The organism is Acinetobacter sp. YH01020, from assembly GCF_013420275.1.
Lineage (GTDB): Bacteria > Pseudomonadota > Gammaproteobacteria > Pseudomonadales > Moraxellaceae > Acinetobacter > Acinetobacter amyesii.
This window is the reverse complement of the sequence record NZ_VOYN01000001.1, coordinates 57,672-234,942: the sequence shown is the minus strand read 5'-3', so window position 1 is coordinate 234,942 and position 177,271 is coordinate 57,672. Positions and strand designations below refer to the sequence as shown.

Annotated in this window: 160 protein-coding genes, 9 tRNA genes and 3 pseudogenes (1 of these 172 running past the window's edge); 69 read left to right on the top strand and 103 right to left on the bottom strand. The window is 41.8% G+C overall.

All coding sequences use genetic code 11. The features are described 5' to 3' along the window. A pseudogene (locus FTT85_RS01160) lies at positions 1–92 on the top strand (IS5/IS1182 family transposase); the annotation flags it as partial. A 22-nt stretch (positions 93–114) separates the two neighbouring features. On the opposite strand, the gene FTT85_RS01155 reads toward FTT85_RS01160, so the two are convergent. Beyond that, a complete protein-coding gene (locus tag FTT85_RS01155; RefSeq protein ID WP_180182628.1) occupies positions 115–327 on the bottom strand; it encodes a DUF2628 domain-containing protein in 213 nt (70 codons plus the stop codon). Positions 328–420: 93 nt separating this feature from the next. After that, positions 421–1,077: an HAD family phosphatase gene (locus tag FTT85_RS01150; RefSeq protein WP_180182627.1), complete on the bottom strand. Its 657-nt coding sequence runs from the start codon at positions 1,075–1,077 to the stop codon at positions 421–423. A gap of 181 nt (positions 1,078–1,258) precedes the next feature. Between FTT85_RS01150 and FTT85_RS01145 the strand changes: the two genes are divergently transcribed. The 4 genes from FTT85_RS01145 (at position 1,259) to FTT85_RS01130 (ending at position 4,850) form a co-directional block, all read left to right on the top strand. Beyond that, positions 1,259–1,738 carry an RNA pyrophosphohydrolase gene (locus FTT85_RS01145; RefSeq protein WP_078189729.1) on the top strand — a complete coding sequence of 160 codons (480 nt, stop codon included), beginning with the start codon at positions 1,259–1,261 and terminating at the stop codon, positions 1,736–1,738. 77 nt (positions 1,739–1,815) lie between these two features. Further along, a complete protein-coding gene (gene ptsP, locus FTT85_RS01140) occupies positions 1,816–4,113 on the top strand; it encodes a phosphoenolpyruvate--protein phosphotransferase (protein ID WP_180005299.1) in 2,298 nt (765 codons plus the stop codon). Positions 4,114–4,147: 34 nt separating this feature from the next. Further along, positions 4,148–4,621, top strand: a complete 474-nt coding sequence (locus tag FTT85_RS01135; protein WP_180182535.1) for a hypothetical protein — start codon at positions 4,148–4,150, stop codon at positions 4,619–4,621. Between the two features lie 67 nt (positions 4,622–4,688). Continuing rightward, a complete protein-coding gene (locus tag FTT85_RS01130) occupies positions 4,689–4,850 on the top strand; it encodes a hypothetical protein (RefSeq protein ID WP_180182626.1) in 162 nt (53 codons plus the stop codon). A 22-nt stretch (positions 4,851–4,872) separates the two neighbouring features. On the opposite strand, the gene FTT85_RS01125 is transcribed toward FTT85_RS01130, so the two are convergent. Both FTT85_RS01125 and FTT85_RS01120 read right to left on the bottom strand, forming a co-directional pair. Then, positions 4,873–5,073: a hypothetical protein gene (locus tag FTT85_RS01125; protein WP_180182625.1), complete on the bottom strand. Its 201-nt coding sequence runs from the start codon at positions 5,071–5,073 to the stop codon at positions 4,873–4,875. A gap of 183 nt (positions 5,074–5,256) precedes the next feature. Further along, on the bottom strand, positions 5,257–6,918 hold the full coding sequence (locus FTT85_RS01120; protein WP_180182624.1) for an acyl-CoA dehydrogenase family protein: 1,662 nt from the start codon (positions 6,916–6,918) through the stop codon (positions 5,257–5,259). 91 nt (positions 6,919–7,009) lie between these two features. On the opposite strand from FTT85_RS01120, the gene FTT85_RS01115 reads away from it, so the two are divergent. Continuing rightward, positions 7,010–7,618 carry a TetR/AcrR family transcriptional regulator gene (locus FTT85_RS01115; RefSeq protein WP_180034970.1) on the top strand — a complete coding sequence of 203 codons (609 nt, stop codon included), beginning with the start codon at positions 7,010–7,012 and terminating at the stop codon, positions 7,616–7,618. Positions 7,619–8,213: 595 nt separating this feature from the next. Here FTT85_RS01115 and FTT85_RS18920 read toward each other — a convergent pair. Further along, entirely contained in the window at positions 8,214–8,492 is a 279-nt protein-coding gene (locus tag FTT85_RS18920; RefSeq protein WP_180182623.1) for a hypothetical protein, read from the bottom strand. Positions 8,493–9,531: 1,039 nt separating this feature from the next. Here FTT85_RS18920 and FTT85_RS01105 point away from each other — a divergent pair. Further along, the gene (locus FTT85_RS01105; RefSeq protein ID WP_180182622.1) at positions 9,532–11,052 is read left to right on the top strand and encodes a catalase; all 1,521 of its coding nucleotides are present in this window, start codon (positions 9,532–9,534) and stop codon (positions 11,050–11,052) included. Between the two features lie 82 nt (positions 11,053–11,134). Here the strand turns inward: FTT85_RS01105 and FTT85_RS01100 are convergent, their stop codons facing one another. The 9 genes from FTT85_RS01100 to hcaE form a co-directional block, all read right to left on the bottom strand. After that, positions 11,135–12,190 carry an MBL fold metallo-hydrolase gene (locus FTT85_RS01100; protein ID WP_078192767.1) on the bottom strand — a complete coding sequence of 352 codons (1,056 nt, stop codon included), beginning with the start codon at positions 12,188–12,190 and terminating at the stop codon, positions 11,135–11,137. A gap of 60 nt (positions 12,191–12,250) precedes the next feature. After that, the gene (locus tag FTT85_RS01095; RefSeq protein WP_180034972.1) at positions 12,251–13,192 is read right to left on the bottom strand and encodes a cation diffusion facilitator family transporter; all 942 of its coding nucleotides are present in this window, start codon (positions 13,190–13,192) and stop codon (positions 12,251–12,253) included. Positions 13,193–13,423: 231 nt separating this feature from the next. Next, positions 13,424–14,326: a DMT family transporter gene (locus FTT85_RS01090; protein WP_180182621.1), complete on the bottom strand. Its 903-nt coding sequence runs from the start codon at positions 14,324–14,326 to the stop codon at positions 13,424–13,426. Between the two features lie 433 nt (positions 14,327–14,759). Next, complete coding sequence (hcaD, locus tag FTT85_RS01085; protein WP_180182620.1) at positions 14,760–15,995, bottom strand: 3-phenylpropionate/cinnamic acid dioxygenase ferredoxin--NAD(+) reductase subunit; 1,236 nt, start codon at positions 15,993–15,995, stop codon at positions 14,760–14,762. A gap of 11 nt (positions 15,996–16,006) precedes the next feature. After that, positions 16,007–16,969, bottom strand: a complete 963-nt coding sequence (locus tag FTT85_RS01080) for a 3-carboxyethylcatechol 2,3-dioxygenase (protein ID WP_180182619.1) — start codon at positions 16,967–16,969, stop codon at positions 16,007–16,009. Between the two features lie 65 nt (positions 16,970–17,034). Next, positions 17,035–17,853 carry a 3-phenylpropionate-dihydrodiol/cinnamic acid-dihydrodiol dehydrogenase gene (gene hcaB, locus FTT85_RS01075; RefSeq protein WP_078192772.1) on the bottom strand — a complete coding sequence of 273 codons (819 nt, stop codon included), beginning with the start codon at positions 17,851–17,853 and terminating at the stop codon, positions 17,035–17,037. A gap of 2 nt (positions 17,854–17,855) precedes the next feature. Beyond that, complete coding sequence (gene hcaC, locus FTT85_RS01070) at positions 17,856–18,182, bottom strand: 3-phenylpropionate/cinnamic acid dioxygenase ferredoxin subunit (protein ID WP_067763933.1); 327 nt, start codon at positions 18,180–18,182, stop codon at positions 17,856–17,858. Next, positions 18,182–18,700, bottom strand: a complete 519-nt coding sequence (gene hcaF, locus FTT85_RS01065) for a 3-phenylpropionate/cinnamic acid dioxygenase subunit beta (protein ID WP_078192773.1) — start codon at positions 18,698–18,700, stop codon at positions 18,182–18,184. The genes hcaC and hcaF overlap by 1 nt, the downstream gene beginning before the upstream one ends. Continuing rightward, a complete protein-coding gene (hcaE, locus tag FTT85_RS01060; RefSeq protein WP_067763943.1) occupies positions 18,697–20,064 on the bottom strand; it encodes a 3-phenylpropionate/cinnamic acid dioxygenase subunit alpha in 1,368 nt (455 codons plus the stop codon). Before hcaE ends, hcaF begins: the two co-directional genes overlap by 4 nt. Before the next feature lie 278 nt (positions 20,065–20,342). Between hcaE and hcaR the strand changes: the two genes are divergently transcribed. After that, positions 20,343–21,248 carry a DNA-binding transcriptional regulator HcaR gene (gene hcaR / locus FTT85_RS01055; RefSeq protein ID WP_078189744.1) on the top strand — a complete coding sequence of 302 codons (906 nt, stop codon included), beginning with the start codon at positions 20,343–20,345 and terminating at the stop codon, positions 21,246–21,248. A gap of 406 nt (positions 21,249–21,654) precedes the next feature. Here the strand turns inward: hcaR and FTT85_RS01050 are convergent, their stop codons facing one another. The 8 genes and pseudogenes from FTT85_RS01050 to FTT85_RS18915 form a co-directional block, all read right to left on the bottom strand. Further along, on the bottom strand, positions 21,655–22,512 hold the full coding sequence (locus tag FTT85_RS01050; protein WP_078192776.1) for an alpha/beta fold hydrolase: 858 nt from the start codon (positions 22,510–22,512) through the stop codon (positions 21,655–21,657). A gap of 294 nt (positions 22,513–22,806) precedes the next feature. After that, on the bottom strand, positions 22,807–24,075 hold the full coding sequence (locus tag FTT85_RS01045; RefSeq protein ID WP_180182618.1) for an OprD family outer membrane porin: 1,269 nt from the start codon (positions 24,073–24,075) through the stop codon (positions 22,807–22,809). Between the two features lie 523 nt (positions 24,076–24,598). Continuing rightward, a complete protein-coding gene (dmpG, locus tag FTT85_RS01040) occupies positions 24,599–25,618 on the bottom strand; it encodes a 4-hydroxy-2-oxovalerate aldolase (RefSeq protein ID WP_180182617.1) in 1,020 nt (339 codons plus the stop codon). An 11-nt stretch (positions 25,619–25,629) separates the two neighbouring features. Then, a complete protein-coding gene (locus tag FTT85_RS01035) occupies positions 25,630–26,526 on the bottom strand; it encodes an acetaldehyde dehydrogenase (acetylating) (RefSeq protein WP_180182616.1) in 897 nt (298 codons plus the stop codon). A 36-nt stretch (positions 26,527–26,562) separates the two neighbouring features. Further along, the gene (mhpD, locus tag FTT85_RS01030) at positions 26,563–27,360 is read right to left on the bottom strand and encodes a 2-keto-4-pentenoate hydratase (protein WP_078189749.1); all 798 of its coding nucleotides are present in this window, start codon (positions 27,358–27,360) and stop codon (positions 26,563–26,565) included. A gap of 689 nt (positions 27,361–28,049) precedes the next feature. Beyond that, positions 28,050–28,718 carry an HAD-IA family hydrolase gene (locus tag FTT85_RS01025; protein WP_180107109.1) on the bottom strand — a complete coding sequence of 223 codons (669 nt, stop codon included), beginning with the start codon at positions 28,716–28,718 and terminating at the stop codon, positions 28,050–28,052. Positions 28,719–28,869: 151 nt separating this feature from the next. After that, positions 28,870–29,841, bottom strand: a complete 972-nt coding sequence (locus tag FTT85_RS01020; RefSeq protein WP_180182615.1) for an RluA family pseudouridine synthase — start codon at positions 29,839–29,841, stop codon at positions 28,870–28,872. Between the two features lie 55 nt (positions 29,842–29,896). Beyond that, positions 29,897–30,205 (bottom strand): annotated as a pseudogene (locus FTT85_RS18915) (hypothetical protein). Between the two features lie 394 nt (positions 30,206–30,599). Between FTT85_RS18915 and FTT85_RS01015 the strand changes: the two are divergent. The 6 genes from FTT85_RS01015 to FTT85_RS00990 all read left to right on the top strand — a co-directional run bounded on the left by FTT85_RS01015 (position 30,600) and on the right by FTT85_RS00990 (position 36,831). Continuing rightward, entirely contained in the window at positions 30,600–34,028 is a 3,429-nt protein-coding gene (locus FTT85_RS01015; RefSeq protein ID WP_180182638.1) for an Rne/Rng family ribonuclease, read from the top strand. A gap of 185 nt (positions 34,029–34,213) precedes the next feature. Beyond that, complete coding sequence (locus tag FTT85_RS01010) at positions 34,214–36,055, top strand: long-chain-acyl-CoA synthetase (RefSeq protein WP_180182614.1); 1,842 nt, start codon at positions 34,214–34,216, stop codon at positions 36,053–36,055. Between the two features lie 140 nt (positions 36,056–36,195). Continuing rightward, a tRNA-Lys gene (locus tag FTT85_RS01005) sits at positions 36,196–36,271 on the top strand. A 21-nt stretch (positions 36,272–36,292) separates the two neighbouring features. Then, positions 36,293–36,368, top strand: a tRNA-Lys gene (locus tag FTT85_RS01000). A 49-nt stretch (positions 36,369–36,417) separates the two neighbouring features. Further along, positions 36,418–36,493: transfer RNA gene (locus FTT85_RS00995), tRNA-Lys, on the top strand. 262 nt (positions 36,494–36,755) lie between these two features. After that, a tRNA-Lys gene (locus FTT85_RS00990) sits at positions 36,756–36,831 on the top strand. A 137-nt stretch (positions 36,832–36,968) separates the two neighbouring features. Here the strand turns inward: FTT85_RS00990 and FTT85_RS00985 are convergent. Then, the gene (locus FTT85_RS00985; protein WP_218955409.1) at positions 36,969–37,595 is read right to left on the bottom strand and encodes a hypothetical protein; all 627 of its coding nucleotides are present in this window, start codon (positions 37,593–37,595) and stop codon (positions 36,969–36,971) included. Positions 37,596–37,923: 328 nt separating this feature from the next. Between FTT85_RS00985 and FTT85_RS00980 the strand changes: the two genes are divergently transcribed. Next, a complete protein-coding gene (locus FTT85_RS00980; protein ID WP_078189754.1) occupies positions 37,924–38,181 on the top strand; it encodes a PspC domain-containing protein in 258 nt (85 codons plus the stop codon). 118 nt (positions 38,182–38,299) lie between these two features. On the opposite strand, the gene FTT85_RS00975 is transcribed toward FTT85_RS00980, so the two are convergent. Next, a complete protein-coding gene (locus FTT85_RS00975) occupies positions 38,300–39,406 on the bottom strand; it encodes an HPP family protein (RefSeq protein WP_111885910.1) in 1,107 nt (368 codons plus the stop codon). 275 nt (positions 39,407–39,681) lie between these two features. Here FTT85_RS00975 and FTT85_RS00970 point away from each other — a divergent pair, with 275 nt between their 5' ends. Both FTT85_RS00970 and FTT85_RS00965 read left to right on the top strand, forming a co-directional pair. Further along, entirely contained in the window at positions 39,682–40,263 is a 582-nt protein-coding gene (locus FTT85_RS00970) for a hypothetical protein (RefSeq protein WP_168377936.1), read from the top strand. Next, positions 40,263–40,865 carry an OmpA family protein gene (locus tag FTT85_RS00965; RefSeq protein WP_168377937.1) on the top strand — a complete coding sequence of 201 codons (603 nt, stop codon included), beginning with the start codon at positions 40,263–40,265 and terminating at the stop codon, positions 40,863–40,865. The genes FTT85_RS00970 and FTT85_RS00965 overlap by 1 nt, the downstream gene beginning before the upstream one ends. Positions 40,866–41,156: 291 nt before the next feature. Here FTT85_RS00965 and FTT85_RS00960 read toward each other — a convergent pair whose 3' ends face one another. Next, the gene (locus FTT85_RS00960) at positions 41,157–41,489 is read right to left on the bottom strand and encodes a 2OG-Fe(II) oxygenase (RefSeq protein WP_180007122.1); all 333 of its coding nucleotides are present in this window, start codon (positions 41,487–41,489) and stop codon (positions 41,157–41,159) included. A gap of 266 nt (positions 41,490–41,755) precedes the next feature. On the opposite strand from FTT85_RS00960, the gene glyQ reads away from it, so the two are divergent. The 8 genes from glyQ to FTT85_RS00920 all read left to right on the top strand — a co-directional run bounded on the left by glyQ (position 41,756) and on the right by FTT85_RS00920 (position 48,947). Further along, positions 41,756–42,739, top strand: coding sequence for a glycine--tRNA ligase subunit alpha (gene glyQ / locus FTT85_RS00955; protein WP_067666981.1), 984 nt, complete (start codon positions 41,756–41,758; stop codon positions 42,737–42,739). Further along, positions 42,739–44,808: a glycine--tRNA ligase subunit beta gene (gene glyS / locus FTT85_RS00950; RefSeq protein WP_180182613.1), complete on the top strand. Its 2,070-nt coding sequence runs from the start codon at positions 42,739–42,741 to the stop codon at positions 44,806–44,808. The genes glyQ and glyS overlap by 1 nt, the downstream gene beginning before the upstream one ends. A gap of 1 nt (position 44,809) precedes the next feature. Beyond that, on the top strand, positions 44,810–45,403 hold the full coding sequence (locus FTT85_RS00945; protein ID WP_180041344.1) for a DUF6036 family nucleotidyltransferase: 594 nt from the start codon (positions 44,810–44,812) through the stop codon (positions 45,401–45,403). Positions 45,404–45,407: 4 nt separating this feature from the next. Next, positions 45,408–45,794, top strand: coding sequence for a hypothetical protein (locus FTT85_RS00940; RefSeq protein WP_180041342.1), 387 nt, complete (start codon positions 45,408–45,410; stop codon positions 45,792–45,794). Between the two features lie 392 nt (positions 45,795–46,186). Continuing rightward, on the top strand, positions 46,187–46,576 hold the full coding sequence (locus FTT85_RS00935) for a hypothetical protein (protein ID WP_078189759.1): 390 nt from the start codon (positions 46,187–46,189) through the stop codon (positions 46,574–46,576). Positions 46,577–46,927: 351 nt separating this feature from the next. Next, positions 46,928–47,575, top strand: a complete 648-nt coding sequence (locus FTT85_RS00930) for a hypothetical protein (RefSeq protein WP_180182612.1) — start codon at positions 46,928–46,930, stop codon at positions 47,573–47,575. A 262-nt stretch (positions 47,576–47,837) separates the two neighbouring features. Further along, positions 47,838–48,326: a hypothetical protein gene (locus FTT85_RS00925; RefSeq protein WP_180041359.1), complete on the top strand. Its 489-nt coding sequence runs from the start codon at positions 47,838–47,840 to the stop codon at positions 48,324–48,326. Positions 48,327–48,437: 111 nt separating this feature from the next. Next, positions 48,438–48,947 carry a hypothetical protein gene (locus FTT85_RS00920; RefSeq protein WP_180182611.1) on the top strand — a complete coding sequence of 170 codons (510 nt, stop codon included), beginning with the start codon at positions 48,438–48,440 and terminating at the stop codon, positions 48,945–48,947. Between the two features lie 30 nt (positions 48,948–48,977). Here FTT85_RS00920 and FTT85_RS00915 read toward each other — a convergent pair whose 3' ends face one another. From FTT85_RS00915 to FTT85_RS00900, 4 genes are all read right to left on the bottom strand, one after another. Next, positions 48,978–49,403 carry a hypothetical protein gene (locus FTT85_RS00915; RefSeq protein WP_180182610.1) on the bottom strand — a complete coding sequence of 142 codons (426 nt, stop codon included), beginning with the start codon at positions 49,401–49,403 and terminating at the stop codon, positions 48,978–48,980. A gap of 56 nt (positions 49,404–49,459) precedes the next feature. Next, positions 49,460–50,413: a 2-hydroxyacid dehydrogenase gene (locus FTT85_RS00910; protein WP_180182609.1), complete on the bottom strand. Its 954-nt coding sequence runs from the start codon at positions 50,411–50,413 to the stop codon at positions 49,460–49,462. Between the two features lie 97 nt (positions 50,414–50,510). Next, positions 50,511–50,702 (bottom strand): hypothetical protein, encoded by a 192-nt coding sequence (locus tag FTT85_RS00905; RefSeq protein ID WP_257227349.1) that lies wholly within the window; start codon positions 50,700–50,702, stop codon positions 50,511–50,513. 124 nt (positions 50,703–50,826) lie between these two features. Then, on the bottom strand, positions 50,827–52,098 hold the full coding sequence (locus tag FTT85_RS00900; RefSeq protein ID WP_180182636.1) for an alpha/beta fold hydrolase: 1,272 nt from the start codon (positions 52,096–52,098) through the stop codon (positions 50,827–50,829). A gap of 116 nt (positions 52,099–52,214) precedes the next feature. Between FTT85_RS00900 and FTT85_RS00895 the strand changes: the two genes are divergently transcribed. Continuing rightward, complete coding sequence (locus tag FTT85_RS00895; RefSeq protein ID WP_180105938.1) at positions 52,215–52,991, top strand: class I SAM-dependent methyltransferase; 777 nt, start codon at positions 52,215–52,217, stop codon at positions 52,989–52,991. 15 nt (positions 52,992–53,006) lie between these two features. Continuing rightward, the gene (locus FTT85_RS00890) at positions 53,007–53,576 is read left to right on the top strand and encodes a hypothetical protein (RefSeq protein WP_180182635.1); all 570 of its coding nucleotides are present in this window, start codon (positions 53,007–53,009) and stop codon (positions 53,574–53,576) included. Between the two features lie 139 nt (positions 53,577–53,715). On the opposite strand, the gene FTT85_RS00885 is transcribed toward FTT85_RS00890, so the two are convergent. The 3 genes from FTT85_RS00885 to FTT85_RS00875 all read right to left on the bottom strand — a co-directional run bounded on the left by FTT85_RS00885 (position 53,716) and on the right by FTT85_RS00875 (position 56,062). After that, the gene (locus tag FTT85_RS00885; protein WP_180182608.1) at positions 53,716–54,093 is read right to left on the bottom strand and encodes a GFA family protein; all 378 of its coding nucleotides are present in this window, start codon (positions 54,091–54,093) and stop codon (positions 53,716–53,718) included. Between the two features lie 106 nt (positions 54,094–54,199). After that, positions 54,200–55,405, bottom strand: coding sequence for a TIGR03862 family flavoprotein (locus tag FTT85_RS00880; RefSeq protein WP_180182607.1), 1,206 nt, complete (start codon positions 55,403–55,405; stop codon positions 54,200–54,202). 6 nt (positions 55,406–55,411) lie between these two features. Further along, positions 55,412–56,062: an SAM-dependent methyltransferase gene (locus FTT85_RS00875; protein WP_180021202.1), complete on the bottom strand. Its 651-nt coding sequence runs from the start codon at positions 56,060–56,062 to the stop codon at positions 55,412–55,414. A gap of 83 nt (positions 56,063–56,145) precedes the next feature. Here FTT85_RS00875 and FTT85_RS00870 point away from each other — a divergent pair, with 83 nt between their 5' ends. Further along, positions 56,146–56,331 carry a DNA gyrase inhibitor YacG gene (locus FTT85_RS00870; RefSeq protein ID WP_078189771.1) on the top strand — a complete coding sequence of 62 codons (186 nt, stop codon included), beginning with the start codon at positions 56,146–56,148 and terminating at the stop codon, positions 56,329–56,331. 95 nt (positions 56,332–56,426) lie between these two features. Here the strand turns inward: FTT85_RS00870 and FTT85_RS00865 are convergent, their stop codons facing one another. The 5 genes from FTT85_RS00865 to FTT85_RS00845 form a co-directional block, all read right to left on the bottom strand. Continuing rightward, positions 56,427–57,071: an MBL fold metallo-hydrolase gene (locus FTT85_RS00865; RefSeq protein ID WP_180089036.1), complete on the bottom strand. Its 645-nt coding sequence runs from the start codon at positions 57,069–57,071 to the stop codon at positions 56,427–56,429. Between the two features lie 12 nt (positions 57,072–57,083). Next, the gene (gene hemH, locus FTT85_RS00860; protein WP_180089037.1) at positions 57,084–58,106 is read right to left on the bottom strand and encodes a ferrochelatase; all 1,023 of its coding nucleotides are present in this window, start codon (positions 58,104–58,106) and stop codon (positions 57,084–57,086) included. 65 nt (positions 58,107–58,171) lie between these two features. Then, positions 58,172–59,200 (bottom strand): DUF4062 domain-containing protein, encoded by a 1,029-nt coding sequence (locus FTT85_RS00855; protein ID WP_180113590.1) that lies wholly within the window; start codon positions 59,198–59,200, stop codon positions 58,172–58,174. Between the two features lie 122 nt (positions 59,201–59,322). Then, positions 59,323–60,210: a glutamate racemase gene (gene murI / locus FTT85_RS00850; RefSeq protein WP_180182606.1), complete on the bottom strand. Its 888-nt coding sequence runs from the start codon at positions 60,208–60,210 to the stop codon at positions 59,323–59,325. A gap of 48 nt (positions 60,211–60,258) precedes the next feature. Further along, positions 60,259–60,867, bottom strand: coding sequence for a DUF1285 domain-containing protein (locus tag FTT85_RS00845; RefSeq protein ID WP_180163312.1), 609 nt, complete (start codon positions 60,865–60,867; stop codon positions 60,259–60,261). Between the two features lie 194 nt (positions 60,868–61,061). Here FTT85_RS00845 and FTT85_RS00840 point away from each other — a divergent pair, with 194 nt between their 5' ends. After that, a complete protein-coding gene (locus tag FTT85_RS00840; RefSeq protein WP_180182605.1) occupies positions 61,062–62,774 on the top strand; it encodes an electron transfer flavoprotein-ubiquinone oxidoreductase in 1,713 nt (570 codons plus the stop codon). Positions 62,775–62,912: 138 nt separating this feature from the next. Here FTT85_RS00840 and FTT85_RS00835 read toward each other — a convergent pair whose 3' ends face one another. The 7 genes from FTT85_RS00835 to tusA all read right to left on the bottom strand — a co-directional run bounded on the left by FTT85_RS00835 (position 62,913) and on the right by tusA (position 68,548). Continuing rightward, entirely contained in the window at positions 62,913–63,152 is a 240-nt protein-coding gene (locus tag FTT85_RS00835) for a hypothetical protein (RefSeq protein ID WP_180182604.1), read from the bottom strand. A gap of 69 nt (positions 63,153–63,221) precedes the next feature. Continuing rightward, positions 63,222–63,698: a transposase family protein gene (locus tag FTT85_RS18530; protein WP_218955408.1), complete on the bottom strand. Its 477-nt coding sequence runs from the start codon at positions 63,696–63,698 to the stop codon at positions 63,222–63,224. Next, a complete protein-coding gene (locus FTT85_RS00825; protein WP_180182603.1) occupies positions 63,646–64,041 on the bottom strand; it encodes a transposase family protein in 396 nt (131 codons plus the stop codon). Before FTT85_RS00825 ends, FTT85_RS18530 begins: the two co-directional genes overlap by 53 nt. Positions 64,042–64,279: 238 nt before the next feature. After that, entirely contained in the window at positions 64,280–64,648 is a 369-nt protein-coding gene (locus FTT85_RS00820) for a hypothetical protein (RefSeq protein WP_180182602.1), read from the bottom strand. Beyond that, positions 64,645–65,298: a type VI secretion system amidase effector protein Tae4 gene (locus tag FTT85_RS00815; protein ID WP_180108805.1), complete on the bottom strand. Its 654-nt coding sequence runs from the start codon at positions 65,296–65,298 to the stop codon at positions 64,645–64,647. Before FTT85_RS00815 ends, FTT85_RS00820 begins: the two co-directional genes overlap by 4 nt. Beyond that, positions 65,299–68,157 (bottom strand): type VI secretion system Vgr family protein, encoded by a 2,859-nt coding sequence (locus tag FTT85_RS00810; RefSeq protein WP_180182601.1) that lies wholly within the window; start codon positions 68,155–68,157, stop codon positions 65,299–65,301. It abuts the gene before it with no gap. A gap of 133 nt (positions 68,158–68,290) precedes the next feature. Then, positions 68,291–68,548, bottom strand: a complete 258-nt coding sequence (tusA, locus tag FTT85_RS00805) for a sulfurtransferase TusA (protein WP_078189780.1) — start codon at positions 68,546–68,548, stop codon at positions 68,291–68,293. Positions 68,549–68,748: 200 nt separating this feature from the next. Between tusA and FTT85_RS00800 the strand changes: the two genes are divergently transcribed. Both FTT85_RS00800 and lnt read left to right on the top strand, forming a co-directional pair. Continuing rightward, positions 68,749–69,588: an HlyC/CorC family transporter gene (locus tag FTT85_RS00800; protein WP_218955407.1), complete on the top strand. Its 840-nt coding sequence runs from the start codon at positions 68,749–68,751 to the stop codon at positions 69,586–69,588. Then, a complete protein-coding gene (gene lnt / locus FTT85_RS00795) occupies positions 69,585–71,144 on the top strand; it encodes an apolipoprotein N-acyltransferase (RefSeq protein ID WP_078189782.1) in 1,560 nt (519 codons plus the stop codon). The genes FTT85_RS00800 and lnt overlap by 4 nt, the downstream gene beginning before the upstream one ends. 85 nt (positions 71,145–71,229) lie before the next feature. Here lnt and FTT85_RS00790 read toward each other — a convergent pair whose 3' ends face one another. The 4 genes from FTT85_RS00790 to gspF all read right to left on the bottom strand — a co-directional run bounded on the left by FTT85_RS00790 (position 71,230) and on the right by gspF (position 74,114). Continuing rightward, positions 71,230–71,568, bottom strand: coding sequence for a tRNA-binding protein (locus tag FTT85_RS00790; RefSeq protein ID WP_180182600.1), 339 nt, complete (start codon positions 71,566–71,568; stop codon positions 71,230–71,232). A gap of 247 nt (positions 71,569–71,815) precedes the next feature. Further along, the gene (locus tag FTT85_RS00785) at positions 71,816–72,151 is read right to left on the bottom strand and encodes a hypothetical protein (RefSeq protein WP_078189783.1); all 336 of its coding nucleotides are present in this window, start codon (positions 72,149–72,151) and stop codon (positions 71,816–71,818) included. A 283-nt stretch (positions 72,152–72,434) separates the two neighbouring features. Beyond that, on the bottom strand, positions 72,435–72,851 hold the full coding sequence (gene gspG / locus FTT85_RS00780) for a type II secretion system major pseudopilin GspG (protein ID WP_373683025.1): 417 nt from the start codon (positions 72,849–72,851) through the stop codon (positions 72,435–72,437). 57 nt (positions 72,852–72,908) lie between these two features. Then, positions 72,909–74,114 (bottom strand): type II secretion system inner membrane protein GspF, encoded by a 1,206-nt coding sequence (gspF, locus tag FTT85_RS00775; RefSeq protein WP_180182599.1) that lies wholly within the window; start codon positions 74,112–74,114, stop codon positions 72,909–72,911. A gap of 150 nt (positions 74,115–74,264) precedes the next feature. On the opposite strand from gspF, the gene FTT85_RS00770 reads away from it, so the two are divergent. From FTT85_RS00770 to FTT85_RS00720, 11 genes are all read left to right on the top strand, one after another. Further along, complete coding sequence (locus FTT85_RS00770) at positions 74,265–76,487, top strand: primosomal protein N' (protein WP_180182598.1); 2,223 nt, start codon at positions 74,265–74,267, stop codon at positions 76,485–76,487. A 79-nt stretch (positions 76,488–76,566) separates the two neighbouring features. Then, positions 76,567–78,408, top strand: coding sequence for a monovalent cation:proton antiporter-2 (CPA2) family protein (locus FTT85_RS00765; protein WP_180182597.1), 1,842 nt, complete (start codon positions 76,567–76,569; stop codon positions 78,406–78,408). Positions 78,409–78,458: 50 nt separating this feature from the next. Beyond that, positions 78,459–79,334 (top strand): Hsp33 family molecular chaperone HslO, encoded by an 876-nt coding sequence (gene hslO / locus FTT85_RS00760; RefSeq protein WP_078189788.1) that lies wholly within the window; start codon positions 78,459–78,461, stop codon positions 79,332–79,334. A 246-nt stretch (positions 79,335–79,580) separates the two neighbouring features. Further along, positions 79,581–80,033: a DUF2147 domain-containing protein gene (locus FTT85_RS00755; RefSeq protein WP_180041039.1), complete on the top strand. Its 453-nt coding sequence runs from the start codon at positions 79,581–79,583 to the stop codon at positions 80,031–80,033. A gap of 284 nt (positions 80,034–80,317) precedes the next feature. After that, complete coding sequence (locus FTT85_RS00750; protein ID WP_168377964.1) at positions 80,318–80,782, top strand: DUF2147 domain-containing protein; 465 nt, start codon at positions 80,318–80,320, stop codon at positions 80,780–80,782. A gap of 188 nt (positions 80,783–80,970) precedes the next feature. Continuing rightward, the gene (locus FTT85_RS00745; RefSeq protein WP_168377965.1) at positions 80,971–81,435 is read left to right on the top strand and encodes a DUF2147 domain-containing protein; all 465 of its coding nucleotides are present in this window, start codon (positions 80,971–80,973) and stop codon (positions 81,433–81,435) included. Positions 81,436–81,576: 141 nt separating this feature from the next. Next, positions 81,577–82,539: a DnaJ C-terminal domain-containing protein gene (locus FTT85_RS00740; protein WP_180182596.1), complete on the top strand. Its 963-nt coding sequence runs from the start codon at positions 81,577–81,579 to the stop codon at positions 82,537–82,539. 10 nt (positions 82,540–82,549) lie between these two features. Beyond that, on the top strand, positions 82,550–82,888 hold the full coding sequence (locus tag FTT85_RS00735; protein WP_111885626.1) for a chaperone modulator CbpM: 339 nt from the start codon (positions 82,550–82,552) through the stop codon (positions 82,886–82,888). Positions 82,889–82,969: 81 nt separating this feature from the next. Next, positions 82,970–83,233 (top strand): YdcH family protein, encoded by a 264-nt coding sequence (locus FTT85_RS00730; RefSeq protein ID WP_180182595.1) that lies wholly within the window; start codon positions 82,970–82,972, stop codon positions 83,231–83,233. A 184-nt stretch (positions 83,234–83,417) separates the two neighbouring features. After that, positions 83,418–83,618, top strand: coding sequence for a hypothetical protein (locus tag FTT85_RS00725; RefSeq protein WP_180182594.1), 201 nt, complete (start codon positions 83,418–83,420; stop codon positions 83,616–83,618). Between the two features lie 28 nt (positions 83,619–83,646). Next, complete coding sequence (locus tag FTT85_RS00720; RefSeq protein WP_180066201.1) at positions 83,647–83,853, top strand: DUF2147 domain-containing protein; 207 nt, start codon at positions 83,647–83,649, stop codon at positions 83,851–83,853. Positions 83,854–83,887: 34 nt separating this feature from the next. Here the strand turns inward: FTT85_RS00720 and FTT85_RS00715 are convergent, their stop codons facing one another. The 6 genes from FTT85_RS00715 to FTT85_RS00690 form a co-directional block, all read right to left on the bottom strand. Then, positions 83,888–85,156: a magnesium transporter CorA family protein gene (locus tag FTT85_RS00715; RefSeq protein ID WP_180182593.1), complete on the bottom strand. Its 1,269-nt coding sequence runs from the start codon at positions 85,154–85,156 to the stop codon at positions 83,888–83,890. A 138-nt stretch (positions 85,157–85,294) separates the two neighbouring features. Beyond that, positions 85,295–87,382 (bottom strand): polyribonucleotide nucleotidyltransferase, encoded by a 2,088-nt coding sequence (gene pnp / locus FTT85_RS00710; RefSeq protein WP_180182633.1) that lies wholly within the window; start codon positions 87,380–87,382, stop codon positions 85,295–85,297. A 273-nt stretch (positions 87,383–87,655) separates the two neighbouring features. Continuing rightward, a complete protein-coding gene (gene rpsO, locus FTT85_RS00705; protein WP_067761248.1) occupies positions 87,656–87,925 on the bottom strand; it encodes a 30S ribosomal protein S15 in 270 nt (89 codons plus the stop codon). A gap of 853 nt (positions 87,926–88,778) precedes the next feature. Next, a complete protein-coding gene (gene recD / locus FTT85_RS00700; RefSeq protein ID WP_257222537.1) occupies positions 88,779–90,506 on the bottom strand; it encodes an exodeoxyribonuclease V subunit alpha in 1,728 nt (575 codons plus the stop codon). 194 nt (positions 90,507–90,700) lie between these two features. Further along, positions 90,701–94,471, bottom strand: coding sequence for a UvrD-helicase domain-containing protein (locus FTT85_RS00695; protein ID WP_180182592.1), 3,771 nt, complete (start codon positions 94,469–94,471; stop codon positions 90,701–90,703). Next, on the bottom strand, positions 94,468–98,253 hold the full coding sequence (locus tag FTT85_RS00690; RefSeq protein ID WP_180182591.1) for an exodeoxyribonuclease V subunit gamma: 3,786 nt from the start codon (positions 98,251–98,253) through the stop codon (positions 94,468–94,470). Before FTT85_RS00690 ends, FTT85_RS00695 begins: the two co-directional genes overlap by 4 nt. A gap of 179 nt (positions 98,254–98,432) precedes the next feature. Here FTT85_RS00690 and FTT85_RS00685 point away from each other — a divergent pair, with 179 nt between their 5' ends. Beyond that, the gene (locus FTT85_RS00685) at positions 98,433–98,954 is read left to right on the top strand and encodes a hypothetical protein (RefSeq protein WP_180024754.1); all 522 of its coding nucleotides are present in this window, start codon (positions 98,433–98,435) and stop codon (positions 98,952–98,954) included. A gap of 138 nt (positions 98,955–99,092) precedes the next feature. On the opposite strand, the gene FTT85_RS00680 is transcribed toward FTT85_RS00685, so the two are convergent. Next, positions 99,093–100,511, bottom strand: a complete 1,419-nt coding sequence (locus FTT85_RS00680; protein ID WP_180007071.1) for a phosphate--AMP phosphotransferase — start codon at positions 100,509–100,511, stop codon at positions 99,093–99,095. Between the two features lie 205 nt (positions 100,512–100,716). Here FTT85_RS00680 and FTT85_RS00675 point away from each other — a divergent pair, with 205 nt between their 5' ends. The 7 genes from FTT85_RS00675 to FTT85_RS00645 all read left to right on the top strand — a co-directional run bounded on the left by FTT85_RS00675 (position 100,717) and on the right by FTT85_RS00645 (position 107,009). Then, entirely contained in the window at positions 100,717–101,430 is a 714-nt protein-coding gene (locus tag FTT85_RS00675) for a hypothetical protein (RefSeq protein WP_180026789.1), read from the top strand. A 225-nt stretch (positions 101,431–101,655) separates the two neighbouring features. After that, positions 101,656–102,600 carry a bifunctional demethylmenaquinone methyltransferase/2-methoxy-6-polyprenyl-1,4-benzoquinol methylase UbiE gene (gene ubiE, locus FTT85_RS00670; RefSeq protein ID WP_078189802.1) on the top strand — a complete coding sequence of 315 codons (945 nt, stop codon included), beginning with the start codon at positions 101,656–101,658 and terminating at the stop codon, positions 102,598–102,600. A gap of 16 nt (positions 102,601–102,616) precedes the next feature. Then, entirely contained in the window at positions 102,617–103,285 is a 669-nt protein-coding gene (locus tag FTT85_RS00665; RefSeq protein ID WP_180182590.1) for an SCP2 domain-containing protein, read from the top strand. An 18-nt stretch (positions 103,286–103,303) separates the two neighbouring features. Beyond that, a complete protein-coding gene (locus tag FTT85_RS00660; protein WP_180123782.1) occupies positions 103,304–104,923 on the top strand; it encodes an AarF/ABC1/UbiB kinase family protein in 1,620 nt (539 codons plus the stop codon). Between the two features lie 105 nt (positions 104,924–105,028). Beyond that, positions 105,029–105,436: a hypothetical protein gene (locus tag FTT85_RS00655; protein ID WP_180182589.1), complete on the top strand. Its 408-nt coding sequence runs from the start codon at positions 105,029–105,031 to the stop codon at positions 105,434–105,436. 106 nt (positions 105,437–105,542) lie between these two features. Further along, positions 105,543–106,622 (top strand): patatin-like phospholipase family protein, encoded by a 1,080-nt coding sequence (locus FTT85_RS00650; protein ID WP_180182588.1) that lies wholly within the window; start codon positions 105,543–105,545, stop codon positions 106,620–106,622. Positions 106,623–106,694: 72 nt separating this feature from the next. Continuing rightward, complete coding sequence (locus FTT85_RS00645; RefSeq protein ID WP_078189807.1) at positions 106,695–107,009, top strand: hypothetical protein; 315 nt, start codon at positions 106,695–106,697, stop codon at positions 107,007–107,009. Between the two features lie 70 nt (positions 107,010–107,079). On the opposite strand, the gene FTT85_RS00640 is transcribed toward FTT85_RS00645, so the two are convergent. Together FTT85_RS00640 and FTT85_RS00635 are read right to left on the bottom strand one after the other, a co-directional pair. After that, entirely contained in the window at positions 107,080–109,260 is a 2,181-nt protein-coding gene (locus FTT85_RS00640; RefSeq protein ID WP_180182587.1) for a SulP family inorganic anion transporter, read from the bottom strand. Between the two features lie 247 nt (positions 109,261–109,507). Next, positions 109,508–111,868, bottom strand: coding sequence for a Tex family protein (locus FTT85_RS00635; RefSeq protein WP_180182586.1), 2,361 nt, complete (start codon positions 111,866–111,868; stop codon positions 109,508–109,510). Between the two features lie 335 nt (positions 111,869–112,203). On the opposite strand from FTT85_RS00635, the gene ompR reads away from it, so the two are divergent. The 5 genes from ompR (at position 112,204) to FTT85_RS00610 (ending at position 117,820) form a co-directional block, all read left to right on the top strand. Beyond that, on the top strand, positions 112,204–112,968 hold the full coding sequence (ompR, locus tag FTT85_RS00630) for a two-component system response regulator OmpR (protein WP_078189809.1): 765 nt from the start codon (positions 112,204–112,206) through the stop codon (positions 112,966–112,968). Between the two features lie 285 nt (positions 112,969–113,253). Next, on the top strand, positions 113,254–114,714 hold the full coding sequence (locus FTT85_RS00625; protein ID WP_111885830.1) for an ATP-binding protein: 1,461 nt from the start codon (positions 113,254–113,256) through the stop codon (positions 114,712–114,714). A 206-nt stretch (positions 114,715–114,920) separates the two neighbouring features. After that, positions 114,921–116,438: an acetyl-CoA hydrolase/transferase family protein gene (locus tag FTT85_RS00620; protein ID WP_180182632.1), complete on the top strand. Its 1,518-nt coding sequence runs from the start codon at positions 114,921–114,923 to the stop codon at positions 116,436–116,438. A gap of 127 nt (positions 116,439–116,565) precedes the next feature. Then, on the top strand, positions 116,566–116,985 hold the full coding sequence (locus FTT85_RS00615) for a GNAT family acetyltransferase (RefSeq protein ID WP_180182585.1): 420 nt from the start codon (positions 116,566–116,568) through the stop codon (positions 116,983–116,985). Between the two features lie 148 nt (positions 116,986–117,133). After that, positions 117,134–117,820 (top strand): DsbA family protein, encoded by a 687-nt coding sequence (locus tag FTT85_RS00610; RefSeq protein WP_111885832.1) that lies wholly within the window; start codon positions 117,134–117,136, stop codon positions 117,818–117,820. Positions 117,821–117,896: 76 nt separating this feature from the next. Here the strand turns inward: FTT85_RS00610 and FTT85_RS00605 are convergent, their stop codons facing one another. Beyond that, positions 117,897–118,097, bottom strand: a complete 201-nt coding sequence (locus FTT85_RS00605) for a dodecin family protein (RefSeq protein ID WP_067761311.1) — start codon at positions 118,095–118,097, stop codon at positions 117,897–117,899. Between the two features lie 237 nt (positions 118,098–118,334). On the opposite strand from FTT85_RS00605, the gene FTT85_RS00600 reads away from it, so the two are divergent. The 5 genes from FTT85_RS00600 to FTT85_RS00580 all read left to right on the top strand — a co-directional run bounded on the left by FTT85_RS00600 (position 118,335) and on the right by FTT85_RS00580 (position 122,256). Next, positions 118,335–118,583: a hypothetical protein gene (locus FTT85_RS00600; protein WP_180182584.1), complete on the top strand. Its 249-nt coding sequence runs from the start codon at positions 118,335–118,337 to the stop codon at positions 118,581–118,583. Between the two features lie 234 nt (positions 118,584–118,817). Next, positions 118,818–119,006, top strand: a complete 189-nt coding sequence (locus FTT85_RS00595; protein ID WP_111885834.1) for a hypothetical protein — start codon at positions 118,818–118,820, stop codon at positions 119,004–119,006. 351 nt (positions 119,007–119,357) lie between these two features. Further along, positions 119,358–119,537: a hypothetical protein gene (locus FTT85_RS00590; RefSeq protein WP_078189814.1), complete on the top strand. Its 180-nt coding sequence runs from the start codon at positions 119,358–119,360 to the stop codon at positions 119,535–119,537. An 11-nt stretch (positions 119,538–119,548) separates the two neighbouring features. Further along, a complete protein-coding gene (locus FTT85_RS00585; RefSeq protein ID WP_180182583.1) occupies positions 119,549–120,997 on the top strand; it encodes a hypothetical protein in 1,449 nt (482 codons plus the stop codon). A gap of 98 nt (positions 120,998–121,095) precedes the next feature. Then, positions 121,096–122,256, top strand: a complete 1,161-nt coding sequence (locus tag FTT85_RS00580; protein ID WP_180113611.1) for a hypothetical protein — start codon at positions 121,096–121,098, stop codon at positions 122,254–122,256. Positions 122,257–122,324: 68 nt separating this feature from the next. On the opposite strand, the gene FTT85_RS00575 is transcribed toward FTT85_RS00580, so the two are convergent. The 6 genes from FTT85_RS00575 to FTT85_RS00550 all read right to left on the bottom strand — a co-directional run bounded on the left by FTT85_RS00575 (position 122,325) and on the right by FTT85_RS00550 (position 128,549). Further along, positions 122,325–122,600 (bottom strand): hypothetical protein, encoded by a 276-nt coding sequence (locus tag FTT85_RS00575; RefSeq protein ID WP_180182582.1) that lies wholly within the window; start codon positions 122,598–122,600, stop codon positions 122,325–122,327. 154 nt (positions 122,601–122,754) lie between these two features. Beyond that, entirely contained in the window at positions 122,755–124,674 is a 1,920-nt protein-coding gene (gene htpG / locus FTT85_RS00570) for a molecular chaperone HtpG (RefSeq protein ID WP_180182581.1), read from the bottom strand. A gap of 117 nt (positions 124,675–124,791) precedes the next feature. Then, entirely contained in the window at positions 124,792–125,139 is a 348-nt protein-coding gene (locus FTT85_RS00565; RefSeq protein WP_078189819.1) for a lysozyme inhibitor LprI family protein, read from the bottom strand. Between the two features lie 156 nt (positions 125,140–125,295). Then, the gene (locus FTT85_RS00560; RefSeq protein ID WP_180113614.1) at positions 125,296–125,904 is read right to left on the bottom strand and encodes an OmpW family protein; all 609 of its coding nucleotides are present in this window, start codon (positions 125,902–125,904) and stop codon (positions 125,296–125,298) included. A 306-nt stretch (positions 125,905–126,210) separates the two neighbouring features. Then, positions 126,211–127,578 (bottom strand): Na+/H+ antiporter family protein, encoded by a 1,368-nt coding sequence (locus tag FTT85_RS00555; protein WP_180182580.1) that lies wholly within the window; start codon positions 127,576–127,578, stop codon positions 126,211–126,213. 95 nt (positions 127,579–127,673) lie between these two features. After that, positions 127,674–128,549 (bottom strand): alpha/beta fold hydrolase, encoded by an 876-nt coding sequence (locus FTT85_RS00550; protein WP_180182579.1) that lies wholly within the window; start codon positions 128,547–128,549, stop codon positions 127,674–127,676. A gap of 127 nt (positions 128,550–128,676) precedes the next feature. Between FTT85_RS00550 and FTT85_RS00545 the strand changes: the two genes are divergently transcribed. Continuing rightward, a complete protein-coding gene (locus tag FTT85_RS00545; RefSeq protein ID WP_180182578.1) occupies positions 128,677–129,159 on the top strand; it encodes a DUF4442 domain-containing protein in 483 nt (160 codons plus the stop codon). A 50-nt stretch (positions 129,160–129,209) separates the two neighbouring features. Here the strand turns inward: FTT85_RS00545 and FTT85_RS00540 are convergent, their stop codons facing one another. The 30 genes and pseudogenes from FTT85_RS00540 to FTT85_RS00395 all read right to left on the bottom strand — a co-directional run bounded on the left by FTT85_RS00540 (position 129,210) and on the right by FTT85_RS00395 (position 158,588). Continuing rightward, positions 129,210–129,566 (bottom strand): DNA transfer protein p32, encoded by a 357-nt coding sequence (locus tag FTT85_RS00540; RefSeq protein ID WP_180182577.1) that lies wholly within the window; start codon positions 129,564–129,566, stop codon positions 129,210–129,212. 129 nt (positions 129,567–129,695) lie between these two features. After that, complete coding sequence (locus tag FTT85_RS00535; protein ID WP_180182576.1) at positions 129,696–130,238, bottom strand: hypothetical protein; 543 nt, start codon at positions 130,236–130,238, stop codon at positions 129,696–129,698. Positions 130,239–130,397: 159 nt separating this feature from the next. Next, positions 130,398–134,597, bottom strand: a complete 4,200-nt coding sequence (gene rpoC / locus FTT85_RS00530) for a DNA-directed RNA polymerase subunit beta' (RefSeq protein WP_078192842.1) — start codon at positions 134,595–134,597, stop codon at positions 130,398–130,400. Positions 134,598–134,737: 140 nt separating this feature from the next. Next, positions 134,738–138,826, bottom strand: coding sequence for a DNA-directed RNA polymerase subunit beta (rpoB, locus tag FTT85_RS00525; protein WP_180063747.1), 4,089 nt, complete (start codon positions 138,824–138,826; stop codon positions 134,738–134,740). 304 nt (positions 138,827–139,130) lie between these two features. Next, positions 139,131–139,502 carry a 50S ribosomal protein L7/L12 gene (rplL, locus tag FTT85_RS00520; protein ID WP_078189828.1) on the bottom strand — a complete coding sequence of 124 codons (372 nt, stop codon included), beginning with the start codon at positions 139,500–139,502 and terminating at the stop codon, positions 139,131–139,133. Between the two features lie 48 nt (positions 139,503–139,550). Further along, the gene (rplJ, locus tag FTT85_RS00515) at positions 139,551–140,057 is read right to left on the bottom strand and encodes a 50S ribosomal protein L10 (RefSeq protein ID WP_078189829.1); all 507 of its coding nucleotides are present in this window, start codon (positions 140,055–140,057) and stop codon (positions 139,551–139,553) included. A gap of 301 nt (positions 140,058–140,358) precedes the next feature. Then, positions 140,359–141,054, bottom strand: coding sequence for a 50S ribosomal protein L1 (gene rplA / locus FTT85_RS00510; protein WP_078189830.1), 696 nt, complete (start codon positions 141,052–141,054; stop codon positions 140,359–140,361). Positions 141,055–141,057: 3 nt separating this feature from the next. Further along, on the bottom strand, positions 141,058–141,486 hold the full coding sequence (gene rplK, locus FTT85_RS00505) for a 50S ribosomal protein L11 (RefSeq protein WP_004868049.1): 429 nt from the start codon (positions 141,484–141,486) through the stop codon (positions 141,058–141,060). A 117-nt stretch (positions 141,487–141,603) separates the two neighbouring features. Beyond that, positions 141,604–142,137: a transcription termination/antitermination protein NusG gene (gene nusG, locus FTT85_RS00500; RefSeq protein WP_180182575.1), complete on the bottom strand. Its 534-nt coding sequence runs from the start codon at positions 142,135–142,137 to the stop codon at positions 141,604–141,606. Positions 142,138–142,144: 7 nt separating this feature from the next. Continuing rightward, a complete protein-coding gene (secE, locus tag FTT85_RS00495) occupies positions 142,145–142,585 on the bottom strand; it encodes a preprotein translocase subunit SecE (protein ID WP_078189832.1) in 441 nt (146 codons plus the stop codon). Between the two features lie 76 nt (positions 142,586–142,661). After that, positions 142,662–142,737: transfer RNA gene (locus FTT85_RS00490), tRNA-Trp, on the bottom strand. A gap of 55 nt (positions 142,738–142,792) precedes the next feature. Continuing rightward, positions 142,793–143,983, bottom strand: coding sequence for an elongation factor Tu (gene tuf, locus FTT85_RS00485; RefSeq protein ID WP_180084375.1), 1,191 nt, complete (start codon positions 143,981–143,983; stop codon positions 142,793–142,795). A 155-nt stretch (positions 143,984–144,138) separates the two neighbouring features. Then, positions 144,139–144,213: transfer RNA gene (locus FTT85_RS00480), tRNA-Thr, on the bottom strand. 23 nt (positions 144,214–144,236) lie between these two features. After that, a tRNA-Gly gene (locus FTT85_RS00475) sits at positions 144,237–144,312 on the bottom strand. Between the two features lie 38 nt (positions 144,313–144,350). Continuing rightward, positions 144,351–144,434: transfer RNA gene (locus FTT85_RS00470), tRNA-Tyr, on the bottom strand. Positions 144,435–144,488: 54 nt separating this feature from the next. Next, positions 144,489–144,564, bottom strand: a tRNA-Thr gene (locus FTT85_RS00465). 98 nt (positions 144,565–144,662) lie between these two features. Continuing rightward, the gene (gene trpE / locus FTT85_RS00460; RefSeq protein WP_180182574.1) at positions 144,663–146,156 is read right to left on the bottom strand and encodes an anthranilate synthase component I; all 1,494 of its coding nucleotides are present in this window, start codon (positions 146,154–146,156) and stop codon (positions 144,663–144,665) included. 115 nt (positions 146,157–146,271) lie between these two features. Further along, positions 146,272–146,940, bottom strand: coding sequence for a phosphoglycolate phosphatase (gene gph, locus FTT85_RS00455; protein WP_180182573.1), 669 nt, complete (start codon positions 146,938–146,940; stop codon positions 146,272–146,274). A gap of 77 nt (positions 146,941–147,017) precedes the next feature. After that, entirely contained in the window at positions 147,018–147,767 is a 750-nt protein-coding gene (locus FTT85_RS00450) for an FHA domain-containing protein (RefSeq protein ID WP_180012116.1), read from the bottom strand. A gap of 77 nt (positions 147,768–147,844) precedes the next feature. Beyond that, entirely contained in the window at positions 147,845–150,076 is a 2,232-nt protein-coding gene (gspD, locus tag FTT85_RS00445; RefSeq protein ID WP_180182572.1) for a type II secretion system secretin GspD, read from the bottom strand. Between the two features lie 42 nt (positions 150,077–150,118). Beyond that, positions 150,119–150,985, bottom strand: a complete 867-nt coding sequence (locus FTT85_RS00440) for a type II secretion system protein N (RefSeq protein WP_180182571.1) — start codon at positions 150,983–150,985, stop codon at positions 150,119–150,121. Next, a complete protein-coding gene (gene gspN, locus FTT85_RS00435) occupies positions 150,985–151,728 on the bottom strand; it encodes a type II secretion system protein N (protein WP_168379021.1) in 744 nt (247 codons plus the stop codon). The genes FTT85_RS00440 and gspN overlap by 1 nt, the downstream gene beginning before the upstream one ends. A 167-nt stretch (positions 151,729–151,895) precedes the next feature. Beyond that, positions 151,896–152,222 (bottom strand): H-NS family nucleoid-associated regulatory protein, encoded by a 327-nt coding sequence (locus tag FTT85_RS00430; RefSeq protein ID WP_078190459.1) that lies wholly within the window; start codon positions 152,220–152,222, stop codon positions 151,896–151,898. Positions 152,223–152,364: 142 nt separating this feature from the next. Further along, a complete protein-coding gene (locus tag FTT85_RS00425) occupies positions 152,365–152,796 on the bottom strand; it encodes a thioesterase family protein (RefSeq protein ID WP_180002838.1) in 432 nt (143 codons plus the stop codon). Between the two features lie 9 nt (positions 152,797–152,805). Continuing rightward, positions 152,806–153,999 (bottom strand): heme biosynthesis protein HemY, encoded by a 1,194-nt coding sequence (locus FTT85_RS00420; protein ID WP_180182570.1) that lies wholly within the window; start codon positions 153,997–153,999, stop codon positions 152,806–152,808. A 6-nt stretch (positions 154,000–154,005) separates the two neighbouring features. After that, complete coding sequence (locus FTT85_RS00415) at positions 154,006–154,848, bottom strand: hypothetical protein (protein WP_180182569.1); 843 nt, start codon at positions 154,846–154,848, stop codon at positions 154,006–154,008. Continuing rightward, positions 154,845–155,624, bottom strand: coding sequence for a uroporphyrinogen-III synthase (locus FTT85_RS00410; RefSeq protein WP_180182568.1), 780 nt, complete (start codon positions 155,622–155,624; stop codon positions 154,845–154,847). The genes FTT85_RS00415 and FTT85_RS00410 overlap by 4 nt, the downstream gene beginning before the upstream one ends. A 3-nt stretch (positions 155,625–155,627) precedes the next feature. Next, a complete protein-coding gene (hemC, locus tag FTT85_RS00405; RefSeq protein WP_218950642.1) occupies positions 155,628–156,545 on the bottom strand; it encodes a hydroxymethylbilane synthase in 918 nt (305 codons plus the stop codon). 95 nt (positions 156,546–156,640) lie between these two features. Next, entirely contained in the window at positions 156,641–157,381 is a 741-nt protein-coding gene (locus FTT85_RS00400) for a LytTR family DNA-binding domain-containing protein (protein WP_180062994.1), read from the bottom strand. Positions 157,382–157,434: 53 nt separating this feature from the next. Beyond that, positions 157,435–158,588, bottom strand: a pseudogene (locus FTT85_RS00395) (sensor histidine kinase). Here FTT85_RS00395 and argH point away from each other — a divergent pair. Together argH and FTT85_RS00385 are read left to right on the top strand one after the other, a co-directional pair. After that, a complete protein-coding gene (gene argH / locus FTT85_RS00390; protein WP_171319324.1) occupies positions 158,579–160,009 on the top strand; it encodes an argininosuccinate lyase in 1,431 nt (476 codons plus the stop codon). The pseudogene FTT85_RS00395 and the gene argH overlap by 10 nt on opposite strands. 27 nt (positions 160,010–160,036) lie before the next feature. Continuing rightward, a complete protein-coding gene (locus tag FTT85_RS00385) occupies positions 160,037–160,306 on the top strand; it encodes an oxidative damage protection protein (RefSeq protein WP_078190466.1) in 270 nt (89 codons plus the stop codon). A 630-nt stretch (positions 160,307–160,936) separates the two neighbouring features. Here FTT85_RS00385 and pgsA read toward each other — a convergent pair. The 3 genes from pgsA to uvrC all read right to left on the bottom strand — a co-directional run bounded on the left by pgsA (position 160,937) and on the right by uvrC (position 164,359). Continuing rightward, the gene (gene pgsA, locus FTT85_RS00380) at positions 160,937–161,524 is read right to left on the bottom strand and encodes a CDP-diacylglycerol--glycerol-3-phosphate 3-phosphatidyltransferase (RefSeq protein WP_078190467.1); all 588 of its coding nucleotides are present in this window, start codon (positions 161,522–161,524) and stop codon (positions 160,937–160,939) included. 104 nt (positions 161,525–161,628) lie between these two features. Further along, complete coding sequence (locus tag FTT85_RS00375) at positions 161,629–162,423, bottom strand: thioesterase family protein (protein ID WP_180182631.1); 795 nt, start codon at positions 162,421–162,423, stop codon at positions 161,629–161,631. Positions 162,424–162,559: 136 nt separating this feature from the next. Further along, a complete protein-coding gene (gene uvrC / locus FTT85_RS00370; protein ID WP_180050756.1) occupies positions 162,560–164,359 on the bottom strand; it encodes an excinuclease ABC subunit UvrC in 1,800 nt (599 codons plus the stop codon). A 178-nt stretch (positions 164,360–164,537) separates the two neighbouring features. Between uvrC and FTT85_RS00365 the strand changes: the two genes are divergently transcribed. Next, positions 164,538–165,596, top strand: coding sequence for an AAA family ATPase (locus FTT85_RS00365; protein WP_180182566.1), 1,059 nt, complete (start codon positions 164,538–164,540; stop codon positions 165,594–165,596). A 52-nt stretch (positions 165,597–165,648) separates the two neighbouring features. On the opposite strand, the gene FTT85_RS00360 is transcribed toward FTT85_RS00365, so the two are convergent. Both FTT85_RS00360 and FTT85_RS00355 read right to left on the bottom strand, forming a co-directional pair. Further along, entirely contained in the window at positions 165,649–166,062 is a 414-nt protein-coding gene (locus tag FTT85_RS00360) for a PH domain-containing protein (protein ID WP_180134815.1), read from the bottom strand. A gap of 181 nt (positions 166,063–166,243) precedes the next feature. Then, positions 166,244–167,326 (bottom strand): diguanylate cyclase domain-containing protein, encoded by a 1,083-nt coding sequence (locus tag FTT85_RS00355; protein WP_180182565.1) that lies wholly within the window; start codon positions 167,324–167,326, stop codon positions 166,244–166,246. Between FTT85_RS00355 and FTT85_RS18635 the strand changes: the two genes are divergently transcribed. Beyond that, a complete protein-coding gene (locus FTT85_RS18635; protein ID WP_257232030.1) occupies positions 167,325–167,450 on the top strand; it encodes a hypothetical protein in 126 nt (41 codons plus the stop codon). The genes FTT85_RS00355 and FTT85_RS18635 overlap by 2 nt on opposite strands. Before the next feature lie 256 nt (positions 167,451–167,706). On the opposite strand, the gene lpxO is transcribed toward FTT85_RS18635, so the two are convergent. Continuing rightward, positions 167,707–168,621: a lipid A hydroxylase LpxO gene (lpxO, locus tag FTT85_RS00350; RefSeq protein ID WP_078190472.1), complete on the bottom strand. Its 915-nt coding sequence runs from the start codon at positions 168,619–168,621 to the stop codon at positions 167,707–167,709. A 471-nt stretch (positions 168,622–169,092) separates the two neighbouring features. On the opposite strand from lpxO, the gene fadB reads away from it, so the two are divergent. From fadB to FTT85_RS00335, 3 genes are all read left to right on the top strand, one after another. Further along, positions 169,093–171,246 carry a fatty acid oxidation complex subunit alpha FadB gene (gene fadB / locus FTT85_RS00345; protein ID WP_180182564.1) on the top strand — a complete coding sequence of 718 codons (2,154 nt, stop codon included), beginning with the start codon at positions 169,093–169,095 and terminating at the stop codon, positions 171,244–171,246. 12 nt (positions 171,247–171,258) lie between these two features. Continuing rightward, positions 171,259–172,431, top strand: a complete 1,173-nt coding sequence (fadA, locus tag FTT85_RS00340) for an acetyl-CoA C-acyltransferase FadA (protein ID WP_168379008.1) — start codon at positions 171,259–171,261, stop codon at positions 172,429–172,431. A 402-nt stretch (positions 172,432–172,833) separates the two neighbouring features. Further along, the gene (locus FTT85_RS00335; protein ID WP_373886872.1) at positions 172,834–173,520 is read left to right on the top strand and encodes a hypothetical protein; all 687 of its coding nucleotides are present in this window, start codon (positions 172,834–172,836) and stop codon (positions 173,518–173,520) included. 149 nt (positions 173,521–173,669) lie between these two features. On the opposite strand, the gene tehB is transcribed toward FTT85_RS00335, so the two are convergent. Next, positions 173,670–174,542 (bottom strand): SAM-dependent methyltransferase TehB, encoded by an 873-nt coding sequence (gene tehB / locus FTT85_RS00330; protein ID WP_180182562.1) that lies wholly within the window; start codon positions 174,540–174,542, stop codon positions 173,670–173,672. A gap of 297 nt (positions 174,543–174,839) precedes the next feature. Between tehB and FTT85_RS00325 the strand changes: the two genes are divergently transcribed. After that, positions 174,840–175,394, top strand: coding sequence for a hypothetical protein (locus FTT85_RS00325; RefSeq protein WP_180182561.1), 555 nt, complete (start codon positions 174,840–174,842; stop codon positions 175,392–175,394). Between the two features lie 53 nt (positions 175,395–175,447). Here FTT85_RS00325 and FTT85_RS00320 read toward each other — a convergent pair whose 3' ends face one another. Both FTT85_RS00320 and FTT85_RS00315 read right to left on the bottom strand, forming a co-directional pair. Further along, positions 175,448–176,809 carry a GGDEF domain-containing protein gene (locus FTT85_RS00320; RefSeq protein ID WP_180182560.1) on the bottom strand — a complete coding sequence of 454 codons (1,362 nt, stop codon included), beginning with the start codon at positions 176,807–176,809 and terminating at the stop codon, positions 175,448–175,450. A 377-nt stretch (positions 176,810–177,186) separates the two neighbouring features. Further along, a protein-coding gene (locus FTT85_RS00315) for a hypothetical protein (protein WP_078190480.1) crosses the window boundary here: on the bottom strand, positions 177,187–177,271 show its 3' portion. It continues 194 nt past the right edge of the window; the window shows 85 of its 279 coding nt (coding positions 195–279); the start codon falls outside the window, past its right edge — the gene reads right to left on this strand; it ends in the stop codon at positions 177,187–177,189.

Sequence of the window (177,271 nt, the reverse complement as noted above, 5' to 3'; positions counted from 1 at the left end):
TTAGAGGAATTGCCACAAGATACGATAAGCTAAAACGTAACTATCAAAGCGCTGTTGCTTTAGCTTGTATATTTATATGGTTGCCTCTTTAGCTCAATTTATCGGCTGTAAATGTCAACACACCCTAATCAAAAAACCAACCGCAAAGAATAAGAAGAAATAGCGATACATCTTCCGATAGAGTAACCAATAGGGCCCAAAAATTAACCCCGCCCAACTCAGGCCACTGTTCTGCCCACCTTGTTGTTCTATGAACTTTAAATAAGATTGAGCACGTGGCCCTATAAAGATTTGAATTAAATGTTTAAAAGAAGCTTCTGTCTGCATATAGAGCGATAGTTCAAATTAGTGAGCTGAAGTTTAATCAAAAGGACGTCAAATAAAAAAGCATCTAATGATGCTTTTTTATCATATCTATTTTTAGGCTTGAATTGACCAGTCTTGAATGTCCCAACCTTGTTCTTTTGCAAGGACTTCTAAACGGTCATCTGGGTTAATTGCAAAGGCATGATCGGCATATTCCAACAGGAAACGGTCATTAATCGAATCTGAATACGCCCAGGACTCTGTCACATCACGACCTTCTAACCATTGATTCAAACGGACTAATTTGCCCTTTTGATAGCACGGAGTATTAATTACTTTACCTGTATATTTACCATTCACAACTTCGGCATTGGTCGCAATGATTTCAGTAATGCCGAATTCACGAAAAATCGGTGCGGTAATAAAATCAGACGTTGCGGTGATCCCGACCAATTGATGTCCTGCATCTTGATGGCGCTGAATGGCAGCATAGCCCTTTGGACGCATTTGCGCACGAATAACTTTTTTCATAAACAACTGATGTAACTCAGTTAAGTAGGCATTGTCATGTTGGGTTAAAAACTCAAATACAAATTCGTTATAGGCAATCGGGTCAAGCTGGCCTTTTTTATAATCATCATAAAATTTGTCATTCATGGCACGATGACGAATTGGATCAACCAAGCCTTCATTGACCAAAAACTCCCCCCAAGAATGGTCTGAGTCGGTATTTAATAAGGTGTGATCAAGGTCAAACAGTGCCAATTTCATGAAAATACTCGTAAAAGCTGAAATTTAAGAAAAAAATTGTAAATCTATCTCCGCTAGTCGATAGAAATTCGTTAAGATCATAACAATTTTAACATTTTTACACTTTGCTTTTTCGAGATGGACACAGAAATAAACGTCCCCGTGAGCAAAGTCATAAATTACACAATATTTAGGTAGCCAAATGATCGATTCAGAAGGTTTCCGACCCAACGTCGGGATCATTTTGGCAAACGACATTGGACAAGTTTTATGGGCAAAGCGCATTGGTCACAATGCCTGGCAATTTCCACAAGGAGGTATCCAACATGGAGAAACCCCCGAACAGGCACTTTACCGTGAGCTGAGAGAAGAAGTTGGCTTACTGCCCGAACACGTCCAGGTGATAGCACAAACCCAAGGGTGGTTGCGCTATCGTTTGCCACATCGGTATATACGTACGGATTCAGACCCCGTTTGTATTGGTCAAAAACAAAAGTGGTTTTTATTAAAACTGACGGCTTCGGCACAGCATATTCAGCTGGATTTGTCAGACCCACCAGAGTTTGATCAATGGCAATGGGTCAGCTATTGGTACCCTTTGGGTCAAGTGGTGAATTTTAAACGCGATGTATATCGTAAAGCCATGGTGGAGCTGTGCAATCAGCTTCCGCAAAAACCGTAAAAATTTGCAGAATGGATGCAGATTTTTAGGATGAGTGTTGTTATAAATAAAGCAGAATAAATTTTGGAGCAGACACGATGTCGAACATGCAACTGGATACCTTAAGACGCATAGTCCAAGAGATTAATGCGTCGGCCAGTTTGCATGAATCTTTAGACATTATGGTCAATCAAGTGGCCGAAGCCATGCATGTGGATGTCTGCTCAATCTACTTGCTTGATGAACGAAATCATCGTTATTTACTAATGGCTTCTAAGGGTTTAAACCCTGAAGCCGTTGGGCATGTCTCTTTGCATACCAGTGAGGGTTTGGTCGGCTTAGTTGGACAACGTGAAGAAATCGTCAACTTAGACAATGCACCCAAACACGAACGCTTTATGTATCTGCCAGAAACGGGGGAAGAAATTTACAATTCCTTCCTCGGTGTTCCGGTGATGTATCGCCGTAAAGTGATGGGCGTCTTAGTGGTTCAAAACAAAGAACCTCAAGACTTTAGCGAAGCTGCCGAATCCTTCCTCGTGACCTTGTGCGCTCAACTTTCAGGGGTGATTGCCCATGCACATGCCGTCGGGAATATTGAAGTCTTTCGTAAACCAAACAACCTCCCTGCCTATAAAACTTTCCAAGGTATTTCAGGTTCAGGCGGTATTGCGCTAGGTCGTGCAGTCATCCTGTATCCACCTGCTGATTTGGCTTCAGTCCCCGATCGTGAAGCCGATGACATCAGTGAAGAACTCGAATTACTCGACAATGCCATAGACGCAGTTCGTCAAGAAATTTTGTCTCTCGATGAAAAGATGCAAGATGCCCTCATGGCCGAAGAGCGGGCATTATTTAGCGTGTTCTTGCGGATGCTCGATGCCAATGCCCTCCCCGCGGAAATCAAAAGTGAAATTCGTGACGGTAACTGGGCACAAGGTTCGGTACGCATTGTCATTGATAAGCACATTGCACTGTTTGCACAGATGGAAGATGACTATCTCCGTGAACGTGTTTCAGACTTAAAAGATCTGGGGCGTCGTATCTTGGCCTTTTTGCAAGAAGCGGATGCCAGTCACCGTGAAATCACCGATGAAAGCATTTTAATTGGCGAGGAAATTTCTACAGCTGCCTTGGTTGAACTCCCTGTCGATAAAATCGCGGCGATTGTGACCACCGAAGGTGCCATGAACTCACACATGGTGATTGTGGCGCGTGCTCTCGGTATTCCAACCGTGGTCGGTGTGACTGAACTACCGATTAATACCCTCGATGATGTTGAAATGATTGTCGATGCGCATCAGGGTCGTGTATTCATCAATCCTCCACGTCGTTTACGCACACGCTATAAAGAGATTCAAAAAGAAGAAGAGCAAATTGCTAAAGATCTGAAGCAATACGAAACTAAAGATGCCATCACCCCTGATGGTGTTGCAGTTCGATTGTTTGTAAATACAGGCTTGATGATCGATGTGGTTCGCGGTGTACAACGTGGCGCCAAAGGTGTCGGTCTATACCGTTCTGAAATTCCGTTTATGCTGCGTGATCGCTTCCCCGGTGAAGAAGAACAACGGGCGATTTACCGTCAACAGCTTAGTCATTTTGCCAATAAACCAGTGGTGATGCGTACCCTCGATATTGGTGCAGATAAAGACCTTCCTTATTTCTCGATTGAAGAAGAAAACTCTGCACTGGGTTGGCGTGGGATTCGCTTTACCCTCGATCATCCTGAGATTTTTTCAGCCCAAATTCGTGCCATGCTCAAAGCCAGTATTGGCCTGAACAACTTGCATATTTTGCTGCCAATGGTGACCAGTGTCAGCGAAGTCGAAGAAGCGTTATATTTGCTCGATCGTGACTGGCAAGCGGTGCAAGAAGAAGAACAGGTGAAAATTACCAAGCCCAAAATCGGCATCATGGTCGAAGTGCCAAGTGTGCTGTTACAGATCGATGAATTTGCTGAATTGGTTGACTTCTTCTCGGTCGGATCTAACGATTTAACTCAATATTTACTTGCGGTTGACCGAAATAACCCACGAGTTGCCAATGTCTATTCACACTCACACCCAGCCGTACTTCGTGCGCTAACTCGCTTGGTGCAAGAATGTCATAAATACGACAAGCCGATTAGTATTTGTGGAGAAATGGCCGGTGATCCACTCACAGCTATTTTACTGATGGCGATGGGCTTTAATACCCTATCGATGAGTTCGAGTAATATCCTCAAAGTCCGTAAAGCCATCTGCCATGTGCCGATGCCAGATGCAAAAGAGCTCTTGGATCGTGCTTTGAGCATGAATAATCCACTGATGGTGAAAAGCATGATGGAGTACTACTTCAAGACTCATGGTCTTGGTGATATGGTGAAATCGGCAACCCGAATCGTGAGTGCTTAAGAACACTCATGTAAAATAATAAAATGAGGTGATGATGGATTTTTTATTTTTTCTGGCTTTTGTCGCCATTGCCTTTTATATGACAAAGATCCATCCGCAACTCAAACAAAAAATGTTAGAGCTGCAACACGATACACCGATTGAAAAAGTATCCTCAACTCGACCTAGACCGTCCCAAGCACAACAAGTCAATATACGCCCAACCAAGCCAACAAAATCCAAAGCTCCGGTCAGCCGCTCTCGTATTCCCCCCTTACTCGGTATAGAAATTACTGCGTCACAGCAGCGCCGCTTAGGTAAAAATGATCCATCGGTACTGGCTGCGCAGCACGCCAAACAGCTAAATCAGACGCAGCACAGCGACGCAACATGGTTTGAGCAATTGACCAGTCAGGTGGAACACGTACTTCAGCAACCTAATAACGCCGTAAAACATCAAAGCACAGCGTCTAGACCACAACAAAAATCCACATTCAACAAAATGTTTGAAGACTTATTTTCAAAATAAGCTCTGTTTTAAGGCTTTACATTTCAACTCAAAACCAATGCTTTAAATGCCGCATGGAACTATCTGAATGAACGTCGGTATCTTATTATTCAACGAAGTTGAAGTCTTAGATGCTGCGGGGAATTCTTCGGGAATCAATGCATCGCTTTATATTGTAGCCAAATTGCATGGCTTAGAGATTGCGAAGCAAACAGCAAAACGTATGGAATATGATGCGGAATTTGTTTAAACAGATGTTGAAGCAGAATAGTTCAGCAGACTAAAAACTGAGAAAACACACTGAAAGAAAAAGGGAGATAATCATTCGAATATCCCCCTTTTTTGTGCTTACTGTAGCCACGTTTTGCATTTTTCTTTCGATCTACAAAAGTTTGGCTTTTGTTAAAATCGTTCATGTGTTTTGCCACAAAGTTGCGAACTTCAACTTCAGGCAGGACTTTTTTCTTTGCCATTTGCATTCACCTTTTTGCCTATACAGCACCCTCGTGCTGTAGTGCATATATTGGTCTATTTTTAGATTTTTTCAAGCACTTTACTATGGTTTTTTATACAGCGTAGTTAGTCCCAAATCCATAAAAAATTTGCTTTGCCACATTATTCCCCCTCTCCCAAAGAGAGAGGAAAATACGTTGCATTTAACTTGCAAAAGCCCGTTCTAATACTCGCTCCACATCGACCATTTTGGCATCAAGCATCCCCACCACTTGCCCATGTTTAGCGCTATAACGGCTTTGAATAAAAGCATCCGCCACATAATCAGGTGCATAGCGTTTCAGTAAAACCGCTTGTGCCAATACGGTTAAACGACTGACCAAACTGCGTCCCATAAATTGCAAATCATCAGGCGATTGATGGAATAATTTAAACAAGTCTTGCAATTCAGTTTGCAGCGTTGCATCCATACTTGCAGTTGAAGCCAAGTCTTTAAATAACACTTCAATCGATTCAGGGTCACGCCCAATCGCACGCAGCACATCTAGGCACATGACATTGCCTGAACCTTCCCAAATGGTATTCACAGGTGCTTCTTTAAAGATGCGCGCCATGATGCCGTTATCGACATAGCCATTGCCGCCAAAGACTTCCATCATCTCCCCTGTTAGCTCTACGGCACGCTTACAAATCCAAAACTTGGCTGCTGGGGTCATGATGCGTTTCCATGCCACAGACAAAGTATCATCCGATTCATAGCACTGCGCCAAATGGAAACTGAGCTGCGTCGCTGCTTCACTTTCCAAAGCTAAATCTGCCAAGACTGCTCGCATTAGGGGTTGATCAATCAGATGTTTACCAAAAGCCTGACGCTGACGGGTATAAGCAATACATTGCACCAAAGCTTGACGCAACATGGCACTTGAACCGACCGAACAGGTCAGACGAGTATAGTTCGCCATTTCAATAATGGTTGGAATGCCACGCCCTGCCTCACCAATCATAATGCCCCACGCATTTTTGAATTCGACTTCCGAGCTTGAATTACTGCGGTTACCGACTTTTTCTTTTAGGCGTTGCACCTGAATATTATTCTTCGTGCCATCTTCCAACCAACGTGGCACAAAGAAACAAGCCAAGCCATCTTGTTCGGTTTTTGCCACCACCAAATGCGCATCACACATCGGTGCAGAGAAAAACCATTTATGCCCCGTGAGTAAATAAGCTTTACCTCGTCCTGTTTCTGCCACAGGCACAGCTATAGTTTCATTAGCACGTACATCTGAACCGCCCTGCTTTTCGGTCATGCCCATACCGAGCCAAATCGACTTTTTCTGCGCAATCGGTACATCGCGTTCATCATATTCAGTCGATAGTAGTTTCTCGCCAATTTTGGCCCACAGTTCAGGTTCGCGCTGAATGAGTGGAATACTGCCGAGCGTCATTGAATTTGGACATAAATTGCCGCACTCGACCTGACCTGCTAAATAAAAACGTGCTGCCCATTCCACCCATTTAGTCTTGGAGTTAGGCTGATTAAATGGATGTGCATGGGTATCAAACTGACGATTGAGCCCCATCCATTTATGCCATGAAGGATGAAACTCGATAAAGTCAGTACGACGACCTCGCGCATCGAAGGCATGTAAAATTGGTGTGTGTTTGTTGGCTAAAGCCCCATGCTGAAAATATTCACTCGAACCTGCCACTTTGCCCATTTCGCATAAAGTCGGCTGATCATGGCTGCTGCAGCGTTTTAAGATTTCATGTAAAACCGTATCGCTTGAAAATAGATTGTAGTTTTCTAGTTCATCAAATTGGTTACTGATTTGATGCGTCATCCATGGCTGTTCTAATGTATTCATCGTCTATATTTTCCACTTGTTCTTGTTTGCTTTTCATTTCAGTATAGAGAAAATTTAAAGCGTAGACGTTCGGTTTTCAGCGCTTAACAATATGAAGAATTCAGCCATTCAAATACGGCGTAAGCCGCGTCAATCACGTGCAAAGCTCACCCAAGAAGCCTTACAGGAAAGTTTTGTTCGGCTTTTGCATGAGCGCCCTGCCGACAAAATTACCATTCGTGAAATTACCGACCTTGCAGGCGTTGGCTTAGGGACATTTTATGAATATTTTTCCAAGAAGGAAGATTTGATTGCGCTAACCATTCATTTGCATGTGAAACACAATGCCGAACAGATGAAAACTTATGCACAATCGCTGATGAAGTTATCCACAGATTTGGATTTTCAAGAGTATTTACAGCAAATCATCCACTTTCAAATTGAGCAAATTCAAGTGCAGCAGTTTTTATGGTCACAGGTGTTTTTATTGGAACGGCGGATTTCAGATATTGAAAGTTACCGTAAAAGTTATGTCATGATGGTGCAAATGTGGCAACACATGCTTAAGCCTTTTATAAATAACGAGGAAAAGCTCAAGCCAATGGCTTTAAATATACAAAGAGTGTGTTATGGCTTTGTGTCGCAAAGCTTGTTGATCGTACCAAACTTTACTGAATGGGATGAATTAAAACGAGATATAATTCATATGTTGCGCGATTAGACTTCGCGGACAAGTCTAATGACGTTTCAAATGCATTGGTGAATAAAATAAAGTCATGTTATTTACAAAAAAAACGGCTCTTAAACCAGTTATTTTAGATATTTAGGAAATTCATTTTTACGGTAGAAGAAAATCATTCATCACTTGGTTCATCCTTCAATAAAAGTGCTTTAGAAGTTAAGCTTTTATTGCCAGCTTACTTATCTCATTTATACGCCTTTGCAATGCTGGCCAGTTGTAAGCTCTTTAAAAATTCAGCCTTATATTTTGGACTATGGCCTAATGCACTCCGAGGATAGCCATTTGGGATCGCCTGATAGACTGCTGGCAATTTTTATTTGCGCACTTTCTGGTAATAACTTTGAGTACCAAGGTGATCTACAAATGGTCTGCGGCGCCTTAAACAAACATCAGTGTTACGGTTAGGGTCATATATTCAATCGACTACCGTTTTAAATAGCTTAGGGATGGCCTTAAGTCTGAATTTTTTAAAAGATTGGCTGATGTGCTTGTTTTAACTCAGTTTGTAGTTCTGACAAACAGCGTTTACGGGCCTGATTTAGTAAATACTGCATATCTGGACTAACCTGTTGATCTACATTGATCGATCTGCTTCGGCTGCTCCCAACAACACGCTGGGGAAAAATGCCGCTACATTGGTATCTGGATTTGGATTGGTTTCTACGTATTCAGCAATACATTCATATTGATAACCACCCGGTGCGAAGGGTATTGCAGCTTTAAGATTCAATTCAAGCGCATCTTTTTGCCCCTGAGCTGCAACCGCAATAGCAGCTGCACCACCTTGACTATGCCCCATCACCATCCAGTCTTTACTAAATTGCCTCGGCTTCCAAGAATGCAATGCACGCACAGAATGCACCAAATTATAAACTTAACTGACTACATTCATATGAGGGTGCAGTTTTGGCTTACCCAGTCCTTATAATCTGTTGCAACCACTACATAGCCATGCCTCAAACAACTGTCGATTGCACCATCTATGACTAGTTGCAAACTATACACAGGCCCATTGTATAATCACTTGAAGGAGCACTTGTATCAGCCACACAGTCGTGCCATGTGCTCATGCCAATACGGTCCAGTCTTGTTTAAGTGCTTATCCTTTTGGGAGTAAAATATACCCCGAGGTCAAAATGGGTTCGCCATTAACCCCCTCGACTACGATATGCGATCACGTAAGGTTGCCTAGTATGTTGATATGATGTAGGAATCGATTCAAGCTGGAGTGACAACACCTGACCTGACAACAATAAAGATAGGTGTGCCAACCATCACCCCATAAAGAATTTATTTACAATTTTCTAAATCAACTTAGACCACTTGCCAATATTTCTTCAGCTGTATTTTTAGCTTATTTTAAGTATTAAATAATGTCTTTAATGTTGAAAAACTCTCCAATATTAATAGCTCAAAAATGTCTTTCATTAACTAGAATCAGCTAAAAAACCTATATTAAGGCCAAAATCCATAATAAAAATATGGGTTTAAATATTTCGTCCTGTTCTACCTATCATAGCGATATATTTGAGTTTAATTCATCGATAAAATGTTAAAACAAAATATATAAACAAATAATTTAAATTCAACAACTTGATTCATCGAATTAACCATTTATTCAAAACTATTTTTCCATTTGTAAAAAGCCACAGAAAGCTTTAGAGTCAATAAGTATATAAAGATTTTTAAGCTTTTAACGGCTACAGTTTTATGACTTCTCTTCGATTGATTGCTGCTTGAAAAATTTTAGAATGAGAGAAAAACTGTTGTCACATTGTCACTTTAAAATGAATTAACAAAACGGTTAATGTCATGTGCTGTTGAGCGTGTTATCAATTGATAAGGTTATAACTCCCAACTTTAATACATGATTATAATAATGGAGATACTCAATGAGCGACGACGTTAAAAAATGTCCTGTCACCCACCTAACAACTGATGCTGGTGCTCCTGTTGTAGATAATCAGAACAGTATGACGGCAGGTGCACGTGGTCCTTTGCTTGCCCAAGACCTATGGCTTAATGAAAAACTCGGTAATTTCGTTCGTGAAGTAATTCCAGAGCGTCGTATGCATGCCAAAGGTTCTGGTGCTTTCGGTACGTTTACCGTGACTAACGATATTACCCAATATACCCGCGCTAAAATTTTCTCAGAAGTTGGTAAAAAAACTGAACTTTTTGCTCGTTTTTCTACCGTAGCAGGTGAGCGTGGTGCTGCAGATGCAGAACGCGATATTCGTGGTTTTGCCCTGAAATTCTATACTGAAGAAGGTAACTGGGATTTAGTTGGTAATAACACCCCTGTCTTCTTCCTACGTGATGCTCGTAAATTCCCTGACTTAAACAAAGCAGTAAAACGCGATCCTAAAACCAATAAGCGTAGTGCAACTAATAACTGGGATTTTTGGACTTTACTACCTGAAGCTCTACACCAAGTTACGATTGTGATGTCTGACCGCGGTATTCCAGATGGTTACCGTCATATGCATGGTTTTGGCAGTCATACTTTCAGTTTTATTAATGCCAATAATGAACGCTTCTGGGTTAAATTCCACATGCGCACTCAACAAGGCATTAAAAACTTAACCGATGCTGAAGCTGAAGCGATTATTGCCAAAGACCGTGAAAGCTCACAAACCGATCTGTTCAATGCAATTGAACGCGGCGATTTTCCAAAATGGAAAATGTACGTTCAAATTATGCCTGAACTTGATGCAGAAAAAGTACCTTATCACCCATTTGATTTAACCAAAGTATGGCCTAAAGGCGACTATCCGTTGATTGAAGTGGGTGAATTCGAACTCAACCGTAATCCTGAAAACTATTTCCAAGATGTTGAACAAGCCGCTTTTGCACCAAGTAACTTGGTGCCGGGCATTAGCTTCTCACCTGACCGTATGCTGCAAGCGCGTTTATTCAACTATGCTGATGCTGCACGTTATCGCGTGGGTGTAAACCATTACCAAATTCCTGTAAATGCACCACGTTGCCCTGTTCATTCCAACCGTCGTGATGGTCAAGGCCGTATGGATGGTAACTATGGTGCAACACCGCATTATGAACCAAACAGCTTCAGCCAATGGCAAGAGCAACCACAATACAAAGAACCACCATTGAAAATTACTGGTGATGCTGACTTGTGGGATTATCGTGAAGATGACAGCGACTATTTCAGTCAACCACGTGCATTATTCAACTTAATGAATGATGAACAAAAACAAGCATTGTTTAATAACACTGCTGGCGCAATGGGCGATGCACTCGACTTCATCAAATACCGTCATATCCGTAACTGTTACGCATGTAATCCAGCTTATGGTGAAGGTGTTGCAAAAGCATTAGGCTTAACTATAGCGGATGCGCAAGCTGCTCGTGCAACTGATCCAGCTCAAGGTAATCCTGGCTTGCTTTAAGTTTTATCTTTGAATAAAAAAACCACCTTTTAAGGTGGTTTTTTCTTGGCATTAAATATTCCAATTACCTTTTAATTAATCCTTAAACAATCAATTTTTTGCCTTCATGCATGGTTAAAAATGGATTCATTAACTTTGATGTTTTTCGCATTGCATGATGTAAGTCATGTTCTGGTTGGTCTCTAGCTTCATCAGTCAACTGAAAAGTCCGATAATGCATTGCCAATGAACATTTTGACTGTAAATCTTTATGCGCCTGAAAAGCTTCTTCGGGATTCATGTGCAAATATTTCATTAAACGACGTGGCTCATAAGCTCCAATCGGTAATAACGCTACTCGGGGTGCACCTAAGCGTGTATGGATTTGTTTGAAATGTGCGGCATAGCCCGTATCTCCAGCAAAGAAGAAATGTCCTGTACTATGCACGATGGAAAAACCTCCCCATAAGGCATGATTTTGATCTCGCCAACCACGACCTGAACCATGCTGTGCAGGCGTATAAACGATACGCAAATCTTCAAACATTTCCGATTGCCACCAATCAAGTTCAATGACATTGAAATGTGTGGGTAAATAATAAGCATTGCCTAAACCAGTATAAATCGGCATAGCAAATTGTTCATGTAACCAATTCAAGGTTGCTAAATCCATATGATCATAATGATTATGGCTCAGTAAAACCCCATGAATTGTAGGTAATTCTTCTAAGGCAATTCCTGCAGGACAAGCACGTCGTGGTCCAGTCCCTTGACGTGGGCCTGCATACTCCGCCCATACAGGATCGGTCAAAAAATTATATGGCCCAATTTGAATCAAAACCGTCGCATGTCCGACAAACCAAACCAACCAATCATCCATTTTAGCCAATGGCCGATTGTGCGGAATGCTACGCGAAGAAGCAAAAAACTGTTGATATTCTTGCTCACGATCTACTTTCCATGTATCGCTTTTACGCGTCATGATCCATTTCAGCATATCTTTACGCGTAAACGCATCGGGATTTCGAAGGGTATTAAAGAATTTTTCCCCATTAAAATGGTCAGTTGCCAGATAATCAAATACAGGCTTCGTCCACGTATGTTTCATACAGCTTTTAGTACTGATTTGAAACTGTGCTGATTGAGTTTTTTGATTCATGTGTATTTAAAATTCATTCACTATGCTGACAAACCTTGCAAAGTATTTAACCTCGCAGACCTATTGATCAAGACGACCTTTCATGCGCTCAAGCCAAACCTTCCGAGATTGAGGCTTGACAAAGAGTGCCACAATTTCAGGATGAAGCTGTTTAATTTGTGCTTCAATTCTGTTGACACAAGCTTCTATATCATCTGACGTTAAATTATCTTTAAATTCAAGACTCAAAGATGCCAAAACTTGATGTGCACCCATCTGCTCTGTTAACACCCCATTGGCAGAATGCACTGCTGGATCTTGCTCTGCAACCATCAAGACATTATGCCTCAATTGTGGGTCAGCAGTTTCTCCCATGAGCAATCCTTTAGTCTCACGTGCAAGTAAAATTGCTGAAATAGCGAGTACAACCCCAATTAGAATTGATGCCAGACCATCAAGCATTGGCATATTCAGCGCGTGTGATAAATAGATACCGATCAGGGCAATAAACAGACCAATCAGGGCTGCTGAGTCTTCAAATAACACGGTAAATGTCGTCGGATCTTTACTGCGTCGAAATGCTTCAAAATAGCCCTGTTTCCCTTTGATTTTACGAAATGCTTTCAAGGCCACAAACCAAGAGGTCCCTTCACACAAAATCGCAATACCTAACACGATATAGTTAATCATCGGATTTTGCATTTCTTCGGGATGATAAATATGACTAACCCCTTGATAAATCGACACGATCGCACCCAAAGCAAAGACCATCAACGCCACAATAAAAGCCCAAAAATACAGCTCTCGCCCATAGCCAAACGGATGGCGTGCATTTGCTGGCTGCTGCGATTTTTTCATACCGTAGAGCAGTAAGATTTCATTTAAAGTATCAACCACAGAGTGAATGGCTTCACTCAACATGGCAGAACTATTCGTGATATAGGCAGCGACAAACTTCACCAGTGCAATCGCTAAATTGCCGAAGAGCGCTGCATATACCACGATTTTGTTAGATTCAGACATTTAAAATTGTCCTAAATTTATTTTTATCAAACAGATCTATTTGATTTTATAGCTCATTCCATAGTACTCAAACTGACTGTAGCTGTTGTTTGTTATTTTGTTGTTTTTACACCAACTGTCGATTGTTTCGACAATGCCATCATGTTCCATGTGAAACACGCTCTTTAGCGCAAAGGTATAGAACAAAAAAGGAAGCCGCAGCTTCCTTATAATTCTGTAGATGTACACGGTTCAACGTACTTTATTAAAATATTGCTCGTGCCACTCTTTCCAAAAGTACATCACAATACCAAACATCACGACCACGATTCCAACAAAGGCATTGGAGCTAATATGTTCACTGTTCAACGTAGCTCCCAAAACCAATGCTATGACAGGTGTCATCACATTACTGAGTGACACCGTTGATGCCGCCAAACGTTTGATCAGCCAGAAGTAACACAGCATTGCCACAATAGATGACATGATCATGGTAAAGACAAAACCTATCATGGCACGGCCACTTGGCAATTCGGTTGGAAAATGCTGCCAGATAAAAGGAATGATGAGTACCGAACCCAAGGCAGAAACAATCAGAGAACCTGTTGCCTGAGACATCGGTTTTAACGGTGCGTTAATCTGTTTCACCCAAAAAATCGAACTGATATATGACACCATACTGATTAGCATCAGTACAACGCCAATTGGATTGACTTTGCTATCAGCAGAATCTGCAAAGACAAAAGTTAGACCTCCCACTGCAACCGCCATGCCCAACCACTGCAAAGCGACCAATTTATGTGTTTTTAAAATTACATGGCCAATCAAACCGGCAATTAAGGGTGAAAAACCAAAAATCAGTGCCATTAAACCAGAGGTGAGATAATTGGCTGCCAGATAAATAAATAACTGTGCGCCAATCAAATTCAAACTCCCTGCCACATAACTTTTTAATGAGGTTTCATCAAACGGCAAAGGATCACGCATCAATTTCAACAAAAACAGCGCAATAATAGATGCACCGAAGTAACGGATAATCAACACCCACATCGGATGTATTTCCTGTACACTCCACACAATCGCGAGCGGCGTCGTCGCCCAAATCAGTACCAAAAGAGCATATATACTTGCCGTCAGCGGCAGTGAAGATTTCATTTCATTCTCAAATTTGATTGTTCTAACGACTTAACCTGAAACCCACTATTCAGATCTGGAACTACTCGTAAGACCAGTAACTAATAAAGTTTAAGACCAATTATTGCTCTCCACTTTATCAACTAAATTGGAGGCGGTATGAATGCCACCGATCGTTTGGGGTATATGGACTTCTCCTCAAACGATCAATAATCTCCCCTAGCCCCTCTTTAAAAAAGAGGGGGAACCATCCAAAAGAAATCCATTCTTCACAAAGACTACTCCCTCCTTTGAAAAAGGAGGGCTGGGGAGGATTAAAACCGTTGAATAGATCTACATAAGCTAAAACTATATACATGGACTACAAAATAGCTTTATAAGTGCGATGCTAAAACTAAAGACATAAAAAAACAGACCTACGTTACCGCAAGTCTGCTCCTCTTAGATATTCAGCTTACTTTACAAGTTTACGTAAATCTTGGCTTAAATCTAAATATTTATCCGCTTCAAACGCCGCATTCTTGCTAATCAATTTTTTCAAATGACGCATCTCTTTCGCAGCATTCACAGTGATACCACCCACGATTACACCGTCAGTAACACCAAACAAAACAAATGATGATTCTGCAGCTAATTCAGGATTTACTTCGCCACGTGCAATCCATTCGCTTGCAGCCATATCACCCACAAATTGATAGTTGATATTCAATTGATCTGTCCAGAACCACGCTGGATTTGGGGTTGGATGTTCAACACCCATTACATGACGAGCAAAGATACCTGCTTGTAAGTTCGCATTTTCCCAAGTTTCGACACGACGGTGGTTACCACAGTCACGAAGCTGAGTCGCAACGTCACCCGCTGCATAAATATCTGGATGCGAAGTTTGGCAGTTATCATTCACTTTAATGGCAAAATCAACGTCTAAACCTGCATCAACCGCAAGTTGAGCATTTGGCACAATGCCAATACCATAGATCACTGCATCGGCACGAAGTTCTTCGCCGCCTTCAAGCGTGATCACCACTTCTTCGCCATCAAGCTTACAGTCAGCAATAGAAGTCGAAAGACGAACATCCACACCTGCAAGACGTTGTTGAGCCAATAAGAATTCGCTCAATACGCGTGGAGATGAACGCCCCATCACCATTGGACCCATTTCAATCACGGTCACGATACAGTCTTTAGAACGTGCTGAAGATGCAAGCTCAAGACCAATCACACCACCGCCGATCAATACAATACGGCGACCCGCTTGTAATACAGGCACCAATGCTTGTGAATCTTCAAGGTTACGTAAGGTATAAACGTGTTTACCCAAAGCATCGAAATTCGGTAAACGGCGTGCTGCACCACCAGTTGCTAGAAGCAACTTGTCAAATGACACAATTTCACCATTTTTCAGTTCAACTGTTTTTGCATCGCTATGGATTTTTACAGCGCCATTGCCACGAATATGTTCAACACCGAGTTCTGCCAATTTTTCTTCTGACAGAATTTCAATTTTGGTCTCTTCAGGTTTTAGAATTACGTCTTTAGACAAAGGCGGACGTTCATAAGGAAGATGTGTTTCATCACCCACCAAAATGATTTTGCCTTCATACTTGTTCGCACGGAGTTCTAAAATGGCGCTAGCACCAGCTTGACCAGCTCCAACAATAACGATGGTTTCGATACCATTTTGGCTCATGGGTTTGTTCCTTATTTCAATTCTGCAGATACGATGCCGAAGCCCGCAATCCACTCACTAATGTCTTCGTAGCAATGTGTTGTCATGTCATATTCGCCCACTTCATGTAGTGCAGCAAAAGCAGCCATCCAAGAACGAACTTCTTGACCGCCACGACCACCCTCAACACGAATTTCAGCTTCAGTCATTGCTTCAATGGCAGCAAAGTCAGCTTTGGCAAACGTCTCAAGCAATGCACGATCCCATTCTGGGTTTAAAGGCACTGCGACAGAAGTATCACCCGCTGCGAGTTTTTGACCGACAGCAATGATTTTGCCTTGACGTGTATTACGTGCCTCTTCAGTTGGATTACGACCTGCAATCAGGAACTCTTCCACTTCTGGTGGAACTGAACCCATTTGCGGCGTTGGTGGATCATGAGACAAACCACCTGTACCCAAAACAAGTACACGTTCATTCTCTAAGTTCAATGATTTAATGAACTGACCGACTGCACGACCCAAAGCGACTGTACGCTTGGTTGTTGGCATCGGTGCAGCTGCACCATTGATAAAAATTGGAATCGTTGGATAACGATCAAGCTTACCACCACAAAGGAAATGTAATGGTTGAGTCACACCGTGGTCTGCCTGCATACGATAAGAGTATGCAACATCGACACCTTCATCCAATACGCGACGAACCAGACTGATTGCTGTTTCTTCAGGCACATTGATGTGGTCATTGTCTTTACCATAATCCCAATCACCTGCTGCTTTGGCACGAATACCGACGCAGAAAGATGGCATGAGGTCATAGAAGAAACCATTGAAATGGTCTGGACCAAAAGTAATGATCAATGTTGGATTATAGTCTTCGACTTCTTTAGCAAGTTTGGCAAAAGTTTCGCGAACTTTTTCCTCTTTGTATTTCTCTTGCGGAGAAGCGAATTCCATTAGGGGACTGTGCGATGCACAAATAAGTTTAACGGCCATGGGTGACTCCTAAACGGAAGGCAGCCAAGACGGCTGCCGAGTAAGTCCTTTACGTATTTGGCGAATTAAATCTCGTCAAAGAAGCCAGCACGTGGTTGACGTAAACCACGGATACCCAGACCACATTCAGCATTAATTAAAACACCAGTTAATGGACGGTTGTTTTGACGAGAAGCCAATAACACGTATGAACCAGTCATATCTTCAGGTTCGGGTAAGAAATTGAGCGGCATGCCGCGTGCAATCTTCTCAGGATCACGTGCATCGAGTAGACCGAGGTTTTCTTGGCCTAAAGAAGCAGCACCTTTGATGTTTACATTCATACCCGACGGAGCAACAGCGTTCACTCGTACTTTAGGCGCAAGCTCATAGGCTAATTCTTTCATAATCCCAACGCCAGCATGCTTAGACGCTGTGTATACAGGGCCTCCGCCTGCCGAATACAGTGCTGAGTTAGACAAAGTAAATATGATAGAACCTTCCGAAGCTATCAATGCATCAAGTGCAGCTTTGGCACCTAAGATGAGAGATTTGGTGTTAATACCCATAATCTCATCAAAAGCTTTCTCCAGCTGTTCACCCGATGTATTGACGATATCTGCGTAATGATCCCAGATACCTGCGTTTCCGACGAAACAGTCAAGTTTGCCATAATGTTCTACAGTTGCTTGAACTGCACGAACATTATCCTCATAGCTGGCTACATCTCCTGCGATCGCAAGCACGCGGTCACCAAAATGTTCTTTCAATGCATCAACTTTCGATTGAGAACGTTGAAGAACAGCAACTTGTGCACCTTCTTCTAAGAAACGTTCAACCAATGCCCAGCCTAAGCCTGAACCACCACCGGTAATAAGTGCAACTTCGCCTTGTAGCCAACCCATGATTACTCTCCTGCCATCTCTACGTATAAAGCACCATCTTCAACAATCACAGGGAATGTCTTGATAGGATCTGTTGCTGGTAAGCATAATGCTTGACCAGTTTTCAAACAGAATCGAGCCGAATGAAGTGGACATTCAACAGTGCCATCATCTTCAAGGTAACCTTCAGACATTGAAGCATTACCATGTGAACAACGGTCGTTCATCGCGAAAAATTCGCCATTGTTGTTGAATACTGCAAGCGCATCGATACCGTTAACGCCGCAATCTACTTTCAATGCTTCGCCTTCGTCTAATTCGTCAACTTGGCAAACAAAAATCTTATTCATTAGAAGAACACGCTCAGGTTATGTGAGTTGTAAGTCACCTGATCAAGGGTAATCTTACGGTTGAAGATTTCGAAACCTTGCTCAGTGTCGACTTTGCGGATCTTGTCGTGACGCTTACCACAGTAGATTGTTACATCTTTCTCTTTCTGGGTACGGTACAACAAGTACGTTACGTAAACGTCGTATTCGCCTTCAACTTCAGTCGCTTCAACAATTACATTTGAAACCATGTGTGTTGTACGTGAAGGAGGTTCTTCGGCCCATGCCATACCTGTCTCAAGACGGGCAACACGGCGTTCCAACAAATCTTTGGTATCGTTAAATACCCAAGTTGTAGGTGGCTCGATCGAACGGCGACGGTCACGAGTTTGAGCGTTCGGTGTAGTACGCAAGGTATAAGAAATATCTTCTGCCAATACGTCTAACCATTCGCGGAATTTCCAGTCGTCAAGCAATTTTGCTTCACGATAGAGGAACTGACTAATTTGGTGATGAAGTTCTAAACTGATTTGACTCATTTCATAAGCTCCTTCTCATATTCGTCAGCCGCAGCTTCAACGTCTTCCCATTTTTCATGAATCAATAAATCTGCCCAACGGCGGTACATACCACGTGCTGCAGTCTCAGAGAAAATATAGTTAGTGATACCCGGGATACCATCTTCACGTACTTTCTCGTTGCCTTTACCCATTTCCATAATTAATTTGTTTTGACGGGCTTTATAACCACGTAAAACTTTTTGAATTTCAATCCAGTTCTCAGAGTCATCTTGCTCAAGGAAACCAGCAGGACCGAATGCGCGAGTCGCAGAACGCTCAAATGCTTCTTTCACTTCTTGAGATGCTTCAGCGTCTGCAATACAGAATGCCCACACTTCAGTTTTGTTTGGACCACGTGGGTGCCATACACGAAGTGTTGCTGTACCGTTCAACCAAGACAATGTTGGGAACATGGTGTTGTGACCAGCAAGACGTAAAGCACGTACTTCGCCTAAACGCTCTTTAACTTCATCAAATGTTTCACGGAAGTAGTTTGCAACTTCACCATCTACCCAAACGTTTGCATCTGGTTTTTCTGTGAAGAAGAAGCCTGAACCGTGACCACGTGAACCGTATTGGATCGCGTCTTTCGCAGTTTCCCAAACTGGACGAGCTGTTTGTGCAGCACCTAATTTCTTAGATGATTCGTCATCTGGTTTCGCGCCAAGTACTTGGATCGCAGATGCGTGAGAGAACAATGCGTGGTATTGGTCAGATGCAAACTGTTCAGCTGCAAATTTCCAGTTACACTCGATTTCCCACTTGTGTACACCACCGATAATTTCTGTACCACCTGGACGACGGTCAAGAACACCATCTAAGTACCAAGCGATATCGCCCATGTATTCTTCTAGGTCAGGTGTTGTTTCATCCCAACAAGCGAATACTAAGCCTTTGTATGATTTAACACGGTTAACTTCAACAAGACCCCATTTCTCTTTGCAAGCACCGTGCGGGAACGCGCGGTCTTCAAGTGGAATATCTTTTAAAGAACCGTCAATGCCGTAAGACCAGCCGTGGTACGGGCAAGTAAATGCACGTGTATTACCACAGTCCGCGAAGCTCACACGCATAGAGCGGTGACGACATTGGTTTAAGAATGCTTTGATTGAGCCATCTTTTTGACGTGCCACGATGATTGGATCTTCACCCATATAGGTATTGAAGAAATCGCCGGCTTTAGGAATTTGGCTCTCATGGCATAGGAATAACCATGTACGACCGAACACACGTTCTAATTCAAGTTCGTAGATGTCTGGATCTGTATAGATAGATGGCGTGATACGTCCATTTTGTGCATCGACTAAAGCATCGATTTCGCGCACATCAATTTTTCCACTCATGAAAAGCTCTCCTGTGACCATAAGGCACAAAGTAATAGACTCAACTTTTCAACGATGATGGATTTTAGAGCGATATTCGGGAAATATTTATTTTGTTTTAATTAAGAGATTTTATGGATTATTACGGTAGATTTTTTTTATAGTATTTTTTTTAAATTACCGAGAACACCATTTATTTCGTGAATGGCAAAATAATCCTCACGCAATAGTTGTTTATAGATTATACTGAACGAACTTCTAAGTAAGACATTTTTTGGATTACTCCACGGGTTGATTATATGGAATTACGACACTTACGCTACTTCATTACTGTTGCTGAAGAACTCAATTTCAGTAAAGCTGCGTTAAAACTTTATACTGCTCAACCTTCTTTAAGCCAACAAATTAAAGATCTTGAAGAAGATGTCGGCGTAAAACTGTTGCACCGTACTAAACGTAAAGTTGAGCTCACAGAAGAAGGTGCCGTATTTCTAGAACAAGCACGTTTGACACTAGCTCAAGCAGACAAGGCCGTAGCGATGGCACGTCAGGTTTCACAAGCCAAACAGCAGATGCTACGGATTGGTTTTGTGCCTGTCGCAGAGATGAAAATCTTCCCTTATGTACTGCCTAATCTACGTGTTCAAAACCCAGAACTCAAAATTGAATTACTTAGTTTAAATAATCGCGATCAGATGAAATTGCTACAAAAAGGTGAACTAGATATCACTTTTACTCGCAATAACTTTCATAGCGACGAAATTGAAAGTCAGTTTGTATTACGTGAACCATTGATCTTTATTTTACCCAAAGATCACCCTTTAGCGAAGTACGAACGTATTCCAGTTAAAGCATTGAATGGTATTGATTTTATCATTCCTGCACGTGAACAATCTGGCACGTTGCATGAAGCCATTTTGGACTTTGCTTCGACCCATGGTATTCAATTTAATATCGTGCAAAAAGCCGACAATATCCTGTTTAACATTAACTCCATCGGCATGGGCTTAGGCTGCACGATCCTACCGGGATACATCGCGCCATTGACCATGAACAATACGGTGATTCGTCCTTTAGATGTCGAATTACCGTATCTAGACTTGTATGTAAGTTACCGAAAAACGGCGAGTTCTGTGGCTGTAGATAAATTCCTTGAACTGCTAACCAAAGTTTTTTATCTCGATATTAATCGCGAACAGCGTTAATTTTCGCCAAGTCATAATTTATAGATATAGCACCATTATTTTTAAAATGAATAATGGTGCTTTTTTTATGGCTAAAAAGTCGCTTTTTTAATCGTTTAAATGTTTTAATCGACGCATTTTATCTATCATGCATATCGACTTGATGGAAAATAACTTATAAATTTTAGTTTAGACATTGATAAAAATTGCTAAAAATAGCCGATTTACAACTTAAGTCTAATAAATAATTCCCCATCCCCAACCATTTAGATGAGCTTATTTTATGCCTTTTTACTGATTTAGACCGTACACTGTCGACCTTTTAATGAGAATAATACTCATTTAAAGTATTTCTTTCAAAAGATTTATATAAAAAAAAGGATGGCAAAACCATCCTTTTTTTGAATTTCATGTCAGTGACAAGAAATTACACACCACGCGCTTTTAAATAATCTTTAATCACGGTGTTGAATTCTTCTGCTTTTTCAACTTGAGACCAGTGGCCACATTGGCTGAAAATATGCGCATCAGCATGAGGAACGGTATTCAAAATATCCCACGTACGAGATACTGGAATCACCACGTCTTGTACACCGTGAATCAACAATACTGGCACAGTAATGTCTTTCATTTTTTCGAAGTCGAGTGGGAATTCGAAACGGTCACGGTCGCGTGCGCCAACAACATCCATCAAACGATTTGATGCATAGTCATTTGCAGCAGAAGCGAAACGTACTTTTACCAATTCATCAGTAATCAAGTCTTTGTTTACAACAAACATAGACAAGGTTTTCTTGATGCCTTCTTCGGTTAATACAGGGTTTGCATGTGCTTTAAGTGCTGCAGTTTGTTTAGCACCGCCTGTACCCATAGAAACGATACCCAATACACGTTCTGGATAGTCCAAAGCCATTTGGAATGCTAACCAGCCACCGAGTGAGTTACCCACTAACCAAGTTTTTTCAATACCTAGGGCATCTAACGTACGTACAGCGTGATCAACCCAAGCACGGATACCATAAGCAGTATTCGGTGCAACAACAGTTTGACCATAACCAATCGTATCGATAGCGATACAACGTGCTTGTTCACCAATTTGAGGTAGGTTCAACCACCAGTTAGCAGCAGCAGATACACCTGTACCTGAACCGTGTAAAAATAGAATTGGTGTGCCTTCACCCACTTCGTGGTAATGCGTTAATTCGCCTTCAGCAGTTTCAATCCATTTATCTTCTAAACCAAAGAATGAATCAGTTGTATAGTCAGGAATCTGAACAGTGCTCATACATGCTCCTCGTATTGCGTAGAGCTTATGTTTCAATCCATAACGGATTTAAACACAAGGGGGACTCTTTTGGATTTTGTGGTTTTTACAGTCTCATATTACCTGTTCAGCCACTGCTAACTGATACATATTTACGATCATAAACAACAAATAGACTATAATTTAAGTTATTGTTTTTTAAATATATAAATCAAAAATATATCCATAAAATCTTTGAGGTATTTCTTTTTTAAATAACCCAGCGAATAAAAAGGGAAGCAATGAATCCACTTCCCTCTTTTTTATCCTGAGAAATTAGAACTTATAGGTATAAGTTGTCGCTACACGGTACTCTTGCAAGTCAGATTTGTAATCGAAATCGGCATCGATATACATTGCCTGGAAGCCTAAGCCCTTCAACTTACCTTCAGGCACGGTGTAGTTCACAATTAAGTTCAATTCATCTGACTTCTGATCTTTAAGACCAGCAATTTCTGCATCTGAACCTGTGAAATACACAGCAGTTGTATTTAAGCCTTTCACACCCATTTCTGAGAAATCATAGCCATAAGTAAAGCCCCATGATTTTTCATTTTTTGCAGTAAATGTTGCTATACCCCAGTTGACTAAGTACGGCTGCGGCACCCATCCACCCAGTGTTGGGAATGCATTATCACCAAACATTTGTTGATAACCCAAACCAAAGGTATGCGAACCGTAATTCACTTTCGCACCAACCGATAACGCTTGGTTATCAATTTCGCCATACAGTTTGTCACCCGAATCCGAGTTGTCAAAATAACGGATATGGCTATCCAGTTTGGCTTTGTCACCTAACTTAGTTTTATAGTTCGCGCCGACATATTGCTGTGTGTAAATGTCTTGAACATCGGCATACCAATAGCTACCACCAATTTCAGGTGTGAATTGATGGTCAATACCCGCAATATACATACCATCAGAAGTTGGCCCAAGATCATAATGACCCATGGTGCCATCTGGTAATCTTTTACCTGGAGCGAACATTGATAAATCACGGAATTGGTTGTCATAACGGTTATTGATCCCGTCAATGTATGCCAAAGTTAACTTAGTATCTTTAATCTCTTTCGATTCTAACCATGCACCGCTATAAGTCGTCATTAACTGACGTGATGGATCGAAAACCAACACTGGAGAAACTGGTAATAACTCACCCACTTTCAACTCAGTTTCAGATACTTTGGCTTTCAGGGTCACGCCCACTTTACCAAAGTTATCTTTTGATTCTTTACCATCGTGCGGTAAGATCCAGTCTGGGTTTTTATCACGTGCATTAAGTTTAAATGCATGTTGAACCAAAAGGTCAGCACCCACTTGAATACCTGCACCAATATCTTGATACCCTGACTTGGCATCCAAAGTCACACCCTGTGACCATGAACCCCAGTTACCCGCCGGATTTTCTTTAATTTGACGGTCTAAGTAGAAGTTTTTAAATTTCAATTGTACTTGGCTGTCGTCAACAAAGTCCGCATAAGTTGCAGATGTTCCTAATGTTGCTGTCGCAGCAAGAATTGCTATCCATAAATTTTGACGACGCATGGCTTATTCCCAGTGATCAAATTAAGCTATGACATCATCATGCTCAACAATACCTTGGAAAAAAATCCGACTACAGTATTAAGGTTTATCAGGCTTTTGTACGACTTGAACTTTGGAAGCTATTTCTAGTTATTTTCCTTAGAGATTAAAACAATAACTCTTTTTTATTATTTAGAACGACTGATTAAATTAACCCCATGTTTTATTAACGTAAAATAGAAAGTTTTTTATTTTTCGCAATTACATACGCTGTATTAATTGCTTTTAAGTTTAATCAAAGTTTTTTGCTGAGATTTATCCTTATTTTAGTTATAAAATTTAACTATAACATGATATTTAATTTATATAATAATCAAAAACTTAAAGTTAAATTTCACCACCATGACTGCTCGAAATCGACCATTGGTTCGCAGAACTTTTCTTATTTCAATCCGCTTTCCATGCCTCAAGCCCATCTCAAACCAAAACAGCCACTTCAGACATAAAAAAAGCGCCCATTTCGGGCGCTTTTTTTTAAAGCAAATTAAGCATTTGCCTCTTTCGCTTTAGACATCGTCAACGCTAGGTCTTCGATCATATCTTCCTGACCACCAACCGTACCACGACGACCAAGCTCAAGAAGAATTTCACGAGCAGATACGCCGTATTTCGCTTCAGCGCGTTTTGCGAATAATAGGAATGAAGAATACACACCTGCATAACCTAAAGTTGCTGCATCACGGTCAGCACGGATAGGCTGATGCATCATTGGTATAACCAATTCTTCAGCAACGTCCTGAACTTTGAACAAGTCTACGCCAGTGTCCATACCCATACGGTTCGCCACCGCAACGAATAGTTCTAATGGTGTATTACCTGCGCCTGCGCCTAGGCCAGCAGATGCCAAGTCGACACGGATCGCACCCGCTTCAACAGCAGCAACAGAGTTTGCCACGCCCATACCTAAGTTATGGTGACCATGGAAACCAAGTTCAATCTCTGAACCCAAGTTTGCACGTAAGATACCTACACGGTCAGTCACATCTTGAGGAAGCATGTAACCTGCAGAGTCTGTTACATAAATACAGTTTGCACCGTAAGACACCATTTTTTGTGCTTCTTCGAGTAATTTCTCTGGTGTCGCCATGTGCGCCATCATCAAGAAGCCCACAGTGTCCATGCCGAGTTTACGCGCAGCCGTAATATGCTGTTCAGAAACGTCTGCTTCAGTTGAATGTGTTGCTACACGAATCGTAGAAACACCAACATCATGTGCCATATGCAAATGATCAACCGTACCGATACCAGGAAGTAAAAGTGCAGACACTTTCGCCTGTTTTAGGTTTGGAATAACGGCTTTTAAGTATTCTTCATCAGTTGCTGCAGCAAAACCGTAGTTCACTGAGTTACCACCAAGACCGTCACCATGAGTAACTTCGATCAGCGGTACACCGGCATCATCAAGCGCAGTTGAAATAGCAATCATTTGCTCGATAGATGTTTGATGGCGCATTGGGTGCATACCATCACGTAAAGTCATATCGTGAATAATAACCTTAGACATGTGGCTACTCCTTAAGCTTCAACAGTGGATAAAACGCGTTCTGCAAACATTTCTGCAGTACGTGCAGCTGCCGCAGTCATAATGTCGAGGTTACCTGCATATTTAGGAAGATAATCACCTAAACCTTCAACTTCTAAGAAGATTGAAACACGGTTACCGTCAAATACAGGACCATTTACAAGTTTGTAACCTGGTACATATTTTTGAACTTCAAGAATCATCGCATGTACAGATTCAGTGATTGCTGCTTGATCTGGTTCACCTTCAACAAGACAGTGAACAGTATCACGCATCATCAGTGGTGGCTCAGCAGGGTTAATGATGATGATCGCTTTACCTTGTTTCGCACCGCCCACTTTTTCAATAGCGCCAGCAGTCGTACGAGTAAATTCATCAATGTTTTTACGTGTACCTGGACCCACAGATTTTGTTGATACTGTTGCAATGATTTCGCCATATTCAACAGGCTGAACTCGTGAAATCGCAGCAACCATAGGAATCGTTGCCTGACCACCACATGTCACCATGTTGACGTTCGGAACTTCACCTGCGTCCAATAACGCTTCTAAGTTTACTGGTGGTACGCAGAATGGACCGATTGCAGCAGGTGTTAAGTCAATCATTAACACGCCAAGTTCATTTAATTTGCGGCTGTTTTCAGCATGAACATAGGCAGAAGTTGCATCAAATGCGATTTTAATGTCGTCTTCAATTACGTGTGCAAGTAAACCATCTACGCCTTCAGCAGTGGTTTTTAAACCCATTTTAGCAGCGCGAGCCAAGCCTTCAGACGTCGGGTCAATACCAACCATCCATACTGGTTCTAAAAATTCGCTGCGTTGAAGTTTGTAAAGCAAGTCAGTACCAATGTTCCCTGGACCGATCAATGCACATTTAATCTTTTTCATGAATGTGTACTCTTAAAAATTCCGTAAAACCCAAGCTTATTTCGCTGCAAATGCTGCAGTCACAGAACCAAAGCCTTCAATTTCAACTTTGAATTCATCACCAGGATTTGCCACAACCATTGGGCCTAAAGCACCGGTCAATACGATGTCACCTGCAAGCAATGGACGACCACGACGAACCATTTCGTCAGCCAACCACACTGCTGCATTTAATGGGTTAGAAAGACACGCTTTACCCACACCTTGTGAAACCACTTCTTCACCACGCGTCATGACCATTTTGCAATTTACAAGGTCAAGATCTGCAAGTTTTACAGGCTTAGAACCCAGTACAAAACCTGCTGAAGATGCGTTATCTGCCACAGTATCAATCAACGAGATTTTCCAGTTTTCGATACGGCTATCGACCACTTCAATTGCAGGCAGTGCATATTCTGTTGCACTAATAATGTCTGCATAGGTGTGTTTTTCTTTGGTCAAATCTTGGTTAATCACCAAAGCAATTTCTGCTTCAACTTTTGGCTGAATCAATAAACCAGCAGGGATTTCTTCACCATCGCCATACGCCATGTCAGCAAACAACATACCGAAGTCAGGTTGATCAACGCCTAACTGCGCTTGTACAACTTTTGAAGTTAAGCCAATTTTACGACCTACAAGGCGACGACCTTCTGCCACCGCACGTTTGGTATTCACTTCTTGAACGGCATAAGCAATATCTACATCAGCACTTTCACCACCAAGTTGTGGACGGATCGGTGCAATCGCAGCCTGATTTACTTCCGCATCGCGTAATGCTTGCGCAACTGATTCAACAACAGCAGAATTCGACATCAATGTTTCCTTAAACTGCAAAAATTGGATGCACAACGTGTTTCATCCCGATCACCATCAAAATCAAAGTGATGAAAGTCATGTCAGGATTCGCCTAAAGCATTTCACTTGACATACTACACGTTATGTTTAGATGCATTTAGCATCGAGATTTTAGAAAGTGAATACCAATACTTATTTTATTTATGACTATAGCTATTAGCTATAAATTAATCATTATTTATTATTAATATTCAAAAACTTAAGTCAAAATAATTAAATAAAATTCACTATTTTTTTCGCCCTTAAATCTGAATCTCTACTAAAAAACTTGGCTTATACGACTAAAAGATAAGATTAAAAGATTATTTTAGCGTCAGGCCAACTTTTACGCATAGGTGTTTAATTTCATCTGATTTAGTTTAATAAATTGAAAATTTAAAAATAAATCAATAAACAACAATAAGATAAAACCAAAAATTCAAACAAAAAATCTATTCCAACTTGTGGTAAAAGGCCAAATAGTTGCGCTCAACTTTTTAAGGTAAATTTGCTAGAAGACTGCTTGTTATTGTAGAAAAATCTAGTGTTATTACTTTTTTAAATAATTGAATTTACTCATTTCAACAAGTAGAGCTTGCATTACTATTCATTTGGTAACAAAAAAGGTGAAAACAAATTTCACCCTTTTTACTCGTTTGTATCTAAAACTATACAGCTAGACGTAATTTCACGTGTTCTAGTAGAAATTCAGTCAAATCACCTACGCTATGTGCAATATGTAAGGGTTGAAAATACTGGAGTGTTTCTACAGTATGCACTCCATAGCTCACGCCTACACGTGGCATCTGAATATTGAGGGCCATTTCTAAATCATAAGATGTGTCACCGACCATAATGGCTTGATCAGGACGCAGCCCTGTTTCCGCCAAAATTTCTGCCAACATTAATGGATCTGGCTTAGATTTGGTTTCACTGGCTGCTCGGGTCGCACAAAATAGCTCATGACTTTGCGTTTGAGCCAAGACACGGTCTAGACCTTTACGACTTTTTCCTGTTGCAACAGCCAATTGTAGACCGGCATCGCGTAATTCCTGCAACATATCCGCGACACCATCAAACCACATATCCCCTTTGGAATGGGCCACATAGTGATCGGCATAACTTTGCAAAATGTCGCTGTGCAATTCAGGAACCGTCGGAAATAACCGCTGTGCGACTTCCGGCAGACCTAAACCAATAATACTTTTCGCATCAGCATCGGTCAGCGGCTGTGAATATTGATCTGCTGCAAATTTTAAACTCGCTACAATTTGACCCACAGAATCAAATAAAGTGCCATCCCAATCGAAAATGACTAGTTTTACAGCTGAGTTCATACGTTTTCCTAGATTTGATTCAGTGTTTGGTAATTCAGATTCTGGAGTGCATCAATTTATTTACCTCACCCCGGCCCTCTCCTTAAAGGAGAGGGCGAAAGAAAACTTACGAAGCAGTCCTGCTCAGGGAGAGAAGTCTCGTATTTAAAACTTACTCGTCATCTTCTGAAGACTTCACCACTTTGTCGGCTTTTTGCGCGCGTAGCTGCGCCACAAGGCTTTGCATATCTTCTGGCAATGGCGCTTCAATGGTTTGGTAACCCGGAATTTCTAAACGCATAGCATGTAGACATAAACGACGTGGCTTTGGACCACGGTATTCAGTTTCATGACCGTATTTTTCATCGCCCACCAATGGATGACCAATACTTAAACCATGTACACGGATCTGATGGGTACGGCCCGAAAGTGGAGACGCATACACCAATGTGGCATGCATAAAACGTTCTTTCACGTTCCACAGCGTCTTCGACTCTTTACCTTCTTTAGGTGATACACGAACACGACGCTCGCCATTTGCCAGTTCGTAACGATGCAAAGGCTGATCAATGAGCTGCTTATCCAAACTCACCACGCCTTTCACCACAGCAGCATAAGTTTTTTGGATTTTGTGCTCACGTAACATGTCTTGCAGGCTTTTTAACACACTACGTTTTTTCGAAATCATCACCAAACCAGAAGTGTCGCGGTCAATTCGGTGAATCAGCTCAAGGTATTTCTTCCCTGTTGCGACACGTAAACCTTCGATCAAGCCATACGCCACACCACTACCGCCGTGAACAGCAATACCAGAAGGTTTGTTTACCACCATTAAGCCTTCATCTTCATACACCACACGGCTCAGTAAACTTTGCGCGACTTTGTCCGATACGGGAACCGCAGACTCATCTTTTTGCTCATAACGAATTGGAGCAACTCGAACTTGGTCACCAATATTGAGTTTGGTTTCCGCTTTGACGCGTTTTTTATTGACGCGGACTTGGCTTTCACGAATCAGACGATAAATGCGACTTTTAGGCACACCTTTCAGACGACTAAACAGGAAATTATCAATACGTTGACCCGCCTGATGCTCGTCCACTTCAAACCAGGTGACGCTTTGCCATTCTTGCGTAGAATTCATACAGTTACTGTGACCTAAAAAAATACTAAAATTGATTAAAAATTGATCATTTAAGCTATACTTTTCGCAAGAAACATAAGCTTAGCCCATAGGCAGATGATGCAAGGTTTGATATAGTCAGCGCACGGAAACCACCGTAACTGAGTAAAAGTTGATTCATTTCAGTATTTACTGTCATTGAACTTTCAAGCAATTACTCATTTAGCTCGGAAAGGTCCCAAAAGAATTATGCCGACGCCGAAGGCTTATTATATCGGCAAAACTGCAAACTGTTGCGTTTAATTGTGCCGTAGGTACATAAAACAGTTTGCCCCAAAAAAATATGTGCCAACCAAGGTTGGTTTTTAAACGTAAACTGATACACATCAGACCAGTCGCTCCCTGGAAATCGTGTTCAGGCCACAACGTTTGATGCATTGGATCTGCACAGTTTGTAAAGGTACGATGATAATTCCGTATCAAGACGCTCTATCAGATATGAATGGATGCTCTTCGAGCAATGTGACAGTGAAAGTTACTCACATCCAATGCACCGTTTGTCCGCCAGTGAAACGCGTTCAGGTGACTTTAATCGTTTAAAAGATTGAAGCCGTATTGCCATCATCAATACGTGAATCAAAAACCGTTGCCCGCCCAAAGAAGGTCGGTACACATGCACAGATGATGTTTTTCGATCTGTGCAACTTGATCCATGCTATCTGATGCTCGCTACGAGTCAGGCGATGTTCTTCTGTGTATCACTATTAGGTGTTACACCCATGAAACGTATGTTGATTAATGCAACACATGCCGAAGAAATTCGCGTTGCACTTGTCACTGGTCAGCGTCTTTACGATTTTGACTTAGAGAATCGTACCCGTGAACAAAAAAAATCGAATATCTATAAAGGTCATGTGACTCGCGTAGAGCCGTCTTTAGAAGCTGTATTTGTTGAATACGGTGCAGGTCGTCAAGGTTTCTTGTCGATGCGCGAAATCGCTAATTCTTATTACAAAGCAGATCCTCGCCAAACTTCAAACATCCGCGAATTGATCACTGAAGGCACTGAGCTTTTGGTTCAAGTGGAAAAAGAAGAACGTGGTAATAAAGGTGCTGCCCTTTCTACATTTATCTCTCTTGCTGGTCGTTATTTGGTCTTGATGCCAAACAACCCGAAAGGTGGCGGTATTAGCCGTCAAATTTCAGGTTCAGTTCGTGAAGAATTGAAAGAAATGTTGGCGTCTTTAAATGTCCCTCGTGGCATGAGCGTGATTGTACGTACTGCAGGTATTGGTCGTTCTCAAGAAGAACTCCAACTTGACCTTCAACACTTGCTGGACCTTTGGGCACAAATCCAAAGCACATCAAGTTCTGGTCCATCACCAATGTTGGTTCACCAAGAAGCCGGTGTGGTTACACGTGCAATTCGTGACTATTTACGTGATGATGTTGCTGAAATTCTGATTGACTCTGAGCAAGCGTATAACGAAGCGTATAACTTTGTTAAAGCGGTGATGCCACGTCAAATCGACAAATTAAAAACCTATACGTTAAATGAACCGTTATTTGCTCATTTTGGTATCGAAAGTCAAATCCAAACTGCCTATGAACGTGAAGTAAAACTTCCTTCTGGTGGTTCAATTGTGATTGACCAAACTGAAGCATTGGTTTCAATTGATATTAACTCTGCAAAATCAACACGTGGTAGCGACGTAGAAGATACAGCGCTCAATACCAACCTTGAAGCTGCTGAAGAAATCGCTCGCCAATTACGTTTACGTGATATCGGTGGTTTGGTTGTGATCGACTTCATCGACATGACCAAAGACCGTAACCAACGTATGGTTGAAGCTAAACTTCGTGAAGCAACACAAAGTGACCGTGCACGTATCCAATTCGGTCAACTGTCACGCTTTGGTTTGATGGAAATGAGCCGTCAACGCTTACGTCCATCGCTTGAAGAAGCCACAGGTTATGTGTGCCCACGCTGTCATGGCACAGGTATGGTACGTGACCTACGTTCTTTATCACTTTCAATTATGCGTAAAGTGGAAGAAATTGCGCTACGCGAACGTCATGGTGAAGTTCAAGTTGAAGTGCCTGTTGAAATTGCTGCATTCTTATTGAATGAAAAGCGTCACAGCCTTGTATATCTTGAACAAACTTCAAATGTTCGTGTGACTGTACTTCCACACCCTCACCTAGAAACACCACATTACGAAATTTCGTATAACCCTGAAGGTTTTGCACCTACAAGCTATGAACGCACTGAAGCGACACGTTCTAGCGAAAAAGAATTGGGTTACGAAGCATCTGAATGGCATTTAGGTGAAGAACAGGCCGCTGCTGCTCAGCAACAAGCACCTGTACAACAACAAGAAAAAGGCCACAAAAAGAATAAGCAACAACCCGTTGTTGCTCAACAAGCACCTGCACAAGTTGCCGCTCCTGCAGCATCATCTAGTCCATGTGCATGGTTAGAAAACTTATTTGTTCAAAAACAAGCTGCAACCGTTGACCAGTCGCGTACTGCAAACAATGCCGCTGCTGCAATTGAACAAATGGTAAATAGCGGTGCTGCAAGCCGTGGCCAGTTTGGTCAAATTACCCCTGCATCGGCAGCGCCTGTTGTTGTCGTAGACAATAATGCTTACCTTGCGCCTTCTTCTGTTGTGCACAAACAAGAACGTGACAGCCATTCAGAAAAAGCTGACCGTGAAGAAAAACGTCACAACAAAAAGCGTACTAAGCATAAAGAACCACGTGAACAAGAAGCTCAATCGCATCAAGTTCATGAAGAAGTGTTACAACCTTCACGTCAAGACCGTCAAGAACAGCGTAATAACGAAGCACGTCAAAACGAACGCCAAGAGCAACGTTCTGAACGTCAAGAACCGCGCCAAGACAACCGTCAAGACCAACGTGAAAACCGCCGTAACTCACGCCGTCAACACAACAACGAACAAGTACAGCAAGATGTTCAAAACAATGAACAACCGCAGTCTGTTCCACGTCGTGACCGCAACAACCAACAACGTCCAAATCGCCCAAATCGCCACCGCGATCAAAGCGTATTGAACGAGCAAGCGATTGCTCAGGAAGTTGCAACTGAGCAACAACCTGAAAACCGCAATCAACGTCAACCTAAAGTTGAAGTTGTTAATGCACCACGTCAAGACGTGATGCCAACAGCACTTGTAGTAAATGTTGATCAAGCTCAAAGCGAAATCGTAGCGCTAAATACTGCCCCAGCAGTTGAAAAACCTGTAGAAACCCCAGTAGTCCAAAAAGCCGCTGTCGTTGAAGCAGAAAAAGTGGAAAAACCTGCGACTGAAACAAAAGAAGTAGGATATAAACCACAGCATGCGCAGCAAAAACCGTCTCGTGCAAGCAATGACCCTCGTCAGCGCCGCCGCGAACAACGTGCAGCTCGCGCTCAACAAGCACAGGCTCCGAAAATTTCGCCATCTCAAGTGCCGACACTAGGTCAATACACTGTAAGCAGCTTGATTAAGCATGTATACGGTGAAGACTGCTCAGTACTGATTGAGCAATTTGGCTTAATTCCAACATTCAACCGTGCATTGCAAAAATTCACGGAAGAATATGCCGCGACTTTGACTGCACCTGCAGCTGAAGCAGCTGTAGAGAAAAAGCCTGTCACTCGTGATGTTCAAGTTACAAAAGCTGCACCTGAAGCTGAACCAGCGCCAATGTTGGATTTGACACCACCAAAGCCTGTGTCAGATAAACGTGTTGCTAATGACCCACGTGAGCGTCGTCGCCTTGCTAAACTTGCCGCTGAACAAGCGAAACAAGACCAAGCAAAAGCACATGCTGAGGTGGAAGCTACGCCTGTCGCAGACACTGCTATTGAGGCGCCTGTAGTTGCAGAAGCTAAAGCTGCTACAGTTGAAGCCAATGTATCCGACGTTGCAGGTCAAACTGAAACACCTGAACCCGTTCAAGCTGAAGTACTGACACCCGTTCAAGCTGAACTGGATGTGAGTGCGCAACCTGAAAAGACGGAAGAAGTGTCTGAAGCTCCTACTAAACCAGTAGAAGAAAAAGCTCAAGCCGTTGAAGCGGAAAAGAAAGTTGAGGTTCCTGTAGACGAAAACTCGGCCGCTGAAGGTGAAAAACCTGCACGCCCTCGTCGTCCTCGCGGTCGTCCACCGAAAAAAGCAAACACCGCAACTGAGCAGTAATTTGCTATTTTGCAGGTGAATAAAAAAATCCAGTCATTTCGGTGACTGGTTTTTTTTTGATACTTTTGTCAAATTAGGTTGATTGCACTAGATCGAAACGATTAAAAGACAATTGTAGAATTTGCTACAAATTTCATTGCAAAGAAATAGACCGTATCGGATTACGAAAAATAAATAGGATTCACATGAGCCAAACTACACAACACGACCTTATTGGGATTGCTGATGTTGCAGCAAAAATTCCCGCGTTCATTAGCAAAGTACCCAACCTGTTGAGTGGTCTAAAGCAAGCCTATTTACGTACCCCAAATACTTCCGCAGGCTTAGGGATTGCATTTGAAAAAGCCGTAAAGCGTAATCCCAAAGGCTATGCGCTATATTTTGAAGAGCAAAAATACACCTATAACGAACTCAATGAATGGGCCAATCAAATTGGTCACTATTACCTAGCACTCGGCGCAAAAAAAGGTGATGTGATTGCGGTGATGATCGAAAACCGATCTGAACTCGTGGCAACTATCGTGGCTTTAGCCAAAATTGGCGTCACCAGTGCCTTGGTCAACACCTCACAAGTTGGCAAAGTCCTGACACACAGCATCAACTTAGTGAACCCAATTGCGGTAATTGTGGGCGAAGAATGCCGTCAAGCCGTAGAAGATATTCGTAATGATCTCAGTGTGGCTACAGATCGTTTACATTGGTTTGCAGATCAAGCCACTCGTGTTGATGCCGGTCAAGCACCTAAAGGCTTCTTAAACCTTGCAGAAGCGATTGATGAATTTCCAAAGTTCAACACACCCACCACTGCAAGTGTAAAAGGCAAAGACGGCCTATTTTATATCTACACCTCTGGGACAACAGGCTTACCTAAAGCGGTGATTTTCACCAACAGCCGTTGGACTTTGGCTTATGGAACATATGGTCACGTCCTTAATCTGAATAAAGATGATGTGATGTATGTGACCTTACCGCTCTACCATGCTACAGGTACTGTAGTTTGTTGGTGTGGGGTGATTGCCGGTAGCGCCACGCTTGCCCTGCGTCGCAAGTTTTCAACTTCATCGTTTTGGAAAGATGTACAAAAATTTGATGCGTCAGCCATTGGCTATGTGGGTGAGCTTTGCCGTTATTTGATGGATGCCCCACATTCAGACCTTGAAAAAGGCCATCGTGTGAAAAAAATGATTGGTAACGGCATGCGACCAAACATTTGGGATAAGTTTAAAGAACGCTTTGGGGTCGAAGAAGTCCTTGAACTCTATGCGTCAAGTGAAGGCAACGTCGGCTTTAGTAATGTGTTTAACTTTGACAACACTGTTGGTTTTTCACCAACGCCTTATGCGATTATTCAGTTTGATAAAGAAAAAAATGAAGCTGTACATGATGCTAAAGGTCGCTGCATTAAAGTGAAAAAAGGCGAAGTTGGCTTACTCATCGGTAAAATTACCCGTCGCTCACCTTTTGATGGCTATACCGACACGGAAAAAAACAAATCCGTCATTATGAAAGATGTATTCAAGCATGGTGATTCATACTTCAACACTGGTGACTTGGTTCGAGACATTGGCTTCCGACATGCACAATTTGTCGACCGTCTAGGCGATACTTTCCGCTGGAAAGGTGAAAACGTCTCAACCACTGAAGTTGAAAACATGGTGAGTGAGTACGATAAAATTGCTGAAGCTGTGGTTTATGGCGTAGAAATTCCAGATACCAATGGCCGTGCAGGTATGGCTGCCATCACGCTCACCGATGGTGCCGAACTCAACGAACAAGATTGTAGTGAAATGGTTCTACAATTTAAAAAATGCTTACCCGCTTATGCTGTGCCAGTATTTTTACGTGTACAGAAAAAAGTCGAAACCACAGGTACGTTTAAATACCAAAAAAATAAGCTAAAAGAACAAGCCTTTGATCCTCAGCAAACGGATGAGCGAATCTTGGTTTTACTGCCAAATGCAACTGCTTACTGCGATTTAACTCCTGAAATTTATGCCAATATTCAGGCATATAAATACCGTTTTTAAGCAAATAGCGCTCATTTTAGCGACAGATATCCGCTAAAATGAGCTACTTTGTTGTATTTATAATCAAACAAAAGCAAGTTTATGAATTTTTACTTGCGCTTGAAGCAGATCTTGCTACAATACGCACCATCAAGCGAAATGGGTCGTTAGCTCAGTTGGTAGAGCAGTAGACTTTTAATCTATTGGTCCCGCGTTCGAGTCGCGGACGACCCACCATTTCCTTCGATACCACAAGATGGGTCGTTAGCTCAGTTGGTAGAGCAGTAGACTTTTAATCTATTGGTCCCGCGTTCGAGTCGCGGACGACCCACCATCTTTCTAAAATGCCAGTTTTAGATTACAATCTTGTACATACCCCCTAAGGGTCGTTAGCTCAGTTGGTAGAGCAGTAGACTTTTAATCTATTGGTCCCGCGTTCGAGTCGCGGACGACCCACCATTCTTTCTTAGGGCTTCTTTCTTCCGGCAGTTGAAGAAAAAGAAACCTGCAGGTTCCGACCAAGACAAACCATCACCATTATTGGTTTTGATTCGCCATTCTCGAAATTTTGCTATAGCGATGTTGCGAAGTATCATTCTTGTCTTGCTAGATGAAGTATTTGACCTGAAAAATTTTAGATAACAAATATTCCCTAGTATTCAAAACTACGCGCTTCGTTTATCTTGCTAAAATTTTAAAATGCTCTTTTAAAATTTTCTCAGGGTTGTTAGCTCAGTTGGTAGAGCAGTAGACTCTTAATCTATTGGTCGTGGGTTCGAACCCCACACAACCCACCAATTCTGTTTAGTCTTAACTATGTCGTATTAATAATTCAATTTTTTATTTGCTAGTAACATTTGATCCACCAAGATCTGCGAATTTCACGCCGACACTCAAACGCAATTTATAATTTTATTTACTTCATTCGCAGTATTTAATTTGGGTCTTTCACCAAGGTATAGGCATGTTGAGGCTGAGGATAACCTTTAGAAAATAATTCCTGATTTCGATCGACTTCACCTTGACGAATTTTGTCTAAATCCATAGTGATTTTATTTTCATTAATCACGCGATAATAAAAATTCACGCCTTCTTTTCGATGAACCACCAGCTCGGTATGTGCTTCATTGACACTCCACGTATCCTTACGATATTTCACATTAATGCCTGACGTATTGGTTTTTTCAGCAAACACTTTTCCAATTTGAATAATACTGCGGTGTACCGTGCCATCTGGCAATAAGTTAAGGATGAACTCTGCATCGCCTTCTGGGCATGGAATAAAACTGTCATCGCATTTCACTTTGGCATGAAAACGTCCAATAAAAATTTTGGCATGCTCAGGAACAGGAGCTGACTTTATTTCATCGTCATTCGGCAATGTCGCCTGCCCTGCCACTTGGGTTAATTTTTTTCCATGATCTTGCTTCGCTTGAACTTCCGATGCGACAGTTGATGCTGAACTTTCACCCTTATCCGCTGCGGGTTGAGGCGTTGGACTACAACCACTAAAAGAGAGGCTGAACACTCCTGCAAACACTGAAAGATATGCAAATTTCATCAAAAAAGGTGAAGCCGATGTTTTCATATAATGTGCCAAGACCAATCATTCATTGGTTTTTTCAGTTCTTGCTGACTTAATATTGTAATCAAAAAATCAACGCTGTATACATATATTTGCGATATATGTTAATCATATCTCATTGTTATCGTTGATATTTAATTAATAATCAAGCTATTTTAAAGGCAAACTAATCAAACCAATTCTTCAAATTACATAACTTTACTTAATTTTTTTTCTGCACCCTTTAAATCGCAAAGCTTGTCACCATTTCTATAATATGAATTTGGAAATATTCAAATTTATTCTTTTTTTGAAGGAGACCTGAATGGCCAATGTTGGTTTATATCGCTCAAACCGCTCTAACATGATTGCTGGTGTGATGGGGGGTATTGCTGAACGTTTTGGTTGGAACGCAAATTTACTGCGTATTATTTTTATCTTTGTATCATGCTTAAGCGCAGCCTTTCCCGGTATTTTGGTGTACTTGGTTTTATGGTTAGTCATGCCTAAAGCACAAGATAACTTTTTCCGTACCAATGGCTATTCAGATCCAATCCGTACTGTGAATGATGACAGACGTTAAAATCCCTTGACCCAGTTTGGTCGCTACGGTTTCTCCCCCAAGATTCCGTAGCTTTTTTTTGCCTACATTTTGGCAAAACCATATTTAAGTCTGATGAATTTAAATCAAAGTTTAAGGCTTAAGATTTTGTTTGCTGATTTAACTGTTGATATAACGCTGCGATCATATCAGCACGGCTAATCATTCCCACCAACCGTTTTTGCTCAACGACTGGAATATAATTAAAAGATCTTTCCACAAAATACGGCACCAAATCTTCAATCGGTTGATCTGGCTGCACGGTCACCACTTTGGGATTCATAATTTGATAAACGTGATTTTCCCAACTGGCTTTGGGGTCTGCGGCACGTTTAAACCATTCCACTACATCATATAAAGCCAAATTTCCCACCAAGCGATCCAGATCACTCACCACTGGCAAACTCATCAAATTGACTTGTTTAAACTTTTCCAATGCTGACTGAATATCATCTTCTGCACGCAAGCTAATCACTTGCTGGCTCATGAGATCACGACAATGAAACTGGCTTAGACCACGACGACTAGCTAACTGCTGTGCTTCTAAAATGATTTTTTGTAGGTCGTATTCACTGATATCGAGTAACTGACTTTGCTGTTCTAAGACTTGCTGAATATCCGCAGGTTGAATCGACACTTTTTGTGTCGGTGTTGGATCTGTCGTCCGTGTATTAACTTGTGCTTTTTGTGGATACTGCTTACCTAGTAATCGGTTATAAATAATAGCAACCACCATCAGCAGTACCGAATTTAAAAGCACTGGATAGAAGAGAAAGGCGTAGCCTAAATCATGGACAGCCTCTCCGCCCAATACCGCGGTAATCGCTACTGCCCCACTCGGTGGATGCAATGAGTCCGTGGTCATCATTAAGATAATCGCTAATGCAACTGCGATACTAAAAGCTTCGGTTAAATTAGGAATATACATCGCACAAGTCACGCCAATCAAAGCCGCAAGACTATTACCGACCACCATATTCCACGGCTGTGCCAAAGGACTAGCAGGTACAGCAAAGAGCAGCACAGACGATGCGCCCATCGGGGCGATATACCATGCATTTAAGTCACCTAGCGCTAACCAACTAATCAGCGAAGATATACTCAAGCCAAGCAAAGCACCTACCCCACATAGGATGCGATCTTTTAATGGTAAAACTTTAAAGTTGGGTTTAAGTGTATTAAGCCAAGCTGATTTTGCGTGAAACACGATATGCCTGATTGATTATTCGAACAGATGGGCGATTATAAAACGAAGTCTCTTATAAGATGTATTTATTTTATACCTTTATCTTATAAAATTTTCTACTGAACAATATCTAATCCAAATTAAAGCCGAAAGAACTGAATAATGCTCACGAGTCAATCACCTGCTCATCTATCTTATTTCATTAACGTTTTACAACAAAACCTAGACAGGCTAGCTGTTTAAAATTCCCTATAGTCAAAAGACCTATAAAAATATTTGAAAAAAGGATGTTCTGAATGAATAAAAATATCTTCGCAATGTGTGCCCTCTGTATGCTTGGCTTGGGTTTATCGGCCTGCTCCAAAGAACCTCAACAAGCCAATCCGCCAGCCAATGATAATACACCTCAAGAAATGGCCCCAGCTGAAACTGCAAAAAATGGGGATGATCTTATTCGAGAACCAGCACCACAAGTTGAAGCACCAGCGCCTCAACCCACTTTAGCTGAAATCCCCATGAGTAAAGGCACTTTAGGTTTACAAAGCGTCAAGGTGATTGGAAAAATTTTAACTGTAAAAGTGATAGCTCAACCTAACCCTGCCCCAAATGGAAACACTGAATTTATGAGCACATCCATCAATTTGGAACAAACCAATTATATTGATGATGACACAGCCAAAAAAGTAGGACTGCTGCAAGATGATGCTGGCATTTGGATGGCAGCACCTTTAAATGCAACAAATAAAGCTATCCAAAAAGCCAGTTATGAACCTATTTTACTCACCTTTAAATTCCCTGCGCCGCCTGAAAGCACCAAGACCATTAGCATCAATTTAGGTAATGCAGGTTCTTTTGACGGCATACCGGTTGAACGCTAATGAGAACATTACTGTATAGCGCAAGTTTGAGCTTATTGATTGCAGGATGTGTAGATTCCAAAACTGATCCACCGCAGACTGAACAGAACGTCGCAGAAATAGACAACACTCAGACTGTGCCAGAACAGCAGCCGAAGCCATCTGAACCAAGTCAACCTCAGGCAGAAGCCAGTAATTTATCGGCTGTCGGTTCAGATTTAAGTGCCAATCATAATGAATTTAATATTCAGGTGAATTTAAGTTCGGATGTGCTGTTTGATTTTGGCAAAGCCAATTTAAAACCCGAAGCTGAACCTGAGTTACAGCAAGCAGCCCAGACCTTAAAAAGCAAAGGTAAAGGCATTATTGCCATTGTCGGCCATACCGATAATATTGGTTCAGATGCCGCCAACCAAAAACTGTCGTTACAACGGGCTGAAGCGGTGCGTGATTATTTTAAAGCCCAAGGTATTGATTTAAATTATCAAATCAGCGGGATGGGAGAAAGTCAGCCGCTTAAACCGAATACCCTATCTAATGGTGAGGACAATCCTGAAGGTCGTCAGAAAAATCGACGGGTTGAAATTGTAATTAATAAAACCAAAAGCTTATCTGAGTCATAAAGCCTTGATAAAAATGAGTCTAAACGACTCATTTTTTATTTTACGACTAAATTTTTAGTGGTGAATTTTGATTCTTTTTTTGAGAATATCTCTAAACGATAGACGCGCCAAAGTCATATAGCAAACGTTCATTGAGCGGCGATATTTTTTATTCGATTTTCGTATGCTGTACCAAGCCACCTAAGTTGCAAAAGACGTTATAAAAGACCGATTACCCTGTTGGTTATTTGGGATTTTTTTGAAAATTACAGGCTGAATTTTCTTAAAAGATATTGATTTTATCTATCAAATTTAATCGATTACGCATCCGATACTTAATACATAGCATGAGCTGCCTTGCACCTCAGTCACTTCATGCCGATACAAATCTGGTCTAAATAATTTAACTCTTGGTAAATCAATGATGCTTCGCTCACATATAAATTCACCACCTGCTTTCGATTTTTTAATCACGATATTCAACCTAAAATGCTGCCCATATTGTACAGAGTCTTGACGTGGTGGAATCATTGAACCCACAGGAAAACGAAGAAAATAGGCATCACATTTAAGTCCTAAATGGTTTTGTAATAACAACATTTTATCTGAACCCGAATGCTGTCTTCCTTTTTTCAATGCAACCATTTAAAACCCATAAGTCTTTGAATAATTTTATTATTCCTAAATTTTATTGTATTTTTATAGCATGATCATCGTTAACAACAGTATCACTGATGAAGCTTTCTTATTGCTACCATTCTTACCAATAAATACTCAGCTTCATTTAAAACCCGCAGTGCCTTTATTCTATCTGGCATTAAAAGCCCACTTGTTCACGCGAAACCTTTGCCACACACCCCCAAAATCCTTATAATTGAGCACAATTTTTATCTAATTTTAAGTGGATGACCATGAGTCGCGCCATATCGCATATTGATACCTTCCAAGGCTTAATTCTTGCCTTACAAAACTACTGGGCTGAACAAGGCTGTGTAATTCTTCAACCTTACGATATGGAAATGGGTGCGGGTACATTCCACACTGCAACTTTCCTACGTGCCTTAGGCCCTGAAACTTGGAACGCTGCTTATGTTCAGCCATCTCGCCGTCCGAAAGATGGCCGTTATGGTGAGAACCCAAACCGCCTACAACACTACTACCAGTTCCAAGTCGTGTTGAAACCAAACCCAGACAACATCCAACAGTTGTACTTAGATTCATTAAAAGCCATTGGTATTGATACCCTTGTTCACGACATTCGTTTCGTGGAAGATAACTGGGAATCTCCAACACTTGGCGCATGGGGCTTAGGTTGGGAAGTTTGGTTAAACGGTATGGAAGTAACTCAGTTCACTTACTTCCAACAAGTTGGTGGTGTCGAGTGCTACCCTGTGACAGGTGAAATCACTTACGGTCTAGAACGTCTAGCGATGTACCTCCAAGGTGTAGACTCTGTTTACGATTTGGTTTGGACTAAAGGTCAGTTTGGTACAGTGACCTATGGCGACGTGTTCCACCAAAACGAAGTTGAACAATCAACCTATAACTTCGAATATGCCAACGTTGAAAAAATGTTTGAACTCTTCGACTTCTATGAAGCGGAAGCGACTCGTTTAATGGAAGCGGAACTTCCACTTCCTGCTTATGAGCAAGTAATTAAAGCATCGCATAGCTTTAACTTGCTTGATGCACGTGGCGCAATTTCAGTAACTGAACGTCAACGTTATATTTTACGTGTCCGTACATTGGCTCGTGCTATTGCACAAAGCTATGTCGCTGCGCGTGCGAAGCTTGGCTTCCCGATGGCAGAACCTGCTTTACGTGACGAAGTCCTTGCTCAACTCAAAGCTCAAGTTGAAGCGGAAGCAAAAGTAGAATCTAAGGAGAGCAAATAATGTCTAAACATACAGTATTGTTCGAATTAGGCTGCGAAGAACTTCCACCCAAAAGCTTAAAAAAATTACGTGATGCGCTACATGCAGAAACGGTAAAAGGCTTAAAAGACGCAGGTCTAGCATTCGATTCAATCGAAGCATATGCAGCACCACGCCGCCTTGCACTTAAAATTGTGAATGTTGATGCAGCGCAAGCTGACACTCAAAAACGTTTTGATGGCCCTGCGAAACAAGCAGCATTTGATGCCGAAGGCAAACCGACTAAAGCACTTGAAGGCTTTATGCGCGGTCAAGGCATCACGGTTGATCAAGTATCAACTTTCCAAGCAGGTAAAGTTGAAAAAGTGTGCTACTTAAAAGATGTAAAAGGTCAAAGCCTTGATGTTTTACTTCCACAAATTTTACAAGCCGCTTTAGATAACCTACCTATTGCAAAACGCATGCGTTCTGCTGCAAGCCGTACTGAGTTTGTACGTCCTGTAAAATGGGTTGTGTTGTTGAAAGACAGTGATGTGATTGAAGCAACCATTCAGGATCACCAAGCAGGTAACGTGACTTATGGTCACCGTTTCCATGCTCCTGAAGCAATTACACTTGCAAATGCCGATGCTTATCTTGATGCCCTTCGTACTGCAAAAGTGATTGCTAACTTTGAAGAGCGCCAAGCCATCATCGACCAACAAGTCAAAGCTTTGGCTGATGAAGTGAATGCCATTGCGATTGTCCCTGCGGACTTACGTGACGAAGTAACAGCATTGGTTGAATGGCCTGTTGCGCTGCGTGCAAGCTTTGAAGAACGCTTCCTTGCAGTGCCTCAAGAAGCACTCATCACGACTATGCAGGACAACCAAAAGTATTTCTGCTTAGTGAATAGCGACAATAAACTTCAACCTTACTTCATTACCGTGTCAAACATTGAGTCGAAAGATCCGTCTCAAATTATTGAAGGGAATGAAAAAGTTGTACGTCCGCGTTTGTCAGATGCTGAATTCTTCTTCCTGCAAGATCAAAAGCAGCCGCTTGCGTCTCGTAAAGAGAAATTGGCAAACATGGTGTTCCAAGCAGAATTGGGTACGCTTTGGAACAAATCTGAACGTATTGCCAAGCTGGCTGTGGCGCTTGCGCCGATTACTGGCGCAAACCCAGCTGATGCTGAAAAAGCTGCCCTGCTGGCAAAATGCGATTTAACATCTGAATTGGTGGGTGAATTCCCAGAGCTTCAAGGGATTGCGGGTACATACTACGCGCGTATTGAAGGCGAAAATGACGAAGTTGCTGAAGCGCTAGGCGAACAGTATTTACCTAAATTCGCTGGCGATGTTTTACCTCAAACTAAAACAGGTACAACCATTGCCCTTGCGGACCGTTTAGATACGCTGACTGGTATTTTCGGTATCGGTCAAGCGCCGACAGGTTCGAAGGATCCGTTTGCACTGCGCCGTTCTGCGATTGGTATTTTGCGTTTAGTGACTGAAAACAATCTTGATGTTTCGATTGAAGAACTGATCAAGCTTGCTTTGGCTGCATATGGCGATGTATTAAAAGACCATGACAAGACTTTGGCGGATGCTGTTGCATTCCTTGAAGGCCGCTACCGTGCGAAATACGAAGACCAAGGTGTTGCGGTTGACGTGATTCAAGCGGTTCAAGCGCTTTCTCCAAAATCTCCTTTAGATTTTGATAAGCGTGTAAATGCAGTAAATCACTTCCGTGACTTGCCTGAAGCGGCTGCGTTAGCCGCTGCCAATAAGCGTGTAGCTAACATTCTTGCGAAAGAAGCTGCGCCTGAAGGCGCTGTGATTGAAGCAAACTTGGTTGAAGATGCTGAAAAAGCATTGTTCGCTGAACTTGCTGAAGTGACTCCTGTGGTTGAGCCATTATTTGCTGCCAAAGACTACACGGCTGCATTGTCTGCGCTTGCTGCGCTGCGTGCGCCAGTCGATGCATTCTTTGACGGTGTGATGGTGATGGCAGATGATGCTAACCTAAAAGCGAACCGTTTACGTATGCTTGCACAGCTTCGTGACTTGTTCACGAAAGTGGCTGATATTTCAGTGTTACAGCACTAATATGACAATCTATAGCGATTCTCCAATTGCTCTAGCAATTTTCGAGCTCTTCTCAGAGCTCGAAAATTGGATCCTAGAAAACCATTCTGATTTACCTCATGGTGCAGTCAAAGCATTTATTTTTGGTGGATGTGCTTTTCATATTCACACTAATGCTCGAGGTAGTAATGATATTGATGCACACATAGAAGCTATCAAAGAGTTAAAGAAAGATGAAATTTATTTATTCCTAGAAGGAAATGATATCGAATATTTAGATAACCATAATCTTGAAACCAATTTAGAATTTGACCGCGGATTCAATACTAGCTTAGCTTCTATTGATCCTGACTACGATGAACGTATAATTCCTCTCGTAACAGAACATGTGGTTGAGGTTTACTTAGTTTCTGGTCTAGACCTAGCCGTTTCCAAGTTAGCTCGTCTATCTGATCGCGATATAGAAGATATTAAAGAGCTATTTCTTAGAAATAAATTCACTCTTGAAGAATTTGAAAAATCAGCGAATAATGCTATGGATTACTATGCAACTCCGCAACAGTTAGAATCCAACATCAGATACATGATTTCGATCTTGTCAGAACTCAGAGATTAATTGTATGGATCAAGTAGAATTTGAAAATGCTTTGAAAAAACTATTAAAGCAGCCCCTAACCTCTGCCACATTTGAGGAGGTTCGACCTGTGGCTGAAGCATTACTGTATTCAGAATTTCTACCGTCCGTTACATTACATCTAAATAGACTAGAGAAACGCCGTCTTGTTTTCTTACTAGAAAAATTTAGACGCTATTCTTGTTCCAGCGTATCTAGAAGACAACAACTCAAATCCTTTTCGCAATCAATGAATGTTCAGCATACTTATAGAGTTCATGATGTCAGAACATTAGTTGATCCTTTAGCTAAAAAATATGGATTAAATGAGGATTTAAATCATCTAAAACCCCAATTGCTCAGCTTACAAACACGACATTATTCTCACGTTTAAACAATCAATCAAAACCCTTTAAATAAAAATTACTCACTTAAGATTTGAAAATACAAAAACCTTTAGAGCAGTAAGCACAAAACAAGCTCAATATAAAAACAAAGAACCTCTCTCCGTCATCGAATACATCATGATTGCTATGCTCCCGCCAATCATAGCTGAATTTTTAATATTTTCAGGAGCTGAGCGCAACTTTTGATTTTATTTTTCTACCTATACAATCATCATTCTGGCATTACTATACATCCAATATAAAAAACAAAATCAGATAGATCTACCGATCCGTAAAATCGAATAGCATGAATATCTTAGACTAGAACCTTAAGCCTATAGCCAATAATTCACCAATTCCCTATACTCAAAGACAACAACACTCAACAAGAATGAAACTTATGAAATTGAAAGCATTCCTTTTGACTGGTCTTGCGGGTCTAACACTTTCTGCATGTACATCTGCACCAACGATTCCACAACTTGAAACAGGTGTATTACAAGAAGTTCAAAACATTGATGTCTACCCAGATACCACGGATAACAAAGCAAAACTGACTAAATTTGTAGATAAATGCGTGATTGAATTTACAGGCAATTTAGAAGAAGCAAAATCGGTTGAACAATGGTCATTTAAAGGCTTAACCCTCATTTCAGGTGGTACAGCAACCTTTGCTAAAGATGGTACAAGTTCAGCGCACAATTTTGATTTAAATGCAGCGGATGTACAAAAGAACTTCCTTGCATTACGCGGTCATTTTGCAAAAGATGCACTTACACAATGTGAATAAATAATAAAAACCATATCTCCAAAATGGAGGTATGGTTCATTTTTCCTTGAATCTTGAACAATAATTCGTTCAAACCCATAATTTTTAATCATGAAAATCGTAACTAGCATCACACCACAGCAACGTGCAAAACACATATAAGCCACTGTATTTTCATAAAATTACAATAATGCATTAACTTAACCATATTTCCACACTTCAAACTTCCGCGTATCTGAGCTGTTATTGCATGGTGTGACTTATCGCACAAAACCACTTTTTGCTTTTTTTTACTCTTAAGATGTCCTCTGCTCCAAAAGCGCAAATGCTGAGTGCAACAGCAGCGTTCAATAAAAGAGGACAATTGCAAAGATGAAACCTTTATTTAAAACAACACTGATCACCGCAGCATTATTCGCAAGCACCCCACTATTTGCGAACACCGCAGTAGAAACCAATGCGAAAGTTGAAACACAGCAACCGTCTGTACTGCAAAATCTAAAACAAGACATTAATCAGTCTGCGCATACAGCGGGTGACAAAATTGAAAAAGGCGTCGATAAGACCAAAACATTCACCCAAGAAAAATGGCAAGACACCAAAGAATTCAGTGCTGACAAAAAGCAAGATGTAAAAAATAAATGGGCTGACCTAAAACAGTCAAAAGATGAAAAATCAGATGCAGCGAAAGCCAAAATCGATGCCAAGGCTGAGCAAAACAAAGCCAAGCTTGATGAGCGTAAAGCACAGCTCGATGAAAAAGCTGCAAAAGACAAAGCAAAACTTGATGAACGTAAAAACAATGTCGACAACAAAGTTGATCAAACCAAGAGCTATTTAGGTGAAAAAGCTCAGAAAGGTCGCCAATTTGCCAGTGAAAAATGGCAACAAACCAAAGCGAATTTCCAAAAAGGTCAAGAAGCCAATGTGAGTGGCAGTAGCAATGTACAGTTGCAAACGCCTGTCGCACAAGCTGAAGTCCATAGCTCACATGAAGCCAGCTTAGGTGCTCACAAATAAATAAACTGGCTTTCATACCCTCTCCTCCAGAGAGTAGGCTCACCCTTCAGTGGGCCTTTTTTTTACCCTAGGCAAAATACAAACGTGTACAAAGCTGTCATTTGCTGTATTGATTTTGCTACGGCAGGTTTTTTTCGCTGCAATTTTTCCTATAATGCGTTAAAACCGTTCATCAGATAGAAAATCTATAAAATTCAGAGGTGAAGCTGTGAAAATTTCATTAAAAGCAACGTTATGCCTAAGCTTAATATTCACGACACCCATGCTTTGGGCACAAGAAAACACAGCAGCGCAAAGTACTGAGCAACAAGCGAAAAAACCTGTGAGCCCTTATGGCGATAATCCAAATTTATTGCATGTGTGGGCCTATAAAGCCCAAGAAGGCGTGGTCGGTGCTGCTAAAAATATTGGCGAAATGACTGAACGTGGAATTTCTAAAATTAAGCCTTCGGTTGACCAAGCTTGGGACAATACGAAAACAGCTACTCAAAATACAGTACAACAGGTTGATCAGGGCGCACAGCAAGCCACCCAAAACGTCAATGAAAAATTGAAACAAACCCGTGAAAATATCACAGGCAAAACCAGCCAACCTGCGCCCATTAGCCAACAGTCGTTGAGTGAACCGTCTTCAGGCAATACGATCAATACGGCTCCAAACAACAATGCGGGGCAAAATAACAATCAATATCCACAAAGTAGTTATCCATCGAGTTCGACCTCTACGACGTATCCAGTGACTGATTTATAATTTAACAGCACATTTATAAGCTCAACTTTGGTTGGGCTTTTTTAAAACCAAAATTGAATGCTTTTGGTCTTTGGCCTATGCCTATAAAAACAATGAATTAATGAGAAAAAAATGCGAATTTTATTTGGTATCTTACTTGGTATTCTGCTCTGTGTTGGCTCTGTGATTGGCTTACAACGTTTTCCACAATTGTTGAAAAGTTATCCACAGTTGCAGACTATTTTCCCCCAATTGTACGATTCATACCAATATAACCATGATGCCGAAGGTAAATTATTACAAACCTTAGAAATGCTAGATGACGAAGAATACAAATCGACTGAAGGCAATGAAGCAACACTGTATCAACTCGATGGTCAATGCAAAATTAATCTTTATGTTTTTGGTGAATCCAATCAATCCCTAACAAGTTTCTATTTTCACAATGATCAGATTTTACGTGCCTATGAGACAAATTTGATCTACCCAAATGGTGGCTTTAATCCTGTACCCAATACCAAAGAGCCTTTTAAACTCGAAAAAAGTTATTTACGAATCATGATGCCAAACAGTATCAAGACTGAACTTGAATTTGGGCGGATCAAAAATCATTTCAATGCTAAATTTTTGAAAAAATGCTGAAATTTAACTATTAAATTAAACATTAATGCATTAAGCAGTAGGCTTGAGATATCGCCTACGTACAAACGATGCTGTACAGATTTGAATAAGCATCAACAGGCAAAATGAATAGTCAACCCAGACTGATAAATGATCAATATGAGCAACCTCTCCAAAGACGGAAAAATAGACCTGTCCCACAATAATAGGCACCACAACAAGCCATAGCCCCCAGTACCAATAGCGATTTAAAAAATCAATAAGCGCCAAGACGAAATGCACAATAAAAAATACCGAAACCAGCGCAACTTTTAAGGTCGGCATGAATTTATGAACTTCAAAATCAGGGTTCTGCAATAAATAATTTTCACCGATATTTAGTACATAACTGTACCATGCCCAAGAGATGCATGCGGTAAAGAGAATCAGCATGCAAAATAATCTTAAACTTTTTTTATTGGCAAGATCGACCTGCATAGACATCCCTATTTATATGGAGCTTTGTTCAAAAATAATGTTCCTGAAACTCGATTTTAATTGACCTGTCGAATGACTATCCCCGCTTTAAAGGCTTCTACATTTTCTACCAATTGCTGCACAATGCGTTGTCGCGCATCGACGCTTCCCCATGCACTATGTGGGGTAATAATTAAATTTGGAATACTTGGGTCGAGCAGCACATTGCCCTGCTTGGGTGGCTCAACCGTCAAGACATCGGTTGCTGCGCCTGCGATCGTTCCTGATTTTAATGCCTCGGCTAATGCAGTTTCATTGACAACACCACCTCGTGCGCAATTGATCACAAAGGCCGATGCTTTCATTTGAGCCAAGCTTTCATAATCGAGTAAATCACGGGTTTCCTCTGTTAAAGGACAATGCAAACTGAGAAAATCGACCTGCGCTAGCATCTCAGAAAAGGCCACTCGCTCAGCCACCATAGGTCGATTCGGTAGCGCACCAATCATAATTTTCATGCCAAAAGCTTTAGCCAAATGTGCCACGGCTTGCCCCAATTCGCCATAGCCGACAATCCCCAAAGTCTTACCGGCCAACTCAATAATTGGAAAATCCAGTAAGCAGAACTGATCCGCTTTTTGCCAATTTCCTTGTTGAACCGCCCGATCATACTGTCGAAATGATGTCGCCAAGTTCAACATTAACATCAAGGTATGCTGTGCGACCGCAGCGGTGCCATAAGCTTGGCAATTACACACCACGATGCCTTGTTGCTGTGCTTGTACAAGGTCAACGTTATTGGTGCCAGTGGCAGAAATTAAGATCAGTTTTAATTGCGGATTGAGCTGCATGTACTCAGCATTGATGTGTACTTTATTGCTGATAATCACATCAGCCCCTTGTATGCGCTGGGCAACCTCTGCAGCCGCTGTTGCGGGATAGAGCATCAATTCATCAAACTGTGCTTCTAGTCCGCTAAAATCTAAGTCTTGTTTATCTAGAGACTGATAATCTAGAAATACCGCTTTCATGGCTGCTTCCCTTCTGGCCGATTATAAAGATTCGATTGTGAATGATTAAAACCTGTGATGCACCAAAGTGCAATCGAATAGCATATAAAAAAACCCGCTATTTCGCGGGTTTATCGAGATGATGTTGCAGTGAATTTCGAATTTTGAGTATGACATAAATGGTCAGTATCGTAAGTAACAACATACTGCTGCTAAAAACCAGTATGCTTGAACTAACCCCCTGTGCATAGGCTGAACCCATGGTCAGCACTAAGATGAATAATACAGCAAGCATCTGCGTTGAATGCATACTGATACCCCTCATATTCCTTATGATGTTTTGGGCAGTATGATTGTTTTTTATACTGCCTTTCTCTCATCATAATCTCTTCCTACAAATTAGCAAGCTTTGGATTTTCAACTAAATATCGAGCTTAAATTTGTTCGGGTTGCACCACGAACTGACAAGATGCATCGGCATTTTCCACAAAGAAGATTTGACCAAATTCATCACTACTCAAACGCAGTTCTTTATAGTTCAGCGTGTAATAGCCCACATATTTCTGCATTAAAATCGGATGCATACCTGTCGCCAATTCATCTTGAGCTAAGACCAGTTTCATTACCTGACGGTCATTCATCACCACCATGTAACGCTCATCTTGGACTTGTACGTATACCAGGCCTGTGCCCTTCGGCTGCAAAGGAATCAAAAACTTGTGATTCAGCGCAATCACACCGGCTGCATAGCTTTCAATTTTTTGGCTAATCACGTTAAACACTAAACCATGATCAAACTGGTCGAGTAACAGGCTACGATTTTCCTGAGGTAAAAAGGTCGTGATTCCCAACTTTTGCAGATCTTGCTCACTGACTTGTTTGTTATTAAACAATACCCGTAATAAGGTCTGTTTTTGTTTGGCATCAAAAAATTGTGGATCAAGCTGAAACGAATTGCTTTTTAAAATTTCACCCAAGGCATCTCGATGGCGAGTCAGTAAATTTTCGATAACTTTTCGATAATAAAATTTGCTGTTTTTCTTAACCCGACGCATTTTTTGATAAAAATACGGCGCATCAAAAGGATGTCTCAAGAAATCATTTAACAGTTCAGAACTCGCCAACACTGCAATGGCATCATGCCCTGTAAACGGCAGATGTAACACATGCACATGCGGAATTAAAGCCTGTAGTTTTTCAAAGTGAGCGCGATCTTCTGGACAATAAGGATCATACACCACGATATATTCACGTGTAGTCGATACGTCTTCAGCAAGCACCCGCATATTGGCATGCAGATTAGGTTGAAAGAACATGCCATAGCGTGTATCGACAATGTCTTCAGGGTCTATGGAGTACTGCGGCACCATACTGACCACACGATGGAATCCAAATAAATTGGCATACTTAATGGCAGCATAGCCACCCATGGAACCACCATAGGCAATTCGCAGCTCAAATTGTTCGAGGATCGGCTTGATGGCTTGATACATCGGCTGCATTGACGATGCTGGAAACCACGATTTTTGTTTCGGCATCACACCGATCACATTAAAATCATATTTTTGCAAAGACTTCTCTGCATTGATGCTCAAGCCCTTGGCGCGGGTAATCAAATCACCGAAGGAGAAAATAAGCTCACGAGAACTGCCAGGCTGAAAAATGACACGAATTTGATCATCTTCAAAAATGATGTGCTTTTCCATTGTGCTTTGCTCCAGTCCTTGTTGCGTCACGCTTTTCCTTCCTTGTTGCATTCAAAGTTTATCTTGTTCCGAATATGCTATTTTATAGAGGCCATACAGATTAAAAAGTGCAGAATATGACACATTCAATACATCCTGCCGCACAACAAGGCTTTAGCTCTGCAGCTGAACTCTATCAACAAGCCCGTCCTGACTACCCGATTGAAATCAGTGCGTGGCTACAACAACATTTAGCTTTAGCCCCTCAAGCCCATCTGGTGGACTTAGGCTCAGGTACAGGCAAATTTCTCGAGTATATTCGCCCACTCAGTGAAAATATCACCGCGATCGAACCTGTGCATGAAATGCTGCAACAATTGCAGAAAAAACATCCGCATATTGCAACTTTAGCCGCCCAAAGTGATCAGATTCCACTGCATGATCATTCTGTGGCAGCGGTATTTTGTGCCCAATCTTTTCATTGGTTTGCCACCCCTGAAACCCTCAATGAAATCAGTCGTATCTTAGTTCCCAATGGGGATCTTGTATTGATTTGGAACCAACGTGATATTCAAGTCAATTGGGTCAAACAACTCGCTGATGTCTTGAGTGAACTCGAAGGTGACACACCACGTTATCATAGTGGGCAATGGCAAAAAGTGTTTGAACAGCAGCAAACATTTAAATTAATTGCCGAAACGACCTTTCAACAATTGCATCATGGTACAGTGGAACACGTGGTTTCCAAACGATTATTGTCCACCAGTTTTATTGCAGCGTTAAGCACGGATGAACAACAAAAACTGAAACAACAATTTGAAAATATCGTGGCTGAATCAACCCAAAAGACTGCACAGGATTTCATTGATTTTCCGTATATCACGCATGTCTATATCTTTAGAAAAACACATTAGGACACGATTATGCTCATGCCAATCTCTTTTAAAAAATTCAGTGTCGTCTTCTTCATGGGTACGGTGCTAGGACTCACTGCATGTGAAAAATCATCTAAAACGGTGGAACAAAATAGTGAAATCAGTTCCGACGATCAAATCATGAAAGAGCTAAATAGTGATCCTATTAAAAACTTTGCCAAGACCCCAGATGATCTACACGACTTAACGCTACTGACGCAATATGACGAGAGCTTTAGTCAAATTAGCGATGAGATGGAAGATGAGCTGATGAAACTGCGTGAGGAAGGCAAACTCACTGATGAATTTGCTACACAGCGTAAGCGTGACAACATCCAGTCAGCACTGAATATGCTCAAAGAACTCGAAATGAAAACTGAACAAGGCCGTTACATTCGAGGCTTGATGTACCAGTACTGGGACAATCAATCACAAATTTATCGTGAGAAAAATCAAACAGCCGATGGTGAGTTGAAAAATCCTAGTGATAGTGTCAAAGGTCTCGGTCAGTTTATTCATGCTCAAGAACAATTGGGACATTGGCAAGAACAATATCCTGAACTACAAAAAACTCGACAACCCTAATCATCCACCCTGTTGCAATCTATGCACCCAAATTCAACATGGATGAATGAGAAGGTAACACGAGCTAAAAGACACAAAATAAACTCAACATCAAGGGCACATCCATGCCCTTGATGTTATTGCTCAATCTTGATTTTCGCTATGGTCGTTCAGCATATTGTGGTAAATCATCATGAATACTGTCCCATTCTGCTTTTGAGCTGACGAATATATGGCAGACTGGTACTTGCTGTATGGGTGTATCCAGTGTTCCTATACGTAAGCGATAGTAATCCGGGGTATCGGTTTTAATACTCATAATTGGTGAACCACATTCCCCACAAAAACAACGCTGTGTGGTTGGTGAAGATTGAAACTTTTTCAATACCTGTTCACCCGACACAATTTTGAAATCTGCTTTGGCTATTGGAGCATTGGTCGCAAATGCCGTACCATTGGCTTTTCTGCACCGAGAACAATGACATTGCACGATCTCACCGATCGGACCATTAATTTCATAGCAGACCGCTCCACACAAGCAGCTTCCGGTATATTGTTATTGTACGCGCATAGTGGTCTTTCTTAGAAGAATTTCATCTCAAAATATCACAACTCCTCAGCAAGATTGTGACAATTTGAAGCGCTTAGCTCTGCAAAGAAACCAGATAGTTTTGAACACCTTCACCCGCTGCTCGACCGGTTGCAAGGCATGCTGTTAGCAAATAGCCTCCTGTAGGTGCATCCCAATCCAACATTTCACCGCAAGCAAATACTGCAGGATTGCTCTTCAATTGTAAGCCATCATTAAGGACTGAACGCTTCACACCACCTGCGCAGCTAATCGCCTCATCTATCGGGCGAAATCCATCAAGGTGAATATCTAAATGTTTAATTTTCGCTGCTAGTAAGGCCGGCTCATGCCACAAAGATTTATCCACCAGTTCACGGACCAGCGCAGCTTTCGCCGAATCTAAACCGGCTTTACGCCAAACATTGGTTAAAGACTGCTTCTTCGAAGGCTGTAGTTTCTTTGCCAATTGCTCAACACTTTGATCTGGCAATAAGTCCAAAGTCAGCTGCATGGGCTTAGCAGATTTCACCTGTTGACGCAGTGCTCGACCTTGTTTGTAGATCAATCCACTTTCCAGTCCATAGTGTGAAATGATGATATCGCCTTGGGTCGGCTCGGCTTGCTCGACCCATGCATTGACCCGCTTTAAAGGCTGTCCAAACACGGGCTGCATAAACTTCGACCAAACGCGTTCCACACCGGCATTACTGGCCTGAAAAGCTTCAATACACTCAGGCTGCAGCCATTTTTGCCATGCGCCATCACTGCCTAAACGTGACCAAGACACAGCCCCACATGCCATAATAATCGCATCAAAGCCAAACGCTTGGCTTGATCCATCAACAAGGTTTTGAATCGTTAGCTGATTAGAGCGTAAATCCAAAACTTGATGTCGATAATGAAACTGCACCCCGTCTAAACTGAGGCGTTTTAACCAGGCACGAAGCAAAGGCGCAGCTTTCATTTCAATAGGAAAGACCCGACCAGATGAACCTATATAGGTTTCAATGCCCAGCCCCATCATCCATTGTTGAATCCATGCTGCATCCCACTGCTTAACCCATGGACTCAGCCATTCCACTTGATCATAGCGCTGTACAAATTGCTCAACGGGTTCTGCATGCGAAATATTCAGCCCCGTCTTGCCCGCCATTAGAAATTTACGGGCTGCCGATGGTTTTTGCTCATAAACATGAATGTCATAGTCAAATTGGCTAAGCACTTCCGCTGCCATCAATCCCGCAGGACCTGCCCCAATGATTGCAATACGCTGAGTCATGCCCGATTATTCCGCAGATGCTTCGGTGGGTTGAATACCTTGTAGCGGCTGAAAATCATCAAAACGTGTGGTGTAATCTACAGGCTTGGTAATGATTAGCTGCTGACAGAGTTCACCACGTTCTAGATATTTAATCTCAAAGTGTGTACGTGCTGAAGTCTCTGCAATGCGTTCTTTAACAAAAGGTAGCTTCCAAACATCGATTAACTGTTGCTGCGCTTCCTCAATGTATTCAGGAATATTACTCGCCAAGGTAATCTGACCACCCGGCTGCAAACGTGACAATAGAAATTCAAAAAACGGCATATTTAACCAGCGCTGTGCAGGATTATGCGGTTCAGGGTTTGGATACAAAATAAAGAATTGCTGTACTTGCGCAGGATGTAAGGCATGTACTACCCAAGGTAATGCATCAGCATGAATTGGAGTTAAATTGCTTTGCCCTTCAAGTTGATGCTGCTTTTGCATTGCCACAAATTTTTCACGTGTACGCTCAACAGCAATCAATTGAAATTCAGGGTGATTGGCTGAAAACAATAATGCATGTTTACCTTTACCAGCCCCAATTTCCACACAAATCGGTGTGGAATCAATCGGCTGAAAATCACGGGGAGCTCGCATACGCTGCGCTTGAAATTGACGAATAGGCATAAACAGATCAAACTAAACAGAACGGCATAAGTCTAACAACTGCGACTGTATTTGCCTAATTGAATCATCCGTTTTTGCTGGAGTTAAGCATGCCCACCACCATGAATTGTCCACGCTGCGGCGCATTGACGACTTGGGAAAATAATGAATATCGCCCGTTTTGCTCAGATCGTTGTAAATTGATTGATCTCGGTGCATGGGCCAATGATGAATATCGTCTGCCGACACAAGATGCACCTCAGGCCGATGGTGGCCGTGAAGAAGACCAATTCTAAGGACTCAAGTGCATAAACCTATTATTTAGGTAAATAAAAAAAGGAATCCGTGTGGATTCCTTTTTTTGTTAATTTAAGTTTCTCAATCTTGTTGCTTAACCCGCTTTACTAGCAACGAAAGGGTTATGTTGTTTTTCATAACCAATGGTACTCATTGGACCATGCCCTGAAATAAACTGGGTGTCATCTGGCAAGCTAAAACATTCACGCTGAATGGAGTCGAGTAATTGTTGATGGTTACCGCGTGGAAAATCTGTCCGGCCTATCGAGCCTTTAAATAACACATCCCCCGTCCAAAGCACGGCATATTTTGCGTTATAGAACATGACATGACCTGGTGTATGCCCCGGTGCAAAACGAACTTCAAACTCTTCTGCACCCAGCTTCAAGGTTTCGCCGCCTTCCAACCATTGGGTCACATGGACATTTTCAGGGATCGGGAAACCGTATTTCGCAGAAACCTCCTGAATCATGTCCAACCAAAACGCATCTTCTTTATGCGGGCCAATCACTGGAACATTCCAAGCTTGGGTTAATGCCCCAACCGCACCTGCATGGTCTAAATGGCCATGCGTTAACCACAAGGCTTTGACCGTTAAACCGAGCGCTTCAACTTCGGCTTTTAATTTTTCAGGCTCTCCCCCTGCATCAATCAAGACCGCTTCTTTCGACTCAGAGTCCCAAACAATGGAACAGTTTTGTTGAAATGCCGTAACGGGCACGATTTTAACTTGCAACATAGGGCGAAAACCTCAAGGCGATGAATGGGCTAATGTTTGCTTTAAGGCATCAAGATTAGCTTGAAGTAATAAATTGAGCAATGCGACATGATCATCCCGCGCGTTTAATGCAGGAATATAACCATATTCACCACCGCCTGCAGCTTGGAAAATTTCAGCATTTTGCAGCGCCAACTCTTCTAGCGTTTCCAAACAATCCGCTGAAAATGCAGGGCTCATAACCTGTACCGATTTCACGCCTTGTTTGCCCCATGCGTCCAAAGTGGCATCAGTATAAGGTTTCACCCATTCTTGCTTACCAAAGCGCGATTGGAAACTGATTTCATATTGATCTTCAGTTAAACCAAGCGCTTGCGCGACTAAATGTCCTGTTACACGGCAACGGTCAGCATAGGGATCACCCTTGTCTGCATAAGGCTGTGGAATGCCATGAAAAGACATCAATAACTTATCCGCGACCCCATGCTCCGCTTGATAATCACGCACACTTTGCGCTAAAGCTTGAATAAATAGCGGGTGCTGATAGTAATCACGAATAATACTCAAGCCCGGCAAATTGCGTTGCTGCGGAATCCATTGTGCGATCGCATCATATAGCGGTGCAGTCGATGTTGCTGAATATTGTGGAAATAGCGGAAACAGGACGATGTGGTCTTGTGGCTGCTGCGCCAATTGATCTAAAGCTGCATGAATGCCTGGGTTGCCATAGGTCATGGCAGGAATCACCTTCAGTTCAAACTCTGGATACGCTTGAGTTAAATGTGCTTTTACAGCGTCAACTTGCGCCAACAATATTTCACGCATAGGCGAATCATTGCCCCAAACCATTTCATAGGCATGCGCCACACGCTTTGGTCGAAATGGCAAAATGAACAAACGCAAAATCAATTGCCAAATCGGTTTTGGAATTTCAATGACACGCTGATCAGATAAAAACTGTTGCAGAAAACGACGCACTGCGGGTACAGTTGGCGCATCAGGCGTACCTAGATTTGCCAGAATAATGGTGACTTTAGCTTTTTCGGCAGGCAACATTACGCTTATTCCATCAATTTGAATGACGCTAATGTAGCAGCTTTTTATCTATTTAATAAAATAGATTAATATGCAGATTTAAATTGAAAAACTCGATCATTATCTAGCAAATTACTTTCTAGTAATTTTTGACCTTTACTTGTCACTTGCCACAACATCCGCTGACGGTCATCTCGGCCATTGGGCACAATCCAGTCATTCTGCCGCATCTGGCTTTTAATGCTGTGTAAAGCACGAATATTCACTTGTGCCCGCGCAACCGCATGTGCACGTGGCATCTCAATACGTGCATCATCCAAACCTGTTTCATTCAAAAACTCATTCATTCGTTTAGAGAAGAATTCTTCAGGGGTTGGATTAACAAAGGTTGCGCCTAAAATCGACAAGAGCTGCGCCCACGTCATTTTCTTCTGTACTTTTAATTCTTTGAAATTACCATCTTGATAAGCGTGCATGCGGTATTCAAATGAAAATAGTTCATGCATCGACACTTTTGGTAAAGATAGGAATGGATCAACTTCGCGTTTTCCCGACTCTGTTTCGAGTTGAACTAACTGGGCTTTTAAACGATCAATTTCATCATGTAAAGCTTGGGTATTTTGCGGACGAACCCAACCTGAAACAGGATAGCGCTCTAGCATTTGCGGCATGTTCAATCGCACTGCCATTTCTAAATCACGCAAGGTTCGATAGCTAAAGACTTGATCCACTTCATTTTGCAATAGCTTACGAAAGTCTTTGAATTTTTCACGTAGCTCAGGCTTTTCATCATGCAAAGAAAGATCACGTGAATTTGGATCTTCATGCATAAACACAATGACCGGCTTTTGTTTCGTCACTGCATAAATATATTCAAGGTGCATATAACCCACACCTGAAACAGACTGCTCGCCATACTGACTACCCAGTAAGATCACCACATAATCACAGTCATCAATTTGACGACGCGCAAAAGCCGTACTTAATGGTGTGCGCTGTTCCAACCCCCAAGAGAAAAAACCCATCCCTACAAGAGTCTGTGCCAATATGATCCGTTCTGGCTGCATTTCACTGCCAGATGTGGAAATGAATACTTGATAACGCTTATCGAGCATTAGAGATCCTCTTCCCGTTGCACGCTATATCCAGCACTCAAAAAAGTGGTTGCTGAAACATACAGCATGACTACCCCAAATAGATTTAAATTGTTTTATCTAAAATCGTTCAATCACAATGATTAAAATTCTAAACTTGCCGCCTGAATATTGCAGATTTTCCAAGTGATTTGATCATCTTGAATTAAGCGTGCTACCACAGGTGTTAAGTTTTCCGCATTATTTCCACTGACATAACATTCGATACGCAGTGAATCTTGGCGGTTATGCTCAAATAATAACTCATTTTTAATCAAAATTTGGGCTGTTTGTCGTGCAACCGCAAATCCTGAGTCAATTAATGTCAGCTTCTGACCAAAAATATACTGAATTGCCGATTTTAGGAAGGGGTAATGTGTACATCCAAGCACTAAAAAATCTGCACCTTGATTTACAACTGGCTGTAAAACCTCAGTTAATGTGTTAAGACAAGCCTCACTCATCTGTGCACCTGCTTCTACAAAGGGTACTAATTCCAAACTGGTAACAGTCAGAACATTGACCCCTGCAGGTTCAGCAAATCGCTGCATGACATCTTTGATTAATTTACCCCGAAAAGTCGCAGGCGTTGCGAGAACAGCCACGGTTTTACTTTTGGTCTGTAATACCGCAGGTTTTAAGGCCGGAACCAAGCCAATAATTGGAAAGTTCTCACCGTAGTGTTCACGCAAATAATCCAAACTAAATGCCGATGCCGTATTGCATGCCACCACCGCGACTTTACACCCCTGACGGTATAACCACTCAATCGCATGTGCAGTCAATTCACGGATGTCCTGATCTTGACGCGGGCCATAAGGGACATGTGCCGTATCTGCAAAATAAACAATCCGTTCATTCGGTAAATAACGTGCAATTTCCAACGCAACAGACAAACCACCAATACCTGAGTCAAATACCCCAATAGGCGCATCAGCAGTCGCTTTTGGCATGGGTACATTTAAGGGGTAAATGGGATGAATGGCGGTCATAGGGTCACTTATATATTGTTCAGAATGACAAGGTGGAAAGCTTAAACCTCAGGTGCCTAATTGCAAGCGCAAATCACCACTTTGTAACACTAAAATGGATTCACCTTTTTCATTTTCAAGCAGTTCACCCATCTCAACCAAATGAAAGAATGCAGCACGCTGGATCAGTGCATTAATTCCAAAACGCACATGTACATAGGGGCGCAATTCACCTTGATATTCACGCATAAAAATAGGATGTTCATCATCCACAACAATCACGTCTTGTGTTGTGGTCGTAAACTGGATATAGCGCTTGTTTTCTAGCTCAAGCGTATCGACTTGATTAACAAATAAAGGCTCATCTTCTACCTGTATTTCAATCTGCTCGACTGGGGTCTTTAAATAGAACTTGCTGTCTTCTTTCCATAGTACTGTCGAGAACAAGTCAATAAGCGCTTGGCGTTTGATCAATTGACCATCGTGCCACCATTCTCCATTGGCTAAAACCTTCAGATCCATTGCACCACAATGCTTTGGATGCCATTGATCTAATGGGGGGATTGACCTTTTGTGACCGGACTGTCCATCTTTTAAGTATTGTGCAATGTTCATTAAATTTCTATCATCCCTATTAATGAATTTTTTCGTCGGGTTTTCGTTCAATTGCTGCTTCATCCGCCTAATAAATACCTTAGTGACGGAAAAATAATATGATTCAGCCAATTGGCTAGAACTCGGTTTAAAACTATACTAGCCCACAATATCAAAGACACGATAGAAAAATTGTGTCTGGGCATTAAGAACACTCATGGCAGCACCATTTAAATGAATTGAATGGATGCCACCTTCCGAAATATGAGGAGTCCTACATGGAACACATCGAACGTGAATCGATGGAGTTTGACGTAGTTATCGTCGGTGCAGGTCCTGCCGGCCTATCTGCTGCGATTAAAATTCGTCAACTTGCAATTGAAAATAACCTAAACGATCTGTCCGTTTGTGTCGTGGAAAAGGGCTCCGAAGTAGGTGCGCATATTCTATCGGGTGCTGTGCTTGAACCCCGCGCGATGAATGAATTGTTCCCAGATTGGAAAGAACAAGGCGCACCGTTAAATGTGCCTGTGACTGAAGATAAAACCTTCTTCTTATTGTCTGATGAAAAATCACAAGAAGCACCGCATTGGATGGTACCAAAAACCATGCATAACGATGGTAACTATGTTATTTCGTTAGGTAACGTGGTTCGTTGGTTGGGTGCTAAAGCTGAAGAATTAGAAGTGTCTATTTTCCCAGGCTTTGCAGCATCTGAAATTCTTTACCATGAAGACGGGACTGTGAAAGGTATTCAGACTGGCGACATGGGTATTGGTAAAGATGGCGAACCAACGCATAACTTTACTCCTGGCTATGAACTTCATGCCAAATACACATTATTTGCTGAAGGCTGTCGTGGTCACTTAGGTAAACGTCTGATTGCTCAGTTCAACTTAGATAAAGATGCTGATCCGCAACATTACGGTATTGGTATTAAAGAACTTTGGGAAATCGATCCTGCTAAACACAAGCCAGGTTTGGTGATGCACGGTGCAGGTTGGCCTTTAAATGAAACAGGTTCTTCAGGCGGTTGGTGGCTATACCACGCTGAGAACAACCAAGTGACTTTGGGCATGATCGTTGACTTGTCATACACCAATCCACACATGTATCCATTTATGGAAATGCAGCGTTGGAAAACACATCCACTGATCAAGCAATATCTTGAGGGTGGTAAGCGTATTTCTTATGGCGCACGTGCGGTTGTAAAAGGTGGCTTCAACTCACTACCTAAATTCACTTTCCCAGGTGGTAGCTTAATTGGTGATGACGCAGGTTTCCTAAACTTTGCGAAAATCAAAGGCTCTCATACAGCAATGAAATCAGGCATGCTGTGCGGTGAAGCTGTATTTGAAGCGATTGCTGCGGGTGTGGAAAAAGGTGGTGACCTTGCCATTGCACGTGTGACTGAAGGTGAAGACTTCTTCGCTAAAGAGTTAACTACGTACACAGACAAGTTTAACAACAGTTGGTTGAAAGAAGAGTTATATAACTCTCGTAACTTCGGCCCTGCTATGCATAAGTTTGGTCAATGGATGGGTGGTGCGTTCAACTTTGTTGATCAAAACATCTTTAAAGTGCCGTTCACGCTGCATGACTTACAGCCCGACTTCAGCGCTTTAAAAGCTGTCGATGCTGCGAACTTCAAACCGAATTATCCAAAACCAGATGGTAAAATTACATTTGACCGTTTGTCTTCAGTATTCGTATCAAATACGGTACATGAAGAGAACCAACCTGCTCACTTGAAATTGACAGATGCTTCTATTCCTGTAAATGTGAACTTACCAAAATGGGATGAGCCTGCTCAGCGCTACTGCCCTGCCGGTGTTTATGAAATTATGGAAGAGAATGACGGTTCTAAGCGTTTCCAAATTAACGCGGCAAACTGTGTGCACTGTAAGACGTGTGACATCAAAGATCCTTCTCAAAACATTACTTGGGTAACACCTGAGGGTGGTGGTGGTCCTAATTACCCTAACATGTAATCTCTTTTGAGATAAAAATAAACCCGCTTAATGCGGGTTTATTTATGTAGTATGAAAACTATTTATCATTAATCACTAAATCATACTTTTTATTAAATTTTAAAGAAGACCCACCAACACCAGCTCTATAATACCCTCTCAATTCAACATGATATTTACCTGTTTTTTTTTTGGTATCCCATAAATTTTTATTGTATTCTCATAAAAATATTCATCTTCACCGATCTTTGCAACCTTAATTCCAGAGTCATCTTTTAAATCAGTAACAACCACCACTTCACCTACCAAATTTACTTTTTCAATTTCAATCACCTGTTCATAGTATTTATTTAAAAAAGCCGGATTGAAATAATCAGGATTTATTTTTATCTCCGACATACAGCCAAAAAGATTAAGAAAAACAAAAAGTAAAAGATAATTTAAAAATAAGATTTAAATAGACTTCTTTCATAATTCATTTTTGCTCAGCTCTAAATTATAGATTCCCGCAATTAAATTGAATCTTAAGCCCAGTCTTTTTCCTCGATTACGATATCGCTCGGCAAGGATTTTGAAAGTTTTTAAACTACCAAATACATGCTCAACCCCAATTCTTCTTTTGTTGATTTCTTGATTATAGATTTTTAGTTCAGGATCCAATTTACAGCGCTTTTTTGCTTTTAATGGCAACAAGCTATTTGGATACATTGCATAAATCCCTTGATAGCCTTTATCTGCAAGGATAAAGGTACCTGCCGGAATCTGATGTAAGTTTCGTTTGAAGAGTTCGAAATCATGTACAGCACCACGATCAGTGCATAAACTCAGAATTTGCTGAGTTCTATAATGAATGATGGCCTGGACTTTGAAAGTATGTGCCTTCTTTTTGCCACTATAGCTTTTCTTCTGTTTTTTTAGGTCTTTGTATTGGAATTTCTGTGGCATCAACAATCACCACGTTCCAGTCGATGCCTTCGCCCTCAGGCAAATGCTTCGGTAAATTAAATAAATTGGACTTGATCAGGCAGTCCTCTACATGACGGACAATTCTTGAAGCAGTCGGCTCTGACACACCATAACTTGTTGCAACATGGAACAAGGTTCGGTATTCGCGCCAATAACTTAAGCACAGAAGGATTTGATCTTTTATGCTCAATTTAGTTGGTCTACCTTTAGCAGGAACATGCATTTTCAGTTGTTCAACCATTAAATCAAAGGTTGACCATGATATGCCGGTGTATCGCTTAAACTGTGTTTCAGAAAGCTTCTTTGAATCGATATATTTCATCCGCAGATTATGCATGAATATTTAAAATTCTTCGGTACAAATAATCAGCAAGAGACTGATCGTTTTTTGATTTATGAAAGAGGCTTAATATCAAAACTAAAAAAAATAATCAAATTCCAATTATATTCAAGAAAAAATATCTGAATTTTTTATAAAACAAACCAAACAAAAATTCTATTTATATAGAGTGGCTTTGTTACGCAAAAAATCTAATCCTCTCCATCAAAAAATATCAAAACTAATTAATATATTTTCCAATTAATTTATTTAAATCTTTAGACTCACTAAACAAATAGCACTGGTAAAATAAATCATTCCCTTTTTTTGGTAAAACATCATTTTTTAAAAATATTTCATTTTCACGATAACTCTTTACACGTTCATAAACATAATTATCTATTAGCTGAATTTCCTCAAATTCCAATCTTTCATTTTTCACAAATTCAAAACTATAATAAGAAAAATCTTTACCTGAAACTAAATCAGATTGATTATATTGCAAACATTTCATCAAAGTATAAGCTTTTAATGATTCAATATCAGATAACCTTTTAGCCTGAACTTCAATTACATTAAAAATCAAAAAAAACAAAATAATATATCTCATTTTAATTCCCAAAAATCCACTTTTTGTGTTATGCCATTATTAACTTCGGTTGCAACCATCCAAAAATAATATACAGCTGATTCTGGATCATTTTGATCAATTGATGAGTAAAGCAATCCCCTACCATCTTCTCCTCCCTCCCATAATGTAAAATGACCAGTTGCATCACGCCATCCAGTTACCTCAAAAACAATAATTCCATTCTTATTTTTAATTTTTTCAATTATATTATTTCTTACAAAATCTAAACGGTGATCTAACTCTTCTGGCACATATGGGTTAATAGATGAAAGCTTTGGTAATTCTACTGATATATCTGGCTTTTTAAAAAGCGTATATAAATAAGCTTTTAAATCTCTGACACGTATCCAATAGTTCTTTCCATCGTCACCAATAATTGTGCCTCCTTTAGATGGTGCTCTCGGTAGTTGTACTCCTGATCGTATTAAGCCAGCACTCATTCTTAATGCACATGTATTTGCATAGGCATCATTATTTATCTCTCTACCCAAAGCTTTCGAGATTTGCGGATACAAGGTTTCTTTCTGAATAGTATTGTTTGGATAGTTGACAGACATATCTGACCATCTTGGTCTATTAACTTTTAAGGGTTCTGATATAACACCGTCTACTTCTGCTTCGATAGCCATTTAAAGTAACTCTTCATTCAAAATTAATGATTTTTCATTCTTTAAAATATTTTTAATTTTTGCTGCACCATTTTTGATAGTTGCTTGAAATTCTAAAAATTCATTTTGATTACTGATTTTTTCATACACTGGGTTTTTAACTTTTACAGTAACAGTTTCACCATCAGCATAATTTTCAGTTTCTATATGTAAATTGACATCAGTATAAAATCTTGAAGATTCTCCAATACGGTTTTCGTTTTCACCATAACTCCAATAAATTTTTTTAATTTTTTTCTTTAAAGTAAAATTTGTTAAATTCGGCAAAGTGAATAAATTATTCTGTGAACTTTGCCCCCCCACAAACTTATGTTGCCCTGCCTTCACTTCAAACTTACCGCTAGTTGTAGGCAATACACCCGCACTGCTAATCTCAATCTGGCTACCACCCGCAACTAAAACAATTTTTTTGCTCGCTTTGATTTCAACTTTATCTTCCGTGGAAATAATTTGAATACCCTTTCGTGCAATCAAATCTGCCCCATCTCCTTGAGCTTGGATTTCAACTTTGCCTTTGCCCGCATACGCACGTAATCCTTCTTGTGCTGCAAATAGACTGATCTTGCTTTGTGCATGGGCAATTACGGATTTTTGACTGCTGATATTGATGCTCTCGCCCGCACTTTGGCTGATCTGCCCATCTGCTGAAAGATGAATATCTTCCTGACTACTTACAGCAATTGAGTTTGGTGCAGATAAAATCATTAAGGCTTGTTTAAAGGCATCAGCTTTTTCTTTACTACCTTTTTCGATTTGGCTAAGGAAGTTTTTTAGGTTATCTAAGACTTCAAGTGGGTCAGTTTGTTGATTATTCGCCACTTCACTTAAGGCTTTGCTGCTGTTTAAGTTGGCTTCGATTTGTTCTTTTGCAGCTTGTGCGTCGAGGTGCATTGCTGCTGCTTGTTGTTGTGGGTGTGTGCTGACAAGTAGCCCCTGTCCTGCACGTACTGCGCCCCATTGGTCTGTTCTCAGTTCAAAGCCTTCACCTCGCCCTGCACTTTCTGCGGTTTCTTTGGGATGACTAAGGTTACCGAGGTTGAGCTGAGTGGCACCATGGGTACTTTGTAATTGTGTTGAGATTTGTCCAGTCGTGTCATCAAAGCGTAGTTGTCCAAAGCCTTCACCTTGGACTTCCTTACTTTTTATTCCAGCCAGTTTTTTGGTGTCTGGCAGTTTGCCTTTACTATCAAATTGGGTTGGACTGCGCTGTGCTTCATGTATGCGCCCCACCACAAATGGTCGGTCGATGTTACCGTCAAAGAAATCGATGACCACGATTTCATTAATACGTGGTAAGAAACGTGCACCATAGCCTTCACCGGCCCATGGGGTAAGCACATCTACCCATGCAGAGTCCGTATCATTGTCATTACTGCCTGCACCGCCATCATGGCTGTGGTCATCACCACGGGTAAATAAGAAGCGGACTTTGATACGCCCCCATTCATCGACATGTATTTCTTCACCACTTGGCCCGACAACTTTAGCCCGTTGCGGATGGGTGCTTGGACGGTGTTCGAGTGGGTTATATTCAGGAACCGTCGCAATATTGCGGCGTTGTAATGTGAGCTGATTGGCCTGACGCTCGGCCTGTTCATGGATCGGTTTAATGTTCCACTGACTTTGTTCAATCAGTTGATTGACTTGTTCAGTAAGGTCTTTGGGTAAGTTATTTTGGTTATAGAATTTTTTTTCTGTGATTAAAAATTGTTTGTCTGTACCACTGTGTTGATCAATTTCAGGGTGTTCATTCAGTTCAAACCAATAACCCACTTGTGTATCACGCACGGTCGATTGTGCATTGAATTTTTTCGATTGCAGCTCATGATAGCGCGTTAGGTTTTGATTCAGTTTTTCAATTTGACTGTTGGATGAAGCCGTAGCTTGGTCTTCGCCTTTTAGGTCTTGCATCCATGCAGGGCTGACATGCCATGCTTGTTCTAGACTTAAGCTGGCATTGTCTTGGCTTTGGCTATGCTGATGTTTGCTTTGAACTGAACCTGCGCCTTCTTCTTGACTAAGTCCATCGGCTTGCCAGCGCTGTATGTGTACCGCAGTCGGCTGAATGCTACGTTCACCGATCAAGCTGGTGATGCTGTCTTGTTTTTCTGTGGCACTAGAGCGATGAAAGCGGATACTACGACGGCTGAGTGCTTGATATTGGCTATTGTCATCAATCAGGCGGAGTTTTTGTTTTTCAATTGGCGCTGAGGAATGCGGCACTTTCAGCTGCACTTCATCGATGAGCCAGTTGATACCCTCACTGCGCCAAAGTCGCGTTAAAAATTCATAATCGCTTTCATTCGACTGCATGATGAAGGGCCGAACATCATAGTTTTGGCTTAAACCGCTTAGATCTAGCGTTAGACTGGCAGCAAAGAGCGGACTTTTGCTTTGCCATTCTTTAAAGAGAGTTTCACTGACATCTCGTACCGATTTGTTCATAAACACACGGCTGTTGCGGCGTTTATGCCATAGCGACGTTGCGTCTTCTAGAGTGAGTTTATATAGGGTGAGTGAACCGTCACTCTGCCCTTGGGTCGCTTCGGTAATAATACCCGTGGTACGGAAGAGTTCGCCCTGATCGGTCACTTGATCAACAGCGACTTGTGCGCCAATAAATTGTTTTAGTGGAATAAGTGCATTAGTAGATAGGCAAATCAAAGTCGCTTGCAGGCCTTGGTTTAAGACATGCTCCCCATCAATACGTTGAATAAAAAGCTCATCATTCAACGCAGGGTTGGAAAATTGCACATGAATGGCACGTTTTTGAGCGGATAAGCCTAATTTTTCAAGTATAAGAGCAATCGAATTTAACATTTTAAAAGTCTGTTTTTTAAACTTTGTATAATTATGCTGCGAATGATATAGGCTAGCCATCAGACTTGACCAGCCTATTTTATTAATAAAAATGTAACATCTTAATAATTATTATTTTTTACAATCTCTTAAATTAACCTTTCTGAACCAAATAATGGAATTCTTTATTTCCATTTTCATCAAGACGTTCTTCTTGAAGCAAAAGCTCATGACCTAAATGCATACAAAATTTCGGAATATCCCAAGAGGTCGAATTATCTGTTGCAAAAACCTCAACAATATCACCCGATTTTGATTTACGAATGGCTTGATGCAACATCATCACAGGCTCAGGGCAACGTAAGCCACGGGTGTTTAATTGAATTGATGGGGGCACAGAAGGCTCAGACATTAGAAAACTCAGTATTAAAATCTAGGGCTATTTTAGCATAATCCTGACGACCGAATGTTAGCTTGAAAAATGCAAACGATAGCGTCTTAAAATGACTTGATCGCTCATCATCTAGATCAACATTAACAATAGACAACTGTATTTTCTACGGTATGATAAAATCATCATTTATTAGATATTAAGAGTCTTTAGGAAAGATCATGCAAGAGGAATCCGGCCCGTCGTGGGGCATGCGCGGCTTACGTAAATGGCTGGGCACTGCACCAGAAACCCGTGACGAACTGTTGAAATTGGTACAAGATTCACGTCGCTTCTTAGAACCCGATACAGTTGCCATGCTCGAAGGGGTACTCGACTTACCTGCAACTAAAATCCGCGAGGTCATGACCCCCCGTACTGCGATGATCAGCTTGCAAGAAGATGATGAGCTATTAGATATTTTGCATGTACTTGTTGAATCTGCACACTCACGTTTCCCAGTCTTTTCCTCAGACCAGCCAGACAATGTTGTCGGTATTTTGTTGGCCAAAGATTTGTTGCCATTTTTGACAGAACCGACCAGCAAAGTCGATATTCGTGCATTAATGCGTCAAGCCTTATTTGTACCCGAGAGCGCGCGTTCTGACCAAGTTTTACGTATGTTAAAAAATACCCAAACCCATATCGCTGTAGTGATTGATGAATATGGTACAACTTCAGGTTTAGTGACTTTAGAAGATATTCTTGAAGAAATTGTAGGTGAAATTGAAGACGAACACGACAAAGTCGATGAAGAAGCTCAATTTATCATTCCAGATGAAGACCCGCTGAGCGCAAATACATGGTTGGTTCAAGCACTTACACCAATTGAACACTTTAACAATCTTTTAGATGCTGATTTTTCAGATGATGAAGTAGAAACTGTGGGCGGCTTACTGCTACAAGAAATGGGCTTAGTCAGTGATTTACAAGGTCAAGTGATTGAACTTGAAAACTGGGAGTTTACCATTTTAGAGGCAGATGCACGTACCATTCATCTGATCCGAGCTGTCCGTAAATGAGAACCTACTTTGATAAGCTGCTAAACCACTCACAACAAAAAAAACAGCTACCTTTCATCTATCCTTTGCTGATTGCATTATTTTCAGGTGCCATCTTCAGCTTGTCGCTGGCACCTTATCATTATTGGTGGTTGGCAATTTTATCTCCAGCCCTGTTGTATGCCTGCCTAAGTCAACGTGCACCTAAACAATCGTTTTTCATTGGTCTAGCTTATGGCTTCGGCTTATGGTTTGTCGGGGCTTTTTGGCTATATACCTCAATCCATGTCTATGGTGATACCAATTCAGCACTCAGTGTTTTGATGATTGCCATTATGGCAATTGTGATGGGGCTGTTTACCGCAGTTCAGAGTTGGCTCTACCGCCGCTTCTTTCCAGAAACACCACTGACCTTTGCGCCACTGTGGGTGTTTTTCGAGTGGAGTAAAACTTGGGTCTTTACCGGTTTTCCATGGCTGTTTGCAGGTTATGCCTTTACTGAACGATTCCTCGATGGCTATGCGCCATTATTCGGGATCTTTGGGGTATCTTTTGCGGTCATTGTATTGGCCTGCGCCTTGGTTGAAATCCTGCGTAAACGCATCTTTTGGATTGTTCCCTCTGCCCTTGTTTTGCTCGGTGCCTGGGGTGCAGCGCAATTGCAATTTGTTCAGCCTAAAAATGAAAAACCGCTGAGTGTTTCCTTAATTCAAGGCAATATTCCACAAGATTTAAAATGGTTAACAGAATACCAAGCTCAAACCTTAATGAAATATGCGTCATTAAGTCGGACCGAATGGGGCCGTGATGTCATTGTTTGGCCAGAATCCTCCATTCCAATGTTCCAAACCGATATTGAGCCGTTTCTGGATGCGATGAAAGTCCAAGCCAATAAAACAGGGACGGCTTGGGTGACAGGTATCCCCTATTGGGACTTGGCAGAATCACAGCAAAACCAACACCCTATGTATTACAACACCATCATGGCAACTGGTGATGAATCTTCTGGTCTATACAAGAAGCAACGTCTGGTACCCTTTGGTGAATACATTCCGCTTTCAGGGATGTTAAGTTGGGTACTACCTGCCCTACAAAATGACCCGTCGATGAGTGGCTTTTCACGTGGTGCAAACAACCAAAAGCCTTTGAATGTTAAAGGTCATGATTTAGGTGCGGCGATTTGCTATGAAGTGGCTTATCCTAACTTAACGCGCCGTAATGCCAGTCAAAGTGACTACCTAGTGACTATTTCCAATGACGCATGGTTTACTGGAACAGCGAGCCCACATCAGCACCTACAAATGGTTCAAATGCGTGCCAAAGAAAATGGCCGTTGGTTTATCCGTGCAACCAATACCGGCATTACCGCCTTTATTGATCATAATGGTCACATTGTGAAACAAGCACCGATGGATAAAGATGCGGTACTTCGTGGTGATTTACCTGCCATGCAAGGCGAGACACTTTACACACGCTTAAGTGATTGGCCTGTGTTGATTTTCTCATTCTTGTTATTGGTTCTCGGTTGGATTTATCGCCCGCGTAAAGTTGATATTTCTTTTAAATCACGCCGTTAATTCCGCTACAAAAGATCAAAAAAACCGAGCTTTGGCTCGGTTTTTTTATTGATAAACTTTCAGGGTGCCAGTTCACCCTGCTTTTTTAAAGTAACTTGGTGCCGAGGGGAATCTCTGCATCAGGCACACAAAGAGCAACATGCCCCTCTGCATTATGAAAGCCTGTGACCAAACACTCTGACTGGATCGGACCAATTTGTTTTTTTGGAAAATTCACGACGGCAACGACCAATTTTCCCAATAGATTTTCCGGCTGATACAGCTGTGTAATTTGTGCACTGGACTTTTTAATGCCCAGTTTCTCTCCAAAATCCACATGGAGAATGTACGCGGGTTTACGTGCTTGCTCAAAGACTTCTGCCTGCACAATTTTCCCCACACGTAATTCAACTTTCACAAAATCTTGCCAATCGATCTGTTGCATTTTTCCCTCTTTCTTTTCTTTGTTGTACTTCATCTAACTATCTAAGATCTGATATCTAAAGATTATAAAAATTTCATTCAGGCTGACCATATGTGAAACAGACATTCGATGCGTCAAAATGGACAAAGCAAAGTAATCTTAGAATGCGCATCATATTGATGTACGCTTTGATGTAAGCTAACTGTTCATTTGCACGGGACATAAAAAAACTGGAGCAAGCTCCAGTTTTGAAGGTTTAATTTTGGGGTTATAACTGAGTAACTAAATAGGAAAGCATGGCAGCTAAAGACACCATTGGAATATATCGATAAAGACGAACAACCATTTGTTCAATGGCAGATGCATGTTCTTGTTTTAAATTTGCCACAGTCGCTTTTAATGCAGACCAAAAACTTAAAGCCAGTAATGAACTCATTAAGCTCATGGCAAAGAAGCCCACCATAATTTGGCTACTGCCCTCAGTGCTTTGCCATAAATACACAATGCCTTGACTGATCGGCAGAATACTTAAAATCAAAAGAACAGATTTCAGCATAGACCAATGAAATTGGTTAATTTCATCCGTTAATAATAATGCTTTCATACTATCCTCCATGGCTAAAAAAGTACCATAAAAGATATTATGCGCGGTTTTATTTAAATGAAAAGCCTATATTTATTCATATTTTACGATTATTGTAATCAATAAAATTGGGAATAATTCTTATTATAAATATCACATATTTTATATTATATAATTTAAAGTAAATTCAACAACTTAATATTAATTTTATAATTAAGATTTATTATCACTTCACTCAATATTGAAACATCCTATTAAGTGAAGTGATTAATTCCATTAAAACTGAATTTATAATTATTCTCAGTTAGTGTTTATAGTAAATATCAGCATCATTTTCTTCACCGCCAGACTGACCATCCGCACCAAATGAATAAAGATCATAAGGACGGCCTTCAGAACCTGGGATCACATATTGAATGTCATTGTCCCAACTGTCTTTTGGATAGCCACCTTTGATATAGCCACCCGGCAACCAGTTTTTAGCAGACTCAGGTTTAGTGACCAAAGCATTTAATCCACCGTCTTGCATTGAAGGGAATTTACCATTATCCATTTTGTATTGATCTAATGAGCCAGCGACACTTTTTAAAGTAATTGCTGTGGTATCAACTTTGGCTTTTTCACCACGGCCCATCACGTTCGGTACAATCAGCGCAGCCAAAACACCTAAAATGACAATGACCACCATCACTTCAATTAAAGTAAAACCTTGTTGCTTCATATTTTTTGTCTTCACTTGCATGTTACAAATCTCTGTTCACATCATTGTTCGAATGTCTTAAATCATATTATTCATATTCACGATTGGCAGCATCACAGCAATCACGATCACCAGTACAATGCTCGCCATAAATACCAACATCAGCGGTTCAAGCAACGCCAATAAAGTTGAAATTAAAGTCGTCACTTCTCGGTCTTGCATCGTCGACGCACGTTCTAGCATCCGGTCTAATTCGCCTGAACTTTCACCACTTTTGATCATTTGTACCATCATCAGTGGGAAATAACCACTTCGCTCAAGCTGTGTTGCTAAATTACCACCTTCTGTTACTTTCTCTGCCGCAAGGTTGACCGAATCTCGAATCACCCAATTATTACTGACCGCTGCGCCAATTTTTAAAGCATCGACCAATGGCACGCCAGACTTGGTTAAAATCGACAAGGTACTGGCAAAACGAGCGGCATTAATGCCTTTAGACAGTTTGGAAAATAACGGTAATTTCAAGGTCAATCGGTCAAAGGCATAATGTCCCGCCGCTGTTCTGAGGAATCGAACCAAGAGAAAAATCGAGACTACGCTACCGACCAATAAAAATGGCCAGGCCATTCGAATAAAATCACTGGCTTTCATTAAAGCGACCGTTATCCACGGCAAGGCATCTTTGCTTTGGTCAAAGGTTTTGACAATATCTGGGACCACATAGGTCATGAGTCCCATCACAATACCGAAAGACATTAACATCAGGATGATGGGATAAATCATCGCACCCTGCACTTTTTTTTGCATGGCAAAGCGGTTTTCGGTGTAATCGGCAAGTTGGTCGAGAATGAGATCGAGATGACCTGAACGCTCACCTGCTGCAATCGTGGCAATATACAGTTCAGGAAAGCGTCCCGCTTGTTGTAGTGCGTTGGCTAAAGAATGCCCTTCCAAAACTTTAGAACGCACCGACATCAACAGGTTTTGCACATGGGCTTTTTCGTTTTGTTTTCCCACAGCACGAATCGCTTCTTCTAATGGAATTGCAGCGGCAACCAAAACTGAAAGTTGGCGAGTCAATAAAGCCAAGTCATAGGCATTCAGCCCTTTTTGAAACAAGCGCTGCTGCGTGTGTTTGTCTTTTTGCTCTATCGGATCGACAGCAACTGGAATAAGTGACTGATCTCTGAGCTGTTGACGAATTTGACGCGCAGAATCACCCTCAAGTACACCCTTCTGCTGCTTCCCTGAAGCGTCTATGGCAGTAAACTGATATGCAGGCATTGTAATGCTCTAATTTTCCAAAATTTCTATCAGCGCAGTTGCGTCTGACCATCAAAATCATTCATATTCTTAGATATAAAATATGAGCTCACTCTAACACAACTCCTTTACGATCACGACGAAATTTAATCAGGAACTTATCCACGTTTTATGGCAAATTCAGCGAGCATTGCAACACCTATTTACCGCGTTCGAGTCGCCGTTCCGGTATATTTATACGACTGCTTCGATTACAGCTTAAGCCAAGAGCAATACCAACAAGCTGAAGTAGGTGCACGCGTTGCTGTATCTTTTGGTCGGCAAAATTTGACCGGCATCATCGTGGAAAAAATTGCACCCGATGCACCACTCGATTCAAGCTTTAAACTCAAGGCCATTACTGAACTTCTTGATGATCGTGCCATTTTAGATGAGAAAGTTTTAAATTTATTGACATGGTCTGCACAGTATTACCAATTTCCGATTGGTGAAGTGATGCAAAGTGCCCTTCCGACGCTGTTACGCCAAGGAAAGCCCTATAATTTACTGGCACGGACATGGAATCTGATCGACCATAATGCTGAAGCCAAAATTAAACGTTCAGAGCGTCAGCAAGAAGCGTATAAAATACTAAAATTACATCCCACAGGCACAGGTGAAAATCTTTTAAATTTGTCAGGTGTGGAAACAGCAACACTCAAAGCCTTAGAGAAAAAAGGCATCTGCCAATGTGTCTTGGCGGAACAGGACTTTAGCCCAATGCCCATAAGCATGGCGCAAATGCCGCTCACAGCGAATCCGGAGCAAAAGAAAGCCATTGATCGGGTGTTAAAAGCGCGGAATCAATATCAGGCCTTCCTGCTCGATGGCTTAACTGGCAGTGGTAAAACTGAAGTCTATTTACAAATCATGCAAGAGGTTCTAAAGCAAGGCAAACAAGTCTTGGTTTTAGTGCCTGAAATTGGACTTACCCCACAGACCATCAGCCGTTTCCAATCACGTTTTCATTGCAATATTGCCCTATTACATTCGGGGTTAAACGATTCAAAACGTATGCAAGCTTGGCAAGCTGCGCAAACGGGCAAGGCTTCAATTATCTTAGGCACACGTTCTGCGATTTATACGCCACTGCCTAATCTAGGTTTAATTGTGATTGATGAAGAGCATGATCTGTCCTTTAAACAACAAGAAGGCTTTCGCTACCATGCACGCGATGTTGCTCTGTTCCGTGGGCATCTGGAACAATGCCCTGTCATTCTTGGCTCTGCCACACCTAGTATTGAATGCTATGCCCTTGCCAAACAAGGCAAGATGACAATTTTGGAACTAAACCAACGCGCAGGCACCGCTGTCATGCCGAAAATGCACATCCTTGATTTGAAAGTGGCACAGAAACAGCATGGAATTAGCCAATTATTAATTGGTGAAATCCGTAAGCGCCTAGAAAAAAAAGAACAGGTGTTAGTGTTCTTAAACCGTCGAGGATATGCCCCGGTTTTAATTTGTGAAAGCTGTGCATGGCAGGCCAAATGTCCGCACTGTGATGCCAATTTCACGGTTCATCGCACACCTTATCAACATTTACATTGTCATCACTGCGGCACCATTCATCGTATGCCAGATCACTGTCCACAGTGTAATCATCAGGAGCTCAAATCTATTGGGATGGGCACAGCCAAAGTTGAAGAAAGCCTAAATGAGCTATTTCCGCAGCATGACGTTATTCGTGTCGATCGTGATTCCACCAGTCGAGTCGGCAGTTGGCAAAAAATCTATGACAAGATTCAAAAAAGCGAACCTGCCATTTTACTCGGTACACAAATGCTGGCCAAAGGACATCATTTCCCTTACGTCACCTTGGTGGCGATTTTAGATATCGATTCAGGTCTGCTGAGTGTGGACTTCCGTGCCATTGAACGTACCGCTCAACTCATTGTGCAAGTCACAGGGCGTGCCGGCCGTGGCGAACGTAAAGGCGATGTATTCCTACAAACATTAAGACCCGACCATCCGCTTTTGAATATTTTGGTCAATGAGAACTATCGAAAATTTGCCAAAGAAACCATGAAAGAACGGGAAATGGCACAAATGCCACCGTTTCGCTATGCCGCATTGGTGCGCTGTGAGTCCAAAAACCAAGAACTCAATACTGAATTTTTACAGCAACATGCCCAATTGCTGCGTCAGGACTCTGCTGGAATTATTGATATTTGGGGGCCGATTCCTGCCCCGATGGAGCGCAAAGCAGGGCGTTACCAATCCCACATGGTTTTACTGTCTACAGATCGTGCGCGCTTACATTATTATCTGCGTTATTGGTGGCAAAACATCTTGCATAACAAGCCATCAAATATGAAATTGAGCCTCGATATAGACCCACAGGAACTCAGTTAAACGCGTACAATTCAGTCTGAAAATATCAGTCATACTGAATTGCAACTTTCGACCAAAAACACAACTCTAGGACGAGTAAATGTCACTACTGTTACAGATCACAATTTTCCTTGGCGCATCCTTATTGCTTGTCCCTTTGCTCAAGCGCTTTGGTATTGCAACGGTATTGGGATATCTGTTCACTGGTATTTTGCTCGGCCCCGATGTCTTTAACATTGCCAGTGATCCCCAAGCGATCCAAGATCTCGCTGAGTTTGGCGTGATCTTACTGATGTTCCTGATCGGCCTCGAACTGCGTCCACAGCGTCTATGGAGTATGCGTAGTTCTATTTTCGGCATGGGGAGTTTACAAGTCGGTCTGACCGGTCTTGTTTTAGCGCTAGGCAGTTTTTTTGCCTTACAACAAGGCATTGCAGCCAGTATCGTTATCGGTTTCGCTCTCGCTCTTTCTTCTACTGCCTTTGTCTTGCAGATGCTGAGTGAGAAGCAGCAATTAAACACAACCTATGGGCAACAATCCTTTTCGATTTTGCTGTTTCAAGATATGGCCGCGATTCCCCTGATTGCAGTCATCCCCCTGCTCGCAGGGACAGAATCATCACATCACGGAATCGCCTATTTCGCTGCAATCATTGCGACTTTTTCAGGCTTATTTTTATTTAGTCGTTACTTAATGCGACCTTTTTTCCGCTTCGTCGCGAAAAGTGGCGCGCATGAACTGATCACCGCTGTCGGCTTATTTATAGTGCTGGGTGTCGTGGTGTTGATGGATGTACTTGGCATCAGTACCACACTGGGTGCATTCCTCACAGGTGTGTTACTTGCGGACTCAGAATTCCGCCACGAACTCGAGGCCAGTATTGCTCCGTTTAAAGGGCTTTTACTTGGTCTGTTCTTTATGACCGTGGGCATGACTACGAAACTGTCATTATTCGTTGAAATGCCATGGTTCATTATCGGTGGTGCATTGGCACTGATGCTCATCAAAATGGTGTCAGTTACCGCGATTGCACGTTATCTCAAAAATTCATGGCGCAACAGTATTTTACTGGCAAGCTGTTTGGCTCAAGGCGGTGAATTTGCCTTTGTGGTCTTTAGTGTGGCGAAAAGTGAAAATGTCGTACAACAAGCCATTTTGGAGCCATTAACCCTCATCGTCACCTTGTCGATGGTGTTGACCCCTATGTTGTACTGGTTAATACAATCACAAATTTTGCCACGTTTTAATCCAAAAACCATCCCCGAATATGACGACATTCCGGATGAACATAATCCTGTGATTATTGCGGGCTTTGGACGTTTTGGACAAATCATTGCTCGTGTGGCGCATTTACAGCATTTGTCTTTTACCGCCATTGATAGCAACTTAGACAAAGTCGATTTCGTACGTAATTATGGTGGTCATCTATATTATGGCGATGCCACACAACCAGATATTTTACGCGCTGCGGGCATTGAACATGCCAAAGTGTTCGTCCTTGCCATAGATGATATTGAAGACTCGATGAACGTGGCGCGTCATATTCGCCTGAATTACCCTCAGTTAAAATTATTGGTCCGTGCGCGTGACCGTCATCAGGTGCATCTGCTGCGTGATTTGGGGATTGAGCATATTTGGCGTGAAACCTATTTATCCTCTTTAGGAATGGCCTATCACATGCTGTGCGACTTAGGCATCAGCGATGAAGATGCCTATAAAAGTATCGAATTGTTCCGTGATTATGATGAAAAACTGCTGACTCAACAGCAGCAAATCTATACCGATGAACAAAAAATTTATGAAACGCATCGTAACGCTTTAGCTGAACTGGAACATTTGTTTGAAAGCGATGCGCAAGCCCGTGAAAAACCTACAGGTGTTGATTTACAACGCAGCTTACAACGTCATCGTATTGATGTCACAAGAGATGATAATGAATGACTTGTGTTTTACAATATCGTCACCATTAAAGCAGGGTTATGGAGAATTTTATGTCAGATTTACGCCAACGCTTTTTTATTGAAGATAGCCCTGTTCGTGGAGAAGTGGTTCATCTTGAAGAAGCCCTACAAACGATTCTTGCACAGCGTGACTATGCACCTGCTGTACAAATTCTCTTGGGTGAAATGCTCAGCGCGACTGCCTTGTTGGCCAGCACCTTAAAAATTAAAGGTCGTATTAGCTTACAAATTCAGGCTGCAGGCACTTTTAAATGGGCAATGGCGGAATGTAATCATCTCGGTGAAGTTCGCGCACTTGCAGATTATGAAGAAGACCCGCACTTTCAAACCGCTGAAGACAGCAGCACGGTACTGAAAGCCTTGGTAAACCCAGTACTTTTCATTAATATCGAGCCTGAATTTGGTGAGCGTTATCAAGGGATTGTACCTTTAGACAAACCGACTTTAGCGGGTTGCTTGATGCAATATTATGATCTATCTGCACAGATCCCGACACGCATCGTCTTAGCAAGCAGCAACAGCCGTTCAGGTGGTTTACTGATCCAGTTATTACCTCGGAATAGCGAAGAAGAACAACGCCGTGTCGATGAAGATCTATGGCCACGTTTAACCATGCTGACCGAGACATTAAAAGCAGAAGAGTTAACGTCTTTATCTGCAAACGAAATTTTATATCGTTTATATAACGAAGAAGAAGTTCGTCTACCTGAAACTGAAGCCTTAAAATTTGGCTGCACATGTTCAAAAGAACGCTGTGCGACAGCACTTGAACAAATTGGTGTTGCTGCAGTTCGTGAAACCTTAGAGTTTCAAAACCCAATTGAAATGGACTGCCAATTCTGTAATACAAAATATACCTTTACGGCAGAAGAAGCTTTATCCCTTTTTGGTCAACACCTTAGCTAAATCATTGCATGATTAAAAGCCTAAATCTAAGCATCCTTCGGGGTGCTTTTTTATTGTCCCGATAAAATTTAGACCTACTACTTTCTTGCGCTTAGTCGAATGGGTTCGAACTATAAAGCATCAACATGATCAGCTGTATTTGCGATCAATTTTTTTTCGAGTAGAATCGCGCCAGAAATAAAGTCAAAAAAACCAACAAAGCTTTATTTTTAATTGAAAAATAATGTAAAAAAAACTGGATAAATTATGAAACTCAAAACACTCGCTATTGCTTTAGCCATGTTCTACTTTGGCCCAATGACAGCACATGCAGCAGACCTCGTCGGGACATGGAAAACCATAGATGACAAAACAGGCTATGCTCGTGCTGAAGTCCAAATCACTAAATTAAAAGACGGCAGCTATAGCGGTAAAATCACCAAAGTGCATGCCATCCCCAACCGCCCTGTCACCACGATTTGTGAAAAATGCGAAGGTAAACTCAAAAATGCACCCTTAATTGGTTTACCGATATTCTCTGGCTTTAAACATAATGCAAAAGAGAATGCGTACACCGATGGCAAGGTGATCGACCCACTTTCAGGCAATACTTATCAAGGTAAAGGGCAATTGAATGCGCGCGGCAATGTCCTGACACTTCGAGGTTATGTTGGAACCACGCTTCTCGGCCGGACGGTATCTTGGATCCGCGTCAACTAAAGTCGCCATTTGGCTTTCATTGGCATGATGAACTCAACTCCAGACGAGTTCATCATGCCGATAATAATCTACTTTGAGATGAATTCCGACTATTTTACTAGTGCGTAGACGTTCAGCATAAACCTCATTTAGCGCCAACTCGTTCATGTTTTGGCTCAAAATATAAATACCAATTCTTAAAAAATCACTAGAATATTCATATTATTTCAGGCTACATTAAACCCATAATATTTTTATGCCTTTAAGTTTTAGGCATCCGCTTTTTGTGTAATGTGGGTAATTATATGGCTGTTAAATTCCTCCCTTCTATCCTGTTCGGCATGTTCTCCATCTGCAGTTTATCCTCTGCTTTTGCAGCGATTGACCCCTTAGTGGGGACATGGAAAACCATTGATGATCGAACAGGATATTCCCTTGCCGATGTGGTGATTCGCAAAGATAAGCATGACCTGTATTCGGCCACCATTATCCAAAGCCGAAGCGTACCCGGAACAGCAAATGTTTCGACATGCACGCAATGCACCGGTGCTCAGAAAAATAAACCCATGGTCGGTTTAACCACTTTAAGCGGCTTAAGCGCTGATCCAGAAAAGCCCAATGAATTTGTGGGTGGAGTGATGCTCGATCCCAAATCAGGCAAGCACTACAATGCACGCGCTCGTTTGATGAATAATGGCAAGCATTTGATCATCAATGGTCGTACTGAAGGCTCTGCAATTGGACGCAATGTCACTTGGGTCAAAAACTAAGCACGAGGCCTTTAAATCATTAAAGGCCTTTTTTAACTTAAAAATTAGAGTAAAAACTCCATATTAAAGCAGTGTTTTAAAAAAATCTGCCAAATACATCACAAACCATCACATTGATTTTGTAGGGCTTTATATATAAATTAGGCAACTTACTCTAAAAACACAATTCTGAATTTTCAGGGGATGAAATGAAAAAAATATATCAACAATTATTTGCCGGAATAGTACTTAGCACTTTGTCAGGATTGTCAATCGCTGCGGAAACCGATCCGCTAGTGGGTAAGTGGAAAACTGTCGATGACCGCACCGGATATTCACGTGCAGACGTTGAAATTCGCAAAAAAGCCGATGGAAGCTATGAAGGCATCATTGTCACCACACGCAATGTCCCTGGCACTGAAAAAATGGGCGTCTGCTCGAACTGCCCAGGTGAATTGAAAAATAAACCTTTTATCGGCTTGCCATTTATTTGGGACTTTAAACAAGATCCAAAAAATCCACGTGAATTCCAAAACGGTAAAGTTCTGGACCCGATTGGTGGAAAAATCTATAAAGGCAAAGCAAGACTTAGTGCTTCAGGAAAACATTTAACTATACGTGGGTATGTTGGTGTATCTGTGATTGGTCGTAGTGTCACTTGGATAAAATACTAATTTTAAATGTGTTTTTAAAAGCCTCCTCGTGAGGCTTTTTTATTGTCATGTTTTGAAACAATAAGCTGCAGTTTGCCCCTATGACAGTTTGATGAACCCTTCTATATTGATTAAAACATAATCAATATTTATACAGAGAGTATGCCAGACAATCACTATCAAACTTTAGGGATCGCCAGAGATGCTTCGGCAGATCAAATTAAAAAAGCCTATCGAAAATTGGCGCGTAAATATCACCCTGACGTCAGTAAAGAAGCTGATGCTGAAGCGCGCATGCAAGCGATTAATGTTGCATACGACACCTTGAGTGATGCCGAAAAGAAAAAACAATACGATTTTGAACTCGATCATCCTCAAGGATTTGCTGGGTTTAATGCTGGCAACCAAGGTGGTTTTGACCAATCTCAGTTTTATCGCCAATCGACGAGTGATGGTCAGCATGCGAACTTTAGTGGATTTGAAGACTTGTTTGGTCGTTTTGGGCAAGGCTTTGGTGGCGGTGACTATCAGTATCAACGTGCAAACCGCCAAACCAAGAGCTTCTGTGGTGAAGACCAACACGCCAGTTTAGAAGTGGATTTAGAAATCGCATTTCATGGTGCAACGCAGAATATCACCTTACAGATTCCAAGCCTCAACGCCCATGGTGAGCCTGAAGTCCAACGCAAAACCCTGCAAGTCAAAATTCCTGCAGGTATGAAATCAGGTCAACAAATTCGACTCTCCGGCCAAGGGCAAGCTGGCTATAACGGTGGAGCCGCCGGCGATTTATACATTGAAATTTTGTATAAACAAACTGAGCAAACCCGTGTAGAAGGCGTTGATATTTTCCAACAACTGAATATCAGTCCATGGGAAGCCGCATTGGGTCAAAAAATTGCATTTACCAGTCCTGATGGCAAAACATTAGAACTACAAATTCCTAAAAATGCACGTACTGGTCAGCAGCTACGATTAAAGGACAAAGGGATACCAAATAAAACACCCGGACACCTTTACCTGATTTTAAATATACAGATACCAGCTGCACAAACCGAACAAGAGCAACAAGCATATGCGGCTTTTGCTCAAGCTTTTCCGTCATTTAATCCACGACAGTCTTAAGGAGAGCACCATGACAACAATTCATTATCGTGAAATTGTCTGTGACGGATGTAAACAGACTGAAATCGTAGACGAAAAAAGTAGTTTTGATCTACAACACTTTGCCTCTGCCTGTGGGCAAAGTCCAGAATGGGTTCTGCAACTACTCGAATACGATATTCTGCCTAGCCGTTCAGAAGACAGGATTCATCAATTTTTTGGCGATGATATATCTCGCGCACGGCGTGCCTATCGGCTTCAACGAGATTTCGATGCCAGTTTTACTGCGGTCGCTATGATGCTTGATTTAATTGACGAAGTTCAACAACTACGTCGTCAAGTCAAACACCAACAGTTTCATTCACATTAAATGTAATCATGAACGCTCTGCCTCGCAGGGCGTTTTTCTTTTCTTGTAGAGTTTGTCTTGTAGAGGAAGTGATCGACAACCATGAAAACACGAGATTGCAATAAAAAAGTCAAAAACATGTTTCCTGAGTACCGTGATTTGGTCTCTCAGTTACGTGATGAAAATCCATATTTTGCACGGATCTTTGAAGAACATGATGAGTTAGATCGCGAAATCATTCAATTGGAATTAGATCCTGTTAATCACTACAACACAGATATTGAGACCATTAAGCGTAAGAAATTAAAGCTAAAAGATGAAATTTATCGCTTACTGAAAAGTAATGAAAATGATGATATCTCTTGAGATATCGATTCATGTATAGGGGATTTTTCATGATGCATGTCGTTCGCAGTACAACCCACGAGGCTACGCAATTGAATTACTAAGACCATAAGGATCGGTCAAATCGCGTTGTACTGCAGATTCTTTAAAAAACAAAATGTAAAACAATTACATCATGACAAAGGATTCATCATGCACATGCATCATGTCCTATTGGGTGGCATTACTCAGTTTCAGTAGTCTATTACATGCCAGTGATAAACGAGTATTTGAAAAACCATGGATGACCAAACAGGATATTCACGCGGCGATGTCACCGTCGTTAAAAATGCCGACGGGACGTATAGTGGAACACTCACTGCAATATGCCCATTGCCGTACAAACCCTTGGTTGAAGTATGCTTAAAATGTAATGGCAAACTCAAAAATGGGTTTTGATAGGTTCCGAAATTATCAAGGAATTTAAACCAGACCCACAACATCCAAATCAATATAGCAATGGAACCGTGCTGGATCCCCTCTCGGGCAATGTCTATAAAGGCAAAGGCAAGCTGAGTGCAAATGGCAAACGTTTAACCATGCGCGGCTATATTGGCGTGTCTGCACTCGGACGTAGTACCACATGGATTCGTAATGATTAGCAACTAACCCCCCCATCAGAGAAACTGACGCGAACTATTTGAGTTTCGTCAGCTTCTCAATTTCTTTCATGGTTTTAACCGTACCTTTAACTGTGCCCTTCACCGTCTGTTTGATTGGTTCATAATCCATAAACCAAAACAGATTCATGTGTTGATCGCCGTGCTGCTGTGCCAACATATCAATCACGCTTTTTTCACCGCGCCCGACCAAATGCCGTCGATAAAAATAATACAGTAGTAAAATCGTGGTCATCAGCATGATGCCGAGCATGATCCAAAAACCGGTTGGCGATTTGAGTCCCGGAATAAACTCAAAGTTCATACCGTATATACCGGTTAATAAGGTTAATGGTGCGAAAATTGCCGTAATAATCGCCAGAATCCGCATATTTTCATTGGTTTGGTTAGCAACGGCTGAAAAATGCAGATCAATGGCGGCCTGCACAGCACTGCGTAATCGTGTGGTGTGTTTTTGAATGCGTTCGATATGACTGCTTAAATCATCTACCCGAACCAGCATGATATCCTGCTTTTCACTGCGCTTTTTGCCTTTCAAATGTGGGTAATTATCTACAACTTCATCACGCAGTTCTTGCAAGGCTTCAATTTGCTCTTCACACAAATTTTCCACTTGCTGAAAAGCCATATTTTCCTGCAGCAGCTGATGCCACTTGGTAAAACGCCGATGCCCTTGCAGCAATTCACGCTGCCAAAACTCGACACGGCGGGTCAAAGGAACACGTAAATCCAAGTATCCATCTACCATATTATTCAGTAAGCGCAATGCCAAATCTAAGGGTGTAATGGCTAATTTTCGTGGTTTATTTTGTTCATCAATCGGACGAGAAATTAAAGTTTCAATCCGTTGGATATAACTTTCAATGGCTTTGTTGCCTTTTTCGCGCACCGTGATCAGCACTTGGGGCGTGATCAAAAAACTGATCGGGGTGGTCGCCAAACCAAAGACCCGCTCATGCTTTTCAAGAGCTTCTGCACCTGCAACAATTTGGTCATCGGGTGTGACCATTTTTCTAAAAATTAATAAATCATAATCATCGAGTGTGTCAAAAGCACAAGGATGCTCTAAATTTAAAATATCCCGCAGATGGTATTCATTTACCCGTAGATCTGATGCCTGAAAAATATCACTCTGCCATTGCTCTGGACGGTTGACGACATCTTCACGGGTACAATCAATCCAAATAAACTCAGGCTCAAGTTCAGGATGATGCTCACATTGCGCTTGGTCTTGCACATAGATATGCGCCGCTGTTGGATGCTGAAAAAAATAATAGGTTTGCATATCTCATTTATTATTGTGTTTACTTTTTGCATGATGCCATAAAAAAAGCCTTGAGCAAGTCAAAGTTCATACTCTGACTGCACTCAAGGCTTTTTAGAATCCATTCACAGAGCCGAAACCTTGTGAATCAACAAACCATTAAGCTTGTTCGATGTCTTTCATGGTTAATTTGATACGACCGCGGTTGTCGACATCAGCAACTTGTACTTTGATCTCTTGACCTTCAGATAATACGTCTGAAACGTTCGCAATGCGTTCGTTAGAAATTTGAGAGATATGAAGTAAGCCATCAGTACCTGGAAGGATGTTTACAAACGCACCAAATTCAACGATACGAATCACTTTACCAGTGTAGATTGTACCTGGTTCGATTTCAGCAGTAAGCGCTTGGATTTTCGCAACAGCAGCTGAAGCAGCCGCTTTAGTTTCACCAAATACGCGAACTGTACCGTTATCTTCGATATCGATTGCTGCTTTAGTTTCTTCAGTGATCGCACGAATCGTTGCGCCACCTTTACCAATCACATCACGGATCTTATCAGGGTTGATGTTGATCACTTGGAATGTAGGCGCGTGCATAGAGATTTCAGGACGAGCGCGTGAAATTACTTGGTTCATTGCATTTAAGATGTGCATACGACCTGCATACGCTTGGTTTAATGCAACTTCCATGATCTCTTCAGTAATACCTTCGATCTTGATGTCCATTTGAAGTGCAGTAATACCGTTTGCAGAACCGGCTACTTTAAAGTCCATATCACCAAGGTGGTCTTCATCACCCAAGATGTCAGAAAGCACTGCGAAACGTTCGCCTTCTTTCACAAGACCCATCGCAATACCAGCAACTGGCGCTTTAAGTGGAACACCTGCGTCCATAAGTGATAGAGAAGCACCACATACAGAAGCCATTGAAGATGAACCGTTAGATTCAGTGATGTCCGATACGATACGGATCACGTACGGGAAGCGGTCAGCTGCAGGAAGTACAGCTTGAACACCACGACGCGCTAGACGACCGTGACCGATTTCACGACGTTTAGGACCAGATTCACGACCAGTTTCACCTACAGAGTATGCAGGGAAGTTGTAGTGCAACATGAAGTTGTCAGTTTTTGTACCCGCTAATGTATCTACCATTAACGCATCACGCGTATTACCCAAAGTTGTTGTTACCAACGCCTGAGTTTCACCACGTGTAAATAATGCAGAACCGTGAGCACGGTCTAATACACCAACTTGTACGTCAAGCGCACGAACTGTTTTCGTATCACGGCCATCAATACGTGGCTTACCTGACAAGATGTTGTCACGTACTGTACGGTATTTCAGGTCTTCGAATAATTCAGCTAAGTCGTCAGCGATACCATCAACGTCATCTTCTGGAACGAATTGAGCAACAGCTTCAGCTTGAAGCGCATCAAGTGCTGCATAACGATCGTGTTTAACAGCGATTGTGTATGCTTCAGAGATTTTCGCTTCAAACGCTTCTTTTAATTTTGCACGAAGGTCTTCGTTTTTCGCAGGTGCAGTCCAAGTAGACTCTGTTGCACCAGCAGCCGCAGCAAATTCTTTAATCGCTTGGATCGCGATTTGCATTTCGTCATGACCGAACAATACAGCGCCAAGCATTTGGTCTTCAGAAAGTTCTTTCGCTTCTGATTCAACCATCAATACTGCAGATTCTGTACCTGCAACCACAAGGTCAAGGTCAGATTCTTTAAGCTGTTCGTGGTTCGGGTTAAGGATGTATTCACCGTTGATTAAACCAACGCGCGCACCACCGATTGGACCACGGAAAGGCGTACCCGCAATTGCAAGTGCAGCAGATGTACCTAACATTGCAGCAATGTCAGCATCCATCGTTTTGTCAGAAGAAATAACAGTCGCAGTCACTTGGATTTCGTTGTAGTAACCTTCTGGGAACAATGGACGAATTGGACGGTCAATTAAGCGTGAAATAAGCGTTTCAGCTTCAGACGCACGGCCTTCACGTTTACCATAACCACCCGGAATACGACCTGCAGCATATTGTTTTTCTTGGTAGTTAACAGTCAATGGGAAGAAGTCTTGACCTGCTTTCGCTGTTGGCTGAGCAACAACAGCAACAAGAACTTGTACACCACCCATAGTGATGATTACAGTGTTCGCTTGACGCGCAATACGACCTGTTTCTAGGACAACTTGATGCTGACCATATTGGAATTCTTTACGAATAATATTAAACATCGACATGTTTTATTTTTTCCTGATTTTATTCTAGTGGAGACCCCTAAGGTTTGGCATTCATTCAACGCCCCAAACGCTGTAACATAAATGACAAAGCTTAGAAGCCGACCTCACTAGAGATTAAAAACATTAATTTAAAATACTAATTTAAGACACAAAGAAGGAGCGAATCATCGCCCCTTCCCCATTATCCAACCAAGGTTGGATAGACTTTAGTTTTCAGTAATACAGCACTAAGCATGCAATAGTCCGAAAATAAAAGTTTAAATCGAATTAACGACGTAAACCTAAAGCAGCAATCAATGCGCTGTAACGAGTAGCGTCTTTACCTTTAAGGTAGTCAAGAAGCTTACGACGTTGGTTAACCATACGAATAAGACCGCGACGGCTATGGTGGTCGTGTTTGTGCTCTTTGAAGTGACCTTGTAAATCATTGATTTGAGCAGTTAAAAGAGCTACTTGAACTTCTGGTGAACCAGTGTCGTTTTCAGCGCGAGCGAATTTTGCAATGATCTCTGCGCGATCTGCGTTTGTTAAAGCCATTCGATTTCTCCGAGATGCTTATAAAGTTAACTTTTGATACGAATCAACTGATAAATCAGCTGACTGCCGTGCATCACTACAGCAAGTGCATTATATTAAGGGAAAATCGTCCCAATTGCAAAAAGAGATGGCCGACTTCGTCAGGTTTTCATGACGATAATAGCGCCTTTTTTTTCACATCGATTCCATTATAAATTTTTTATATGTTTCGATACTTTATGCGACACAAAACCGCATATTTCTAACATGTTGAATGCGATGTCATTGAATGAATTTTAAACTGATTTTTTGATATATTTTGCCACTCGATGTTTAGCATGCAAAACTCAAAGTGGAATGATTAAAAAAAAGCCCGAGCTAGGCTCGGGCTTTTTTGCGCTGTAGTTTCTTCTTTTTTAGTTATTGTTTTATGTGGCGCTTTTCCGCGTCCTTATGTCAAACATTCCATGTTTTAACTTGCACTTCCTTATGTGGTAGATTTTGCCACAACGGCTATTAGATAAAAGTCGTATTTTTCGTATCTATATGTAAGCTTTTTCGTACATCAGTTAAGCTCTATTTCTTTTCTGTTACAGCGTATAGGCATTTCTTATTTTCCAGACATAAAAAAGCCCTGTAGTCTCTCCCAAAACTACAAGGCTTAGCGGCTGTAAGTTTCCTATTTCCTTACTTCACTGTAAGTTCGCTGTCTTTTGACGTTATTCTTATACTTTTGCGATTTTACTCAACCATCCGTGTTGAGTTCTTTTTCTGTGAAGTCATCTTCTCAAAAAGCTCTAAAAAGCTCTATGCGCAAATCTCCTGAATCGATGTAAGCCATTTCTTACAAAATACGGTACATTTTGCCTAGGCTTTACAAAGGTAGGTGATTGTTAATTTTTTCTAACAGACCACTAACTCGCGCTGTTCTTTTTATAAGCGCTTTTGCCAATGCATCTTTTGCAACAAGCAAACTCACCACTTTTTTGGCACGAGTGATGGCGGTATAAATCAGCTCTTTACTCATCATTTCGGTAGCATGATTTTCCAAAACTACCGCCGTATGGGTAAATTCAGAACCTTGAGACTTATGTATGGTCAAGGCATAGGCGGTTTCTATACTTTTAGGTAACCGTGTTGCCACCACCCATTTATCCAAACTTGGAAAATAAACCTCAAACTGCGACTTTTCCGTCATCGGTCGTTTTAAGCAAATCCCGATATCACCATTTGATAGTCCAAGTTGATAATCGTTATAGGTCATCATGACTGGACGACCGACATACCAATCCCCTTGTTTCAACACACCCAAGGTATTTAAGACCCGAAGTTCAATCTGCTGATTGAGTTCGTGTAAGCCTAATTTTCCATGTCGAATGGCCGATAGAATCCGATAATCATCAAAATAGCGAATCAATTGGGCTGACCAATTTGCATATTCAGCGGGTTGCTCTGGCCATTGTTTTAACCATGCCACATAGGGCTGAAAACCATACATTAGTTGATCATAATATTTTGCCCAATGTGCCGCACTGTTCGTAGCGTCGGGGAGATATTGCAACTGAATCACATCGCTCATATTCGGTGTCAGTTGAATCGGCTGAAGTTCGGATGCAGATACCACCTGATGTTCGAATTTCGCCAGAACTTCAGTGGTTGTTTGCTGTTGTTCTTGTTGTTGAATAAAACGAGCAAACTCACCAATGGCTGCACCCTGTACAAAACGGCGGCTGGTCTGTAAATGGGTACGGTTGGCTTGTAAGGCATCGACATCCTGAAGGTTGGCCAAAACAGCGCCAACATCGACCGAAGCCAACTGTTCTGCATCCCCTAAGAGAATCAGCTTACTGTTCTGAGGGATTGCCGCGAATAGCATCTGCGCCAAACTTAAGTCCAACATAGAGGCTTCATCGACCACAATGACGTCATAGGGTAAGCGTTGGCGCTCATTAAACCGCGGGATAGCGCGCGTCCCTAAACCCAATAGACGATGCAAAGTTACGGGTTTCAAATGTTTGTGAATAATCGAATAATGCTGCAATGCAGGATCTTTAAACGCTGCTTGTAAGGCTTCTTCCATTCGCTGCGCCGCTTTTCCTGTCGGCGCTGCCATCGCAATTCTTAAATTTGGATTTTGCTCATTCAACACGGCAATAATCCGAGCCAAGGTATAGGTTTTACCTGTCCCAGGCCCACCGGTAATGATATTAAAATTGTGCTGACACACCATGTGCAGTGCTTGGATCTGATGGGGATCGGTCAGTAAATCCTTTTCGATATTAAGCATCTGCGTTTGATTGAGATTTTGCTCTGTTTGCTGTTTTAAACGTGCAACTTGCTTGGCTAAAGCATTTTCTAATGCCCAATAGCGATAAAGATAAAGTCGCTGTGAATCAAAAATAAAAGGCGCAACAGGTGTTTTTTCAGCTTGCTCATGCTGAACCATCTGAGCCAAACATTGAATCTGCGCATCTTCGGCCAAAATACAACTATCGCCTTTTTCCACGGCTTGCATCAATTGTTGAATTAACTGATTTGCAGCAGGATGACTGGCCTGATTGGGTAAATAATGTTGGATTAAATAGTCAATCCAATCCGGCAAAACCGCATCTAAATCAGCTTTTTCTTGGGTATTTTGGGGAACTAAAACCTGTTTTTCTACAGTATTTTCTTGTCTCGCGTGCAAAGGCTGTGCTGATAAGGCTTTTTGATCATTTTCCACACAGTTATCCTCAAACTTATCCACAATGCAACTTATTGTTTCAGCGTAAATATTTTTATCTTTTTCGTGCTTTTTCACGTTTTAGCCACAACCTTTTCGCTCAATATTGCATCGAGGTTTTGAATGAATGTATCCGCCGGCTTCCAGTGATATACTCCACGATCGGACTGTCCATCCATACCACGAAGATACAGATAACTCGCCCCACCCAAATGCTGCGTCATATCATAGTCTTTCATCACGGCTTTCAAATAACGATGCAGGGCCACCAAATATAATGCAGCCTGCAACCAGTAACTGGAATGACTCATACTTTCTCGAATATAGGCATGATCATAATGTGCGGTCTGATCGCCTAAGAAATTACTTTTATAATCGGCAATGTGATAGCGCTGACCATCAAAATACACCAAGTCAATCGACCCCGTCAGATAGCGTGCTGTAAACACATCATTCAAATCTTGTATTTGTAAATCTGGCTCTTTTAGGCTTTCAAATAGCATGCGTATTTTACGTATCGCCAATGCACGATCTGCCATACTCAAATGAAAATCCATTTCCGAACGATATTCGCCATCGTTTAACTGATGCAAGCTAAAACCATCATGCAATGGTGTATGAATAATTTGACTGTACCATTCCCGCATTTCTTCAATCAGTTCAGCTTCATCTTGCTCAGGGTTTGCCGTTTGCCCGAACTGTTTCATTAAGTTTTGCAACATTTGCGGCGAATCAAACTCAACATCACTATGAAAACGTGATGCGATGGCTTTGGCCAACTTCTCTTCTGGGGTGCTAAATCGAACTTTTTCCATCAATTTATGCAAGAAACTTCCGGGCTTGGTTCCCTTTGGAAAATGCCGTTTAATCCAGCTTATTTTCTCTGCCGTTTCTGCTTCAACGATTTCAAGCTGTTCAACTTCATCGGCAGCACTGTCTTCCTGTTCGTTCATTGCCGCTGCCAGTTGGTCACGTTGTATATGTGTCTTATGTGCCGTACGCGTGAGCGCGGTAAAACTGGTGGTTTCCCGTGGATAAAAATGGCTGTTGGGAATTTCTTCCGCGTCTAATACAACAGTTTCAACCTGAGTCTGAGTCAAAATTGGTGGTGCTGCACGCAAAACATCAGCATCCACACTTTCTGCATGTTGGAACAGATCAGGTTCGCTTCCACGCCAAAAAGTCAGTCCTGAACGCGCTTCTGCCATTTGTTTCTTTTCTACTTCATGATGACGTAGCACGGCATAGACACGATAACTGGCACGGGTCAACGCCACGTACCACAAGCGATGATGCTCTGCTTCATTGCGCGCATCATTTTGTTGAATATCATCTTCGGGTAAGTCCGAAGACTTCACGGCAATCACACGTTCTAACCCAAGGCTTTTTTGCTGATTGTCTTTAAGGGAAAAATTCAAATTGCCTTTTTCACTTAAGCCCGCATTTGCTCCCAATAAAAACACACAACCAAACTCTAAGCCTTTGGATGCATGAATCGTCATCAGTTGCACCCCCAATTGCCCGGTCAATTTTCGCTCTTGGGTGCTTTCATTATTGATGCCTAAATTGATTTGGCGAATAAACCATTGATAGAGCTTATGCGCACCGGTGTAGTGTTCACTTTGCTGACTTAATAATTCTGCGATATGGCGTAAATTCACCACTGTGCGTTCATTATCTCGACTTTGTCCAGCCACCAACCGCGTCCACACCTGAAAGACCGTCATACAGCTATTCCACGCGCTGCGGAATCCTTGCTCATTCCAAATTTGTCGGACCTGTTCGAGTTTTTCGATGATTTCACTCAGTCCATCCGCTTGCTGTTCGAGTGCGACCAATTGTTTCAGATCAAAACCCAATAAACGGCTCAGTAGCGCACGTTTCACCTTGGCTTCTTGATAAGGATTTAAAATTGCGGTCAGCAAAGCGGCAACGTCTTGTGCGACGGAACTTTTATAGACGCTGTCCCGTGATGCTTTATAACAAGGAACACCCAGTTGCAATAAACATTGTTGCACTTGCTCTAAGTCGAAATGGTTTTGCCCCAAGACCGCAATATCGTTTGCTGTCAGTGCTCGCTGGGTATTATTGTCTTGAAAATATAAATGTCCTTGCTGAGCTTGGTTGAGCAAGGACTGAATCTGCCAAGCCACTTGCTCTGCTTCATTTAGCGTTTCATCCAAAGCCAACCAACGCAGCGGTTGTGGATTGACTTGCTCATGATCAATCAGCGGCGGATGCTCACGCTCACCTGCTTGAATCGGGGTGTATTCAACTTGCTCACCAAAGTCCATTTGCCGATGAAACAAGGCATCCACCACTTCAACCAAGTTTTTGACTGAACGATGGTTTTTGTTCAAGGTATAACAACGCCCACCCTTGGCTTGAATATCATGACGCGCTTTACGATAGGTCAGCATGTCACCGCCACGGAACCCATAAATCGCCTGTTTCGGGTCGCCGACCATAATCATACAGCCCTGATGTAAGCGCTCCTTGACCCGCCAAATGCTAGACAGCATGTCATCTTGATCTTGGTTGGTATCTTGAAATTCATCGACTAAAATCAGCGGATATCGTGCTAAAACATGAGCAGCAAAACTGTCTTTCCCTGCGGCTGAGCTTTGCTGTAAGGCTTCCGATAAGGTCCGAATTTGTTGTGAAAAGGTGGTTTCCCCAGCGTGGGACAACACTTGAGGCAAACGCTTTTTAACTTCCTGCGCCAAATAAAAATTTAGATATTGTTCTGCTTGATTGATATGTTCATAAGCGCTGAGCACCGCTCGGAGTTGTTGAACAAAAGCATGTTGATAAAATTCTTTTGAGATATCCGGCTGTTCTTCAACGACTTTGTCTTTAAAGACACGTGGCTTAAATTCAGTTTTATTCGGATCATAAAACAATGAACGAATGGCTTTCATTGTCTGTTGTAACACATCGGACTGAGTCAAAACCCCTTGGCTACCCGCTGCTTCAAAGTGCTGTAAAAACTCGGGAATGCGTGCATTAAAAGTGACAAAGAATGCCCCTTTATTAAAACGTCGAGCGTCGACAAGGTTCTTATAATGACTTGCGGCATCAAAACACGCTGCAAGCTCTACACGAGCGGCAGGCAGCATCTGCGCAAGCTGATGACACATCGCTTCAAAATGCGCCAAAGCATTTTCGGGTAATTCAGGGACGCGCAAATCCACCGATGGGAAATTTAGACTTTCCTTTACTACACTAAGATAGTATTCAGGACCTTTCAACTGATGATTCAACATCAAATATTCAATCAAATGCGCAGGCTGCTGCTGAATCCAATCTCTTAATAAATCATGAATGATCCGTTCAATATGCAGGTCTTCATCATCACTGATTTGCACCTGTTCAATACGACCACTTTCAAAGGCAAATTCACGTAATAACTTTTGACTAAAGCTGTCTAAAGTTCCGACAAAGAGTTCTTCATATTGTTGTAAGACCACGTTCAGACGATTGTACGCATATTCTAAGTGATGCCCATGATCTTTCAGCACTTGCTGATACAAAGGGTCGCTCAAACTTTGCTGAAGTTCGGCCAACTCATCTTGAGATGCCGCGAGCAGGCCATTAACAAAGCCACGGGTTTCTTCAATCCGCAGTCGTACCCGCGCTTTGAGTTCCGCTGTGGCTTTACGGGTGAAAGTGGTGGCAATGACCTGATTCGGCATATAGCGATCGAGAAAAATCCGCACCATCAGACTGGAAAGCGTATAGGTTTTTCCTGTACCCGCCGAGGCTTCAATCCAGTGCAGTCCGGTAAAGCTCATGTCTGCAATCGGGTTGGTGGATATTTTCATCGTTTGCTGTGGCATATTCATTTTTTCACCTCAGGCTTGATGACATTGAGTTTTTTTAGGCCGTCATCCGCCTCGGTATCCATCACATGATATAAACGTTCTGCATAATAACGACAGGACAATGCCAGAAGCTCATCTGCCGCTTGTTGCTGTAAAATAAAGCTCCAATCACGATGGTGGCTATTGGCTTCATTCGACTCCAACTCCACTCCACCAAAACTATGATTTTTCAGCCATTCCTCTTGAAGCTTTGCAAAATTATCTGGCATGAGCTGGCCTGTTTCATTCTCCACCCAAGTGCATTTTTCTTGGCGAATTAAGGCAGCAGGCAGCACCACAGGACGTTTTTGTGCATGTTTCCACATCGCCACCCATTCACTGAGCTGCAGCTTGGCTTGTGCAGAGCTTAATCCACAACAGACTATGCTTTTATCATTACAAATCACTTCACGACGATACGTCGCGCCCTCATCGCCTAAGTCTAAATAGCTCAACCACAGCAGATATTCGAGCCAGGTTTGCGTCTGACGCTTAGGCTTTGCCCCAGACGCCATACAGCTTAACCAATGCATACTCTGAGAGTCTTCAGGCACGGTGATACTCAGTATCAAATGCGGTTCAAGCTGTAAGTTTTGTAAGGTGGTCGCGGTTACACGGCGTCCATCCAAACGCTCTAATAACTGTGCCTGCTCTTGCAAACTGAGCTTCCAAATCGCTATTTGACTATGTCCCACAGGCAGTACATCTTGGAACAAGGCTATATCCGGTTCAGTTGGAGTCGTAGAGTTCTGATCCTCAGCTTGATGGACACGAGAGGCAGGTTGCACATAATGCTTTTGCAATAAGTCACGGACATGATATTGCTGTAAACGGTCGAGCAATAAAGGCTCTTGCTGTGGTAATTGGTCACCGGTATAGACACTGGCCACGCCAAGCGTTTTCAAATATGCACGGGCAGGAAACACCACATCTTTAATCCATTCCTGACCATCTAATACCCGTACTTCTTGCTCATCATGCACAGGATAATCACGGTTAATCCACGATTGGCGTTGTCCCGACTGATCTAAAATATGTTCCGCCACAGCAAACCATTGATCTTTATATCGTAAGTTTTTCGACTGCTGAAAACCCATCGGGTCAAAAGGCTGCAAAGGATAAATATGGTATAGCGGCTCGAGCTGCTGTGGAATGCGTGAGCCATCCAAATCCAGCATGGCATCATGGGGTTGGTTCAATTGCTGCGGCTGAATCATCCGTGCGAGGAACTGGCTAAATTCATATATCACAGAGGATGGCTCCCGACTTTCACCATCATTGACATCAAAGCCATTATAGAAAATCCACAAGGACTGTCGGGCAAATAATAAGGCATCTAGAAATGCACCTTTATCATCTTCCAAACGTGAGCGATCACCCAAAACCGGTTTAAACACATCCATCAAATCAAAAGGCACTTGCTGATCACGACGCGGAAATTTGCCGCTATCCATGTTCATTAACACCACCAATGAAAATGGGACTTGGCGGATTTTCCCCATGTCCGCAAAGGTCACTGATCCTGTCGGTTCGATCTGATCGGCAGAGCTATCGATGCCTTGTTGTATTTCTTTGAGCAGCAAAGATAATGGCAAATTAAAGCTGTTTGGGAGCGACTCAACTTTATCACTTTGGGCATTATGCAGACGTTGCGTCATCGCACGCATCACACTGCGAATGGTTTCAAATGCTCGACCACTGGCTTCCACAAAAGGCTTTAAATCTGCATCTAATTGTTGCAACCACACTTTGACAGTCTGTGTGCTGAGATTCGGATTGAGCCAATCTCGACGCGCACTGATATCTCGGTAGATCTGAATTAAAGTTTGAACCAACTCAAAATCACTACTCGACACCCCTGCAAAACTTAAGGTGTCCTCAAATACGGCATGTTGTGGTATCGCAATTCCTAAAGCTAAACGGTCTAATGCAAATTTAAAGGTATAACGATAATCTCGGTCTTGCTCGGACAAATAAGCCAACATGTGCTGTTCGTCTAAACCACGACGGAAACCAGCTTGAATCAGCAGTTCCATCATACGTTCCATTTGCACATGGTCGAGCTGATACAGTTCTTGCACCGCATTCAAATTCAGCCAATCATGAAAATCTTCTGCGGTAAAACGACCTTGGCTAATTTCAATGCGTCCAACGAAAGCTTGCCATGCATTTTGAATATCTTGGCTGACCACCCCTGCAATTTTTACTGGGATATAAGGTAAATCCACCGCACTGCGTCCCATGCCACGAGTCGTCGAAAAGACCGTCCGAATATGCGGTTCAAGCTCTTTTAAATTTGGCACCAAGACCAAGATATCACTCGGATGGCGTGGCTCCTGTTCCGTGCCCTCGGCCAACCAATGTACCAACTGCTCACGTAAAACCTCTAATTGACGCAGGCTAGAATGACAGACATGAAATTGAATCGATTCATCTGAACCCGCGAGTGCATATTGATGCTGCTTGGGTTCTTCTAAGGTCATGATGTCATATTGAATTTGAGCGAGCAGCGTTGTCGGCTCGGTGTCTGGAAAAATATCTTCCCAACCTTCGCCACCAGACATATTCACCAATAATGTAAAGTTATCCCGCGCACGTTTACCTAAACGCGTCAGTAATGAATGCTGAGATTCACGAAATTCCGCATTGGTCGTACTCAGATAGGCCTGAATTTGTGCCGTGCTGACATTGGGATTTCGCTCAATATAACGCTGTTGTAATTTCAAGTTATAACGATCTTTCCATACGGGATCGACCATGTCTGCCCAATACTCACGCGATGGGTTGAAATACAACAGATGCACTTCGGTATACGCTGCCAAGCGATATAAAAATTTCAGTTGTGCAGGGGGTAATTCTAAGGTCGTAAAGACGAAAATCTGTTCGGGCAAACCGTTATAGGTTTGGTGACGCTCATCATCATCGCGCTCATCATCCTCAGCATCCAAATCAAATTGCTGCTGCCGATTTTGCTCAGCATGCGCCAAGGCAAACCAAAATTTATTGTCTATTTCCTGACGGTCATTAAAGTCTTTTTGGAATACTTGATGCCACAGCCAACGCTGCCAATGCTCCAGTTGTCGAGCCTGAGTCGGTAGATATTCATCAGCTTGTTCAGGTTTCAGACCTGTAAGTTGCATAATATTTAACGGCTGGTTATAACTCCACGCTTTTAGCCAGTCAGTATCGCAATGTGGACAAACCCAGTGCTCAACACCTTCATCTGGGGTATGAATACAACTGCCACGAAAGGCCATGTAGTTGGTAAAAAGCCGAGTGACTTGAGCAGCGATCCAGTACAACATTTCTTGCCGCTTTTGCTCACGTTTTTTTCGATCTGAGAGCTGTGCTGTGCTGTCAAAAATACGCTGAACTAAGGGCTGAACATCTGTCGGAATCTGTGCTGCATCAAACTGATCAGCTGCAATAAAAACCGCTAAAGCATTATAAATACGCCATTGCATAATCAACGGCGGCATGTTGATACCTTTAATCCGCTCTCGGTCTTGTTTATTCGGCAAGGCCCAATCGTAGGCTTTCCACTGCAACCCTAAAATTTTACGATGATGCTTAATATTGGCACTAATACTGATTTTTTCAGCAATTTGTTTTTCTAACCATGCAGCAATGGCTTGATCGGGCACCACGATATGTCGTTCTTGCAAGACGGACAAAGCATTGGTCGATTGATTCGATTTCAATTTTTCGATTAGACAATCCACCAAAACTTCGATTCGTTGACTTTGAATTACATGTATTGCCATGGATTACCTATACAGCCTGCGTGACCAACTACTACAAAACAACAATGATTATTTACTATACATCTTGGGCTGTCTATGCGACTTTGACAAGAGAATAGATTGCAAAAAATGCTTTTAAACAAGTATCTTAATGATATTTTATGAGAAAAAAACCAATCCAGTATCAAGGGTATCTGCTTATGAAAATTGATAACATTCCTGATTCCATCGACCCTAACTTAAATCTGGACATTATTCGCGCTGAATGCTTAGAGCTTGTGAAAAAACGTGCTTATTTTTCAGCAGGTGCAGCCATTATTCCTGTGCCATTTTTGGATGTGGTGATTGACGTCGGAATTTTGTCACAGCTCATTCCAGAAATTAATGCGCGTTTTGGTTTAGCGCCAGATCAAATTAGTGTGTATGACCCGAAAACCAAACAGATTCATTGGACGGAACTGCGTAAACGTGGTGTCGAATTTTCAGGCTTAGTGGTTGCACGAACCGCGATGAAAAAATCGCTGAATAACATTGCAGCAAAATATATTACCAAACAAGTGACCAAATTTATTCCACTAGGTGGGCAATTGGTAGCAGCCAGTTTGGGTTATATCGTAATGAAAAAAGTCGCTGAAACCCATGTGGAAGAAAGCTACCAATTAGCGAAACGTATTCAACAGAAATTTCCGAACCAACCTGTCCCAACGCCGAACAATGGTTAACGGAGCGATGTCTAGCAAATCTATAAGATTTAATAATCAAAGTGATCTAAACCATAGATCTAAAGATGAAGTAAATCTGAAAATGAGCTAGTTTTGAAAATGAAAAAAGCCACGAATATCGTGGCTTTTTTCATGCATTTAATCTGCTTTCAATTGCGCCAAGATCGTCTCTAGCACTTGTAAGCGCGCACTGTGCTTGTCATTGGTGGCGATCACATGCCACGGCGCATATTCTGTATCCGTGCGTTGCAACATATCTGCGGCAGCTTTGAGATAATCATCCCAACGGTCACGATTCCGCCAGTCATCTGGAGTAATTTTAAAACGCTTATGCGCGGTTTCTTCTCGGGCTTTAAACCGTGCAGCTTGCTCATCCTTTCCAATGGCTAACCAGAACTTGATGACAACCGTTTGACTGTCATATAAGTCCTTTTCAAAACGGTTGATTTCATCATAGGCTCTCTGCCATTCAACCGTATTGGCAAAGCCTTCAATTCTCTCAACCAAAACGCGACCATACCAACTGCGGTCAAAAATCGTGATCTTTTCTTCAGGGAGAATTTTATTCCAAAAGCGCCATAAGTATGGACGGCGTAGCTCATATTTTTCGGGTGCTGCAATGGTATGAATTTCATATTCGCGTGGGTCCAACTTTTTGACGATGCGTTTAATTGCCCCGCCCTTTCCTGCGGCATCCATTCCTTCAAAGACGATCACCACATTGCGTGAATCAAAACGTAAAGCTTCAGCCACCTTGCGGCTTAATTTTTTTAATTCTTTTTTATAATCAGCCTCATCAGCCACGACAGTGCTGGGTTCCAATAACGCCTGTGGTGTTTTGGCTTGTTTCCAGCGCCCCACCGCTTTGGTTTCATGTGCTGGACAATGTTTTAAAGTGCGTAAAATATGCTGTGCAAATTGTTGATCACGGACTTGCTCATCTTCACAGTCGATGATGACCCAGTCATGACTAAAACGCTGACGTAAACGTTGTAGGTTGTCATATTGTTTTTTATTGCGCCAATCTAAACCATGCAATTTATGCCAACGCGCTTCACTCGGGTCCATTTCATCCAAGCGCTTTTGTAAGGATTTCCAAGATAAATCGAACCAGACCTTAATCACATCGACATGATTATTTTTTAGGTCTTGTTCATAGGCTCGCATGTTCTCGACATATTCATCAAATAAGGTTTCATCCAAAGGCTTCGACACATGCATGGCGGTACTGAGCAAATCACTGTACCAGTTTCCAAACATCACCATGATTTGCCCTTCGGCAGGAATAAACCGTGCATAAGACTGCCAAAACGTTTGTTTTTGATTAAACATGATCGGGGCATCCGCTTTCACCCTTAAGTAGCGTGGATCGACCCATTCGCGGAGCTGTTTGACAGCCTCTCCCTTACCCGCAAGCTCGATTCCACTCACTAAAATCAACATGCTTTTGGCATTGGGCTGACGGCTGGTATTTTTCAGTTGATACTGCGCTTCAATCAGCTCAACCGAGAGTTGTTCTTCATCCATCAATTGAAATTCTGTTTCTTTTAAGCTCATGGCGGACCCTTGGTTTTATTCTGTTTTGAGTATAACCATGCCGTTCATCACACAACAATGCTTTCATGTATGTGCTGAAATGCAAAATATGACCGTTTCTGCAACAAACTGACTCAGATTGACCTGTAATTTCGTCACTTTGTCATAGCCCTAAGCTCCAACACCCACTAAGATTCAAACATCTAAAAAATAATTGAGACACTCAATGTCCAAACTTGCGGTATTAGATGATTTACTTGAACTGTATTACCAGTTGAATTACCACAAAAAGCCAGAAATTTTACAGCGTTTACAAGATGTCCAGCAGTGGCAAAAACAGCGCATGCAACGTACGCATGCTGTGCAATTTGCTGAAAAACACAATGTACTGATGTCTGAATATTTTATTAACCGTTTATATGGTGGTCCTGATTTTGATGCATTAGCTGCACAAATTGCACGTCTCACCCGCTATGCGCATAAAGCAGAAAAACTAATTCCAGACAATGCCATTAAGACCGGCACTTCGGGCGTACAACTTGCGATATTGGCCGTACAGCTTGACGAACAAGTGGCCATTCAATTACTGGAAGATTATCCAAATAATCCAACCCTGACCGATGAAATGATGCGCCAGACCTATCTCAAGCTCGATCAGGGCAAAGACCGCATGTTGCAACTGCAACTGTTAGACGATTTAGGTCGTAATTTAGATAAATATATGCGCTCGTTTATGGTCTATACCGCCTTTAAAATGTGTAAGGGCGCAGCAAACAAATACAACTTCGAAGTGATGTACGACTTTATGCAAGATGGCTTCTTGGCGATGAAACCGCTCAAGTCAGCAGAAAAATTTGTCCGCGAATTTACCGCTGTAGAACGCCAAATCGTTGACCGTGTACATGCCGGTGACCCGAACCCGTTTCAGCCTGCGGCTTAACAAAACTCACATCCCACAAAGCCCATGTTTGATATAAAACAAACTGGGCTTGCAAGACTGAATTCAGATTTTTTATAGGGGATTTGCAAAGCAATTACAGCAGACCCTTATTTTTTCTGTATATTATTCACAACAAATGCAAATGACTGCTGTATAACAACAGAGAATCTGTCATCATGCTTGCAAAGCAACATTAACCCTATTTATAAGTTAGGAGTGACTCTAATGTCTAACGAGAATCAAACGCCTGCCCCTACACCTGAGTCGGCACAAAATACAGACAAAGTGAGTCCATTCTTAACTGAGCCTTTACCACAAGGGACAGCGCAAGGTCAGCAACAATCTTTAGAACAACGTCTGACCGACACACCTGTGACAGGTTCAGTACCCAAATATAATCTGCCACGTGGCGCGAATACTGGTAACGTTGGGGCAACCACGCACTTTGGTTATCAAACTGTGAGCAGCGAAGATAAAGCACAAAAAGTAGCGGAAGTTTTCCACTCAGTGGCTGCAAAATACGACATCATGAATGACTTAATGTCATTTGGTATTCACCGTCTATGGAAACGTTTTGCCATTAACATGTCTGGTGTACGTCGCGGTCAGCACGTCCTAGATATTGCAGGCGGTACTGGTGACCTTGCCAAAGTATTTAGCCGTGAAGTTGGCCCGACAGGTCATGTGGTGCTTTCAGACATTAATGAATCGATGCTCAATGTCGGTCGTGACCGCCTCATTGATGCTGGTTGTACCAATGTCGATTTCGTTTTGGCCAATGCTGAAACTTTAGAACCTTTTGCAGACAACAGTTTTGACCTATTGACCATTTCATTTGGTCTACGCAACGTGACTGACAAAGATGCTGCACTAGCTGCCATGTACCGCGTACTTAAGCCAGGTGGTCGTTTACTGATTTTAGAATTCTCTAAACCGGTATTTGAACCTTTCTCAAAACTGTATGACTTGTACTCATTCACTGCATTACCGATCATGGGTAAAATCGTAGCGAATGACTCTGAAAGCTATAAATACCTTGCAGAATCAATTCGTATGCACCCAGACCAACGTACTCTTAAAGGTATGATGGAAAATGCGGGCTTCCAAAACTGTGATTACCACAACTTAACGGGTGGTATCGTGGCTGTACACCGTGGTTTCAAACTTTAATACTGCAGGCTGAACTATGTGGTCGATTCTCGCACTTGGTGCAGTTGAACGCTTAATTCATCATGTCATTGATTTGGATGCGATTACCCGCATCCAACTGAATGAATTGCAAGGCAAAATGCTTCGTGTGGTGATCGACTCACCACAGTTGTCGGTGGATGTGTTTTTTGACGATCAGAAAGTTCGCTTAGAACCAATGCCAACAGGACATACTGAAACCGCATCCATCTTTGAGCAACGCCCTTTCGAGCAGCAGTCAAACATAACTGAAGCAACGGCGACCTTACATGTCAAAACGGTCGTCGAGCTCCTCAAACTGCTGTTGGCTGAAGATGTCGGCAATATTCCATTGCAAGGTGATTATCACTTATTGCAGGATATCCAGCGCATTATGCAGCAAGCTGAGCCTGATTTAGCTTCGCATCTAAGCCCTTGGATTGGTCCAAGCCTTGCGCATGAAATTGGTAAGTTACAACTTGCACCCAAACATCTCAAACGTACTTTACAAAGCCATTTGTTCTTTGCTGAAGACGCGTTAAAAGAAGATTCAGGCTTGCTTGCCCCACGCTGGCAAATGGATGACCTGAATCAAGACACCCGAATTTTGAATCAAAATCTGGACCGTGCAGAAGCAAAAATTCAGCAGCTGCATAGCCAAATTGACTCATTACAAGACAACACTTAAGACTAGGTAATTGCACATATGATTCCGCACGTTTCACGTTTACTCGACCTTTGGCGCATCGCTGCGCACTATAGACTCGACACGTTGTTTCCTGCGGAAGAATTACCGGAAAAAGCCCGTCATATTCTTTCTCTCATTCGTATACATCCTGCAGCACGTTTAAGCAAAGAACGTAAAAATCCACTGAAGCTAAAACAAGCTTTAGAAGATATGGGACCTTTGGCCATTAAACTCGGTCAATTACTGTCTACCCGTCGTGACTTGATTCCACCTGAAGTTTTACAGCAATTGGTGCTTTTACAAGACCGTGTAAAACCTTTTTCAAATGACGTTGCCAAAATGCGCATTCAGGAATCACTCAAAGCCGATGTTAATACCTTATTTGCACGCTTTGACGAGCAGCCTTTAGCCGCAGCATCTATCGCACAAGTGCATACTGCTGCACTGCATGATGGTCGCGAAGTCGTAGTGAAAGTGACTCGCCCGAATATTCGCAATCAAATTCTGCATGATTTTGAAATATTAGAGTGGCTTGGTCAGTTCCTTGAAAAACGCCTAGAAGCCGCTCGTGCCCTGCATCTGTCTGAAATTATTCAAGACTACCGTCAAATTATTCTCAATGAATTGGATTTGACTTTAGAAGCGGATAACACGCGTCGTATGCGTCATTACTTCACCGGTTCAAGCATGATGTACGTGCCTGAAGTCTATATGGACAGCCGTGATGTGATGGTCGAAGAGCGTATTACGGGTGTACCAATTTCAGATATTGCGACCTTTGATCGCTTGGGCATGGATCGTAAAGATTTAGCCGAAAAAGGGCTCACCATTTTCTTTACCCAAGTGTTCCGCGACAACTTCTTCCATGCAGACATGCATCCGGGGAATGTCTTCGTCGAAACCATTAATCCAAGCAATCCACGCTTTATTGCACTGGACTGCGCGATTATGGGTGAGCTTTCAAAGCACGACCAAATGACCGTAGCACGCATGCTGCTTGCGGTTATGAACAGCGACTTTATGCAGCTGATTCAGATTGTGCACCAAGCGGGCTGGATTCCACCGGGCACAGACCAAGATGCTTTGGCGCGTGAAATGCGTCGCACTGTTGGCCCAATGGTCTCTAAACCAATGCATGAATTGGACTTCGCCGGCATCCTGATTCAAGTGATGGATATTGCGCGTCGTTTCCATTTAGAGATTCCGCCACAATTGATGTTGCTGCTCAAGACCTTGGTCCATGTTGAAGGTTTAGGAACTGATCTCTATCCTGAATTGGATATTTGGAGTTTGGCAAAACCAATCCTCACCGATTGGATTAAAGCGCAAATGAATCCGCAGAAAAACTTAAAAGAACTCGGGCAAAAAATTCCAGACTTACTTTTAGGTGCGCAAGATTTACCAACGCTGATGATCGACAGCCTGAATGGTTTAAAAAATCAGTCGGCTTGGCATGCCAAACAACTGAATGAACTGCAAAGCATGCGCTTGCAAATGGAACATCAGCAAAAACGTAGTTGGGTTTTTGGCAGTATTATGGCCATCTTCCTCTCCATCGCGATAATTGCGCCATGGTATGTTTCCATCGTATTAATTGCACTTTCAAGCTTACTTGCCATTTGGCGTGTGTTTAAATAATCTTTGTATTTAAATAATCTTGATGTATCCATAACTCCTTTAAGCCTTTTAACAATAAAGGGCTTAAAGCTATAAAAACAAAAAATTTAAATAAGGCTGAACGCCATGTCATACAGTTATTTAGGGGTACTGTATGGTCGAAATCCACTCCGAGCATGTGCAACGGCCTTGCTATATAGTTTTTCGACTCTGCTCGATGTGTTGGTTCAATTGAATTTGCACTTATCTTTTCTGAACTGGCAACCGACAGCCAACACCACCATGTATCGGATGCAGCATAGCGCTGCATTTTGGTGGATCATTCTCTTTAATGCACTTCCCTGTATATTCCTGCTTTGTTTGCCACAGCAAAAACTGATGGCCGGGTTAAATTATTGGTTATTAGCTGGGGCCGTGATTTTTATCATTAACCTATTTGCTTGGGCGGTCTTTCCAATGGCGACATGGGCAATCGTCTGCCTCAGTTTGTTTCGATTGCATCGGCATAATGAACAATTATTACAACACTCATGAGCGATACCCTGATATGACTGAGAAGTCATTTGTCGGAAGTTTCAGCCATTGGGTCTGTGCAAAAACGCACTAGAATAATTCTACGACTGTATTTTAAGCGACTACCATGACTCAAATTTTGCAAAAAAGACCGCCTGCGCTCAATATCCGTGCTGGCCATTTAGCACGCCAACTGCTTGAACAAGAAGGTTTAAACGCTGCTCAAGTGGATATCCTGCCCGGTGCTGCTGGTGGCCCGAAAGGCATTGGTATTCAAGGTTTAGATCAGGCGATTTTTGCTGACTTTTTGCCACGTGCGCAACAAAAGCGTACTTTAATTGGTTCATCGATTGGCAGTTGGCGCTTTGCCAGTATTGCTGCTTGGGGAGCCATTGAAGGGACGAAACGCCTCTCTGAGCTGTATACCAATCTGAGCTTTCATAAAAAGATGAGCCGTCAAGAAGTCAGCGATGTGTGTCGTGGCATGCTGATCGATTTGATTCAAGGTCAAGAAGCGGCACTGGTTAATCACCCGGATTATCACCTCACTGTGCTTTCAGTCAAAGCTCAGCATATTTTCCAAAGTGATAAAGCTCTGCCGCTATTAGCCTCTGTCGCAGGAATCGTGGGAACGACAGCGCTCGCACGTAAACACAGTCGTTATTTCATGCAGCGTGTAATTAGTCAGCCTGTGTCAGGTCATCAATTTACCGTGGCGGATGATGGCTTTACCACGCATTACCATGCATTGACTCAAGACAGTGTCATGCCGTGGCTTATGGCTTCTGCATCTATTCCCGGTGTCATGGCCGCGATACGTGATATCCCTGATGCGCCACAAGGCAGTTACCGCGATGGCGGCCTGATTGACTATCACATTGACCTGCCCTTCCAAAGTCAGGGCATCGTGCTGTATCCGCATTTCACGGATAGCATCACCCCAGGTTGGTTTGATAAATTATTTAAACGCCAAGCCAATCCTGAAAATCAGGCACGTACCCTGTTGCTGTCACCTTCACAAGAATACCTTGCAAGCTTGCCGCTTGGCCGACTGCCTGATCGTAAAGACTTTACCCTCAAAGGCTTAGACAACCAACAACGCATTAAAATGTGGAACCAATGTGTGGCAGAAAGTCAGCGTATGGGCGATGAGTTTTTGGAGTTGGTTGAAAAGCAACATTTCCCAGCAGTCATGCAAGCACTCTAAGCGTTACAGTAATCTCTTGCGAGGGACGCTATAATCCTGTTTCAAAATTTTGAGCTTATTTAGTATAGATTTATGCGGATATTTTTAACTGTTTTGCAGTATGCCTGCATCGCTTTTGCACTTTTCCTTGTTTATCAAGTGTCAACCGCCTTGATCAGCGGCCAATACGATTTAATGGAAGTGGTGGCAGATGTTGGTACGATTTTAATTTGTATCGATTTGGCGGTGTTTTTATTTACCAGTAATGCAAAACAAGGCATTAGCATCGAAGACTATGCGAAACAATTGGAACAAAAGCCGTCAAAATTGGTATATGTGACCCGTAAATTGGGACATTTCGGTATTTTGCTGATCATTACCAGTTGGATCGTTCCAATGATTCGCTAATGTATTTTAGTTCAATAAAAAGGATCATCATGTGTTCATGATGATCCTTTTTTATGTCATCGGATTTTATTTATCCGAAGAAATTAACCCGTCCAGTTTTTACATCATACACCGCACCAACGATCGCTACTTTGCCTTCTTGCACCAACTGCTGTAGCACTTCACTATTTTGCAAAATATAGCGGATGTTGTAATGCACATTCATTTGCGTCACTTGCTCTAAAAATGCCGGACTCAGCGTTTGTGGTTGCATCAATTCTGCAACACGAGTCACAGACTCATTGAGCGGCCCCAGCACATATTGAATATGTGGCATACGCGTCAGGCTCTGAATCGATTGACCGGCTAAATGCAACTGACAAGCACTACTAACCGCACCACAGTCCGTATGACCAAGCACTACGATCACTTTGGCGCCTTTGGCTTCGCAGGCAAATTCCAATGAACCCAAAACTTTTTGCCCCGCGACATTCCCCGCTATACGTAAACTAAATAAATCGCCAATTCCAACATCAAAAATCATTTCAGTCGGCGCACGAGAATCCATACAACCTAACACTGCCGCAATCGGATGCTGCCCTTCTTCTGCGGTCACCCGCAGTTGACGATAGATATCTCGTTGCAAACGCTCATTTTGTACAAAACGTTCATTGCCTGCTTTGAGCAAAGCGAGCACAGCCTCTGGCGTCAAACGTTGCTGTAAAGCTGCGGTGCTGATATCTATATCTAATGCCGCCTCCTGCGCATCGGCATAGTGTGCCTTGAAACCAATCAACTGCACTTGCACTTTACGCTGTGCTGCCTTTTCCTGTTGGTACTCTTGAATGAGTTGGAAAATATCAGCATCCATATCACTCACATGTGTGGCATCAATCACCACTTGTTCACCGCGATGGATATGTTCCAATGCCGAGATTAATGCCGACCGGTTGAGAAAACTGACTTGTGAAGGCAATTCAATCCGTGTAATCACCCCATGTAAATGATGCTCTTTATACACCTTCAGCCCCTTATTAAAATTGGCGTATAAAATGAAGGCCGCACTACTGGCTAAACCAATCAAGATTCCGAGCAATAAGTCTGTGAATAAAATCGCCAATAAGGTAATAATAAAAGGAATAAATTGTTTCCAACCTTTTAAATATAGCTGTTTAAACAATTTGGGATGTGTCAGTTTAAAACCTGTGAGGATTAAAATTGCAGCTAATGCTGAAAGCGGAATCATGTTCATCAAAGGCACTAAACACAGCACAGCAAACAAGAGCAACACGCCATGAAAGATGGCAGAACATTTACTTTTAGCTCCAGCACTGGCATTGACCGAACTACGAACAATTACTGACGTCAGCGGCATTCCGCCTATAGCACCCGAAACGACATTGCCGATGCCTTGCGCCCATAACTCTCGGTTCGGGGGTGAAGAGCGCTTATGCGGATCCAATTTATCTGCTGCTTCTAAATTCAATAAAGTTTCTAATGACGCCACAACCGCCAAAGTAATAGCACCCGTGTAAATCAGTGGATTATTTAAAGCGGTCCAATCTGGAAAGATCATCACATTTTGTGGCTGATCCCAAAGATTTGGAAGTTGGATGAGATTTGATGGATGAACTGCCAAAGGCGAACCACTAAGCACCAACACGGCATTGCACAGTGCAGCAAGAACGACAGCAACCAAGGCTGAAGGCAGAACCCACTTTTTGCATGAGCTCTGCTCCCAAAGCAACATCAGCACAAGGCTACCGATACCGATCAAAACAGCACCGATATCCCATTGCAAATCGAGCGGCTGTGACTGCCACAGCACAGACCATGAAAATTGGTTCAAGCCAAACAGATAAGGCATTTGACTCCCAATCAAGATCAGCCCAATGGCTGCCAATAAACCCAATATGACATTGTTTGGAATAAAGTTGGCAAAGAAACCGAGCCGAAATATGCCAAATCCAATCTGTAAGATACCGGCAAAAACAATACACAATAAAAAGGCGGCATAGTTGCCGCCGAGTAGTTCAAGCTGTACCAAAATGACTGCTGTTAAACCTGCTGCTGGCCCTGCAACACTGATATGTGAGCCACTCAATGCTCCGACTAAAATACCACCGACAATGCCGGAAATAATGCCAGAGAGAATCGGTGCGCCAGAAGCCAATGCAATGCCTAGGCATAGCGGTAAAGCCACGAGAAATACCACTGTTCCAGATAAAAAGTCGTGAATATGAAATCGATGTCGTTCAATTTTAGATGTCATCATTTTACCGTTTATAATAAATATCAAATAATTAGATGTAAGTATGTAAAGCCTAAAGTTTGTGACCACTTTATGGCGTGACTTATATTGTCTGACAATCGAACGATTCTATAGTGTGTTTTGATACGTGATTTGTGTGATTTTTACACTTTATTGCGAAGTTTAAGATTCAGCTCATTTAGCTTTGATAGGCCTTAAAAGAAATAAAAAAACCTCCCAAATGGGAGGTTTTTTTAACAGTTAAAGATTACTTCGAACCTTTAATCCCTGCTTGTAATAACAACGCACCTAAACCACCGATTTTATTTTCTTGTGGTTTCGCTGCTTGAGGTTTTTTATGACCTTGTGGGCGGTCGCCTTGCGGACGGGCATGCTGTGGACGTTTCGCATGTGGCTTACGCTCACCTCGTTGTTCTTGCTGCGTATTGTCACGACGTGGTTGACGTTGTGGTTTCGCTGCAGCAGCACCTTCTGCACGCATGGATAAGTTCACGCGGTTACGTTCAACATCGACATTCAAGACACGAACTTGAACAATTTGACCTGGTTTCACGACTTTGTGCGGATCTGCAACAAATTCATTTGCAAGTTCAGAAATATGTACCAAACCGTCTTGGTGTACACCCACATCCACGAATGCACCGAAGTTAGTCACATTCGTAACCACACCTTCAAGCTGTAAACCTTCCGTCAATTGACCAACTTCAGTAATGTCTTCACGGAATTTTGCGGTACGGAACTCTGGACGTGGATCACGACCTGGTTTTTCAAGTTCAGATAAAACGTCCTGAATTGTTGGTAAACCAAATTGGTCATTTACAAATGCTGCTGCATCGACCTGACGAATAATTTCAGTATTACCAATAATATCTTTGACTGTGGTTGCTTTCGCTGCCACAATTTTTTCTACTAAACCATAAGATTCAGGGTGAACTGCAGATGCATCCAATGGTTCAGAACCATCTTGAATACGTAAGAAACCTGCTGCTTGTTCAAATGTACGTTCGCCTAAACGAGGTACTTTCTTCAAACTTTGACGGTTATCAAAACGACCATTTTCTTTGCGGAATTCAACGATTTGCTGTGCAATCGATTTGTTTAAACCCGCGATATAACCCAAAATAGCAGATGATGCTGTGTTGACATCGACACCTACTGAGTTCACACAGTCTTCCACAACCGCTTCTAGCGTTTTTGCCAAACCGGTTTGGTTCACATCATGTTGATATTGACCCACACCAATCGATTTAGGATCAATCTTCACAAGTTCAGCCAATGGATCTTGTAAACGACGAGCAATCGACACTGCACCGCGAATAGATACATCTAGCTCTGGCAATTCTTGAGATGCCAATTCAGATGCTGAATAAACAGATGCACCCGCTTCAGAGACAGACACACGAATCAAATTCAAGTCTGTATTTGCTGCCATCATTTCAGCCACAACCGCTTCAGTTTCACGGCTTGCAGTACCATTACCAATCGCAATTAATTCAACATTGAATTCGCGGCATAGACGTGCAAGTTCAGCGACTGAACCAGCTTTGTCTTCTTTCGGAGCAAATGGGTAAATCGTGCTATGTGCAAGGACATCACCTGATGCATTGACAACAGCCAATTTCACACCCGTACGGATACCAGGGTCAACACCCAGAGTGGTACGCGCGCCTGCTGGTGCAGAAAGTAATAAATGACGTAGGTTTTCAGCAAATACATCCATCGCTTCAGCTTCAGCAGCCAAACGTTTTTCAGTCAATAATGAATGTTCAATGGCAGGACGAACTTTACCGAGCCAGAACAATTTTGCAGTTTGTTTTAAAAAATCTGCACGCGCTTGTGGCTGAGCTGTTTCTATATTGTATTCAGTTTCAATACGTGCCAATGGTGCATCATCTTCACCATCGACTTTTAAGCCCAAGACATTTTCTTGACGGCCACGGAGCATCGCCAGTAAACGGTGTGAAGGGACTTTGTTTAAGCTTTCAGAGAAATCAAAGTAATCACGGAATTTTTTACCGACTTCCTTTTTCTCATCACTTGCAACTAAACTTTTCAACACTGCAGTTTTCGCAAATGTCGCTTTTAGCTCAGTGGTTAATGCAATATTTTGCGCCCATTCATCAATTAAAATGTGTTGAATCGCATCAAGTTGACTTTCAACATCAGCATAATCTTCATGACTAAAACCAGCTAAAGCTTCCGTAGGATCGATCGCTTCATTAAAGATTTTTTCAGCGATTGGGCCTAAACCTGCTTCTTTTGCTTTAAATGATTTACTGGTACGTTTTGGACGATACGGCGCGTAAATCTCTTCTAAAGCATTTTTAGTTTCTGCTGCATTCACGCGAGCAAGTAAGTCATCAGATAACTTGTTTTGTTCTTTTAGAGATTCGATTACCTTTTCACGGCGCTCAAATAAATCACGCAGGTAAGTCAGACGTGTATCGAGCTGACGTAATTGAGTATCGTCCAGACCTTGCGTCACTTCTTTACGGTAACGTGCGATAAATGGAACACTGGCACCTTCATCAATGAGCTTGATGGCAGCTTCAATTTGATTTGGACGTACGGCAATTTCTTTTGCCAACTGCTGAACTAAGTCAGTCATCGTATTAGATCCCTGCAAGGATAAGTTCTAAAAGCCATGATTATAAAGACCAAGACCATAAAATCCACAATTGTTTTTATAAATTTATTCGTGGTTTTTAATGCCAATTCATCTCAAATACACATTTTTTTACGAAACTGACTATGAAACAGCAAATTAGCGAGACTTAGACAAGCAAACTGATTCGAACAACATGTATACATTTGGTATCTATGTCTTGATTTTAACTGCAATATTTGTTGCTTTAGAGCATAGTAAATTTATATAAATGAATCGTATACTCAAGTGAAATCGACTTTTTGTTTACGATGACAATAAAGAATAAGGAGCACGTCATGAGTTTAGTTGTACCTGCTGAAAAAACAGATGCCGTACAAGCCGAAACCGACCGAGTCGAACGCATTCTGGTTGTCGATGATGATGTGCGTCTACGCACCCTCTTACAACGCTTCCTAGAAGATAAAGGTTTTGTGGTCAAAACCGCACATGATGCGACTCAGATGGATCGTCTGTTGCAGCGGGAACTCTTTTCCCTGATTGTGCTCGACTTTATGTTGCCTGTTGAAGATGGCTTGAGTATTTGCCGCCGTCTGCGCCAATCTAGCATCGACACCCCGATCATTATGCTGACCGCTCGTGGTAGCGATTCAGACCGTATTGCTGGACTTGAAGCTGGTGCAGATGACTACTTACCAAAACCATTTAACCCGAATGAGCTATTAGCACGTATTCGTGCGGTACTACGTCGCCAAGTGCGTGAAGTTCCGGGCGCACCAAGTCAACAAATGGAAGTGGTGTCTTTTGGTCCGTGGTCACTCGACCTGTCTACTCGTACATTAACCCGTGAAGGTCAAGTCGTCACATTAACAACGGGTGAATTTGCCGTACTCAAAGCATTAGTTCAACACCCACGTGAGCCACTGACACGCGACAAGTTAATGAATCTTGCTCGTGGTCGTGAATGGGGTGCTATGGAGCGTTCAATTGACGTTCAAGTTTCTCGCCTGCGTCGTTTGGTTGAAGAAAACCCGGCACGTGCGCGCTATATTCAAACCGTTTGGGGCGTAGGTTATGTCTTTGTTCCAGATGGTGCTGAATAATCCAAATAAATAGTAATAAAAAATTCCGCCGTTCATTAGGCGGAGTCTTTTCATTGAACATTAAATTTATCCAATAACCTGCGGTTCGCCTTACTTTTGTTTCGGCAAAAGTAAGCAAAACCATTGTCATACGCAAAACTCGTCTCATTTCTGCTTCATATCAGAATCATCGCAGAAACATAATCTATTCCATGCTTCCTGCCTCGAACAGTTGTGTATGACCTGAACGCGTATCCAACAGGGTTAATTGATATCACACTCTAAAATTTACTCTAGGGATATAGCGTGAAACTCGAACCCATCGACCCACAGGAATTTACCGACTACGTTACCTACTCCGAAAAAAAACGGACACCTTGGGAACGCTTCCTCGATAAAATCAAACCCCGCTCTGCAGCCATGCGGACCACCGTATTGGTCTTATTTGTGGTGTTTTTTAGCCTGTTTATGTCCTTATGGTTCTTTTGGCGCACACTCTATTTACCCGAAATTCAACAACATGCTCGTTACCTCGCGGTCGAACTTGAAATCATTAACAATCCTGATTTACGGATTTTTCATAACAATGCCGAAGTAGATGTCGACGACTGGATGCGCAACCGTGTCGGGATCGAATATGTGACCGATCCGAAAGAATTCCCTAATGTCAAAGACAAAGTGATTGCAGAGTTCTTTACCAATCAAATTGAAAAGAAACTGGCCAAAGAAATGCGCATTGATAATGCGACCGTGTATTTCCAATTTAAACCTGACCCACGCATCTGGATTCAAACTCCAGAAATGAATGGCAACTGGGTTCGCGAGCCTTTAAAAACCTATGCCAACTATAGCGCAGAGCTGATTTTAGGTTGGTTATTGGGTATTCCGCTGATTGCCGGCATCATTATCTTAACCTTGGTTCGTCAGCTCAACCGTCCACTAAAACGTTTACAAGATGCGGCAAACAACTATAGTAAACACGGCACTGCCCCCTATTTGGAAACCAACCATGGGCCGCAAGAAATTCGTGAAGTAAACCAAGCCTTTAACCACATGGTCTACACGCTGGAACAAACTGAACGTGATCGTCGTATCATGTTGGCCGGTATTTCCCACGATTTGCGTACTCCGCTGACCCGTATTCGACTCAGCGCAGAAATGATGCCTGATGATGACTTTTTAAAAGAAGGTCTGATCTATGATGTTGAAGATATGGATGCGATTCTGAATCAGTTCATTTCGTATATGCGAGATGGTTCAGATGAAGTACCACAAGATACTGATTTAAATGCGCTATTGCAGGAATTAGTGATTCAATTTAAACCTTTAGATATTCGCTTTGAACCTCAAGACTTACCGATTATTCAAGCACGTAGCCTGTCCTTAAAACGATTAATAGGCAACTTAATCAATAACTCAAAACGCTATGGTGCCGAGCCGATTGAACTGTCTACCGAATATGAAGGTGACCATATTCAAATTCGCGTTGCCGATAATGGCGAAGGGATTCCTGAAGACCAAATTGAAGACCTGATGCAACCTTTTGTACGTGGTAATGATGCACGTACCATTCAAGGCAGTGGACTCGGTTTAGCCATTGTAAAACGTATTGTGGATATTCACGAAGGTCAACTTTCAATTCACAATCGAGCAGAAGGTGGACTCGAAGCGATCATTTCTTTACCACTGCAAAAACTCGAAAATGATGAAATATTAAACAACAGTCCATTGGAAAAAATTAAGCAAAGTTTAACTGAACGCTTTTAACAAGCGTTCAAAAAAGCAACGAACAGTTTTGTTTAAGCTTTAACCATTGATATTTTTAACTTTATTATTCAGTGATTTAAAAAACATAATAAAATCTTATACCCACATTTTTTCAAAAAATTAGACCTTAGCCTAACAGGTATGCAAAATGGCTTTTTTGATCGGTACAATCCGTATCAGTTTTGAGAATTTCACGAGAGTATATGATGTCTTTAGATCGCATCCGTTTAGCTGCCCTACACGACAAAGTTATCAGCGCAGAAAAAGCTGCTGAATTCATTCAGGATGGTATGACGGTAGGTATGAGTGGTTTCACACGCGCAGGTGAAGCGAAAGCTGTACCTTTAGCGTTGATTCAACAGGCTCATGCTAATCCTCTTAAAATTACCCTAATTACTGGCGCGAGCTTGGGTAACGATTTGGACAAAAAATTGACTGAAGCAGGTGTTCTTGCTCGTCGTTTACCGTTCCAAGTAGACAATACATTACGTAAAGCCATCAACAAAGGCGAAGTAATGTTCATCGATCAGCATTTGTCTGAAACAGTTGAACAAATGCGTAACCTTCAGCTTAAAAAGCCTGATGTAGCAATTATTGAAGCTGTTGCGATCACTGAAGATGGTGGCATCATCCCTACAACTTCTGTAGGTAACTCTGCAAGCTTCGCAATTTTTGCTGAAAAAGTGATTGTTGAAATTAACACCAACTTAAGCCCAGCATTTGAAGGCTTACACGATATTTATATCCCAACATATCGTCCAACACGTCAAGCGATTCCATTGACTCATGTTGATGAACGTATTGGTACACATGCAATCAACATCGATCCTTCAAAAATCGTAGGTATCGTATTTAACAACGAATTGCATGACTCTCCATCTACAGTGACTGCCCCTGATGATGAAACTCAAGGTATTGCAAACCACCTTATCGCTTTCTTTGAAAAAGAAGTAGAAGAAGGCCGTTTACCGAAAAACCTAGGTCCATTACAAGCAGGTATTGGTTCAATTGCAAACGCAGTATTGACTGGTCTTAAAGATTCAAACTTTGAAGACTTGATCATGTACTCTGAAGTACTTCAAGACTGTACATTTGAATTGATCGACGCAGGCAAAATGAAATTTGCTTCAGGTTCCTCTATTACGCTTTCTGCGAAATATGGCGAAAAAGTATTTAATAACCTTGAACAATACAAAGACAAACTTGTATTACGTCCACAAGAAATTTCTAACCACCCAGAACTTGTACGTCGTTTAGGTATTATCGGTATCAACACAGCACTTGAGTTTGATATCTACGGTAACGTGAACTCGACTCACGTTTGCGGTACAAAAATGATGAACGGTATTGGTGGTTCAGGTGACTTCGCACGTAATGCGCACTTGGCGATCTTCGTGACTAAATCAATTGCAAAAGGTGGCGACATTTCTTCTGTTGTTCCATTTGCTTCTCACGTTGACCATGCTGAACACGACGTTGACATCTTGGTTACTGAACAAGGTCTTGCTGACTTACGTGGTCTTGCTCCACGTGAACGTGCTCGTGCTGTAATCGACAACTGTGCACACCCAAGCTACCGTGCAGCATTAAACGATTACTTCGACCGTGCTTGTGCGAAAGGTGGTCAAACACCTCACCTTCTACGAGAAGCATTGTCTTGGCACATCAACTTCGAAGAGAACGGCCATATGTTAGCTGCTCAACCTGAAGTGAAAACTGCTTAATTGACAGTGAACTAAAAAAACGCTCTTCAGAGCGTTTTTTTATGGCTTTTATTTTTCAATATGACTTATCAAGTCTGCAAAACTCGACTAATCTAAATTGGTCAAAATACATGCTAAAACAAAAATTATGTTTATTATCCGCCCCTATCTCGAAACTGATTTAGACGATGTGATTGCACTTTGGGAACTGTGTGATCTGACCCGTCCATGGAATAACCCTGAAATTGATATATTTCGAAAATTGGCTCAACGTGATCAATTATTCTTGTTGGCGGTCAAAGATGATCAACTGATTGCAACTGTCATGGGTGGCTATGATGGACACCGAGGCTGGGGCAATTATCTTGCCGTACATCCACATTTTCAACGTAATGGCGTCGCTACCGCCCTCATTCAACAATTAGAAAAACGCTTAATTGCTTTAGGCTGCCCAAAACTTCAATTACTGATTCGCCAAGACAACATTGACGTACAAAATTTTTATGAACAATTGGGCTATGAAGAGGTTGAAGTGATTTGTTTGGGTAAACGTTTAATCACGGATTAATCGTTCGACAAATCTTCATTCAATCCTTGTAACAAAATCAAAAAAAAACGACATTACGCCATCGAAACAAAAATGGATTGCATTGCTTGGCTTTAAATTTTAGGATTTGCCCCCATCATTTTCCCAGAACATAGAAAAGAGATTTCCCATGCGTGTAGATATCTGGTCAGACGTGGTTTGCCCATTTTGTTATATTGCGAAAAAACGCCTTGAAGCTGCTGCCGAAGAATCGGGTGTAGAGCTTGAAGTGTTTTGGCATAGCTATCAACTTGATGCAGATGCGCCCGCTCGCCTAGAAATTTCTAATACTGAACGTCTAGCTCAAAAATATGGCCGCAGTATTGAAGAAGTAGAGGAAATGCAGCGCAATATTGCCGAAATGGCAAAAGCTGAAGGTATTGAATTTAACTGGCAAAAAGCCAATTCAGGCAATACTTTCAACGCGCACCGCTTGATTCATCTTGCACAAAGCAAAGGTCTCGGCAGTGAAGCCAAAGAAGCTTTCTTCTATAGCTATATGACCCAAGGCTTGGCCATTGGTGAACGTGAAACCTTAGAAGACGTTGCATCTCGTATTGGTCTAAACCCTGTTGAAGTCGATGACTTATTAGACTCAGATGAATTTGCTGATTTCGTCAAATACGACGAAGAAGTAGCACGCGATCAACTTAAAGTTACGGGTGTACCGTTCTTTGTATTTGAGCAACGCATTGCTTTAGCAGGCGCTCAACCGAAAGATGTATTTAAAAAAGTGATGGACAAAGCTGCGGAACTCCCTGAGCTTGCTCCTACACCTGTCTGTAATGATGAAAGCTGTGAAACACCTGAAAAATAATTCAGCGCGTTCAATCAAAAATCCCCGAACTTCGGGGATTTTTTATGATCAGTTTTTAACATCAATAAAATGAAACTTATTCCACCAAGAAGCTGATTTTTAAGTTCACTCGATATTCCGCAATTTTATTGTCTTTCACCACAACTTTTTGTTCATTAATCCATGCACCCTGAACGTTCTTTACGGTTTCAGTGACTTTATTAATTCCCGTTTGGATTGCATCTTCAAAACTTTTTGTGCTACTTGCATTTACTTCAACGACTTTAGCAACAGACATTGTATTTATCCTCATTGTTATGATTTTGAATCTTCATCATATGATTAAGTCACTTATTTTGGTTATTTTTTAAACATCAAAACAGCAAAATATTACATGTCTTACACAGGAGTGAATTCCACTTCGAGGGATTACAAACTGACCATCATTTATTACATGCTTTCTGTTTAAGCCAAGGCCACTACCGATTAGGCTAAAAGCTTCATTCTTCAAACGATCATGCTCGGGAGTAATGTCATGACTATTGAACCTCAAGCAACTTCTGCTGAAACCGAACTATCTACCAATACACCCCATCAAACAACCACCAACGAGTCCCAAACAGGGAAGAATAGCTTTCTCTCACGTTTTTCTCCGACCGTCAAAGGTGCTGCGATCGGAGCTGTTGCAGGCAGTATATTGCCTGTTTTTGGTACGATTAGTGGTGCCATTACTGGTGGTATCGCAGGCAAAGTCTATGAAAAGAAATGTGCCAAACATTCATAGATTTTTCATCTATATCTGAGTGATACGCCGCTGTCACTCAGCTAATAAAAACTCTAGAGCAATAACTCTAATAGACTGTTTTATATAAATATTAAATCCTACCATTTATCTTGTGTTGCCGAATCGATCATTTTTAATTGATTATTTTTTGATATTATTTTCACATAAATTCAAGTGATTAATTTTCTCCCTGACTCAATTTTTGAGTTACTAATGATTGATAGGAATACACAAATGAACGCAATCAAATATGCTATGGCTGTTGCTGTGATGGCGCTTTCTGCAACTGTTTCTGCACAAATCGTTTACGTACCAGATTTTCCAGTAAAAAAAGCTGTAACTGCTGAAACTGCCAATGCAGAGAGCCAAGCTCCAGCTGCTGATACAACTGAAGTTATAACAAACACAGAAAAAAAAGCTTAATTTTTAGCTGATTTTTCCATAAAAAAACCGATGGCTCCCACCATCGGTTTTTTATTTTATGTGCCTTTACTTTGGGCTTTATTCTTTACTTAACATTAAAAATGAACATCTAAAAGCGCTCGATCGCTGATGATGACTTCAAAAAAATTGATCAAACCATACCGCTATATCTTTTGCAAAACCTATCTTTAAGCTAATGATTTGGTATTATTTTTAAACAAAATGCGCATTAATTGTCATATTTAACGCTTAATTTGTAGAAGCTGACATTTATTTCCATGTTTTTTTTAATGAAATCTCTATAATCAAATGAACTAATCGACTTCTTTATTTTTAAATTTACATTGTCCTATGCAAGAACTTCAGGCACTGATACAAGGAAAAATTTCACCGCAGGTTATCGATATTGAACGCCTGATTGAATTGGCCAATACATATCGAAACCCGAATTCGGCTGAATATAAATTAGTAGAACTTGCAACCAATATTGTATTGGCTAAATATTTAGAAAAAGCACAAAAAGTCCTTTAGGAAGCGGACAAATGAATCTACAAGAGAAAGTACAATTAATAAAAGAAATCCATGTACTGACCCATCAACTTGAACACCGTGCTTTGAGTTTTTATGAAACTGCGCTTTCTAAACGTCGGATTCATGAAATTTTTGCCTTATGCGATGAACCAATTTTTCAAAAGCAAATATTAAGTTATCGTGCATTAACTAAGCCACAAATGGCTGCCACTGAATTTTCCAAACAAACGCCATATTCATTGTTATTTCGTGGCTATTTTAACCATGATGCTGCACTTGAAAATGCTTTATATCAATATCCAGAGATGGGTTGGGCCTTGCTGCATGACCATGAATTAGGTTGGCAAGTGTGGATGATTCCAGCCAAACAGCGCACGGCTTTACTCAGTGAATGGGGCAATTTTAGCGAATGCTATGATTGGTTAATTGAACAACAACAGCTATATAAATGTTTAATCAGTGATACCGATCTAAGTCTACATGCCTTACGCCTAAAAGAAGAAGTCAGCACAGCACCAAACACTGTTGCAGCAAGTGTGGATGCCCTACTGCCGATTGAAACGATAAATAATGACGGATCTGTCGATCTAGATCATTGCGATAAGCAAATCAATGAAGCGGATACGTTGCTTGATAACTCAAATACAAATAAACCGGAGCTTTCTGCACCTGATACCATTCCTCTTGTTCTAATTGAGCAGCCAACACATGCGCCATCGGAGGAATATCTCAACTCGACAATGGCAGGCGTTGAACTTCCTGAACAGGTTCAAATCGCTCAATACACCGCTCGCGTTCAAAAGCTGCAAAACATCGATGCACAATTGGGCTTGTATGAATTGCAGTTTATAGATCAGCCTGAACTCACAACGCAACTTGATGTTCTAATGCATACGACAGATGGTACAGATTGGAAAAACCAGCCACTGTATTTAGCAGAGCAAATCAATATCGAAGGTCGCTTCATCAAATATCTCTTGTTGTTTGGTGCGCAAACGCAAATGGAAGCCATTCGACTCTCTCAGCTGTTTTGCCAACAACATCAACATGAACTTGCTGCGATTAAAGTCATGACTTGGGACAATCTAGAACAACTATGTGCTGAACCTGATCAGCTCTATCAACAGTCTCAGCAGGCTGAAATAATTTGGTCGCAAAACGACTATTATCCATTTATCCCGGCACAATTAATTCATACGCAAAAATTCATTCATTTTGATGAACCTGAACCGACGCTACATACCCCGCTGTTATTATTACAAGAACGTCAAAAAATACGTTTAATCCACGGTCAAAAACGCATGGCACTCTTGCGTACCGAACAAGCCCTTCCCTATTTGATCCTCCATCGACAGCAAGGTTTAAATTGGCAAAGCATCCAAAATGTGATCCAACAATTGCCTCAACCCATTGATGTGATTTCGCTTTATCAAGCGCTTAAGCAAACGACCGAAGATTAATTGCATTTATTTTGTAGTTTGGCTTGCATTTATCCGACAAAAATAACAAAACTACAGATGCAGGATACTCAGATGATAATTAAATAGAGCCAAAACATATGCATAAAAAACAACAGTACTTTATTCGGACTTTGCTTTTTTCCGCATCAATAAGCTTGATGTATCAAGTTGCTTGGGCCAATGAAACTGATGCTGTCGTCAATGAAACTGAGGGGCAACATTCTCAGGATGTGCCTGCAACCGAGCAAAGTTCACCGTATATCATGCCAAAGACCTATGATTTTTTAGATCAAATTCCACGTTGGATTGATACAACACCGACCTTCTTACCTGAACAATCAGATCACCCCATTGTTCCGACAACAGAACAAACGGAAAATAATAGCTGGACCGATCGACAACAGAAGAAAGTCCGAAATTGGGCAGATCGAACTGCCGTTCGCATGGATAACTGGTTTGGGCAAAGTGAGCCTGATAAACCAGCCAATGCTACCCTTAGGGTGATTTTAGACAACAGTTGGAATAAGCACGATGAATACGAAATTAAGCCACGTATTCGCGGTAAAATTAAGCTTCCCACTTTAGAAAAAAAATTGAGTGTGGTCTTTGGTGATGACTCACTTGATAATGAATTAGAAAATAATGCTGCAATTACCAATGAAAACCCTGCGGGGCGTAGTGATAAAAATTATGACAATAAGCAAACCCGTGAAGATAACAGTTCACTGGCTTTACGTTGGTCAGAAATTTCAGATCGACTGCCCTTCGAAACTGACGTTGATCTCGGTTTACGTTCTGGTGATGACCTATATGTCCGCTTAAAAGCAGCTAAAAAATGGCAACTCGACAATGATTACAGTTTTTTAGCCGAACAAATTTATCGTTATGGTATCGATAGTGAAAATTATCTAAGAACCAATTTAGAATTAACCCATGCCCGTCCAGGCCAACCCTTTATCTCAAACCAATTCAACCTGACCTATGCAGATGCACAGGATGATGATCTGAAATGGGATAACTTCAGTTACCGCCAACACCAATTTTTTAAAGGTAACCGATTCAACTACGGCCTATATACAGGTGGTTTTTACAATAACGATCAACTGCGTTTAAACAGTTGGGGACCCTATGTATCATGGCGACAGCCCTTTCTACGTGAATGGTTTTATATCCAAGGTGATCTCAACTACCTCAACAACCATCGTGACGATAAAAGCCACTTTGTGGGCGCTTTAGTGCGCCTTGAAGCCTTGTTCTAATACCCTCTATTTCACAGCGAATCAAAAGCCCATCTCAACAGGATGGGCTTTTTTTAAATAACTCAGCTTCAATTTTTCTTAATCACACGCACACGATCATTACGTACAAAACTCGGCTGTTTTTCAGCGACTTTTTTCACTTTAGGAAAACTATACTGAACACGATCATTTCGCATCACACGGCGACTATCTACAAAAGGATTGATATCATATTGTGCGATTTGTTTTGAAACCTGCACTCGGTCATTACGCACCATTTTTTGCGTAGCGCTATCTGCCTGAGCAGATTGCATGAGGCCCATAGAGAGCAGCGAACCCATTACAGCGATCACTAAAGTTTTCATCTTACAATTCCCAATATTCAATGATCGCTATTATAGATTAATTATTTATTTTTAATTTATTTTAAAGATTAAAACATGGACGTTTTTATTTATGCCCTCTATCGAAAAACCAAATAAAAAAACCTCCCGAAGGAGGTTCATTTCATATCTACCGTTACTTCAGCAATAAGCTGTTAATCCGTTTGATGTATTGGGCAGGATCTTCGGGTAAACCGCCTTCAGCAATCAACGCCTGATCAAAAATAACATTTGCTAAGTCATCAAACTGCACCGAACTTTCTAATTTTTGTACCAACGGATGGGATGGATTGATTTCCAAGACTGGTTTTGACTCGGGAACCGCTTGTCCTGCTTGTTTTAGCATACGGACCAGTTGCGGTGATAACTCACCCTCAGCCACCACCAAACACGCAGGAGAGTCCACTAAACGTGTTGTTACACGCACTTCAGAGGTCTTATCTTTTAACGCATCCGACAGTTTTTCAACAACAGGTTTAAACTGCTCAGCAGCTTCCTCAAGTGCTTTCTTCTCTTCAGCATCTTGTAGATCACCCAAATCAACTGCACCTTTCGATACATTCTGTAATGGTGTTCCATCAAACTCAAAAACAAATTCCATCGCCCACTCATCCACTCGTTCAGTCATGAGCAGCACTTCGATACCTTTTTTCTTGAACAATTCAAGTTGTGGTGAGTTTTTCGCAGCATTTAAACTATCAGCAGTCACATAGTAAATTGCCTTTTGGCCTTCTTTCATATTGGCTTTATAGTCTGCAAATGATGTTTTCACTTCATCATTATTTGACGAAGCAAAGCGTAATAATTTTAGAATACGCTCACGATTCGCCATGTCTTCGCCTAAGCCTTCTTTTAAGACTGAACCAAACTCAGCGTAGAATTTTGCAAACTTCTCTTGATCAGCAACATCTTCAGATTTCGCCAAACCATCTAGCACCGTTAAAATACGGCGGGCGTTACCTTCACGAATCGTTTTAACGTCGTGACTTTCTTGTAATAATTCACGGCTTACATTAAGTGGTAAGTCTGCGCTATCCACCACACCTTGAACAAAACGTAAATAATTAGGAATCAAATTATCCGCATCATCCATGATAAATACACGTTTCACATACAGCTTAATTCCTGCTTTAGCTTCACGTGTGAAAATATTGCTTGGTGCGCGAGATGGAATATAAAGTAACTGTGTATATTCCGTACTTCCCTCTACACGGTTGTGTGTCCACGCAAGCGGGGCTTCAAAATCATGGCTCAGGTTTTTATAAAACTCAGTATATTGTTCTTCACTGATCTCATTTTTATTACGCGTCCATAATGCACTTGCTGAGTTAATCGCTTCCCATTCATCCGTCAGTACATATTGACCAGGTTTTGCTTCTTCGCCTTCGGCAGCTTCCTCTTGTTGCCAAACTTCTTTCTGCATCTCAATTGGCAAACTAATATGATCAGAGTATTTATTAATAATCTGCTTAACTTTGTAACGATCTAAATAATCTAAAGCATCCTCGCGTAAATGCAAAATGATGTCGGTTCCACGTGAAGCCTTATCAATTGGCTCTACATCAAACTCACCTGTACCATTACTAACCCAACGTACCCCTTCAGCGGCATTTACCCCAGCACGACGTGATTCCACTGTAATTTTTTCAGCAACAATAAAACCTGAATAGAAGCCCACACCAAATTGACCAATCAATTGTGCATCTGACTTTTGATCACCCGTAAGCTTCGACATAAAATCTTTAGTGCCAGACTTAGCAATCGTACCCAAATGATCAATCGCTTCTTGTTGTGTCATACCAATACCATTATCCGAAATGGTAATTGTCTTCTGCTCTTTATTTAAATGAATACGCACATGTAAATCTGGATCATTTTCATAATATTCAGGATGGTTAATGCCTTCAAAACGTAATTTATCGCAGGCATCAGATGCGTTTGATACCAACTCACGAAGGAAAATTTCAGGATTTGAATATAAAGAATGTGTTACTAAATGCAGTAACTGAGCCACTTCCGCTTGGAAGCTGTGTTTTTGAGATTGTTGTTCGCTCATCAGTCTCTCCGTTCATACTGAGTAAAATTATCAATTGCCTATATGAATGGAGGGACTTCACTATTTTTCAATAGTGTGAATGGAAAATTTTTATTCTGTCGCACTAAATTTTAAGGTTTAAAAAGGTCCTTGTTTATAAACGCGGTCCATGTAGAGATCCAGTTTTTGCTGCCGCATTTTATATACATCACTTAAACAACTGACATTGTCACGGCACTGATCGCGTAGTTGTAGCCATTTTATTTGTTGATCTTGAATTGCACCACGTGTCCCCATGGGAACCAAATGACGAATAATCGTATAGGTTGTTGCCATTTTGACATCGGCATCATTAATACTACGGTTATCACAAACCGCATGTTCGGTAATGGTTTTCGCCTTTTTACAATCAAAACTTGCGGCATAACTTGTCGAAATAAAATAAGCACTGCCCAAGACCAGCATACCCTGAATAATTTTTTTCATCGTCTTTTCTCTTCATCCAACTTGCTGATTTATCTCGACTCTAACACTTCTACCTAAATTTTCTATTGCCTATTTGTTCAATTCGATCAACTGATGAATGGAATATGCTGCATAAAAAACCCTGCCTAATGGCAGGGTTTTAAGATCAGTTACAGCTTAGAATTTGTAGCTATAACCAATTGTATACACCATAGGATCGATATCTAAATCAAATTTAGGTACACCTGTAATTTCCACTTCTGGGCTAATCTGAGCATAGCGTGCATCAAAGAAAACACCCCAGTTTTTTGCATCAGCTGGCTGGTAGTTAAAACCGACTTGACCTGCAAAACCAAAGTCTTCTTTTACTTTTACTTTAGCACCAGCTAAATCACCACTTGCTTTTTCATCCCACGCAACAAATGCTGTACCACCTACACCAATATACGGTGTGAAACGTGTTGAATTTTTAAAGTTATATTTTGCAGTAATTGTAGGTGGCAAATGTTTAACCTTCACACCAGCATCTACAGCACCTGTAACATTTACATCATGACTTATTGGCGTTGCCAAAAGTAATTCAGCTGAAATGTTGTCATTAAAGAAATATTCAATTGATGGTGTAAATGCATATTCATGATCTGCTTCAACATTTACTGCGCCGTTTAAAATACTTGTGTCGGAAGTAGGGGCTACCACAGAACCACCAACTTTCACTTGCCATTGACCAGCCATAGCTGATGCAGACATACCCAATAATGCAATAAGAGCAGCTTGTTTTAACATTTTTAAACAACCTTCTAGAATGAATAATTAATATTAAACATTAGTATTAAAATTATGCAATAACATTATTTAATAATTTATTACATTATTATATAAGTTATTATTAATTAACTATATTTATTTTAATCATAGTTCAAAGGTTGGTTTTATTTATCAACCATTATAATTAACTTATTATTTAAAATATACCAACCATTTTAATCAGAATTAATCAAATGAATTATTTTAAACCAACTAAATTCATCAGGTTTAAATAATAAAAAAGGCGATTATATAATCGCCTTTTTATTTATCTTTGAAAATTTTTTAGAGTACCATTGCGGCAATCCAACCAAAGATCATTAATGGAAAATTGTAGTGAATGAAGGTCGGGACCACACTGTCTTTCATGTGGTCATGCTGACCATCCATATTAAGGCCTGATGTTGGGCCTAAAGTTGAGTCTGATGCCGGAGAACCTGCATCTCCTAAAGCTGCTGCTGTACCAATAATGGCAATCGTTGCCGCTGGGCTAAAACCAAATTGAATACAAAGTGGTACATAAATAATGGCCAAAATTGGGATTGTTGAGAATGAAGAACCAATACCTAAGGTAATTAATAGCCCTATCAATAGCATCCAAAATGCAGCTAAACCTTGGCTGTTTCCAATCCATTCAACTGAAGCTTGTACCAGTGTTGGTACTTGATTCGTAGCCTCAATCACAGATGCAAAGCCCTGCGCAGAAATCATAATAAAACCCACCAGTGCCATCATGCGCATACCACTGATAATGACATCATCGGCTTCTTTCCACTTAAAAATACCTGCACAGCTTAAGATCGCAACACCAACGAGACCCGCCAAAATCATCGACTCAGATACGACTTGAACAGAAAGCGTAGCAACTACTGCTACCGCAGCCATGATTAAAGTAAATTTAGCGACTTGTGGTTTACCATTTTCATCTGCTTTTACATCAGAGGAGATGGTGTGCTGTGATTCCTTAACCTGAACGTCAGCATACTCTCGTGGTTTACGGTAGCTATAAAAAACAGCAATTAATAAGCCAACAAACATCCCAAATACTGGAATTGCCATAGCAGTTGGAATTTGATCATAGCTGATGTTGAAACCGTATGGCTTACCAAAGGTATTGATGTTTTGACCTAAAATATCGTTAAGGAAAATAGCACCAAAACCAAAAGGTACCAGCATATAAGTCGCCACAAGACCAAAAGTCAGAACACAAGCAATCAAACGACGGTCAAGTTTTAAATGATTAAATACGCTGAGTAATGGTGGAATTAATACTGGAATAAACGCTATGTGCACTGGAATCACGTTTTGTGAACATACGGCGGCTAAAGCGATAGTAGCGAAAATTACGTATTTCACGCGATTCTGGGCTTTCACATTACTGTTACCTTTGAGTTTGGTAATCAGTTGATAAGCCAGTAAATCGGGCAAACCTGAACGCGCAAGTGCCAAAGCAAATGCCCCCAACACGCCATAAGCAAGTGCGATTTGAGCACCGTTGCCTAAGCCACTATTAAACGCTTCGATGGTGCCATGAATACCAAGGCCAGCTAACAAGCCACCTGTTACTGCACCAATGATCAGTGCAAATACAACAGGCACGCGTGCCAGCGACAGTCCAAACATGACTGTAATTGCGGCAAGAATAGCAAACATAAGAAAAAAGGGAGTCTGACAAAAAACCGTATTTTATCAGAATTTGCTCGCTATTTAGCCCCCTATCGATGAAGTGACACTGTTGAAAGATTTACTTAAAGCTGCTGTGATTGCGCAAATTGAGCGATGTAACCTGCAATTTTTTCGGGTTGGCTTAGCACGGCCCAATGATTGGCATTGACTTCAACTACAGATAAATCTTCAACCCAATTAGGTAATTCTTTAATGTAATCTGGACTGACAAAATTATCATGTTTCAACACAATCGCTTGTACAGGACAGACCGCATGACGTTGTCTAGGCTGAGTTAAGCGGGGAATAAAATTAGCACGGTAAAGCGCAATACCGTGTTTACCATCATGCTGAATATTATGATTCAAAGGCAATTCTTGAGTACGTTCTAAATCATTCACAATTTTTCCCCAACGTTCAGCATTCAAAAAATGCCACGCGGTCGGTGCCAAAAATGGTAATTGGAATACCCCGATGTACCATGACTTACTTAATAATTTGAGTAATTTTTTCTGCTGATGCTTAAAGCTATTTCTGAGCAAAAATGCCGCATGATCCAAACATGGCCCAGAAATAGTTGAATAAGACAAAATACGTGAGCGAAATTTTGGCTCAGTCACCGATTCCCAAGATTGGATAGAGCCCCAATCATGCGCGGCCAAATGAAAACTACGTTCGCCTAATACCGCTTGCGTTACACTATCCAAATCAAGTGATAATTGCTCCAAACGATAGTCTCGTACTTTACGGGGCACAGATGACTGCCCTGCACCTCGCACGTCATAGCTCACAATATAAAATTCAGAACCAAGATGTTCAATAACTGGTTCCCATACTTCCTGATTATCAGGATAACCATGAACCAAAACCAATGCCGGCTTAGTTTCATCACCCCATGTCTTCACATAGAGCCGTTGTTGATCTGTGGTATTCACCCATTGCGTATTTAGTGGTTGCATTCTTCTTGTCCTTTTATCGATTCCATCGAATTGACGTTTTATTTGTGAACATGGGCAATGTGATCAATGCCACAGTTTGGAAACTCATTTAGTATGCAAAGTTCAGCATAAAAAAAATTGACCCAGTATGAGCATAATCCATAAAATAATGACAATGCCTATTGTCTCTAAATTCTTACTCAATCATTATGCCCCTTATAAAGGTGCTGGCATTTCGATTGATAAAATTGATCTCGCCAATTATCACATTCGCGTCAAAATGCCATTAACTCGTAAAAATCAAAATATCGTCGGTGTACATTTTGGCGGTAGTCTTTATTCAATGGTTGACCCATTTTATATGTTGATTTTGATGCATCACCTTGGCTCACGTTATATCGTGTGGGACAAAGCTGCAAATATCCAATTTTTATCCCCTGGGCGTGGAACGGTATACGCTGACATCCAGCTCGACCCAAATGAAATCAATCATATTAAAAACTTAGCAGATAACCACGCACCTGTACTACGGAACTATAGCTTAAATATTTTTGATGAAGCAGGCTTACGTATCGCTGAAGTTCAAAAAACCCTATACATTCGTCGCAAGCAACCCCGTCCACGTAAATAAAAAAGGCGCTTATCTTTAAGCGCCTTTTCATTCAAATTTATCGGATTGGATTAGCGATTTTGCTCAATTGCAGCACCTGCGCCACCACCGATTGCACCACCAATCGCAGCACCGGTGTTACCACCAAAGATACTTTTACCGACTGCAGAACCAATCGCACCACCTACACCACTATATGTGGCATTTCGGTTTGAACCGTTTTGAGTTTTACTACCGACAGCTGCACCAGCACCACCACCAACGGCTGCACCTACACCACCACCAACATTATTACCCACACCACCACCTATGGCACCACCTAAAGCTGCAGCACCAATACGTTGTTCATTGGACGACATGCTTTCACAACCAGCAAGCATTAGGGTCGACATCATCGCGACTGCACATACGCTCATTACTTTTTTCATTGTGATGTTCCTTGTCTTCTTCAATACCTATGATTCTAAAACCATTGTATGAAACAATTAAACATAGCTTGTTACGGCTTGGAGCATAAATGCTGCATTTTGTAAAAACCATGCCTAATCGCTCACGAATCACTCAGGGTTTTCATCCAAAATCATCAAATCTTTTGTGGTTTCACCATTTTCAGTCAGCACAACATGAGAGAGTTTGGCTTTGCTTTCTGGATCTGTTGCCTGATCTAGTTTTAGCGTGCGTTTAATCGGGTCTTGCCCTTTCTTAAACTCTACACCTTCTGCATCAATATTGGTGTTTTGACGAAGAATCTGACCGTCCTGCTTCACCGTCGTCTTGGTTTCAATTTTAGAGGTCGGGACGATGACGCCACCACGTTGAAGTACTGGAATCGATAATTTCTTTTCAGAAAAATCACTTTGATGATCTGAAAGTTCAATTTCACGTGCCACGATATCCTGACCTTTATTGGTCATTTCTAACACTGTTGCAGTCACTTGGCGTACAGGTTCTTGACCTGCAACACGGCGAATCACTTCTGTTTTTAGTACTGGAACTACAGCTTTATCTTCAACCACAATCGAATTGGGCATAGGTGCAGCAATCGCTGTCAATGAGCTGAATAATGCAGAAACTGCGAATAATTGCTGTGTGAATTTCATCAAAAGACCCCGTTATGTTTAAGTTTAAAAATCAAGAGATTTGTTATGTTCTATTTTTACTATAGGAAATAAATCAACATTAGGAAAGCTTTAATTTTCAATTCATCCGCATAAAAAAAGCCACCCAAAGGTGGCTTTTTTGAATGATTTAAGGGCTAATTAAAGACCGTTAAATTCATCGCTAAATGCTTGGCTTAATGCTTGATCTACATCAGAGAAATCATTGTGAAGCTCAAGCTCTGCAGCTTCAGACTCTTGACGACGACGTTCTAAGTGGTAAGCCAAACCTGTACCCGCTGGGATCAGACGACCTACAACTACGTTTTCTTTCAGACCACGTAATTCATCTTCTTTACCTGTTACAGCAGCTTCAGTTAACACACGAGTTGTTTCCTGGAACGATGCAGCAGAAATGAACGAGTCAGTAGAAAGCGACGCTTTGGTAATACCCATCAATTGACGTTCAAACTTCGCTGGGAACTTGTTCTGAGCTGCCACAGCTTGGTTTTCTTGAACAACGCGGATGTATTCCACTTGCTCGCCTTTAATGAAGCTTGTATCACCACCGTCAGTGATTTCAACTTTACGAAGCATTTGACGTACGATCACTTCAATGTGCTTGTCGTTGATTTTTACACCTTGCAGACGGTATACGTCTTGAACTTCGTTCACGATGTAGTTTGTCAGTGCAACTTCGCCTTTCAAACGTAAGATGTCGTGTGGATTTTGCGGACCATCAGAAATGGTCTCACCACGGTTCACATGCTCACCTTCGAACACGTTAATCGTACGCCATTTCGGAATTAGCTCTTCGTAAATCTCAGAGCCATCATCCGGAGTAATCACAAGACGGTTCTTACCTTTGGTCTCTTTACCGAAGCTTACGATACCTGAAATTTCAGCAAGGATCGCATGTTCTTTCGGTTTACGTGCTTCGAACAAGTCAGCTACACGCGGTAGACCACCGGTAATATCACGTGTACGTGAAGATTCTTGTGGTACACGACCAATAACGTCACCAACACCAATTGTTTCGCCGTCGCGCACAGTCAGAATCGTGTTTTGTGGTAGGAAGTAGAACTGTTCGCCGCCATCTGTTGTATCCAATACAACAGCTGGACGCATATCTTTACCAGATGCTGGACGTGAAGTTACTGGAAGTACCTCAATAGTCGTCATACCTGTTGCATCATCAGTTTTCGATGTCACAGTTACGCCATCAGCGATTTGGCTGAAACGCACTTTACCTGCAACTTCGGTAACCAATGGATGTGTATGCGGATCCCAAGTCGCTACGATACCGCCAGCTTCCACAGCTTCGCCATCTTTAATGATGATTGAAGCACCGTATGGAATTTTGTAACGTTCGCGTTCACGACCGATGTCATCAGCGATACCGATTTCACCTGAACGTGAAGTTGATACCAAGTGACCTTTAGCGTGTTGTACTGTTTTCACATTGTGGAAACGTACTGTACCTTTGTTACGAACTTGTACGCTGTTAGCAGCAGAAGTTCGGCTCGCAGCACCACCTACGTGGAACGTACGCATTGTTAACTGTGTACCTGGCTCACCAATTGATTGAGCAGCCATTACACCCACAGATTCACCTGGATTCACCAAGTGACCGCGAGCAAGGTCACGACCGTAACATTTCGCACATACACCGAAAGTAGATTCACAGTTTACAACTGAACGTACTTTCACTTCATCGACACCTTGCTCTTCTAAGTAGTTTGCAAGTTTTTCGTCGATTAAAGTATTACGTGGGAGAATCACATCATCCGAACCTGGTTTCTTCGCATCTTCAGCAAGTACACGACCCAATACTCGAGTACCTAAGTTCTCGATGACATCGCCACCTTGAATGAACGGAGTCATTACAAGACCGTCGAAAGTACCACAATCTGGCTCAGTAATTACCAAGTCTTGTGCAACGTCAACCAAACGACGAGTCAAGTAACCTGAGTTCGCAGTTTTCAATGCAGTATCGGCCAAACCTTTACGTGCACCGTGTGTTGAAATGAAGTACTGAAGTACGGTCAAACCTTCACGGAAGTTCGCTTTAATTGGTGTTTCAATGATCGAACCATCTGGTTTCGCCATCAAACCACGCATACCCGCTAACTGACGAATCTGAGCTGCCGAACCACGGGCACCTGAGTCAGACATCATGTAGATCGAGTTGAATGATTTTTGTTTCTCGTCTTCACCCTGTTTGTTTTTAACAGTTGTGAAAGATAAGTTGTCCATCATCGCTTTCGCTACTTGGTCGTTTGTACGCGCCCAAATATCGACAACTTTGTTATAACGTTCGCCGGCAGTTACGAAACCTTGCTCGAATTGTTGTTCAATTTCACGAACTTCAACTTCAGCTTTTTCGATAATTGCTTGTTTTTGTGGCGGAATCAACATGTCTTCCATACCAACAGACACACCTGAGTGAGTCGCTTGACGGAAGCCCAAGTACATTAATTGGTCAGCAAAGATAACAGTATCTTTTAGACCCAATTTACGGTAGCAAGAGTTGATCAATTTAGAGATGTTCTTTTTAGTCATCTCAACGTTGATTTGTTGGAAATCCATACCTTCAGGTACAACTTCCCAAAGCAAACAACGACCTGGAGTTGTGTCTACAACAATGGTTTGTTGTTCACGGTTACCATTTTCATCAATGACAGTTTGGTGTACACGTGCTTTTACGCGAGCGTGTAAATCAACTTGACCTGTTGCAAGTGCACGGTTTACTTCGTCAGTATCCGCAAACACCATACCTTCACCTTTGGCATTGATCGCATCACGAGTGATGTAGTACAAGCCTAAGACAACGTCCTGAGAAGGTACGATGATTGGCTCACCGTTCGCAGGAGAAAGAATGTTGTTTGTTGACATCATTAACGCACGAGCTTCTAACTGAGCTTCAAGTGTTAATGGTACGTGTACCGCCATTTGGTCACCGTCGAAGTCGGCGTTAAATGCCGCACAAACTAACGGGTGAAGACGAATCGCTTTACCTTCAATTAGTGTTGGTTCAAATGCTTGAAGACCCAAACGGTGAAGTGTAGGCGCACGGTTCAACATCACTGGATGTTGACGAATTACGTGAGCAAGTACGTCCCAAACTTCTGGCGTTTCACGCTCAACCATTTTCTTCGCAGCTTTAATGGTTGTCGCTTGGCCAGACGCTTGTAGTTTCGCGAAAATGAATGGTTTGAATAATTCAAGCGCCATTTTTTTCGGAAGACCACATTGGTGCAGACGTAAAGTTGGACCTACAGTAATTACCGAACGACCAGAGTAATCGACACGTTTACCTAATAAGTTTTGACGGAAACGACCTTGTTTACCTTTGATCATGTCTGCCAAAGATTTAAGAGGACGTTTGTTCGAACCGGTAATTGCGCGACCACGACGACCGTTATCAAGCAATGCATCTACAGACTCTTGTAACATACGTTTTTCGTTACGTACGATAATGTCTGGTGCTGCAAGGTCTAGAAGACGTTTTAAACGGTTGTTACGGTTGATTACACGACGGTAAAGATCGTTCAAGTCAGAAGTCGCAAAACGACCACCTTCTAGAGGAACCAACGGACGAAGATCAGGTGGAAGTACTGGAAGTACATTCATCACCATCCATTCTGGCTTGTTGTTCGACTCTTTGAACGCTTCCATCAATTTCAGACGTTTAGAGGCTTTTTTAAGCTTCGTTTCTGAAGTTGTGTTTGGAATTTCTTCACGAAGACGTGAAATTTCAGCTTCAAGATCGATGTCTTTCAACAAATCTTGAACTGCTTCTGCACCCATTTTCGCAGTGAATTCATCACCGTGTTCTTCTAAAGCAGTGAAGTATTCTTCATCGTTTAGAAGTTGGTATTTCTCAAGTGGAGTCATACCTGGGTCAGTTACAACGTATGATTCGAAATACAATACACGTTCGATATCACGTAAAGTCATGTCTAAAAGCAGACCAATACGGCTAGGAAGTGATTTTAAGAACCAAATATGTGCAACTGGAGAAGCAAGGTCAATATGACCCATACGCTCACGACGTACTTTTGCAGTTGTTACCTCAACGCCACATTTTTCACAAATGACGCCTTTGTATTTCATACGCTTGTATTTACCACACAAGCATTCGTAATCTTTTACTGGACCAAAGATTTTGGCACAGAATAAACCATCACGTTCAGGTTTGAACGTACGGTAGTTAATGGTTTCAGGCTTTTTAACTTCACCATGAGACCACGACTTAATCATTTCTGGTGACGCAAGACCAATACGGATGCGATCAAACTCTACAGGAGCATGACCGTCTGAATCCGTCTTTTTGCGCATGATATCGAGCAAGTCTTTCAATTTTTTTCTCCGTGTGTTGTGGAGATTTTCACTTCACAACTGGGTCACAAATATTGTTTTTTAACTGAGAAATCCCCCTTGCCCCTCTTGATTAAAGAGGTGAGAAGCACTGCTTCGCAAGGGAGATTCAATGGAGCTAATTAGTCACCATTTTTCAGTTCAATGTTGATACCTAAAGAACGGATCTCTTTGGTCAATACGTTGAACGATTCAGGCATACCTGGGTCCATGTAATGGTTACCATCTACAATGTTCTTATAGATACGGGTACGACCTTCAACGTCATCCGACTTCACAGTAAGCATTTCTTGAAGTGTGTATGCTGCACCGTAAGCTTCGAGTGCCCATACTTCCATCTCACCGAAACGCTGACCACCGAATTGTGCTTTACCACCAAGCGGCTGTTGAGTTACTAGAGAGTAAGAACCAGTAGAACGCGCATGCATCTTGTCGTCAACCAAGTGGTTCAGTTTCAACATGTACATGTAACCTACAGTTACTGGACGGTCAAAACGCTCACCTGTACGACCATCATACAATACTGTTTGACCAGTACGTGAAATGCCACCAAGTTCTAACAATTCTTTAATTTGTGATTCTTCAGCACCATCAAATACTGGTGTTGCTAAAGGAACACCTTTACGCAAGTTACCTGAAAGCACCAAGATTTCTTCATCAGTTAAGCTATCAAGATCTTCTTGTTCGCCACCAACTTTGTTGTAAATTTTGTCTAAGAAATCACGAAGCTCAAGTACAGTACGTTGCTCTTTCATCATCTTGTCGATTTGATCGCCAAGACCTTTAGCCGCCATACCTAAGTGAGTTTCAAGAATCTGACCCACGTTCATACGTGATGGTACACCCAGTGGGTTAAGTACAACATCAACTGGAACACCGTTTGCATCGTGTGGCATGTCTTCTACAGGCAAGATGTTTGATACAACACCTTTGTTACCGTGACGACCCGCCATTTTATCACCCGGTTGGATGCGACGTTTTACAGCCAAGTAAACTTTAACAACTTTCAATACGCCAGTTGTTAGTTCATCACCTGTAGACAATTTACGTTTTTTCTCTGCAAATTTCTCGTCAATTTCAAGGCTCTTCTCTTTCAAGAACACTTGAATTTGAGTTAAACGTTCAGCAATCGCTTCGTCGACTGGTTGGATTTCAATAAGATCAACCAACTCAAGACCAGACAATAACTCTTCAGTTAATTTGTCACCGCGTTTAGTTGTACCGCCACCGTTAGATTCTTGACCTTTCAATAGACGAACAATACGTTCACGAGCCGCTTCTTCGAAGATTTTGTATTCTTCTTTCAAGTCTTTACGGTAAGCATCAAGTTGTGCTTTCTCAATTGCTTGAGCACGTTCGTCTTTTTCAAGACCGTCACGTGTAAATACTTGAACGTCAATTACAGTACCTTTCACAGATGAAGATACGCGTAATGAAGAGTCTTTTACGTCAGCCGCTTTTTCACCAAAGATTGCACGAAGCAATTTTTCTTCCGGAGTTAACTGCGTTTCACCTTTAGGCGTTACTTTACCTACAAGAATGTCACCAGCAGTTACTTCAGCACCGATATAAACGATACCTGATTCATCCAATTTAGAAAGTGCAGCTTCACCCACGTTCGGGATATCCGCTGTAATTTCTTCAGCACCCAATTTGGTATCACGTGCAACACATGAAAGCTCTTGGATGTGGATAGACGTTAAACGATCTTCTTGAAGTACACGCTCTGATAGTAAGATCGAGTCTTCGTAGTTGTAACCGTTCCAAGTCATGAACGCTACACGCATGTTTTGACCCAATGCCAATTCACCGCCATCTGTTGATGGACCATCAGCAAGAACGTCACCACGTGCAACTTTGTCACCTAAACGTACAACAACGTTTTGGTTGATACATGTATTTTGGTTCGAACGGGTGTATTTGATCAGGTTGTAGATATCTACACCTGCTTCGCCTGCCACCATCTCTTCTTCGTTTACACGAATAACGACACGAGAAGCATCAACAAACTCAATACGACCACCACGTTTCGCAAGTACACACACACCCGAGTCATGCGCTACGTTTGCTTCCATACCTGTACCAACAAGCGGTTTGTCAGCACGTAAAGTAGGAACAGCCTGACGCTGCATGTTTGAACCCATCAATGCACGGTTGGCATCATCGTGTTCAAGGAACGGAATAAGTGATGCTGCTACAGATACAACCTGCTGAGCAGATACATCCATATGCGTTACTTTTTCTGGTGGAATACGTACAAATTCACCTTGGTGACGTACAGATACGAATTCTTCAGTTAAGTTACCGTCTTTATCGATACCAGAATCGGCCTGTGCAATCACAGTACCTACTTCTTCAATCGCAGAAAGGTATTCAACATCATCCGTTACACGACCATCAACAACTTTACGGTATGGAGTTTCCAAGAAACCGAAGTTATTACATTTCGCATAAACAGAAAGTGAGTTGATCAAACCAATGTTTGGACCTTCAGGGGTCTCAATTGGACATACACGACCGTAGTGAGTTTGATGTACATCACGTACTTCGAAGCCCGCACGCTCACGAGTCAAACCACCTGGGCCCAATGCTGATACACGACGTTTGTGTGTAATTTCAGACAACGGGTTGTTTTGGTCCATGAACTGAGACAACTGGCTTGAACCAAAGAATTCTTTGATTGCAGCAGCAACTGGTTTCGCATTGATTAAATCTTGCGGAGACAAGTTATCAGTTTCAGCTTGAGATAAACGTTCTTTAACAGCACGTTCAACACGAACTAGACCAACACGGAATTGGTTTTCTGTCATTTCACCAACAGAACGAACACGACGGTTACCCAAGTGATCGATATCGTCGACTTCACCTTTACCGTTACGGATTTCAACCAATGTTTTCAATACATCAGTGATGTCTTCGTTCGAAAGAATACCTTCAACTTCACGAGACTTCTGATCCGTACCCACTTCGTAAGGACGACCCAAACGACGGTTGAACTTCATACGACCTACTGGTGATAAGTCATAACGTTCAGAAGAGAAGAACAAGTTGTTGAATAAGTTTTCAGCAGCTTCTTTTGTTGGTGGCTCACCCGGACGCATCACTTTGTAGATTTCTACAAGTGCTTCTTCACGACCAGTTGTAGTATCTGCACGTAAAGAGTCCGCAATGAATGGACCACGGTCGATGTCATTAGTATAAAGTACGTTGAATTGTTTAACGCCGCCTTCAGCCAATTTCACCATAATTTCATGGCTAAGTACGGTATTTGCAGCAATTACTTCGCCATCACGTAACGTTACATCTTCAGCAACAATACGTTCATATAGGTATTCATCAGGAACTGAAAGTTTTTCAAGACCTGCTGCTTCCATTTGACGAACATGGCGCGCGTTAATACGTTTACCTTGTTCAACAATTGTTTTACCGTCTGTACCCACGATATCAAACTGTGCCATTTCGCCACGTAGACGTTCTGGAACCAGGTCAATTTGATAGCTACCCATATCAAGATATACAGGTACTTTTTCGTAGAACATGTCTAGGATTTGTTCGTTATTATAACCCAAGGCGCGAAGCACAACGGTCGCAAGCAATTTACGACGACGGTCAATACGAACATATACAAGATCTTTTGCGTCGAATTCAAAGTCTAACCATGAACCACGGTAAGGAATGATACGAGCAGAATAAAGAACTTTACCGCTAGAGTGAGTTTTGCCTTTATCGTGGTCAAAGAATACACCTGGTGAACGGTGTAATTGAGATACGATTACACGCTCAGTACCATTGATCACAAAGGTACCGTTGTCTGTCATAAGTGGCATTTCACCCATGTAGACTTCTTGCTCACGCACATCTTTGATTGTTTTAGTTTCGCGATCTTTAATGATCAGACGAATTTTTACACGCATTGGCGCCGCATAAGTTGAGCCACGAAGAATACATTCGCGCACATCAAATTCAGGCTTACCAAGACTATACTCAACAAATTCTAAAGCAGCATTGCCAGAATAACTTTCAATAGGAAAAACTGAACGAAATGCGGCTTGGAGACCGATATCTTCGCGGTTTTTTGGAGTTTTGCCGTCTTGAAGGAAAGTTCGGTACGAGTCGACTTGAATCGCGAGCAAGTACGGAACATCCATTACCTTGGGCAATTTACCAAAATTCTTACGGATCCGTTTCTTTTCGGTATATGAGTATGCCATCTGGAGTCCTCGGAAAGTAAACTAAGTCCGCCTGCAGAACGAACTTAGAAGGAATTACGCAGGCCGATATGGCCACCACTTTCACAAATGCTGCAATTTTTAGTGGTATTAAAACGCTTAACAATATTTTTTTACTGAAAAATATTGGTAAGCGTTTGGTTTTATAAATTATTTTTAATTTGTATGATTTTTATATCATGCAAACAAAAATCGAGCCGATTATTGTAACGCAAAAAGGCTGATGACCCAAGGGCCACCAGCCATTTTTTGGAGCCGATTATAAAAAAATCGACTCCCCTTAAGATTACTTAAGTGTAACTGTAGCACCAGCTTCTTCAAGTTTTTTCTTAAGTTCTTCGCCTTCTTCTTTAGAAACGCCTTCTTTAAGAACTGAAGGAGCGCTTTCAACAAGATCTTTAGCTTCTTTAAGACCAAGGCCAGTAGCTTCACGAACTGCTTTAATTACAGCAACTTTGTTAGCACCGAAAGAAGTCAACTCAACGTTGAATTCTGATTGTTCTTCAGCAGCAGCACCAGCAGCGCCAGGAGCAGCAGCAACTGCTACAGCAGCAGCAGATACGTTGAATTTTTCTTCGAAAGCAGAAATAAGTTCAACAAGTTCAAGAACAGTTTTTTCAGCAACTGCGTTTAAGATTTCTTCGTTTGTTAAAGCCATGAGAGTAACTCCAAATGGGTATTGAATGGTGTGTAAATTGATTTAAGCTTAAGCAGCTTCTGACTCGTTTTTCTCTTTGAGCGCTGTAATAAGGCGACCCAATTTTGAAATAGGAGCTTGAAGAACGCTTGCAAGCATAGTAAGCGCTTTCTCTTGGTTTGGAAGGTTCGCGATAACGCTAACTTCAGCACCTTGATAAACTTTACCGTCAAATGCAGCAGCTTTAAGTTCAAATGCTTTATTAGTTTTAGCAAATTCTTCGAACAAACGAGCAGCTGCGCCCATGTCGTCTTCAGAAGTTGAGAAAGCTAAGATTGTTGGGCCAACAAGGTTGTCGCTCAAGATATTGAATTGAGTATCTTGAAGAGCACGTTTAGCCAAAGTGTTACGAACTACGCGAGTAGCAACACCTAGTTTACGAGCTTCAACACGTAGAGCAGTTAATTGCTCAACAGTTAAACCTTGATAGTCAGCAACAACAGCAGCATACGCAGTAGAAGCAACTTCAGTTACTTCAGCTACGATCTGTTTTTTGCCTTCGATAAGAAGAGCCATTGTAAAACCTCCTAACGGTGATTTATACACCTATACAGATGCACTCCCAATTCGTTAGCTCATCACTGAACCAACACGCGGAGGAGGAACAAATCACACCACCGCGTCTACTCAGGCTGGGCTATTAAGAAGAAAGCATAAAACTCCCCTCGCCTGAGGTCTTTGACGCTGATAAATCTAAATTTATCAATTCAAAGTTTGCCTGAATCACGCAAAATACGACGGAGCGTTTCTTGCTTAATATTTAAAGCAGCGCTTCAAATATTACTCAGGGCTTTAAAATTCTGTAATAAGTCGAAACTTATTTAGAAACGTTTGCTACATCAACAACAAGACCAGGACCCATAGTTGAGCTTAAAGTGATCTTTTGGATGTAAACACCTTTAGAAGTAGCAGGTTTTGCTTTCTTAAGGTCAGCTACAAGAGCTTCAACGTTTGAACGAACAGCTTCAGCAGTGAAACCTACTTGACCGATCGCAGCGTGGATAATACCCGCTTTGTCTACACGGTAACGTGCTTGACCAGCTTTTGCGTTTTTAACAGCAGAAGCTACGTCAGGAGTTACAGTACCCACTTTAGGGTTTGGCATTAAGCCACGTGGACCAAGAATCGTACCTAACTTACCAACAACGCGCATTGCATCCGGAGCTGCAATTACTACGTCAAAGTCAAGGTTACCCGCTTGGATGCTTTCAGCAAGATCATCAAAACCAACAACGTCCGCGCCTTCAGCTTTAGCAGCTTCAGCAGCAGCGCCTTGAGCAAACACAGCTACACGTACAGTTTTACCAGTACCTGCAGGAAGTGTAGTCGCGCCACGAACAACTTGGTCAGATTTACGAGGATCAACACCTAGGTTTACAGCAACATCCAAAGATTCTTTGAATTTTACTGCTGGAAGGCCGTTAAGAACTGCAACTGCTTCTTCCAAAGTGTAAACTTTGTTAGCTTCAACAGCAGCAACAATGGCTTTTTGACGTTTAGTTAATTTAGCCATGTCTTATAGCTCCACTTCCAAGCCCATAGAACGCGCAGAACCAGCAATGGTACGTACACGTGCGTCTAAATCAGCACCAGTTAAATCTGGTTCTTTAGTAGTCGCAATTTCTTCTAATTGAGCACGAGTCAACTTACCAACTTTAGTTTTGTTAGGTACAGCTGAACCCTTTTGGATACCCGCAGCTTTCTTAAGAAGAATCGCAGCAGGTGGAGTTTTCATGATGAATGTGAACGACTTGTCGTTGTACACAGTGATCACTACTGGAATTGGAAGACCAGCTTCAACCTTTTGTGTAGCAGCATTGAATTCTTTACAGAATGCCATGATGTTAACACCACGTTGACCTAGTGCAGGACCGATTGGTGGAGATGGATTTGCTTTACCAGCTGGAACTTGCAGCTTGATATAGCCGTCAATCTTCTTAGCCATTTTTCAATTACCTCTGGGTACTAACGCCGTTAGGCTCCCCATACATTTAAGTAACGATACCGTTACAACAACAATGCCCGACTTATTAAAAATCGGGCGTTCATCCACCAATTTAAATTAAACTGATTTTTCGACTTGACGAAATTCCAGTTCAACCTGAGTTGGTCGATTAAATACATTAATCGTCAACGTTAAACGTGACTTATCGTATTCAACTTCTTCCACCACGCCTTTAAAGTCGGTGAATGGACCGTCAATTACGAGTAATTCTTCACCTGGTTCAAACATCGTCTTAGGACGAGGTGCTTCGCCAGTATTGCGTACACGTGCAAGAATCGCATCAGCTTCTTTTTGCGTAATTGGTGCAGGTTTTTCTGCAGTACCACCAATGAAACCTAATACTTTTGGACATTCTTTAACAATGTGCCAAGTTTCATCATTCATTTCCATTTCGACTAACACATAGCCTGGAAAGAATTTACGCTCAGATTTACGTTTCTTACCATCCTTCATTTCCACTACTTCTTCAGTAGGGACAAGGACTTCACCAAAGCTATCGGCTACAGCGCTACGCTGGATTCGATCATTAAGTGAGCGTAACACTTGTTTTTCATAGCCTGAATAGGCATGAATAATGTACCAACGTTTCATAGCTCTCTTACCCGATAATAAACTTCATTAACCAGCTCAAAGCATAGTCAAAGCACCATAATAAAATAGATGCCACTAAGACTACCGCAAGTACCTGCCAAGATGTGGTCATGGTCTCTTGCTTGGTTGGCCAAGTCACTCGACGTAACTCAATTCGAGCATCTTTCAACAATCGAACAAAGCCTTTGCCTTGATGGGTGGCGTATAATAAACCTAAAGCCACGATGATACAAGCCAAAATTACCCCAACACGGACCCAAACATCATTTGCTGGTGCCCAGTATGCTGGCAAATGTTGATTCACCATCATAGAACTACCGAGTAAAATCAACGCGATAACCCACAGAACATAGTCTAAAGGGGAACCAGAATTAACAACTTCAGCAGGATTATTTCTTTGAGGAATTGGCGCGTCGCTTAATGCGTCACGCGATTTATCATTCGACATTTTTGTACTCGTCGTAGGATTCGCGACTTATTATATGACCAGTTGAGCCAGCATCAAGCTTCTTTTTAAAAAAATTTGGCAGGCCAGGAGGGACTCGAACCCCCAACATTCGGTTTTGGAGACCGACGCTCTACCAATTGAACTACTGACCTGCAGAGCAAATCGAGAGTCGAAACTCTCGATCTGTACAAAGATAACTGTATTATATTATGCAGTTACTTTAGAAACAACACCCGCACCAACTGTACGGCCACCTTCACGGATCGCGAAGCGTAAGCCAGCATCCATTGCGATTGGGTGGATTAATTCTACTGACATTTCTACGTTGTCACCAGGCATAACCATTTCAACGCCTTCTTTAAGCGCGATCGCACCAGTTACGTCAGTTGTACGGAAGTAGAACTGTGGACGGTAACCGTTAAGGAATGGAGTATGACGGCCACCTTCGTCTTTAGAAAGTACGTATACTTCTGCGTCGAATTTAGTATGCGGTTTGATTGTACCTGGTTTAGCAAGTACTTGACCACGTTGAACGTCTTCACGTTTAGTACCACGTAGAAGAACACCACAGTTCTCGCCCGCACGACCTTCGTCAAGAAGTTTACGGAACATTTCTACGCCAGTTACAGTTGTTTTAACTGTATCTTTAATACCAACGATTTCAACTTCTTCGCCTACTTTCACGATACCAGTTTCAACACGGCCAGTTACTACTGTACCACGACCTGAAATTGAGAATACGTCTTCGATTGGCATAAGGAATGCTTGGTCGATAGCACGTTCTGGTTCTGGGATGTAAGAGTCAAGAGCTTCAACAAGAGCAACTACAGCATCTTCGCCGTATTGACCAGCTTCACCGTTAAGCGCAGCAAGAGCAGAACCACGGATTACTGGAGTGTCGTCGCCTGGGAAGTCATAAGTAGAAAGAAGTTCACGAACTTCCATTTCTACTAATTCAATTAATTCTTCGTCGTCTACGATATCGCATTTGTTTAGGAATACAACGATATAAGGTACACCTACCTGACGAGAAAGGAGGATGTGTTCACGAGTTTGTGGCATTGGACCATCAGTCGCCGAACAAACAAGGATCGCACCATCCATTTGCGCAGCACCAGTAATCATGTTTTTAACATAATCGGCGTGACCTGGGCAGTCTACGTGAGCGTAGTGACGGATTGGAGAATCGTATTCTACGTGTGAAGTATTAATTGTAATACCACGTGCTTTTTCTTCTGGTGCAGAGTCGATTGCAGCGTAATCTTTCGCTTCACCACCGAATTTTTTTGCACATACAGTTGCAATCGCAGCTGTTAAAGTCGTTTTACCATGGTCAACGTGACCGATTGTGCCCACGTTAACGTGCGGCTTATTACGTTCAAACTTAGCCTTAGCCATGCTTTTCTTCCTCGTTTACGTCGAACACAATTCTGAGTAAAACCCAGCTCCGACATATCGCCTAAAAAAAATAAACACCCAATACTTGAAAAGCAGACTAAAAAGCCTGCTTCTGGAATCTTGCGCAACATTTAAAGTTACTAAACTGTAAAATCTGGAGCTCTTATCGAGATTTGAACTCGAGACCTCTCCCTTACCAAGGGAGTGCTCTACCACTGAGCTATAAGAGCAAATATAAGCACTTCAATAGATATGGAGCGGGAGACGAGGGTCGAACTCGCGACATGTAGCTTGGAAGGCTACCGCTCTACCAACTGAGCTACTCCCGCACGATGTTGGTACAAACCACTTATTGAAGTCTTAAAATTGGTGGTGAGGGAAGGATTCGAACCTTCGAAACTTTCGTAGCGGAGTTACAGTCCGCCCCCTTTGACCGCTCGGGAACCTCACCATTTTACACTTACTTCAGTGTTGTTCTCTCTACTCACTCTCAAACTTTCTAAGATGGTGCCGGCACACGGATTCGAACTGTGGACCTACTGATTACAAGTCAGTTGCTCTACCAACTGAGCTATGCCGGCGTTTCTTAGTGTTTCGTACGTTTCGTATCGGAACGGTGTGCAGTTTAGCAAATCTTGAAATCCTTGCAAGTGTTTTTTCTAAAAAAAACGTGAAAAACTCATAAAATCAATCCATTTGATGATAATTCAACCGCTTTGATCACTGCGCGAGCTTTTATTTGGGTTTCATTCCACTCTGATTCAGGATTTGAGTCATACACCACCCCTGCTCCAGCCTGAACATAGACCTTATTTTCTCGAATTACACAGGTACGAATCGCAATCGACATGTCCATTTCGCCATGCCAGCCTAAATAACCAACAGCACCACCAAAAATTCCACGTTTTACTGGTTCAACTTCGTCAATAATTTCCATAGCACGGATTTTTGGTGCGCCTGAAAGCGTACCCGCAGGGAATGTTGCCTTAAAAACATCCAAAGCATCGACATCATCACGTACTTCACCTTGCACATTTGACACAATGTGCATGACATGCGAATAACGTTCGATCACCATTTGATCAGTCACGTGAACTTTACCGATTTTAGAAACGCGTCCAACATCATTTCGCCCCAAATCGATCAACATCAAATGCTCTGCAATTTCTTTTTCATCAGATAGCAAATCTTTTTCTAGCGCTAAATCTTCTTCTTTTGTTTTACCCCGTGGTCGCGTTCCCGCCAAAGGACGAACTGTTGCCACACCATTTTCTAAACGGGACAAAATTTCAGGTGATGAACCGACGATATGAAAAGGAATGTCATTTTCTAGTGTCTGCCCTTGCACCAAGAACAAATATGGCGATGGATTGAGGTGACGTAGTGCACGATAGACCTGCAAAGGCTCACCATCAAAATCTGAGACCATACGATGGCCCGGCACAACCTGCATCACATCACCGGCTTTAATGTACTCTTTTACTTTCGCAATAGAGTCAATAAAGTTGTCATGCCCAGTGATGGATTCAAACTGTGGTGCAGTATGCTTATTTGCTTTGAGTGCAATTGGGGTTGCCAAAAGTTCTTCTAGCTCATCCAATTGTTGCTGCGCCTTGGTATAGGCCTCAGCATCATTTACATCGGCATGCACAATTAAGAATAAGGTATCTTTAAGGTTATCAAAGACGATGACGGTTTTTGATAGCATCATCCAAATATCCGGAATCCCGACCGGGTCAGCTTCTGGAACGTTATTGAGCTTTGGTTCGATATAACGTACAGCATCATAACCAAAGTATCCAACCAATCCACCGGTAAAGCTCGGCAATGCTGGCAAATCTTGCTGTGTAGGCACTTTATATTGTGCTTGGAAGTCACGAATGTATTGAAATGGGTCGACACATTGTTGTTTTTCAACCGAGCCATCAGCATGTTGAACGGTCAACTGCCCTTCATTACACGAAAATACGGTGGACTCGCCCAAGCCAATAATGGAGTAACGCGCCCAGTTTTCGCCACCCTCTACAGATTCAAATAAATAGGCTTGTTTATGTTGTTTTAATCGCGCAAAGACAGACAGCGGAGTTTCTGTATCTGCCAAGCGCTGACGATATACCGGAATCAAGTTATATCCAGCAGCTTTCAGTTGTTCAAATTGAGTTTGTGTAGTCATCTCGGTCTCTATATTTCGCGTGGTCAATTTCAGTTAATTTCTTCTCATGCTGATTGAGTGACGCCATCGAAATACTACACACTTGCTCATTTTCACTTCCTTAACCCTACTTATTTCAACCCAATAATTCTTTTAAGTTATCGACCACGTGCTGCGGCTGACAATCTCGAATATTTTCACCATGATTATAGCCATAGCTGACCACAATACAATCAATACCAGCACGACGTGCTGCCTCTACATCATTGACAGAATCACCCACCATCAAAATTTGCTGTTTTGGCAAGGCATAATGTTCCGCACAATACTCTAGTTGCTTGGGATGTGGTTTACGCTCTTCAAAACGATCTCCACCTATCACATCATCAAAGTAATCATGCATACCCAGTGCCTGCACAATACTGCGTGCTGGTTGCTCTGGTTTATTGGTCACACAAATGAGAATTTTTTGCTCTGCTTTTGCCCAATCCAAAAACGCTAGAATACCGTCAAAGGGCTGCGTCAAGACACAAGGATCGGCATTGTAAATCTTTAGAAAAGTTTCCAATAAAAGGTGGTGCTGTGCGGCATCCACTTTCCCGGTCAAATATTCAAGTACGCTATGACAAAATAATGAAGTCCCTTTCCCAATCCAGTTTCGTACTTGCTCTTCTGTGACCAAAGGTAATTGCAACGTATTTAGACTCATATTCATCGCACGATGTAAGTCAGATGCTGAATCGACTAGCGTTCCATCCAGATCAAATAAAATCATTTGGCGTTCTGCTAAACGAACTTCAAACATAATGTCCCTCTATTTTTTTGTAAATTTTCCCCATAAAAAAGGCATGCCCATGCATGCCTTTCGAGGAATGTCTCGGTTTATTTAAACAACACCCATGCAATAATTGCAAGAATGATTAAAACAATGACTGAGATTAAGCCTACAGAGGCATTTTTTTGCGCTTCACGCTCTTGCTCTACACATGTCGCTGGAATTTCTACATCACATGCTTCATTTTTCGGAGCAGCAGTAATGTCAATTCCCTCAGGGATTGGCGCAGGTTTAGGCACACCCACATTGGTCGGCATACCATCACGAGTCAATTGAACTGAACCATCACGCTCTTTCAACTCTGGCATCCCTTGATCATTCATTTGTTGTGCTGCAGTTTTAACGATAGGCTCTTGTGTCTCAGTTTCAGACGTTTTAACAACAGGTTCTTGTGCCGCAGTTTCAGAAACCGCAACAGCTTCAGACGGCTGCTGAACAGGTGTAATTTCTTCTGTTTGCAACGCTTCAACGCTTTGTTCAATATCCGCTGGGATCTGAACAGCTTTAGCTGGAGCCAATAAACTAAACTTCACACTGGCAAACTGTACAATATCACCTTCTTTTAAAAGTGATTCACCAGTCAAACGGACATCATTAATAAACGTCCCATTAGATGAATTGAGATCTTGCAACCAGAGTGCTTGATCTTTCAGTACAAAGGCAGCATGTTTACGCGATACATCAGATTCTTGCAAAACAATATCTGCTTGTTGATGACGACCCACCAACATATCTCGCTCAATACTAATTTCTTGTCCTGTTAAATCACCAGAAATTGCTTGAATTTTCCAAGTCATGAAGTTAATTCTCTATTGCTCGTTTTTTTCATCATAGCATGCAGTGGTTTCAAAGCTAAACCACTCTGCTGTCTCACCTAAGGCGTGCCCGCCACTTTGCCATTCGGTACGGTAATGGTTTGGCGCTTCACTGCAGGTTCAATGGCGACTGGCGTGGAGACCACTGCCGCTGGCTGTGTCGTTTGTGGTGCTGTCGGTACCGTCTTATACACAGGGACTGGCGCTGTCCCTTTTGAAACAGGTATGCGCTGTTGATACACATCGTCCACATTTTCAGGTAATTTCGCAAAATTACCGTCATTATCCAGTGCCAGTTGCAGACTATAGAGCTGACTGTAACGCTGCTGAGACATTTTCTTCACATCAGCAGAATTTCCAACAATGGTCGGATGAATAAAGATCAGCAAATTGCGTTTACTGTTGGATTTTCCTTCCGAGCTAAAGAGTTTGCCCAGTACAGGAATAGCCCCCAACCCAGGAACCGATTGGCGTCCATGCAATGTATTGTCTGAGATCAAACCACCCAGCACAATCGTTTGTCCATGCTCTGCCAAGATCGAGGTTTTAATCGCACGTTTAGTCGTAACCAAATCCGAAGCTTGACCTTTATTGTCTTTTACATCAGAAACTTCTTGCTCCACTTCTAAACGCACAGAGCCGCCGTCGCCAATATGCGGCACAACTTTCAAGGTCACACCGACATCTTTACGCTCAATCGATGTATATGGATTGGCTGTGCCACCATTGGTGGTGACCGAACCTGTCACAAATGGAACGTTTTCACCCACCACAATATAGGCTTCTTCGTTGTCCATCGTCACAATCGACGGTGTAGATAATAAATTGGATTTGGTTTTTTCTTTTAAGGCCTGAATCATCGCACCATAGAGTTTGCGTGAACCATCATTGCCTTCACGATAATCACCAAGGACCAAAGAAGTACCGGCACTCACCGCGCTACCTGCACCCGCAGCGCCGCCAGTTAAATATCCTGCGGCAATATTTTTTAAACTCGAACCAAAGTTATCAAAGTTAATTAAGCCGATACCACTACTGATATCACCCAACGCCCATTGCACACCGAGTTGATCGGTATCCGTGCCTTCGACTTCAATAATCGCCGCTTCAATCAGCACTTGCTGACGACGAATATCCAGCTGAGAAATCGCAGATTCAATTTCACGCATGAGCTGCGGATCTGCTTTCACAATCAGTGCATTTTGTGTGGTATCGGCAATAATACTGACGCCATTGGCATTAAAACTTGAAATACCATTTTGCGTATTATTGGAAGAGTTATTGCTGTTGAGGTTAATACCTGAACTGGTGTTATTTTGTGAACTGAATGACTGTGAATTCGAGCTGTTATTATCATTCATTAAGCTGTTCATCGTGCTGCTGTTTGAGCTATTCGATGAATTCGTACTCGAAACAGCTTGCCCCGTGACCAAGCCTTGTAAGATTTCCGACAAGTTTTTTGCACTGGCATACTTCAAACGGAAGACTTTCAACCCACCCAATCGATCTGCCGCAGGTACATCTAAAGTTTCAATAATCTTACGAATGCGTTTACGTGTCGCTGTATCACCTTTAATGATAATGCGATTGGTTCGATTGTCCGCGATAATACGAATTCGTGACCCTTTCGGGTCTTTTGATGCGCCGGTCGAACTCATCGACTCTAACAGTCCAATCATTTCTTCGGCCTGACTCGATTGCAGCGTCACAGCTTCGATATCATTTTGACCCGTTCCATCTAAATTACGAATAATCGTTTCGAGCTGATAAATATTACTTGCACGATCTGAGACGATAAGCGCATTGGTCCCCGCCACTGCTGACAAATGTGCAAATTGCGGCATCAATGGGCGCAACGCTGGAATTAAGTCGTTGGCATTAGTGTTATCAAGCCAAATCACTCGCGTGACAATTTGGTCTCCAGACGCACGGTGGCGCGCATCATAAGGAATGCCCGAGCTTTTTACATTACTGTCTGGAACCAGTTTAATGGTGTTGCCCGATGGAATCGCCACTACACCATTCACATTCAACACACCGAGAAACAGGTCATAGACTTCATTTTTATTTAAAGGCTTATTGGAAATAACCGTTACATTTCCTCGTACCCGTGGATCAACTGCAAAATTTTTCCCCGTGATATCTGCGACTTCATTAATGAATGCCGTAAGATCTGCATCACGTAAATTGATTTTCCATGTTTGTGCATAACTTGCTGTGCTGACCATAGCAACCAAGGGCACCATGGCATAGGCAGCTAAAGTTGAACGGTTATTATTAAATAAAGCCATATACGCCTGTGTTTCCTAACCCTATAAAGTGATGAAACATCACTAAAAATCCTGTTGTATGGTCATCACTTGATCACCACGTTTGACTTCAAGTTTCACCTGCCCTTCACGGCGGGCTTGTTCTAATAATTGCGCCTCAGATTGTCCTGCACCGACTGCCTGCCCATTTAAAGACATGATGCGGTCACCCGGTTGCAAACCCAATTTATTTCTCAAGGCAGCAGGTGTTCGATTTGAAATCTCAAACCCACCATTACCTGATGGATTCACCCCCATTTCCTGCAGATATTGCTCACGATTTTCTTTCATGCGTTGTACGGCCTGACCAATCGCGGACTGCGTCGTGCCTTGCCCTGAATTTGCAGGATTAGCTGCATTTTGCATGCTGTTATTTTGCAAAGATCCGCCTGATGTTGCATTGGCTGTAGGGACAATCGGTTGATCTAATCCGTTTTCAATACCTTGGAACGCTAATTCACGCCGTGCACCATTACCCTGCGTTAAAATCACCTTATCCCAATAAACTTCAGCCAGTTGATATGATGAACCTTGAATGGTTTCTCCAACCAAGTAGCGATCTGAACTCTCATTGACTTTAATCACTGCCGACGAGTAGCGACTTGGCTGTCCAACCACCACACCTTGTAACACCATATTTAACTGCGCGTCAGCTGCTGAACTGCGGTTTTCCTGAAACAAGGCAAAAGAGCTAATATTAGGAACTTGCGTTTGCTGTGAACCCAATTCAACTCGGTCTAACTGCATGGCTTGTGGCGGTGCAATCAATAACCAAAATAAAGCGGCTAACTTCCAGCACAGGTACAAAATTATTAAAACCAAGACCACAGGTGCAAGTCGATCTGTTTGCTTCCAATTGATCTCGCGGATTTTTTCGAAATAGTCAGCCATCAGTTCACCCCACTCAATAGGGGTTGACGCGAACTAATCACATACGTATCTAATCCTGCCTTACCTTCATAGGAAGCAACATTCATCAAAAAGCGCTGGGTTAATTGCACATCCAACATGAGGTCTGGCTCAAGTGACATATTCATCATTTTTTGTTCACGTTGATCTCGAACATCAATCGACAATTTACCATTATCGTCTTTTAATTGAGCCAACATGGCAGGCACATTCATTGACTCTTGACGCTGTGCAAAGCTAAATGATAAATCCCCACCTGCCCACTGTATCTCGCCTGATGAACGACTAAATCCCTGTTGTGGCTTATATTTAAACTGCACATCTTTTAATTGAATGGCATTCATTGGCCATTGCCAATCGGCAAAACTTTTTAAGGTTTCAGGAGCAATTTGACCCTCTAAGTTTTTAATACTAATACTTTTACCAAAACCATACCCCATCACACCTTGTAGTTTGGTATTGCCACTATGAATTTCAACATTTGCACCTAAGCGCAATAAAATCAAATCCCACGGGCGCGTGTTCCAGTTTAACGAGCCTTTCAAGTTTCCTCGTGTCCAATCTGCTTGCCCGTGCCAAATATTGCCACTGACGTTATGTAGCATTTGGTTATTTTTATAAAACTTTGTAATGAGCCACGCTGCTGGTACTTGCAGCATAACGAAAATTAAAAAACTGATCGCAGCAAAAATGAGCCACCGAATATTATTAGTTTTATTGATCATCCCACCACAACCGATCCATCAATTTTTTTCCATCATTTAAACATTTTTCTTTATAGACACATTATGCATACTTTTTCTGCATAGCCAATTCAAAGAGATAAAAAAACCAGGCATTTGCCTGGTTTAATTATCCTGAACTCAGGATATGACGATTTCATGAATTGTTCTTAAATTAAGAAGTCTTCTAGTTTCGCGCCTTTTTCTAACTCAGCCACTAACCAACGTGGTTGTTTACCACGACCAGTCCAAGTGTCATCTGCATTAGTTTTGCTACGGTAACGTGGCTCAACAGCTTTACGAGTTGATTTTTTACGTTTGCTTGAACCAAATTCAAGGATTTGTTCAACGCTTAAATCTAAATTTTCTGCAATTTCAACAATACGGTTGTATGCATCTTCAATCGCTTGATCTTTTTTAGATGCAATCAGTGCTTCAGCCTCTACTTGAAGCTTCTTTAACTCTTCAACTGATAAATTACTAATATCAGGCATAATCTTTAACTCCGAAATTTCATTTTAATAATGCTTATGAAAACTCACTCATAATATTATAATAAAATTTTTATTCAATAAATAATTTTCATTTTACTACAATATTTTAACACGACTCCTTAAAATATATAAAGTTAAATTGTATTTAAATATTATTTCCCACTGAATTTTCTAAGGCTTTTATTTTGGTTTTAATATTTTCTGGAATAGAGGTTTTTTGTAGGGTAGTTTTATCCACGCACACAATAACCGCATCGCCTGTAGCAACGATTTTTTGTTGCTGTTCACTCCATAATATATAACTCATACGAAATGCACTATTTCTTAATTCTTCAACGCGCGTTGCCACTTTTAAAATATCAGGATAAACTACGGGGCTTAAATATTTACATTGGCTTGAAGCCACAACCGTAATCACAGACTGATTAAATATATCCAACTGATCTAAATAACCAATCCGCGCACTTTCCATATAACGATAATAATGCACGTTATTTACATGACCAAAAGCATCCATATCCCCCCAAGCTACGTGTTGAGTATGAATCAATGAATATTGAGCTAAATTTTCTTGCATATTATATCCTTATATTCTAATTTCCATAAAATTAGCATTATTTTCAAATATTAAATTTAATTGTTTGGTCAAATCTTCCTGCTGATTTAAAGCTGACTTGATGCGTAAATAACTCATTAATACATCATTTGGATATAATTCTAACAATGCATCTGCTTCAGCTTGACGTGCTGTCGCTTGGTAAATATTCCATTTTGCAAAACTAAAAACAGGCAGCGCAGGATACTTTTCTTCCCAACGTTGAATCTGCTGTTCTACAGCCACATAGTCAGGGTTTTGCTTCAGCATTTTTTGCTGGAACCACAAAAAGAACACTTCTTTGTTAAATTGCTGTTCCAGCAAATGAATGGCCAATTGCTCATGCTCCTGACTCATCTCTGGCATACGAGACAAGACTTTCAACCATAGCACCTTGACCGCATATTTACGCTCTGTAATTTGATCTTGCAAATCCAAATAACGCTGCTTTAAATGCTGTAAGTCATCGACATCAGCTTGATCAAATGCAGATAATAATTGTTCCAACCAAGCTTGTTTTGTCAGCTCATCTAAATGTCCATAACGTGTCGAACGCAAATACAACCAAGGAAACTGCAACGCAAACATGCCCCATAGCGTGGTTAAACGCTGCTCATAGGCAGTGCTGACTTTTTGCAACCATGGCGATAATTCATGTTGATTCAAAAATTCAAGATGCGTTAAAGCCTTTTCACCCTCTTGTTGGGATAAATAAATTTCAATCCGTTGCAATTCTGCAAGTTCAAAAGCCATTGGATTGGTCTGAGTTAATGCATTTAGTGCTGTTTCATATTGCTGCTGAATCCAATATAAACGCGCATCGATCACCCCTTTTAATAATCCAGACTCAGTAAAAGCTTGCTGAATAAAGTTTTTTTGATCTTGTGCAGCATTTAAAAGCCAAATGACAGCCAATTGCTCATAGGGATGTAGTTTATTAGAACTAAAGACTGTTTCAGATTTACGCTGTTCTCGACTTAAATAGCGTTTAACCGCATACCAAAGCATTTGCACGAACAAACTCAGTAGTGCCAGCAATAATGCTAAAAACCAAATATTAGATTGAACTTGCCATTCACGCCAGTATAAATAGACATAGCCTGCACCATGTCCAAAACTCAGCAAACTAATAATGGCAACAACCAATAAGCTAATAAATAAATAGGCCAATAAAATATGTTTCATAGTCGATTATCCTATGAGTGCCCGAGTATTTAATAGCGGTACAGAAATAACCGGAATGTCCTTTAATTGTTCTAAACGTTGGCGTATTGGTTTTAATGAAGCATCTGGCAATTGCTGCATAATTTGCATAATTTCAGTGATTTCTTGTTGAAATTGAGGATATTGTCCTTGATTTAAAACTTGCTGAGCCAAAATTAAACGTAACTGCATTTCTTTTAATACCAAGCTACGCTGCATTAATACGGGACTCGGTTGCTCGACCGATTCGACTTGAATCCATTTTTGCCAAAAAGAAAGACCCTTTTGCTGCTCTTTAGAACTATAGGGCTTTAATATTTCTTTTTCTAACAATTGATCGATCGATTGCAGGGTATTTTTCACTTTATCAGATTGCAACTGACGCTCTATCACATATTGCTTTAAGGTCTCACGATCTTTTTGAATCACTTGATGCAAACTCATGCGAAGTGCAGGTGCCAAGCTCAACTGATCTAATTGTTGGTCTAATTGGTTTAATTTTTCCAAAGCGACAGCAAATTGTTGTTGCTGCATGGCAAATTCAACCAAATCAAGTTGCTGGCCCACAACCATCATTGGCTCAATGCTATGGGTTGCCTCAGCAGCAATCGAAGTATTCGATGTCGTTGCAGCCGCCATCTCGGTCGCTGTGCCGCTCAACCGGCGTTTCAAAGCCACGACCTGATCATTCAAACCTGCATTGCGCTGTTGCAATAAAGTTTGTTGTTGCATCAGTTCGGTTTGTTGAGCATTGACTTGAAATAGGTCAAAACTGAGTTTAGCCAACCAAAGTACTGCGACAATGACCACGACGACAAACAACTTCTTCATGTATTTCCCTGCACGACCTGCACATGCTGCAATATGTGTGTCGCGTTTAAATCTTCGAGTTGAATAATTTTAAAATCTTTGTTCAGTGTTATACGACTTTGCTCAAGTAGCTCGAACAACCTTACACCTAAAACTAAAAAATGTGCATGACTCAGCACTGATAAATGCGACTGAATCAAGTCAAGCCAATTGAGCCAACTGGCCTCACTGGTGATCAACATACAATACGGAGATGACAACTGATGTTCAGAAATGAGTGTTTTTACTTTTTGAGTGGTCTCTTCCGGTAGATGGCGTTCGTATAGCACAAAATTAAGAATCTGAATGCCACGTGCTAGCAACTGCTGCATCATAAATTGACGACCACCTTCACCGCGCCAAAATGCAACGCAAGCCCCGGCCTCCAATTGTTCTAAATGGCTTAAAGTGAGCATTCCCTCCGAAGTTTCCACCTGCGGTACGACACTGCGAATACCATAATCAGCTAACTTTGCTGCGGTTGCGTCACCGACTGCAACCCATTGCATATGTTCGAGCTGATCAAGTGAAATGCCTGCCTTACGCAAACCTTGCATACCAAAGGTGACCGCAGAGGGGCTGACCACAACCAATACATCCGCAGCACTCAACTGGGCATAGCACCCCACTAATGCTTCTGACCATGCCCGTGGCTTGAGCTCAAGTAATGGAAGCTCAGCCACAGCAACACCCGCAGAGCGCAGCGTCAAGCTAAGCTGCGTTGCACGATCTGCTGGACGTGTATTGATAAAAAGCATGTATTAATACAGTGCCTTTAAAATTTCACCTGCACCTTGGGCTAACAAGTCTTGTGCCAATTTGACACCGAGCTGTTCAGCTTGTTCAGGAAGACCTACTTGCTGTGCTTTCAACAAGGTTTGACCGTCAACACTACCGACTCGACCTTCCAAATGAATCTGACCATTTTCTAAGGTTGCATAACCTGCAATCGGTACTTGGCAGCCACCTTCTAGATATGCATTAAAAGCACGTTCTGCACGTACACAAGAATTGGTCTCTGCATGCATTAAGGGCAAAATTAAATCCAATACAGCTTGATCTTGGCTACGACATTCTAGGCCCAATGCACCTTGTCCAACTGCAGGTAAACTCACAACAGGCTCAAGAGTATGACGAATACGCTCTGCTAAGCCCAAACGCTTCAGCCCTGCACTCGCCAAAATAATCGCATCATAGTTACCCGCATCGAGTTTAGATAAACGCGTACCCACATTGCCACGCAGATCAATAATTTCAAGGTCTGGACGTTGTTTTAAAATTTGGCATTTGCGGCGCAAGCTCGACGTTCCAACCTTCGCACCCTGGGGTAAATCATCAAAACTGTTATAAGTATTTGAAACGAAAGCATCTAATGGGTCTTCACGCTCACAAATCACGGCCAAGCTTAAACCTTCAGGCAAAGCCATTGGCACATCTTTCATCGAATGAACTGCTAAGTCTGCACGACCATCCAACAACGCCGCTTCTAATTCTTTTACAAATAATCCTTTTCCCCCAATTTTGGCTAAAGGGGTATCTAGAATCTTGTCACCTTGAGTCACAAAGGTCACCAACTCAACTTTCAAATTTGCATGAAGTGCTTCTAAGCGTGCACGAATATGTTCCGCCTGCCAAAGTGCAAGCGGGCTTTGTCGAGTTGCGATCTTAAGGATATTCATAAATTTTAAAATACAGTCTATAGGGCTATTATTCTAAACTTAACTTGCTCAGTTGAAAATGCAAGCTTAATTCGCAATGTGCTTTGACCCTTGCCCTATAATTTTTGTATTCGCTCACGTAAATTCGGTAAATGTCGACGGCTGACCGCCAAACGTTCTTCTAAATCTCGACAACGCACTTGATATTGCCCTGAGCTTATAACCTCTAAACCATCTAAAAAGCTCACAGACACCAAGGCATTGCGATGAATGCGTATAAAACGATCACCAAATTCATGCTCTAAATCTTTCAGCGTTTCATCAATGAGTACGCTGCCATTTTTGTGCCGAACAGTGACATATTTCTGATCTGCAAGAAAATAGTAAATATTTTCCACAGGTACCAACTCTACACCACGATAGGTCTTTGCCGCGATTTGATGACGGCTGATTTTAATTTCGTCCATATTTTCTTTTTGTTTTATCGTGCTCAATTGAGCTTGGGTTAATTTAGTTAAATGATCTAAAACCTGCTGCAATTCCTGTTGCATAACTGGTTTTAGTAAATATCCCTCTGCATTCGATTTAAATGCATCAAGTGCATGATGATCATATGCAGTGCAAAAAATAATAGCGGGCATGGGGTCTAATTCACGCAACAATTTCGCGCAAGTCAACCCATCCATTTCAGGCATTTGTATATCTAGTAAGATGACATCAGGCTCGAGGCTTTGAGCCAAGTCAATCGCTTGTTGACCATGTGAAGCTTTCGCAACCACTTGATGTCCAAGTTGAGTGACTAAACGTGACAATCGCTCTACTGCTAGAGGCTCATCATCACAGATTAGGATGTCCATTTCTCCTCCTTATCTCGTTAACGTCATTTATTTTTATTGGTCAACTGAGATTTCTATTTATATTGATATTGCACCACAGTCGTATACATTCCCTCGCCTGCGTAGGTTTGAAAAGTGACATGCTGACCATAATATGCCTCAAGTCTCTGTTTCACGTTTTCGATGGCAATACCATTCCCCTGACGTAATTTAATTGTATCCTGTGTATAGGGATTTGTAATAACGATATTAATTTGATTTTGTAATATTTCAATCAATATATTTATCGTACTCTTTGTCAAAATCTTTTCAACTCCATGAAAAATACTATTTTCTAATAAAGGTTGTAAAGTTAATAGTGGAATTTGTACTTGAGCGTATTGTTCAATACCTTCTAGTTTCCACTCCACCTTAAGCCGATCACCTAAACGCATTTGTTCAATGGCCAAATAACGCTGACACAGATCGATCTCATCTTTGAGACTTACCAACTTCAATTCTTGAAAACTTGCACGGAACAATCGAGATAAATTCAGTAGCATTTGCTCCGCTTTATCTGGGTCAATCGCAATCAAGCTAATCACATTGTTTAAGCTATTAAATAAAAAATGTGGATGAATCCGAGCTTGCATAGCCTGAATGCGTGAGTTTAATTCACTATGATGTTGTCGACCCCACTGTTCTCTTAAATATAAATATCGAAAACAAAATGCCCCAAGCAACACCCCATAGCTCAGATTTAAAACCACACCAGCAGTTAAAACGTCCGCACTCAAGCCAGTTAAACTGAAATTTCCACCAAAATAGATCAAAACATTTAAAGTTATGGTGGTGAATAACACCAAAGCTTGCAATAAAACAAACCCGCTAAACATGAGCATTTTCATGCTTAAACCACGCGTCTTACTCTGCAAAAGCTCTGAAAATGCAGCAAATGCCAATAAAATCCAGTTAATAAACAACATATGCTGCATGACACTGGAAAAACTTAAAGCATGCCACGATTGAGCTTGGGCCAAGGCCAAGACCAACGCCACGATATTGCCTGCAAGAAAAAGCTCCCACAAATAATGCCAACGGCCCATTTTTCTTGAAAATACAGAAATTGTCATAGGCCCAAACCTTGTCTAAAAGTTTGATCAACTTGCCCTTCGGCAACTGGGTTTGAATTTGCTATACTCTTGCTCAGTTCTATGCTTTTTATCTTATTGAGCCGACATGACCACATCTTCTAATTCCTCAAATCCGTCACAAGCCCAAACTTCAGGCATGTGGGGCGGTCGTTTTTCCGAAGCTACTGACGCTTTTGTTGCTGAATTTACAGCATCTGTACAGTTTGACCAACGCTTTTATAAACAAGATATTGCAGGTTCAATTGCTCATGCAACCATGCTTGCAAAAGTTGGCGTTCTAACTGAACAAGAGCGTGACGATATTATTAATGGCTTAAACACCATTAAAGCAGAAATTGAAGCGGGTAACTTCGAATGGCGCATTGACCTAGAAGATGTGCACATGAATATTGAGTCACGCTTGACTCAACGTATCGGTATTACAGGTAAAAAACTACACACCGGTCGTAGTCGTAATGACCAAGTTGCAACCGATATCCGTCTGTATGTTCGCGACGAAATCGATGCGATTTTAGAATTATTGAAAAAATTACAAAAAGGCATCCTAGGCTTAGCGGCGAAAAATACCAATACCATCATGCCGGGCTTCACGCATTTACAAACTGCACAGCCAGTGACTTTTGGTCACCATTTAATGGCGTGGTTTGAAATGTTGGTACGTGACTCAGAGCGTTTAATCGACTGCCGTAAACGTACCAACCGTATGCCTTTAGGTTCTGCTGCACTTGCAGGAACAACCTACCCAATTGACCGTGCATTCACTGCCGAATTACTAGGTTTTGAAGCTGTCGCTGAAAACTCTTTAGACGCCGTATCTGACCGTGATTTTGGTATTGAATTCAATGCGGCAGCATCACTCATCATGATGCATTTATCACGCATGTCAGAAGAAATGATTCTTTGGACATCGGCTCAGTTCAAATTTGTGAACATCCCTGACCGTTTCTGCACTGGCTCTTCAATCATGCCGCAAAAGAAAAACCCAGACGTTCCTGAGTTGATCCGTGGTAAAACTGGCCGTGTATATGGTGACTTGATGAGCCTATTGACCCTGATGAAAGGTCAACCATTGGCATACAACAAAGACAACCAAGAAGATAAAGAACCACTATTCGATGCAATCGATACTGTTCGTGGCTCACTCATGGCATTTGCCGACATGATCCCTGCACTAGTGCCAAACATTGACATCATGCGTGAAGCAGCGCTGCGTGGCTTCTCAACTGCAACTGACCTTGCCGACTACCTCGTTAAAAATGGCGTGGCATTTCGTGATGCACATGAGATTGTGGGTAAAGCAGTTGCTCTCGGTGTTCAAGAAGGCAAAGATCTTTCAGAATTAACCCTTGAGCAACTTCAACAGTTCTCTGACTTGATTCAGGCCGATGTCTTCGAAAAAGCATTAACACTTGAAGCATCTGTCAATGCACGTAACCACATTGGTGGTACTGCACCTGCTCAAGTTGAAGCAGCAATTGAACGCGCACACGCACGTTTAGAAAAACTTTACGCATAACTTTTTCAAGTTAAATGGAGTATTGATATGTCTCGACAAGTGTTTTGCCGTAAATATCAGGCTGAAATGGAAGGTTTAGACTTTGCACCATTCCCGGGTGCAAAGGGACAAGAATTGTTTGATACGGTATCTAAACAAGCTTGGCAAGAATGGCTAAAACACCAAACTACGTTGATCAATGAAAAACGTTTAAACGTGTTTGAAGCTGACGCGAAAAAGTTCCTTGAAGAGCAACGTGAAAAATTCTTCAGCAATGATGAATCTTTAGAAAAAGCCGAAGGCCTAAAGCCTGAGTGAGGATCAGTGGAGCACTGCTCCACCCGAACGCAAGGCGAAGGCTGTGCCTGAGCAGAAAAATAAAGCGCTGCTCTAAAAATTACGCAAGATAAACACCGAAGGTATGCGTAGGCTTTAATTGAAAAGAATCCCCAACCCTGGGGATTCTTTTTTATCCATTGATCAATTTTATTTAAACTTAAATAAATGAACTTATTATTTAAATAATGTTAATTGTATTTTTTCCATTACATATATCGATTTTTATCGTTTAAATCCAAACAAAACCTACCAAAGTTATTGGCCAATTTGTATCAAAAATTCTGAATGTAAATTTGTGATACATTTCTCAATAAAAAACAACATTACACTACAATAAACTCCATGTATTTCTAAATCTGCTTTCCTATAATAGCAATCAAGGAGATGGAAACATCTTCCATAATATCGATAAGTAACCCCGATTTTCCTTCCCAGATTTCCCCCAAAATCTGGGAATTTTTTTATCCAAAATTTGCACTAACGTCTCACATTTAACTTCAAGCTCTAATCAAATGAAGCGCTGTTCAAACTAGTCAAACCCTCAATTTTTTCTAAAAACTCGGCAATAAAAAAGCCCCGATCACGGAGCTTTTAATAACTACCTTTAAATCAAGGTTGCTTTAAATACGGCCATGCGGCTTTTAAATAAATAAACATCGACCATAACGTTAAAACTACGGCTGTATAGAGCAATCCATACGCCAACATTTCTAGGGGTTGCCAATTTAGCAAGAACACTGAAATCGCAATCATCTGAAATGCTGTTTTATATTTACCAACGGTTGAAACCGCAACACTGGTACGCGCGCCTAATTCAGCCATCCACTCACGTAGGGCAGACACCGTGATTTCACGTGAAATAATTACAATCGCTGCAAAGGCCATCGAAATGGTCGGTTGCCATTGCACCAAGACGATCAACGCAGTTGCGACCATCAGTTTATCTGCAACAGGATCGAGAAAACGTCCAAATGCTGAAGTCTGATTTAAACTTCTTGCAAGGTAGCCATCAAACCAGTCAGTGACAGCTGCGATCACAAAAATAGCAGTCAGCAATATATGACGTGACATGCTTGCAGCATGCTCACCCACGCCCATTGCAGGTGGCCAGTACGCCACCAACAAAAACACAGGAATTAAAGCAATTCGTGCCAATGTTAAAATATTAGGAATATTCAGGATTCGACCTGTTGTCATAGACACCCCAGTTTTCCCCTCATGCACGATGAAAATGCAAAATAATTTGAGGATTTATCCATCGTTAGTTGCACTCACTTTATACGAAATGCCCCTCAGTGTCACTAGGCAAACACCGTAACAGTCTGTCGCGCAATCGCTATCAACTGGTTATTTTCATCCCATAAATGAGCATATTCTGTAGCGTATCCATCCGCTGCATAATCGGTAAATACTTTATATTTAAACCAATTATGTAAGTTTGATTGCAAGGGATGTACATAGGTCAATGTCCACGTTAAAGAACTCGCAGGCGCCATGGTTTTGTACATAGGCAGTACACCGGGCGGCCGCATATCCATCGAGACCAGTAAATCAGCTACGGTCATCTTACGGTTATCGTGGCGTTCTGGATTAAAACGCATCCAACCACTAAAGTCAGGCTTTTTGCTTGCAGTACACGGATACTGCCCATCTACCCAGGCCAAATCCATTTGCTGAAAGCACTGGGGTGCAAGTGGATGATGTTCGGCAATCTTTAAGCTGCTCACTTCAGGAAAATCGGGTGCTTGACGCTCCTGATTGACGGCAATGCTTGATTCACGTGGAACACCAAAGCTCGCCAATAAAATGCTTTGTACGGCATCATCTTGCCAAAGTCGAACTTCGATAGTGGTGACGGATTTGCCCTGTCTTAAAATTTCCGCACTTAAACGCACGGGCGCCAATTGTACTGGCCCAACAAAGGTCACATTACAACTGAGTAAACGTCGCTGCGGATCGGCAATGGTGGCAACGGCTTTGTGCATCATCATGCCAGCCACTAAGCCGCCATAGATCGTACGTCCTTGCAACCATCCTTCTGGAATCTCAACCCATTCATTGTGTTCAATATGTTGATACAACTGTGCGAGTGACATCATCATCCCTGATCATATTTTTGATTTTTATATCATTGTATAAAAATCAAATGATGAGAATGATCAGTGACTCATGCGTCAATGAGCATTTTGGCAAATTAAGACTTGACGCGTCATCGATTGGGGCTAGTTCACTCTATTCATGCAGAATTTTATAAATGGTACGTGCCATCACATCGCCTAAGCCCGGCACTAGTTTTAAATCATTTTCAGAAGCTTTGAGTACCCCCTGAATGCCACCAAAATGGGTCAACAGATCCCGACGACGTTTTGGCCCTAAGCCCGGAATCACCTCAAGTACCGATGAGCCGCGCTTTTTATCTCGTTTCGCTCGATGTTTAGTAATAGCAAAGCGGTGGGCTTCATCACGAACCTGTTGAATCAAATGCAGGGCTTTATGGTCTTCGGGCAATTGAATTTTTTCACCATCGGTAAAGTGCAAAGTTTCCAAACCTGGTTTACGCCCCTCACCTTTGGACACCCCGACCATAAAGGCATCGAGCTCGAGTTCTTGCATGACTTCCATCGCCATGTGTAATTGACCTTTACCCCCGTCAATTAATAGCAAATCGGGCAGCATATGCTTTTTATAGCGGCGGGTCAGCGCTTGACGCATTGCAGCATAATCATCGCCTTCGGTGATGTCATTGATGGAAAATTGGCGATAGTCGCGCTTTCTTGCACCGCCAGCATCAAAGACCACACAAGACGCGATAGTTGCCTCACCCATAGTGTGAGAAATATCAAAACACTCAATACTATCAATCGGCCGCCCTACCACTTGTTCTAACTGATGAAAACGTTCATTCAATTCAAAATGATCAGCCAGTTTACCTTTAATGGCGTGCTGCACATTCATTTGTGCAAGCTCTTGCCACTCTGCACGGGTTTCACGCACTTTATGTTTGATTTGAATTTTTTTATCAAAGTGCTGATGTAGTGCATCTTCCATGTCTTTGCGATCTGGAATATCGACATTGATGATGAGTTCAGTTGGAATCTCATCTGCAACTTGAAAGTAGAAATTGGCAATGAAGTCCGAGAGCATTTGACCTAGATCATCACCCTGCATATCAGGGAAATAACTCTTTCCGCCGAGCATTTTGCCATTGCGCACATGCATGATTTGCACACAGGTCACACCGGCTTGATAAGCAATGGCAATGATATCAGCCTCACCTTTGACTTTATAAATCGCTTGCTGAGTTTGCACATCACGCAGCAGCGCCATACGATCACGATAAAACACCGCCTTTTCAAACTCGAGTGCTTCGGCCGCAGCTTCCATTTTCCCAATCAGCTCTTGATTAAGCTCTTTAGTGTCGCCTTGTAAAAACCGAATCGAGTTATTGACATCTTCTTTGTAATCTTCGGGTGAGATCAACCCCACACAAGGCGCGGAACAGCGTTTAATTTGGTATTGCAAGCATGGTCGTTTGCGCTGCGAAAAATAGCTATTTTCACACTGACGCACATTAAACAGTTTTTGCAGCACCACCAAAGTATCACGCGCGTTATAAGCACTCGGATAAGGCCCGAAAAACTTACCGGCCTGATGCTTCGCTTTGCCTCGCCCTGCGGCAATTCGTGGATAGGGTTTATCGGCTGAAATAAAGATATAGACATAAGACTTATCATCACGCAGCATGATGTTATACGGTGGACGATGCAGCTTAATCAGGTTTTGTTCGAGCAATAGGGCTTCCGTTTCAGAACGCACCACCAAGGTTTCAATATCATAAATACGGGCGACCAAGGCTTGCGTCTTGGGATGCTCAATGGTTTTCACAAAATAACTCGACACACGATTTTTTAAATTCTTTGCTTTACCCACATACAGCAACTCACCGTCTTTACCCAGCATGCGGTAAACACCGGGTAGAGTCGTCATATTGGCAAGAATTTTTTCAATATGTTCACGTGCGTTTTCGTTCACTTTTGCCTTGTTCCGTCTTCGATATTGCTCTTTGACATGATGTGATGCTTTTACCTACATTTTCAAGCAATCCCGCAAATTTATTGTTGCTCATAGCAATGATCTGATTGCTAAAAGCTATTAATGCAAAATTCTAAATTTGCTATGCTCAAAACATCACGCTTTAGGAACATGATGCATGACGAACGCCAATCCCGCCATCCATGTCGTACACCCGACAACTTCGACGCAGAGCACTGCTGAAAAAAACCGTTTGATGGGTAAGCCGCGTTTTCATTTTGAACCGCATGACGTTATGCAACGCTTAAAGCAACGGATCATTGGACAAGAAGCAGCATTAGACGAAATTGAAAAAATGCTGCATGTGGTCAAGGCTGATTTTTCCAGTCCTGAACGACCGCTCTCCGTAACATTAATGCTTGGACCGACAGGTGTTGGTAAAACCGAAACTGTACGTTTAATCAGTGAAGTGATTTATGGCCGACCTGATGCCTTTTGCCGCATTGATATGAACACGCTCGCACAGGAACATTATGCGGCTGCCATTACTGGTGCGCCTCCGGGCTATGTCGGTTCTAAAGAAGGCCATAGTTTATTTGATGAAGTTGCCATTGCAGGTAGTCATACCCGTCCGGGTATCGTGCTTTTTGATGAACTGGAAAAAGCGTCAACCGAAGTGCTTCGCGGCTTAATGAATGTGCTAGATAGCGGAAAATTAACCCTAACCTCAGGTACAAAAACCATCGACTTTCGTAATTGTATGATCTTTATGACCAGCAATGTCGGTGCGCAAGCAGCACAGCACTATTTGGATAAATTGAAGTTTCTACCAGAAAAAATTCAGAAGTTTTGCCTCAAGCGCATGCCTGTCAGCAGCATCATTGAAAAAGTTATGCAACGTCAATTTGACCCTGAATTTATTAACCGTATTGATCGTATTTTGCAGTATCAGCCCGTGCAAGATCATGCCTTACCGCGTTTGGTTGAGATTGAACTGGAAAAACTTAATCTGCGTCTACAACATCAAAAACGTAGTGTGTATCTAACCGCTACGGCCAAAGCATATTTCTACCAAAACCATGACATTCGCTATGGTGCGCGTCATTTGGCGCGAAAAATACGAGTAGAACTTGAGCCAATTTTGGCGATGTATTTTTTACAGTATCCTGAACAAACTCAATTACACTTAGATGCACAACACGACAAGTTGGTGATCACCGACGAACTTAATTCATAAAAAAGCACGTGATCGCGTGCTTTCTATTGATTTTAAGCAACCAAATTGATAATCAACTTAAGTTGATGCCCAATGCCTGCGCAAAAGCTTGCTGGTCTTTGGGTGAAACCATGACAAATTTGGCTTTCCCCTCCTGCACATATTCGATTTTTAAACGTTTAATGGAAAGCGCAGGTGCCGCAGACAAATCCTGACTTGCACTGATGCGTTGGATATCCTGCAAAGGAATCTGCCAACGTAGAAACATGCTACGGATGTTTAATTCTGTAGCGGAAATTTGATAACGTGTATTGAATATTGGCCACCACAGCAGTAATACGGTCAAAATATACACTGCGGTATGAAGAGGGTATTGTTGCATCGTGCCTTTGGCTTGCATGGTGAGTAATAATTGAATGAGTAAACCGCTCATACAAACAATAAACGCCACCACCCACCAATCTTTTTTTGAACGAAAAACTTGCATCTTATCCCCCATCAACTGCTTTTATTCTATACAAGATTTTGAAGGATGCATCTGCTATTTCAGCTTTATTTTTTGCAGGAAATAAGCGTATTTATCACATTACTTTCAAGAATATGGAGATCCATTTCGCTCAAGTTTCGCTATTCATCAATTGTCATTTTTGGCGTTCTTTACGCTCGGATCATGCTTCTTTCGGCAAGGGTTGTTCCTGCAAACGTTTATAATTCTTTTTCTCTTGATACATTTTTGCATCGGCTTGTTGTACCAAACTCATGGCATCTACATAGCCTTGCTGATGGTCTGTTTGACACAGCCCAATACTTAAACTTAAGCCTGCTTCCATTTCAGCCACCGCTTCTAATAAACGCGGGATAAAACTCCCTTCCACATGCTTTTCACTGCAACCAGGCAAGACCAAACAAAATTCGTCTCCGCCATAACGGAAGCAATGATCATCTAAACGTGCAACCGACTTTATGGCCGCAGCAACCGTTTGTAGTACCTGATCTCCACGTGGATGACCTTGTTCATCATTGATCTTTTTAAAATCATTGATATCAATAAACACTACTGTTACAGGTTCATGATTACGCTGTGCGGTATATAAAATACTGGTCAATAAGGTCGATAAATGCCGGACATTTAAGAGTCCTGTTAATGGATCGCGCTGTGAAAGTTCTTCCATTTCTTGTGCACGAAACTCTAGCGCATGCGCATACTGTTCCATTTTTTCACGGGAGATCTTCACCTCATTAATCAAACTCCACACATAGGTTTCCACCACCAATGTAGTGTCGAACATAAAGAGCTTTTCCAAGGTGTTAATAATCCGCTGATACTGTTCCGTATCATTAAAGGTACGCTGAATTAAGCGGAACAACATAGTCTTTAGAGTATGCACCGCAGAGAGATACAATTTCGGCTCTACACCTATACGCTTATGAACCAAACCAATCCGTAAACGGTTATTCACATAAGCGCTGTCATAGCGTCCCGAAAATAAGTCCAATAAATACTGGTGCTGCGCGCGTTGCAAACGCTTCAAGGTATCAAGATCACCAATCAAAGTGGCAATTTCTGGAATTGAGGTCTGATTTTCATAAAATTCATCGACCATACTGTCGAGGATCGGCGCCACAATTCCACCAATCGAAGCCAGTTCCGCCAGCTCTAAATCAGTCAAGCCAAGCAACTGTTTACGTCGTTCTATATCTTGCATCGAAATATGCATTTGATGCATCAATGTTTGGTTGGTTGCTTTCATGAATCGGATACCCTTCCCGCCAAATCAATCCCTTCAAGCGTTTACACTGGGTTTCTATGCAGTAGGTCTTCATGCCTGCATGCAAAGCTTCAACCGTTCACCTTTGGGTTTTGGCTATCATTGATGATGACGCTTTTCTTTCAGCTCAACGGTTTTGCATGGGCTTAAGTTCGGACGTCAACATCATATTCCTCGTCTATTGGCTCACTTTTTCTGGCTTATTCTGGTTCTAGCTTATTCTGGCTAACACTATTTCTGCTTTTGGCTGATTTGCTCTGCATAATTATTTTTATTCTGCTTGCACGATAACTGATATTTCGCTGACTGTCAGCATAAAAAAACGCCCCTAAGGGCGCATTTTTTCAATATTTATTCTACTTTTAAAATAAATATGGACGTACAAAAATCAGGAAGAACAGCCCCAACATCAGGAACCACTTTAAAAAGTAATACAGTGAACGATTGGTTTTTTTCAAGGCTTTGGCTTTTATGCGAATTTGATAGACATAGCCAAACACTTTATTTAAACCACCTGTTTTATCACCGCTTTCATTGGGTGAACTCGCAGCAGTCATGACATTTTTACCAAACCAATGGTTAAAAGCTTCCATCCACTTTGACTTTAATGGCCGTTCAACGTCTGCAAAGAAAATGATCCGGTTCTGATCCGTTTTATTTTCAGCATAGTGAATATAGGTTTCATCAAACACCACACTCTCGCCGTCACGCCATGAGTACCGCTGACCATCGACATCAATAAAACAGCGGTCGTCATTGGGCGTCAGTAAGCCCAAGTGATAACGCAATGAACCGGCATAGGGATCTCGATGACGGACTAAACGACTGTCAGGCGCCAACTCGGTAAACATCGCAGCTTTAATGGTGGGTAGGTTTTTTAATAAAGCCGTAGTTTTTGGGCAAAGTTCAGCAGCCGAAGGATGGGCTGAGTCATACCATTTTAAATAAAAGCGTTTCCAACCTGTTTTAAAGAACGAGTTAAATCCAAGGTCATCATAAGTACTCGATGCTTTGATGCCCCCTTTTTCATACAAGGCCTTGGCTTCATCACGAATCATTTCCCAGTTTTCATCTAAGACTTTTAAATCTTTAAAATGCTGCGTGTCGATATAGGGTTGACTCGGCACTTTTGAAAACATGTACATGAGAAAATTGATCGGTGCGAGTAATGTCGAATGATCAAAAAACTGACGATAAAATGAATGACGGACTTTACCGCGTTGCTGGATATAAAACGCAGAAATGACAAAGACCGCCAGGATAATCCACTTAATCATATGAGGACCTGGTGCTAATAAGCATTGTGCTTAATGAAAAATTAACTTTTGAGAACGCGGCGAGTATAGCATAGTGCTCAGTGACGCTTAAATAAGCAGCATAGAACACTGTGTCTCACCAAAGATGAATGACAGTGGCAAAAGTAAATTGACCATTCTGCCGAAAAATACACTTGCTTTTTTCTTGAATTTTTCTTTCGCATCTCAATCTATAGCTTACATTTATAAAAAAATGTGAACTGAAACATAAGCTTCAACATATTTAATTAGAGCGATAGCGATTAAAGGCAGATCCGAAGGCTATTTCCAAAAGAAATTTTGATGACCCTAGCGTCACGGCTTGATACAACTTGTTATGTTCTTTTTAGATATAGTTATCGTAAGATTAGCGAGGCATAAAGTGTACGCAGGAACCGCGTACTCGCTTCACAACATCAACTTAGAAGTCCTCCAAAATAAAGGAGATCAGGCATGATCCACGCTGGCAATGCCATTACCGTCCAAATGCTTTCGGACGGAATTGCAGAATTCCGCTTTGACTTACAAGGTGAGTCGGTCAACAAATTTAACCGCGCAACAATTGAAGATTTTAAAGCTGCAATTGACGCTGTTAAAGCAAACGGTGACATCAAAGGTTTAATCGTTACTTCAGGTAAATCTACATTTATCGTGGGTGCAGATATCACTGAATTCGGTGAAAACTTCGCTCAAGGCGAACAAGCGATTGTGGATTGGGCATTGCCTGTTCACGACATCTTCAATGCGTTTGAAGATCTAAACGTTCCTAAAGTTGCTGCAATCAATGGTATGGCATTGGGCGGCGGTTTTGAAATGTGCTTAGTGTGTGACTATCGTGTGATGTCAGATGCTGCACAAGTTGGCCTTCCAGAAATCAAACTGGGTATCTACCCTGGTTTTGGTGGTACGGTTCGTTTAAGCCGCGTGATTGGTATCGACAATGCGGTTGAATGGATGGCAATGGCTGCACCGAAAAAGCCAGCTGCTGCGCTCAAAGACGGTGCTGTTGATGCAGTTGTTGCTGCAGACAAACTACAAGACGCTGCAATTGACCTTGTAAAACAAGCGATTGCTGGCCGTGTAGACTGGAAAGCAAAACGTCAAGAAAAATTAGATCCTGTTAAATTGAACATGCTTGAACAAATGATGGCATTCAATACAGCGAAAGGTGCAGTTCTTGCAAAAGCAAATCCTGCTCAATACCCAGCGCCAAAACTTCTTCTAGACTCATTACAAGCAGGTGCAAGCCTTCCACGTGATGAAGCATTGAAAATCGAAGCGCAAGGTTTTGCTAAAGCGGCTGTGACTCCACAAGCAGGTGCGTTAATTGGTTTATTCCTTAACGACCAAATTGTGAAGAAAACTTCGAAGAAATATGAAAAAGGTGCACACCCTGTCAACCAAGCAGCTGTATTAGGCGCGGGTATCATGGGTGGTGGTATTGCTTACCAAGCGGCAAGCAAAGGCACACCAATCATCATGAAAGACATTGGTAACCCACAACTTGCTTTAGGTATGAAAGAAGCTAATGGCTTACTGACCAAACAAGTTGAACGCAAGAAAATGAAACCTGCTCAAATGGGTGAAACTCTTGCGCGCATCCGTCCGACTTTAAGCTATGACGAATTCAAAGAAGTGGACATCGTGATTGAAGCAGTCACAGAGAACCCGAAAGTTAAGGGTATCGTACTGGCTGAAACTGAAAAAAATGTTCGTGACAATACGATCATTGCGTCTAACACATCAACCATTTCAATCACACGTTTGGCTGAAAACCTACAACGTCCTGAAAACTTCGTAGGTATGCACTTCTTTAACCCAGTTCACATGATGCCATTGGTAGAAGTGATCCGTGGTGAGAAAACATCTGCTGAGGCAATCGCAACGACTGTAGTTCTTGCTCAGAAAATGGGTAAAACACCAATCGTGGTTAACGACTGCCCAGGCTTCTTGGTGAACCGCGTATTGTTCCCTTACTTTGGTGCATTTGACCTTCTATTGAAAGACGGTGCTGACTTCCAACAAGTCGACAAAGTCATGGAAAAATTCGGCTGGCCAATGGGTCCTGCTTACCTCATCGACGTTGTGGGTATCGACACAGGCGTACACGGTGCGGAAGTAATGGCAGAAGGTTTCCCTGACCGCATGAAGCCAGACTACAAAGGCGCAACTTTAACCATGTACGAAAACAAACGTCTTGGTCAAAAGAACGACGTTGGTTTCTACAAATACGAACTTGACCGTAAAGGTAAGAAAGCCAAAGTGGTTGATCCTGTGGCTTACGAACTTGTGGCTTCTGTTGCAACTGCGGAAAAACGTGAATTTGACGCTCAAGAAATCATTGACCGTATGATGCTGACTTTCTGTAACGAAACTGTTCGTTGCCTAGAAGACAACATCGTAGCGACTGCTGCTGAAGCAGATATGGCGATGATCATGGGTGTAGGTTTCCCTCCATTCCGTGGTGGTCCATGCCGTTACATCGACCAAACAGGTGTCGCTGAATACGTAGCGCTTTGCGACAAATATGCGTATTTAGGTAAGGCTTATGAAGCGCCACAAATGTTGCGTGACATGGCTGCTAACAACAAAAAATTCTACGGTTAAGGAGCAACGTGAATGGCTACTTTAAATCCACGTGACGTTGTCATCGTTGATGGCGTACGTTCAGCAATGGGTAAAACCAAAAATGGTATGTTCCGTAACGTACGTGCTGACAGCTTATCTGCTGAATTAGTACGCGCGCTTGTTGCTCGTAACCAGTTTGATACCAATGAAGTTGAAGACGTTATCTGGGGCTGTGTAAACCAAACCCTAGAGCAAGGTATGAACATTGGTCGTAACATTGCATTGTTAGCAGACCTACCACGTACTGTTGCAGGTCAAACAGTGAACCGTCTTTGTGGTTCTTCTATGCAAGCAATCCACACAGCGGCTGCGCAAATTGCAACCAACCAAGGTGATATCTTCATCATTGGTGGTGTAGAACACATGGGTCACGTTGGCATGATGCACGGCATCGACATCAACCCTGAAGCGTCTAAGCACTATGCAAAAGCATCTAACATGATGGGCTTAACGGCTGAAATGTTAGGTCGTATGAACGGTATTTCTCGTGAAGAACAAGATGCGTTTGGTGTTGAATCACACCGCCGTGCTTGGGCTGCAACACAAGAAGGTCGTTTCAAAAATGAAATCGTGGGCGTTGAAGGTCACGATGCAAATGGTTTCAAAATCCTGTGCGATATCGATGAAGTGATTCGTCCTGATGCAAACCTTGAAGCGTTCCAATCGTTACGTCCAGTATTCGATCCGAAAGGCGGTACGGTAACTGCTGCAACATCTTCAGCTTTGTCTGATGGTGCTTCTGCAATGCTGCTGATGTCTGCTGAACGTGCTCAAGCTTTAGGTCTTAAGCCACGTGCTGTCATCCGCTCTATGGCAGTTGCTGGCTGTGATGCTGCGATCATGGGTTATGGTCCTGTACCAGCAACTCAAAAAGCACTTAAACGTGCTGGCTTATCGATTGCTGATATTCAAACTTTTGAATTGAACGAAGCGTTCGCAGCACAAGGTTTGTCTGTTCTTAAAGGCTTAGGCATTTATGACCAACAAGACCGTGTGAACTTGAACGGTGGTGCAATTGCATTGGGTCACCCATTGGGTTGTTCTGGTGCGCGTATCACAACAACATTGTTGAACGTAATGGAACAGCAAGATACGCAAATCGGTCTTGCGACTATGTGTATCGGTTTGGGTCAAGGTATCGCGACCATTATCGAACGTGTTTAATTTTTAATTAAATACTGAGATAAAAGAAACCCCGTTTAGTGCGGGGTTTTTTATTTGTTAACTAAACTCGCATGAATAATACTAGAAGCCCCTTCTCCCTCTGGGGTGAGCAGCATGCACCACAAGAGGATGAGGGGAAATTTTTCATATAAATCCTATCCCTGAGCGGTATTCTGCGCAAGTCTCCTTAAAAGGAGAGGGAAATTTCATAGTGCAATAAATTTTGTTCAAAAATCTTCAACAAAAAACCGTGCTAAACAAACCGTAAAAACGCCTCAGCATATTTTTAAAGTTAATACGTTAATTCTCGATTTTCAGCGATTTTTGAATTATGGTAAGGCCTGAACCAAAACTTAAATATGCATAATAATGATAAATAAACGACTTCTCTACCTCTTAAAGATGAGCTGCCTAAGCACTTTTATTTTTCTTACAGCTTGCGTTACAAATAATCAAATCGGTGAACTCTCCCGTGATCTGTTTCAAAAATACGAAACAAAATATGCATGGAGAACAATCCTTGAAGATGATGTGATCGCATTTGGCAAACCCGCTAAAGCAATACCCAATGAACCAATCGATAGCATCGTAGTCGCAGGCAATAAATACAGCTATGTGATCAATAAAGGCGGTGCTGATTTTATTCAACTGATTAGCCAACTCAATCCACAATATATTCGTCTCCATCGAGAACTTGACTTTAATTCTCCGAGCCCGAACAGCACTAAATTTAGCGGAAGCTTTAAATTTTATTATGCGCCTCCCAATGGAACACTAAGTCCTACGGAAAGGGCATTATTCAACCAATATGGCGTAGCACCATGTGATTGTTCAAAGGCAGAACAGCAAGATCATCTCTTTAACTTAGAAATTGCAGGTACGGTTTACCCAAAAGTTGCGAATGCCGCAGATTTAAAGCCCTTAAGCCATCCCTATAAGATCCGTATCCAGCATTACGAAGACCAAAGTGGCTATGTTAAAAAGTCAGGGCAGGAAAAATTGGCAGAATTACCACTATTACCTTTAACACTCACAATCGACATCATTCAATTGCCTCTAAAAGCTTTGGGCTTTATTTATCAGCCTTAAATCAGAGTATAATCATATTCAATTGGTTGAATTTTCTAAGTACACATACACCCTGACTAGCTCAAAAATGGTTCCCTTTTTCCAATTTAAGTAAAGTAAGTGTTGAGTTGATCACCAATCCTTCAACTCAACATCCTACAATTCTTGGCTTAAATTTTCTGCGCCAACAAAGTCGCAAAATGCTGTTGAATCCGCTGCCCTTCAGCATCCACCCGATGCAGCTCACCGACATTTTCATTGTATTTCACAATATTCCAGCCCTCATACAAAGCATTTAACTCTCCTGCTTTAAAGCTAAATGGAAAGTCAGGCTGCGCAGGTAAATCAGGTGTATCCATAGCGCAAACTATCAGGTTATAGCCATTTACACTTGTAGCTTGCTGCATCTGCTGAATCAGTGGCTTCACTGTCTTGGCCTCTAAAAACATCATCACCACGGTACAGCAAATAAAGTCGTATGTACCTGTAATGCTTTGGTCTGCATTTAAATCACGCTGCTGTACATGAATATTTTCAATACCTTCCGCAGCGATCACCTCTTGCAGCTTGTGCAAACTGTGTGGATTGACATCCCATGCATCCACCTCAAAGCGCTGCTCAGACAGCTGACTTAAGTACAGCGAATTACGCCCCTGCCCACAGCCGACATCCAAAGCACGACCACCTTGCAAATATGGTGTTGCTGCCAAAATTTCTGAATGTGTTGGACTGAGCTGATACTTCTTATAAAAATAGTCCTGTGCTAAGCAATAAAAACTCAACTGACATTGCACATCGTCACTCGCAGACACAATCTTGTGCCACGCCTGCGGTTCGATAAACGGCGGTGGCTGATCTGGGCTAAATACATGCGTGGAAAGGATATTTCCAGACGCATCTAACATGGCAAAGTTCACTTCACCTTGCAGTACGGTGAGTTTTGCCCAAGTGCCTGCTTTGGTATTGTGCTGTTGTTTAAAACCTTGTGGAATCGACTGCTGCGTCCACACAGGGAGCTGTTTATAACAAATAAGCTGCTGCATCTGTAGTTATCCCTCATGCGACTTTATTTTTATGCCATACCAATGGCAGAAATATATATTCACAATAACGGCTTTAACAGTGATTTTAAATCAGCTTTGAATTGAAAATTTCGAATGCTGTGCAATGCTCGCTGTTTTTGTTTGTTTTTCTGCGTAACACCATGTTATCCGTTTGTAACATTGGTGGAATATTCACACAATCAAATCCCTCACTCTGTGCCGTGTAACCTAAGCGCTGTTGATAAGGCATAAAATTTACAATGCCTTATTTTAACTAAGTTTTATAGAGTGATGACTATGAACGCGATCAAAACTACTTTAGCTGTTGCTTTAGTTGCTGCTACAACTTCTGCTATGGCAACTACTGCTGTAGAACAAAAATCTGCGACTGCTGTTGAAGCTGTAAAAGCTCAAGCTGCACAAGCGAAAACTGCAACTGTAGCTGCTGCTCAAGCAACTAAAGATGCTGCTAAAACTCAAGTGGCTGTTGCAGAAAAAGCGACTCAAACTAAAACTTTAACAGTGAAAGAAACCACTAAAGCAAAAACTGCTGACATGAAAAAAGCAGTGGTAGAAAAATCAGCAGCAACTAAAGAAACTGCAGTTGCAGCAAAAGACGCGACTGTAGCAAAAACTGTAGCAACTAAAGATGCTGTCGTTGCAAAAACTGTTGAAGCAAAAGATGCAGCTGTAGAAAAAGCAACTGATGCAAAAAAAGCTATTGAAACTAAAACTGAAGAAGTAAAAGCTGAAGCGAAAAAAGACTGCGCTAAAAAATGTGCAGAGAAAAAAGCTGAAGCAGCAAAAGCTGAGAAAAAAGGTTTCTTTTCTTGGTTCAAAAAAGCAGCTTAATCATTGATTAAATGCTAAAAAAGATGCCTTCACGGCATCTTTTTTTTGCCCATTTAGACTGCAATACTGCTTTCTGCTAACGGAATAATCTTTTGATAAACAAACTGATTTTTCCCTTGTGATTTCGCCTGATATAGGCAGGCATCGACATGCTGTAGAGTCGTGGAGTAATTAGACAAACTCAACTGTTGAAACTCGGCCAAGCCCATACTAAAGCTGACATCTAGCCTTAATTGATCTTTTCGAAACGGTACATGTTCGCAGCGTTCCAAAATTGTTTCACACAACATTTTACCCTGCTCCAAATCGGCACCTTCGAGCAAAATTAAAAATTCTTCACCGCCCCAGCGACTGATAAAACTCGCGCGTGGACTACAATTTTTTAAGATTTTTGCCAAATGCACCAAAACACTGTCCCCCATTTGGTGCCCATATTGATCATTAATTTTTTTAAAATTATCGACATCGAGCAAAATGACACAGCCTTTATCAACCGCACCCTCTATAAATATTTGTTCTTTAAAGGCATGGCGATTTTTCAGCCCCGTCAATTCATCGCAAAAACTCACACGTTGCAAAGCCAAATACAGGCGTTTATTTCGTGCATACAGCTCACAAATAAACAGAAAAATGATCAGATAAATACCCAATGCCAAACGATAAGAACTGATCCGCGAAAGCATATGTACTTGTGCATCTGACCAATATTCCCCAGCCAATGGCATGGCACCATACCAACCACAGATCAGCGTCATTAAGCCAATCAGCCAGCAAAAGGTTTTGAGGTCGTATTTGATCGCGTAATAACACATCAATAAAGGCAAGACCATGCAAGCATAGAAGATCTGATCATTTGAGATCACATATTGGACGGCCAGTGCCACGATCAGATAGCCATAATCCACCCACGGCACATTCATCCAGCGCTGAACACCAAACAGTAAACACACCACAGCCAAACTTGTTGCAAATTGCTCTAGAAAATAATCAACAAAGGCAAAGTATTGGTTGTCCATCTGAAAGCACGCCACAAACAAGAGACTGCCTGCAAAAGCACTCACGATACTCGGAACAGCTAACATTAGGGTTCGCTTAAAGCGGCGTTTTTTTAAATGGCTCAGCGCTAAATAGGCTTTAATAAATACCCAAATCTGAAATGCCGAAATCGCACACAGGAGAAATTTATCTTCTAAGATTTTGGCAGGATTGACCATCAGCGAAGCCACAAAGATCGCACTAAAAGCATAGAGCACGATCAGTAAATCGTGGCTTAAATGCTTCCGCATTAAAATCATGCCATAGGCAGCAAATGCATTTACCACCCAAACAGGGCTAATGAATAATTCATAGGTATAGCCTATCGACACCAATGAAACCGCACATATGGCAAGCCATAGCAGTATTAATTTTTTCATACGCTAAAAAAATCATCTCTAAAGATGGCGATAAACCTTTCATTCAAAGCCAATCGGTCTAAGGTTAGAATGTTTGCAAGTTCAATACAGCTCAGCTTCTTATGAGTTATGGGCTGCTGGCTAAAAATTTATGTTTAAATTTTCGGCGTATTTTAAGTGATTTAAGTCACACTATTGGTTGATAGTTGTATTAAATTTGCAAATCCAATGCCTCAGGACAATTTTAGGGCTCACGTTTTCTGCGCCATTCATACTAGCTCAGACCACGCTCCCCCCAATTAAGTTCGCTAGCAACAAAAAAAGCCATCCGCTAAAGGATGGCTTTGAATTGCATAACATATCTCGAAGCTGTGCTGAATAATTTGAATGAAAAGGACTTATTTTAATATTTGTAATTGTTCCATCAACCAAGCCATGTATTTGTCTTGATCCATAAAGTCAGGCGCCGTCCCTGTATCCAAA

Coding starts and splice junctions, on each gene's coding strand:
- FTT85_RS01155 (WP_180182628.1), bottom strand. CDS start 327: ATGCAGACAGAAGCTTCTTTTAAACATTTAATTCAAATCTTTATAGGG.
- FTT85_RS01150 (WP_180182627.1), bottom strand. CDS start 1,077: ATGAAATTGGCACTGTTTGACCTTGATCACACCTTATTAAATACCGAC.
- FTT85_RS01145 (WP_078189729.1), top strand. CDS start 1,259: ATGATCGATTCAGAAGGTTTCCGACCCAACGTCGGGATCATTTTGGCA.
- ptsP (WP_180005299.1), top strand. CDS start 1,816: ATGTCGAACATGCAACTGGATACCTTAAGACGCATAGTCCAAGAGATT.
- FTT85_RS01135 (WP_180182535.1), top strand. CDS start 4,148: ATGGATTTTTTATTTTTTCTGGCTTTTGTCGCCATTGCCTTTTATATG.
- FTT85_RS01130 (WP_180182626.1), top strand. CDS start 4,689: ATGAACGTCGGTATCTTATTATTCAACGAAGTTGAAGTCTTAGATGCT.
- FTT85_RS01125 (WP_180182625.1), bottom strand. CDS start 5,073: ATGGCAAAGAAAAAAGTCCTGCCTGAAGTTGAAGTTCGCAACTTTGTG.
- FTT85_RS01120 (WP_180182624.1), bottom strand. CDS start 6,918: ATGAATACATTAGAACAGCCATGGATGACGCATCAAATCAGTAACCAA.
- FTT85_RS01115 (WP_180034970.1), top strand. CDS start 7,010: ATGAAGAATTCAGCCATTCAAATACGGCGTAAGCCGCGTCAATCACGT.
- FTT85_RS01105 (WP_180182622.1), top strand. CDS start 9,532: ATGAGCGACGACGTTAAAAAATGTCCTGTCACCCACCTAACAACTGAT.
- FTT85_RS01100 (WP_078192767.1), bottom strand. CDS start 12,190: ATGAATCAAAAAACTCAATCAGCACAGTTTCAAATCAGTACTAAAAGC.
- FTT85_RS01095 (WP_180034972.1), bottom strand. CDS start 13,192: ATGTCTGAATCTAACAAAATCGTGGTATATGCAGCGCTCTTCGGCAAT.
- FTT85_RS01090 (WP_180182621.1), bottom strand. CDS start 14,326: ATGAAATCTTCACTGCCGCTGACGGCAAGTATATATGCTCTTTTGGTA.
- hcaD (WP_180182620.1), bottom strand. CDS start 15,995: ATGAGCCAAAATGGTATCGAAACCATCGTTATTGTTGGAGCTGGTCAA.
- FTT85_RS01080 (WP_180182619.1), bottom strand. CDS start 16,969: ATGGCCGTTAAACTTATTTGTGCATCGCACAGTCCCCTAATGGAATTC.
- hcaB (WP_078192772.1), bottom strand. CDS start 17,853: ATGGGTTGGCTACAAGGCGAAGTTGCACTTATTACCGGTGGTGGTTCA.
- hcaC (WP_067763933.1), bottom strand. CDS start 18,182: ATGAATAAGATTTTTGTTTGCCAAGTTGACGAATTAGACGAAGGCGAA.
- hcaF (WP_078192773.1), bottom strand. CDS start 18,700: ATGAGTCAAATCAGTTTAGAACTTCATCACCAAATTAGTCAGTTCCTC.
- hcaE (WP_067763943.1), bottom strand. CDS start 20,064: ATGAGTGGAAAAATTGATGTGCGCGAAATCGATGCTTTAGTCGATGCA.
- hcaR (WP_078189744.1), top strand. CDS start 20,343: ATGGAATTACGACACTTACGCTACTTCATTACTGTTGCTGAAGAACTC.
- FTT85_RS01050 (WP_078192776.1), bottom strand. CDS start 22,512: ATGAGCACTGTTCAGATTCCTGACTATACAACTGATTCATTCTTTGGT.
- FTT85_RS01045 (WP_180182618.1), bottom strand. CDS start 24,075: ATGCGTCGTCAAAATTTATGGATAGCAATTCTTGCTGCGACAGCAACA.
- dmpG (WP_180182617.1), bottom strand. CDS start 25,618: ATGTCTAAGGTTATTATTCACGATATGACTTTACGTGATGGTATGCAC.
- FTT85_RS01035 (WP_180182616.1), bottom strand. CDS start 26,526: ATGAAAAAGATTAAATGTGCATTGATCGGTCCAGGGAACATTGGTACT.
- mhpD (WP_078189749.1), bottom strand. CDS start 27,360: ATGTCGAATTCTGCTGTTGTTGAATCAGTTGCGCAAGCATTACGCGAT.
- FTT85_RS01025 (WP_180107109.1), bottom strand. CDS start 28,718: ATGAACTCAGCTGTAAAACTAGTCATTTTCGATTGGGATGGCACTTTA.
- FTT85_RS01020 (WP_180182615.1), bottom strand. CDS start 29,841: ATGAATTCTACGCAAGAATGGCAAAGCGTCACCTGGTTTGAAGTGGAC.
- FTT85_RS01015 (WP_180182638.1), top strand. CDS start 30,600: ATGAAACGTATGTTGATTAATGCAACACATGCCGAAGAAATTCGCGTT.
- FTT85_RS01010 (WP_180182614.1), top strand. CDS start 34,214: ATGAGCCAAACTACACAACACGACCTTATTGGGATTGCTGATGTTGCA.
- FTT85_RS00985 (WP_218955409.1), bottom strand. CDS start 37,595: ATGAAATTTGCATATCTTTCAGTGTTTGCAGGAGTGTTCAGCCTCTCT.
- FTT85_RS00980 (WP_078189754.1), top strand. CDS start 37,924: ATGGCCAATGTTGGTTTATATCGCTCAAACCGCTCTAACATGATTGCT.
- FTT85_RS00970 (WP_168377936.1), top strand. CDS start 39,682: ATGAATAAAAATATCTTCGCAATGTGTGCCCTCTGTATGCTTGGCTTG.
- FTT85_RS00965 (WP_168377937.1), top strand. CDS start 40,263: ATGAGAACATTACTGTATAGCGCAAGTTTGAGCTTATTGATTGCAGGA.
- FTT85_RS00960 (WP_180007122.1), bottom strand. CDS start 41,489: ATGGTTGCATTGAAAAAAGGAAGACAGCATTCGGGTTCAGATAAAATG.
- glyQ (WP_067666981.1), top strand. CDS start 41,756: ATGAGTCGCGCCATATCGCATATTGATACCTTCCAAGGCTTAATTCTT.
- glyS (WP_180182613.1), top strand. CDS start 42,739: ATGTCTAAACATACAGTATTGTTCGAATTAGGCTGCGAAGAACTTCCA.
- FTT85_RS00945 (WP_180041344.1), top strand. CDS start 44,810: ATGACAATCTATAGCGATTCTCCAATTGCTCTAGCAATTTTCGAGCTC.
- FTT85_RS00940 (WP_180041342.1), top strand. CDS start 45,408: ATGGATCAAGTAGAATTTGAAAATGCTTTGAAAAAACTATTAAAGCAG.
- FTT85_RS00935 (WP_078189759.1), top strand. CDS start 46,187: ATGAAATTGAAAGCATTCCTTTTGACTGGTCTTGCGGGTCTAACACTT.
- FTT85_RS00930 (WP_180182612.1), top strand. CDS start 46,928: ATGAAACCTTTATTTAAAACAACACTGATCACCGCAGCATTATTCGCA.
- FTT85_RS00925 (WP_180041359.1), top strand. CDS start 47,838: ATGCTTTGGGCACAAGAAAACACAGCAGCGCAAAGTACTGAGCAACAA.
- FTT85_RS00920 (WP_180182611.1), top strand. CDS start 48,438: ATGCGAATTTTATTTGGTATCTTACTTGGTATTCTGCTCTGTGTTGGC.
- FTT85_RS00915 (WP_180182610.1), bottom strand. CDS start 49,403: ATGCAGGTCGATCTTGCCAATAAAAAAAGTTTAAGATTATTTTGCATG.
- FTT85_RS00910 (WP_180182609.1), bottom strand. CDS start 50,413: ATGAAAGCGGTATTTCTAGATTATCAGTCTCTAGATAAACAAGACTTA.
- FTT85_RS00905 (WP_257227349.1), bottom strand. CDS start 50,702: ATGCATTCAACGCAGATGCTTGCTGTATTATTCATCTTAGTGCTGACC.
- FTT85_RS00900 (WP_180182636.1), bottom strand. CDS start 52,098: ATGGAAAAGCACATCATTTTTGAAGATGATCAAATTCGTGTCATTTTT.
- FTT85_RS00895 (WP_180105938.1), top strand. CDS start 52,215: ATGACACATTCAATACATCCTGCCGCACAACAAGGCTTTAGCTCTGCA.
- FTT85_RS00890 (WP_180182635.1), top strand. CDS start 53,007: ATGCCAATCTCTTTTAAAAAATTCAGTGTCGTCTTCTTCATGGGTACG.
- FTT85_RS00880 (WP_180182607.1), bottom strand. CDS start 55,405: ATGACTCAGCGTATTGCAATCATTGGGGCAGGTCCTGCGGGATTGATG.
- FTT85_RS00870 (WP_078189771.1), top strand. CDS start 56,146: ATGCCCACCACCATGAATTGTCCACGCTGCGGCGCATTGACGACTTGG.
- FTT85_RS00865 (WP_180089036.1), bottom strand. CDS start 57,071: ATGTTGCAAGTTAAAATCGTGCCCGTTACGGCATTTCAACAAAACTGT.
- hemH (WP_180089037.1), bottom strand. CDS start 58,106: ATGTTGCCTGCCGAAAAAGCTAAAGTCACCATTATTCTGGCAAATCTA.
- FTT85_RS00855 (WP_180113590.1), bottom strand. CDS start 59,200: ATGCTCGATAAGCGTTATCAAGTATTCATTTCCACATCTGGCAGTGAA.
- murI (WP_180182606.1), bottom strand. CDS start 60,210: ATGACCGCCATTCATCCCATTTACCCCTTAAATGTACCCATGCCAAAA.
- FTT85_RS00845 (WP_180163312.1), bottom strand. CDS start 60,867: ATGAAGCAGCAATTGAACGAAAACCCGACGAAAAAATTCATTAATAGG.
- FTT85_RS00840 (WP_180182605.1), top strand. CDS start 61,062: ATGGAACACATCGAACGTGAATCGATGGAGTTTGACGTAGTTATCGTC.
- FTT85_RS00835 (WP_180182604.1), bottom strand. CDS start 63,152: ATGTCGGAGATAAAAATAAATCCTGATTATTTCAATCCGGCTTTTTTA.
- FTT85_RS18530 (WP_218955408.1), bottom strand. CDS start 63,698: ATGCCACAGAAATTCCAATACAAAGACCTAAAAAAACAGAAGAAAAGC.
- FTT85_RS00825 (WP_180182603.1), bottom strand. CDS start 64,041: ATGAAATATATCGATTCAAAGAAGCTTTCTGAAACACAGTTTAAGCGA.
- FTT85_RS00820 (WP_180182602.1), bottom strand. CDS start 64,648: ATGAGATATATTATTTTGTTTTTTTTGATTTTTAATGTAATTGAAGTT.
- FTT85_RS00815 (WP_180108805.1), bottom strand. CDS start 65,298: ATGGCTATCGAAGCAGAAGTAGACGGTGTTATATCAGAACCCTTAAAA.
- FTT85_RS00810 (WP_180182601.1), bottom strand. CDS start 68,157: ATGTTAAATTCGATTGCTCTTATACTTGAAAAATTAGGCTTATCCGCT.
- tusA (WP_078189780.1), bottom strand. CDS start 68,548: ATGTCTGAGCCTTCTGTGCCCCCATCAATTCAATTAAACACCCGTGGC.
- FTT85_RS00800 (WP_218955407.1), top strand. CDS start 68,749: ATGCAAGAGGAATCCGGCCCGTCGTGGGGCATGCGCGGCTTACGTAAA.
- lnt (WP_078189782.1), top strand. CDS start 69,585: ATGAGAACCTACTTTGATAAGCTGCTAAACCACTCACAACAAAAAAAA.
- FTT85_RS00790 (WP_180182600.1), bottom strand. CDS start 71,568: ATGCAACAGATCGATTGGCAAGATTTTGTGAAAGTTGAATTACGTGTG.
- FTT85_RS00785 (WP_078189783.1), bottom strand. CDS start 72,151: ATGAAAGCATTATTATTAACGGATGAAATTAACCAATTTCATTGGTCT.
- gspG (WP_373683025.1), bottom strand. CDS start 72,851: ATGAAGCAACAAGGTTTTACTTTAATTGAAGTGATGGTGGTCATTGTC.
- gspF (WP_180182599.1), bottom strand. CDS start 74,114: ATGCCTGCATATCAGTTTACTGCCATAGACGCTTCAGGGAAGCAGCAG.
- FTT85_RS00770 (WP_180182598.1), top strand. CDS start 74,265: ATGGCAAATTCAGCGAGCATTGCAACACCTATTTACCGCGTTCGAGTC.
- FTT85_RS00765 (WP_180182597.1), top strand. CDS start 76,567: ATGTCACTACTGTTACAGATCACAATTTTCCTTGGCGCATCCTTATTG.
- hslO (WP_078189788.1), top strand. CDS start 78,459: ATGTCAGATTTACGCCAACGCTTTTTTATTGAAGATAGCCCTGTTCGT.
- FTT85_RS00755 (WP_180041039.1), top strand. CDS start 79,581: ATGAAACTCAAAACACTCGCTATTGCTTTAGCCATGTTCTACTTTGGC.
- FTT85_RS00750 (WP_168377964.1), top strand. CDS start 80,318: ATGGCTGTTAAATTCCTCCCTTCTATCCTGTTCGGCATGTTCTCCATC.
- FTT85_RS00745 (WP_168377965.1), top strand. CDS start 80,971: ATGAAAAAAATATATCAACAATTATTTGCCGGAATAGTACTTAGCACT.
- FTT85_RS00740 (WP_180182596.1), top strand. CDS start 81,577: ATGCCAGACAATCACTATCAAACTTTAGGGATCGCCAGAGATGCTTCG.
- FTT85_RS00735 (WP_111885626.1), top strand. CDS start 82,550: ATGACAACAATTCATTATCGTGAAATTGTCTGTGACGGATGTAAACAG.
- FTT85_RS00730 (WP_180182595.1), top strand. CDS start 82,970: ATGAAAACACGAGATTGCAATAAAAAAGTCAAAAACATGTTTCCTGAG.
- FTT85_RS00725 (WP_180182594.1), top strand. CDS start 83,418: ATGTCCTATTGGGTGGCATTACTCAGTTTCAGTAGTCTATTACATGCC.
- FTT85_RS00715 (WP_180182593.1), bottom strand. CDS start 85,156: ATGCAAACCTATTATTTTTTTCAGCATCCAACAGCGGCGCATATCTAT.
- pnp (WP_180182633.1), bottom strand. CDS start 87,382: ATGTTTAATATTATTCGTAAAGAATTCCAATATGGTCAGCATCAAGTT.
- rpsO (WP_067761248.1), bottom strand. CDS start 87,925: ATGGCTTTAACAAACGCAGATCGCGCAGAGATCATTGCAAAATTCGCT.
- FTT85_RS00695 (WP_180182592.1), bottom strand. CDS start 94,471: ATGAATATGCCACAGCAAACGATGAAAATATCCACCAACCCGATTGCA.
- FTT85_RS00690 (WP_180182591.1), bottom strand. CDS start 98,253: ATGGCAATACATGTAATTCAAAGTCAACGAATCGAAGTTTTGGTGGAT.
- FTT85_RS00685 (WP_180024754.1), top strand. CDS start 98,433: ATGAAAATTGATAACATTCCTGATTCCATCGACCCTAACTTAAATCTG.
- FTT85_RS00680 (WP_180007071.1), bottom strand. CDS start 100,511: ATGAGCTTAAAAGAAACAGAATTTCAATTGATGGATGAAGAACAACTC.
- FTT85_RS00675 (WP_180026789.1), top strand. CDS start 100,717: ATGTCCAAACTTGCGGTATTAGATGATTTACTTGAACTGTATTACCAG.
- ubiE (WP_078189802.1), top strand. CDS start 101,656: ATGTCTAACGAGAATCAAACGCCTGCCCCTACACCTGAGTCGGCACAA.
- FTT85_RS00665 (WP_180182590.1), top strand. CDS start 102,617: ATGTGGTCGATTCTCGCACTTGGTGCAGTTGAACGCTTAATTCATCAT.
- FTT85_RS00660 (WP_180123782.1), top strand. CDS start 103,304: ATGATTCCGCACGTTTCACGTTTACTCGACCTTTGGCGCATCGCTGCG.
- FTT85_RS00655 (WP_180182589.1), top strand. CDS start 105,029: ATGTCATACAGTTATTTAGGGGTACTGTATGGTCGAAATCCACTCCGA.
- FTT85_RS00650 (WP_180182588.1), top strand. CDS start 105,543: ATGACTCAAATTTTGCAAAAAAGACCGCCTGCGCTCAATATCCGTGCT.
- FTT85_RS00645 (WP_078189807.1), top strand. CDS start 106,695: ATGCGGATATTTTTAACTGTTTTGCAGTATGCCTGCATCGCTTTTGCA.
- FTT85_RS00640 (WP_180182587.1), bottom strand. CDS start 109,260: ATGACATCTAAAATTGAACGACATCGATTTCATATTCACGACTTTTTA.
- FTT85_RS00635 (WP_180182586.1), bottom strand. CDS start 111,868: ATGACTGACTTAGTTCAGCAGTTGGCAAAAGAAATTGCCGTACGTCCA.
- ompR (WP_078189809.1), top strand. CDS start 112,204: ATGAGTTTAGTTGTACCTGCTGAAAAAACAGATGCCGTACAAGCCGAA.
- FTT85_RS00620 (WP_180182632.1), top strand. CDS start 114,921: ATGTCTTTAGATCGCATCCGTTTAGCTGCCCTACACGACAAAGTTATC.
- FTT85_RS00615 (WP_180182585.1), top strand. CDS start 116,566: ATGTTTATTATCCGCCCCTATCTCGAAACTGATTTAGACGATGTGATT.
- FTT85_RS00610 (WP_111885832.1), top strand. CDS start 117,134: ATGCGTGTAGATATCTGGTCAGACGTGGTTTGCCCATTTTGTTATATT.
- FTT85_RS00605 (WP_067761311.1), bottom strand. CDS start 118,097: ATGTCTGTTGCTAAAGTCGTTGAAGTAAATGCAAGTAGCACAAAAAGT.
- FTT85_RS00600 (WP_180182584.1), top strand. CDS start 118,335: ATGACTATTGAACCTCAAGCAACTTCTGCTGAAACCGAACTATCTACC.
- FTT85_RS00595 (WP_111885834.1), top strand. CDS start 118,818: ATGAACGCAATCAAATATGCTATGGCTGTTGCTGTGATGGCGCTTTCT.
- FTT85_RS00590 (WP_078189814.1), top strand. CDS start 119,358: ATGCAAGAACTTCAGGCACTGATACAAGGAAAAATTTCACCGCAGGTT.
- FTT85_RS00585 (WP_180182583.1), top strand. CDS start 119,549: ATGAATCTACAAGAGAAAGTACAATTAATAAAAGAAATCCATGTACTG.
- FTT85_RS00580 (WP_180113611.1), top strand. CDS start 121,096: ATGCATAAAAAACAACAGTACTTTATTCGGACTTTGCTTTTTTCCGCA.
- FTT85_RS00575 (WP_180182582.1), bottom strand. CDS start 122,600: ATGAAAACTTTAGTGATCGCTGTAATGGGTTCGCTGCTCTCTATGGGC.
- htpG (WP_180182581.1), bottom strand. CDS start 124,674: ATGAGCGAACAACAATCTCAAAAACACAGCTTCCAAGCGGAAGTGGCT.
- FTT85_RS00565 (WP_078189819.1), bottom strand. CDS start 125,139: ATGAAAAAAATTATTCAGGGTATGCTGGTCTTGGGCAGTGCTTATTTT.
- FTT85_RS00560 (WP_180113614.1), bottom strand. CDS start 125,904: ATGTTAAAACAAGCTGCTCTTATTGCATTATTGGGTATGTCTGCATCA.
- FTT85_RS00555 (WP_180182580.1), bottom strand. CDS start 127,578: ATGTTTGCTATTCTTGCCGCAATTACAGTCATGTTTGGACTGTCGCTG.
- FTT85_RS00550 (WP_180182579.1), bottom strand. CDS start 128,549: ATGCAACCACTAAATACGCAATGGGTGAATACCACAGATCAACAACGG.
- FTT85_RS00545 (WP_180182578.1), top strand. CDS start 128,677: ATGAGCATAATCCATAAAATAATGACAATGCCTATTGTCTCTAAATTC.
- FTT85_RS00540 (WP_180182577.1), bottom strand. CDS start 129,566: ATGAAAAAAGTAATGAGCGTATGTGCAGTCGCGATGATGTCGACCCTA.
- FTT85_RS00535 (WP_180182576.1), bottom strand. CDS start 130,238: ATGAAATTCACACAGCAATTATTCGCAGTTTCTGCATTATTCAGCTCA.
- rpoB (WP_180063747.1), bottom strand. CDS start 138,826: ATGGCATACTCATATACCGAAAAGAAACGGATCCGTAAGAATTTTGGT.
- rplL (WP_078189828.1), bottom strand. CDS start 139,502: ATGGCTTTAACAAACGAAGAAATCTTAAACGCAGTTGCTGAAAAAACT.
- rplJ (WP_078189829.1), bottom strand. CDS start 140,057: ATGGCTCTTCTTATCGAAGGCAAAAAACAGATCGTAGCTGAAGTAACT.
- rplA (WP_078189830.1), bottom strand. CDS start 141,054: ATGGCTAAATTAACTAAACGTCAAAAAGCCATTGTTGCTGCTGTTGAA.
- rplK (WP_004868049.1), bottom strand. CDS start 141,486: ATGGCTAAGAAGATTGACGGCTATATCAAGCTGCAAGTTCCAGCTGGT.
- nusG (WP_180182575.1), bottom strand. CDS start 142,137: ATGAAACGTTGGTACATTATTCATGCCTATTCAGGCTATGAAAAACAA.
- secE (WP_078189832.1), bottom strand. CDS start 142,585: ATGTCGAATGATAAATCGCGTGACGCATTAAGCGACGCGCCAATTCCT.
- tuf (WP_180084375.1), bottom strand. CDS start 143,983: ATGGCTAAGGCTAAGTTTGAACGTAATAAGCCGCACGTTAACGTGGGC.
- trpE (WP_180182574.1), bottom strand. CDS start 146,156: ATGACTACACAAACTCAATTTGAACAACTGAAAGCTGCTGGATATAAC.
- gph (WP_180182573.1), bottom strand. CDS start 146,940: ATGTTTGAAGTTCGTTTAGCAGAACGCCAAATGATTTTATTTGATCTG.
- FTT85_RS00450 (WP_180012116.1), bottom strand. CDS start 147,767: ATGACTTGGAAAATTCAAGCAATTTCTGGTGATTTAACAGGACAAGAA.
- gspD (WP_180182572.1), bottom strand. CDS start 150,076: ATGGCTTTATTTAATAATAACCGTTCAACTTTAGCTGCCTATGCCATG.
- FTT85_RS00440 (WP_180182571.1), bottom strand. CDS start 150,985: ATGGCTGACTATTTCGAAAAAATCCGCGAGATCAATTGGAAGCAAACA.
- gspN (WP_168379021.1), bottom strand. CDS start 151,728: ATGATCAATAAAACTAATAATATTCGGTGGCTCATTTTTGCTGCGATC.
- FTT85_RS00425 (WP_180002838.1), bottom strand. CDS start 152,796: ATGCAAGAAAATTTAGCTCAATATTCATTGATTCATACTCAACACGTA.
- FTT85_RS00420 (WP_180182570.1), bottom strand. CDS start 153,999: ATGAAACATATTTTATTGGCCTATTTATTTATTAGCTTATTGGTTGTT.
- FTT85_RS00415 (WP_180182569.1), bottom strand. CDS start 154,848: ATGAAGAAGTTGTTTGTCGTCGTGGTCATTGTCGCAGTACTTTGGTTG.
- FTT85_RS00410 (WP_180182568.1), bottom strand. CDS start 155,624: ATGCTTTTTATCAATACACGTCCAGCAGATCGTGCAACGCAGCTTAGC.
- hemC (WP_218950642.1), bottom strand. CDS start 156,545: ATGAATATCCTTAAGATCGCAACTCGACAAAGCCCGCTTGCACTTTGG.
- FTT85_RS00400 (WP_180062994.1), bottom strand. CDS start 157,381: ATGGACATCCTAATCTGTGATGATGAGCCTCTAGCAGTAGAGCGATTG.
- argH (WP_171319324.1), top strand. CDS start 158,579: ATGACCACATCTTCTAATTCCTCAAATCCGTCACAAGCCCAAACTTCA.
- FTT85_RS00385 (WP_078190466.1), top strand. CDS start 160,037: ATGTCTCGACAAGTGTTTTGCCGTAAATATCAGGCTGAAATGGAAGGT.
- pgsA (WP_078190467.1), bottom strand. CDS start 161,524: ATGACAACAGGTCGAATCCTGAATATTCCTAATATTTTAACATTGGCA.
- FTT85_RS00375 (WP_180182631.1), bottom strand. CDS start 162,423: ATGTCACTCGCACAGTTGTATCAACATATTGAACACAATGAATGGGTT.
- FTT85_RS00365 (WP_180182566.1), top strand. CDS start 164,538: ATGACGAACGCCAATCCCGCCATCCATGTCGTACACCCGACAACTTCG.
- FTT85_RS00360 (WP_180134815.1), bottom strand. CDS start 166,062: ATGCAAGTTTTTCGTTCAAAAAAAGATTGGTGGGTGGTGGCGTTTATT.
- FTT85_RS18635 (WP_257232030.1), top strand. CDS start 167,325: ATGAATCGGATACCCTTCCCGCCAAATCAATCCCTTCAAGCGTTTACA.
- FTT85_RS00355 (WP_180182565.1), bottom strand. CDS start 167,326: ATGAAAGCAACCAACCAAACATTGATGCATCAAATGCATATTTCGATG.
- lpxO (WP_078190472.1), bottom strand. CDS start 168,621: ATGATTAAGTGGATTATCCTGGCGGTCTTTGTCATTTCTGCGTTTTAT.
- fadB (WP_180182564.1), top strand. CDS start 169,093: ATGATCCACGCTGGCAATGCCATTACCGTCCAAATGCTTTCGGACGGA.
- fadA (WP_168379008.1), top strand. CDS start 171,259: ATGGCTACTTTAAATCCACGTGACGTTGTCATCGTTGATGGCGTACGT.
- FTT85_RS00335 (WP_373886872.1), top strand. CDS start 172,834: ATGAGCTGCCTAAGCACTTTTATTTTTCTTACAGCTTGCGTTACAAAT.
- tehB (WP_180182562.1), bottom strand. CDS start 174,542: ATGCAGCAGCTTATTTGTTATAAACAGCTCCCTGTGTGGACGCAGCAG.
- FTT85_RS00325 (WP_180182561.1), top strand. CDS start 174,840: ATGAACGCGATCAAAACTACTTTAGCTGTTGCTTTAGTTGCTGCTACA.
- FTT85_RS00320 (WP_180182560.1), bottom strand. CDS start 176,809: ATGAAAAAATTAATACTGCTATGGCTTGCCATATGTGCGGTTTCATTG.